Source organism: Rhodococcus wratislaviensis, from assembly GCF_900455735.1.
In the GTDB taxonomy this organism is placed as follows: domain Bacteria; phylum Actinomycetota; class Actinomycetes; order Mycobacteriales; family Mycobacteriaceae; genus Rhodococcus_F; species Rhodococcus_F wratislaviensis.
Genome location: NZ_UAUI01000001.1, coordinates 572,637 through 803,322, shown reverse-complemented (window position 1 = coordinate 803,322; position 230,686 = coordinate 572,637). Strand labels below are relative to the sequence as shown.

Genomic DNA, 230,686 nt, shown 5'->3' with positions numbered 1-230,686 from the left:
CGATCGATGGGGTCTTGATCGACTGATGCGCCCCACCCTCCGCGGCCAGGGTCACCCCGGACGGGGTGCCGACCAGGATGGACTGCCCGCCGGCATAGATCCCGTACGACCACGGTTCGAGGGCGCGTTCGACGAACGGGTCGTACATCACCCCGATCGGGAACAGCGGCTGACCCCAGCGACTCCAGGTGGCACCGAGCTCCCCCATCAGTCCGACGAGGTTGGTTTCGGCGATGCCGAGTTCCATGTGTTGCCCGGTGGGCTTTTCCCGCCAGTGCATGATGGTTTCGGCGTCGTCGTCGAACCAGTTGCGGCGCTCGTTCGGTGACCACACCCCGACCTTGTTGAGCCACCCGGCCAGGTTGGTGGTCGAGGAGACGTCGGGGCTGATGGTGACCACCCGTTTGGCGGCCTCGGGTGCCTGCCGGGACAGGTCCAGCAACGCGCGACCCAGTGCCGCCTGGGTGGTGGACGTCCCGGACGGGGTGCGTCCGATGTCGGTGGGGACGGCGGGCGGGGTGGTCAGCTCGATGGGTTCACGCTGCAACCAATGGGCGGAGGCGGCGCAGACACGGCCGGCGGTGCTGTCCGGGTCGAACCGGGCCCATGGGTTGTTCGGGTTCATCCCCAGCTCGGCGGCGAGTTGTTCGTACTGCTCCACCGTGAGCAGCGACGAGTGGTTCTGCGGATGCCCCTGAGTGGGCAGGCCGCGGCCCTTGATGGTGTAGGCGATGATCACCGTGGGGCGGGTGTCGTCGATCTGCCCGTAGGCCGCGCGCAGGGCGTCGAGGTCGTGCCCACCGAGGTTGCGGATCGCGGCCAGGAGGGTGGCGTCGTCCAGGTCGGCGATCAACGATGCGATCGCGCTCGAGTCGGGGCCGTCGCCGGGCAGCCGGTCGCGCAGCTGCTCGGCGGTACAGCGCAGCAGCCGCTGGTATTCGGGGTTGGGCATGTCCAGGATCCGGGTGCGCAGCGCCGGCCCGCCGGGGCGGGTGAACAGCGACTCGAGCAGGGTCCCGAATTTGACGGTCAGCACCTGCCAGCCGGCGGCGGAGAACATGGATTCGAGGCGGCCGGCGGCGATGTTGGGGACCACCCGGTCCAGGGACTGCCGGTTCAGGTCGACGATCCACACGATCTCGCCGAGTTCGGCGACGGAGTGATCGAGGATCGCCTCCCACACGGCGCCCTCGTCCAGTTCGGCGTCGCCGACGAGGGAGTACTGCCGACCGGTGCCGGCGCCGCCGATGTGGGTGTCGACGAAGCGGCGGGCGATGGCACCCCAGATCGGGGCGGTCGCACCGATGCCCACCGACCCGGTCGAGTAGTCCACCGGGTCCGGGTCCTTGATCCGGGACGGGTACGACTGCAGCCCACCGAATTCGCGCAGCGTGGTCAGGTATTTTTCGTCCAGCTCGCCGAGCAGGTAGTTGATGCCGTGCAGCACCGGGGAGGCGTGCGGCTTGACCGACACCCGGTCACCCGGGCGCAAGGTGGCAGCGTTCGGGCTGCCGGTACGACATGAGTTCTGTATGCAGAACGTGGAATAGTTGATCATCCGCTTACGCTTTCGGCAAGACCGGCCGCGGATTTTCAGCATTCTGCGCAGCATCATCGAGTTCACATCAGTGGGAGGTTGGCAATATGCCCACCCGGAGCACCATCGATTCCATCGACGCCAGCATCCTCGAGGCATTGAACGCGGACCCGCGAGCCACCGTGATCGCGCTGGCCGACAAGACCAAGCTGTCCCGTAACACGGTGCAGGCCAGGCTCGCCAGGCTTGAGAATCAGGGCGTCCTTCGCCCATTCGAACGCCGTATCGACCCGGCTGCGCTCGGTTACCCGCTGACCGCGTTCATCCTCACTGCGGTCACGCAGCGCAAGTTGACGCCCATCGCCGCCGCGCTCGACGGCATCGCAGAGGTGGTGGAAGTGCACGGACTAAGCGGCGTCACAGACCTTCTCGTCCACGTCGTCGCCCGCGACGCCGACGACCTGTACCGGATCGCTGGCCGCATCCTCGACATCGACGGCGTCGAGAAGACCACCACAGCCCTCGTCATGCGCCAGCTCCTCGACTACCGTCTGACTCCACGACGGCCTCGATGGCGGCGGCGAAGAGATCCGCTGTCCGCAGCCCCGGTCGGCAGATCTCGATCTCGCGCTCCTCACCGCGCCAGATCGCGTTGTACCGGTCGCTCTGCAACGCGGTGGGCTCGCCGATCACGGCGGTCCGGCCGATATCGGACCGGTAGCCCTCGTAATCGCAGCTGACGTCGAACCGCAGCAGGTCGCCCTCGCGGATAACGGTATTCGTGGGGAACTCGTCGGCCAGCGCCGAACGCTCGCCCGTGGTGAGGGTGATCGAGCGCGGCATCGCCCCACCGGCGGCCATCGTCCGACCGACGATGGCGGACAATTCGGTTTCGGTCACGCCCGGTGCGGCCGCGGCGATGGCCGCGGTGATCCCGTCTTCGGCCAATCCGGCCGCATGCCGCAATCGATCGATCTCGCCGGGCAATTTGATGCTGCGCACACCCTGCAGCCACCCGCTCGCGTTGGCGAACGTGGCGCCGGGCAATGTGCTCACCAGTGCGTTACGCACCTCATCGGCACAATCGTCCTCGTCGACGCCGACCACGGACAGGGGCACGGACTGGAGCAGGCGGGCGGCGTACTCGACGCCGGCGCCGAGCGAGGCCTGCTGCGGTGCACACTGCAGTGCGGGATGGTGTTCGGTGACGGAGTCGAAGTAGAACGCGCCGTAAGGGATGTATCGATCAGGGGCGAGGCCGCCCGCCACAGCCGGGGCTGCTTCGGCGGTACCGCCGACCAGCAGCACCACGGCCGGGGTGACGATCGCGGCCATCCGCTGGCTGCGGCGGTTCGCCCCGGGCGCGCTCCGGTAGCCGGTCGCGTACTGGATGTTCTCGAAGCCGCAGCACACGATCGCGTCGTAGCTCGATTCCGCGAGCTTGTCCCGCAGACGGTCCAGCCGTGCCTCGGTGATATCGCCAATTGCCGGTAACGTCAGCGTCATGTGATTACTTCTTCACTATTGGGTGAGCGTTTTGGTTAGGTGAGTCTTTTGGGTGAGTGGTCGAATCGGCCGAAGACTGCTGCGCATAGGGGCGGACGGCGGCGACGCAGGCGAGGCTGATCGCGATTGCGATCAGTCCGTACACGGTGATAGCCCACGAGGAACCAGTGAATTCGAGCAGCGTCACGGCCACGAAGGGTGCGATGCCGCCGCCCACGATGCCGGCGAGCTGGAAACTGAATGACATGCCGCTGAAGCGCATCTCCGGCGGGAACAGTGTGGACATGAATCCCGCGTAGGGTGCCCAAAATGCCTTAGCCGCAATACCGCTGGTGAAGACAGCGGCAGCGATAGCAAGCACTGGTTGCCCCGCATTGAGTAGTGGGAAGTAGGCGGCCACGCCGACACCGAGAGCCAGAAGCCCGCAGATCGCCAACTTGCGCAGGCCGATCCGATCGGCGACCACACCCATCAGTGGTGTGACGATCACCCCGACTCCCGCTGCAGCCATCGTCGCGATGAGCACCACCGAGCCATCCATCAAGTTTTCGTGCGTGACGTAGGTGATGGCGAAGACGGTCACGATGTAGAACGCGACATCGTTGCCGAGACGGCAGCCCATCGAGAGCACGAAGTTGCGCGGCTGTTCCCGCAACAACGTCACCAACGGCCGCTTCAGCGGCTCGCTGACCGTGGCCATGCGCTCTTCGAACTCGGGCGTTTCGGTGACCCTCAACCGCAGCCACATCCCGACGGCGACGATGACAAGCCCAAGCAGGAACGGCACACGCCACCCCCACGCCAGGAAGGCCTCATCACTCGTAGTGGCCTTGACGATCGCGAAGGCGCCGTTGGCGAGCAACAGTCCGAGTGGATCACCGACCTGGGGGATGCTGCCGAACAAACCTTTACGCCGGCTCCCCGACGTCTGCTCCACAGCCAGCAGCACCGACCCACTCCACTCGCCGCCCAAGGAGAGGCCCTGCACGATTCGACACACCACCAGCAGCGCCGGCGCCCACAGGCCAACCTGGTCGTAGGTGGGAAGCAGCCCGATACCGCCAGTGGCGACACCCATCGCAAACAAGGTGATGAGAAGGACTCTGCGACGACCGATGCGGTCACCGAAATGACCGGCGATCACCGCACCGATCGGCCGGGCGACGAAACCTACCGCAAAGGTCGCAAATGCGCTGAGCAACCCCGCGGTCGGTGAACTGTGGGGGAAGAACACTTTGGGGAACACCAACGCGGCTGCCAGCCCGAAAATGATGTAGTCGTAGAACTCCAGCGTGCTGCCGAACAGGCTCGCTTGCAGCGCGCGTCGGAGCCTGGGGTCCGAATTTTTGGGCATGGGGAGTCTCTATCTTCATCGGCACCGTTGTGAGGGATGTCATAAGTATGGTGACGGTCAAAAATTCACACAAGGTATCGTTTTTGAGCGAAACCATTCGCTTTTACTGACTTGTTGGAGGGCTCATGCTCGACGTCCGCCGCCTACGCCTGCTCTATGAACTCGACAGGCACGGCACCATCGCTTCCGTCGCGCAGGCCCTACATTTCGCACCCTCGGGGGTCTCTCAGCAGCTCAGCCAGCTCGAGACCGAGGCCGGTGTTCGGCTCCTCGAACGAGTGGGGCGCAACGTGCGGCTGACCGCACAAGCGAAGGTGCTCGTCGAACACGCGAAGAAAGTCTTCGCGCAACTCGAGCAGGCCGAGTCCGACCTCGCCGCCGCAGCACACCAACCAGTCGGCACCATCCGCGTCGGGGCGTTCCAGACCGTCGCGGAGTCGATCGTGCCCGGCGCCCTGGTCGCGCTACACCAGCACGAGCGACTCCGAGTCGAGGTCGTCGAGGCCAAACCCAGCACCGCACTGCCCGCTCTGCTCGCCCGGGACCTCGACCTGCTGATCACCGAACAATTCCCCGGCCACCCCTTCCCCGTGCCAGCCGAGATCATCCGCCTCCCCGTGGCCGATGACCCGCTCTATCTCGCCCGTCCCAACCACCCCGCCTCGTGGGACCTAGCCGACGCACGCCACGACGCCTGGGTGATGGAACCCGAAGGCAGCGTCGGTCGCCGATGGGCCATCGCACGGTGCCGTGACGCCGGTTTCGAACCCGACATCCAGTTCGAAGCCGCCAACCTGTCGATCCACGTTCAGCTGGTACACGCGGGCCATGCCAGCGCATTTCTACCCGGCCTACTCTGGCGCACTCACCCACGCCCACCAGGACTCCATCGACTTCCCGGGGAAAAGCGCTCCATCTCCATAGCCCTGCGCGCCGGCAGCGAGACGCACCCCTCGATCACGGCCGTGTGCGGAGCAATCCAGAGCGCCGCCGCTGCCATTCCCACCAACGTGTGACGGACGACTCGAGCACAGCACCAGGCAGAGGAGGGCGGCAGACCGTCGTCTCAGGCAAGTGGTGCCCAACGGCGTGGTCGAAACACGCAAATGGATCCTCATGATCCACCGCACGGCCGCACTCGCTCCCCGAGCCGGTCCACTCTCGTCTCGCGACGACGGGGATCGATCGCAATCGGGACGGCGGCCAGGAGGAGACGCGAATTCAACCGTTGCGCACCAGTAGGCGCACGCGCCTGGCGGCCTCATCGAGGCCGGTGCGGCAGTGAGTGGCCGCACAGATCTTCTACCACTGCTCACTGGACTCGGCTCAGGCTGCTCTTTCGCTGACCTATCGCGCTGACCGGGTTCGACTCCTCACGGCCACGACGTCGGCAGAGGTGGGCGGCCGGTTAACAGCACGTCGCGCACCGGACTCGACCAATCACCCAACATCGCACGCAGTCGTGTGGCACCGTGTTCGCCCATTGACGAACCCACGAGTGATCGGAACTTCTCATCGATCTCAGTCTCGCCCATTGCTGGGCCAACTTCACCTACAGGACAGCGGATTTCGCGACCGTCCGCAGCGGAACGAATAAGGAAGCCCATCTCTCCGGCTCTCAACTCCTGTACATCCTCGGCGGCGACGACGGTGACATGGACCATCGCCATGGCTTGCTCGAGTTCGTCCGTTATCGAGACCTCGATCAGATCGCGCGCCGCGATCGCGCCGCGCGCTAGATACATCGCCACCGCGAGTTGCAGACTGAGGTGACGCTCGAGTTCGCTGTCCGGCGAGGGATGATTCACATTACGTGCAACCTCGCGCGGAAGCTCGAACGCGATGCGGCGAAGCGGCGCGTGGTCGAGTCGCTGCCAACCCTCGACGAAACCATGTAACGGGCCGAGGGCGTTACCGCAGCAGCTGTGTGGCTTGTAGTAGATCTGAGAGGGCCGGTGTTCGGCGTATGCGGGTAGGCGCAAATCCGACGCCGATACTCCTCCGAGAACGCGCAGAAAGCCCAACTGACCATCGAACGCCTCGAGGCCACCGGCGAGGCCTGCCCCGGCCAGCACGGCTGCCTCGTAGCCGACGCGCGCGGCATTCGCAGGGATGATCAAGCACGAGGCACTGCCGTCCACTGCGAATTGGCGCACCCCTGCTGCCTGCGCAACCGCAAAGTCCAGAGCATGCGCAGTGGCGGCCTCGTCCAGCCGGAGCAGTCGCGCCGCTGCAGCCGCGGCAGTGAGTGCACCAATGGTGCCGGTGGTACAGAAGCCTTGCTGATAGTGACCGGGATTGACCCGGCGCCCGAGGGACATTCCCAGGATCAGCGCGGTCGCGACTGCATCGGTCAGCTCGCCCACGGTGGCGTTGCTCCGCCATCCGGCGGACAGTCCCGCCGCGATGGTGGGTGCGCCGAGGTGGCCCCAGGTCTCCCAGTCGCCGTCGTCGAGTTCAAACGCGTGGGCTTGCAGGGCGTGCACATATGCGGCGGATGCAGGGTGCAGCCTCGTCGTCGAGTGGCCGAGCGCCGGAACTTCACCGGAGATGCCGCAGATATCGGTGACGACGCGCGCAGCAGGGTGGTCCGAGCCCGAGATCGAGCAGCCGACAAAGTCCACCAGCGACAGGTGCGCGCTGGCGAAGGTATCGGCGGCTTCGAGCCGGGGTGCGGCTTCACAGAGCCATGTGACGACGTCGGAAGTGGTGGTGGGCATCGAACTCTCCGCATCTTCGAGGGTCGATTGGCGGCCGGCGACGCGGTTCTCGTCAACGACCCCTACAGCGGCGCTCAACACACTCCCGATATCCTGCTGTTCAGTCCGGTCGTGGTCGACGACGACGTCGTCGGATACGTGGGCTCGGTGGCGCACCACATCGATGTCGGCGGACGCGTCGCCGGTAGCGTGGCCGGAGATAACCGGAACATTTTCCAGGAGGGCCTGCGTATCCCCCCGATCATCGCGTATCGGAATGGAGTAATCGACGAAACGTTCGCCAGCATCCTCGCAGCGAACGTGCGCCTGCCGGAAGTCACCTTCGGTGACCTGCAGGCCCAGTTGTCGGCGAATATGCTCGGCGTGTCCCGAGTTCACGGAATCGCACAAGAACACGGCACCCGGAATGTGTTGACCGCCATGGATCGGTCGATCGAGGCCACGGAAACGGAATTCCGGAAGAGGATGGCTGATCTGCCCGACGCATGTGGCACCGGCGAGGACTTCGTCGAAGACGACGGCCTCGGCAACGGTCCCCTCACCGTCAAGGTCTCAGTCGAGATCACTGGCGATGGGCTGGTCGTGGACTTCACCGGCAGCTCTCCCCAAACCGACGGCCCGATCAACTCAGTCCTCAGCGCAACCACCGCATCCGTGTTGTACGTCATCCGATCGGTGTTCGGACCGGACCTCCCGGCCAACGACGGACTGAACAGTGCGGTGCGAATCGTCGCGCCGTCCGGAACCATCGTCAATCCGACCTCGCCGACCGCGTGCGGCGGCCGAATGCAGACGTGCTACCGCGTTGTCGATGCCCTACTACGAGCATGTGCTACCTTCACACCCGACCGCTACACGGCCGGCAGCTGCGGAAACATGACGATGAGCCTGCAGTTCGATCGCCGCGCCGGTCACGCCCCCATCTTCTTCGAGGTCATGCCCGGCGCCCTGGGCGCGCGACCCGAGGACGACGGAATCGATGGCACCGACGTGCACATCTCCAACTGCATGAATGCCCCGATCGAAGCGCTCGAGGCCGAGTTCCCGATCGAATTCACCTGCTTCGAGTTCAGACCCGACTCCTGCGGCGCCGGTCGATTCCAAGGCGGTCTGGGTCTACGGCGCGGCTTCCGGCTCCGCGAACTCGGAGGAGAGCTGATGATCCGCGGCGACCAGGTGACCTCCGGACCCAGCGGAGTAGACGATGGCGCCGACGGCCAACCCTGCCGGTTCGTACTCAACCCCGGAACCGAACACGAACGAGTCCTCCCGTCGAAAACCCTCGTCTCACTCGAGGCAGGCGACGAATTCCTACGCGAGACAGCCGGCGGCGGGGGCATCGGAAACGGCTGCGACCGAGACCCAGCCCTTGTCACGAGGGATCTCGATGACGAACGAATCAGCAAGAAATACATCCACACTCACTATCCCCAGCTGACCTAGGCCAAACCGACGCACTCGCTGGTGCGGTAGGCGCTCGTGTGATCCAGGCACCGACCGCACGGCTTTCGCACAGTCGCGGGCCCCAGCAACTAGACACCACACGAATAGCAGGTGTACCCGCAGCAACTGAACTGGGTGCCCGTCAGCGGCGTCGTTCAAGGAGGTGGGCGGCTTTAGTCCTTCCCGTCAACGCCTCACTGGCCCCAAAGCCAGCCCAGTTCGCAACTCCCCAACCCCAGCCTGTCTCCTCTAGGAGAGCCCACATGGACATCGTCGACCCCCCGAGCAGCTCCCCGACCACGCATTCTGTATCTCCGTCCGCCCGGCTCGAGCGCCTACCCAGAATCACCCGCTCTCACCGAGTATGGATAGCACTTCTCAGCTTTATCTACGCATGCGACTGGGCCGACATATTCAGCCTGTCCTACGCGATGCCCGCTATGCGTGAAACGTGGCAGCTGTCGACCACACAAATTGGCGCCGTGACCTCATGCACCTTCGCGGGAATGGCGATCGGCGCTGTACTCGGCGGCAGACTGTCCGACAAATTCGGTCGCCGGCCCACCCTGATTGCGGGGACGGTGGTCTTCTCGGTCGCCTCCATCCTGTCCGCACTATCACCCAACTACGAGGTGTTCGCCGTCCTTCGCACCCTGACGGGCGCAGGCCTGCAAGCCGTTGTCGGTGTCGTCCTCGTCTACGTCACCGAAACGTTTCCCCGCGTGTCCCGCGGCCGGTACATCTCCCTCGTCATCGGCCTGGGCTCCCTCGGCATGCCCCCCATGGCACTCGCCGCCCGCATCATCGTCCCCGCCGGACCAGAGACCTGGCGTTGGGTGTTCGTGCTCGGTGGCATCGGACTCCTCGCAGTGGTCTTTGTCCCGAAACTGCTGCCGGAATCCGTGCGCTGGGACGAAACCAACGGCAAGACCGCCCGCGCCGCCCAACTCGTGACAACGCTCGAACAGCAGGTGATAGCACGTACCGGTTCCCCGCTGCCGGCACCCGCTCCTGCCGCTCCCACCACACCGCAACCGATGAGCAACTTGTTCACCGCCCGATACCGGCGCCGTACGGTGGTGCTCTGCGTCGCGATGACCTTCTTCCTCCTGGGCTACTACGGTTTCAACAACTGGGTACCAACCTTGCTGGTCGATCGCGGGTTGTCCATTTCCGCTGCGCTGACCGTGACCACCGTCCTGTCCGCATCGCCACTGGCAGCAACGCTTCTCGCGTTGCCGATCACCGATCGATGGGAGCGGAAGCGGACCTGCATGGTCCTGTGCATGCTCGCCGCAGCAGCAGTGACTGCCTTCGCCTACACCCACAACTACGCAGCCCTGGTTGTTTCGGGCTTCTTGACCCAACTGTTCTTCGTGACGACCTTCCAGGTGCTGTACGCCTACCTGCCCGAGAACTTCCCGACTGCCCTGCGCGGATCCGGGGCGGGCCTCGCCAACGGCGTCGGCCGTGCCGCGGGCATCGCCAGTGGCTTCATCACGGCGGCAGTCGTCACCGTGCTGGGCTTCGCCGGCGCTTTCGGAGTAGCTGCCTTGTTCTCCACACTTGCCGGGCTGATCATCGGCGCCTTCGGAGCGAACACACGCAACCGCAACCTCGACGATATCGACGGGCACCAACAATCAGGTGTCGCAAATAGCTCTGCTGCAAGCGAACCACGAACGCTTGAACGCGCCGCGGCACCAGCGACGCCACAACATCACAGCGACGCACTCGATGCCAGGCGGGGACGGGCGAGAGATCTCGGCGGACCCCAGCGGGGCACGGACTGAACGACTCCGTCGGTCGCGCTCCGCACAGATCGGAAGGGGTGAATCTCGAAAAGCGGCCGGATCGAATACGGGACTCTCGGGAGTGAAACCTTCCGGTCTGTTACGGCGCGGACAGAGCCCGACCACGGCCCGCAGGCCCGACCATAGCAAGGCAGAGGCGCAGTCGGTGGGCAGGCCCTGGCGAAATCCGGGGCAGGCCCGCCCTCCGCGAAACCGGTCAGGCCGCCCGCGGCGGTGGTCGCGACAACTGGTGGCAGCGATATCCTGGACGCATCATCGATAGGGGAGTACAGATCAATTTGCACTGGTCGTGCCGTCGGGACCAGCGCACGACAACTACGAGCCGGCGGAGTGAGTAGACCGTTCCGATGGGTGCAGGTGATCCGCTCGACACACAGCGGTCTCCGGTGTGCCCGGCTGCCGAGCTGATGGGAGTCGGCTTCGATAACGCTGAGGAAATCGGCCGAGGCGGATTCGGTGTCGTCTACCGCTGCACCCAGAGCGAATTGGATCGCACAGTCGCCGTGAAGGTTCTGACTGTCGAACTCGACGAGGAGAGCCGGACGCGATTCTTTCGCGAACAGCGGGCGATGGGGCGGCTGACCGGGCATCCGAACATCGTCCACATTCTGCAGGTCGGCGCCACCGACAGCGGGCTTCCGTTCATCGTGATGCCCTACCATTCGCAGGGTTCGCTCGATGTGCGGATCCGCGAGCAAGGTGCGTTGCCATTAAGCGAAGCGTTGCGGCTCGGGGTGAAGATGGCGGGCGCGATCGAGACCGCGCATCGACGCGGCATCCTCCACCGTGACGTCAAGCCCGCGAACATTCTGATCACCGACTACGGCGAGCCTCAACTGGCCGATTTCGGCATTGCGCACGTCGCCGGTGGCTTCGAGACCGCCACCGGTGCTATCACCGGGTCGCCGGCGTATACCGCGCCGGAGGTGCTCGCGGGGAAACCGCCGAGCCCGGCCTCCGACGTCTATTCGCTCGGCGCCACCTTGTTCAGTGCTCTCACCGGTCACGCTGCGTTCGAACGCCGTAGCGGTGAGCAGGTCGTCGCCCAATTTCTGCGGATCACCACCCAACCGGTTCCCGAACTGACCGAGCACGGGATCCCTGATGACGTGTCCGCGGTGATTTCCCGCGCAATGTCCCGCACCCCCGATCAACGTCCGGCGACCGCGTCCAACTTCGGTGAGCAACTGCAACAACTTCAAAGGGACCACGACATCCTGGTCGACGAGATGGCGTTACACGCCACACCCGAGACGCAGGGCGGCCGAGGAGGGGCGCCAGTCGGTGGTGGACGTCGTGCATCCGGCGCCTCACCGACGGGGAATCTTCCACTGGAGTTGACCAGTTTCGTCGGCCGCCGGCATGAGCTCACCGAGGCGAGGAATCTGCTGGCGCAGTCCCGACTGGTGACCTTGACCGGAATCGGAGGTGTCGGCAAGACGCGCCTGGCGTTACGGGCCGCCGCGAGCGTAGGGCGCAAGTATCCCGACGGGGTGTGGCTGGTGGAGCTGGGGGACCTGCGCGACGAGTCGTTGCTGGTGGACGCGGTGGCCGGGACCCTGAGGATTCAGCACCACTCGGCACGGCCGTTGCGTGAGGTTTTGCTGGAGTACATCGGGAACCGCGAGCTCTTGCTCGTCCTCGACAACTGTGAGCACATCGTGGGCGCAGCCGCGGAGCTGGTCGAGACCTTGTTGCAGACCTGTCCGGGGTTGCGGGTGCTCGCCACCAGCCGCGAGCCCCTGGTCATCGGCGGAGAGGCGGTGTTGCGGGTGCCGCCTTTGGCTTTGCCGGATCCCGAGCGTCCACCCTCGCTTCGGGGATTGCCCGCATACGATGCAGTGACGCTTTTCACCGAACGGGCCGCCGTCGCCGTTCCCGGGTTCGCGCTCACCGAAAACAACGCGCGTGCAGTGACAGGAATCTGTCACCGGCTCGACGGTCTGCCCTTGCCGATCGAGTTGGCTGCGGCTCGGCTGCGGGCGATGTCGACCGAGCAGATCCTGCAGCGACTGACTGACCGCTACACCCTGCTCACCCATGGCCGTAGAGGCGCGCCGACACGGCAACAGACCCTGCGCTGGTGTATCGACTGGAGCTACGAGTTGTGCACCGCCCACGACCAAATGGTGTGGGGACGCCTGTCGGTGTTCGCCAGTAGCTTCGAGCTGGAGGCTGCCGAGCAGGTGTGCGGGACGGACCTGACATCGGAAGAGATCCTGGACGCAGTGACCTCGTTGGTGGACAAGTCGATCCTGATCCGAGAGGAATACGAGTCGGGTGTGCGGTTCCGCTTGCTCGAAACCCTGCGCGACTACGGGAACTCGAAACTCGAGCAGACCGACGAGAAGACGGCCCTACGCCGACTGCACCGGGACTGGTACGAGGCCTTAGCGCTCGAGGCGGAGGCGGAGTGGATCAGCTCACACCAGCTCGAGTGGATCGCCCGCCTTAAGCGCGAACTACCGAACATCCGCACGGCGCTCGAGTTCTGCGTCGACGACGAGGACCCCGACGCCGGTCTGAGCACCGCCGTCGCACTCCGACCGTTCTGGACCTCCCAAGGCCTCTACGACGAAGGTCGACGCTGGTTCCGCCGCCTACTCGCCGGCTACCGCGGTCCGCCGACACCTGCACAAATCAAAGCGCTCTACAGCGCCAGCGTGATGGCGAGCATGCAGGGCGACCTGCATGCCGGGGCTGCACTCGTCGAGGAGATACACACGCTCACCGCGGACACCAGCGACCCCATGATGCTCGCGGTTGTGTCCTACGCCGACGGCATGCTCGCCCTCTACAGCGGGCAACCTGAGGATGCGTATCCCCACCTCGAAACCGCCCTCGCGCAAGTCCGCGAACACAACGAACGTACGCCCGAAACCAGTATCCCCTACCCGTTAGGTTTGGCCTACGCATTGGCAGGCTTGACAGACAAAGCTGTCGAATGCCTCGAGCGCGCGCTGGAGACCACAGAAGCGAGCGGCGAGAAGATGTACCGGTCGTATTCTCTGTGGGCCCTGGGAATTGCTGTTTGGCGGCAGGGTGACACCGAACGAGCAGTACGGCACTTCGACGAGGCGCTGAAGTTGGCCCGGACCGTGCACAGCCCTCGCCTAGCCACGACATGCCTGGAGGCGCTGGCCTGGATCGCAGGCGAACAGCGCGACGCTCATCGAAGCGCAGTACTGCTGGGAGCCGCGGAAGAGCTGGCGCGATCGATAGGAAGCCCGGCGATCGTGCATCCGAACTTGCTGCGATACCAAGATGATTGCGTCAATTGGACGCGCCAGAGGCTCGGGAACGATACCTTCACCGAGGCTTATCGCAAGGGCGAGCACCTCAGCTTCGACCAGGCAATCGCCTACGCGCTTCACGAAAAAACCTCAGGCAGCGCTAGCCGTGCCGTCGAAACATCGACGCCATTGACCAAGCGGGAAGAACAGGTCGCCGATCTCGTCGCCGAAGGCCTGACGAATCAGTCAATCGCTGCTCGGCTGGTCATCTCACCGCGAACCGCACAAGGCCATGTCGAGCACATCCTGGCCAAACTGGGATTCACCTCGCGAGCTCAGGTCGCTGCCTGGGTCATCGAACGGCGTCACGATTATTAGTGCATCTGCAGGATCGGGAAACTTGTTCAGGGACAAGCCGGTTGATGTTTCGGCAAGCGCGACAGGCAGTATTGGAGAAGCGCCGGTGGACCCACGTGTGGGCGACCGGCGCTTCGCTGCTGGGCGTCGTCAAGGATCGAACTACATCGAGGTGGGGAGTACGACGAAGAGCCAGGCGAGGATCGGCGCGACGAGGACGATGTATCCGGTGTACTTGAAGAGGGCGCGTTGGAACTTGTCCCGGTCGGGCACTTGGGCGTTGGCCAGGACCATGACACCGTTGCTCGACAGGGGGCTGACGTCGACGATGACGGCGGAGAACGATACGGCGGCGACGAATCCGATGAGGCCAACTTCTCCCATCATCAGCAGCGGTGCGGCGAGGGGTAGGACGATGCCGAGGGTGCCGATGGAGGAGCCGACTGCGGAGACGGCGGCGACGGCGTAGCAGAGAATCAGGGCGGTCAGCAGTGGGGATCCGAGGGAGGCGGCGGCGTCGCCGAGGAATTCGAGGGTGCCGTTCGCTTTGAGCACGCTCATGTAGGTCAGCATTCCGCAGACGAGCAGGACGGCGGACCAGGTGACGTTGTTGACGGCGGGCTTGTGCTTGTGGGGGGCGAGCACGAGGAGGATGGCCGCGATGACCATCGAACACACGCCGACGTCGATCTGGAACACGGCCGATCCGATGAGCAGGGCGACCATGCCGAGTAGTGTCAGAACACGGAGAGGGGTGAATCCGGTGGATTCGACTTCCTCGAGCCGATCAGGTGTCGGTTGCGGTGCTCCGGTGGTTACCACCATCGGACCGGCGCCGGGCCGGGCGGAGGTGGCGTGCTGGCCGGCGTTCGCGCCGTCTACGGCCTGGGCGCGACCCTGTTCAGTGCGTTGACCGGGCATGCCGCGTTCGAGCGCCGCAGCGGTGAGCAGGTGGTCGCCCAATTCCTGCGGATCACCACGCAGGAGGTGCCCGACCTGCGCGAGCACGGGATCCCCGACGACGTGGCCGACACAATCGCCCGGGCGATGTCCCGTGAGCCCGATCAGCGACCGGCCACCGCCGCCGACTTCGGGGAACAGCTGCGAACCCTGCAACGCGGTCACGGCTTCTAGGTAGACGAAATGGCCCTCCGCTTTGAACCCGGCACAGAGGTCAGTGGCCGAGCACTAGGGCATGTCTCCCAATAACTTGAGCCACTCGACGATGCCGGCGAGCAGGAATCCGGCGCGGTAGGTGAGGGCGAGTTTGTCGTAGCGAGTGGCCACCGCACGCCACTGTTTCGCCTTGTTGAAGGCCCGTTCGACCACGTTGCGCCCCTTGTAGACATCCCAGGGGCGCAAGTCGTCAAGCAGCTTGGGTGGTGCGGCGGTGGTCCCAGGCGATGTGTTCGTCGTAGTGGGTGCGGTGGCGGAGGCAGCCGTGGAGGACGCCGACGAGGCGATTGCCCAGGGCGCGGAGAGCTTGATGGTGCAGGTCGCCGGCGTCGCGTCGCTGGTCGTAGAACTCGCGGGCGCCGGGGCTGGACGAGAGTGCGCAGAATACCCATTGGTCGATGGCATCGTAGAGACGCCGGTTGCGGACGTGGCGGGCGAGCACCGCGCGTTTCTTGCCGGACGCGACAGTTAGCGGGGAGGTGCCGGCGTAGTTTCTGCGAGACTTGGTATCGGTGTAACGGTCGGGGTCGTCCCCGAACTCACCGAGCACCCGGGCGCCGAGTATGACACCAAGTCCTGGCAGGGAGCGGTAGATGTCGGCGTCCGGGTGTGCTTCAAAATGTATTGCCAGGTCGGCCTCGAGTTCGGTGATCTGCCGGTTCAACTCGGCGATGAGGCCGACGGCGGCGCGGGTGGTGGCGGCGAACGCGGCGACGACCGGCGCCGGTGCGGTGAGGTGCTCGACCCGCAGACCGGCCTGGATTTCGCGGGCCCGGGTGTCGATATTGCGTTGCCGACCAGCCTTTTTGAGGGCGGATCGGATCGCCGGCAGGGTCAGGTGCGCGGCCTCGGCGGGAGTCGAGGCCCGCCCGAGCACGGCGAGCGCGTCGCGGTCGTGCAGGTCGTCGAACACCTCCAACGCGGCCGGGTAGTACTCGCGCAACGCCGACCGCAGCGCATTGGTCTGCCGGGTGCGAGCCCAGATCAGATTCTGGTGTCCGCGGGCGAGGACCTTGATCGCCTCCACGTCCGCGCTATCTCCGGCGATCGGGCGATGATTGTGCCGGTCGGTGCGCACCAGGTCCGCGAGCAGCTTGGCGTCACCGGCGTCGGACTTCGCGCCCGAGACGTGGTGACGGTCGCGGTAGCGCGCGACCGCGAGCGGGTTGACCGCGTACACCTGATAGCCGGCGGTGGTCAGCGCCTGCACCCACAGGCCGCGGTCGGTTTCGATGCCGACCACGACCTGACCTGGTTCTTCGGCGTGCTCGGCTACCAGTTCATGGAGCTGCCGGATGCCGGCCAGCCCTTCCGGCAGCCGCCGAGATGCCAACCTCCGCCCGGCCTCGTCCATCAGATACACATCGTGATGCTGTTCGGCCCAATCGTCGCCGACGAAGATCATCGATCACCGCCCCTTCCTTCGGTTCTCGCTCAATCAATTTCGAGCCCAAGGACACCCGGCGGCTACCTAATGGACCAGTGCTCGAGGTTGGCACGACATCCCATCAGCGCTACAGGCGACCTCACCGACCGGCCGGGGCACGCTCTACAATCAGGAATCTGAATCGACCCTCTCTCCAGGCTCTCGCAGTGCTCACCGGCCGGCGGCTCGGTGATCAGCTTCCCCCTCGTGATCCGTTTCCTGTCGAAGGCTCGCTGATCGACTCCCATTAGGACTCCGGGTCGAAGTTCGGTGGCCGCCCGCCCGCGCGGCCCTTGTTCACCCGGTTCGCTGCCTGATCGGTCTTCTCGGGGATCACCGCCTTGATGCCTCTGCTTCGCAGCAGTTCCCGGTTTGCCCGTGATGAGTACGCCTTGTCGGCCCGGACCTCGTCGGGGCGCGTGCGGTGCGCTCCGCCCGCGAGCCGCGGCACGCAGATGCCCTCCAGCACGTGGGCGAACATCGGACTGTCACCGGCTTGGCCGCGGCCGACCAGCACCGACAGTGGGCGCCCGTGACCGTCGCACGCCAGGTGCGCCTTGCTGGTCAACCCGCCCCTCGACCGGCCGATGCCGTGATCGGCAGGCTCGTCACGCAGGTTCGTGTAATTCGGTAGATCCCCCTGTGTGGCGGGCGGCGTTCGCACCGTGCTGATGGACACGGACCACTGTGGAATCGACCGATACCGCCCAGTCCAGGTTCCCGCCGGCGTCGGCCATCGCGACCAGAGCCGTCAGCACCCGATCCCAGGTTCCGTCTCCGGCGTATCGGCGATGTCGCTTCCACACCGTCTTCCACGGCCCGAAATGCGACGGGAGATCTCGCCAGGGCAACCCGGTCCGCAGTCGATACAGCATCCCCTCGACCACCACACGATTGTTCCGGAACTTCCGCCCCCGGAGCCCATCGGAACTGGGCAACAGCAGCGCGAGCAACTCCCACTGCTTGTCCGTCAACACCTCAAACCGATCAACAACGTCTGCCACACCGAAGAGTCTGCAGCACAACACCACAAATCATTGGGAGACACACCCTAGTACTGGGGCGGCACTGTCGTTGCAGTACTGACGGGGCTGCGCCCAAGCACGACAGGGCATGTCGTGGTCGGCGCTGGCTTTGGCGCAAGCTCATGCAGGGACTCGCGGTCAGAGTGGCCGACCGCAACCGCTCGCACTACGCCGATGAATGTTGACCATAACGCGGGTCGGGTGCGCTGTTCTTTGCGCTGGGGAGCGAGCGCGTTCGACGCTACGCCCGACGCCTACCTGAGAACGACGAACTTGACTTCAGATACCAGCTCCGTCGGTCCACGGCTTGTAGCGGCGGAGATGGGCGGGCATCTGGGCTTCGAAAAGCACCAGGTGGTCGGCTGGAGCGGAGCCAATCTCAGATTAAAGGGTCTATAGGACTAGTGTTTAGGGCAATAGTCTCGTACTGTGACCCTCATGACAGATATCTTGAATCGTCGGATGCTACTGACTTCTCGCCCGACCTGGACTGTGACCACAGATGACTTCACGCTCGATAATGGGCCGGTTCCGTCGCCTGGGCCTGGCGAGGTGGTTGTTCGAGTGGTCTGGCTTGCGTTTGATCCGGCTATGCGGGGCTGGATGAATGATGGGCCGTCGTACGCCCCTCCCGTTTCTTTGGGTGACGTGATGAGGGGTCACGGTGTTGGGGAGGTAGTCGAGAGCGCCTCGCCCGATTTGCCAGTAGGAACAATGGTTCACGGGAGTTTTGGTTGGCAGGAGTACGTTCTTGCCCGTGCTGAGGTTCATTCGGTCGGGTCTCTCGAACACATACATGGTGCGGATTCTGACCTTCCTGCGGCCAGGGCGATTCCGGAAGGAGTTGCTCCGACCGCCGTGACCGGTGTACTCGGCACTACCGGTCTGACTGCATACTTCGGGATGCTCGAATTGGGCCGTCCCAAGCCGGGGGACATTGTGGTGGTGAGCGGGGCAGCGGGAGCGACGGGGTCTGTTGCGGGGCAACTCGCGAAAATCGCGGGTGCAACCGTAATCGGAATTACAGGCGGTCCAGACAAAGCGCAATGGCTCACGGACGTCGCCAAGTTCGATGCCACCATCGATTATAAGAGCGAGGATGTCGAGCAGCGGATCGCCACTCTTGCTCCGCGCGGGGTAGACGTCTTCTATGACAACGTCGCCGGACCGATCCTCGAGGCGGGGATCGCGAATATCGCTCAGCGTGGGAGGGTTGTTCTGTGCGGAGGAATCTCGAGTGGATACTCGAACGAAGCAACCCGGTACGGACCGAAGAACCTATCCACGATCACGGTTCGTAGCGCGAGTATGCACGGATTCATCGTCACCGACTTCTCCGACCGATTCAGCGAAGCCACCGAACGACTCTCCACCTGGATTCGCAATGGCGAAATTACTTGGCTGGACGACATTCAGCACGGAACGATCGAGAACGCGGTGGACGCTCTCAACCGACTCTTTGATGGGAAGAACTTCGGAAAGCAATTGCTGGAGGTCGCAGCTCCCTCGGCCCCGGGGTCTCCCAATTCGACGGCGGCCAATGGCGAGGCCGCACAGGTGGAGCGCAGCCATGTCGGTCGCTGACCCGGTGGCAGTCACCGACGACTTCCAAAAAAAGAACTCATTATTACCGCGACATATCTAGGAGCCACTCATGTCCATTCAGATCGAGGACCCCGCTGTGGGCATCGTGAATTCCACAAGGAACAACTCCACAGGGCGTCCGGTGGGGGTGTGGTCTCTATCCGAGCTGGCCGCTGCGGTCGATTCAGGAACCATCACAAAAGTCTTTCTGGCCACGGCAGACAACGCCGGGCGGCCCCTGGGCGAGTATGTGCCGGCGCGACGATTTCTCAGGCACGTGGACGATCCCGCGGCGTTCAGAATCCCTCTGATGATCTGGCAGCTCGATATCGAGCAGAACACCGACCCGAACCTCGAGGCGGTCGGGGGACTCAGCAACGGGGCTCCGGACTGCCTTCTGATACCTGACTTGAGCACCCTGCGAGTCCTGCCGTGGCTCCCGGACACCGCATTTGTCATCTGCGATCCCATCCTCGCCGACGGTTCGACGCTGGAGATCGCACCGCGCCAGATCCTGAAACGCCAGATTGCGCGACTCGCTGCCAGAGGTGCGACTGTGCAGGTGGCCTCGGAGTTGGAATTCTTTCTGTTTGAAGAAGGCTACGAGGACAGCTGGGAAGCAAATTATCAGCGGCTCACACCTGCGTCGCGGTACCAGGCTGCCTATGACCCTATCGCGTCGATAAGCGTCGAGCCCTTCATCGACGCCGTCGTCGAGCAGATGGGGAAAGCCGGAATCGAGATCGAAGGTGTGTCGAGTGAGTACGGCTTGGGGCAGCAAGAGATCAATCTCACTCACACCGACGCCTTGGAGATGGCCGACCGGCACTTCATCTACAAGTTTGGGGTAAAGGCGATCGCTGCACGCCTCGGTCGGGCCGCCACGTTTATGGCTAAGTGGGATGCTGCAAGTGTTGGTAGTTCATGTCATATCCATACCAGCCTGTGGTCGCTCGACGGGAATACACCGCTGGGTGACCAACCAATCTTCGACAGTTTCCTGGCAGGTCTTGTAGGTGAGTCCCGCAGAATGTGTCTGCTGTATGCACCCAATATCAATTCCTACCGGCGCTTTCAGCCGCATTCTTTCGCGCCGACGACAGTGGCGTGCGGCGACGACAACCGGACCATGTCATTTCGCACAGTCGGCGACGGGCCTCAGCGCAGAGTAGAGAACCGCATCCCCGGCGCTGACGTGAATCCGTACATCGCGATTGCAGGGGCGATAGCCGCGGGTGTACACGGGATCGAGCGAGACTTGCCGATGCCAGACCTCGTGGACGGTGACGGTTACACGCGAGACGATCTGCCCCAGCTACCTACCTCCATCGACGAGGCGATCGCTCTGTTCGCGTCCAGTGACGCAGCCAAGGAAGGCCTCGGCCCCGAGGTGTATTCACACCTGCTCACTGTCGGACGCGGAGAACAACGTGCGTTCCTCACGCAGGCGGTCACGGATTGGGAGCGGCGACGCTACTTCGAAAGGACGTGAGATCGGTGTCGGGTGTGTGCGATGTCCGCTGATCTCATGGGATGTTGCGGTCGAAGGCATCGTGTTCGCTGCGCTTCCAGGATCGGTCAAGTGCTGGGTGCGTGACGAGGTAGCGCTGAGGCTGCGGTGAGCGCCGCGGCCTCAGGGCTGCGCAGCGTGTCCGTCCAATCCGGGGGAGGCGTGTCCCATTTGTGGGTTGACTTTGTCGAGAAGTGTCGTGTCCGGATTGAAGAACCTAAGGTGAATATGAAGATGATCGCTGAGGACGCCGCACGGGTCCTCATTCTGTCGCAGGTGGCGGCCTTCGGGTGGCCACGTGACTAGGGTGCAGCCACCGGCGCAGGTGGTGGCGTTCGAGCCGTCACTGGGGCGAGATGCCCGGATCGGATCGTGGGAAGATTTGGCGAAGGGGACATTTCGCGTATCCGTCGAGAAGCTCGAGGCCAGAGAATTCGAGTCTGCGGCGACACTCGTCGAGATCTCGGTGCTCGAGGCCGAAGAGTTGCGCGACGTCTACGAGCGTTGGCCGACAACGGTCGTCGAGTGGATCAAGTCGCGTGGGGTCCTATCTCGTGATGTCGACCGGGAGCTCGAACGCCTCACAGGACTCATCGGCGAGACCGCGATGGACGGTATCGCGGCGGAGTGGCCTCAGTTTTTTCGCGCAGTCGACTGTGCGGCTGAATTGTGTCGAAGTAGGGACTCCGGGGCCGTCAACGCCATCGAAACCGCGCGAGTGATCTGGCTCGGGATCCACGACCGCGCCGTGGATCGCCTCTCCGGGCTCATCGACATCGCCGTGAGGATGGTCGGCGAGTCTTCGCTCGGCGATCTGTGGAACTTCCTGATGGACGAGTGGTATCCCGTCCACGCCCGCTATTCGCTGTCGCACCAAGCATGGTCCGAGTCAGCTCACCAGCTCATGATCGCCATCGTGGATGGCTTCCACGCCCATCTGGCAGGTGCCTCCCGGCAGGGTGACATCGAGCTGATCGAGGAGGAAGACCGAATCGGATTCCGTTTCGCGCCTTGTGGTTCCGGAGGTCGATCTGTCGATCGGTCCATCACCGACGGAAGCCCGCTGGCTGGACCACCCTACGATTTTGCCGTAACGACCGAACCGCACGATTGGGCGTGGAACACGCGTGGGATCTGTTCGTACTGCGTCCATTGTTGTCTGCTCAATGAGCTCATCCCGATTGACAGACTCGGATATCCGACGCGGGTGATCGATCCGCCTACCTGGCCGAACGATGGGAGCAGCGTGAACGCTTGCACCTGGTGGGTCTATAAGCACCCCTCTCTCGTTCCCGACAGTGTCTACCTGCGGGTGGGGCGCTCTCCCGTGGTTCGTCCTGATCCAGAATAAAACTGAATGGTCGGACCGGTGAGGGAATTCAGACTTACTCGACGTGAGCCCGTCTTGCCGGGGCGCCGGCGGCGGGGTACGTAGCGAGGCCGGAAGGAACAGAGGTGACCAACCGGAGGCCTGTCGGCCACGGTCGACGACGTCGAACCGGCGCAATCCCGAAGTGAGCATGCGAGGTAACCTGCGCGAGCACTCCTTGTGCGTGCCTTCGTACCAGCAAGTCGAGCAATCCACTCGACGTGACGCGGCCGCTCGTCAACGAGTGGGATGACTTCGTCGCCATGCGATAGCCGGTGGAAACGGCCGTGCGGGTCGTATATGGGTCATAGTTCCCAGTGAGTTCCACGTGCCGGGCATGCGCACGGCTGTGGATCGCACTGCGGTCGCGACACTGTTTCTCTCAACCGGAGCCGCGAGGACGCACGGGCGGTCGCGCCGCATAGTCGGTACGGACTGACCGGTCGGTTGCTACGTCGTCGATGAGCACAGTCCGATGAGTCGTCGGAGGCTCTGGCGGGAGACTATCCTGTAGGGGAGCGTGTCGAGGTGGTGCAGGCCTATGGCGGACGAACCGTGGGTTACGCAGCGCGAGCCGGACATCGCGGTGGATTTGGCCGCCGCCGGCTTCGACGAGGCCGACGAAATTGGACGCGGGGGGTTCGGGGTCGTCTACCGCTGCCTCCAGGAAGAGTTGGACCGCACGGTCGCCGTCAAGGTCCTCACCTCGGACGTCGATCCCGAGAACCTCGCCCGCTTCGTGCGCGAGCAGCGTGCGATGGGCCGGATGTCAGGACACCCGAACATCGTCGACCTCTACCAGGTTGGAGTCACTCGTAGGGGGCATCCCTTCCTGGTGATGCCGTACCACGCGCACGGATCGCTGGATGCGCAGATCCGCAGGACGGGACCGATCGGGTGGGCGCCGGTGTTGCGGCTCGGCATCAAGATCGCCGGGGCTCTCGAGACCGCCCACCGGGGCGGCACCCTGCACCGTGACGTCAAGCCAGCGAATATCCTGCTCACCGACTACGACGAGCCGCAACTCACCGACTTCGGGATCGCGCGGATCGCGGGCGGTTTCGAGACCGCAGCGGGATCGATCACGGGCTCGCCCGCATTCACAGCGCCCGAAGTGCTCGAGGGGCGGCCATCGACCGTCGCCTCAGACGTGTACGGCCTCGCGGCGACGTTGTTTTGTGCATTGACCGGCCACGCCGCCTTCGAGCGCCGCAGCGGTGAGCGGCTGGTTGCGCAGTTCCTACGAATCTCGAACCAACCGGTCCCGGACCTGCGCGGTGGGGGCATACCTGACGAAGTCTGCGAGGTCATTGAACACGCAATGTCGCGTACCGTCCAGGAGCGTCCCTCTACGGCTTCCGAATTCGGCAACGCTCTCCAATCGGTCGAGCAGCGCCATGCCTTATCCGTCGAGGCGATGCCCATACCGCCAGATCGGGCCATCGCGAGACACTACCAATCCGCAGCTGGGAACTCGAGCGCGGCTAGCGCCAGGATCGAGGTCGCCGGGAGGCGGCCCATGCCGCGATCCCGTGACGCAATGTCCCCTTTGCGAACTCCGCCAACACCTATCACCAAATTCCACCCGCCCACGACCACCCGCAAGCTGATCCGCAGGCACCGCCTACTCGACGCGCTGCGAGCGGGGCAAGAGAGCCGGTTGACGCTCGTCCACGCACCCGCGGGGTTCGGGAAGAGCAGTCTGGTCGCGCAGTGGCGCGATGAACTGGTCGGCGACGGGATCGCTGTCGCCTGGCTGGCTGTTGACCGGGACGACGACTACGTCGCGTGGTTCCTGTCGCACCTCGTCGAGGCGATCGAGCAAGTGCGCACCGAGATCGCCACCGATCTGCGGCAGTCCCTGGAAGAGCACGGCGATGTGGTCGAACGGTTCGTCCTCACCTCGCTGATCAACCGGATCCACGACAGCGGTGCCCCTCTCGTAATCGTGATCGACGACTGGCATCGCGTGACGGCACGCAAGACGATCGCGGCCCTGGAGTTCCTCCTCGACAACGGCAGCCATCATCTGCGGATCGTTGTGGTGAGCCGCAGCAGATCGGGCCTCCCGATCAGCCGGATGCAGGTCCGCGACGAACTCCACGAGATTACCTCGGAATCGCTGAGTTTCGACCTCGCCGAATCGACGAGATTCTTCGCCGACCGTGTTCGCGTACCGTTGACGGACTCGGAGGTTGAAGAACTGCGGGCGTCGACGGACGGGTGGATCGCCGCCCTGCAACTGGCGTCGCTGTCACTGCGGGAATCGGGAAGTCCCGAGGTCCTGCTCCGGGACTTCCGGGCCGGAACCGGCACTCTTGGTGAGTACCTCGCGGAGAACGTGCTTGACGCTCTCGAGCCGGAGATGCTCGACTTCGTGCTCGTCACTGCCGTCCCCGCCCGGGTGTGCGGTGAACTGGCGTCCGCGCTCGCCGGCGTTCCCGACGGGCAGGCGCGACTCGAGCAAGTCACCGCCCGCGACCTCTTCCTCGGCCGGGCACGCGACGACCGGCGGTGGTACCGCTACCACCACCTCTTCGCGCAGATCCTGCGACGCCGGCTCGAGCGGGACTACCCGGGCAGGACCGTCGAGCTGCACCGCAAGGCTTTCGCCTGGTTCCGTGAACAGCACCTGCTGGGCGAAGCCCTCGACCACATCCTCGCCGCAGGTGACCCGGGTGTGGCCGTCGGCATGCTTGAGCACGATATCCTCTACCTGCTCGACCGGTCGCAGATGTCGACCATCTTGGGCTTGATCGGGAAGCTGCCTGCTGACCTGGTGGCTGCGAGTCCGCGTCTGCAGCTCACTATCGGGTGGGCGAACGCCGAACTACAGCGCATTGCCGTCGCCGTCGAGGCGCGTCAGCGTGCGCAGGACCTACTCGGGCTGCTCGACCTACCCGCCAACCAGGCTCACCAATTGCGGGTGGAGGCCGATGTTTTGCAGGCGGATATCGACGTAACCGCGGACCGGGTGACCGGGGTGAAGGACCTCGTGGCCGAATGTTTGACGCACGCGGCCGATCATTCTCCGTTCGTCGTGTCGATGGCCGCTCTCTTTGATGCGTTCGTCGACTGTTACGAATTCCGGTTCGGCGATGCGTGTCGCAGGCAGAGCTGGGCGGCGCCGTTCCACAGCCGGACTACCGGAACCTATTCGGTGGCTATTGGTTATTGTGTTGCGGGGATGGCGAAGGCTGAGCAGCTGGACATCACCGGGGCCACCGAGATGTACCGCAGTGCGTTTCGACTTGTGCGTGATGCTGGTAATACGCAGTCACAGCATGGGCGGCTCGCCCGTGTGCTTCTCGCTGAGATGCTGTATGAGCAGAACCAGGTCAGCGCCGCAGAGGAACTGCTGAACGAGACGTTCGACGCAGCCGCAATGGGCGGCCCGACGGACTTCATGATTCGGTACTACTGTCTGCGCGCGCGGATCATGTGCGTCCGAGGCGATGACACTGGGGCAACGCATCAGTTGGACGAAGGTGCCCGGACTGCCGACGCGTTCTCGCTCCCACGGCTGAAAGCGTCTCTTGACAATGAGCGGGTCCGCCTCGGCCTACCGCCGCGTCCCGGATTCACCGCGGTCCAGCGCGATACCCGTGCAAAGGCATCCGACGGAGTAGAGCAGATCATCGCACAACTCGAGGACGAGACAGCCGTCTTCATCCTGCTGCGCGGGGATGCCGATCAGATCCGGGCCGCTTGCGAATGGGCCGGCGAATGGGTGCGGAGACTCGAAGGAGCCGGGCGTGAGCTCGCGTCACTCCACGCCGCCCGAATGTTGGTGGCGTGTCAATGGGCTGCGGGTTGCCGCGAGGACGCCGAAACGACGCTCATCCCGGTCGTGGCCAACTGTGCACGGCACGGATTGATCAGATTCCTCCTCGACGGCGGACCACACGTCGTCGCCGCGCTCACAAACCTGCACAAGCACCTGAGCTCACAAGAACCGGATGCGGAACAGAGTTCGCTCCGCTCGTTCGTCGAGGTTGTCTCTACAGCGGCCCGGATGCGCTCGCAGGTGAGTGAGGGGTGACCCGCTCCATACTCTGAGGAGACGCACAGCGGCAAACAATTCGTGTTCAACCGTGCTCATGCCCTAGCGGGTTCGGTAAGGCACAGGCCTTACTCCTGGTATGTCCCCGGGAGGTGAGTCCACGTCTTGGAGTCCCTGTTTCCCGACCTGGGATTGGAAGAGCATACGGACTCGTGCTGGACGGTAGAGGGCCTCGACAGAAGAGATTGTGCGCTAGCTGTTCCGCCGAGGCGGACTCGCTGCAGCAGGCATCTCCAAGCCCCCGAGTGCTGAACGCGCCCCGCGAGCTGACCCTGCACCCGGGCGAACTCCTTTTGGTCGCGCCATATTTCAACCCGGCGAGGCCGATAGGCGGCGTGGACAGCGTTTTCGGAGGTGCCCCGAAAATTATGGACTAGACACTTGACCATTTAGTCGGCGACGGCAAAACTGAGGGCTGCAATCCGCTTCCATTGTCCAGAGTTACAGACGTCGGGGGCGGAACCTACGGGCCACGTGGCGCTACTGAGATCACGGCGAATTGGCATCCGGCAGGCGAGCATCCAGCGAAGAGCTGACAATGGTTCTCGAAAAAGATGAAGGGATCAAGCGATGTCAGAAGAAGCGTCCAGTCGTGTTCTAGCCGAGATCGACAACGCACGCAGCGAGATCGTTAAGGCAGTGCGCGGACTGATCGAGGTACCCAGCGTCAACCCGAACTATCCCGGAATTCGCGAGCAGGACTACTTGGGGCATGAGTCTGAAGCGAACCTTCTTCTGAGGGACCAGTTTGGGCACCTCTTCGACAAGGCGGAGATGCTCGGGAGCAGGAAGAAGCGCGAGAACTTCGCAGGCGTGGTGTCGGGTTCAGGGGGTGGTCGTTCGCTGCTTCTGAACGGCCACGTGGATGTCGTACCGGCCGGCGGCCGCGACCTGTGGGAACACGATCCGTTTTCCGCAACCGAGAGCGACGGACGCATCTATGGGCGAGGAGCGAGCGATATGAAGGGCGGTGTCATCGCGTCGTTCTACGCAGTCGAAGCGCTCCAGCGTGCAGGCGTTCGATTGGCCGGCGATTTGGTGGTACACGCCGTCGCAGGTGAAGAACTCGGGGAACACGAGGTGGGCACAGGATGCTTGATCGGAGCCGGGTACACCGCCGACGCGGCGATTGTTGTCGAGCCATCGGCCAACTTCGACGGGCCTCTGGCGATCAATCCTGCCGCCGCAGGTCTCCTGTGGGGTCGAGTCCGGGTCGAGGGTCTCGCCGGCCATCCAGGGCTCCGACGTGAACTTATCAGGGCAGGTGGAGCCGGTGTTCGTGCAGGAGTGAATGCAATCGACAAGGGCTATATCGTCTTGCAAGCGCTCTACCGAATTGAAGAACAGTGGGGACTCAGCAAGCAGCAGTCCCTCTTCAAGCCAGGACAGTTCGTTGTCATGCCGGGCACCATCCATGGCCGCGGCAAGGACATCGACATCCCCTTCGTCTTCGCCGAGTACTGCGAGATCGATTTCCTGGTCTGGTATCCACCCAAGGAGGAAGCGGGTGCCGTCCGCGATGAGATCGAAAGGTACATCGCGCGTGCGACTTCAATCGACCCGTGGCTCGCCGACAACCCACCTGTCGTCACGTGGCATGTCGACTTCCCGGGATACCAAACTGCGGCTGATCACGACATTGTCCGTGCGCTGGAGGGTGCTAATAATGTACAACCGGTCATCCGGCGATCCTGGAGGCGTTTGCGGCCGCTTGCGATGCCACATGGATCTCGCAAGTCGACATTCCTGTCGTCAACTACGGACCCGGCCATCTTGCGGATGCGCACAAGGTGAACGAGTCGTGCTCAATCGACGAAATACTCGCTGCGACACGCAGCCTAGCGTTGACAGCGATGAACTGGTGTGGCATTGCTGAGTGAGGCGATTCACCCAAATGGACGAAGCCCCTGACTATTACCTAAGCCTCCATAATCACTTCAGGTGGCAGCAGGGCCGTTCGACGACGTTGCAGCCGTCGTCAGTCGGGTCGAACGTAGGCGGACGGCTGCTGAACCCAGTCGGCGTCGATTGCCAGCTTCATCGTCCGGTTCGGCGTCTCCGCCCACATCCTGCCCGCGGCGCCGAAGCAAGGCGCGGTGGGCGGGAGCGGAGTGCGCCGTGTCGCACCGACTCGACGTGGGGACACTCGCACCTCGTATCCGCAGGTGTGCGTACGCCACTACGGATACGCTGGTGAATCACCCGACTCTGCAGCGCAGATCACGTCATGCGGCGGCGACGAGGCGGCGGGTGGGGGCGAGCTCGCGGCGGCGGTCGCGGCGGAACGTGAGAACAGTCGTGCACCACGCCCCAGGGGCTTCGACCTTCGCCTGAGTGCGTTGCGTCCCCATATCGGGATAGGAAACCCGGATGTGGTCGTCATAACAGCGTACATCCACTGCGTTTATATGCCTGAATCACCATGGTGGTCTCTAGCGCCGTTGCGTGGGCTACCCATCGCTCGGTTGTAACGTGGTTATACAGCCGCTTCGGCGTGAAGGCCTAACATCGCACGCAATCTGATCACTCCCTCGGCGAGCAACGCATGGACGCGGCGGGCTGTGGCCTCCGAGATTCCGGCGCTACGTGCGAGCGAAGTCGTGCTGGCCCGTCCATTGAAGTTGAGTTCGCGGATAATCGTTTTGTCAACGGAATCGCGCGGCTATTTGGTGCGCTCGACATCAAAGGCCTGGGGTGCCGGAGGCACTCCGAGCTCGGATCGCTCGGTCGCAGTGAGCACACCGCCGTCCGACTGGCCGACAGTGCGAAAGCTGCGGAGAATAGGGCCGGTCCAGCAGCGGACCACCCCCGTGGTCGCGTGTAGATCGTCCATCACCAAACGGGCCTAGCTGATGGCGGGGCACCATGAATTCGGCGACACAATCCGCGGTACCGGTGAGGGGGTTGACAGAGATGCAATCGCTGCGGTGGGCAAGTGCGCTGGCGGCTACGCGCACGGCTCCTGGTGTGCACTGAAGTCGCACGATCGCGGTGCCGCTGGTGATCTCGATCGCGGTGACGGCAACACGCCCTGACTCGCGCAATGCCATACCGCGCTGAGTGACGTTGCGCTCGGGTTCTCCCAATGCCTGCGCGATGCGGCTCCACGACGCATGGCCATCTACTTGCAACGCGGCTGTAATACTCGGTCGAGAGAGATTGTGCGCTCGGGCGTGAACGCGAGGCTTCTTCGTGGGTCGGAGGGATGGCGTCGGTTTCCGCGGCAGGCACGTGCTGTACGACTGCCACGTCATCTCGTGCTGTTCACGCGAGCAGCAACTACTTCCTTGCTCCTACGCGTCGCCGATCGGACTGTGAACGGTAGAACTCCGTCCCTCGGAAATCCGCTGACGCAATCTTTTCGCGGGAAAGACTTGAAGGGCGCGCCGTTCTGCCGGCTGAAGACTATCGCGAGCATGTACACCGGCGAGGTGGTGATATATACGACCGTAGGATTCGAAAGGGCAGATATCGAACTCGAGGAAAATCTCTTCATCCGCGCCGCCGAAGTGGATCCAGGTCCTAGTATGGTCGATCATTGCCTTGTCGCGTGCGCCCATCGACAGTTTCATTTCGGGTTTCAAGTACCTGAGTCGTCAATAGTTGGAAGCGGTCCACGGGCCCCGTGTCCGCGGACCGTTCACCAATCTTGCGACCTTCCCAAGGTCACATTTACTAACCCAGCAGCGGGGGACAAGGGCTCCGCTGGTGCTCCGACTTAGCTCACCTTGACTACCAGACGGCGGAGGAGTTTGGTGGCCAGAACGTAGGACGACGCGCTGAATGGCCACTGGGAAATGATTTTTCCAGTTCCACCTCGGAAGTAGCTGGTGGTCTTCGCCCATACCGTCCGCGAGAGACGGGACTGTAGCCAATCGTTGTAGATCAGGAAGGCGGATCGGCGGACTTCCACCTTGGTGGCGCCCTTCTTCGCGGCACGAGAAATGCTGCCTGCAGCGAAGTTCGCCTGCGCCTCATAGAAGGTGACTAGTGGAATGGCGTTTGTGTTCGGGCCGAACATGATGAAGAAGTTCGGGAAGCCCGGAACCATCATTCCCAGGAAGGCGTCCGGCTCGCGGTTCCAGGACTCATGCAGATCGACGCCACCTTCGCCGCGGACCTTGTAGGTGCCGAGGTAGTTCGCCGCATCGAATCCGGTGGCCAGCACGATCATGTCGAGTTGGTGCTCGTCACCGTTCTCATCGATCGCCCCTGATCGCGAGAGTCCTTTGACGGCGTGCGGAACGAGAGTGACTTTCGGGCTCTTCAGGGACGAGTAGTAGGTGTCGCTCGTGACTGTTCTGCGTCCCTCAAAGGCGAATTTGGGGGTCGCGAGCTCGATAAGGTCCGGCCGGTCAGCGAGTTCTCGGTGCAGAAACTCGATCGACGCGCGGCGCCGATTGCGGTTGGAGCGGCCGTCCTCTCGTGCGTGGCCAGTGAAGTGCTGACGCATGTCGTAGTCGGCATAGAGCTTCAGTCGGCGCCAGAAGTAGACGGGCGCGAAGCGGTTGAGTTTACGTTCGAGGCTGGTGAAATCATGCGCGTTCTTGGGAAGGAGCCAGTTCGGTTCGATCTGGAAGACCTTGACCTCCGATCCGACCTTTTCGGCCTCGGCAATGACCTGGACCGCTGATGAACCCGTGCCCAGAACACCGATCGATTTGTCGGTCATGTCCAGCCCGTCGACCCACTCCGACGTGTGGCAAATGGGCCCCTCGAAGTCGTGCTCATCCCGCACGAAGGGTGGAACCAGCGGCGTGTTCAGGAAGCCGACGGCGCTGATCACCGAGGTGAAGCGACCATGATCTTTCCCGCTCGAAGTCGCAACAACGTAATCACGACGCTCGTCGGACCAGGTCACCTCGTTCACGGCCTCGTTGAACCGCATGTGGGGGTACAACCCCCACTTGCCTGCGACATGCTCGAGGTAGCCGAGAAGTTCGCTCCAACCTGCATGCGTCCGAGTCCAGTCGTAGCGTTCATAGGAGAACGAATAGATGTGTGACTCGAGGTCCACCTCCGCACCGGGGTACCTGTTGTGCCGCCATGTCCCGCCGAGTCCATCTGCACGCTCGAAGATTACGAAATCTTCGATCCCTTTTTTCTTCAGTGCGATCGCCGCAGCGATGCCGCTGAACCCCGTGCCGATGATCGCAACGCGCGGTGAGATCTTTCGGGTCCTGATCGGGCTCACTGTCTGCTCCTGTCTTGAGGTCTGGACATGACGCCCAAGTCCTTCACTTAAACGTCTATTGGTTCAGTATTTAGGACTTTAATTGCAAAGTCAATGCCGCACAATGCTGTGAGCAGTTGGCCCGCTGTGGACACCAGACAGCGCCCACCCGGTCGGTCCGCAAGCCGAGCAGGAGGGCGCTGTCTCCGGGACTCCACTACTTCAGTTGAGAACTCCACCCGCCGTCGACGACGAGATCGAATGCCGTAATGAACGACGCGTCATCTGACAGGAGAAACGAGATCGCTCCGGCGATGTCCTCCGGCCGACCGAGTCGGCCCAGCGGCGTCCTGTTTTCCATGTCAATGCGTCGTTCGGGAGATCGTTCGTAAAGGAATTCGATCATCGGTGTGAGGATGGCGCCCGGGCAGACCGTGTTGCAACGAATGCCCTCTTGCGCCAGTTTCAGGGCCATGGCATGACTGAGTGACACGACCGCCGCCTTGCTGACCTGATAAGCGTCCAGAGGTGAATCCATTCCACGGATGCCGGCAACGCTGGCGACGTTGACGATGCTTCGGCCTTGACCACGCCTAAGGTGGGGCAGCGCCGCGGCCGTCAATCTCCGAAGACCATGCAGGTTTACTCCCAGCGTGACATCCCACGTCGACTCGTCTACGTCGAACGTTGATCCGTCGCGATCTAATAGCGCAACTCCTGCCGCGCTGACCAGGTAGTCCAATCCAGCATCCCCGCAGGAGGCGAACAACTCCTCGAATTCGGTAGCCTGCAACAGGTCGAACCGGATGAATTCCACGCTGTCGGGTAGCGAGTCCACCCGCTCCTTGACGTCGGTGGCAATGACCCGATGGCCCTCTTCGGACAATCGCTGTGCCGCTGCGAGGCCGATCCCGCCGCCGGCGCCCGTTACCAATGCTGTTTTCACTGGACAACTCGCGAGGTCAGGGCGCTGGACAGACGCGCGCCGGCAAACTCCATCGCAGCAGATGCGGCTGGGAGCAGTTCGTCAAGACCAAAGAAGCCATGGATCATGCTGGGGCTCTCGTGCACCGCCACCTTCACGCCCTTCGCGCGCAGCGCTTCGGCATACAGTCGTCCCTGAGGTGCGATCGGATCGCACCCGGCAAGGATGATGGTGGTGTCCGGCAGACCCGTGTGATCGGCGTCGAGGATCGAGACTCGCGGATCAGTGGCGTGGCCGGGACTGGGCAGATAGTTGTCCTGATGCCACTGTACTTCGTCCCGGTAGATCATCACTCCCTCGTACTGGGCGTCGAACCCCACATAGATGTCGCAGGTCGTCACCGGGTAGACCAAGAGTTGATGCTCAAGTCGTGGACCGCTCTCTCGCGCGTGTAGTGCGAGAGCCCCGGCGAGATTGCCACCGGCACTGTCGCCCGCAACGGCGACGTGGTCCCGATCGATCGGAAGACCGGAAGCGGGCCCCGTTGCCCACTCGAGGGCATCAATTGCATCATTCACGGCGGTCGGGAACAGGAAGTCCGGTCCGCGACGGTAGTCGACGGACAGAACTGCACTCCTGGAGGCGTTGGCCAGCATCCGTGTCGCAACGTCATGGGAGTCGATGCTTCCCAAAAGCCAGCCACCGCCGTGGAAGTAGACGGTCAGCGGAAGTGCAGTTTCCTCGACTGGAAGGTAGAGCCGCCCACGAATTGCATCGCCGTCCCGTGTGGGTATGCGCACTTCGATGGTCCGGAAGACCTCCGGCTTCGCCAGCGCACCGAAGGTGTCTTCGAAATTCTGCCGTGCGGTCGCGATCGGTAGCAGATGCGCGTTGGGCCGACCTGATGCCCGAGAGTCATCGATCAGCTTCTGAGCAATCGGATCTATTTGCATTGGTGTCCTTTCGGATCGGTTCTCGTCAGACCCGCTCGTAGTAGCGCCGCAACTCCCAATCGGTGACTGTCTGGGAGTCGAAGGCGACCAGCTCGGCCTGAGCAAATGCCAGCAGATGCTCGAATACGTCGTCGCCGAACGCCGACCGCGCAACTTTGCTGTGTGCAAAGGCGTCGATGGCCTGGTGAAGTGAGGTGGGTACCAGTTCGATGTCATCGACGTCCCATGCGTTGCCGGATAGGATCGTCGGCATGGGAAGGTTACGTTCGATACCGTCGAGACCGGCGGCTATTGTTGCTGCGTACGCGTAGTACGGATTCACGTCGGCGCCCGGCACGCGGTTTTCGACTCGGTACGACGGACCGTTTCCGACCAGGCGGAATGCGCACGAGCGATTGTCCTCGCCGAGGGAGATCGCCGATCCAGCGAACTGACCGGGCTGAAACCTCTTGTACGAGTTCACGGTAGGCGCGAACAGCAGGCTCAAGCTTGCCGCGTTCTCGAGTTGGCCGGCGACAAAGGACCCAAAACGCTGAGACATACCGCCGTCGGGGGCGTCCGACCAGCACAAGGACTGCCCCGATTCGACCGACCACATGCTCACATGCAGGTGGCATGACGAGCCCACGTCGTCGATCTTCGGCTTCGCCATGAACGTCACGGTCAGGTCGCAGTTGTGAGCGAGTTGCTTGATTCCGTACTTGAAGAGCACGTGCCGGTCGGCCATCTCGAGCGCGTCGCAATAGTCGAGGGTGACCTCCTGCTGCCCGTGGCCCCACTCCGGCTTCGAGGACTCCACCGAGATACCGAACTTCGGCATCTCGTTCCGAATCTGTCGAATGAACCAGTCGTCGCGGCTTGCTTGGACCATCTGATAGTCGGCGCGGTATTCAGACAGCATCTTGAGGTCGCGATACCCTGCATCCCAAGCCTTGTCAGAAGTCAGCGCGGCGATGTAAAACTCGAGTTCAGACGCAAATTTGAACGCCAGACCCATATCCGCAGCACGCTGGAGCTGACGCTTCAGGATCGCACGCGGCGATACCGGAATGTCCTTCTCGGATCCCGACTCGTACGCATCGCCGATTACGAGTACGACATTGGGCTCCCACGGCACCCGGCGCATCGTCGAAAGGTCCGGCATAATGCGGATATCTGCCCAGCCGTTCTCGGCGTTGGCGATGGGAAGGTCAACCGGGTTCATCTCCACATCGGTGGCAAAGAGATACCCGCTGGCATGGAATCCGTCGCCTTCGAGACACAGCGAATTGAATCCCGACACCGTCAGGCGCTTCCCGACCAAACGTCCGTATGAGTCCGGAGTCGCACAGACTACGGTGTCGATTTCCCCACTGGTGGCCAGGCGATGAAACTCGTCGAGGTCAAGTGCCCGGAACGATGCTGTCGTCATTGAAACTCCAAATGTCGAAGACGGTTGCGGTCTGGCGCTCTGCGCACCCGACGGGCGCAACCGTGAGGTAGTTGAGGGGGGTCATGTGACTTCGAACCCGCCATCGACACGAAGATCCGCCCCGGTGATATACGAGGCTTGGTCACTGAGCAGGAAAGTGACGGCGTCCGCAATGTCGCCCGCGGATGCGAATCGACCCAACGGGACACGCGCCTTCAGCTGCGGGGATAGGTGTGTTGTGTCACCGTGCACCGCTGCCATAGGAGTGGCCACGAATCCCGGAGACACGCTGTTGACGCGCACACCGGTGCTTGCGAGTGCCCGCGCGGCCGTTCGTGTGAGCATCGCCAATCCGGCTTTCGACGCCGCATACTGCGGGTTGGGGTCCGGATCCGTGAGGGCGATCACCCGAGCCGCCTCCAGTGAGGTCACGTTGACGACTGCCGCGTGCGTGGCGTCCCTCAGGAAACGACCCGAGGTGTTGACGACGTTGTATGCACCGATGAGATTGACCTCGAGGCAGCGGAGCCAGGACTGGTGGGATACGTCCGCGAAGCCGGTGTGCTCGATGATCCCGGCGCAGTTGACGACATAGCTGAGGCCCGCTGGACCAATCTCTTCTGCAAGGACGGTGCTCAATGCCTCGGTGTCGGTGACATCGACGGCGCGGCGTACCTGCAATGCTTGATCCACCCCGTCGAAAGGGGCGGGTTCGCGGAGGTCGAGGCACAGGGTCTTGACGCCTGCGTTCAGGAGCGCGCTCGCCGTGGCCTCGCCGATTCCGGAAGCTGCGCCGGTCACCAGTGCCGCGCCTCCCGCGTAGGTCAGTGAGCGACTCCGCGGCTGCTTGTGCTCTGCGATGGTCATACTCGGCCGTACCTCCTTTCGTGCTCCTCCAGGGCTTGGGCGAAGCAAACGCGAGGAGCACGAATAACCCCGGCGCCGATTTGTCCACCGTCGCGGCCGGCGAGACCTACATCCATCACCGGAAGAATCGAGGTCTGCAGGACCTTCCGTATATCGACTCCCGTCGGCGTTCCTTGGAAGCCGAACAGCGGGATCCGATAGGCGTGGTTCTCACCGTGTGTAATCGCGTACATCTCGCGGTTACGCTCAATCATCACCTCCGGGGAACCTCCCTGGTAGTCCTGCAGCGAGAGTGCACAGGCTTGTGCGAATCCGCCCAGTCCGACCGTCTCGGTGATAGGGCTTTCGCCGCCCATCCAGGTGATCTCGTCTTCGGTGTGGCCGGCGAACAGCTTGCCCTCGTGGATCGGCGGTGGTCCTTCGAACCAGATGTTGCCGAGGCCGGCGAGTTTGATCGCGAAGCCCCGACAGCTGAAGGCCATGGCCGAGACGAGTGTGGATCCGGGAACGACCATTGCGTCCGCGGACGCCTTCGCCGCGGCCATCGACAGCCGTAGGAAAAAGTAGTCGTTCTCGGCGAGGTGGAGCATGGTCTCGTGGACCCCGGGCACGGAGTCCGCGATCATGTCGAGCACTGACGGCAGGATTTCGCGGTTGAACAGGATCGATGCGGCCGCGTTGCGGCTGTGCACCTCGTCGCCCATCCGCAGCGCGCGTGCGATGAGCGGCTTGAGCGCGATACCGCCGCGGCGGCGGATCGCCTCACCGACGACGGGAGCGAGGACGGTGTTGACGTGCTCGAGCCGTTCATGGACGCCCTCGTCGTAGCAGCCGTAGTTCAGGCGCCGTGGCTCCTTGCCCTCGTAGAAATTGCAGAACCCGACGTTGCCGTGGGTGCGGTTCTCGACGACGAACACCGGCATCGACGCGGTGTAGATCCCGGCGAGCGAGCCCACGGCAGAGTAGTCGTGGCACACCCCGATCTCGATGCTGCCGTCGGCGAACTTCGCGATCGCCTCGTCGCGGTCGGCGGCCAGCCCTTCGAACAGGGCCCCGCCGATCAGCGCTTCACGCTGGCCGCCGCTGTAGGCCTCCCACGGCATCGGTGCACCCGAGGTAAGTACCAGGTTGTCCTTGTAACCCGGAAGTACCTCCCGCGCCGGCCGGACGTCAACGACCCACGGGTCGGCGTCGTTGAGGCGGCGGAATGCCTCGTTATTGGCGGCCTCGACCGACCCACCCCAGATCTCGGCGGGGGCGGTCGCGAGATCGTTTACGGTCACCACGCGGTGACACCACCGTCGACGAGCAGGGTCTGGGCGGTGATGAAGGAGGCGCGTGGGGACAGGAAGAACTCCACCGCCTCGGCGACTTCCTCGGGTTCACCGATCCGCTTGAGCATCGCGTAGCTCGCGCTGACCTCCTCGCCGCCGGAGACCCGCGCCATCGACGGGCTCATCGGAGCGCGGATGACCCCGGGGGCGACGTTGTTGACCCGGATCCCGCGCGGAGCCAGCTCCTCCGCCAAGTAGCGGGTGTAGGCGGCGATGCCCGCCTTGGTGGCACCGTAGACCGACGCACCGCGGAACCTGCCGAAGTGCCCGGTGAGGCTTCCGACGTTGACGATCGCCGAGCCCTCGGTCAGCAGCGGGGCCGTGACGTCGACGACCCGCGCCATGCCCGCGATGTTCACCTGGAACATCAACTCCAACTTGGACTCGTCGAGCTCGCCGAGGAACGAGTCGCGCAGAATGCCGGCGCAGTTGACCACACCGGCCAGCGTCTCGCCTTCCGGGACCACGGAGCCGACAGCGCTCTCCACGCTTTCGCGGCTGGTGACGTCCATCGCGACGGCGATGGTGCCCTGCAGTTCGTCCTGATTCGGGTCGAACGCGTCGATCGCCTGTTTCACATCCGCTGCGATCGGGGTGTAGTTGCTCAACAGCAGTCGGCGGCAGATTGCCTGACCGATCACCCCTGCGCCGCCCGTGACGATTACCTTGTTGCCCATTTCAGGTTCCTTTCACACCAGTGATCGTGATCACCACGACAGGCCCAGTCTGATCATTAAAGGGCTATAGGTCAAGTGTTTAGGTCTTTAGTGCGATAGGTGTGGATGCCGAGGCGAGTGGACTTGGTCTAAAGGACTAGACAAATGACACGGTGGTGAGGCATGCGCTACATTGAGCGCACGGGGAAGGAGTCGTGAATGACGACAGCAGAACGGGCGGCACTGAGTCCGATCCGGCAGATCGCTGCGCACGAACTCGTCGTGGACCAGATGCGGCGATCGCTCGAACTCGGTCAGTTCCGCCCTGGCGACCGACTGCCTACCGAACGAGAACTCTCGGAGATGCTTGACGTCTCCCGGACAGTTGTACGTGCCGCTGTGGCAGTTCTCGAGCGTGAGGGCAGGATCGCCGTTAGGCGGGGGCGTGGCGGCGGATTCACTGTGGTGGCACCCAAGTACGACGCGGGCGAAGCGCGCCGGCTGATGAGGGAGAACCGAACCGCGGTTCGAGACGCGTTCGACTACCGAATCGTTGTCGAGACCGGAGCAACGCGTCTGGCGGCGACGCGCCGTCGCGCCGCGGACCTCGTGAACCTCCGAAAGCTGCTCACCAGCATGGATGAGACCTTGAGGGCGGCGATGGAGGAACAGTCCATTCACCTCGTCACTGAGTTCCAGACCCTCGACTCAGCGTTCCACCTTGGCATCGCGCAAGCTTGCCGCAACGACTACCTACTTGACGCTGTGGCTGACGCCCGACGCAAGATGTGGCTCCCGGTTGGCGCGATCTTCGGCAGGCTCGAGCCGAACGCGAATGACTTCCACGAGGCCATCGTCGACGCGATCGAGAAGAAGGATCCCGACTTGGCCGCCGACACGATGGAAGAGCACATCAAGGGAACGCGCGAAACCCTCGAGTCCTGGCTCCGTCGTTGACTGTTCAGTCAGATCAGCCAGGCAGCACGGAATGCGTCTGGCCGCTGTCGAAGCTCACGGTCCGGTCACGATGGAGTCGCCCTGGCCAATCTCTGCTGAGGAACTGCCTTCGCGATAGAGCTCTTCGGGTCCTCCGGTCCGGATAGATCCAGGCAACACCGCGTTGACGGTAATCTTTCGATCGGTCAACTCCGGGGCTGCGGAACGGGCGAGACCAAGCTGCACTGTCTTCCTGGGCCAGTGGTGGCCTAAGCCCAGGGAAGTCTGTCGTGGGCCCTGTGGCCGAGTAGGTCACGATGACCGCCCACGGCCCGAGCGCGCGGGCGCGATAATGCATCCTTAAACGCTGGATTGATCTGTGACGTTGATGGCGAAGTTCTCGAGTTGGTCGGCTGTGAGTTCCTCGGGTGCGTGAATGGGCATATTCCTGTATTCGCCCGCAGGGCACCCGAGGACCGCCCAGTTCCCCTTCTACCACCCGCGCCATGAGCGGACATGAGTTCGGATCTGCGACGTTCTAGTGATGGCGACTAGGTGGTAACTCTTTCCGCTCCACCTGGCGCGCGATTCTGGCGTGTCGACTCGGTTCGGTCGACGACAGCTGTGGTCAGGGTGGGCGAAGATTTCGGCAATGCTAGGCCAATGCCTTGGCTGCCACCGGTGACGAGGACACTGAGTCGCTCGATGTTTCCGTCACGAGGAGTGATGTCGATTTGAACTGCATGAGTGGGCCGCGCAGGCGTCCCCACTCATGCAGTTTGGGCGTGGTGATGGATCGGGGATGGTTAGGCGGCGTCGACTGCGGGATCAGGAGCGCGTTCGGCGCCGGCGGCGTTCGTGCTCTCGTCGAACACCGTGCTGCCGATCCGCGCAAAGAGTTCTGGCTTGAACGAGCGCAGGTAGAGGGCGGCCGCTAGGGAGCCGAACAGCAAGATCGCGAGGATCCACGGAATCGACTTGTAGAAAACCGAATCGGACGCTGAACCGGCTGCGGTCTTCATATTCGACGCCATCAGATAGATCACGAACACCATCCCCAGGCCGCCGACAATCGGGCTGATCAAAGTCCGCCACACGTTCGCGGTTTCCGGGTGCTGCTTCTGAACGTGAAAATACGTGATAACGGAGATCGAGCACATCACCTGGACGATGAGCAGGCACAGGGTCGCCAGAATTGCGACAAGAACGAACAGAATTCCGTAGGGGTCGGACTTGGTCAGCGCGCAGAGAAACAGAACGAGTGCCGCGAATATGCTTTGGGTCAGCGAGGCGATCCACGGCGAGCCATGTCGAGGGTGCACTTCACCGAGTCGCCGCCACAAAAGCTCGTCGCGCCCGAACGCGAAGAGGTAACGGGCGGCCGAGTTGTGGACGGCCAATGCGCAAGCGAACGCGCCACCCAAGACGAGCCATTCGAATACCAGCACGCCCCACGAGCCAACAAAGGTACGCGTGGGGGCGTACAGCAACTCGAAGGGATTAGGGCCCGCGGCGAGCTCGACAGCCTTGTTTCCGCCGTTTGCACTCACGATCGCCCAGGAGATGAAGGTGTAGAAGATGCCAATGCCGATGACCGCGATCAGAGTCGCCCGAGGCACGATCTTCTTGGGATCCGTAGACTCTTCGCCGTAGATGGCGGTCGATTCGAATCCGACCCACGACCAGAACGCCATGAGCAACCCCAACCCAACTGCGCCTCCGGCGATCCCGTTCGTGCTCAACGCAGAAACGGGATTCAGCGAGCCCCAAAGAATACCGTCCGGTCCGCCGCCATTGAGGAGAGCTCGCACTGCTGTAAGGGTGAGCATGGCAATCTCGCAAATGAGTGCAAGACCCAGAACCTTCGCCGCGACAGAGATGTCCTTGTGCGACAGGATTGCGATCAGCACTACTGCGACGAACGCATAGACCTCCCAAGGCAGCTCGACCCCGAACTGCGAGCCAAACGCCTGACGAGCGAATGTCGAGAAGAGGCCGATAATTCCGGCTTCCATCGTCATGTACGTGAACATCGACAGGACGCCCGCCGGTAGACCCGCGATCTTGGACCAGCCGCGCGAGACGAACGTATAGAAGGCGCCGGCGGCGGTGATATGACGGGCAAGCGCGATGAATCCGACGCTGAAGATCGTCAACACCACGGTGGCGATGATGAACCCCGCCGGAGCGCCGACCCCGTTACCGAAGCCCACCGCGACCGGCAGATTCGCGGTCATCGCTGCGATGGGCGCCGAGAACGCGACCACCATGAAGACCACACCGACCAGTCCGATTGCGCCCTTCTTCAGATGGGCAGGGCTGTTGTCGTGCCGTGTGGGGGATGTCTCCCGCGGAGACGGTGAGTTGATGCTCATGCGGGCCTACCTTTCACTTTTGGATGCCGCGAGAGCGTAAGTCGGTTTAAGGACTAAAGACAAGACCAGTAGACCACAAATTTGTGTTGTGCGACACATCGGGCTCTCGGTCGCGCTCGCGCGGATCGCGGCCTGAGTCGACTCGGCGGAACGTCGCCGAAATAAGGTCTATTGACTAGTCCTAATAAGCGTAATAACCTTCTATTGTCGAGCTTTGGGCCAACGACTGCAGCTAACGTCTCTCGGACATGCGGGCAGTGGTGGCAGTGATGGCGGCACGAAGGCGTGCCGCCCCGGCTCGCACCATTCCCCGTCGAATCTGAGGTGCGTCATTCCCACACATATCGCGCGTCTCGAGACGCGCACAGCGCAACTTCAGCGGTATCTTGATGCCGCTGCCGATTGCGGTCGTGCCGCCTCCGAAACAGGTCGAGTGTCGAGTCGGATCCCCGCTCTTAGCGCAGTTTCTCCCGAGAAATTTGGCATGGCCGTTGCCACGATCGATGGGGACCTCCTCACGACCGGGGACAGCGCCGACCCGTTCTCCATCCAGAGCGTGGCGAAACTATTCGCCCTGTGTGCCCTACTTCAGCGCAACCCGTCGGCGTGGGAGCATGTGGGATGGGGACCGACGGATTCGGGATACAGCTCGGTGGCCGAACTCGAGCGCAGCCAGGGCCGTCCCCGCAACCCATTCGTCAACCCGGGCGCGCTTGTCGTCACAGATCGCTTGATGGAACTCACCGGAGACGCAGTCATGGCGACGATCGAACTCCTAGGGGCCTGTGGTGGCGCAACAATCGTCTCTGATCCCCACGTGGCACTCTCCGAGACCATCGCCGATCACCGAAACGCGGCCATTGCCCACGTCCTGGCAGAGCACGGCAAACTAGTCAATGGCATCGACGAAGTTCTTGCCCAGTACTTCGCACAATGCGCCATTGCGGCGACTGCAGAGGCGGTCGCGACGTCAGCCCTGTTCCTTGCCGATCGGTCCGCGCATGCGCGCGTCCTTGACGACGCCTCCATCCGCAGGGTCAACGCGGTTCTGCTGATGTCAGGCATGTACGGAGCGGCTGGTGACATCGCCTACCGTATCGGTCTCCCCGCCAAGAGCGGTATCGGCGGAGGTGTGGTCGCCATCATGCCGGGGATCGGGGCGGTGTGCGTGTGGAGCCCTCCACTTGATGCCGACGGGAACTCTGCTGGAGGCGTCGCTGCTCTCGAGGAGTTTGCTCGCCTCGCCGGGTGGTCCGTGTTTTGACGCCACCAGCATCTGCCAACCCGGCAACAGTCGCGACCAAGCTAAAAAAGGGGAAACGATGAACGACGAAAGACCGGTTATCGCGGTAACTCTCGACTTCTCTATCCTTCCAGGGTTCGTTCATTGGAAGGATATGTTCCGCGGTCTCGTTGCCGCCGATGCAGTACCACTGGCAATAGACTGCGGCCGGCCACGCACCGACCTCGAGCATCTTCTCTCGACCGTCGACGGGCTTCTCATCAGTGGTGGTTCTGACGTTGACCCAGCACTCTATGGCGGCGACACGAACGATCCGCTCGTCACAAGGATCAACCGTGACCTCGACGAGAATGAACTCACCGCCCTGCGGATTGCGCGGACACGTGGAATCCCTGTGTTAGCGATCTGCCGCGGAGCGCAGCTGACCAATGTGGCCTTGGGGGGAACACTGTACGCGGACCTCGCCAGGGACCGGCAAGGGGAAACTAGACATTCGCGCAGTGAAAAGGCACTGGCGCGTGCCCTCCACCTCGTCACTATCGAAGCCGGGACCCTCCTAGCGAAATGGATGGGCGTCGACGGTACGGTCGCTGTCAACAGTCAGCACCACCAGGGAATTCGCGTCCTCGCCTCTTCCGCGAGGGCGGCGGCGTATACCGACGACGGCCTGACCGAGGCATTCGAGATCGACGATGAAGACATCGTCGCCGTGCAGTGGCATCCGGAGGTTCTCTGGCGTACCGAAGCGCATGCGATGCAACTCCTCCGCGGCTTTGCAAACCGCTGCGCGCAATCGGCCCTCGGTGTGTGACGTCGTTTGTGCCAGCCACACGGCTATCCGCCACCCGTCCGCTGTCCCGTCACAACCAACCAAGGAGAACTACGCAGATGTCCGGACTTGACACTCCGCTGACCCCACTTCGTTTTCTCGGCCGTGCTGCCGAGGTACACCCGGACAAGACCGCAGTAATCGACGGTCAACGCCGATACACCTACGCTGGGCTATCCGACATCGTCACCCAACTCGCGCATGCGCTCCGTGGATCCGGAGTCCAGCCCGGGGATCGTGTTGCGTACCTCGCCTCGAACTCCGCAGAGTTGCTGGTTGCGCACTACGCAGTACCGCTGGCAGGCGCAGTCCTCGTCGCCATCAACACCCGCTTATCCTGCGACGAAGTGCAGTACATCTGCGATCACTCCGCGGCTGTGATGCTCGTCGGCGATGCCGGCCTCCTTCGCGAGCTCAAGAACGCCAAACTCGAATCTGTACGGGAAGTGGTCGAGACCCCGAGCGTCGACGGCGACTACGTCAACCTGCCAGGCACTATTCGCTACGAAGAGCTCCTCTGCCGTGGCAGTGATACTCCCATCCGTTGGGAGATTGACGACGAGACCCGAACGATCGCTATCAATTACACCTCCGGCACAACAGGCAGACCCAAGGGCGTGATGTACACACACCGAGGTGCCTACCTAAGCTCACTCAGCCAACAGCACCACCAGAACTTCGACGTCTACACCCGCTACCTATGGACGCTGCCGATGTTCCACTGCAACGGCTGGTGCAACCCCTGGGCAGTTACCGCGGCCTCCGGCACTCACGTGTGCCTCCGCGCAGTTCGTGGTGACGCCATGTGGGCCCTGATCGACGCCGAGCAGATCGACCATATGAGCGGTGCACCTACCGTGCTGACCATGCTCGCGTCCGCACCGGAGGCCCACCTCCTTGAACGTCCCTTCACGATCGCCACAGCAGGCGCTCCGCCGAGTCCAACGACGATCAACAAGATTCGAGCACTGGGGGCAACTCTCCTTCATGTCTATGGGCTGACCGAAACCTATGGCCCGTATGCGGTATGCGAGCCGAAACCCGAATGGCACGACCTCGATGGAGACGAACTGTCGCGCAGACTGGCACGGCAGGGCGTCGGCATGCTCACCGCCGACCACACGCGGGTCGTGCGTACTGCCCCCGACGCACAAGGTCAGCTCGTCGACGTGGTCGCCGACGGCGCCGAAATGGGTGAGATTGTCATGCGCGGAAATCTCGTCATGAAGGGCTACTACCGCGACGACTCGGGTACGACCGACGCGTTCGCAGGAGGGTGGTTCCACTCAGGCGACCTCGGCGTCATGCACCCCGATGGATACATCCAGCTCCTCGACCGCGCCAAGGATGTCGTGATCTCAGGCGGGGAGAACATCTCGACAATCGAGGTGGAGCAAGCCCTGATGAGCCACCCCGCCGTTGCTGATGTCGCAGTTGTGGGTGTACCGGACGAGAAGTGGGGCGAACGGCCGAAAGCCTTCGTCGTTCTCGCCTCAGGTGTGCTCGTCAACGAGGAAGAGCTCGTGAACCACGTGAAGGGCCGCATAGCCTCCTATAAGGCACCGCGTGCGATCGAGTTCATCATCGAGCTACCCAAGACATCGACCGGCAAGACACGAAAGAACGAGCTACGCGATGCGGAGTGGGGCCGCGCAGGAATCAGGATTCAAGGGTAGCGAGAAACCTCCGGGCGATAAGTCAACAAGGGGAGTGACTAAGAGCGTGTCTCATGTGGATGAAGTGACTTGTGGTGCAATATTTGACGCGCGGTAGATGAGTTGTCTCTGCGGTTTGTGCCGGATGCGTTGTGGGAGAGCGCCGAACCGTTGATTCCGCGCTTCGCCGCCCGCAGGGAGGTGCGAGCGCGCCGGTCGACGATCATGCGATCTTTACCGCGATCGTGTTCGTGCTGACAAGTGGGTGCGCGTGGCGGCACCTTCCGCCCTCGTTCGGTGTGACCGTCCCTACCGCGCACCGCCGGTTCACCGCATGGGCGGCGGCCGGGGTGTTCGACAGACTGCGGCTCGGGCGCCGGGGAACTCGACTGGTCGGCAGCGATCCTGGACGCGGCAAGCGTCCGGGCAAAAAAGGGGCTCGCTGACCGGACCCAGCCCAGTCGATCGAGGCAAGAAGGGATCGAAGATCCATATCCTATCCGATTCGAACGGAATCCCGCTGGTCGTCGACGTTTCCGGACCGAATACCCACCACAGCACCCTGCTGCAAGCGATGGTCAGCGCAATTCCTCCGGTGAGGTCCAGGCGTGGTCCGCGCCGTCGTAAACCCGGAAAACTCCGAGCCGACAAGGGCTACGACTACGACGTCCACAGTTGGTGGCTGCGCGCACAGGGCATCGTCCCGCGCATCGCGCATCGCGCATCGCGCGACGCGCGACGCGGGATCGACGGGAACGATCGGCTCGGCCGATACAGGTGGAAGATCGAACGCACCATCGCCTGGCTCACTGGTTACCGACGCCTAACCATCCGCTACGAACGCCAGAACACTTCGCCGGATTCCCCCACCTCGACGCCGCACTCACCTGCTTCAAGTAACTCCCCACATGAGACAAGCTCCTAATCGGGGATTGCTGGTCTCGAGGCGTCCAACTTGTGCTGGCAGAGTGCGATGATGCGTTGCCGGTCCGATGGGTCCAAGCGTGGGCACGGGGGTGTGAGAAGGAGTGTGAGGAGTCTGCGGTAGTAAACCGTTGGCTGCAGTCCGAACTCCGGCAAGATGTACTCGTCGAAGTCGGGGAGGGTGTAGTCGTTTACTGCAACTATTGGGGCCCACCGTAGGGCGAATTCAACGAGTCGGTGATCGTCTCGGGTGCCGTGTCCGGGCACAGAGCCTGGGATGTGTGCTGGCCCGTTCACTGCAGGTCCGAGGGGTCGAATCCGGTTTCCAGCCGCTGCCGGACGGTGGCGAGGTAGCGGGCGGCGTCGGCGCCGTCGACGATGCGGTGGTCGTAGGACAGTGACAGGTACGCCATCGACTTCACGTCGATCTGGAGTGCGCCGCCGTCGCCATGGGTGGGGACGAGGCGTTCGACGACGGTTCCGATGCCGAGGATGGCGGATTGGGGTTGGTTGATGATTGGGGTGTCGAAGAGTGCCCCGCGGCTGCCGGTGTTGGTGATGGTGAACGTGCCACCGGAGAGGTCGTCGGGGCGGATCGTTGCGGTTCGCACACTGTCTGCGACGCCCGTGATCGCGTGGGCGAGGTCGGAGATCCGCATCCGGTCGGCGTGGCGGATGACGGGCACCATGAGGCCTTTGTCGCTGTCGACGGCCATCCCGAGGTGCACTGCCCCGTGGTAGGTCACCTCGGTGCAGTCGGTGTCGAGCGAGGCGTTGATGACCGGATGGTGTGAGAGCGCTTCGGTGGCGGCGGCGACGAAGAACGGCAGGAACGACAGCTTCACCCCGGTCCGGCGGTGGAAGTCTTCCTTCTCCCGGTTGCGCAGCCGGGCGATCTCGGTGACGTCGACCTCGATGACGGTGGTCAATTGCGCTGATGTCTGCAGGGATTCGACCATCCGCTGGGCGATGGTTCGCCGAATCCGGGGCAGCTTTTCCACCCGGTCGCCCGCGGATGGCAGAGCAGCAGCCTCCGGGGTGGTCGGGTTCGATACGGGTGCACGTGCCGGAGCAGGAGTGGCGGCTGTCGGTGCAGGCGTGGGAGTTGCCTGGGCAAGGGGTGGCGGTGTGTCCTGGGTTTCACTGCCTTGTGCGGTGAGGACGGCGAGTGCCGCGCCGACCTCGACGACAGCGTCTTCCGTGGCGATGATCTCGAGGAGGATGCCTGAAGCGGGGGAGGGGATCTCGGTGTCGACTTTGTCGCTGGCCACCTCGAGCAATGGTTCATCCTGCTCGATGTGGTCGCCGGGGGTCTTGAGCCAGCGGGTGATCGTGGCTTCGGTGACGTTCTCACCGAGCGACGGCAGCACCACTGTGGTGCCTGTCTGTGTCGTGGTCATTCTGGGTCTTCCTGGGTTAGTCGACGAGGTCGAGCGCGGCCCGCACGATGCTGTCGGTGTCGATGCCGTGGTAGCGGTACACCTCGTCGAGGGAGCCGACCTGCCCGAATTTGCTGACCCCGAGGCAGGTGCTGCGCACCTGGTTGATGCCGGCGAGGAACGCCAGCGTGTGCGGGTGGCCGTCGAGGACGGTCACGATCGGGGTGGCGCGGTCGGCGGGAAAGAGCTGATCGAGGATCCAGCTGTCGCCGGACCCGTGGCCTCGGCGCGCCTGGATCGCTTCGAACAGCAGACCGGGGCTGGTGACGCAGACGACGTCGGCGGGGATGCCTTGTTCGGCGAGACGGTCGGCCGCGGCGAGGGCTTCGGTCATCATCGCGCCCATGGCGACGATGGTGACCTGCGCGTCGTCCCGGCGCACCAGCGGATACCCGCCGGCCACCACCTGACGTCGGCGGCGTTCGCGGGCCGCCGGGTCGGTGGGCACCGCGGCCAGGGTCTGGTCGACGGGGCGGGTGGACAGCCGCAGGTAGGCGGAGGTGCCGTCCGGGCGGCCGAGCCGGCCGATGCTGGCCAGTAGTGTCCACTCGGTGTCGATCGCGAAGGCGGGTTCGTAGCTGATGCAGCCGGGCTGCTCGAGCCCGATCGAGGGGGTCTTGATCGACTGGTGCGCACCGCCTTCGGCGGCGAGGGTGACACCGGAGGGGGTGCCGACCAGGATCGACTGGCCGCCCGCGTAGATACCGTAGGACCAGGGTTCGAGGGCCCGTTCGACGAACGGGTCGTACATCACCCCGATCGGGAACAGCGGCTGTCCCCACCGGCTCCAGGTGGCGCCGAGCTCACCCATCAGTCCGACCAGGTTGGTTTCGGCGATGCCCAGTTCCATGTGCTGCCCGGTAGGCCGCTCATTCCAGTGCATGATGGTCTCGCGGTCGTCGTCGAACCAGTTGCGGCGCTCGGCCGCCGACCACACCCCGACCTTGTTGACCCACCCCGCCAGGTTGGTCGTTGAGCTGACGTCCGGGCTGACGGTGACCACCCGCTTCGCGGCCTCGGGGGCCTCGCGGGTCAGGTCCAGCAGCACCCGCCCGAGGGCGGCCTGGGTGGTCGCGGTGCCCTTGGGGGTGCGGCCGATGTCGGTGGGGATCGCCGGTGTCGGCGGAGCGGGAACCGGGTCGCGGCGCAGTCGGGCCGCGGTGGTCTCACACAGCTGGCCGGCCGCGGAGTCGGCATCGAACCGGCCCCACTGGGACGCCGGGTCCATGCCCAGATCGGCGGCGAGTGAGGCGTATTCGTCCACCGACAGCCGAGGAGTGGTTCTGCGGGTGTCCCTGGGTGGGCAGCCCGTAGCCCTTGATGGTGTAGGCGATGATCACCGTGGGCCGGGTGTCGTCGATCTGACGGTACGCGGCGGTCAGGGCGGACAGGTCGTGGCCGCCGAGGTTGCGGATCGCGGCGGTCAGGGTGTCGTCGTCGAGGCCGGCGATCATGGCCGTGATTTCCGCGCTGCCGGGGCCGTTCCCGGGAAGGCGGGTGCGGACCTCGTCGGCGCTGCAGCGCAGCAGCCGCTGGTACTCCGGGTTGGGCATGTCCAGGATGCGGGTGCGCAGGGCCTGCCCGCCGGGCCGGGTGAACAACTCTTCGAGCAGTTTGCCGAACTTGACGGTGATCACCTGCCACCCGGCGGCGTCGAACATCTTCTCCAACCGGTTCGCGGCAATGTTCGGAATCACCCGGTCCAGGGACTGCCGGTTCAAATCGACGATCCACACGACCTCGCCGAGGTCGGCGATGCCCGGGTCGAGGATGGCCTCCCACACCGCGCCCTCGTCGAGTTCGGCGTCGCCGACCAGCGAGTACTGGCGGCCGGTGCCGACTCCGCCGGTGGTGGTTTCGACGTAGCGGCGGGCCATGGCGCCCCAGATCGGGGCGGTGGCGCCGATGCCGACGGATCCGGTGGAGTAGTCGACGGTGTCGGGGTCCTTGGAGCGGCTGGGGTAGGACTGTAGCCCCCCGAACTCGCGCAGGGTGGTCAGGTACTTCTCATCGAGTTCACCGAGCAGGTAGTTGATGCCGTGCAGCACGGGGGAGGCGTGCGGTTTGACCGAGACCCGGTCACCGGGCTGGAGCTGTTCGAACCACAGCGAGGTCATGATCGAGACCATCGATGCACAGGACGCCTGATGCCCGCCGACCTTCAGGCCCGTGGGGTTCGGCCTGATCCGGTTGGCGTGATGGATCATCGAGGTGGACAGCCACAACACTCGCTGCTGGATCGTTTCGAGTGTTTCCAGATCCACCGAATGTCCGGCTTCTGCGACGGGGGTCGCGGTTCCGGGGCTGGCGGGCAGGGTGTTGGGCATCGGATTCTCTTTCCTCACATGTGCGGATCGCTGCGGACGAGCGCAACTACAAGAACGGCTCCGACGGGGTAGCCGGGGAGCAATCCGCTCGACCGGTAACAGGGTGGGTGCGGTCGGATGCGGTATCGGAATGCGGCGGTGCCCGGATCTGGTCTGACCGCCGCCCACCTGTTATAACAGTGGATCAGGATTTTGCCGCCTGCGCAATAGTCGGTGTTGAGATTGAGCAGAATGCACGCCGACAGGGCACTCGAGGGAAGGTGGGATTGGCACAATGCCAAGCACGCACAGAGCGGATCAGATCGACGCCCGGCTACTGCTCGCGCTCGCCGAGTCGCCGCGGGCCACGACCATTGCCCTGGCAGACCGGATAGGACTCTCGCGCAACACCGTTCAGGCCCGGATGGGCAAGCTCGACGACTCGCACGCGCTGCGCTCCTTCGAGCGCCGCATCGACCCGGCGATCCTCGGTTATCCGCTGCAGGCATACATCTTGACCAACGTCACCCAGCGCAAGCTGGCCAGTGTCGGGGCCGCTCTCGACGGCATTCCCGAGGTGCTCGAGGTCCTCGGCCTCAGCGGTGTCGCGGATCTGCTCATCCACGTCGCCGTCCGGGACGCCGACGACCTGTATCGAGTGGCCGGGGACATCCTCGGGATCAAGGGGATCAAACGCACCACCACCGCGCTGGTCATGCGGGAGATGGTGGACTACCGGATCACCCCGCTGGTCGAAAAGCTCACCGACTGACACCGGTCGATCCGCGCCCAGACCTGCATCGACCCGGTGTTATAACATGCCTTGCACGTGGTGACAGCGATGACAACGAGACGGAGATGGTCGTGACAACGAGCACGAGAAACCCGCAACCGCTGGTGCGGGCCCTGACTCCGACCTCCGTTCCCGAACAGGTCGCCAAGGAAATCCGGCGCTCGATCCTCTCCGGCGAACTCCGTCCGGGCCAAACCTTCTCGCTGCGGGAGATCTCCGGCCAGCTCGGGGTGAGCTTCATCCCGGTCCGGGAAGCACTCAAAGAGCTCGAAGCGCAGGGTCTGGTGGTGACCCGCCCCGGGAAAAGCGCTATGGTCGCCCCGCTTTCGCACGAGGACCTGCACGGAATCTATCGGCTACGCCGCCAACTCGAACCGGAAATCGCCGGCCGCGCCTGCAAACTGCTCGACGACGCGGACCTGCGTCGCCTCGAGAACTACGTGGCCATGTTCGGCGACGAGAGCCTCGACCTCGACGACATTTACCAGGCGCACCACGCCTTCCACTACGAACTGCTCCGGCCCGCCGTCACCGCCTGGGACCTGCGCGTGCTCGACGGCCTGTGGCACGCCGCCGAACGGTATATCCGCCTGGCGTTCTCGGGTCGCGAGGCCGAACCGGACGAACACGAGCGGCGGGGACACGTGCATGCGGACATCCTCACCGTCGTGCGCACCCGCAATATGAGGAAGGTCGCCGCGGCGACCCGGCAGCACCTCGACGACAACGAACAGATCGCGCTTCGGGCGCTCGACCCGATCGCGCCCTGAACACCGCCGCCTCGGCGCATGTTCACGTCGGCTCTGCGGCCGCCGAGGCACCGGCCCCGGCGGCCTGCCCTCAGGTGAGCGTGGAGGTGCCGGCGCGGTGGTCTTGGAACCGCTGCGCATAGTCGATGTACCAGTCGAGGGCGGCGGTGTCGGCGACGGTGGCGCGGTTGATCGCGGTCTCCGCAGACACTCCCTGGATCAGCTTCTTGACGGGAATCTCGAGCCGCTTACCGGTGCGGGTGATGGGAATAGCCGGGACGTCGATGATCTCGTCCGGCACGTGCCGGGGAGAGGCCTCTCGGCGGATGGTGCTGCGAATCTTCTCCACCAGGGCGTCGTCGAGGTCGTATCCGGCGCGCAGGACCACGAACAGCGGCATGTGATAGCCCCCGTTGGGCAGTTCGGCGCCGATCACCAGCGCCTCGGCGATCTCCGGCAGCGCTTCGACGGCCTGATAGATATCCGCCGATCCCATCCGGACCCCGCCGCGGTTGATCGTCGAATCCGACCGCCCGTGGACCACGCAGCCGCCGTCGGCTTCCATGGTGATCCAGTCTCCGTGCCGCCACACCCCGGGGTAGACCTCGAAATAGGCGTCCCGGTATCGGTTTCCGTCCGGGTCGTTCCAGAAGTAGATCGGCATCGACGGCATCGGTGCGGTGATCACCATTTCCCCCACCTCACCGATCACGGACCGGCCGTTCTCGTCCCACGCCTGCACGTCGACGCCCAGGTAGGGGCCCTGAAGTTCGCCGGTGCGGACCGGGCTCAGCGGGTTGGCTCCGATGAATCCGGTGGCGACGTCGGTGCCGCCACTGTCCGAGCCCAAATGAACATCCGGGCTGACCGTGTCGTAGATCCACCGCCAGGTGCTGTCCGGCAGCGGCGAACCGGTCGACATGATCGACCGCAACCCCGACAGATCGAAATCGGTGCCGGGCTGGGTGCCGGCCTTCTCGCACAGCGTCAGATAGGCGGCACCGGTGCCGAACCGGGTGGCCCCGTACCGGGCGCAGATCTCGAATTGGTGGTCGGGCCGCCCGAAAGTGGGGCTGCCGTCGTAGGTGATCACGGTGACACCGGGGGCCATGCAGTTGACGAGCATGTTCCACACCACCCAGGCGGTGCTGGCGGCGATGAACACCCGATCGGTGGGGCCGAGGTCGTAGTGCAGGGCGTTGGCCTTGAGGGCTTCGAGCAGGATTCCGCCGTGTGAGTGCACGATCCCCTTGGGAAGGCCGGTGGTGCCGGAACTGTAGAGAATCCACAGCGGATGATCGAACGGCACCCGCTCGTACTCGGGTGCGGCGTCCCCGACGACGAGCTCGGCGTAGTGAGCGATGCTCGGCCGATTCGTCCCGGTGACGGGCAGGCCGAGGTTGTCGACCATGATGGCGTGCCGCACCGTCGGCAGCTGGTCCAGCAGGGCGGCGAAGACGTCTCGGCGGTCGATGCGTTTACCGTTGAACTGGTAGCCGTCCACCCCGATCAGCACGGTCGGCTCGATCTGCGCGAACCGGTCGACCATGCCTTTGACACCGAAATCTGGTGCGCAACAAGACCACACCGCACCGACGCTGGCGGCGGCCAGCACCGCGACGACGGTGGGCGCGATGTTCGGCAGCATCGCCGCGATCCGGTCTCCGGGCCGCACGCCGATGTTCCGGAAGTGGGCGGCGAGGTTGGCGACCTGCGCAACCAGCTCGGCCCGCGAGAGTTCCCCGGTGGTGCCGGTTTCGTCGACCGAAATGATCGCGGGCCCGGCCTGATCCGTGTGGCGGAGCAGGTTTTCGGCCCAATTCAGCCGGGTGCCGGGGAACCATCGTGCGCCGGGCATCTGGGGGTCGGCGAGCACCGTGTGCGGTGGCGCCGAGGCGATGACGTCGAAGTACTCCCAGATCGAGAGCCAGAACCTCTCGAGGTCGCCGATCGACCAGCACCACAGAGAGTCGAAGTCGGTGGTGGAGACGTTCTTCTCGGTCGCGAGCCAGCGTTGGTACCGGCTCATGTTCGAGGCGAAGACCCGCTCGGGTGGTGGGGTCCACAACACTTCACGTCCTGGCGCGGTCATTGTTGGTGCGTCCTTTCCGGCTCCCCCCCCGCCACGGGCAGAGGTGGTGTCGTGGTCTGCCCGTGGCGGGAGGGTTTCGTGCGGTGGTGTCAGCGGGAGAGCACGGTGCCGAGGGCCCGGGTGAGCTCGTCTGCGGGGTCGGCGGCGGCGCCGGCGGCGCGCCAGGCGACGTGGTTGTCCGGGCGGACCAGGATCGCCCCGGTGTCGTCGATCTGGCGGAGTTCACTCCAGCGGCCGGTGGGGTCGGTGTAGTCGGTGCCGGCGCCGATCTGGGCGACCTTGATCTGAATACCGAACTTGTCGTTGGCCAGCAGGGCGGCGTCGGACCAGGCGGCTCCGTCTGCTGCGGTGATGAGCACGAAGTGCGCGTTGTTGCCGGTGAGGTCGTGGGTGGAGATCTGCCGGCCGTCGTGCTCGAGCCAGGCGTGGGGCAGGCGGTGCCCGGGGCGCGTGGTGGGGTGGTAGTTGTGCCCCATCGGGTCGCGCGGCGGTGCCTCGGTGCCGTCCGGGACGAGGGCCCCGTCGCGGTAGGCGAAGCCGATTTCGAGGTCGTGGGCCTGGAATTCGGTGCGCTGGGTACTGATCACCTCGGCGGCGCGGGCGCGGCGGGTTTCGCCCATCGGGGTGTCGGAGAAGTAGTCCCGGAACACCTGGACCTGGGCTTCGAGGGGCTGGCCGGGGATCAGGCCGAGGCCGGCGTCGACGACCATGTGGTTGAGGAAGGTGAACATGGCCCAGTCGACGTTGCGCATGCCGACGAGGCGGCGTTCGGGCTCGTAGGTGTCGAGCAGGGCGGGGGCGGCGTCACCCTTGATCACCGCGGCCAGCTTCCAGGCCAGGTTGTGGGCGTCCTGGATGGCGGTGTTCAGGCCCAGACCGGTGGTGGGCGGGTGTCGGTGGGCTGCGTCGCCGGCGAGGAAGATCCGGCCGACCTGGTACTTGTCGGCGAGCACCCCTTCGAGGATCCAGTGGCTGACCTTGTGGATCTTCAATTCGAGGTCGGGGAGTTTGAGCAGCTCGCGCAGCCGCGGAACGATGGCTTCTTCGTCGAACCGGGCCGGGTCGTCGGGGCGGAAGGTGAAGTGCAGGACGAATTCTTCCGAGTGCTTGCCCCACGTGGGGCCCATGGCGGCCATGGCGCCGCTGTTCCAGGATCCGGCGCCCTCGGGGTTGAGCAGCCAGGTGATCAGGACGTCGTCCTCCCACCACTGCGACAGGTCGGCGGTGAAGTGGGTGCTGACCATGTCGAGGATCCCGGTGGGGCCCTCCATTTTCACACCGAGTTCGGGTCCGACGGTCTTGCCGCCGTCGGCGGCGACCATGTACCGGGCGTGGACGGTGTAGGTCTCCTGGGTGTCGCGGTTCAGGACGACGGCGTGGATTCCGTTCTCGTCCTGCTCGAACGAGACGAGTTCGCGGCCGAAGTGGATCGAGTCCGGTGCCCGCTTCTCGGCGTGCTCACGCAGGAGGGGCTCGAGCCGGATCTGCGGGTAGTTAGTGGACGGGCACGGGCTGTCGACCGCGTATGCGCTTTCGAGGCGTCCACCGCCGAACGATTCGAGGGTGTACAGGGTGCGCCCGTCCAGTTCGCCGTCGCCGCCGAGGGAGGTGACCCACCGGGTCTTGCCCATGTTCTTCGGCGGGGTGCCCACCGCGTAGATCGAGTCCGCGACCCCGACCTGGCGCAGCACCTCCATGGTGCGCTGGTTGAGGTAGTGGGCCTTGGGCAGGTGGGAGGTGCTGGTGTGCCGCTCGATGAGGTGGTGGTCGATGCCGTGCTCGGACAGCAGGATCGAGGTGGTCAATCCACACCCGCCTCCGCCGACGATGAGGACGGGAACGGTGATCTCAGACATGGCTGGTGCTCCTGGAAACAGTGGTGAGTGGGTGTGGGCGGTTGGTGGCGGCGAAACGGTGCCGCATCTCGCCGATGGTGTCGGCGCGGCTGACGAGTTCGTCGTCGATACCGATGAGCCGTTTCGGATCGCGGGTGAAGCCGATACCCGACGGGGTGCCGGTAAAAATGAGGTCGCCGGGGCGCAGCGGCACGATCGACGACAGATAGGACACGAGGACCGGGATCGGGAAAATCAGGTGCCGGGTGCGCGAGTTCTGCATCACCTCGCCCGACAGGACCGTGCTGACCTCGATGTCGTCCGGGTTCTCGAATTCATCCGGGGTAACCAGCACCGGCCCGATCGGGGCGAAACCGGCGAACGACTTGCCGAGCGCGAACTGCTGCGGTGGGGGACCGGACAACTGAAGCTCCCGCTCGGACAAATCCTGACCGAGGGTCAGCCCGGCCACATACTCCCAGCCCTCGGAAACGGGAACGTGTCGGGCTTCCTTACCGATGACCGCCACGAGTTCGACCTCGAAATCCACCGACCCGCCGGGGTGTTCGATGGTGGCGTAGGGCCCGGTGATCGAGGCCGGGAACTTGGTGAACACGAACGGCGCGTCGGGCAGGGTCAGCCCGGATTCCTCGACGTGGTCGGCATAGTTCACGCCGACGGCGAAGATCTGACCCGGCCGGGGAACCGGGGCGCCCAGCTCCGACTCCACCACCGGTGCCCCGTCGGTGAAGTCCACCGTGGCCGCCCATGAGGTGAACTCGTCCCACCGGTCGAAAATCTGCTGGGGTTCGGCGGAAAAGCGGCCCCCGCTGGCTGTCTCGACGTCGACGGCGACGCCGTCCGCCACTACCTGGAGCCGACCGGCTTGGTTTGCCACACGCATGAGATGTCCTTCGGAGAGAGGAAGTGCTGATCTGTCGGGCCGAGCGTGAGCTCGGGTGCGGTCAGCTGGTCAACGCTGCCATCGGGTCGGGCAGGTCCGGGCTCGTCTGCAGGGCCCAGGAGTGGGTGGTGATCTCCGAAACCGGGATGCCCTGGACCAGTGCTTGCCGCATCAGTTCCGGGACGAACGACACCCCGACCGGGTTGTTGGCGTACTCCGGGCCGTTCATGTAAGCCGTCGCCTCGTCCGGGGTGGTGAAGTTGTCGATCTGCAGCTCGACGAAGTTGCCGTCCGGATCCTGGTAGTACAGCGACGTCGTCACCCCGTGCTGGATCGGCACCTTCGGCTCAATCCCCTTCTCCTTGAGCGAGTCGTACCGATCGAGCAGATCGTCGAGGGTGTCGAAGGTGTAGGCGGTGTGGTGCATGCCCGCCGCACCCGGATTGCGCGGTTCGAGCTGCACCGGGGCACCGAGCAGCGCGACCCGGTGGTGTTCCTCGTCGAAGGTGATGAAGCACAATCCGTGCCCTTCGTAGACCACGTGCGCATCCAGCACGGTGCAATACCAATCGCGCATCTCCTCGAACCGGCTCGTCTGCAGCACGACGTGCGCGAACTTAGGGGTGGCGGTCATCGTTGACTCCTTCGATACCGATCACGGTCGGGTGACCGGGAGGGATGTGTGAGACCCGGGTTCGAAATGTCGTTCCACAGCTAGGGTGGATTCCTACCCGGAGCTATATTTGATAACAGCTCGCGTTGCCGCGAGCACCCTGCAGAGACCATTGCTGTGGTCCCCGTCACGTTGTTGTCTCCCCATTTCACGAGATTCCATCGCGGATGGCTAGTGGCTGGGGAACAGGAACTTCGAGGGAAATTGGTTTACAGCCCAATTTGGGTGATGTGTGGGCTGTAGCGTTGACGTGGTCGGAAAGGATGTCGGGTGCCGCACTGGACTGGTGAACTATCGGGAGCGCGGGCCCGGCAACCGGAGCTCGAGTGGCTCAGCCCGGACGCCGAACGCGTTCGCGCCGCCCTCGGCGACGGCGCGGTGACCTGGGCGGTTGAAGTGGGCCAAGACATTGCCGCCACGATCTCGCGGAAAGTTCCCGCAGTGGACGACGGAGCGCCACCCCTGGACGCGATTCGGCGAGCAACCACGGCGACCGTGTTCCGGGCACTGACGCTGGTCGCGGGTATCGGCGAATCGGAATCTACTCTGGCCAGTGCCGAGGTGGAGGACATCGCCCGCGATTTCGCCCGCCGAGGCATGGAGCTCGACGATCTGCTCCGGACCATCCGCGTCGGGTACGCCGTGCTGGCGGCCGCACTTCTCGACGCGGCGACCCGGCTGCTGCCGCCGAGTGAGAGCAGCGGCGAGCTGCGCCGCATCTCCGTGCTGCTTTTCGAGGTGCTCGACGACTTCACCGGGGTGGCCGCCGCGGCCTTCCTCGAGGAGCAGAGCGCATGGGCGGCGGGGGTCTCGGCGGCCCGGCTCGACCTCGTCACCAAGATCATCGCCGCGGACCCCATCGAACCCGCCCACGCCGAACAGGTCCTCGGCTATCCCCTCGGCGGCCATCACGTCGCCCTCATCGCCTGGAGCGGCCCGCACTCGAACCACGACCTCCGGACCGTCGTCGACCCGGTGCTGCGGCATTGGGGAACACCGACAGCATCACTGGTGATCCCCGTCGGTCTCCAGGCGATCTGGGCGTGGGGGGCGATCACCCCGGACCCGACCCGCGCCCTGACCTCCTCCCTACCCGACTTCGTTGACACCTTCGTCGTCGCCGGCCAACTCGGCTCCGGGATGAAAGGATTCCGCAGAAGCCACCTCGAAGCGCGGGCCGTCGAGCGGCTGGTTCGCCTGCGGGTAGGTCATCCACCCACCACCACCGGTCACGAGCACATCGGCCTGGAAGTGCTCCTGCTCGCCGACCCGGAAGCCGCAGTGCAGTTCGCCTCCCGTCTGCTCGGCCCGCTCGCCGGCGACGACCCCCGGATGGCCGACCTGCGGTCGACCCTGAGCCTCTATCTCGACATGGACCACAGCCTGTCCAAAGTCGCGTCGGCAGAGCACATCTCCAAGAACACGGTGACCTATCGAGTGCAGAAGGCCTTGAGCCTGTGTACGCCTTCGGATGGGTCGACTACGGACCTGCGTGCCGCGCTCCGCATTTATGAGTGGCTTAAAGACGCCCCCATCGCTCAGTGGTAGCGACCGTAGGCCGATAGCCCGAATCCCCGGCTGGTCCAGAAACCAAAGTTGGCGACAACGCTGGGCTCTGCAGTAGTGCGAACTGGGTCACTGATGCGGTCTACTTGTGGTGTAGGACACACCAGCTCCTGGTGATCGAGAGGCCGACAGGCCGAACACGAACTCCGTCCAGCCGCGGGGAATCGCGGTGAGAACCGCAGTCGACAGAAGGAAGTCTTTCGATGCACACCCCCTCGAGTCCTGTCCAGGAAACGTTCAAGGACGTGATGGCACACGTGGCCACTCCTGTCGCCGTCGTGACCTCCATGGACGGCGGCCTGCCCTTCGGCACCACGGTCAGCGCCTTCACCTCTTTGTCGATGACACCACCGATGGTCCTGGTCTCCCTGGACCGCGGATCGGAGACGCTCGAACTGATAACGGCATCGAAGAAGTTCGGGTTGAACGTGTTGGGTAGCGACCAGCAAGGCACCGCGCTGAAGTTCGCGAAGAAGGGCGGAATAGGCAAGTTCCATGGCGTGCGGTGGGACGTCGACCACGAACTTCCCCGAATCGCCGGCGCCGCCGGCTGGATCGCCTGTCACGTCGAGCAGTTTGTCGAGGGCGGCGACCATGTGGTCGTGCTCGGCAACGTCGTTGCGGCAGAGAACAATTACAGCGAGCCGCTCACCTATCACCGCCGCGTATTCGGCACGCACTCGGCGCTCGAACCCGCATAGCACTGCCAGGCCTCGATTACGCCGCGGCTAGAGCAACTCGACAGCAGCACCGAATTATTCTGCAAAGGAAGGCACGCCATGACGACCTTGTTAGCGCCCCGCGCCTCGCACCATCGGTCATGGTCGACACTCGCAGCCGGTAGTGGCACACTCGCCGACGGCGAGCTGATCATCCTGAGCCATCACCGCCGCGTGGTGCTCGTGGGGTGCGCCGGCGCCGTGACCACCGAGCAGATGGCCTTCCTGATCCGCCACACCACCGGATTTGTGCAGGTGGCACTGCATGAACGTGTCTGTGACCGTCTCGTCCTGCCGGAAGCGACCCCCAGGGTTCGGGCCATCTCCACACTCGGCCACGGCCAATGTGTCACCGTCGACGCCGCTGCCGGTATTACCACCGGAATCTCCGGCGCTGACCGGGCGCGCACGGCCCGCATCCTTGCCGACCCGGCCACGGAGCCAGACGATCTCACCCGGCCCGGGCACCTGGTCCCGGTGCGCGTGACACCCACGGAGTTCCGGATCCGCGCGACCACCGCGTCCCTTGCCCTCACACTCACCGACACGGCTGAACCCCCGTACTCGGGCGCGGTGTTCGCCGACCTCGACGGCATCGCCGACCCGACCAGCGTCGGCGATCGACACGACGCCGAAATCCTCGCCGGCCGGTACGGACTGACACTCGTCGCCGGCCCGAACCTGAAGGGCAACGTTCGCTGATACCCCCCGCGGTGCCGCACGCGACACGCACACCCGAACCAACCAGAATCCGCACACCCCAGGCGCGGTTTCCGCACGCCCGGAGCTGGGCCGATCTACACCCCCACAGCCACGAACAGTTACTTTCACACACCGGAGGAAACAATGGACATCACCCGCACCGAACTCATGGACCGGGTGCACGCCCTGGTACCGGCCTTCGCCGAACGCGCCCAGAAGACCGAGGAGAACCGTGCTCCCCTCGACGAGACGATCACCGACCTCATCGACTCGGGAATCCTGGCCACGCTGACCCCGAAGGAGTACGGCGGACTCGAACTCGGACTCGACGTCGCCGCCGAGATCGTCCGCACCATCAGCGCCGCCTGCCCGTCGACCGGCTGGGTCACCTCCTTCTACATCGGAGCGGCCTGGCGGGTGAACATATTCACCGAACAGGCGCAACGAGAAGTGTTCGCCGACAAGCCCTACACCCTCACCGCTGGTACCGCGGCCCCGCTCGGTCAGGTGCAGAAGGTCGACGGCGGCTACCGCATCACCGGGCAGACGGCCTGGAACTCCGGTTCGGTGCACGCGGAATGGTTCACCTTCGCCGGTGTCGTGTTCGAGGAGGGCAGCGCCCCCACCCCGTTGTGGTTCCTGGTGCCTCGTGAGGACGTCAAGATCCTCGACACCTGGTACATCGCCGGCATGTCCGGGACCGGCAGCAACGACATCAGCGTCGACGACGTCTTTGTCCCGGACTACCGCACCGGGCCGTTCGCCCTCGCCCTCGCCGGTACCGCTCCCGGGCAGCTGATCCATCCCAACCCCATGTACCACCTGCCGTTCCTGCCGTTCGCGATGGCCGAGGTCACCCCGGTCGTCGTCGGTGCCCTGCGCGGTGCGGCGGACGCGTTCGTCCAGCGCACCCGGGACCGGCAGGGAACCATCAGCCAGGAGAAGGCCTCCGGCAAGCAGGCCGCCCAGATGCGGCTCGGCCGGGCGCTCGCCGCGGCGGACGCCGCCGAAACACTCCTCGACGCCTTCTTCGAACGCCTCACCGCCCAGCGACCCGAGCAGTCCGACCCCCGCGATCGTGCCGAAATGAAGCTGAAGGCAGCATATCTGGCGGACCTGGCCCGCAACGCCCTCAACGACATGGTGCGCGGAATTGGCGGCGACGGGTATCGGAGCTCGGCACCGATCCAGCGGTTCTTCCGTGACCTGTCCGTGCTGTCGGTGCACGCCTTCCTCGACATCGACACGGCCTCGGAAACCATCGGCCGGTTCACCCTCGACCTTCCGGTATCCGATCCGCTCCTCTGACCGGCTGCGGCTACGTCCTCACCTCCCGAGCCTCGGCCGCGGATCGCCCGCGGCCGAGGCTCGGACGGCAACCGAGTAACCGCGCAGGTACCCAGGTCCCGTTCCCGCGGCACCACCGTCGGAACTCGGGACCCTATGGCCACAAATGATGCGACCACCGAGCAGTCCGTAGCGGCACGTCGGTGAATCGACATCGTCAGCTCAGGATCAGGAGAGAAGCATTGGTGAGCAGTAACGCGACGATCGAATGCCTCGACGACGCAGCCAGAGCCCTGCTGTTCGGCGGCGCACGAACGGTCAACAACTTCGCCCCGACCCCGGTCAACGATGACGAACTCGCCCAGATCTGGGAAATGACCCGCTGGGCGCCCACGGCAGCGAACTCCCAGCCGATGCGCGCGCAATTCGTGCGCACCGACGACGCCCGCCGCCGACTGCTCGCACACCTCGACGAGGGTAACCGTGAGAAGACGGCGTCAGCGCCCGTCACCGCAATTGTTGCGGTCGACAGCGAATTTCACGAGCACCTTCCCCGCCTGCTGCCCATCCGGCCACAGCTCCGTGATGTCTTCGCGGACAACGACGCGCTGCGCGAGCGCACCGGCAACTTCAACGGTGCCCTGCAGGCGGGGTACTTCATCCTCGCCATCCGTGCCGCCGGCCTGGCGGCCGGGCCGATGGCAGGCTTCGACCCGGCAGGAATAGACGCGGAATTCTTGTCCGGAACCTCCTGGAGGTCCATCCTGGTCGTCAACATCGGACATCCCGGCGAGAACCCGTTTTTCGAGCGTCTCCCCAGACTCGACCCCTCAGAGACCGTGCGCTGGGCCTGAGGGCTGTAGACCGCTCTCCGATCGTTCCCATATCGAGTCCAGATCGATCCCCACAGTGCGGGGGCATCCCGTCACATCACCAGAGAAAGAGAGTTCGCGATGACCGCAGTCACGACCGAGGTCGAGACCACCCGTAAACTTCTCGAAGCCGCCGACACCGACATCGCCGCGTTCTTCGACTACTTCTCCGACGACTGCGTCTTCCGGATGGGCAACAACGCCCCCGTCATCGGAAAGAGCGCCATCCAAACCTGGGTAGCGCAGTACCTGAACTCGGTGGTGTCGATGCGCCACGAGATCATCGAAGAATGGTCAGAGGGAAACGTCACCGCGCTCCGGGTCGAGGTCACCTACACCTTGCAGAACGGTGAATCCTTCACCCTTCCCGCCGTCACGCGCACCCGCGTCGAGCACAACAAGGTGACCGAGTATCTGATCTTCATGGACCCCAGCCCCGTTGCCTGGGGCACCTCGCGATAGCAGCGCCCAAGTCGGACCGCGGGCCCAATGGGTGAACACGACAAGCTCTGACTTGTTGAATCACCTGTGGATGCGATTGGGATCTGCAGTCTCGTAGCGTCCAGGGTGTCGATCGGCGCAGGCACTATGCCACCATTTTTGAGGTTGGCTCACTAATAGCGCGCCATGCCGGTCGACACCCGCCCTGCGGTGTGGCTCGACAGAGGCGTGAACGAGATCTTCAAGTCAGGATGCTCACCGCAGGCACGTTCGACTTCGCCTACAGAAGGAGTACTGCCAGGTGGTCATCATCGGAATCGACCCGCACAAGTCGTCATTCACCGCAGTTGCCGTCAACCGCAGCGGCGCCACCGTTGGGTCCCGTCGGTTCGTGGTCAATGCAGGCACCGCCACTGCGTTGGTGAAATGGTGCCGCCGGGACTTGGCCAAGGACGTGCTTGCCGACCTCCGGCGCATCGATTCGAGCATCAAAGCCAACGAAGCTCAGATGCGCGATGCAGTCGCCGCCACGACGACGACTCTGCAGAAAGTTCACGGAATCAACACCGTCAGTGCCGCCAAACTCCTCGGCCACATCCGGGACATCACCCGATTCCCCTCTGCCGACCCCTTCGCCGGCTACACCGGCACCGCTCTTCTCGCCGCGTCGAGCGGCGAGAACACACGCCACCGGCTCAACACCGGTGGCAATCGTCAACTCAATTCAGTGCTGCACACCATCGCCGTCTGCCGAGCCCGCGACCCGGGGCCCGGCCGCGTCTATTACCAGCGCAAACTCGACGAGGGCAAGACACGAGCCGAAGCCCGGCGAGCACTCAAACGCCGCCTTGCGAACGTCCTCTATCGCCGGATGCGCAGGGACCAACAACACGCACCACCTACGGCTGCTTGACACGCGGAGGCGCTATTGGGTGAACACCCCGAGGAGGGGTGTTCACCTATGGCGAGCAATGGTGCGGGCCTTGGTAGCTCCCAAACTGACGCGGGTAATCACGCGTAAAGGGGCCTCCAATCACACCTGATTCCGCCCTGCTGCGGGTACGGTCGCGCACTCCAGGCGAACGGATGGTTGCTTCGGATCGTTCTGGTGGGCGCAGTGCCGGCGGGCGAGTGGAGTGAGCGCCTGACCATCAGTGTCGCCACTGGCGGACCTGCAGACCTCCGCTGGCGAGGAGTCCGTAGGTCGCTGCCGGTCTGTGGAGTGACTGCTGTAAATGAACGTCAGGGACAGATGGACCGGGTGGCTTCGATGAGCCGCTGTTCGGTCGATCCGTAAGAACAGGACCGGCGGCGGATCCGCGAAGACAGCCAGGTCGACCGAGACCCATCGATTCATGCCGTAGCGAGTGAGGAAGAAATCAGCACTAAAGGTAAGTTCGATGTACCATTAATGGTAAACAACCTGCGGTTAGGAGATGGAATGCGGATTCTCGTAGCGGGCGGTACCGGCAAGGTCGGCGCGGCCGTCGTGGAAGCGCTGAGGGGCAGGCACGAGGTGCTGGTGGCCTCTCGTACGAGTGAGTATCGGGTGGATGTCGGTGACGGATCATCGATTGATCGCCTGTACGGACAGGTTGGCACCGTCAATGCGGTGGTCAGTGTGTTGGGATCGACGCCGTTTCCGCAGTTCGCAGACCTGACGACAGACCACTTCCGGGCCGGTATCGCGAACAAGTTGCTCGGGCAGGTCGACCTGGTGCTGCGCGGTCTCCCGTTCGTCGCCGACGGCGGATCGTTCACGCTGGTATCGGGCATTCTCGCCCGCGAGCCCATCCGTTCCGGCGCCGTGGCATCGACCGTGAACGGAGGGCTCGAGTCCTTTGTGCGGGCAGCAGCGACGGAACTGCCGCGGGGCATCCGCATCAACGCGGTCAGCCCTACGGTGGTCACTGAGGCCCTCGACGTGTACGGCGAGTTCTTTCCCGGATTCGCGCCGGTGCCGGCTGCCGAGGTTGCCCGGGCGTTCGTGAAGTCGGTGGAAGGTGTTCATACGGGGCGCATCTATGAACTCGACTGAGTTGCGGGCTCGGCGTACTTCTTGGTATCACCGGATGTCGGACGGTTCGCGTGTGGGTGCGGTCCACGGCGGGGCGGGATGGGCGGTTCGAACTGGTGGGCAATCGGTCCACGGGCACCTGCCGGTCCCGGTGTCGGGCGCTTCAGATCGGGACAACGCCGAGTGGCAGCAGTTCTCGGCGTGCCGGGGTTCGAATACCGAGTTGTTCTTCCCGCAAGACGGTGAAGCGCAACATGTTCGGGTGAGTCGTGAACGGTCCGCGAAGGAACTGTGTGACGTCTGCCCGGTGGCGCGTCAATGCGCGGACTATGCGTTGGGGACCAAGGAGCGGCACGGTATCTGGGGTGGTATGACCGCTCAGGAACGGCGAAACCGTGAGCGCCGCGCGCGTTTCGCGGTGGCGCGGAATTCTCGGTCGGTATCGCTCTGATCAGCCCGGCCGGGGCGTTGTTGTATCTCGAGCATCGGTATCGAGGAGGATGTATGCCGGAACGCCCTGAGGCTGCTCTCCTGCCGGTGGCCACGACCACACCTCGCGGCGGTGTGATCGCGCAGATCAAACCCACCATTGTGCGCGGTTCGCTGCAGCCTGGGGAGAGGCTCACCGAGGCACGGCCCTCCTTCGAATTGAACTTGAGTCGTCCGATGTCCGGGAGGCGCTGAGTCAGCTGGCCCAGGAAGGCCTGCTCGTCCAGGAGCCCTATCGGGGGTTACGGGTGGCCTCGCTCGACATGCGGCACTGCTCGATATCGCGGAAACGCGGATGGCGCTCGATATGCAGGCGGCGTTGGAGAACTACCTGTTGATGCGACTGTGGCCGGTGACGGAAGCGCATATCACCATTGCGCTGCTGCACGATCAGTACACGCGCGCCGAACCCGCACGCGCGCACGCGGGCACGCCGCCTTGATCGAGGCTTTCGAGACCCGTGACCTGGAGCAGATTCGCGCTGCGTTCACGGTGCACACGATCGGCATGCGCGAGAGTGGGTCGCTCTGATGGCCGTGCGCCGTGCCGGCACCTGAACTCCCGACTGCCTGGACCTCGTGTCGGGCCCGTCCTCTCAAACCCGAAAGACATAGCCGATGCCGCGGACGGTGTGGATCATTCGTCCGGCTCCCGTCGCCTCGAGCTTGCCGCGCAGCGAGCTGATGCACACGTTCAGCACGTTCGACCGTGCCGCCATCGACACCGGCAGTGCCCAGACCGTGCGGAGGAGATCTTCGCGGCGAACGACGCATCCGACATTCTTGGCAAGGACGACCAGGACGCTGAACTCCTGCCTGCTCACGTCGACCCATCGGCCGTTGGCGTGCACCGTTCTCCCGGTAATGCTGATGGTCAACTCAGGGAAGACGAGGTCATCGATCGGTGCCCAGCGCACCCGACGGAGGACAGCGCGGAACCGCGCTGCGAGTTCAGGAACGGTGCAGGGCATCACCACGTGGTCGTCAGCGCCGGCATCGAGGATGGCGATGCGGTCGGCGCTGGACGCAGTACTGCTGATGACACAAATTCCGGCACCGACTCCGTCGAGTCGCTGCCGTTGAACCGTGGACACGATCTCGACCCCCTCGCGTTGAAAATAGGCGATCAAATCGGGGCTCAGTGCGTCGAGCCTGCCCGGCGTCAGGTCGCGGAGGTCGGTGCAGGACACTCGAAGACCGTGGGCGCCGAGCTTGCTCAGCAGGTTCGGTGACCCGAGGCCCACCAGCAGTACCGAGGGTTGTGTGCGCTCATCTGTCTCGAGGCAAGTCACGGATCCGATCCTCTTCGGGAAGCATCAACGGAGACGACATCTGCATCGGCATGCTGCAACACATCTCGCGAAGAAAATCTTGGCACAGCACGGCCCAGGAGGGCGGGAAGGGTTCGTGTGCGGTCACATTCATCTGAGAACTCCGGATGCTCGGGGGCGCCGGTGGCGCCCTGCGGGGGCGTCTCCGCCCGTCGGAGACGCTTCCCGGTTCTGTCGTGACCCCGATTACATCTCATGCTTGCCGTTTTTGGCAAGTTGCATTTACCATTTATGGGTCACTTGCTCTCCAGGAGGTATCCATGTCAGAAGATCTCAAGGGCGTCTACTCCGCGGTCGCCACTCCGTTCACCCAGGATCAGCAGCTCGACGAGGCCGGTCTGCGCCGGTTGGTCGACCGCACCATCGAATCCGGGATTCACGGGCTCGTTCCGCTGGGCTCGACGGGTGAGTTCTTCGCCCTGAGCCGCGGCGAACGCGAATGCGCCCTGGAAGTGGTGCTCGAGCAGTCCGCAGGACGGGTGCCGGTGGTGCCGCACACCGGTGCAACCAGCACCGCCGAGGCGATCGCGCTGTCCCGGCACGCGGAGAAAGCGGGTGCGACCGCACTGATGCTGGTGGCGCCGTACTACGAGCCGTTCAGCATCGAAGAGGTCAAGAGCTACTACAAGGACGTCGCCGCGTCGGTGTCGATCCCCGTGATGGCCTACAACCTGCCGGCCGCGACCGGAGTGAACCTGACCCCGCAGATCCTCGGTGAACTGATCGACGAGGTTCCCAACGTCAAGTACGTCAAGGACACCAGCGGTGACTTCACCGCCGCGGCGCAGCTCATCCACGAGTTCGGGGACAGGGTGTCGGTGTTCGTGGGCTGGGACACCCTCTTCTACGCCGCCCTGCTCGAGGGCGCCGCCGGTTCGGTCATCGGTGCGGCGAACGTGGTGCCGCGTCAGCTGATCGATGTATACGACGCCATCGCAGCCAGCGACCTGGAGCTGGCCCGCAAGCTGTGGGCCAAGCTGTTCCCGGTGATGAGCACCCTCGTCAGCGGTGGATACACCGCGGCCGTCAAAGCCGGGATGGAACTGGTCGGTCATCCCGCCGGGCCGCAGCGGGCGCCCGGTGCCGCCCTGACCGGTCCTCGCCTCCGCGAACTCGAAAAGGCCCTTGCGGCAATGTAAACAGGGACATTCACGCCCCCGCCGATATCGATGATCGCCGGCTCCGACACGGGGCCGGCGATCATCGATATCGGCGCCCCTTTTCGACTCGGGAATCCGAATCGGCCCTATCGGGACCGGCAGATGAAGGGCGTGTTCTGGGCCGCGCCTGGATCTCGCTGTCGGCGAGCTGGTCTTGCACTTGTCATGCCGTTTGGAACCGAGTGCGTTTCTCGATCATCGGGTGCTGGGCGGGGCCGTCGATGGCGAGGTGCGTCCAACCACGATCGCCTCGGGACCGGTCATGCACCATGCGCGTCGGGGCGAATCCGCGTCGTGGAGGCTCGACGTGCAGGCCTCGCGATGCGGCTTCCCCAGGGTGCATCAGATGCAGCGCTGGTCTGTTCTCGCGCGGTCACCAGGTCGGTCCGCTCCGATGCACGACGAACGGCGGGGGACGAAGTCGTGACTTCGTCCCCCGCCGTGCGGATTTAGGCCTAGTGGCCGTCGCTGTCGGGTCTCATGCGCGACCGGCGCGGAGCCGTTCGGCGACCTCGATGGCGTCACCTTCGGGTGCGGTGGAGTCGGCGCCCGGCTTCGCGATCACCAGGTAGAGGAACCCGGCGACGGTGATGATGGAGAACCCGATCAGCGCGATCCAGCGGTCGACGAACGGAAGGCTCTCGTCGCCGCTGGGGCGGGCCAGGATGATCATGGCGATGATGCCGTAGACCAGGGCGGCGATGTTGACGGCGACGCCCAGTTTGCCCAGGGTCCACGGTCCGCCCGGCTTCCAGCCCTTGAACCGCATCCGCAGCGCGGCCAGGACCACCATCTGGAAGGCAAAGTAGGCGGCGATGACCTGGAACGCGGCGATCCGGAACAGGGAGTCGGGGAAGAAGTAGACGAAGACCGTGAGCAGCACCGGCGCGACGTTGATACCCAGCAGTGCGTTGACCGGGATGTGGCTCGAGGAGGTGCGGGCGAAGAAGTGGCTGCCGGGGAACATGTCGTCGCGGGCGAAGGAGTACACCAGCCGGCTGACGGCCGTCTGCTGGCCCATGACACCGGCCAGGAAGGAGGTCAGTGCGATGACGAGGAACGCCTTGGAACCGACCGTGCCGAGGCTGCGCTGCAGGATCGTCGGGATGGGGTTGGCGTCCTCCCCGGCCACGACGGCGGCCAGATCCGGGCAGGCGAGGACGAATCCGGAGAAGGCGAGCAGGGCGGCACCGCCGCCGACGAGGACCGTCAACGCCATCGCCCGAGGAATGGCGCGGGCCGGATTGGGGGTCTCCTCGGCGACCTCGCCGCAGGCCTCGAAGCCGTAGAACATGTACAGGCCCACCAGCGATGCTCCGACGAAGGCGTAGATGTAACTCTGCCCGCCGCCGGCACCCATGGTGTCGAAGAAGACCGTGAAGGGCTGCTTGCGCTGGAAGATCAGCAGGTACAGGCCGATCGCGACGACGCCGATGAGTTCTGCGGTCAGGCCGACGACAGAGATCCGGGCGAGGGTCTTGGTGCCGGTGAGGTTGAACAGCAGGCAGACGGTCAGCACCGACAGTGTGATGACGAGTTTCTGCAGCCCGGTGGCCGAGACCGACGGCTCGTCGGCGGTGCCGAACAGCAGACTTGCGATGAAGTCCGAGCTGAACATGGCAGTGGTGGTGATGCCGATGGTGATGGCACAGATGTAGACCCACGACATCAGCCAGGCGTACTGGCCGTTCCAGAGCCGGCGCGCCCATTGATACAGGCCGCCCGCGAGCGGGAACTGGGAGACGATCTCACCGAAGACCAGGGCGACCAGCAGCTGGCCGAAGCCGACGATGAAGATCCAGAAGACCGCCGGCGGTCCGGCAGTGGAGATTCCCAGCGCGAAGATCGAGACCACGCCGACCATCGGGGACAGGTAGATGAAGCCGAGGGCGAAGTTCGCCCACAGGTTCATCTTGCGCTCGAATTTCGGTTCGTAACCGAGGGCGCGGAGATGCTCGTCATCTCCATGGGGGGCGACTTCGCGGCTGTTACCCGTATCGCGCGTCTCTAGCATGTTTCCTCCGGGGATGGGGACTGACCGAGTGAATCGAAGATCGACGCAGTGTGCGGATCGACTTCAACTCGACCTCTCAGTGATGCATGTCACTGTGCCATTAAGGTTAATTCACCTGGCCATTTTTGGCAATGCCATCGGGTAAATGTTGCGTGGCAGTACTGGGACTGCGATAGCACGAGACTGCACGCCCCCGAAATATGGGGGCGTGCAGTCTCGTTCGGCCTTCCGTGCGTGGTTGTCAGAGCGCAGTGAGCCAGGTGTCGCCCAGGGTGTATCCGTTCGGGAAGGGATCGCTGGGGTCGAGCCCGAGCTGAGTGGTTCCGGTGATCCAGGCCCGTCCGGCGACGCTGGGGATGACCGCGTCGTACCCGCCGATGGTGGTCACGGACTCCACGCGGGAGTCGAATTTGGTGCCGATCAGTGATTCGTGGACGAATCGTTCGCCGACGGCGAGTTCGCCGCGGGCGTGTAGGACCGCCACCCGTGCCGAGGTGCCGGTTCCGCAGGGGGACCGGTCGATCCGGCCGGGGGAGACGACCACGGCGTTCTTCGACGTCAGATACTCGCCGTTCTCGTCGGTCTGCCGGGACAGCGGCCCGGTGAAGACCGTCTGGGTGATGCCGGGGATCTCCGGGTTCTCGGGGTGCTTGACCTCGTATTGTGCGGCGCCGGCCTGCTTGATGCGCTGGCCGAGTTCGCAGAGGGCGCGGGCCTCGGAGGACACGAGGTCGAAACCGGCTTCGGCGGCGTCGACGACGACGTAGGTCATTCCGCCGTAGGCGATGTCGACGGTGAGCGTGCCCAGATCCGGGACCTTCAGCGGCACCTGGGTGTGGTAGACGAAGGCCGGCTGGTTGGTGAGGCGAACGTTTTCGACCTTGCCGTCCTTGCATTCGCACTGCACCTTGATCAGGCCGGCCGGGGACTCGAGGACCACTTCGGTGACCGGCTCGGTCATCGGCAGCATCCCGGTCTCGAGCAGCACGGTGGCGACGCACATGGTGTTCGATCCCGACATCGCCGGGTACTCCGTCGACTCGAGGATGACGTAACCCAGCGGGGCGTCGGGGTGGTTGGACGGCAGAATGATGTTGGCGTTCTGCACCGCGGCACCGCGCGGCTCGAACAGGATCAGCTGACGGATCTGATCGAGGTTCTCCTCGAGGTAGACGCGCTTGTCGAACATCGTCTGGCCGGGAACGTCGCCGATGCCCCCGACGATGACGTTGCCGACCTCGCCTTCCGCGTGGCAGTTGACCACATTGAGTACGCGGCTGAATCGCATTGTTCGCTCTCTTCTTTCGGCGCTACCGACGCGCGCTGAGGTTGTCTTTCGGGGGCACCCGCTGCCCGGGCGGATTTAGCGGTCACCGAAAATCGTTCGGTGCCAGTCCTTGTGGGCGACGCCGGTGATGTCCGACATCGCATGCTTGATGTTGGTGTATTCGTCGAGCGAGTAGGTCGACATGTCCTTGCCGTAGCCGGACTGCTTGTATCCGCCGTGGGGCATCTCGCTGATGATCGGGATGTGGTCGTTGACCCACACGCACCCGGCGGCGATGTCGCGGGTGGCGCGCTGCGCCCGGTACAGGTCCCGGGTCCACGCCGAGGCCGCGAGACCGAACGGGGTGTCGTTGGCCAGCGCGATGCCCTCGTCGTCGTGGTCGAAGGGGAGCACGACCAGGACGGGCCCGAAGATCTCCTGTTGCACGATCTCGCTGTCCTGTCCGGCGCCGACGACCAGGGTGGGCTCGTAGTAGAAGCCGTCGGCGAGGTCGCCGCCCGGGATGGTCCCGCCCCGCACGATCGTGGCCCCGCCGGCGCGGGCGCGATCGACGAATCCGGCGACGTGTTCCTGCTGACGGCGCGAGACCAGCGGCCCCTGATCGGTGGACGGGTCGGTGGTGGGGCCGAGCCGGACGGTGTCCATCACCGCGGCGACACCGTCGACGAACCGGTCGAACAGTGGGCGCTGCACGTATGCGCGGGTCGCGGCGGTGCAGTCCTGGCCGGTGTTGATCAGCGACGCGGCGACCGCGCCCTGAATGGCGGCGTCGAGGTCGGCGTCGTCGAAGACGACGAATGGGGCCTTGCCGCCCAGTTCCAGGTGCAGCCTCTTGCCGGCCGCGGCGGCGGCGATGCGGTGTCCGACCGGGGTGGAACCGGTGAACGAGACCATGCTGACACCCGGGTGGGTCACCAGTGCGTTGCCCGCGGTGGTGCCCTTTCCGGTGATCACGTTGATCACCCCGTCCGGGATCCCGGCGCGGGTGGCGGCCTCGGCGAACAGCAACGAGGTCAGCGGGGTGATCTCGGCGGGTTTGAGCACGATGGTGTTACCGGCGGCGACCGCGGGCAGGATCTTCCATGCGGCCATCTGCAGCGGGTAGTTCCACGGCGCGATCGATCCGACGACACCGATCGGTTCGCGGCGGATGCTCGAGGTGTGATCGCCCGAGTACTCGCCCGAGGCCTTGCCTTCGAGGTTGCGCGCGGCGCCGGCGAAGAAGGCGACGTTGTCGATGCTGCCCGGCACATCGAACTCGGTGGTCAGCTTGATCGGCTTACCGGCCTGCGCCGATTCCACGGTCGCGAGTTGATCGGCGATCGTCTCCAGTTCCCCGGCCCACCGGGTCATCACCTCGCAGCGGTGGGCAGGGGTGGCGCCGGCCCATTCCGGTAGGGCGCCGGTGGCCGCGGTGACGGCGTCGTCGACGTCCTCTGTCGACGCCAGGGGGCCGGTGACGACGACCTGACCGGTCGACGGGTCGAGCACGTCGAACGTGTCGGCGGATTTGCCGTCACGGTAACGGCCACCGATGTACTGCGCGGGGCGGTCCCAAATGTGTTGCGCCACAGTGATTCCTTCGGTCAGGGGAGGGATGGTGGGGTCAGGGTCGCGGCGGCCGGTTAGCGGTTGTCCACCATGACGTGCTTGAGGCGGGTGTATTCGAGCAGTCCGGCCTCGGCGTTCTCGGTGCCGATCCCGGACGCCCCGAATCCGCTGACGGGCAGGTCCGCGGCGAACACCAGGTGGTTGTTGACCCACACGGTGCCGAAGTTCAACGCGTTCTGGACGCGGGTGGCGGTACCGACGTTGCTGGTGAACACCGACGACGCCAGCCCGTACCGGGTGCCGTTGGCCAGCGCGATCGCCTGCTCTTCGGTCTCGAAGGTCTGCACGGTGAACACCGGCCCGAAGATCTCCTCCTGCACGAGTTCTTCGTCGTCGGCGACTCCGACGACGATCGTCGGCGGGAAGAAGAACCCGTCGCCTTCACAGCTCTCGCCGCCGGACACCACCTGGGCGCCGGTGCTGCGGCCGTTGATCTTGGCGAGCACCCGGTCACGCTGCAGGGCCGAGTTCATCGGACCCACTGTGGTGGTGGGGTCGAGGACGTCACCGAGCTTCTCCCGGCTGCACCGCTTCTTCAGGCCGTCGACGACCGCGTCCAGCAGGGGCGCGTGCACGATGACCCGGCTTGCGGACATGCACTCCTGGCCGGTGTTGTACAGCCCGCCGGTCGCGATCGCATCGAGTGCGGATTCGAGGTCGGCGTCGCCGAACACGATGACCGGGGAGTTGCCGCCGAGCTCCATGATGGCCTTCTTGACGCCGTCGGCGGCCGCGATACCGACCTTGCGTCCGGTGTCGATGGATCCGGTGAAGGAGACCACGTCGACCTTCGGGTGCCGGGCCAGTGCGTCACCGGCGACGGCGCCGGTGCCGAAAACCACGTTGAACACCCCGTCCGGGAGCACCCGGGCGACGATCTCGGCGAGCCACGCGGTCGAGTACGGAGTGGTCTCGGCGGGCTTGAGGACGTAGGTGTTGCCGGTGGCCAGCGCGGGGAACACCTTCGCGACCGCCTGCAGTAGCGGGTAGTTCCACGGGGTGATGCCTGCGGCGACGCCGATCGGTTCGCGGCGCATGATCGAGGAGACGCCCTCGAGGTAGTCGCCGCTGGAGGGGGCCGGCAGGGTGCGGGCGGCGCCGGCGAAGAACCGCATCGCGTCGATCACCCCGGGCAGTTCCTCGTCCCGGACCGCGGTGATCGGCTTGCCCGCATCGACGGCCTCGATGATCGAGATCTCCTCGAGAAGTTCCTCGGTCAGGGTGGCGATGTCGAGCAGGAATTTCGAGCGGGTGGCGGGGGTGAGGGCCGCCCATCCGGGCTGCGCGGCGCGGGCGGCGGCGACCGCTGCGTCGACGTCGGCAGCGGAGGAGGCCGGGACCGTTCCGATCTCGCGGCCGGTGGACGGGTCGAGCACCGTGATGGTCTCCGGCGAGTTCGACGGGGTCCAGCGGCCGTTGATGAAGTTGCCGGTCACTCGTCCCGCGAGCTTGTGGAGAACCGAACGCTGGTCGGAGCCGATCGTGGAGAGGGTCATGGGTGGAGTCCTTTGCTGTGAGGCAGGTGTGATGGGTGGCGGGGGGCTATCGAGGTGTCGGCCGGTAGGAGCCGGGATAGTTCATCGCTGCCTCGAAGATCTCGTCGGAGAGTTCCTCGGCGGCTTCTTCGAGTCGGGGCGGGTTGCGATGCTGACCGGGGTAACCGATCAGGCCACGCACCTCGGGGGCCAGGTAGTAGGCGCCACTGACCGCGGTGGCCACCACGTCGAACCGAGCCCGGTCGCTCTCGTGCAGGTCGACGACTGCCGGTTCGAGATCGGAGGCCGTCGCCAGCAGTGCCAGCTCCGCCTGCAGCGCACCGACCAGGTCCGCGCGTGCCGTGAGAGCTCGCTCGAGCCAGATGCACTCGGGGTCGGCGTCGCGGAGGCTGGGCCGGGTCGTCGTGGCGGGTATGAGGACGTCGGCGACGCGCCAGAGCGTTTGCCGTTCCTGCTCGCTCAGGTGGGTCATTCGGAAATCTCCTGCCAGCGTGCGTTGTTCGTCAGGTGTTCGGCGGCGCGCAGCGCCAGTGCCGTAATGGTCGCGGTCGGGTTGACCGCACCCGAGGTGGGCATCACGCTGCCGTCGACGATCGCCAGGTTCGGCACGTCGTGCGCGATGTTCCACTCGTTGACCACCGACGTGGCGGGGTCGGTGCCCATCGTGGCGGTGCCCAGCAGGTGTCCGGGCTGCTCCGGCCACAGGTCGGTCGCCACCGTGCGCACCGCTCCGGCGGCCTCGTGTGCCTCGACGGCGCGTTCGAGGTTGAACTGCAAGAGCCTCTTCGTGTTGTCCGACAACCGGTACCGGATCCGCGGAGCGGGGATTCCGTTCGAATCGGTGAGCGTCGGGTCGAGATCGACGTGGTTGGTCTCCTCCGGCATGTCCTGCGAGTTGATGCCCCACTGCAGGCCGCGGCCCAATGTTTCGTCCATACGGTCGTGCACGGCAGGCCCCCACTTCTCGGCGAACGGACGTCGATCGTGCAGCGACAGCGCGCGCAGCGGTCCACCGATGGGCATCACCTGCCACTTCGCGCCGCCGACGAAGCCGCGGGAAGGGTCGGTCTCGTAGAACTCGAGGGAGTGAATGGCCTGCCCGGCCGGCCCCAGCCAGCTGTCGAGCGGCTCGTCGTAGATGCCGGTGACCTCGGCGTTCGGGTGCAGCATCAGCCGCTTGCCGACCAGACCGGACGAGTTCGCCAGCCCGTTCGGGGCGCCTCCGTGCGCGGAGAGCAGCAGCAGGCGTGGGGTGCCGATGCCATTTGCGGCGACGACGACCAGGCGGGCCTTCTGCCGGTATTCGCGTCCGGCGGCGTCGACGTAGACGGCGCCGTCCGCGCGGCCCTTGGCGTCGACGGTGATCGTGCTGACCCGGGCGCCGGTGATCAGCCGGGCGCCGTGCCGGATGGCGGTCGGCCAGTGGGTGAGGTCGAAGGATGACTTCGCCCCTTCCGGACAACCGGTCTCGCAGGTGCCCCACCGGGCGCAGCGCGCGAACTCACCATGCTTTTGTGACGCAATGGCATTCGGGGACGGCCACCAGTGCCACCCCAGCTTGTTCATTCCGCGGGCCGCGATCCGCCCGATCCGGCCGATCGGGTGCGGGGGCAGCGGCGGCACCATGCCGTCGGGGTACATCGGGTCGCCTTCGAGCCCGGCGAGGCCGACGGCGGCGTCCATCCGGTCGTAGTACGGGGCGAGGTCCTCGTACGTTATCGGCCAGTCGTCGGCGACACCATTGAGGGTCCTGACGCGAAAGTCCGAGGGCAGCAGGCGCATCCAGTGCGCGCTGTAGATCAGCGTGCTGCCCCCGACGCCCGCGAACATCACCGGGGAGACGTCAGACTCGGACACGTTCGTCGGATAGTCGGTTGCGGTGCCGCGCACGTTGGGCTCGGGATACCACTGCTTCTGCGCCAGCAACTCCCATTCCGGCTTGACGGCAGGAAACTCGCCGCTGTTGACCCAGCGTCCCTGCTCCAGGCAGACCACCGAAAACCCGTGCCGGGCCATGTGCTCGGCCACGACACCACCGGACGGGCCGGCGCCGATGATCAGGACATCCGCCCGATCCGAAGGTGTAGGTGCCCCATCGCCGATTGTCATCGGGATATCTCCTCCCGGCCTCAACGGCCTCGGGTTGTACCGGAGCGAGACGGCAACCGCAGGTCGCGCATTCACTCGTCTGTTCACTCACGCGGCGCCGAGACGCCGATCACACCCAAGAGGATAATTAACTTGGCCATTTTTGGCAAGGTCAATACAACTGAGGCGGATGATCGTCAGATCATCCGCCTCAGGGGGAAGGGAAGGGCGCGGGTCAGGGGACTCCCGCAGTGAGGAAGGCCGGCAGTTGCCGATGCGGGGTGCGCTGGAGAACGTCCGCGACGATGCTCTCGAAGTGGCCGAGATGCCGGTACATCTCCTGCTCGATCTCGACAGGGTCGCCCCGCTTGAGGGCCGCCAGAGTGGCTTCGTGCAACTCCACCCCGCATTCGTAGTCTTCCGGGGTGCGCAGCATCATGTCGTGGACGGGCGCGAGCTCCTTTTCCAGCCCCTTCATCATCGCCTCGAGCGACGGGTTGCCCGCGGCGCGCCAGATGGTCCGATGGAACAGCAGCTCGGCCTGAGCGGCCCGGCTGAGGTGGTCCTTGTGGGCGCGCAGCAGATCGATCGAATGCTGCATCAGCTGGTAGTGCTCGTCCGTGGCACGCACGGCGGCCAGCTGCGCCACGCGCGGCTCGAGGGTCTTGCGCGCCTCCAGAATGCGGAAGATCTCGTCCGCCTGGAGCGGGTCGGCCTCCGGCAAATTCTCGAGGCCCTCGGGAATCCAGATCGAGATCACCTCGGGATTGCCGTGCCGACCCGGGCGGCTCCGGAGGATGCCCGCCTCGACGAGCTTGGAGATCGCGCTACTGACCGTCGGACGCGAGACGTCCATCTGTGCGGCGAGCGCCCGCTCCCCGGGCAGGACATCGCCTTCGCGCAGCTCACCAGACTTGATGCGGTCGATAATCTGATGCATGACGTCGCCGCCCGCGCTACGGCTCCGTACCGGCCTGAAGTCCCTCACGATTGCCTCCTTGTACGTTGCCGTCCGCTGTACGTTGCCGTCCGCGTCTCCATTGTAATGTAAGATATCTGCCAAATATGGCCAGTCGTTATGTCCGCTGGAGATGCAGAGTTGTTTTTCGCGGGCTCGGCTCTACCTGTCCAGGGTGCACTTCCCCCCAGTGCGGTCGCACCTGCCGGCGGCTCAGTTCGCGGTCGAGAGCGCGCAGGAAGTGGTGACAGTCCGTGCCGCCCTCGCCGGAGACCGATCTCGACACGGTGTCACAGTCGTACTGCGCCGGTGAGACGCGGAATCGGCCTTCTGTCAGCGCACCTGTGCTGGTGGGATCGCCTTGTCGGAGTTTGCTCGTCGCCGGCGTCAGAGGATTGACACCCGCGAGCGCCGCGACCGTGCTCGTGTTGACAGGGAGGGCGGCCGAGGAACGTCGTCGGCTCCTCAGCGAGAAGCGCGTGGCGGTGTCTTCGTGTGTCTGCCGCGACGTCAGTTCGTGTACAGCGCCGCGCCGAGTCCGCCGTCGACCACGATGGCTGCGCCGTTGACGAACGACGCGTCGTCCGACACGAGGAACCGCACCACATTGGCGACTTCCGCGGGTTCGGCGATGCGCTCCATCGGATACGCAGAGGAAATTTCGTGCCGTGCCAGCTCCGGGTCGGCGTGGGCAGCGAAGTACTGCTGAACCATCGGGGTGTTCATGTCGCCGGGAAGTACCGCGTTGGCGCGGATCCCGGCGCGCGCCAACTGGCGCGTCACGGCGATGCTGCGAGTGAGTCCGAGGACCGCGTGTTTACTGGCGGTGTACGCGGTCAGCATGGGGTCGGCCCTTACCGACAGTACGGAGGCGATGTTGACGATGCTTCCTCCGCGGCCGTGTCGCAGCATCGCTGCTGCGGCGTATTTGCACACCCAGAAGGGGCCGCGCACGTTCGTCACATCGATGATGTCCCAGTCCTCGTTGGTGGTCTCCAGAAAGCTCCGTTCGATCTGACGCCCAGCGTTGTTGACCACGAAGTCGAGCGTTCCGAAGCTGGTCTCGACCTGCGTGAGGGCGTCGACCACGCTCGGTTCGTCGGTGACATCGGCCTGTACGGCAATGACGGTCCCCTGCAGGTCGTGGGCCATCTGTGCGGTTTCCTGCAATTTGTCGGCGTTGCGGCTCAGGGCGACGACATTGGCGCCGTGGGCGGCCAGCGCCAGGACCGTAGCCCGGCCGAGACCACCGGAGGCGCCGGTGACGAGTCCGGATTTAGCTGTGCAAGAGAGCATGTGTTTCCTCGAGGTATGGGATCGCGATCGGAAGAACCGTTGCGGGATAACCGATCCGGAGCGTCGCGACCGGGCATTCGTCGGTTACACGAATGTCTCGGTCAAGGATTCGCCGACCGGGCGGGAAGATGGTTCGATTGCCGAAAACCTACCCTGGTAGGTGACCCGAGGCCCTGGTTTGCGCAGCCTACTTATCTCCCGCTTATCTTCCGTTTGGAGAAGTGCTCACACTCGTTCCTGCGAAGAGCTGAGCAGGAAGGGGGTGGTGAGGTTGAGGTCGAGCACCGCCGACCAGTCCGAGGGCGTTGTTTCGATCGCGGGGCCGCGGCGGATGATGCCCGCATTGTTGACCAGGATCGTCGGATGCGGGAACTCGGCTTTGGCCCAGGAGATCAGCTCGGCCGCGGTGTCGGGTGTCAGGTTGCTGAGGTCGGCGGTGCGGGTGGCGCAGTGAACCCCTCGGGCGAGCACCTCCTTGGCGACGTGGTCGAGTTCGCCGATATCGACGGCGAGGATGTCGGCTCCCGCCTCGGCGAGTGCGATGGCCAGTGCGTGGCCGAGGCCCCGGGAGGCACCGGTGACGAGGGCGGCGTTGCCGTCCAGCCGGAACAGGTCCATAACCGTGGTGTGGACGTAGGTGGAGGGAGGGAAGGAAGGAAGGTTATCTGGGGGGGTGTTCACCTATGGCGAGCGGTGATGCGCACCTTGGCAGCTCCACGAACTGACCTGCCGGTAATCACGCGTAAGAGGGGCCTCTAATCGCACCTGATTCCGCCCCGAGCATCTCGATGGAGCCCCGCTCCACCAAGAACTGGAACGCTTCGGTCCGTGTCACCGCGCGCGTGATGAGCGGGTGGACACGGCGCTGTCGTCTACGTTCGGCGTAGTGGGCGACGCCGGTCCAGTCGATGAACACGCAGGGCTCATCACCGAGAAACCAGCCGTCGTGTCCGGGCGGGCAGATCATGAGATCACCGGGGCCGAGCGCAGACCGGGTTCGACCCATTATTCAAGAAGACCCAGTGTTGCGAAATAGGACACGAGCCACCTCATCCGTACTTCTAACCTTCTCAGGTGCGCACTCCATGTGCATATTCGGAGCCGTTTCATGTCCCATCCCCCCACTTGAGGAGTAACCATGGCCTTGTTCGCTGTGATCTGGTCGTACACCACCGATGCCTCGGTCAAAGAAGCTGCGCATGCCGAACACCTGACTTTCGTCAAGGATGCCGCTGCCCGAGGCATGCTGCAGGAGGCCGGCGCCTGGGCCGACGGCGCCGGAGCCCTACTGGTATTCCAAGCGGTCAGCGAAGACGCCTTGCGTTCCCTGCTTGCGGAGGATCCTTACGTCAAGCAGGGCGTCGTCGTAGAGCAGCGCATTTACCAATGGAATCCAGTCATAGGCCCTCTCGTCGGCATCTAAAGACAATGCGGCACGCTCAGTCCCTGGTGGCTCGTTGTCGAAGTATCTTTACGGTTTGCCTTCGGTAAGTACTTGGTCGGTGGTGTTGGTCCAGACGAACGGCGCACAGCGGGTGTTACATCCGTTGACAAAGGTGCGGATCTTGGTGGTCAGCTCGTTCACGGAGCTGAAGGTCCGCGGTGGATGGCCTGCTGTTCGAATAGTCTGAACCACACCTCCGCAAGGTTTATCCATGATGCGAGGTGGGCGTGGAATACATGAATACGAGGATTTTCGTCAGCCACTCCCGGACTTCGGCCTGGTGGCGTCGTTGGCCTTCACCGGATACAGCTGCCGCTCCGAGTAGGCGCGGGCGAGGTGTTTGAGGAATAGAAGGAACTCCTGAAGGCGATGTCGCGGTTTGCGCTGCCCGAGCGAGCCGATCCGCATCGACAGCATCGGTGCGGTCCGGCCCATGGCCCGAATCCGCTACTTCTTCGTCCACGCACAGCACGAGGGTGTTGTCTGTGGATTCGAGTACAGGCCGACGGTGTCGATCACCTTGGCGACCAAATCCGGATCCGTAAGAACTTGAACAGTGAGTTCAAGCCACGGCAGTGAAGTTCCCTCTTTCCTACGAACGGTGTTTCACTGCCGCAGCCTTGTTCGCCGCTCGCCTGTGCGGCGCGAAAGATGGCACTCTACTTACGCTCTCGACTTGTGCTGTAGTTCCAGCCACAGTCACAGCTGCCAACCCGGTAGCCTTCTCGCTCGACAAATGACGTCGGGACCGGGGCGACGGTCATGCCTGCTTACGAAGGCCGGGTTTCGAAGTCTTTGCGCACAAAACAGATTGGACGCGGCTGTTCCAAGAGTATGTTGCGCAGGTCGTGAGTGGAGCGCGGGTGTGCCGGCGAAATCGCTCGTCTACGCCGTGGAGCCCGATTCGACCAATCCTCGGAATCAATGTGGAACTCAGCGAGTGCTCAGTTCATTTGTATTGTTGGACAAAGCTATTCGGTGCCGGTCAAAGCCGTCGACTCCAGGATCGGGCGGCGAAATCGATCATCTATGCTGCCCACCTCCTCGATCCCGCCAGGTTTCGTCGCGGATCCACCCTGCTCGGCAAAATGCTTATATACGTAAATTAATCTCCTATTGTGTTTCCGGGGTTTGGATGTCATGCTTGCCCTGCAAGGTGTTCCAGGTCACTTGGGATAGTCATTGCTGAATCGGTTTGTAAGGTGGCCGGGGCGCTGGACGGTCCACTGGCTATCGTCCTCACACGATTCGACGCCTCCTTACGCCGCCGTAGATTCGCGAACGGGAGCGGATGTCGACAAGGTCGAGTCGCTGGGCGGACCACGCCAGTCCGGGTGCCGGCTAAAAGAGCCAGGCAGCAGCGTGTTGTGATGCCTGTGAGTCTTCAAAGAGTGCTGAGTGCAAGTCTTTTGGGGACAAGTGAGTGATTGTCCCAGTTACTTTGACTACCGTCGCTCTACTGCACTGAGCACGGAAAGTCCGACATCGACCCGCCCGCGGTGAAAGTGCGGACTACAGAACAGTCGAGAAGATTCTCGTACTGGCACGCCTGCCGCGTTGCGTGGACGGGTGATCAGGCAATTCAAGTCCGCGCCGGGTGGTGAACTTCCAACCATTTCTGCGCCTACACAGATCGGGGAAACAAGATGTCCATGAGCTTGGACCACCCAGCACTGTCGTCGTCGATCGCTGACGGGAGAACGTTGTATATCGCAGGTCGATGGAGCACCGCCACCGACACTTTCGAGCGTGTAGATCCCTCCGATCTCCGCCGTGTGACGGGAATCTACGCTTCGGCGACTCCCGGCGATGTCGAGGCTGGGTATGCGGCCGCCGCCGGTGCTCAACCAGAGTGGTCCGAGACGACAGCAATTCAGCGGTCGGACTTTCTTCGTTCTGCCGCTGATCTCTTGGAAAGCCGCGTTCACGACGCTGCCCTGACAATCACCGCAGACATGGGGAAGGCGATCCGCGACGCACGCGCCGAGGTCCTGCGAAGTGTCGCCATTCTCCGCTACTACGCCGGTGAGATCCTACAGCCTAGTGGAGAGACGTACCCCAGTGCTGATCCACACACGATGCTGATGACGGTAGAGGAGCCGCTCGGCGTCGTCTGTGCAATCACACCGTGGAACTTTCCCTTCGCGCTTCCGGCATGGAAGATCGCGGCGGCAATAGGTTTCGGGAACGCAGTTGTGTGGAAGCCTGCAGAACCGGCCTGCGGATCCGCAGTGTTTCTGACGCGGATCCTCGCAGAAGCCGGGTTGCCCGCGGGGGTCCTCAATCTGGTGACGGGCAGCGGTAGAAAGCTTTCGGCGGCACTCACCGGGAACGCGCGACTCGCAGCCTTGACATTCACCGGTTCGGGTGCCGTCGGGTCGCGACTACGTCAGGCCGTCGCCGATCGCAACGTCAAGGTCCAGCTCGAGCTGGGTGGCAAGAACCCGTCCATTGTTCTCGCCGACGCCGATGTCGAGGATGCAGCGCTACAGATCGTGAAGAGCGCGATGCTCCACACGGGACAACGCTGCACAGCGACGAGCCGGGTCTACGTGGACCGCGCCGTCGCTCCCAGACTACGAGAACTGCTGGTGAAGCACGCTGACGCGCTCGTAGTCGGTGATCCGTACGACGAAGCCACCGACATCGGGCCCCTTGCCTCGGTGGAGCAACGTGACACGGTGGCCGGATACCTGCGACTCGCCCACGACGAGAACGCCGAGTTCCTTACGGGAAGGGAGTTCGACTCCGACACTTGTTATATCGCACCAACAGTCCTGGCCGGGGTGTCGGAGGCAAGCAGGCTCGTCAGGGAGGAGGTCTTCGGGCCAGTCGTGACCGTGCAGGAGGTCGATGGATTCGACGGTGCGCTGAAGGCCGCGAACGACACGGACTACGGCCTGTCCTCTGGAGTGTTCACTAGAGACATCGCGACGGCGATGACCTTCATCCGGCGCACACAATCGGGGTTGGTGCATGTCAATCGCGAGACGAGCAGTGTCGAGCCGCATGTGCCGTTCGGTGGCCTCAAAGGCTCGAGCAGCATGAGCAGAGAACAGGGCAAGGCCGCACGTACTTTCTTCACAACCACCAAGACTGCGTATGTCCGCTGGACCTAGAAGCTGGACCGGACGAGCTTCCCCGCATTCAGCTCTTCACTTTCTGCGACACAGAGCGCAATCGCCAAACCCCCAAGTAGCCCTTGGCATCAAGAGGAGACCAACATGAGCACTGCCGCACCGGCCGTGACCGAAGTACTCGACGTTCTCGTTGTAGGAGCCGGATTCGCCGGGCTGTACCAGCTCGAAAATCTGCGGAGTCGAGGCTATTCGGTGAAAGTAGTCGAGGCGGGTGAGGGTCTGGGCGGAATCTGGCACTGGAACCGCTACCCGGGTGCCCGAGTGGACAGCGAAGGTCCCATCTACCAGTTCACGCGCCCCGACCTATGGGATGAATTCGCGTTCTCCGAGCTCTATCCCGGAGGTGACGAACTGCGCCGCTACTTCAAGTACGTCGACGCGAAGCTCGATCTGAGCAAGGACATCTACTACAACACCCGGGTCATTTCCGCCGAGTTCGACGATACGGCGAACACCTGGACCGTGACCGCGGAGAACGGAAGCACTTTCGTCTGCAAGTACTTCGTTCTGTGCACCGGATTCGCGGCAAAGCCGATCTTCCCGAAGCTCCCGGGAATGGACAGCTTCGCAGGGATCAACCACCACACCGGTCTGTGGCCCGAAGGCGGAATCGAATTCGCGGGAAAGCGAATCGCCATCATCGGTACCGGCGCAAGCGGTGTGCAGGTCGCTCAGGAGGCGTCGAAGAAGGCCGCACAGCTGACCATCTTCCAGCGCACCCCCGTTCAGGCGCTCCCGATGCGACAGCGCCAGCTCACCGACGAGGACAACGCGAAGATCAAGTTCGATCTGGCGGACAGATTCAGTCGTCGTTCGGCGTCATTCTCCGGCTTCGACTTCGACTTCATACCCAAGTCAGCCCTCGAGGTGAGCGAGGAGGAGCGAATCACCACTTATGAGCGACTGTGGGAGTGCGGTTTCGAGTTCTGGCTCGGAACGTACCAAGACGTCTTCGTCGACGATGACGCAAACGACACGGCCTACGAGTTCTGGCGTGACCGGACGCGTGCCCGGATCAACGACCCGGTCATTGCCGAGAAGCTGGCGCCGATGAAGAAGGCGTACCCCTTCGGCGTGAAGCGTCCCTCGCTGGAGCAGACGTACTACGACATCTTCAACCAGGACAACGTGCGCCTCGTCGATCTGCACGAGGACCCGATCGAGACGATCACGCCCACCGGGCTGAAGACCACATCGGAAGAGCACGAGTTCGACATCATCGTCTATGCAACGGGCTTCGACGCCGTCACCGGTGGCCTGACCGCCATCGACATTCGCGGCACCGACGGTACATTGCTCCGGGACAAGTGGTCGAATGGTGTGCGGGCAAACCTCGGAGTCGCAACGGCAGGATTTCCCAACCTGCTTTTCCTCTACGGACCACTGAGCCCGTCGGGCTTCTGCAACGGGCCCAGCTGCGCCGAGATCCAAGGTGACCTCGTCGTCAACACCATCGACTACATGCGGGACAACGGATTGAACCGCATCGAGTCCGAGGCGGACGCGGATGCTGCCTGGTCCGATCACGTCGCCGAGCTGACGGCCGAGGCGCTCTATGACAAAGCCGACTCCTGGTACATGGGTGCCAACGTCCCGGGTAAGCCGCGGCAGTTGCTGAACTACCCCGGTGGTCTTCCCCTCTACCTGGCCAAGTGGGACGAGACCGTATGTGCGGGATACAAGGGCTTCACGCTTTCCTGAGCAGTCAATTTGCCTCCCTCGTGTAGTGATGAAAGTGAGCAACACATGTCCGTGAGCAAAGAATCCCTGTTCCTCAACGACCTGTACGCTTCGTGGCTTACCCGGTCCGAAGGAATGGACCTCGCCAGTCAGCGAGATATGTTCGAAGAGTGGCATCTTCCGACCATCGAACCCATCGACGTCACCTATGAGGAAGTGACAGCCAATGGTGTGCCGGCAACGTGGGCCAAGCCTTTGGGGGCCGCCGGGGACCGCGTGATTGTCTTCACCCACGGTGGTGGGTTCGTGACAGGTTCACGGTTCTCACACCGCAAGCTCGCAGCACACCTCGCTAAACTGGCGGGTGTTCACGCCCTGATCGTGGACTATCGGCTCGCGCCGGAGCATAAGCACCCGGCCCAACTCGAAGACTGTATGGCCGTCCACAAGTGGCTTCGCACGCAAGGTTACAAGGCGGAGTACACGGCGACTGTCGGCGACTCGGCGGGTGCCAATCTCGCGATCTCGACAGCGTTCGAACTCGCGAGCTTGGAACTGCCCACCCCTGCTGCCGTCGTCACGCTTTCGCCTTGGCTCGATATGGAGATCAAGGGGTTGACGGTCGAATCGAACGACGCGGTCGACGTACTGGCCAAGAGGGCGGTTCTGGAAATGATGCGGGAGATGTTCCTCTCCGAACCCGCAGATGCAACGGACCCGCGCGCGAACCCCCTCCTCAACGACTACACCGGCTTCCCTCCGGTGTACGTATCGGTCGGAGGCTTCGAGACGCTGCTGGACGACTCACGTCGGTTGGCCGAATTGATCGAGAAGGTGAGCGGCGAGGTTGTGCTCGACGTGGTCGATGAGCAACAGCATGTATTTCACTTCAACGCGGGACGGGCACCCGAGGCGGATCAAGCGGTGAGCCGGATTGCCCAGTGGCTGCGACCCAAGTTGGGCCTCGCCTGAAGTCTGCCCGCGCCGCGTGCGTATGAACGCGAAGGCTCTCGGCAGCAAGAGATGAACGTGCTCGTCGGCGGCGGCGGTCTGTCTGGCTCGCCGCCGACGAGTTCGTTCGCGTGCCGGTCGGGCACCAGTCGAACGATCGATCCGCAGTGAAAGATAGGGGAGATACACCCATGGATAGTCCAGTCCTCGTCCAACGCGACGGGTTCATCGAGACATGGACGATTAATCGACCCGCGCAGAGCAATCCTATTTCCGGGATGGAGGTAGTCGACGCATTGGTCGCCTGCGTCGAGGCCGTCAACGCCGACTACGGTGTGCGAGCTGTCATCGTCACCGGTGCCGGATCGACGTTTTCCGCCGGCGGAAACGTCAAGGACATGGCGAATCGTCGCGGATTGTTCGGGGGGAAGCCTCACGAACAACGGGATGGCTACAGAGCTGGGATACAACGGATTCCGCGGATCATGTACAACTGCGACGTGCCGCTCATCGCAGCAGTGAACGGCCCTGCAATCGGTGCCGGATGCGACCTCGCCCTCATGTGCGACCTCCGCATTGCCAGCGGAAAGGCATTCTTTGCAGAGAGCTTCGTCAAGCTCGGAATCATCCCGGGTGACGGTGGCGCGTGGCTGCTGCCCAAGGCCGTCGGGATGGCGCGGGCGGCAGAGATGATCTTGACGGGTGACCGTGTCGACGCGATCAAGGCACTCGAGTGGGGATTGGTCTCCAGTGTCGTTGCGCCGGAGAAGTTGCTCGACGAAGCTCGCGCGCTCGCCGGCCGGGTGGCCGCCAATCCGCCACACTCGGTACGGATGGCCAAGAGGCTCCTCCGCGAGGGACAGCACCAAAGCCTCGACAGTCTCCTCGAATTATCCGCTGCCATGCAGGCGCTGGTTCAGCAGACGACCGATCACACGGAGGCAGTCAATGCCTTCATGGAGAAGAGAACTGCCGCCTTCACCGGCGAGTGACGTGCCCGAGAAACCGAAGAACTCCGTGGATGCGAATTGGATGCTTCCACGGAGTTCTTCTTTCAGGTCTGCTCGCGAAACTGGTGCCCCTTCTGGTGGCGCCTGGGCACTTCAGCGGGTGATGAGGCCCCAGATATTCTCGCAACCTGCTTTGAGAGCGGCGGTAGTCAAAGTGTCGTCCCAGTAGTGGACGGATCCGAATTCTGAGCGCCACGCCAGGGCGGGATTGGTGAATTCGTGCAGCCTGTGCTCGCGGGTGGTGCCGATCGCACCGTGCACCTGGTGGGCGTTACGGACGACGACCGATGCCGCGTGTCCAGCACATGACCGGGCGACGGCAATGAGGAGTTCGAGGTTCTCATTCGACCACTGCGTGCGGACCGCTTCCGTCAGTGCTGCTTCGGTCGCTGTTCGGGCGAGGGAAGCTTCTGCTGCCATGTCAGCCACCAGGTTCTGAACGGCTTGAAATCTGGCCAGTGGGCGTCCGAATTGCACTCGCTCGGTGGTGTGGGCGACGGAGAGATCGAGGATGCGGTCGAGGGCGGCACACACCTGCAGCGCTCGGATGAGGGCGCCCCGCAGAAAGAGTTGTCGGATCGCCGAGTCCGACACTGGGGTGCCCGACAATGCGATCGTGTCGGCGGAAACGATGTCGCGGGGTTCGTCGGCGAGGTTGGACCCGGAGGTGATGTCGAAAAGTGTTGTCTCGAGGTCGGCGACGACGTACGTGTCGTTCTTCCGCCAGACCGTGACGATCTTGTCTGCCTGGGATGCCCACGGCACGCCGCGGGCGACGCCTTTCTCGTCTAGTACGCATGCGGTGAGGCGCGCTTTATCCATCGGTAGGCCGGCTTCTTCGAGGAGCCAACCGGCGAGCAGGTCGTGTTCGGCGAGAGGAATCCGGACCCCGTGTGATGCCGCGGCGCGGAAGAGTTCCGCGGCCTCGTACCAGCCTGCGCCGCTGCCGCCGGTCTCTTCGCGGCCGGTCAGCCGGACAAGACCCAGTTCGTCGAGTTGTGCCCACAGAGAGGGATCGCACGTGGCGATACCGTCCTCCGGCCCGTTCCGTTCCCGGTGATCGGAAAAGACCGCGGACATCATGTCGATGAGGTCCGCGTCGACCGTGGTTGGTGCGTGCATCAGCGCATCCCCAATCCCCGCGCGATCACGCCGCGCAGAACTTCGTTGGTGCCGCCACGGAGAGTAAATCCCGGGCGTTGGACGATGGCGTCCTCGAGCAATGAGGTGTACCGAGGAGGCGAAGATTCATCGGTGAGGAGGTCGGCGAAGTCGGCGATGTCGCCTTCGGTGGACGTCCCGAGGACCTTGACCACGGCTGCGGCGGTGTCGGCGGGTTCGTGGCGCTCGAGTGCGCCCGCCACTGCGGTCGACATCTGGTGCAGACCGGCGATCCGTGCGAGATACCGGCCCAGATTCGAATGCCGCGGTAAGGTTCCCTGCTTCATCTGTTCGGCGGTCTTCGCGAGTAGGACGAACGTCGACAGGAATCGCTCCGGGCCGCTGCGTTCGAAGCTGAGTTCCGAGGTGACCTGCTGCCACCCGTTGTCGATGGTGCCGAAGACCATCTCGTCCTCGACGAGGACCTCGTCGAGGAGGACCTCGTTGAAGTGGTGCTGCCTGTTCATCGACATGATCGGCCGGATGTCGACTCCGGGGGCGTGCAGATCGACGATGAACTGGCTGAGGCCATCGTGTCGATGTGCGGGATCGAGTTGGGCGGTGCGGGCAAGGCAGATGAACGCGTCAGCGCGATGAGCACCGGAGGTCCAGACCTTGGCTCCGGTGATAGACCACCCTCCGTCAACCCGGGTGGCCTTTGTGCGCACACTGGCCAAGTCGGACCCGGAATCCGGTTCGCTCATACCGATACCGAAGTAGCATTCTCCGCGCGTGATCGCCGGCAAGAACTTGTGCTTCTGGACCTCGGTGCCGTACTTCAGCAGCGACGGGACGATCTGCCGGTCGGCGATCCAGTGGGCGGCGACGGGGGCGCCGGCGGCGAGCAACTCTTCGGTGACGACGAACCGTTCGAGGTGGCGGCGACCGTGGCCGCCGTACTCGGCCGGCACGGTCATGCCGAGCCATCCGCGGGCGGCTAATGCACGTGTGAAGTCTTCGTCCCAGCCAGTCAACCAGGAGTCGACCTGTCGGCGGATCTTGCCTTCACTGAGCTGCTCGGCAAGAAACCCACGGACTTCGGTCCGTAAGTCGTCCATGGCGTGTGGATCACTGGAGACCGGGGGCACCAGTCTGAGCTTGGTCATGATGTTTCTTCCGTTCAGGAGGAGGTGGCCTGAGGCGACGTCGCCGTGACGACGGATGCATCGGCCAGCGCATGGACGCGGTCGGCGGAGTAACCGAGATCTTCGAGGATCGTGAAGGTGTCCTCACCGAGCAGGGGAGCGTGTCGGCTGAACGAAATCGGTGTGCGCGACATCGCGAACGGAGTGCGGGTGGCGTAATACTCGCCTTCGGTGGGATGTTCACGCTTGGTGATCAATCCCTGGTCCAGGACGTAGGCGTTCTCGTGTGCGTGGGCGAGATCGAGTAGGTCGGACGCGGGAATTCCCTGTGTCTGACACAAGTCCAACCATTCCCGCGTGGTCCGGCTCGGGACGGCCTCACGGATCGCCGAGAGAAGTTCGCCCATGTGGGTGTGGCGGTCGTTCACCGAGGCGTAGCGGGGGTTGTTCACCAGATCGGCGCGGCCGGCGATGATGAAGAAGTCGTTCCAGTTCTTCGCCGAGTACGGCATGATGCAGATCCAGCCGTCGGCCGTCTGGTGCGGGACTCGTTCCGGTGTCAGCACGCGCGCCCATCCGAAGTTCTCTTCCACGGGGACGAAGGTGTGGCCACCGAAGTGCTCGACGAGATTGAAGCCGATCATCGCGTCGACCATCGGCACGTCGACCTCCTGGCCGAGGCCGGTGCGCTTCTTCTCCATCGCGGCGGCGAGGACGGCGATGACGATGTAGAGCCCGACGACCTTGTCGGCGATGACGTATGGGGCATAACGAGGTTCTCCGTCGATGAGTTCCGCTAGTTTCGCGGCGCCGGACGCGGCCTGCACGATGTCGTCGTAGGCGGGGTAGTCCCGGAAGGCGGTCTCGGAGCCGTACGCCTGTGCGGTGCAGAGGATCAGTCCCGGATTGTTCTCCGAGAGTCGCTCGTAGGTGATGCCCAACTTCTGCCGGGAGCGCGGCCGTAGATTCGTCACCAACACATCCGCGTTGCGCACCAGATCGTCGAGGATCTCGCGGCCCTCCACGGAGGCGAGGTCGATCGCGATGCTGCGCTTGTTGCGCTGAAGGTTGAGTGTCAGAGCGCTCATACCTTCATGGCGGCGGGCACCTATATCTCGGCTCATGTCACCGTCGAGGCTCTCGACCTTGATGACGTCTGCGCCCATGTCGGCGAGGGTTGCGGTGGCGAAGGGGCCCATGATCACGGTCGTCAGATCGATGACGCGCAGACCATGAAGAGCGCCGGGTGTGAGTTCCACTGAAACCTCTTTCGCTGCGTCAGAAAGCACTTCAAGGACTATGTCAGCCTGAGCAGTTTTCCGCAATAAGGGAGCGAATTACAGATATAAGTAAGATAGAGTGGTGGTGACCGCTCGGATGGAGCAGTGCCTGTAGGGAGAATGTGCCGTGATGCAATCAGATGACACCCTCAATGTTCGAGGCCGCAGTCGCCATCGAACCGTGGACCGCATTGCTGCGATACTCGAGCTCGTAGCCCGATCCCGCACCGGACTCACCTTGAGTGGGATGGCCAAAGAGCTCGACGCGCCGATTAGTTCGACGCAAGGTCTCGTCAACGGCCTCGTTGCGACGGGTTATCTCGAGGAGCACGAGCGACGGTACTCGCTCGGCAGTGCCCCGTATCTACTCAACCGCCTCGCCGGACGGCAGCCAGTCTCGACGGTCACGCACGCCGACCTCGAAGACGTCCACGCGAGTTCCGGCTTGACGACCGTGCTGTCGATCGCCGTCGGTCCGAACATCTTCTACGTCGACTACTGCTCTTCCGACCCAAAGTTCGCGTACCTCGCCGAGAATTACGTGAGGCGATCGCTCATCCGTACCTCCGGCGGCTGGATACTGCTTGCCGGGATGGAGAAGCGGGACCTCTGGGCGTACATCCAAACTCTGCCCGACGAGGATCGCGACACTGTCGAGCGGTTCTTCGCTGCCCTACCGGAGATCGAACAGACCGGAATCTGCGCCTCCCCCAACGAGTCGACCGACGGCGACGGTGTCTCGGTCGCGGTTCGTGAGAACGGCAAGACCGTCGCCGCCGTCGGAGTCATCGCACCACACACCGTGATCACGAAGGAGCGCGACAGGCTGGTCGCCCTCTTGGAGCAAGGTGCCCGGAGTTGGTCCGATCGCAGCGTACGACCGTAATGCAGCCGACCCGGGACACCGTGGTCAGCCGGCGAACTGCTTGCCGAGGAATTCGACGACGGCACCGTGCAGTTCAGCGCTGCGCGGAATGGCGCCGGTCATCCAGTACACGGCATGGACAAGGCCTTCATACAGTTCGACCTGCACGGGGACGCCCTGGTCGGCCATCCTCCGGCCGTAGTCCACGCCCTCGTCCCGAGTGACCTCGTATTCGTTGAGCAACAGCAGGGTGGAGGGAAGCCCCGCCAGATCCGCGGCCTTGGCCGGGGAGGCGTAGGGATTCTCGGCGTCTTCCGGGGTGGCCAGGTACTGCTCCCAGAACCAGTCGATGGCTGCCGTGGTGACCAAGTACCCCTCGGCGTTCTCCTCGCGCGACGGGAATCGTGCCGTGCCGTCGATCACCGGATAGATCAATACCTGAGCGCGCAGTACCGGGGCGCCGGTGTCGCGTGCCCGGAGGGCTGTGACCGCGGCCAGATTGCCTCCGGCGCTGTCACCCATCACGGCTACGCGCGTGCCGTCGCCACCGAAGTCGGCTGCGTGCTCGACCACCCAGTTCAGTGCCGCGAACGCATCTTCGGGTGCGGCAGGAAACTTGTGCTCGGGAGCCAGCCGGTAACTCAGTGCAGCCACGATGACTTTCGCATCGGCGGCGAGCGCGCGACATGGCTGCTCGGTGACGTCGAGGCTGCCGGCGACCCAGCCACCGCCGTGGATGTACACCACGATCGGCAGAGGTGTTTCGGACTCCGGGATGTAGAGACGCACTGCCTGGTCGCCACCGGGGCCGGGGTAGACCGTGTCGACGACACGAGCGACGACCGCGTTCGGTGCCTGGAGGTCGCTGAAGGACTCGACGACCCCACGGACTTCAGCAATGCTCATCTGCTCGAACGACTTCAGTCCCTGCTCGTTCAAAGTGTCTATCAAATTCTTGACCGCAGGATCGAGTGCCATGGTGTTCTCCTTCATGTCATGAGCAAGTCTGTTCAGCCGACAGGTGGAGCCACCCTATGGGTGCGTTCGGCGCGGGGAGTGTCCGAAAATCACACACGCATCCGCGCCCCCGGCGTCACGGGCGTGTGTTTCACAATCGGACACGCCGACGCCCTGCGGTTCTAGTTTGATTCGGAGTGATCAACAGACGGCTGGAATTTCAGCGTCGCCGACAGAGAGGAACGGCAGTGAACGCGATTGCAGCGATCGAAGGAAGCGGTGACCATCGGATCCTGGTGTTGCACGGCTGGGCGCTGGACAGCAGCGTATGGCTCACCGCCCGCGCCCGGACGGATCAGTCCCGCTTCACCTACGCGTACCTCGACTTTCCGGGATACGGGGTCAACCGTCCCGAAGCACCGGCCGACGGAATCGACGGGATGGCCGCGGTCGCCCTCGACGCCGCCGATCAGCTCGGATGGTCGACCTTTTCCGTTCTCGGACATTCGATGGGGGGCACCACAGCGCTTCGGGTGGCGACCCTCGCACCTGAACGCGTGACCTCGGTCGTCGCACTGACGCCCGTCTCCCCGGCAGGTACCCGTCTCGACGAAGCGGCCTACGGTTCCTTTGCCGGGGCCTGGGCAGACCCGGGTGCAGCCATCCGTGGCGCACTGGCACCATACATCGACGAGACAGATCTGAAGAACCTCGTCGACCGCAACCGCTCGACGATGGACCAGGCAACCTGGGAGTCCTACCTGAAGAACTGGACCAGTCCCGACTTCCTCGATCGGATTGGCACCTACGAAGGGCCTGCCACCCTGATCGTGGGTGAGAGCGACCCGTTCGTCACCGCCGAATATCTCGGGGACACGTTGGCGGCCTTGAAGAACGGGTACCTGAAGACCGTCAAGGGCAAAGCCGGGCACTACCCCATGGTGGAGAACGCTCCGGAGACGGTGGCATTGGCGGAGCAATCTCTGTACTGATCTGACCGGGACGCAATCCGGGTTCCGAGCATGCCACGTTCGAATTACGAATCCAGGGAGGATTCTCACCATGTTGAATCACGTTGTGACGTTCAAATGGAAGCAGGACATCAGTGATGAGCACATTCAGTCCTTCCACGAAGCTCTGAGCGCAGTCTCGGAGAATGTTCCGGAGGTCGTGGAATACCGTTACGGAAGGGATCTTGCCCTCAAGCCCGGCAGCGGCGACTACGCAATCTCCGCGACCTTCGAAGACGTCCCCGACTTTCGCACATACCTGGCACATCCCGATCATGTGCGCCTCGTCCAGGAATTCATTTCGGTGATGGCCGAATCGTATTCGTCTGTTCAGATCGAATTCGCCTCGCGATAGACGCGACGGGACCGTCGTTCGTCGAACGACGGTCCGGTCGACAGTGTCGCTCGTTTCCGAAAGTTGTGATCCAGTGGTGTATGTCGAACATACCGGGCAGGCCCCGTCACGTGGTGCCCTGAGTCGTCCCGTCTCGGTGCGTGACGACGCGGCTGCGTGGGTGGAGGCGTGGCCGGATGCCCGAATACTTCGCGTGAACGGTCGCGGTCAAGTCCGGCTTGTCGACAGACAACTGATGCTGGAACCGGCCGCCGATCTCTACTCCGAGCCTCCCGCGCGCGCCGTGTTGCTCGGCGTCTGTGGCACGGTCCACGAGTGGGCGGTGCGGGACGAGTTCCTCGCTGACGATTTTTCTGCGGGAACCGAGGTCGAGGTCGGTGACCTGCGCTCACACGGAGCACTCCTCGATGCTGCTGACGCCGACCGGTATGTCACAGCGTTGGCATTGCTGACGTGGCAGGGCGACGCCCATTTCTGCGCGCGGGATGGGGCGCCGTCAACGATCACCTCGGGTGGGTGGATGCGCGTGTGCACGGCGTGCGGCCGGGAGGAATATCCGCGTACCGATCCGGCGATCATTTGTCTGGTGCACGACGGGGAAGACCGAGTACTGCTGGCGCGGCAGGCGAACTGGCCGGCACGGAACTTCTCGACGCTGGCGGGCTTCGTCGAGGCGGGTGAGTCCCTGGAAAGCTGTGTGGCACGGGAAGTTGCGGAGGAGGTCGGTCTCGTCGTCTCCGATGTGGTCTACGTCGGAAGTCAGCCCTGGCCCTTCCCACGCTCCCTCATGCTCGGATTCCATGCCACGGCCGACCCTCGAGACGAGCTCGTCTTCATGGATGGCGAGATCGGCGAGGCTCTCTGGTGCACCCGCGCGGAGGTGCGGGAGGCTCTCGCTGCCGGGGATTGGACGAGCTCGGCGGATGCGCGCGTGTTGTTGCCCGGCGCAGTCTCGATTGCGAGGCGCATGCTCGAGGCCTGGGCACGAGCCGGTGATTGACGCTCTGTCTCGATCGGCACGGTCCCGTCATCGCCTGGCACTACTGCGGAAGGAACCGGCTTCCGTCGATTCCCAGGGCGCGCATTTTGCGGTAGAGGGTGGAGCGAGCTACCCCCAGGCGTTGCGCAGCCAGTAGTTTGTTGCCGTCGGTCTCGACGAGTGCCCTGAGCAACGCGTCACGCTCCGCCAATTCGAGTGACGTCGAGGCATTTCGGCGGCGTAGATCACCGTCGCGGTATCCGTCGGGCAGATGCTGCACTCCGATGTCGGAGCCCATCGACCGCAGGAGCGATGACGCCAGAACCGATTCGAGCTCTCTGACGTTTCCCGGCCAGTCCCGCGCGACCAGCAGTTGCAATGCAGTGGGTTGCAGTCGCAGGCCGTTGCGGTCCGGGGAGTGTTTACGTAGTAAGGCGACACTGATGTCGGCGATGTCTTCGGACCGAAGTCGCAGTGGATCGATCTCTATGCGGCGCATGAAGTGATCGCACAGTCGTCCGGCGGGGCCTTGACGGACCCCTTCGCCGGCGGTGGCAATGATGTGAGCGCGATTGTCGACGGCCTCGCTGAGGATCGCGCAGACGTTGGAGACCAGTTGTTCCGGCAGGAGATCGAGATGCCGGATGATGAGGGCTCCGTCGACCTTGTTCCAATTGACCAGTCCGGCAATCCACGCGTCGGGGTCGACGGAGGCGGTACCAGCGTCGAACACGGTGAAATGACCGTCGGCATCCTGCATCCGGTGGAGGGCGCTCGCGGCGAAGAACTTGCCGGCGCCGGGTTCTCCGGTGACGAGCACAGGTGCGTCGATCGCGGCGAGTCGCTCGAGTTCGGTTTGCAGTCGTTTCGTCGACAAACTGCGGCCGGGAATCTTGACAGTCTCCGTGCGTCTTTCGACGGGGGAGGCCGACGCCAATTGACGGGCGGACGACTTCTTCGTATCGCGGGGATGCGGCCGCATCTCGATGACGATGCCTGCCGGCGTTCGGGCGTCTCCGACTCTACGTGCAGTTGCGGAAACCGTGACGTTGTCGGCGAGCCTGACTTCCCCGATGAACTCGTCTCGGCCGGCCAGCATTCGGCATGCCCAATCCCACAGGAGCGCCTGGTCGGACGTGTCGATGATCTGTGCGGCCATCGGAGTGGTCATGATGACATCTTGATTCAAGGACACCACTGCAGAGGAGCCGCGTCGAGAGGCCTGCAGGAAGGCCTGGAGAAGCAGTTGCTCGCGATCGGAGGACTCGGCGTAGAGGCGTGACTGAATTTCGCGAACGGCTGATTGCGCCAGGGCGCCCATCAGCGCGTTGGAGTCCGACAGGTTGGAGGTGATGTCGAGTATCCCCTCCACGGTGCGGGTGATCGGATGGACGATAGGAACACCGACGCACGCCAGGCTCTGCAGCGCCTCACGGAAGTGCTCACCACCGCTGACTTGGAACGGTCGTCGCTCCTCCAACGCGGTGCCGATCCCGTTGGTGCCGGTGTCCTCCTCGGCATAGCGGAAACCGGGTGCCACGTAGGCGCGGTCCAAACGCGCTCGCAACCCTGCGTCACCCGCCCTGCGGTCGACGATCTGAGCGGCGGAATCGGCCAGCAGGATGGTTGCGGGGGCGTCCTGCAGGTGTAGGACGAGGTTGTCGATCACGGGATCGGCGGCTCTCCTCAACCGGCTGTCACGATCGACGTCCGGCGTGTAGGGAAGGTCGCCATCGCCGGACGAGACGCCGATAACTTCACACCGCCGCCATGACGCCTCGATCTCGGGTCGGAGGGTGCTCAACTCCTGGCTCTCTCGTGATGGCGCTGATGTCCAGAATCGTTCACGTTCGTTCAATGGCTCGCGGCCCGCCTTGTCGATACTCATAGCCACCTTACATCACTGGTCAGGGGGTTTTCCGAGCTGACCCTCCTTGCAATGTAACCTGGCTCACATCTGTGGGTGTGTCCCGTTTTGCTACAGTCCGCTCGTTGTATCGGACCTGGTGGGGATGACTGCAACGTTGTGGTCGCTACCATCGGAGACTGTGCTCGCCTGGTCTGTCGATGTGGGCTGACCTGTGTTTTCCCGATGCTGTCGTCTGATGTCGGCTTTGTCGATCTTGCCCATTGCAGTCTTGGGGATCTCATCGACTCTCACGAAACGATCGGGCAGCCAGAACCGGGGGAGTGTTGTCGCCAGGAACGTCCGGAGCTCCTCGTCGGTCACGTCGGCGTCCAGCCGGAGCCACGCGAGGGGGCGTTCCTGCCATGTGTCGTCCGGTATGGCGATGACGGCGGCTTCCGAGACAGCAGGATGAAGCATGAGCGCATTCTCGAGGTCTACCGAGGAGATCCACTCCCCACCGCTCTTGACGAGGTCCTTTTCGCGGTCCTTGATCTGCAGGCCGGCATCTGGGTGAACGGTCGCCACATCGCCGGTGCGCAGCCAGCCGTCTCGAAAGCTGTCCGGCGTTCGTGGATCGTCCAGGTATTCCCGGGCGACCCACGGCGAACGTACTTCCAGTTCGCCGACGGTCTGACCATCCCAGTGTTGCGGTGAGCCGGATTCGTCCACGACGCGGAGCTCGAACAACGGCAGTGGCCTGCCCTGCATCGAGCCGCCGGGGGAGAAGGTGCCCATCGGAGATGTCTCGGTCATTCCCCATCCATTTACGACGCGGGCGCCTTGCTCAGCCCACCACCGCGCCAGAGCGACCGGCGGCACCTGCCCTCCGAGCCACATCGTCTTCAGCTCCGAGAGATCGTAGCCACAGTTTCGGCGAAGGTGCTCGTCGCGCATGAGGGCGGCGACCGTTGGCGAGCCGACGAAGGTGTCGGGCCGTTCGCCGTGGATCAAGTCCAGGAACCGCTCGGGTGTGGGGTGCGGTCCGGGAAGCACCAGGCGTGCGCCCTGGAGCGCCGCCGCGTAGGGGACACCCCAGCCGTTGACGTGCGACATTTGGGTGGCGAGCAGGTAGGCCCGCTCCGCGTCGATCTCGACTCCGCCCTTGGTGCTGATCGCCATGGCGTGGAGCACGATGCTCCGGTGGCTGTAGACCACGCCCTTGGGCGACCCGGTCGTGCCCGAGGTGAAGCAGATCGACGCCGCAGTGTTTTCGTCGATCTCCTGGAAGGACCCGTGGGTGGATGCGCGTGAAACGAACTGGTCATAGGGAATGACCTGGTCGAAGTCATCGATCGCACCGGGGTCGCCCACAACGATGAGGTGGCGAACCGTGGGAATCCGGCCACGCATCGCCTCTACCGACGGGAGGAGATCCTCGTCGACGATCAGAACCTCATCTGAAACATGGTTGATCGTATAGGCCATGTGTTCGACTGGCATGCGGTGATTTACCGTGTGCAGGACGGCCCCGAGCGCTGGAACCGCGAAGTATGCCGCCAGGTGCTGACGGGTATTCCACGCCATGGTTGCGACTCGGGACCCGCGTTTCACGCCGATCGATGCGAGCGCACCGGCCAGATCCCTCACGTCGGAGACCAGGTCCCGGTACGTGAAACTGCGAACCCCGTCCGAAGTCCAGGCCGTGTTGATCCGAGCGCCATTCACGTTCTCGGCGCGCCACAGCAGCCTCGCCACCGACAATTGACTACTCATCATGAGCCCATCCACCGGTCCTACCGCCTTTCATCAGATTGCTCCAAGTCGGGTCCTCGATGGATGCCAACTCTGCGACCACGTAATAGGCCGATCCTGTACCTCCCGTCGGGCACAAGGTGTCCTATAACGAGTCATCGCTCGCCCCAACGTGGTGTTGCATTTTCGGACATTCGCTTGATCACTCAGCCGACAACAGTGGTAGAAACGCGGGTTTGAAATGCCGAGCCCGAAACGACTCCGAATCTAAAGGGGCACAACCATGACCGAATACACGCTGCGAACCATTGTCGACGGTTACTCGTACCTCGAGGGCCCCCGCTGGCATGACGGACGTCTATGGTTTGCGGACTTCTACACCCACACCGTGAATGCCGTGAACGCCGACGGCAGCATCGAACTTGTCGCGACGGTCCCGCACCAACCCTCTGGGCTCGGCTGGCTACCGGACGGGCGGCTGCTGATCGTGTCGATGAAGGACCGCAAGGTGCTGCGTCAAGAGTCGGACGGCACACTCGTCGAGCATGCCGACATCCGCGACCTATGCGGTGGCCACGCCAACGACATGGTCGTGGACGCCCAGGGAAGGGCCTACGTGGGCAACTTCGGATTCGACCTCATGGGTGGGGCGCCACACGAGCACACCACTGTCGTCCTCGTCGACACCGACGGAAGCGCCTCCATCGTCGCCGACGGACTGTCATTCCCCAACGGCATGGTCATCACTCCCGATGGTTCAACCCTGCTGGTCAACGAATTGTTCGGCAATCGGATCTCGGCATTCGACATCCACCCGGACGGCACGCTCGGCGAGCGAATCGAATGGGTCGGCTACGGAGACCTCGGTGCCGAGCCCGACGTCGGCACACGACTCGAGGCCGCCACGATCGTGCCCGACGGTCTGACCCTCGACGCCGAAGGCGCCGTGTGGATTGCCGATGCCGCGAACAACCGAGCGGTGCGGATAGTCAAGGGCGGCGAAATCCTCGACGAGGTCAGCACCGCACCCGACGGGGTGTTCGCCGTTGCGCTCGGCGGCGACGACGGACGCACCCTGTTCTTGTGCGTCGCACCGAATTTCGACGAGACCGAACGCACCGCAACCCGTCTGGGGCGCATGCTCGCCACCGAAGTGGACGTACCACACGCCGGCCGCCCCTGACCCTCCGGATCCCGCTGTGGAACCCTCTCCCGCAGCGGGTCCGGCGTTGATCTCACATTTCAACTGACCAAGGAGCCCCGGGGTGTTCACTACCTCCTTCACACGGATCTTCGACGTGGAGCATCCCGTCGTCTGTGGCGGCATGACTGCGGTCGGCACTGCCGACCTCATCGCCGCCGTCGCAAACGCGGGTGCTCTCGGATTCCTCTCCGCTCTCTCCCAGCCGACACCCGAAGCCTTGGCCGAGGAGATCGCAAGGTGTCGGTCCATGACCGACCGACCCTTCGGTGTCAACCTGACGATCCTGCCAACCCTCAAACCTGTTCCCTACGAGGACTACCGCGCTGCCATCATCGACTCCGGCGTGGGCGTCGTCGAAACGGCAGGTAGCAACCCCGCTCCCCATCTGCACGCCTTCGCCGCCGCCGGCATCAAGGTAATCCACAAGGCCGTCTCCGTGCGCCACGCGCTGAAGGCGGAGAAGCTTGGAGTCGACGCGGTCAGCGTCGACGGGTTCGAATGTGCCGGCCATCCCGGAAACGACGACGTTCCCGGTCTCGTCCTGATCCCTGCCGCCACGCGCAAACTGTCGATCCCCGTCATCGCCAGCGGCGGATTCGCCGATGGTGCCGGCCTGGCGGCGGCTCTGGCATTGGGGGCCAGCGCTATCAACATGGGAACCAGATTCGTCGCAAGCACAGAGGCGACGGTCCACGAGAACGTCAAACGCCAGATCACCGTCAACGACGAACGATCCACGCAACTGGTGTTTCGAGAGTTCAACAACACCGCCCGCGTCGCCCGCAACTCCATCTCGGAGAGAATTTCCGAGATCTCCGCGCTTCCGAACGCAACATTCGACGACGTCGCCGATCTGGCCTCCGGGGTGCGCGGTCGCCAGAAGGTTCTGGCCGGCGGTGACGTGGATGCCGGCTTGTGGTGGGCCGGGCAATCACAGGGACTGATCGACGAGATCCTCACCTGCGAGGAGATCGTGACCGGCACGGTCAACCAAGCCCATGATCTGATCGTGAACAGACTTCCCCAACTTGCGGGTGCCGTCCGATGATCCGCACCGTGGATGTCGAGTACGAGACGATCGCCCTCGAGCTGCGCGACGGCGTGCTCATCGTGACGCTGAATCGACCGGAGTTGCTCAACGCCTTCACCATCACCATGGCTGATGAGCTCGAGCACCTCTTCGGGGCCGTCAATGACGACGACGACGTCAACGCCGTGGTAGTGACCGGCTCGGGCCGTGCGTTTTGTGCCGGTATGGATCTCACGACCGACGGCAACGTGTTCGGCCTCGACGAGACATTGGAGCCGACCCTCCACGATATGGGTGACTTGCAGGACCCGGTCATTGTCCGCGGCGTCCGCGACACCGGCGGTCGGGTCACACTTGCGGTGTTCGACTGCCTCAAACCCGTGATCGCCGCCGTAAACGGCCCCGCCGTGGGCATCGGAGCCACCCTGACCTTGTCCATGGACGCCCGACTCGCCTCCACAGCAGCACGATTCGGGTTTGTCTTCGGCCGCCTCGGGATCACACCCGAAGCAGCCTCGACCTGGTTCCTGACGAGGATCGTCGGACTCGATACCGCACTCGACCTCGTGTACTCCGCTGACATCCTCGACGCGGCCGACGCGGCCGAGATCGGCCTGGTTCGCTCGGTCCACTCGCCGGACGACCTTCTCGATGCCGCGCTTGCACTGGCACATCGCTTCACTCGCGATCGGTCGCGTGTCGCGACCGCCCTGACCCGGCAGATGATGTACCGCAACGCGCTTCTCGATCACCCCGCCGAGGCACACCGCATCGATTCACTCGCCATGTTCTACACCAGTATCGGAGATGGAAAAGAAGGTGTCCAAGCATTCCGAGAGAAGAGGAAGCCCCAGTTCAACGGACGCGTATCCACCGACCTTCCTGACTTCTACACCGACTGGATAGAGCGGTAGCGCCGCTGAGACATAGGCTGTGATGCCGCTCGCGGAATACGGGAGCACCTTTCATCGTCACTGCTACCGGCCAACGAAATCCGAGCAGTGTCGACGAGCCCACTAGTGGCCGATCAGCTGTGATCGGGGCAGTGCCACAGCGCCGCTGGCCTCGCGAACCCGGCGCTTCTCTCTTACGGTCGAGGCTGGTTCGGGGGCGCCCGCCGAGGAGATCATCGCCACCCCGTCGCGACCGGCCAACTGAACGACGGCCGCGCAGGTGGAAGAGAAGTGCACCGTCACCGCCTTCTTTGTGCGATGCGACGCACCTCTCAGTTCTGGGGTGGGGGACCTCAGCCACGAGCTGTTCGAACAGAGGAATTTCGCGATGACCGGGCCATGAGACCGCTGGCCAGGCCCTCCCCGTGTTGTGGGTCCCAGATCTTTGGTGACGCGAGCATCACGCCAAGCGCGGGTCAACCGGTACTCGTTCATATAGCCCTGCCGAATTGGACTTGGACGCAGTGGGCGATCACGTCGTCACCATTGGCATTGGCAGCGTCAATCGGCGTCAACTCAGCGCCCACGTGGGCAATCGCGTACTGATCGATGAATGCTCGGGCGACTTCGATCCGAGTAACGAGATCGGCGCGGGGCAACCCACTGTGCTGAAACTGACCGATCGACTGCCAAAATCTCTGCGGTTCTTGCAGTACTCAACGATTTCGTCGAGGATTTGCGCTGCGTGGGCGAGGTCGCTGAGCCTTTCATATCGGCTTCGATTGCGAACAGTGTGATGCCGGGGGACTTCTTTTGTGGGCGGTGCGTGCGGCAACTACCACCAGGTCGGCGGAGTAGCCGTTGGTGATGAATGCCTTGGCTCCGTGAAGGATCCATCCTTCCCGTCCTTGGCCGCGGTCGTCTTCAACGAAGCCTGATGATCCACCCGAGTCTCGGTCATGCCGGTCGCAGCGAACATCTCGCCACTGCATAACCTCGGGAGCCAGCGCTGTTTCTGCTCCTCACTGGTGAGGTGGACAAGGTACGGTGCCACGAGGTCGGCGTGGATGCCGGCACAGGAGCTGAGTTCCATTCTCTACGTGCAGAGTTGGGCAGGAGTGTGGGGATTCGCTACAGGCACTGTTCCGGTCGAAGACCGGTTGCTGTAGTCGCAGGGTGGATGCCCTCTGATGAATTGGCCGTTCGCCACGCGAGGCGTGCGTGCACGTGTGCCCGGTGCGTTCCGCGTGTCCGGTGGATCGATATCGGACAGTCCCGGGTTCTCGAACGGCCCTAGCGTATGTGATGTCGGTCATACGAACGGGCCGGTCTGGCACACATCGATCTGCTCCTCGGCGCGGGTCCCAGGCATTTCACTCAAGGAGGCAGCATGGCCACGATATCGATCGATCCGAGGGAGCTCGACGAGACGAACGGCGTCTTGGACGTTCTCGTCGTCGGAGGCGGCTTCGCGGGTCTGTATCAACTCGATCAACTTCGTTCACGCGGATTTTCGGTGAAGGTCGTCGAAGCCGGTGACTCGCTTGGGGGCATCTGGTACTGGAATTGCTACCCGGGTGCTCGAACCGACAGCACTGGGCAGATCTATCAGTACTCACGCGAGGACCTGTGGAAGGACTGGAGTTACGATGAGCTCTACCCGTCGTGGTCCGGTGTGCGCGATTATTTCGCCTACGTCGACGGCAAGCTCGATCTGTCTCGAGACATCATCTTCAGTACCCGGGTGACGTCTGCGGACTTCGACGGCGAGCGGAACCAATGGACAGTGCGCACCGATACCGGCCGGACGCTTCGTGCCAGGTCTGTGGTGATCTGCACTGGATTCGGCGCCAAGCCGTACATTCCCAACATCAAAGGGCTCAACAGCTTCGCCGGTGAATCTCACCACACCGCTCTGTGGCCCCAAGAAGGTCTGGACATGGCCGGCAAACGCGTGGGGATCATCGGCACCGGGTCGAGCGGCGTTCAGGTCACCCAAGAGGCCGCCGCAGATGCCGAACAGATCACCATCTTCCAGCGGACGCCCAACCTTGCGCTGCCGATGCGGCAGCAACAGTTGACAGGCCAGCTCAAGGAGAAGCTGAAGGAGCACCTTCCCGAGCGATTTGCCCAGCGCCGGAGGTCGTTTGCCGGATTCGATATGGACTTCATCCAGAAGAGCGTGTTCGAAGTCTCGGACGAAGAGCGAGCTGACACCTACGAACAGATGTGGGCTACCGGCGGTTTCGAGCTATGGCTCGCCAACTATCAAGATATTTTGCTCGATGAACACGCGAACCGCACCATGTACGATTTCTGGCGCAACAAGGTCCATCAGCGCGTCACCGACCCGGTCAAGGCCGAGAAGCTTGCCCCGAAGGATCCGCCCCATCCGTTCGGGACGAAGCGACCCTCGCTGGAGCAGAACTTCTATGATGTGGTGAACCAGGAGAACGTCGACATCGTCGACGTCAACGAGGATCCGATCGAGCGGATCTCCCCGACGGGGGTCCAGACCAGGTCCGGTCTACGCGAGTTCGACATCCTGGTGTTCGCGACAGGTTTCGACGCGAACCGCGGTGGCATCACGTCGATCGATATCCGAGGAACCAATGATCAACTCCTGAGCCACAAGTGGTCCGAGCGGCTCGATACCTTCATGGGACTCGCCACTGCAGGATTCCCCAACCTGATGTTCGTGTACGGCCCGCAGAGCCCTGCCGGATTCTGCAACGGGCCCACTTGTGCGGAGGTGCAAGGAGAGATCGTTGTCGATTTCCTGACCCACGTTCGCGACGGCGGATACCAGCGGTTCGAGACCAGCGAGGACGCAGAGCAATCATGGACGGCGCACGTGGAGGAAGTCTTCCACATGTCGCTCTTTCCGCGGGCCAAGTCTTGGTATCACGGGGCAAACATTCCCGGTAAGCCGAGCCAGATGCTCAACTACTCTGGCGGCCTTCCTTCCTACTTCGACCACTGGGAGGAAAACGTCGCGGCCGGGTACAAGGCATTCACACTGTCCTGATCACGCGCGCGAACGGCGGACAGGTCGACCAACAGCGGATCTCGCGGAAATCGTCAGGCGCAGGGTCCGGCGGCCCTCACATCTTGCCAATGAGTTCCGATGATGGCGGTCGTCGCGCTATCCGACCTGTTCGTCCTCGACGCGCGCGAGCCGCCGGCCTGACGACCGTCCGGCGGCCGCTCGTCGACAATGCCCCCAAAGCGGTGCAACTGCTGCTAGAGCTTGTGTATGCCGAGCTCGAGCGCCGCGTTTTGTCGGCGGAGAACCAGGCGCCGACCGGGGATGCGATGAAGGCGTCCAAGCGCGGCCGCCTCGGGTTGCGACTGTCGCAAAGCAGGGACAGACAGCGCCGGCGGCCACAGCTGCCCGGTCGTCCATGGAAATCTCAACCGTACGATCACACGATGTGGTGGGCGACAACCGGTAGTACGTGACTCCGGACGAATGCCTCGCGTCCCGGCAACCCTCTGGTTTGCCGGGACGTAGGGTCCCGGGGTCAGAGCAGTAGGTGGAAGATGTCGAAGGCGACGTTCCATTCGGCGGTGCCGGGGTTCTTGCGGTCCGGCTCGACCGTGACGAAGGTATGCGCCAGCGCCACGCTCAAGCCTCCGGCGATCAGCGGCAGTCGCTGCTCGGTCTCCTCGGAGAGAGCCACGTCCAAGGGCGGCCGGGCCGTCAGTTGATCGAGCAGAGGCTGTAGTTCGATCTCCTCGTCCAGTTTTTCGAACCGGTGGATGCTCTCCTGCAGCCCCTTGGTGATCGGCAGGTCCCACGGTTCGATCACGTCACGCAGGTTTGCCTTTGCCGAGGCTTTGCCGATGAGGATCAAATCGTAGATCTTGTCGTCGATGAAATCCGTATAGCGCTTGAGGTCGTTCCGGTCGACCTGTAGTCCAGCCGCTGCCCGGAAGAACCGCTGGAATTTCACGGTGCCCATCACTGGCATGTCGTCAGCTCCTTTCGAAGTATTCATGGATTTGGCGTACCGCCATCGCTCCTTCACCGACTGCGGATGCGACTCGTTTCACCGAGCCGCGGCGGACGTCGCCCGCCGCGAACAGGCCGGGCCGGCTGGTTTCGAGCGTCCTGGACAGCCCGGCGCTGATCGGCCGGTTGCCGTCTCCTCGGGCGTGGACCGCGTCCATGCCCGTGAGGACGAAGCCGTGGTCGTCGAGTGCGATCGCGTCGGCCAGCCACCCGGTGTGCGGCGTCGCCCCGATGAAGACGAACAGGGCATGTACCCGGATCGTGTCCTGGTCGCCCGTGCGATTGTCCTCGACCACGATTTCGTCGAGGTATTTCTCGCCGTGCACCGCACGAATCTCGGTGTTCCGGTGCACGGTGACGCGCGGGTGGTGCTCGATCTGGTCGACCAGGTATCGGGACATGCTCTTTCCGAGGTCGTCGCCGCGGATGAGCAGGTGAACATGGGATACATGGTCGGCGAGGAAGACGGTGGCCTGGCCGGCGGAGTTTCCGCCGCCGACGATAGCCACCGGGTCGGTGCCGCACATCCGCGCTTCCTGATGGGTCGCGGCGTAGTACACGCTCGTCCCCTCCAGTGCCTCGATCCCTGGAACGGCCAACTTGCGATATCGTGCCCCGGTGGCGAGCACGACGGCCCGGCCGCGAACCGCGCCGCCGTCCGCCAGCCTGAGCACATGGTTCCCGGCCTCGGATCCCAAACCGGTCACCTCCGCCGACACCAGGATGCGGGCGCCGAACTTCCCGGCCTGGATTACGGCCCTCTCGGCCAATTCGGAGCCGGAGACCCCTGCTGGGAAGCCCAGATAGTTCTCGATCCGGGAGGAGGTACTGGCTTGGCCGCCGGCGGCGATCGACTCCAGTGTCACCGTGTTCAAACCGTCCGAGGCGCCGTACACGGACGCGGCCAGACCGGCCGGTCCGGCGCCCACGACGACGAGGTTGCACACGTCCTGGGCTGCGTCCGGGACCGAGTCCGGGACCGGAAGCCCGACGATGCGTGCGAGTTCCGCATTCGTCGGATTGCGCAGCACCTTCTCGCCGTGCCAGATCACGACGGGAGTGTCCTCGGGGGCGACGTCCAGGCTGCGCAGCAGCTGCTCCGCCCGTTTGTCCCGCTCCAGATCGATCCACCTGTGGGGCAATCGGTTTCGGATGGCGAACTCGCGAAGCCGCAACGTGTCTGGGGAATAGCAGGAGCCGATGATCCGGAACCCCGAGCCGAGCCCGATCAGCAGGTGCCGGCGCACCAGGTAGGCGCGCAGGATCAGATCGCTGAGCACGGGATCGTGGGCCACCAGCTCGCGCACCCGCTCGGCCGGGACGACGAGGACCTCGCCGTCCTCGATCGCTTCGGCGGTGAAGAACGCCACCTGGCCTTCCAGCAGTCCGAGCTCGCCCAGGAAGCGGCCTGGACCGTGCACGCGCAGTATCCGGCGTTCGCCGTCCCCGTCGCCCTCGTCGAGGACCGCGACCTTGCCGGAAAGGATGACGAAGAAGTCGTTGCTGGGCGCGCCCTCTCGGATCAGCACCTCACCGGCGCGAACCGATCGACGCGTGCCACCGGTCTCGAGGCTCGCGACCTGGTCGTCCGTCAGCCGCGGGAATGCTCCGACCGCATCCGGAGTCTCGTCGTCGACCGGCGGACTGTCGCCGACGGGTGCGGCCTCCTCAGACGAAGTTCTGGTCGACATAACACCACCGCCAATCTTCACCTGGCTCCATCGACTGGACGATCGGATGGCCGATGGCGTGAGCGTGCGCGCTCGCGTGCTTGCCCGGCGAAGAGTCGCAGCAACCGACGTGTCCGCACGTCAGGCACAGCCTCAGATGCACCCACGGGGTGCCGAGGCGAAGACATTCCTCGCAACCCTGCGGGGTCCGGGGCACCACGGCCCGGATCGCGGTCACGTGTGGGTCGGCATGGACATAAGTCATGACTTCGCCTCCTTGCCTGCATTTTCCGAGAGCGCCTGATCGAGCCACGTGCGCAGCTGGGGTACCGGAGCTGCGCCCGCCTGACGAGCGAGGACTTCACCCCGGTCCATCACCAGCAGAGTCGGCACGGCGCGGACGGTGAACCGTTCGGCCGTCTGGGGCGCAGCATCCACGTCGACCTTGACCAGCTTGATCTGACCTGCGCGTTCTCTGGCGAGCTGCTCGAGCGCCGGGCTCACCATGCGGCACGGGCCGCACCACGTCGCCCAGAGATCGACGAGCACAGGCACCGAGGACTTCTCGGCGACCTCCGCGAAGTCGCCGTCCCCTGCCGAGGCGATCCAGGGCAGCGGCTCGTGGCAGTTCCCGCAGCGGGGTCTTCCGTCCCCGGACGCCGGCACCTTGTTGACCTTGCCGCAGTGCGGGCACTTCACCTTCTCGGATTCCATGACGACACCTCTTCTCAGGCCGCCGCGACGGCGGGTTCCGCATACGCGACGGCGAGCTCGCCGCCGTCCACCGTGACACGGATGGTGCCACCCGGTTCGATTTCGCCCCGCAACAGCGCACGACCGATCTTGGTCTCGACCTCGTGGGCGATGTACCGTCGCAGCGGCCGCGCACCGTAGACCGGGTCGAAACCGTGTTCGGCGATGAGCCGGCGTGCTTCCGGCGTGATATCCAGGTGTATCTGGCGCTCCGACAACCTGTTCCGAAGTTCGGTGAGCTGCAGCTCGACGATGTGCTCGATCTGGGGCAGCGTGAGCGGGGTGAACAACACGATGTCGTCGACCCGGTTGAGGAACTCGGGACGGAAGTGCCCGCGCAGTTCCGCCAGCACCCGCTCCCGGGCGTCCGGCTTGATCTCGCCGTCGGCTGTGACTCCCTCGAGGAGATGCTGGGATCCGATGTTGGAGGTCATGATGATCACCGTGTTCCGGAAATCGACTTGCCTGCCTTGAGAATCGGTGATCCGGCCGTCATCGAGCACCTGCAGCAGGGTATTGAAGACGTCGGCGTGGGCCTTCTCGATCTCGTCGAAGAGCACCACGGAGTACGGCTTGCGGCGCACCGCCTCGGTGAGCTGGCCACCCTCGTCGTACCCGACGTACCCGGGGGGCGCACCGATGAGCCTGCTCACCGTGTGCCGCTCCTGGTACTCGCTCATGTCCAGGCGCACCATGTTGTCTTCGCTGTCGAAGAGGGCACTGGCCAGCGTCTTTGCGAGCTCGGTCTTTCCCACGCCCGTCGGGCCCAGGAAGATGAACGAACCGATCGGCCGGCGCGGATCACGGATACCGGACCTCGCCCGGATCACCGCGTCTGCGACCAGTTGCACCGCCTCGTCCTGACCGACGACCCTCTCGTGCAGAATCTCGTCGAGCTTCAACAGCTTCTCCCGCTCACCTTCCTGCAGCCGGGCGACCGGGATACCCGTCCATGCGGCCACGATCTCTGCGATCTCGTCTTCGGTGACCACTTCACGCAGCAACGGATTCCGGCCCTGCCTGGTAGCCAGTTGCGCCTCCGCCGCCTCGAGCCTGCGTTCCAGCGCGGTGATCTCGCCGTATCGCAACTCGGCGGCCCGATTGAGGTCGTAGTTGCGCTCCGCCTCCTCGGCCTCGTGGCGCAATCGTTCCAGCTCTCCCCGCAGCTCCTGCACCCGCCGGATCGCCTGCCGCTCCGCCTCCCACTGAGCGTGCCGGGCGTCGGCCTCGGCCCGTAGATCGGCCAGCTCCTTACGTAGCTCTTCGAGGCGCGCCTTGCTGGCCGCGTCCGTTTCCTTGGACAGCGCGGCCTCTTCGATCTCCAGCCGGGTCACCTTCCGGGTGAGCTCGTCGAGTTCGGCGGGCATCGAATCGATTTCGGTGCGTAGCCGGGCGCACGCCTCGTCCACCAGATCGATCGCCTTGTCCGGAAGGAATCGGTCGGTGATGTACCGGTGCGAGAGGGTCACGGCGGCCACCAGTGCGCCGTCCTGAATCTTCACGCCGTGAAACACCTCGAGGCGTTCTCGAAGTCCGCGCAGAATCGAGATCGCATCCTCGGCGCTGGGCTCGTCGACGAGAACGGTCTGGAAGCGTCGCTCCAGTGCTGCATCGGATTCGATGTGCTTGCGATACTCGTCGAGAGTGGTGGCACCGATCATGTGCAGTTCGCCGCGGGCGAGCATCGGCTTGAGCATGTTGCCGGCGTCGAGAGACCCTTCGCCGCCGACTGATCCCGCACCGACAACTGTATGTAGCTCGTCGACGAACAACAGGATGCGCCCCTCGGCCGCCTTCACCTCGGACAGCACCGCCTGCAGTCGCTCCTCGAACTCGCCGCGGTATTTCGCACCGGCCACCAGGGAACCCATGTCGAGCGAAAAGATCGTCTTGTCGCGCAGGCCCTCGGGCACGTCGCCGCGGACGATCCGCTGGGCGAGGCCCTCGACGATCGCGGTTTTACCGACGCCGGGGTCGCCGATCAGCACCGGATTGTTCTTCGTCTTCCGGCTCAGGATCTGCGTTACCCTGCGGATCTCGGCATCTCGGCCGATAACCGGATCGAGTTTGCCTGCCCGCCCCTCGGAGACGAGGTCGCGCCCGTACTTCTCCAGCGCCTCGTACGCCCCTTCCGGGGTGGCCGAGGTGACGCGCTGATTGCCGCGCACTTTCGTCAGCGCCGTGAGGAAGGCGTCTCGTGTGACCCCATGACTGGCGAGGACCCGCCCGGCCGCACTGGCCGATCCCTCCTCGGAGAGGGCCATCACGAGATGCTCCACCGACACGTAGGAATCCTTGAGTCGCTTCGCCTCCCGTTCCGCGGCGTCGAGCAGCTTGGCCAGGCGCTGGGTGATCGTCACCTGACCGGGTGTCGCGCCGGGGCCGCTGACCTTCGGCCTACGCGACAGTTCACGTTCCAGATCGGATCGCAGGGCATCGACGTTCGCGCCGGCCTGCTCGAGCAGTCGGGGTACCAACCCTTCCTGCTGATCGACCAACGCGAGCAGCAGGTGCTCTCCGTCGACCTCGGTGTGACCCATTCTGGTCGCGACGTTCTGGGCTTCCTGCAGGGCTTCTCGTGACTTTTCAGTCAGGCTGCCGGTGTCCATGGGGGTGTCCTCCTTCTGCGGGAAGCTGCTTCGAGTTTCTCGATTCGATCCAGCAGATCGAGCACGAGCCCGATTGCCGAGTAGTTCAGGCCCAGACCGGTCCGCAGCCGTTGGATGCGGGCGGCGTGGGCCACTTCGGATGGTTCGAACGACATCTCTCCGCCGGTGTCGCGGTGGGCGTCGAGCAGGCCGAGAGCCACAAGCTTTCGTGCCAGGTCCGGGTGCAGCCCGGTACGTTGGGCGAAGGCATCTGGCGACAATCCGGTGCGGCGAACCAATACGTACTGGGTGACCGGGGTCGGGGTGCTCATGTCTCTTTCCTCGGATCGAAGTTCGATTCGGCGGCCAACTGCTCGAACAGCTCGCGTTCGCGTGCGGTCGGTTTCGACGGCACCATCACCTTGATTTCGGCGTAGAGGTTGCCGTTGGCGCCCCGCGGATTGGGCATTCCTTCTCCGCGCAGGCGCAGCTTCCTTCCCGTCGACGAGCCCGGCACCACTTTGACTTTCGCCTCGCCACCCGGGGTGGGGACGACGACGGTCGACCCGAGGACCGCCTCCCATGGCGATACGGGCAGGTCGACGTAGATGTCCCGGCCCTGCACGCGGAACCGGGGATGCGGCTTGATCCGCACCACGAGGTACAGATCCCCGGGCAGCGCGTCACCGTTGCCCCGGCCGCCTTGCCCGGCCAGCCGGATTCGCTGGCCGTCCAGGACACCGGCCGGAATGTCGACGTCGTACTGCCGTCCGTCCAGTCTGAGAGTGCGTTTGCCGCCCCGATACGCCTCTTCCAGGGGCAGTTCCAGTTCCGCTTCCTGATCGGCGCCGGGAATCGGCCCGTACCCGCCCCCGCCGCCGAACATCTGCCCGAAAAGGTCCTCGAAGTCGACGCCGCCCTCGCCACCGACACCGTGACCGAAGTGCACCCTTCTGCCCCCGCCCCCACCGCCGTACCCGCCGCCGCCGAACCCGCCGCCGTACCCACCGGCGCTTGCCCGGACCCGTTCGTCGTAGTCCTCGGGCACACGCCGGAAGTCGTCACCGAATCGGTCGTAGCGTTTCCGGGTGTCCGGGTCGGACAACACCTGGTAGGCCTCGTTGGCCTCCTTGAACTTGTCCTCCGCAGTGGGGTCCTTGTTCACGTCGGGGTGGTACTTGCGGGCCAGCTTGCGGTAGGCCTGCTGGATTTCGTCGGTGCCGGCGCCCCGCGGGACCCCGAGCACTTCGTAGTAGTCGCGCGCCATCGGTGCTCACCCCTCGGGGCGGCTGACGACCACCGCGGCGGGACGCAGCTGCCGCCCGTCCTCTCCGTAGCCCGGGCGCAAGACCTCGACAACGGTCCCGGAGGGAAGGTCGGGTTGGGCCACCACACTGACCACTTCGTGGAGCTCCGGGGAGAACGGCACACCGACCTCGTCGTGGCGCTCGAAGCCGAACCGTGACAGCACCTGCACCGCCTGATCCCGGATCGCCTTCACACCCTCGACGACGGTCTGAGGATCGCTGCCCGCATGCGCCAGCGCAAGCTCCAAATTGTCCAGTACCGGCAACCACGCCGCGGAAACCTTCGCCACCTCCGCGGCGCGTTCACGGTCCAGATCCTTGGCATACCGTTTGCGCAGGTTGTCCAGATCTGCGAGGGCCCTGCGCCAGCGGTCCTCGAGTTGAGCCAACTCGGCCCCCGTGTCGGTGCGATCGGGCGCCGTCTCGGTCTGATCCGTGCCGGTACCGTCGGTAGCCGGCTCGGTCGTCGAATGATCTGCAGACCTTTCCATCGTGTGCCTCAGCTTCGATCGAATTCGGCGTCGATCACGTCGTCGTCATCCGACGACGCAGCCTCTGCGCCGCCAGCCTGGTGTCCGTCGCCGCCGTCCTGGACCGGCGCGAGCCCGTAGAGCAGCTGCTGGAGCTCTGAGGTCAGTGGCTCTACCTCCGCGGGTGAAGCACCGTCTTTGACGGCTTTCCTGGCGTCGGCGATCAGCATCTCGGCCCGCGCCTTGTCGTGCGGTGGCGCACTGTCACCGAGTTCGGCGAGTCGCCGTTCCACTTGATAGGCAACCGAATCGAGCGCGTTGCGTGCGTCGACCGCCTTGCGCAGGGCCTCGTCCTCACCCCGGTTCCGTTCGGCCTCTGCCAGCATGCGCTCGACCTCACCCTGGTCCAGGTTGCCCTGCTCACTGATCGTGATGCTCTGCTCCTTGCCGGTGTCCTTGTCGCGGGCGGTGACGTTGAGGATGCCGTTGGCGTCGATATCGAAAGTGACTTCGACTTGGGCCTCGCCACGTGGTGCGGGGCGGATGTCTTCCAGCCGGAACCGGCCGAGCACCCGGTTGTCGGCGGCCCGTTCGCGTTCGCCCTGCAGCACCACGACGTCCACGGCGGACTGATTGTCTTCCGCGGTGGAGAACACTTCGCTGCGCCGGGCCGGGATCGTGGTGTTGCGCTCGATGATCTTGGTCATCACCCCGCCCTGCGTCTCGACGCCGAGGGATAGCGGGGTGACATCGAGCAACAGCACATCGGAGACCTCGCCCTTGAGCACGCCCGCCTGGACTGCGGCACCGAGCGCCACGACCTCGTCCGGGTTGACGCCCATGTGGGGGTCCTTACCGCCCGTGAGCCGGCGAACCAGCGCCTGCACCGCCGGAATACGTGTCGAACCACCGACCAGGATCACCTCGTCGATGTCGTTGGCGGTGACCTTGGCGTCACTCATCGCCTGCTTCACCGGGTCGAGGCAGCGTTCTACCAGATCCGCCGTCAGATCCTCGAACTTCGATCGCATGATCGTGGTGGTGAGGTGCTTGGGACCGTTCGCGTCAGCGGTGACGAAGGGCAAGTTGACCTGGGCCTGCGTCACCGAGGACAACTCGACCTTGGCTTTCTCCGCGGCCTCGAAGAGGCGCTGCAACGCCTGCGCATCCTTGCGCAGATCGATGTTCTCCGCACTCTGGAATTCGTCGGCGAGGTAGTCCACCAGGCGTCGGTCGAAGTCGTCGCCGCCGAGGTGGGAGTCGCCGGCCGTGGAACGAACCTCGACCACTCCCTCGCCGACGTCGAGCAGGCTCACATCGAAGGTGCCGCCACCGAGGTCGAAGACCAGTACGGTTTCGTGGGTCTGCTTGTCCATGCCGTACGCCAGCGCCGCAGCGGTCGGCTCGTTGATGATCCGCAAAACCTCGAGGCCGGCGATCCGGCCGGCGTCCTTGGTGGCGTTGCGCTGCGCGTCGTTGAAGTAGGCCGGAACGGTGATGACCGCTTCCTTGACCTTCTCACCGAGGAACTTGCTCGCGTCGTCGACGAGCTTGCGCAGCACGAGGGCACTGATCTCCTCCGGCGCGTACTTCTTTCCCCGCACGTCGAATCGGGCCTCACCGCTGTCACCTGGTACGACGTCGAAGCTGACCGCTTTGGCCTCCTCGGAGATCTCGTCGTAATGACGTCCGATGAAGCGTTTCGCCGAGTAGATCGTGCCCTTCGGATTCAAGATCGCCTGCCGTCGGGCAAGCTGGCCGACCAGGCGCTCGCCGCTCTCGGTGAACGCCACCACCGACGGCGTCGTCCGCGCTCCCTCGACATTGGAGATCACCACCGGCTCGCCGCCTTGCCAGCTTGCGATGACCGAGTTGGTGGTGCCCAGGTCTATACCCACAGCAGTCGCCATGACTCATTCCTTTCGATCGGTCCGGCCGGTGAGCAGGCGGACGGCTTCGTCCGCAACCTCGACATCGGCGAGGACTTCGTAGTGACGTGGTTGTAATGACTGGATCGAGGTGAAGTCGCGCCGGCCGCCCTGCAGCGCATACATGAGCAGGCCGAGCAGGGCACCGACAACGGCACCGAACACCAACCCGTAGAAGGCGAGCGCGAGGCCCGTGAGCAGCGGCTGGACCCAATCGAGTAACCCGAAGATCCAGCCGAACAGCGCACCCGTCAGCGCGCCCGCGGCGGCGCCGCGCAGAGCGGCCCAGCCGTAGTTCAAGCGGCCGACGATCTGCTCGACCAGCTCGATATCGCGACCGACGATGGCCAGTTTGTCTACCGTGAAATGCTGGTCGGAGAGATAGTCGACGGCGCTTTCAGCGTCGGCGTAGTTGTCGAACGTTGCTACCACCTGGCGGGCAGGTCGGCTCGGACGTACCGCGGAGGTCCCGCCACTGGACTCTGACATCACGCCCCCTAGGCGTCAATAACTTGGGATCCGCCGAGCCCGCGCGTACCAGTTCGGCGTTCGGTCGGTCAGTCAACCGTTTGAGCTCACGGAGGCTCAACCGCCTGAGAGTTCCTCATCTGCCTCTGGGCGTCATCAAGATTCGCCTAAGGGGCGTCCACACCACGGGGGACAGTGGCGTCCACACCCCACCCAGGGCATAGATGTCCGCCGGAACCCGCTCGAGGCGGCCGCTACGCGCACTCCGGGCATCAGCCACTACTCCGGGAATCCCATGAGTAGATCTCCCGATAGCAAATTTTCGCAGCCGAAGGAGGTGGATGACTAGGGCCCAGCAAGTCGAAAGCAGGAAGCCGATTCCACCCCGACAGTACAGTCGCGGGAGCACTCGAAATAACAGCTTCTTCATCCTCACGTAGAGGATCAGGCTCTCGGCGGTGGGCCCTAATTCTCTGGCGCAGAATCGAACCAGTGACGGAATCCACTTTTCAGGTGTTGGATTAGCCCATCGGGTGGAGTCGGCGAGACTCTAATTTCGTTGTACCGCAACCGAATCGGGTGCAAACCGGGGATCTGGTCTGAAAGTGAAAGTAGTGCAACGGTATACGACTCGAAGCTGTAGCAGTGAGACACTCGCACCGTAATCGTCGATGCAGATTTTCCATCGGTATGTGACGCGGGTCGGGAGTCGCCGACCACGGGAGCAGCAGGGGTATGTTGATCGGGTGGGCCCGCTCGCGGCAGGTGCATGTAGGAGACCGATTCCTCACGGAGGCGGTCGCTGATGCGCGTGCCGTCGACCGTACGTTCCTCGATCTGGGCTCCGCTGGTCGCGATCGTGGTCCTCCTCCTCGCGGGATGCGGCGCCTCGGCTCCCACCACCTCGACGCCCTCAGCGGGGCCTGCCGTAGACCTGCCGGCACTGGTCCGGCAGGTGGAGGCCTCGGTCGTCACCGTGCTCACCGGGTCCGGCGTGGGCAGCGGCATCGTCTACAAGACTGACGGCACCATCGTCACCAACGCCCACGTGGTCGAAGGTGCCCGGCAGGTGAGTGTGGCGTTCGCGGACGGGCAACAGGTGTCCGCGAACGTGCGGGCCGTCGATCGCGTGACCGACGTCGCGGTCCTTCAAGCGGACCGCACGGATCTGACTGCGGCGACGTTCGAGACAGCGCTGCCAGAGGTCGGCGCGCTCGCCGTAGTCGTGGGCAGTCCGCTGGGGTTCGAGGCCACGGTCACCTCGGGCATCATCTCAGGATTGCACCGTCAGATCCCCGGGTCGGCCTCCACCGGGGCGCCGCTGGTCGACCTGATTCAGACCGACGCCGCGATCTCGCCGGGTAACTCCGGGGGTGCGCTGATCGACGGACAAGGGCGGGTCGTGGGGATGAGCCAGGCCTACATTCCCCCGTCGGCGGGTGCGGTGGCTCTGGGCTTCGCCATCCCCGCGGCGAATGTCGTCGATGTCGCGGACCAGCTGCTGGCCTCGGGAACCGCCCAGCATGCGTACGTCGGCATTCAGCCCGGCACGCTGACCCCGCAGATCGCCGAACAACTGGCAATAGACCGCACCAGCGGTGTCGTCGTCCTCGAGGTCGTCCCGCTCGGTCCGGCTGCGACCGCGGGTATCCGGCCGGGCGATGTCATCACCGCGGTCAACGGTCACGACACCGAGTCGGCGGAGGACTTCATCGCGGCGATCCGTGCCGTCGACCCCGGCGATCGAGTCGAACTGACCGTGCTCCGCGGCGGCGAGACCCAGCAGATTTCGGTTACCGTGACAGACCGCCCCGCCAGCTGAACGACGATTCCAAGAACGACCAATACGGGCGTGGACGGGATTTGTGTCGCGGCCCGGCACGTTGCGTTGGCTAGCCGATCGTAGTCGTGTCGACGGTGCACCCTCGGACGCTCGTGGTGTCTACCGGACAGAGGCAGCGGCGATCCGCGGCGGCGCTGTGATGCACGCGCACCCACTGCCTGGAGTTTGGGGGCAGGCCCGGCGGGTACGCGGAGGCGGTGGATGCGAATGAGCACCCGGGGGGAGGGCAATCCGGTGCGGAGGGCGAGCAGGTCTCGGTGCTGTTGATCGCGGATCCGGGCACGCCTGCGGCTCTCGCGGAACGCATCGCGGAGTACCTGCCGCAACGCCTGCGAAGCCGTGATCGCCTCGAGCGTCGGTGGACGACGTGCGTACGCGGCAAGCCGTACCTCTCAGACGAGCAAGCGGATTTCGCAGATGTGATCCACGCGGTTGATCCGTCCTCCGAAGGGGAGGACATCGTCGTGTACCTCACCGATCTACCGCGTCGCGAGGACACCCTGCCAGTGGTGGCCGACGTCAGCGCCGACCACCTCTTCGCGCTCATCTCCGTCGCCGGGGTGGGCGGCGTCCACATCGGGCACCGCGTCCGCACTGTCACCGAACTCGCGATCGCCCGCGTCCTCGGGGAACCGGAACTCATGCCCCCCGGCGCGGCGCGACGGTTCCCGTGTGTGCAGATTGAGGACGGTATCCGGTACTTCGCGCCCTCGGGGCTGCGGCGGCTGCGACTGCTGTCGGGGATGGTGCGGGCCAACCGGCCGTGGAGACTGGTCACCGGATTGTCGAAGGTACTCGTCGGCGCCTTCGCCACGGGTGCGATCGCGCTGGCCACCGACACGATCTGGTTGTTCGCCGACACGATGGGTCCATGGCGTATGGGTGCGGCGACGGTCCTGTCGATCGTGGCGATGATTCTCTGGCTGATCCTCGATCACGAACTCTGGGAGCGGCCGAAGTCGCCGGAGGAGCGCGATCGATCGGTGCTGTACAACACCGCGACCGTGGCCACCCTGGTCATCGGCGTCGCCATCCTCCACGTGGCCCTGTTCTGCCTGCTCCTGTTCACCACGTGCCTCGCTCTTCCCCCGGAACTGCTGTCCCCCATTCTCGGGCACGGGGTGAACTTCTCCGACTACCTCACGCTCACCTGGCTGCTGGCGTCCATCGCCACCATAGGTGGGGCGCTCGGGTCGGGTCTCGAGGACGACGCCGCCGTCAAGGAGGCGGCGTACGGGGTCCGGCAGCGGCAGCGCATCGAGGAGACGCGGAGGCGGTCGAACGAGGCGGGATGATCGCGGCCCGCGAAGCGTGCGACCCAACTCGGGGGCCCTGACGAGGTGTGCAATGTCGGTCGGCCGAGCGTCCATCGAGATACGAGCGACCGGGCGCGCTCACCCTGCTTTCGCGCGACGGTCGAAGGCTCCTTTTCGGTGGCGATGTGTGTGACCATTGGGAACCATGAGTACTCGTGGCGTGGTCCGAGAATGGCATGGCCACGACCTCCTCGGCGAGGATTGACTCGCCGGAGACCCCGGGCGGTTGCTGGGTGACTGGTCCACGGTTGCCGGTTGTGTGCCGATGGGGACGCTGTGACGGCGCCCGGGTGGCGTTCGAACGGACGGGCAGCGGTAACAGCACAGCCGGTGATCGCGAAGTTGGTCTTGTTTAGACTCGGGTCTGGTGGAGTCGGTCGACGACGAGGCAGATCATCGCCGCGTCGGTATCGGCCGGGCGGGTCCGTCGGGCCTGGTTGGGGATCGCAGGCATGCAGGTTCCGCTCCCTCCGAAGCTGCAGGGGCGGATCAGGTCCAAGACGGGGTTACAGGTGGCCGGTGTCTCCCCGCGCAGCCCGGCCGCCGAGGCGGGGCTGCGCGGGGAGACATCATGGTCGAACTCGACGGCAAGCCGATCGTGACGACGACTGCCGTTCAGCGGTTGATGGTCGAGGATGCGATCGACCGGCAGATCGAGATCACGGTGTGGCGCAACGGTGCGCTGGTGGATGTCTTCGCTCGTCCCCGTGAGCTCGCCGCCTGACGACCGCTGTCCGGACCCACGCCAGGAAGGTGCGCTCGTTGGAGAGGGGGAATCCCGGATCCGGGTCCGCGCCCACCTGCGCCGCCACCGCACGTCCGGATCAGATATCGGAACCGAGCCGATCGAGCACGTGCACCGCTTCGGTGATCAGGCCGTCGAGAATGCTCGCCACGTCCGTGCGCTCGCGAAAGTAGCCGACCGACTGTCCCGCTTCCGATTTCATCAACGGCTCGATGCGGTGCCGGGACACCGCGCCCAGCAGGTCACCGACGAGGATGTCCTGCAGCGGCATCGCCAAAGGTTCGGGTGCGCCCGGCTCGGACCATTCGTCGGTCCACGCCGTTGTGATCTGACGCAGGGTCTTGCCGCTGTCGGCCCGGGACCGGATCGTGTCGCCGGAGTCCGCCGCGGCCAGCTTCGCGAGCACGAGGGGATCGAGGTCGTGCTCCTTCGCGAACAGCCAGGCGGTTCCCATCCACACCCCACATGCACCCATCGCGAGTGCCGCGGCGAGATGTCGGCCGGTGGCGACTCCGCCGGCCGCTACCACGGGGATGTCACCGGCGAGGTCCACGATCTGCGGGACCAGTGAGAAGGTCCCGATGTCCCCGGTGTGCGCGCCGGCGTCGTAGCCCTGAGCGACCAGCATGTCGGTGCCGGCGTCGAGCGCGCGGCGGGCGTGCTCGGTGGTGCCGACGAGGGAGATCACCGACTTGCCTGCGTCATGCAGTGACGAGACGGCCTCGGGTGGGCTGCCGACGCCCATCGCGGTGATCGGCGCTTCCGATGCGAGCACGACGCCCAGTTGTGCGTGCGCCATTTCCTGTGAGCGCACGAACCGGGATCGGGTACCGGGTAGCCCGTCGTCCGGCACCGCGTACTTGGTGCGAAGGGCCGCAACGAAATCCCGATGACGTTGCGGTAAACGAGTTTCCAGCAATTCCCGATTGTCGCGTTCGGGCATGTTCGCCGGCAGTACGAGGTCGACGCCGTACGGGCGTTCGCCGCAGCGTGCGGCGAGCCAGGCGAGTCCTTCGTGGATCTCCTCGGGTGTGTTCCGGGTGGCGCCCCAGATCCCGATGGCCCCGCAGTTGGTCGCGGCCGCGGTTACCGGAAGAGAGTGACTGAACGCGAGAATTGGTAGCTGCGAGCCGAATTGGTGACAGACCGCTGTGTCGAGCCGGCGGTTCATCGGCGTGTGACCGCGGGGATGACGTAGCGGTTCGTGAGCATTTCCTCGCGCGGCTCGTAGAAGCGCATGGTGAGCTGAAAGTTGCCCTCCGGTGCGGGCAGCCAGTTCGCCCGCTCCGTCGCATCCGTTGGTTGGCGGTGCTGGATGATGATCTCGAGCGAACCGTCCGGGCCGTAGGTCAGACCCGTCGTCCGATCTCCGATCGCATAGCGATCTGCGGGGTTGTGTACGAGGAAGGACTCGTCGTCGTACATCGTCAGTGACCAGAATGCGTCGACCGGGGGAAGGTGTGCGCTGTCGAAGTGCAGTCGGTAGTCGTGCGCGCCGGTCAGCTGTCGTCCGGTCGCGTCGATCTCCGTGGTGGCGTAGATCGCTTCGGATGCGGTGAGGGCTCCGAGTCCGTGTCGGGCGACGGCGGCGCGCAGCAGATGGTTTGTCCCGTACGTACCGAGCTCGAGGTTGTAGTCCCACGCGCGCTCGCTCTTCGTGCGCCGCGCCGCGAGGAGTCGATCCCCGATGGTGACGGCGTGCTCGAGGGCGGTTCGGGCGACGGGGTCGGTGATGTCGGTCGACGGGCGTCGTCCGGGTGCGATGCCGAGGGTCGCGAACCGCGCGAGGGTGTCTTCCTCACCGGTCGGAGCCGGATCGGTTTCCATGGCGGCACAGAGTTCGTCGAAGAATTCGATGCCTGCCTCGCCGATCGTATGTGGCGATTCGATGGGTCCGGTGGTCCAGCGCGGTTCCCTGTCCCCGTCGACGGCGGGGGAGAGCCGGTACCCCTCGACGAGCTGGGCGACCTCGGCGAGATCTTCCGGGCTGTCGACGATCGTTCGGCCGATCAACCAGACCGTGTTCGTCGGCGATGTCAGGACCTTGCCGTCGGGGAGGTCGCCGCGCCAGGTCGGTCCCACGAGGACGAATCGTCCAGGATGTGTTCCGGTCGTGCGTCGTCCGACGTATTCCCACGTGTTCGTGTAGGCGTCGAGGAATTGGAAGCTGTAGTAACGCCCGTGCACCTCGGGGACGTCGAGGACGAGTGGTCCGGCTGCGAGGTCGAGCCAGCCGATCGAGTAGATCGTGTCGTTGTTGGGTTTGACGATTTCTCGATCACGGGCGGTGGCGAGCGCGGTGCGGTGGCGAAGTGTGTTGATCGGTGCGGCACCGCGATGATCGCGGCAGGTGAGCAGTCGTTTCGTGCGGTTCATCAGGACCAGTGGGTAACCCCACAGGTAGGCCTCGACGGCCACGGAGGCCGCGGTACCCACCTTCTGTCCGATGCGCTCGATGCTGCCGGGAGAGGAGGGCCGGGTGAGGGATGTCGTCATTGTTGCTCCGTTCCGGTGGTGTGGTGTGTTCACGGTGTGTCGGTGAGGGTGATCAGGGCGTCGACCGCGACGAGTCCGCCGTCGACGACACACAGTGGGTTGATGTCGATCTCCTGGTATTCGGGGTGTTCGTGCAGTACTGCGATCAGGGACCGGATGGCGGCGGCGATACTCGCTGCGTCGCAGTCGAACTCCGCGCTTGCCCAGGTGGCGAGTCCGTCGATGTCCTCGGCCGTTGCCGGTAGCAGGACGGTGTGTCGCGGCGCCGAGTGATCCTCGGCCCGGGCGCCCCCTGCGCCCAGGACGACGGCGGTGCCGTAGATCGGGTCCCGCACTGCGCCGAGTGCGATCTCGGCACGATGCTCGACGAGTGGTTGGACGACGAGGCGCGCCTCGTCGTCGCAGGATCTGTTCAGGCGGGCGTGTATCTCGGCCGCCGCCGACAGCAGATCCGCTCGTGCGATGTCGATGCGCAGCAACCCCAGGTGGGCACGGTGAGGTGCCTGGCTCGAGTCGCCCTTGACCACCATGCGTGTGCCCGCCCAGTCGGCGGCCTCGACAGCGGCGACGACGCCTTCCGGGGTGGTCGCCGCAACCATCGGAACATGGCGGATCCCGGCCTCGCTCAACACCGGAGCCGCATGCAGTTCGGTGAGCACCCTCCGAAGTGCGGGGGAGCGCCGGTCGCCCCGGTCTTGCTCGACGGGTTTCGTCGACGCGGGACGAACTGCCATCGAGGTGCGGCGCACGAACGCACCGATGCTCGGAATCACGGTCTCCGGGCGTCGAGAACGCGTGATCTCTCCTTCCGGGGCTCCGGCCCAGATGAACCATGTCGGGGTCGCCGTGGCGGCGCACGTCTCCGCGATGTCCCGGAAGTTGTCGACGAAGTAGTCACCGAAAGTCAGATAGACGACGACCGCGTCGATTTCGTCGGCCTCGTCGAGCACCCCGATGAGGGCATGGAAGCTGGCGAGGGAGCGGAAGAAATTGCCACCCATATCGATCGGATTGAGATCGCCCGCCTCGACTGTCCCGATTTCTGCGATTCGCCGCCGCGTCGGCTCTGACAGGGGTGGGATGCGGGCGCCCATCGTGGTGAGTGAATCGGCGAGGACGCCGCCGGCACCGCCGGACATGGTGAGCACCGCGAAGGCGGGCGATTCCGGAAGTCGGCAGACCTTCCGGCCGCACAGCACGGCGTCGACGAGTTCGTCGTCGGTCCGGACCAGCAGAATCCCTGCCTGCGTGCAGAGCGCGGACAGGAGTGTGTAGTCGCCGGCGACCGCCGCGGTGTGTGACAGTGCGGACCGCCGACCGCCCTCGCTGCTACCCACGGCCAACGCCACCACGGTCTTGCCCAGCGTGCGGGCACGCTCACCGAGTTCGCGGAGTCCGGCTGCGTCGCGCACACCCTCGAGGTAGAGCACGATCGTCTCGACCTCGGGTCGTTCTACGAGATACTGTCCGAGGTCGGCTGTGGTCAAACACATTTCGTTTCCGACGCTCGCGTAGTAGGTGTAGCCGATCTCCGCCTTCTCGAGTAGGTCGGCGAGGACGAAGCCGAGAGCCCCGCTCTGCGTGATGATGGCCACCGGTCCCTCGGTGCGCCGGGATCGGCCGAGGAATCCGCTGGTGGACAGCTGGATGTCCGCCGCATGGTTGACGAGGCCCAGACAGTTCGGCCCGAGAACGGCCATGTCACCCGCCGCCTCGCGTAAACGCTGCTCGCGCAATGTGTCGCCCGCCTCGGAGAATCCTGCGGAAAACACCACAGCCGCGACGACGCCGATCGCACTGGCCTCGGCGAGCACGCCCGGCGCCGCGTCGGCGGGGGTCGCGACCACCACGAGATCCGGTGGCGCATTCAGTTCGGAAAGGGATCTGACCGACACCACGCTCGGCGACTCGACCGGCTGCGGTCCGACCGCGACGAGTTCACCGCTGAATCCGCACGCGAGGAGTCGGTCGAGTGTCAGTCTGCCCCAGGAAAGCGGCTGCGTCGCAGAGACGCCGACCACGGCGATGGACTTGGGTTCGAACAGCGTATGGAGACGGTGCGAAGGAAAGGAAGGGGGCACAGCAGTGGCCCTTTCGAATGGTGGGGACGGTGGATGCAGTGCGCAAGAATGGGCTTTACGAGGAGGAGGTCGTCCGCAGGCGCGCCGCGTCGCGTCCGGGGCGGATGAGAGTCGCGCCGACCAGTGCGGCGGCGACGCAGACCATGGCCACCACCGCGAACCCGTTGTTGTAGCCGGCCGAGGTGTCGGAGGCGGACTCGAGCAGGTTACCCATCACGGTGGGTGCGATGACTCCCGCGAGCGTCGAAATTCCGACGCCGACACCGAGCACCGCGCCGCGCTGACGAACCGGTGCGATCTCGCCGGCGAGGGTCTGCGTGATCGCGAATACCGACGTCGGCGCTCCGAGCCCGATCATGAGCAGGATCAGGCTGCCGATCGGTGAGTGCACCATCACGCCGGCAAGAGTGCACACGCCGCCGCCGAATACCATTGCTGCACTGAGCATTCCCCGTGACCATGTCGTCGTGATTCCGGCCACGGTGAGGCGCTGCGAGAGTATCCCGGTCCCGAGGATGAACAGTCCTGCGACGGCCCAGAACACGGCCGTGGCGTTTCCGGCCCCGGTCATCGAGAATCCGCGGGATTCCTGGAGGAAGCGCGGCAGCCAGGCCACCGAGATGGCCAACCCGAAATAGGCCGCGAAGCCGAGCGCGAGGCTGCCGATGCTGGTGCCGGAGAGGAAGATCCGCCAGTAGCTGGTGTGATACTCGATTGCGGCGTCTGGCTCGGGCTCGGCCGGTGCGGGTGCCGCTTCGGCTCCGTAGGGTCCCTCGCTCCGCACGAGGAGGGCCCACGCGGCGCACCACACCAGTCCCAGGATCGCGACGGCGGCGAAGGCTTCCCTCCAGCCGAGGTGGACTATCACCCACGTCAGCGCCGGGGCTGCCAGCAAGGTGCCTACGCTGCTTCCCAGCGCGAGGACGCTGCTCGGCAACTGTCGCCGGCTGTCGACGAACCACTTGTGTAGCGAGTGGTTGGCGAGGCCGAATGCCGGGCCCTCCGCCGCGCCGAGCACGATTCGCGACGCGAACAACACCCCGATCGACGTCGTCCAGATCATCGGCGCCTGCGAGAGCGACCACACCACCGCGAGACCCACCAGCAACCATCGAGTGGGCACGCGGTTCGCGAGGACGCCGATCACCACGGCGGAGATGCTGAAGAGCAGAAAGAAGCTGCTCGCGACGTGCCCGTATTCGGCAGAATCGAGTCCAAACGTCTCACTCATCGGCTTCGCTGCGAGCCCCATGACCGCCTTGTCCGCGAAATTGATCAACATGAAGACGAACAGCAGACCTGTCACCAGCCACGCCCGTCGCGTCGACGGCGCGGTGGGCGCTGCCTTCGCCTGACGCCGGGACTCGATTTCACCAATCGACACGTTCAGCCTCCCTTGTGATCCAGCTCTCATCGAACTGGGGAATGTATCCAGTCTCCGACCGGCCGATCCCCGGAACAATCACCGCTTTCCACACCGACGCGACTATGGTGGTGTGACATGTCACAACCACTCCCGCCGCAGCTGCTCGCAGCGCTCGGGCGAGCGGAACGCCGTCTCCCCGAAATCTCGGCGCAAGCGGTGGAGCGGTACGCGCAGAGCTCGCCGCACTACGGCGAAGGATTCACCACCGAACACGTCTATCCGGTGATGGCGCGTAACTGCCGGATCTTCGGCCAGTTCCTCCTGCGCGGAGCCGCGGGCGCTAACGAGGACGCACAAACACAGCTCGATACCCTTGCGGCAGCCGCACAGGATCGTGCCGAGGACGGACTACCCGTAACGGATCTCGTCGACTCCTATCTGATGATCGTCGACATGATCTGCCAAGCCGTCCTCAGTGAAGTGTCGGCAGCTGACTCCGCCGGAGTGGGCGCCCTCCTGGAGGGCATGTTCGCGCAGGCACGCCGGGCCGTCTACACGGTGTCCGATGCGCACCAACAGGAGTTCGAGGCGGTAGGAACCGAGACCCGCGAAGCCGCCCGCGACCTCGTCCGGGAATTGATCTCCGGGGGGCCGGGCGCCGAATTGGCGCAACGACTCGGCACCCGGGTCGCTCCGGCCTACGTCGTCCTCGCGCTCCACCTGGGTGAGCACCCCGCCGAGCCGGCAGCAGACGAAGTCGGGCGGCGTATCGCCGGTCGACGCAAGGCGCGACGAGTCCAGCAGGAGATCCGGCGCTTCCTCGGCGGTGACGTCCTTGCCGCGCTCGAACGCGACGAGGGCATGGTCCTCATACCGGCCGACCCCGGCCCGAGCACCGCCTGGCTCACCACGATCCAGGCGATGATGCCCAGGCTCGAGGCCGTCGCCGGCGCGACTGTACGAGGCGGGGTATCCGCGGCCGCAGCGACCGCCGATCTTCCGCGCGCGGCCGCGCTGGCGCGGAACTTGCTCAACCTGGTCCGCGCACGCAATGATCCCGGTGCGCTCGGCGTGCTGGACAACCTCCTGGTCGAATACCAACTGGCACAGCCCACCGATGCGCGAACCTCGCTACTTCGGGTCATCGAGCCACTGACACCGTTCCCCGAACTCGTCGAGACACTGCAGCTGTACTTCGACAACGACTTCAATCGCAGGCGCACCGCGCGGGTGCTGCAGGTCCATCCCAACACCATCGACAACCGGCTCGCCAAGATAGCCGATCTCACCGGCACCGACCCGCGATCCTCGCGGGCCCTGATGCTGCTCGGATCGGCACTCACCCTGGCGAACCTGAACCTACCCGGGGCGTAGCGGCAGGTGGATCGCTCTCGAAGAGCTCTACTCTCGCACTCCGAACTGGACGCCCTCTCGATGCGCAGCGGAATGGATTCGAGCGGGGCGGCGATGTGACCGACGTCTGCCGCGACGGGATGCGATCGAGCACCGTCACCGGTTCATCTCGTGGCGGATCGCGTCCTGGACTCTCCCGTGAGCCACCGCGATACCGCCGGCGATATCGGTCAGTGTTCTCCGATGCTGCAGGCGCAACGGGTCGTTCAGTGCGCCATCGTGCAGGTGTTGCCGATGGGGAAAGACCGGGCGTTGCTCGGCCGTCACGAGGTGCCGGTTGAACGTTTCCGTGAGCTGCGACAGTTCGTTGAGTCGTCGGTAGACGTCATCGCTGGCCACGACCTGCGCCTGGCCGAGCAGGGAATCGAAACCGTCGCCGCCGATCTGCCCCGCATCATTCGGGTGCGATGCAGCCGATGTCGTTGCGGTGGCCGCGAGGCGAGCTGTCATTCTCAGCAGGTCGGCGTAGATCGCGAGCCGCAGCTTCACGAGTTGGTCTCGGCGCGCATTCCTGCTGCGCAGGCGTTCGGTGATCCACGGTGAGACCGCAGTGCCGACTATTCCGGCCACGCCCATCCACATGACCGCATTCACGATCGGTCTCCCGTCTCTTCTTGATTTCGTGCCGACGGCCCGCCTTCACGGACGAATCTAGTTGTACGACAACCGACCAGCCCGACACCGCCGCGTCCATACGCAACGCCGGCGGGCGTCGGGCAGGACCGGCGACGCCGAGCATCAACCTTTCGCCGCGAGAACCCCGCCGGGGCAATCATTCTTCGGTGTCGCCGAAGATCGCCTTGGCCTCGAGGTACTCCATCAGGCCGAACTTGCCGAACTCTCGGCCGTTGCCGGACTGCTTGTACCCGCCGAACGGCGCATCGAACACCAGCGGGGCACCATTGAGATGAACCGTTCCCGTCCGCAGCTTCCTGGCGACCTTCCGCGCGCGCTCCGGATCACTCGACGAGACCATCCCGGACAGCCCATAGGCGGTGTCGTTCGCGATGCGGATTGCGTCGGCCTCGTCCTCGTAGCCGATCAACATCATGACCGGGCCGAAGATCTCCTCTCGCGCGATGGTCATATCGTTCGTCACGTCCGCAAAGACGGTAGGCCGGACGAAGTAGCCGGTGGACAGTCCCGCTGGGCGACCGACCCCACCAGCGACGAGCGTGCCGCCCTCATCGATGCCGGTCTGGATCAGGCGCTGCACCTTGTCGAACTGTGCCTGTGACACCAGCGGACCCACGGTCGTCCCCTCGGACTCGGGTTGTCCGACCACGATCGACGCGGTAGCGGCTTTCGCGATCGCGATCGCTTCGTCCATGCGGTCCGACGGAACCAGAATGCGCGAACCTGCGTTACAGGACTGGCCCGAATTGACCACCACACCCAGCACGTCTCGGGTGATGACTTCGTCGAAGTCCGCGTCGTCCAGCACAATGTTCGCCGACTTGCCGCCGAGCTCCTGGGCGACGCGTTTGACCGTTGTCGCAGCGTTGCGAGCGACCTCGATGCCGGCACGGGTAGATCCGGTGAACGACACCATGTCGATGTCGGGGTGCATCGACAGTGCGGCTCCGACGGTAGGTCCGTCACCCTGGACGAGGTTGAATACACCGGCAGGGACACCTGCCTCATGAAGTATCTCCGCGAAGATGATCGCATTGAGTGGCGCGATCTCGGACGGCTTCAACACCATCGTGCAGCCCGCGGCCAGCGCCGGCGCAACCTTCGCGGCGATCTGATTGACAGGCCAGTTCCAGGGTGTGATGAACGCACAGACACCGATCGGCTCGTGCACGACCGTTGTCGTGCCGACCTTCTCCTCGAATTCGAACTCACGGAGCGCATCGACGGCCGCGGTGAGGTGCACCAAGCCGGACGGTGCCTGAGCGGTCGTGGCCAGTGAAGTCGGTGCGCCCATTTCCTGGGTGATCGTCGACGCAAGGTCGCCCATTCGCCGCCCATAGACCTCGATTACCCGATCCAGTAACGCAATCCGATCGGTACGTGTCGTCGAGCCATAACTGTCGAAGGCTCTGCGGGCGGCCGTGACGGCGCGGTCGACGTCCTTCTCGTCGCCCAGTGCGATAGTGGCGACGGTGTGCTCCGTCGCAGGGTTGACGACGTCGAGCGTGTCCGTGCCGATCGGGTCGACCCACTCGCCGTCGATGTACAACTTCCGGGTGTTCTCCATGGTGCTCCTTTGGTCGGCTGTAGAAGGTGAGAAAGGTTGGGTACCGCATGTGGCGTGTGGCCTTCGGGTGAGTGTGACGGTGTCCCGTGTTTGCACCGCTCTCGCGTCCCGGAGCCCTGGTTGGTTTGCGTCGGAATGTTTCCGGCGCCTGATAACGATGACTCACCGCAGCTCGGACGTCTGTCCGCCAGCCGGGCACACCGAGGGATGAATGCGTTGTCCCCCATCCGGGGGACAACGCAACCTCGGGTCGAGCGATGACGGAGAATTGTGCGGTCTATCCAGCCCCGGGCGCGGGGTTACCTCGATGCGCTGACCGACGACGACAGCGCGGGACGACGAAGTGCAGCCGCCGCCATCGTGAGCGCCACAGCATCCTCCGCGAGCGCGGCCTGCCAGTCCGGCATCCGCCTACCGGCCCACTGCCGCCACCACGCGCCGCCGAACGAGCCCGCGAGGGCACCGACAGTCCCGATGATCAGGGCCGACGCCGTGTCGACCCGGTCGCGGCGGGAAAGCGCCGCGGCGCCCCCGCCGCCTGCGATGAGTCGTCCGGTGAGCGCAGGCGGCGAGAGACGTGACGGTACGTTCGGGTTCTTGTCGGCGACCAGCTCGCCGCCGACGAGCGCAGTCGCGCCAACGAGGCGGACCCGGTGCACTGAGCCCGGGGCACCCGACAGCAGCGCCGCCGCGATGCCGGTGGAACTGCGGAGACCGCTCGCCACGCCGATCACGGCCGACCGGACGGTGCTCGACCGTTCCGCCGCCGGGTCGGTCCGGTGCCCCGTGGTCTCTTCCCGCTGTCGCAGCACGGTGGTGACGGTGGCGCCGTAGACGAGATGCGGCACGATGTCGCTGAGCCAGTCCTGGGCGGTCCACTGCCGCGGGTCGCTGATGCCGCGCAGGGCGATCGGGATGTCGGTGGCTGCCATCGCGGCGAGACCGATCCCGATCGTTCCGGCAGTCGGGGTCAGGTGGGCGCCGGCCCGGCCGGTAAGGGCCGCGGCGACGCCGAGTCCCGTTCCGACGGCGATCCCACCGAGCGCCCCGAACGCCGACCGCCGCGCCGCGAGCGCGTCACCGCGTCCCGGTATCGCGACGCCCAGAGCGGATGCAACGGACTCGACCGTCTTCTCCGGGACGGTGCTTGCGGGGCGGCCCCGGATCGCCATGTCCAGGTAGGTGACGGCGTCGAGCATCGTGGTGCCCGCGGCACCGGCGACGATGCCGGTCGTGACAGCGTTCATCGACATGCCTCTCTCGCGTGATCCGACGACGGGGTCGCCCTTCCCCGCAGCATCCCCCGGCGGCGTACCGGGCAAACGTGGGCTGGGGATCGGAGGGGGTCAGCCACCCGGCCACACCCGACGAGTCAGCGGCGGCCTCGCGGACCGGAACGGTGGCGTCGGCGACGAGGTCGGTGCCATCGCGAACGCGGGCGACCGTTTCTTGCCGCGACAGAGGAGTTCGTCGTGATCGTGCGTATCGGTCTGCTGACCCGAGCGGCGAAGGGTCCGTGTCGACGCCGGAAATAGTGTGGCGCAGCCAAGCGCAGCCCCCGCCAACGATCGGCATCAGCTGGCAGGGGCGCTACACGGACAAACCGCACGTAGTGACGAGCGGCGCATTAGTGATCTTCGTGAGCCGGAGCATGGAAGTCCAGAGAGTGTGATCCATGCCATTGCACCAATTCCTGCACCTCTTCATTACCGACCGGTAAGTGCAATTTCGGAGCTGTTTACGGTGCATGTGAATCAGGTGGCACTGGCGAGTTTGCGATCGGCGGGAGTCGGCGGCGAGTTGCTCGCAGCCATGCTTGGGATCGAAAGAACAGGCGTCATGCTGTGACGTAGAACACAACAATTTCTGCGAAGAATCGTGGACCTCGGGAATGAGTTGTGGTCCGAACGGCTGGATGCGTTGCGTGCCAAAGTCTTTGGCACCGTTGAGCGCGCCGGACTGGGCATCGGCGTAATCGTCCCGGACATAGGGAAGTTCCCCGTACCGGGCATGTAGGCGCGCTCGGCTTGTGGTCCTTCGCCGGTTCCGGTAGTCGGAGTGCAACGCCAGGCAGTAGTTCCGCGATAAAGCTGACGGGGGTTGTGCCCGTGGGTCCGGGTGATCGATGAACGGCGCCTGTGACGGGCGTCGTGTGGTGTGGAAGGAACGGAAATGCTCGGGACGGGTATGGGTGCGATGGTTGGCCTACTGGTGGTTACGCTGTTGGTGGTCCCCGTCTCGTTCGGTGTGGCGGCACGGGCGGATGCGAAGGCCCGCCGCCTCTCGGAGTGGCGGGACTCCGATGCGGACCTGGGGCGGTCGGTCGCGGTCGCGGAGGTGGCTGGTCGGTGTGATCAGTGGCGGCGGCTCGCAACGCGGGCGTGGCTGATCTGCGGTGGTGCCTCGCTGGTCGCAGTAGTGGTCGTGGGTGTACTGATCTGTGTCGGGTGAGGACGGCGTGGACCGGGACCGCGCGATTCCTGGTTCGCAGCTGTTGGCCGAGCTGACGACGTCGAGCCCGGGCCTCCGCGTGTCGCCGGAATCTGAAACCTCTCGGCTGCAGTGACGTCCGCGTCCTGAGATCGTTTGGGAGTGCGGTGAAGCCCCCGGTGAGCCGAAGCGGCCCGGTCGGAGTGTTCTCCGCTCCGGCCGGGCCTCGCCGGGACGTGCAACAGGACACCGCCGCGCGATCCCTGATCGCGCTCGTTACGCGATGCGATATCCGGGAAACGGCGCTCTCGAGTGGGCGGTCCGGGTCCGCGCTGGTGTACCTAGGTGGTGTGCCTGGGCAGTCTCCTCGGGCGTTGACAGTATTCTGAAATTTCTCCACCGAATCGGCGGATCGCGGTGTAGCGACGTGTGCCAATCCTCGCTAGCCAGTGAGGATTCGGCAGGCGGAGACTGCATCGGCGACCTGTACTTGGTGTGTACTGGCGCGAGGAAATGGTAGATCCGCCAGCGGGTCGTATCGCGGTGATGTGATCCACGCCACATATGTTTTTCAGTGTTGGCTCGGGACAGCACCCGGAATTCGGCCTCCGGGTTGGCAAGGTCGTTTCGGTCGCGCCCTGACCCGAAGACTTCTCCGGTTCACACTGTCTGCCATGTGAAGCCGTCGGGGTCGGTGAAGGGTCCGGCGTCGCTGCTGATGGCGATCCGGTGGGCGCCCGTGCCGTCGGGGGAGACGCCGGCGTCCTTCGCGAGGGCGCGGCGACCGTACAGCGCGAGCTTGACGTTCGGGCCGGTGGCGAACTCGACGTATTTGCGTCCGAAGCTTCTTGTCACTTCCAGCCCGTGGTCGAGGTAGAACTGCTTGCTGATTTTGACGTCTTCGACGCCGAGCAGCAGGACGAGGTCCTCGATGTGCCGGGTGGCCGGCCCGGTGTTCTTCTTCGACGATGTCGCGACTTTCCAGAGTGCTCCGTCGGGGCCCTGCACGACGCCGCCGTACCCCCACAAGCTCTTCTTGGCTGGTTTTATTGTGGTGCCGCCATTGTCGAGGGCAGCCCCGACGTAGGCGTCGACGATGTTCGGCTGGGATACGACGAGGGAGAGGGTGTAACCGCGGAAGCCGGTGGTCGGTGCGTCCGTGTCGCGGGCGCTGATGTGTTCATCTACGCCGAGGGCGGCGTGGAATGCTTTCAGGGTGGTGGGGTCGGGGGTTTCGAGGGTGAGGGATTCGATGTTCATGCGAGTGACGTTAGTGCCGCCCGGGGGTAGGTGCTTCTCGATTCCTGATCAATGAATCTCTTGGCGCAAACCCGGTCCTCGAGGTCCGGGATAGCCGATCTGGTTTGTCGGACTGTGTGGGGGTCATGGCGGGGACGTGGTGAAGCGACGTTCGAGTTCCGTTTCTGTCCGACCGGTGTTCAGTGAGCCAGGTCTTGTTCCGTGCCTGTGCGGTGAACCGGCGGTCGACGAGTCTTGTCAGCTGTTCGTCATCCCGATCTCGTGCGACGCCGACTCCAAGGTGGTCACGAAAGTACGCGACGAGGACATCATCACCGCGCCACTCGCCGCGGAACTACTTGCCCCGCTCATCGAGAAGTACGGCGTGCCGGAATGATCGCTGAGCTTGTCCGATGGAGGCGCCGGAGCACACGGCAGGACCGTCACGAGAGCAGTGCGCTCTCGTGACGGTTGTGGGGGTTCCGGGCTACGGCGTGCACCGTGTTGTGACGAGTCGCGACACATCCGTGGCCCTCGGATGTGTCGCTGTTCTCAGGCGCAGTCTCGGCAGATCAGCTGCTGAGCGTCGGCGAGGCGGCTACGGTGATGGACCAGGAAGCAACTGGTGCAGGTGAATTCGTCCGCCTGCTTGGGGATGACGCGGACGGTGAATTCTTCGCCGGACAAGTCGGCGCCGGGTAGCTCGAAGGACTCTGCGGTGTCGATGTCTTCGACGTCCACGGCGGGTGACTGGGATTCTTTCCTGCCGGCCGTCAGCTGTTCGAGGGACGTGTCCGTCGACTCGTCGGATTCGGTGACTCTCGGTGCGTCGTAGTCGGTGGCCATGGCTGTTCTTTCCTCATGCTCTGCGTGTTCGGATCCGCCAGGGTAGAGGGTCCGGCGCAGTGACCTACGCCGGGGGGTCATGGGGTGCTGTGGCCGCACGACGACACCGGTGTCACTCACCCGCCACAAATGCGGTCGCCCCGTCCGGTGCCTGGGCGCCCATCTGCTGAAGTGACCTACCGACTACTGGTAAGCGATGGCGGCCTCGGTGGCGATTCGTTCCAGGCGCGGAGGAGGTCGTTGCACAGGGTTGTCTTGAGGGTCCGTAGACGCTCGAGGTCTGATGGCCTCGGAGCCATCGCGGCTTGGAGTAGGACTAGGAACCTGCTCCGTTGCACGCCGAATTTAACGAACAGTTCCTCGGAGTCGGCGCCGCCGTAGGGAGCCCACTCGATTCCGAAGGCGACGAGCGCCCGATCCGAGGGGCTGATGGATTGCACGCTGGCGAGTAGATCACAGGCTCGCAGGGACTGCCGTAACCAGTCGAGCTCGGGCGAGCCTGCGGGAACGCCAGTCGCGGCCCGCCGCCTGTGGGCTGCACGGATGGTGATTCGCTTGGGATGAGCTCGACAGGGGATGGTGGTTTTCGCAGTGGGTGGGGTGGGTGTTGCCGGAGACGTCTTCGGCGGTGGAGCGGGGTTTTCGAGCATGGAGGCCTCTAGCGTGGGAAGAACTGATCGGGTGTTTCCATAGTCGTGGTCTCGGGCATATCCGGAACCGGCCATCCGGCGGGGTGGGGTACCTGTTTTGTTACGGGCCGGATGCCCGCTCCGGCTCGGCAGGAGATTCTCGGGCCGGCGTCGACCCCGCCACCACGCTCGCGTGCGCGGACCTCGTCCGAAAGGACGCTCCGGACACCGCCACACGAAATACGTTGGACAAGAGACTATTTCGGTGACAGCGGGATCGCGCGGGCGCCGGCGTCGTCCGGTGGAACGGCTTGCCGCGAGTCGTGAAGACCTCCAGCGGCAGGAGGTGCTCGCCGCCTCCTCGCCAACGTATACCAAAACCACGACGGTGGATTGGGTGTGGGTGTGGGTGCTGTCGTCCTGTGATCGTGCCCGTATCGGGATGCCGGTATCGGGTGCACCAAGGGTCCCCCGAGCAGCGACGGCATGCCGGTCATGCACAGGAATCGGCGGGACACGATCGGGCGACGGTGACTTTCGTCGTGGCTGGCAACAGTGGCCAGGAGCCGCGGCGCCGAAGGAGTGTCCGGGAGCAATGGCGGTGCGGATCGTGTCGGGGGAGAACCAGGCGCAGCCCCCGCCAACGATGGGTATCAGCTGGCAGGGGCGCTACAGGGTCAACCTGCGCGTAGTGACGCGCGGCGCATCTATGATGTTCGTGAGCTGGAGCGTGGAAGTCCAGGGAGTGTGATCCATGCCATTGCACAATTTCCGACAACCCCGAATTACCGACCAGTAAGTGCGATTTCGCAGTGCCGCAATGTGGTCCGGAATGGGTTCGGAGCTGCTCGCCCATCATTGTTGCTCGTGGCCACCTGCCAGTCGGGCCCCGCAATAGCTGTGCCCGACAACCTCCCCGATCTGGACGGGGCAGCGAAATGCCGGGGGAGGCTCAAATCGGACACCGGCCGTGTGATGTAGAACACAGCGAATTCTGCGGGAGAAACCTGGCGCTTGGGGATGGTTGGTTGCAACCCTGAGTCGAGACCAAACCTCCCGACTCAAATAAGGGTATGGGTGTCGGTATTTCGGCCGATGTGCAGGTGCCGAAATCGGTCGAGTGTATGCGGTGCAACGTCATCGACGTGGCAATCCGGAACTCCTGCACCTGAAAGAAGAGTTGTGATGGCACGGATCACCGATAGCCTGGGCGCCAATCTGCTGAATGCGTTGCGCGTCAGTGTGGTTGGAACTGTTCTCTACGCCGGGTTGGTCATGGGCGTGGTTGTGGTGGCCGTGTGGAAGTTCCCGATGCCCGGCCTGTAGACGCAGTGACGTGTGGTCCTTCGCCGGTGCCGGTGGTTGATCGCGCGCGTCGTAGATTGTGCATCACTAATTCGGCTCTGGAGCGGACGGGGGATCGGCTGCGCCCGTGGGTCCGGGTGGCCGTGATCGACGCGCGGCACCTGCGCCGGGCGTCGTGTGGCGTGGAAGGAAAGCGAATGCTCGAGACGGGTATGGGCGCGTTGGTTGGCCTACTGGTGATTGTGCTGCTGGTGGTCCCCGTCTCGTTCGGTGTGGCGGCACGGGCGGATGCGAAGGCCCGCCGCCTCTCGGAGTGGCGGGACTCCGATGCGGACCTGGGGCGGTCGGTCGCGGTCGCGGAGGTGGCTGGTCGGTGTGATCAGTGGCGGCGGCTCGCAACGCGGGCGTGGCTGATCTGCGGTGGTGCCTCGCTGGTCGCAGTAGCGGTCGTGGGTGTACTGATCTGTGTCGGGTGAGGACGGCGTGAACGGGACCGCGTGATCGCTGCTCTTCGTAGTTGAGCGTGCGTGAGCCGGCTCCTGGGACTCGGCACTGTCCCAGCTAGGTCACTCCGGTTCGGTCAAAGGTCACCGTGGCCTGGCGCTGGTTCATCGAATTCTGGACTGTGCGCCGCGTACTTGTCGACTTCACCGAGGCGCAATTCTGTGCGAACGAATGGGCCTAGCCTGGGTGTAATCATCGGCGTATGCATGGCTTTCATTCTTTCCCTCTCTGTGGTGAGCCCCCGATTTCCGAGGATTTCTCAGTCCCGACTAAAAGTGTGAGTATCCATGAACTCTCGCGAGTATCGCCGGTGGCGTCAGAGACGTCGCGCCGCTTGGATCCAAGCGAACCGCACCCGCAACCATCCCGACCCCGAAGCGGAGCACCTGATCGAATTCGCCATGATGTGGGCACCATTCGGTGGTGCTACCGAGGAGGAAATCCTTGTGCGCTTCGGAATGACCGCGCGCCGTTTCATCGAGCGGTTGTGGCAGGTCATTCCCGAATCGGACTGTGCCCAAGACGATATTTGTATTTTAGCGACTGTGTACCCCCACCACCGCCGCACGGGCGGGCCAAGCAGCTAACGGTCCGACCGGTCCCACGCTTGCGATGTGATCCTTCCGGTTTGGCCTGAGGACGCCCGTAGAGGGACCGGTGGACGATCCGTGGCGCCGAGACCGAGACCGAGACCGAGTTCGCGGGAAGTTTGACGTGCACTGCGTCGCAATCCGGCGGCGGTGCGGGTAGGGATCATTCATCCGACGGTTGTACCCGGCGCTGTGCAGGGGGACTTGGACGTCTCCTGCCCAGTGGGATCCTGCGGAAGTGCCTCGACCGGTTCAACCGTTCATGTGCGGTACGGCGTGTGTCGTCTGTGGCTACGGGTATGGCGCCCGCGCGGCGAGTCCCTGTGCGGCTGCCGCGGCACGCACGGCGTCGATCACCAGTTGCAGTGGCGGTCGGTGCGCTGCTGTCCCGCGATGGGCGATGGAGATCGTCCGCATGAGCGGTTCGGTGAGCGCGACGACGTCCATCCCCGGCGGGCGCAGAGTCAGTCCGAGATCGGAGACAAGGGTGACGCCCAGGCCCGCGGAAACCATCGCGAGTGCCGTTGCCTGCTCGCCGACCTCATGATTGATCCTGGGTTCGAATCCGCAACGCTGACAGGCCAAGCGCACCGCGCGGCCGAAATGCGAATTGGGTCCCGCAAGGATCCAGGGATGCTCAGCGAGGTCCGCCAGCGCCATGGTTCTCGCGGATACCGTGCCCGGAGGCAGCGCTGCGTGCAGCCGCTCCACCGCGATCACCACTCTGGTCAGCTCCGGGTCCCATTGCATCGGGTAGTCGGAATAGTTGATCACGAACGAGAAGTCCAGTGAGCCGTCCCGTACCGCGACTGCGGTGTCCTCCGGCGCGAGTTCCTTCGTTCGCACCTCGATGCCGGGATGCTCGGCGGCCAGCAACGTCAGCGCACTCGGCAGCAGGCTCGACGCGACGGACGCCCACACACCACCGGTCAATCGGGCGGTGACCCCGTCCTGCGTTTGTTCCAGGGCAGTCGTCGCCCGGTCCACCGATCGCATGATCTCCTCCGCGTGCTCGGCGAGGAGCAGGCCGATCTCGGTGAGCTGTACCCGCCGACCGCGCCGCTCGAATAGTTTTGCGCCGACGTCGCGTTCGAGCTGGGTGAGCTGTTGGGATACCGCGGATGTGGTGTAGTGCAAGGCCTGCGCAGCGGCTGTCACGGTGCCACGGCGGTGCAACTCCCGAAGCATCCGCAACCGGCGCAAAGACAGCTCCATGCCTCCAGCCTATGCATCCATTCCGAACCGTCCAACCTGCCACGCGTTGCCCTGTGTAGAAAGCGTGAACGCAATCATTCACGATCCTTAACTGGACGCCTGGTCACCAGCGCGCGCACTCTGGCGTCATCGGCTGAGTGGTCGTGGAAGATGCTTTTTGACGACGATTGGGGTAACTCGAGGTGACCACGACGACGGAATGCGGGTTCGGGCGCAACCCCGAGCACCGAGCGTATGACTACCGCGAGAACACTGCGACGCAGCGTCGGGTCGATGTGGCGACCGTGCGCAGCGGTGAGCCCCTGTTACGTGTGACGTGGTCTGATCCGGTCACGGGAGCTCGTGGTTACCTCGTCGTGCACACATTGGTGTCCGACCTGGCAACCGGGGGCACTCGAATGCGGGCAGGCTGCACGATGTCGGAAGTGGAGGATCTGGCCAGAGGCATGGCGGCCAAGACCGCGGTTTTCGACCTGCCTGTCGGCGGCGCGAAGGGGGGCATCGACTTCGACCGGAAGGACCCCCGTGCCGTCGGTGTTCTGGAGCGGTTCTGTCAGGCGATGCGCCCCTGGCTGGCCGCGCACTGGGTGACCGCGGAGGATCTGGGAGTGCCGCAGCATCTGCTCGACGACGTCTTCGCGCGGCTCGGCCTTCAGCAGTCGTACCATGCGGCGATCAGCCGTGCGGAAGATCCGCAGAGGACTCTGCGCCGGGTACGGGCGGCGTTGAACGCCCCGGTGCCCAGCGGGTTTCTGCTGGGCGATGTGATCGGCGGTTACGGAGTCGCGCAGGCCTGCATCGGTACGGTGAAAGCATGTGGCTGGGTTCCGGCCGACACGACGGTGGCGATCCAGGGCATCGGCACCATGGGGGGCGGCGCCGCCTGGTATCTGTACGAGGCCGGTATGCGCGTGATTGCTGTCGCCGACGCCCTGGGCACGCTGTACTGTCCCGACGGCCTGGACGTTCCCACGCTGCTCGACCTGCGGGACGGCTTCGGCGAGATCGACCGTTCTCGCGTCCCCTCGCATGTTCAGCGGTTACCGAGCGCGGCTGTGATCGCCACTGCGGCAGACATCCTCGTCCCGGCCGCGATCTCATACGCGATCACGACGGATAACGTCGACCACGTCGCCGCGAAAGTCGTGATCGAGGCAGCGAATGCCGCGACAACCCCGCGGGCCGAGGCGGTGCTCACCGGGCGGGGCATTCCGGTGGTCCCAGACTTCGTTGCCAATGCCGGAGCAGTCGCCTGGGCCTGGTGGGTACTACTCGGTCAGGTCGGCACCGACCCCGAGGACTCGTTCCGGCGGTTGCGTACTGAGATGCTGGCCAAGGTGGCGTTGCTGCTCGGGCGATGGAATTTGGACGGCGTGGCGCCACGGCAGACCGCGTGGGACCTCGTCGCGGCCAACCGCAGCGCGCCGGCCCCGGCCGATCCTCTGGCAGTGCCGCTCATGATCCAGTGAACGGCGGGCGATCAGCGACAGAACACCGGGCCGCCGGGTAGGGGACTGTCACTTTCGATCGGCAGATCGCCAAGACACGACAGCGAGGCTCGGCCGGCGTTGTCGACAGAACTCGCCTCCCACTTCGACGACGTTGTCCCCCGCATGCGGGAGGCACCCCAGGCACAACGGTCTCGAAAGAGACGCTCAGAAAAATTGCCGACAAGGTACGACGCCGAGATCAGACTTGTCGTCTGTTCGGCGAAACGCGGCCGAGAATCTCAATGCTCGCTACCGTCGGGCGGTGCGGGCGCCTGGGCACCGCCCGAACGAACAAGCTGCACTCGAGCGCCTGTGTCCGGCCACAGGCCCGGGGCTCGGTGGAAAGGAGCGTTGCACGCTTTCGCGACCGCATTCCAGGGACGCATCACCGCGGATGGAAGTTAAACCCATGCGCCAGAACCAGATCCGCCGAAGCGCGGATTGTCCTGTACGAGGCGGCGTGAACCAGGTTTCCGGCGACAATTGCGTGGACGATTGGCTTTGTTGTGTGGACGATTGGTCCCGTATTGGGTAGCGCATTCTCGGAACAATCAACGGATGACAACAAACACCGCGCCGAGAATCCTCCCCTCACGCCGCTCTGAGCGCGCTGGGTGGGCGGGGGTGCTCATCCTCATGGCCACCAGCTTTACGCTGGTGCTCGCTGAATTTCTTCCGCCCAGCCTGCTGACGCAGATGGCAGCCTCACTCGACATCACTGAGGGTCAGGCGGGGCAGACGGTCACCGCGACCGCGTTCATGGGGTTCTTGGTGGCCCCCGTCGTTGGCATGATGTTTCCCCGGCTGGACCGGCGAACGCTTCTGACTGGGGTTGCTCTGACCGCTGCGGTTTCCAACATTCTGGTCGCCGTCGCACCCAATCTCGTGCTGTTGCTCGTCGCCCGGTTGATCCTTGGGGCCGCAATTAGCGGATTCTGGGCAATGTCGCTGGCGATCGTCTCCCAGCTGGTGGCACCGGAACGCCTAGGGCGTGGCCTTATGCTCGTGAACGGTGGCACCACCGTCGCCACAGTGGGCGGCGTGCCCTTGGGTGTCTACCTTGGCTCTGTGTTTGATTGGCGCGTGGTGTTTGTCGGTGTGGCCGTCGTGTCGGTGCTGGTCGCTATCTCGTTGCGCGCCGTGTTGCCGGCAATTGCCCCTGCCACCACCTCGGGGTTTCGCGAATTGGCAGACACCCTCAAAGTGCCCGGCCTGTCGTTGGGTCTGGTGGGGCACGTACTCACCGTCCTTGGCCACTTTGCCGCGTTCACCTATATTCGGTTGGCATTCGAGCAAGTTCCCGGCATCGGCGCGGGCGGAATCGCGGGATTGTTGGCCGCGTTTGGTATCGGAGGCCTTGCCGGAAACGTCGTCGTCGGGCTGCTCGTGGATAAGAACCTGAACCTGATGCGTTTGGTTGTGCCCGCACTCATCGGCTTTGGCATCGCTACGGTTGCGCTCTTCCCTGGACATTTCTGGGCAGTGGGGGTGGGTGCGACAGCATGGGGTATTGGATTTGGGGCTTGGTTGCTGGTGGTCAGTACGTGGATCGGGCGGCTCGCTCAGGATCGGATGGAATCCGTGGGCGGGCTAATCGTGACCGGATTTCAGATTGCGATCACTCTTGGAGCTGGACTCGGTGGCGTGGTTGCAGATAACGCTGGAGTCCAGGCGACGTTGATTGCCGCCGCACTTGCTTCTCTCGTGGGTGGAACCTTGTTCCGAATGGCCAGGACGACGGCAGCAGCAAGCGCGGAGGCATAATCGGCCTATAGGGCAGGAAGTAAGAGGGACCGTTGTTGTCCGCGCCAGACAGCTGGCGCGGACCCGGTGTGCCGTCGAAAGGCGCGCCTGAAACCGGCCTCAGATTCGTACCCGAGGCGGTGGGCGGTTTCTATGATGCTCAGCCCGTCACGGATCAGAAGCGTTTTACCGGTCTCCATTCGAACTTCGGTCAGATATGACGCCGGGGTTTGACCTACCAGAGTGGTGAAGCGCTCCGCGAAGGCGGATCGAGACATGGTTGCCACCCGAGCCAGGGTCTGCAGGGTCCAGGCATCCCCGGGACTCTCATGGATCGCATCGAGTGCGCGTGCGATGAACGGGTCCGACACCTGATGCAGCCACCGCTCGGGAGCGCAGCCAAGCTCCGCCCAAAGCCGGATTGCGGCCGAGACGATGGTGGTGGAAATGAGGCTGCACACCACTGCATCTCCTGCCCGACTGAAATCGGAAGCGTTAGCTTGTCCGCTGAGCATGCCCTCGATGAGCATCGCCATATTCGGTTCACGTACAGAGAACTCCCTCACCACCAGAGTGTTGGGGAAAGTGCCGAGAGTCTGAGCTGAGCCGCCGGACGGCAGAAACCATGCGTTGATAACGTTGGATTCGCGCCTGGCGCGGATCTCAGCTCGGTGTGCCCGGGGGTAGATGAGCAGGTCACCGGCGGAAAGCTCAGTTCGTTCTTTGCCAACATGGAGAGCTGCAGTTCCCGCAGAAATGTAGGAGAACCCGGCGGAGTCATGCACCCGCGCGACTCGTTCACCCGGCGCCAGCAACTCACGCTGTGCGGCCTGAACGGGCCAGTCCAGCGAGGCCAACGCACGATCCAAGGCCCCCATCTGCCGAGGCTCGTTATCTAATGCTTTGAACACCGTAGTGCAAACTCCGTAACCGTCTGAGAATATTCCTCGACCGCCCCCAGAGCGGCCGTGTCGGCCCTCCGTTGGAGTAGGCACGTCTACCCGGCGGCCGAAAGAAGTGAATTGATTATCGAATCTGCCTCGCGCCCACAGTATGTGCTCAACTCGGAACGATGTTCGGCGTCGAGGACTGTCGAGGACATCGAGGCAATCGCCTTCGTCATGGGGGTGTCCAGAGCTCAGGAAACAGGTACGCCCAGGCGGTTCGTGCGACTCCTCATCAAGGCGTGTCGAATGTGCTTGCGCCCCGTATCTCGTAGAAGGTGCTGTCGGACTGTCTCATTGGCCTTGTCCTCGCGTGTGGTAGGGGTCTTGTCCGGGTCTGTGCACGTTTGACCTGTTTCGATGGCCGGCCGTGCGGCTGGCGCTTTAGGTGCGCGCATATTAATAGTGCACTAATAGATAGGGTACACTACATGTTGAGCTGGGCCTGATCGAACGAGGTATCGCTGCGAGTAGTGCGATGGTGAGAGTGCTGCACGCAGACACGAAACTGCCGCCGGTATGGATGTCATCACGGCGGCGCCGTCGGTGAGTTCGGCAAGTCCGAGTGCGGAGTGGCCGCGGCCTGGGGGCGGGTTGCCGGGTCATTTCTCACGTCGGGCGCGTCCGAGATCGACGCGCAGGCGGAGGCTGCACCATCCCCGACAACGTTTTCGAGTAGTCGACTGCTCGCACGCGCGACGTTAGCCTTGACGGAAGAAGTCCCGTGCAGTGCCCGTCCATGTGCCGCGCTTCAACGTGCAGGGAGTAGAGATGCCTGATCGCAGCCCTACCTCGACCCCTATCGCTCCACCGAACGACGTCTCCAACGCACAACTCGTCGAGTGGGCTTTCGACCGGATCAATGCCCAGGACGTCGACAGCCTGCGCAATTTCTGGACCACCGATACCACCGTGAACTTCCCGACCGGGACCTGTCGCGGGGCCGCCGAGATCGCCGCCTACTTCGACCAGGTCTTCGCCGCTGTCACCGACTTCGCCTTCGAGCTCGTCTCGATTGCCGAGTCCGGCAAAGACGTCTTGGTTCACTGGCACCTGACCGGACGGCACGTCGGCACCTTCGTCGGCATCGCGGCGACCGGGCGGCGAATCGACTTCGAGGGATTCGATCATTTCGTCATCGAGGACGGGAAGGTCGTCACCAACACGGTGCGCTACGACCAAATGGAGTTCGCCCGTCAGATCAAGCTGCTACCGCCTGACGGATCTGTTGCGGATCGTGCGATGAAGGCCGTCTTCAACGCCGGAACGCGTGTTGTCGGCATGGTTAGACGCCACTAGCCCCACGATCACATCCGATGCTTTTACGTTGCAGCAAAACCGCTTTCAGCGAGCCGGCGAGCTCCGGCAGGATCTCGGAGGCCTTGCTGCCGGGCACCGTCTGCGTCCAGCGCGGCTTGCGTCTCCCGGCCTGGTGCTTTCCGGCGGGTCCGTCACATCTGGAGAGGATCTCGAGAACGGCGGATGGGTGACGCGGGGTTCGAGGACCCGTTCGAGGGGCAGGGTGGATGGAGGTCAGGAGTCCGCGGATGCGATTGCTGACGCGGTGGCCTCACCGGCGCGGCCGTCATCGACGCCGACGATGACCTCCAGTTCCGTCAGCGCCTCGTCCCCAGTGTCGACCCGGCGCAGGGTGTGGCGGCCAGGTGCGGGCGTGTCGGTGATGCGGCGCACCGACACGCCGGGCAGGTAGCGACGCCATGTCCGCAGGAGCGGGCGATGGTGACGGGCAGGGCGCCCGATGGTGTTGGGTGGTCGAATAGCCAGGACCGTGCGGTCACGAACCCCCAATCGCGCGCCGCGGCGGCGGTACCGTGGTCGCAGGTACGGGAGAAGGTGGCGGATTCATGCCTCTCGGTGGCAGGGCGAGCGCGGGAAACCTTCCCTATGAGTTGACGAGTTTCGTCGGTCGTCGCCGGGAGATCGCCGAGGTGCGTCGACTGCTCTCTGTATCGCGGCTGGTGACGTTGACCGGAGTCGGGGGTGTGGGTAAGACGAGGCTCGCACTCCGGGTGGCCGCCGATTCTTCTCGCGTGTTCGACGACGGTGTGTGGTTGGTCGGGTTGGGCGAACTGCCCGACCCGCACGCGGTCGTCGACGCGGTGCTCTCGGCCTTGAACGTGCGCGAGGGTCGGGGCGGCCCGCCCCAGGCACTGCTCGTCGAGTACCTGACGGCACGGAAGGTGCTGTTGGTCCTCGACAACTGCGAGCACCTCGTCGACCAGGTCGCCAACCTCGCCATCGCCCTTCTCCGTGCCTGCCCGGAACTTCGGATTCTCGCGACCAGCCGGGAACCTCTCGGCATCGGGGGAGAAGCCGTCCTCCGGGTGCCGCCGTTGACGATGCCGGAACCGGACCAGCGGTCGACGGCCGGTGGGGGGCTCGGGCACTACGAGGCGGTGAACCTGTTCGCCGAACGTGCGGCGTCGTTGGTCCCGGGCTTCGCTGTCACCGAGGACAATCAGGATGTGGTCGCGGCGATCTGCCGTCGCCTGGACGGTCTGCCGCTGGCGATCGAACTGGCGGCGGTGCGGCTGCGGGCGATGTCCGTGGAGCAGCTCCTGCAGCGGCTTACGAACCGATTCGGGCTGCTGACTTCGGGCAGTCGAGGGGCGCCGGCACGGCAACAGACTCTGCAGTGGTGCATCGACTGGAGCCACGAGTTGTGCACTCCGGCCGAGCGGGAGTTGTGGGGACGGCTGGCGGTATTTTCGGGCAGCTTCGAACTCGACGCCGTCGAGGGCATCTGCACCGACCCCGTGGCGGCAGAACAGGTTGTGGATCTGGTGGGCTCGCTGATCGACAAGTCGATCCTGATTCGTGACGTGGATGCCACGGGGGCGGTGCGGTACCGGATGCTCGAGACGCTGCGCGACTACGGTACGGAACGGCTGCAGGAGACCGGTGAGTTCGGTTCGCTGTTACGGCGGCACCGGGACTGGTACGAACAGGTGGTGCTGCGGGCGGAGTCCGATTGGGTCAGTTCACGGCAGGTGGCCTGGATCGTGCGCCTGGACGCGGAGCAACCCAACATCCTTGCAGCACTGCAGTTCTGTCTCATCGGGCCGAGCGAGGCGGATGCGGGAGTTCGGATGGCAGCGGCGTTGTACCCGTACTGGCGGGTGCGGGGCCGGCTGCGTGAGGGGATGCGATGGCTTGCGCAACTTCTCGCGGTCCAGGACGGCACACCCAGTGTGGAGCGGATCAGGGCGTTGTACGTGCTCAGTGTGCTGTCCGGACTGCATGGCGACCCGGAGGCTTCGGCGCTCTATGCCGAACGCGGAGGCGCCGTGGCGGAGCGGCTCGGTGATCGCACCGCCGCGGCGCTGATGGACGATGCCGCCGGTCATCACGCCCTGATCACCGGGGACTACGCAACGGCGTGCGAGTGCTTCGAGTCCTCGATCGCGGTCTTCCGTCAGGACGGGAATCTGCTGTATCTGATCTGGTCGCTGCTCGGGCTCGCGACGGCCAGTGACGCGGCCGGAAACCGGACGCGCAGCGAGGAGTGCCGGCGGGAGGTTGTTGCGCTCACGGAGTCGCGAGGGGAGTCAGTCTATCGGGGATGGGCGTTGTGGGGTCTAGGGGTGGCGTCCTGGGAGCGCGGTGAGCACTCCCAGGCGAAAAAGTTGATTGCGCAGGTGCTGCAGCTCGCTCGGTCTGGGGACGACCGCATCAGCTTCGGCGGGTGCCTCGAGGTCCTCTCGTGGATCGCTGTGGAAGAGGAAGCGCCCAGGCGTGCCGCCACGTTGATGGGTGCCGCCGAGGCCCTCGCCGAGACAGTAGGGGTTCCGAGCACCATGTACCCGAATCTCACCGCCGTCCATGAACGGGTCGAGCAAACGGCTCGCCGGGCGATCGGTGACCGCGCGTTCGAGGTGGAGTTCCGTCGCGGGGTTGGCATGCGGTTCGAAGACGCGGCAGCATACGCACTCGATGAGAACGACAGGGTAGGCGTCTCCGCAGGATCGGACCCTTCGAGTCTGACGCGGCGGGAGTTGCAGGTCGCCGAACTTGTCGCCGAGGGCTTGACCAACAAGGCGATCGCCGACAGGCTCGTCATTTCGCAACGCACCGCGCAGGGGCATGTGGAGCACATCCTCGCCAAACTGGGATTCACCTCCCGTACGCAGATCGCGGCCTGGATCATCGAGCAGAGACAGGGCCGGCAGTCCTGATCGCACACCGCCACGCATCACAAAAAGGATTCCGTCCAGGCTGATCGGTCCGCCCGCGTCGCCGAACTTCGACGCCGCACGCCCTGCATTCCGTGCAGGGCCTGGCTTACGGAGTCGAAGACGCCGACGAGGGCGGAAATCCAGCTCGTTGGACCGAATGAGGTTGGCCGCCAACGCCCGCGACGATCAGCTGCGTCGTACCGCTTACCCCGATCGTGGACGGGTTTGGCGAGCGTCGGATGCTGTCAGTGTGTGGCCGCCACGACCACATCGATGAGTGCTTCGACCGCACGAGCGCAGTCGTTGCGGGCGTAACCCAGACGGAGCACCTGCTCCGGGTCCGGTTCGTATGCCAGGGTGTTGCCGCGGCCTTGGACGATGGCGGGGTCCGGTAGCAGGGGGTGTTCCTCGTCGCGTTCTGCGATGACACGCTTGCCGCCCGCGGCGTCGACGACCATCTGGAAGAACTGCCGGAAGGTAAGGTTCTGGTCTCCGACGAGATACGCCGTGCCGGGTGCCGCGTTCTGCAGAGCGCCCCAGATCGCCTGCGCCAGCGAAGCGGCGGACATGTAGTTGGTGCCGCCGGGTGGGGCGAAGTCGGGGATGGCCGGCTCGTGTCCGGCCGCCCACGAGATCATCCGCCGATAGCGGCGGGCCGATGCGCCCGGCACGGCACCGATGATCGACGGCGGATTGAGTGTGCATACGGTGAACGACTCGTCCGCGAGCGCACGGGCGCCTTCGTCGGCCGCCTTCCGGGCCGAGACATAGGGGTTGACGGACGCGAGGGCTGGCCGCAGCTGGTGGTAATAGCTCCCTACCTGCACGAAGTGGCCCACACCGGCCTGCTTGGCGCGCTTGGCCAGGCGCGGTACCCCGACGCTCTGGGTGTTCTCCCAGAAAGGCTGTTCGGCGTCCCCGGGCGACTTGTGCCGCACGTCCTGCCCGGCGGCGAAGACGATGCCGTCGAACCGCGATAATTGCTCACGGGTGAAGGAGGGGATGGTGTAGTCACCCGCCAGTCGTGGAAAGTCGGCGACCGGCGAATCGTCTGGTACCGGGCCTCGTGCCGCTACGGTGACGTCATTGCCGTGGTCACGCAGGTGGAGGGCGGCGTGGGCGCCGATCATGCCGGTGCCGCCGATGATCAGAATCTTCATACTGAGGTGCCTTTCGGTGTTTCGCTGCTCAGGGGTTGCGGGGACGATTGGTCCAGCCACCGGAGCGGCGGGGAACCCAGCCACCGGCAGCGTGGGTGCCGCCGTCGACGTGAATGGTGCCGCCGGTGACGAAGCGGGACAGGTCGGAGGCAAGAAAGAGTGCGGCGCCGGCGACGTCTTCTGGCTGCCCGGGGCCGCCGAGCGGCGACCAGGTCGGCCACAGCTCCCGGTCTTCCTCGGGAACGAGCGTCGCGTAGGGCACCTGGACGGACTCGATGAGGTCCGGAGCGATCGCGTTGACCCGGATGCCGGATGGGCCGACCTCCATGGCCAGCGACCGGGTGAACTGCGTCAGGGCGGCCTTGTACCCGGAGTACACGGCGTGGCCGGGAATCGCTCGGTGGGCCTCGACGGTGGTGAGGTTGATGATCGAGCCGTCACGCCGCTCGGTCATGCCCGGCAGCAACGCCTGCGCCAGACGCAGGACGTGAGCGAAGTTGATCTCGTGCAGCTCGTCCCACAGCGACGGCGTGTTGGTGGCGAACGTGTGCGGCGGCTGCAGATAGTGGCCGACATTGTTGACCAGCACATCCGGTCGGTGCCCGACGAGTGCGGAGGGGCACGACGTCGCGCGCACATCCCATTCGACCGAGGTGATCGAGCCGCCTGCGGCGATGTCGAACTCGAGCGAACCGATCGGTTCGATGTCTGCGACAAGGACGTCGGCGCCGTGCGCGGCGAAGGCCCGCGCAACCGCCGCTCCGATGCCTGCGGCACCGCCGGTGACCACGGCACGTCGGCCGGCCAGCATCGCACCGGGAGTGAAGGAGATGAGATTGGGCATTGACGGATTACAGAGCATTCCATGCACCGGCCGATAGCCGATTTCCCGGTGGATGGAAGAATCTCCGTCTCCGCGAGCGCTGGTGTCAACCATTTGCACGAGGTGGTCTCGCGTGAAACTCTCGTGAGGAGAAGCAATTACGTCAGGGTGCGGAGAGTGAGGAAGGAGACCGGATGCGAGCGCACAGTTCCGGTTCCGGCGATGGCCCGACCGGAGTTCTGCAGCGGGCGGCACTGATCCTCGACGCCTTCGAGGGCGTCGAACGCCTGAACTTGTCGCAGATCGTCGCCGCCACGGGACTGCCGCTATCCTCTGTTCATCGCGCGTTGGAGCAGATGGTTGCCCTCCGCTGGGTGCACCGTCACCGCATGGACTACCAACTGGGTATGCGCATGATCGAACTAGGGTCGATGGCGGCGCAACAGAATTCGCTTCGCCGGGCCGCGCTTCCCAGTCTGCACTGGCTGCACCGCGCAACCGGATGCATCGTGCACCTGGGCGTCCTCGAAGGGACGGACGTGATCTACCTCGAGAAGATCGGCGGGGATCTCGCCCCAGGTGTCCGGTCGCGTGTCGGTAGCCGTCTTCGCGCGGACTCTTCAACGATCGGCAAGGCATTGCTCGCTGGTGCGGGGTGCTCACAAATCAGCTCGCCGGAGATCGGCCGGGTGCGTGAATTGCGTGTCGCATGTGAGCACGAGAAGTGTATGAAGGGATTCAGTTGCGTGGCCGTGCCGATCGGGCCGATGGGCCGAGGGGAGGCCGCCGCCGTCTCGGTTTTCGGTTCGGTGGCCAAGATCGGCGTGGACCAGCGGATACGGCTGTCGGTGCAGACCGCGGCGGCTGAGATATGGCGCCGGATGCAGGTCCCCTCGTCGGATGTCTCGGGGCGCCGTTCTGCTCGGTAGTGGCGCAATCGGCTGGGTGAGTCGGCAGTTCTGTACCGGATACGCGGTCGCCCACCTGACGTGACCTCAGGGTGTACCGTCCCCGAGGCGATTCATCCGATCCGGGGGAGGGGTGCCACAATCAGAGTCGGTCGCGGCCGGTCGAGGGACGGCGAGCACTCTCGGGGAGGGGCTGGGGCACGACCCGCTCCCTGGATAGGTGACATCGTGGAGATTGTGGGTCCCCTGCGGAATTTCCTCGGCCCTAGAATTGGGCGATGGACAGGACTGACCGCGCCAGCCGGGTGATCGCGGCACCACCGGAGACTGTGTACGGCGCCCTCCTCGACCGGGACTCCCTCGAGGCCTGGTTACCACCGGACGGCATGCGCGGGCGGGTCGAGCGGTGGGATCCCCGCCCTGGTGGCGGGTTCCGGATGGTCCTGACCTACCTGAACCCCGTCGACAGCCCCGGAAAGACATCGGATGCGACGGATGTCGTCGATGTGGGATTCGCCGACCTGGTGCCATCGGAGCGGGTGGTGCAGCGGGCGGTGTTCGACGCTGACGACCCGTCGTACGCGGGCACCATGACGATGACCTGGCACCTCGTTGCCGCCGGTGACGGGACCGAGGTGACCGTCACCGCCACCGACGTGCCACCCGGCATCGACCAAGACGTACACGAGGCCGGGATCGCCTCCTCGCTGGCGAACCTGGCGTCGTACGTCGAAGGGACCGACTGACCCCACACTTGTCACCGCGAGCACCGCGGCGCTCGTCTCGACACCACCCGGTTAGCACAACTGATCACCACCGCACGAGGCAGGATGAGGCCGGGAGTGACCGAACCGCAGCCGACTGGGCGAGCGCCTCTGCGTCTGAGTGGCCGAGCGCGCTCACGCCACTAGACGATCGCTTCAGCGGCCGCGGCCGCGTCGACCGCCGGGTAGATGGGGTACTCCACGCCCGAGAGGTACTGGACGGTGCGAACCACCTGGCAGGAGTAGCCGAACTCGTTGTCGTACCAGACGAACAGGATGGCGGTGTCGCCGTCGACGATCGCGGCGTTCGCGTCGACGATGCACGCCGCACGCGAGCCGATGAAGTCGCTCGACACGGCGTCGGTTGCCGCGGTGTAGTCGAGGTTCCGGCTCAACGCTCCGGTGAGTGATTCCTGGCGAAGGTGCTCCAACACTTCATCTTTGGTGGACTCGCGCCTGAGCTGAAGGTTGAGGATCGCGACGGACACGTCCGGCGTTGGCACGCGGATCGAATTGCCGGTGATCTTGGCCTTCAGGTCGGGAAGAGCCTTCGCAATCGCGGAGGCCGCACCCGTCTCGGTGAGGACGAGGTTGAACGGCGCCGATCGGCCACGCCGGTCGGCCTTGTGGTAGTTGTCCAGCAGGTTCTGGTCGTTGGTGAACGAGTGCACAGTCTCGACGTGGCCCCGCACGACGCCGAACTCGTCGTCCATGGTCTTCAGCGGCGGGACGATGGCGTTCGTGGTGCAGGACGCGCACGAGACGATGCGTTCGTTCGGATCGACGTCGCGGTGATTGACACCGTGCACGATGTTGGGGACGTCACCCTTGCCGGGCGCGGTCAACACCACCTTCGCCACACCAGGGCGGAGGTGCTGCGACAGCCCGTGGCGGTCACGCCAGATGCCGGTGTTGTCGATCAGGATCGCATTGTCGATGCCGTACTCGGTGTAATCGATACTCGTCGGATCGTTGCTGTGAATGAACTTGATGACGTTGCCGTTGGCGATGAGCGCGTTGTTCTCGTCGTCGACCTTGATCGTGCCGTTGAACTGACCGTGGACGGAGTCGCGGCGCAGCAGTGACGCACGCTTGACCAGGTCGTCCTTGCCGCCCTTCCGGACGACCACGGCACGCAGGTTCAGGCCGTTACCCGAACCGGCCTTCTCGATGAGCAGCCGCGCGACGAGTCGACCGATACGCCCGAATCCGTAGAGGACGACATCCTGGGGCTGCGCGGGGCTCGTCTGGGCACCACCGACCAGGTCGGCGAGGCTCTCCGCGACGAACTCGGGGATCGGCGCTCCGCCACCGTGGGCATGGTAGGCGGTCACCAACAGGCCGAGGTCGATCTTCGACGGTCGCAGATCGAGGCCGGTCAGTGCCTCGAGAAAGGGGAACGTCTCCTCGACGGAGAGCTCGTCGCCACGGATCTGTCGGGCGAAGCGATGGGTCCGCAGGATCTTGATGACCGATTTGTTCACCAGCGAGCGACTGTGCAGCAGAATCGTCACCGAATGCCTGCGGTGCAGACCGCCGATAATCGGGATCATCGCTTCCGCGAGAGCTTCCTCGGAGTTCCACTGCGTCAGTTCCGCTGTGCTCACTGCGTTCCTCTGGCTTTCTGGCTCATTGGCGTGCTCGTGGGTCGGACGCCGGTCGGGATGAGACGCACGTCATACACCCATGTTGCGGAGAACGGCGTGCGCACCACCAAGCATATGGAAGCGCCTCCTCGCGGCGACAGGCACCCGGCACCAGGCACGCAACGGTTGCTTCGGCTACGGGTATTCCGGTTCGAGGGGGACGGTGACCGGGGGCTCGGCCGGCTCGAGGACGTGGACCGGCGGGACCGCAATCGCACCATCTTGTACCGCACTGCCACGCGGACCGGACACATCGATCTGATCTTCGATCGCAGATACCGCGCCCTGATCGCTGAGTACGCACCCGATGGCCGGACGCGGCAAGGAACAGTGCGCGGCGAATCCCGATCAGGACTGTGGGACGCCGCTTGCGGCGCACCCACTCGGTGACGGCGGGACCGCGCCGCTCAGCTCCGCGATCGTTCCGCCCCACGCGGGCGAGCAGATCGTCTCGATGGCGTCGATATCGGCATGCGTCGAGACGTCGGGGGTGAGAGTTGTCTCGACGGTTCCGATGTTGAGCCGTTGCCGCCACCTGGCCTCGTCGAATGGCGATGGGCGCGTGGCGGTCAGGAATTTCTCGACGGTGTGGAGGAAGCGCATGGGGTCGTCCCGGAAGGGGAAGTGACCGGCGCCTGGGAAGATCTCCAGGCGTGAGCCCGGCATTGCCGCGTGCGCGGTGTGGGCGTGGCTGACGGGGATGACCGTATCCCGATCTCCCCAGATGAGTTGAACGGGGAGACTTGCCGTCAGATAGCAGCGGTCGAGCATGGTCACCGTCTGTCCGCGCCAGTCGACCACCGCACGCAGGGTGCGTAGGTAGGCCTCGTACGCGGCGGGGTCGGGAAGTTCGGTCAAGATACGCACCAGATCCGGTGTGTCGTGCAGCGCCGCACCGGGGCGCAGGGGAGTGCCGTGCAGTCGAGTCAACAGGGTTCCCACCCAGCGCACCGCGGGCACCGCTCCCGGCAGGCGCAGCAATTTCAGTGCCTCATTGACGATCGGCGTCGCGGCGAGCCGCAGGAGCGGATGAACGTCGGTGGTGATACCGCCGGCGGAAACCAGGATGAGCCGATCCACCATCTGGGGGAACTGGTAGGCGAACTGCATCGCGATGCCGCCGCCGAGCGAATGTCCGATCACGGTGGCCTGGTCGATTCCCAGGGTCGAGAGTAGATCGCGCATGCCGTTGGCGTAGGCGGCGACGGAATAGTCGGCACGGGGTTTGTCGGAGCGTCCGTGGCCGAGTAGATCGGGTGCGATCACGGTGTAATTCTCGGCGAGGTGCGGGATGATCTCGGTCCATGTCGACGAGTTGTCGCCGATGCCGTGCAACAGCAGGAGTGCGGGGCCGTCCCCGGCCAGGCGGAAGGCGCGTCGGTACCCGTGGATGGTGCGGAACATCATCTGCGGCTCGGCGTCGGGCACCGGCCTGAGCCTGCGCATGCGACTGGGGTTCATCGCACCCTCCTCGACTGTCGCGTTCTACGTCGATTCTTCGCTTCGCACCGTCGAAACACGTGACGACACGCCCCACCCGAGGGTGTCGACATCAGGAGGTCGTTGCCTCCTCCCGGGCCCGAAATAGGTGCGAGAAACGTTCGCTGGTTATTCGCGGTGGAGGCCGCGGCGTTACACGCAGGCGATCACCGGTCATCGAGCACCGGGCCCTGGGCCGTGTCGATCGACAGCGCTTCCGCTGTGCAGCAACGGGACTGGGGTGGATCGTCGGCGGATCACCGCGGTGATGTCACAGGTGTATCGGCGCGATTCGGGTCGGGCGTCGTTGCTGCCGGACGGGGACCTGATCAGTCCTTGTCTGTTATGTGGGTGGGCTACCGTGGGGGTTGTGGCAGCAGGTATTCCGGGTCCGTCGCACAAGATGACGCCCAGCCCCGAGGTTGCGCTCGACTTCGCTCGGGAATGGGTGGAGTTCCTCGATCCCGACGACTCCGAGCATCTCATCGCCGCGGACATGACGTGGCTTCTCTCGCACTGGACCTGCGTGTTCGGCACCCCGGCCTGCCAGGGCATCATCGCGGGCCGACCCGACGACGGCTGCTGCTCGCACGGCGCCTTCTTCACCGACGAGGAGGACGTCGCGAAGTTGCACAAGTCCGTGAAGCTGCTCAGACCCGAGGACTGGCAGTTCATGAAGCAGGGTCTCGGGAAGAGGGGGTACATCGAGGAGGACGAGCTCGACGACGAGCCGGCGCTGCGAACCCGCCGCTTCAAGGGCGCGTGCATCTTCCTCAACCGTCCCGGATTCGAGGGTGGCATCGGGTGCGCGCTGCACTCCATGGCGCTCAAACGCGGCATCGAGCCGCTCGAGGTGAAGCCCGATGTGTGCTGGCAGCTGCCTATCCGGCGCACCCAGGAATGGGTGGAGCGACCCGACGGCGAGCAGATCCTGAAGACGACGATCACCGAGTACGACCGCCGCGGCTGGGGTGAGGGCGGATCAGACCTGAACTGGTACTGCTCCGGCTCGCCGGACGCGCACGTCGGCGCCGAGGCGGTGTGGCAGTCGTATGCGCCGGAGCTCACCGAGTTGCTCGGTGAGGCCGTGTATCGCGAGCTGGCGCGGCTGTGCAAGCGACGCCAGGGCCTCGGCCTGATCGCGGTGCACCCAGCGACCGCGGTCGCCGAGAAGAATTCCCGGTAACGAGCGGCTGCCCCTGAAGACGTCGACCCCGGTCGCATCGTTGTGGGCGTTTACGGCAGGGTCGATGTACCGACGGAACCTCTCGGCGTCGCGTCACCGGGTTGCTCCGGCGCGGGACTCGGCGCCGGAGCACCCCGGGTGATCACATCCAGGGCATGTCAGGGTCGAGGGGGTGGGAGATCACGCCGTCGTCGGGTTCGAGGGGGTAGTTCGCGGCGTGGTACGGAGCGCTGGAGGAGCCGAAGAGCTCGACGCCGCCCGGCTCGGTGAGTGTGGTGCCCGGCTCGTAGAGTTCGACCTGCTCGGGTACGTCCTCGTCGGGGGCATCGCAGGCGACCATGGGCCACGCGTTGGCGCATCCGATGCGGTCGCGAACCTGGACGGTGTATGGGGCCTGCGGTGCGGCACCATCGGTGGGTGCTGCTGCGGCGGTGGCACTCTGGGCCAGCACGGCTCCGAATCCGAGGGCGACGCCGACGGCTGCTGCGGCTGCGGTGCGTGTGGTGATCGAGGACATTCTGTGGGCTCCTGAAGTTCGGGGGTTTGGTGTTCTCGGACGACCACTAGTTTTCGCCGGAAGCCGGCGTTCGATAACACCCCGAAGGGGGTGATCCGCGACCCGCAAGGGGGCGGAAAATCACCCCTGGGTGGCGGCTCCGCGGAGGGCGGTGGTCGCTCTCGCGGATACCGCCCACCTGGACGATGGACTGCAGGATCCGCATCGTAAGACCATCCGAACTGATCTTTGCGACACGTCGCGGATGGTTCGCTGTCGGCGCTTGAACCTGCTATTCGGGTTGTTTGAGGGCGTCGGTGATGCGTTCGTGGACCGGAGGTTTCGAGGTTCTGGCCGGCGGTGCGGGCGGCAGCGTGGGCGCGGGTGTATGCGTCGTCGCTGAGGCGGATGGGGATGCGGTGGGCGGGGCCTGGGGTGGGCTGCTGGTGTGCCGAAGTCGGCGACCAAGGGGTTCACCGCGGTGTGGGACAACAAGGCGGCCACGACGTTCAAGTCCGGTTGGCGGCGCTCACGAATTGGCGCGGCTGGTCCTGGAACGGTGGTAGTCGGCGGTGCTGCCGTGGCGTGTGAGGTGTGGGGTGTGGACCTTCACGCGGTGTAACAGTGGTCGGGCCTGATCGGAGGATGACGTCGGTGCAGGTTCGCCTACCGTGGGGCGGGCGATCATGGGCACTTGCCCATCACTGTCTCCCCGGTGTCGCCGAGCGCTGTCGAGGTTATGGCACCGCCGCCCGATTTCGGCCAGTATCACCGGCGCGCCCCCTGCTTAGCTGATCTTGCGTCGGTAGATGGCCGTCGAGGCGGCGTAGGCGACGATGAGGATGCCGACGCACCAGGCGAGGGCGATCCAGATGTCGTTGCCCACGGGCTGCTGTGCGAACAGGGCGCGGATCGTGTCGACGATGGAGGTCACCGGCTGGTTTTCAGCGAACCACTCCACCGGGCCGGGCATGGTGTCGGTGGGCACGAACGCGGAGCTGATGAACGGTAGGAAGATGAGTGGGTAGGCGAACGCGCCGGCACCGTCGACGGTTTTCGCGGAGAGACCGGCGATCACAGCGACCCACGTCAACGCCAGGGTGAACAGGATCAGGATGCCTGCGACCGCGAGCCACGCCAGCACACTCGCACCCGTGCGGAAGCCCATGAGGAGGGCGATGCCGATGACGATCGCGAGGGAGATCAGGTTGGCGACCAGCGAGGTCAGCACGTGTGCCCACAGCGCGCTGGACCGGGCGATCGGCATGGACTGGAATCGCTCGAAGATCCCGCCCTGCATGTCCATGAAGAGTCGGTAGGAGGTGTAGGCGATGCCCGACGCGATCGTGATGAGCAGGATGCCGGGCAGCATGAAGTTCAGATAAGACTCCGACCCGGTGTCGATCGCGCCGCCGAACACGTAGACGAACAGCAGCATGAGTGCGACCGGGGTGACCGCTGTCGTGATGATGGTGTCGGGGCTGCGCAGGATGTGGCGCAGCGAACGCCCCGTCAGGACTGTGGTGTCGCCGTAGAAGTTCGTGGTGGTCATCATCGCTCCTCGCTGTTCGTAGGGGTGTCGCGGACCGTGTGTGCACCGACGCTGTCGCTGTCGTCGCCGATGATCGCGAGGAAGACCTCCTCGAGGGTGGGCTGCTTCTCGACGTACTCCACTGTCGCGGGCGGCAGCAGGGCCTTGAGCTCGGCGAGGGTGCCGTTCACGATGATCCGGCCCTGGTGGAGGATCGCGATCCGGTCGGCGAGCTGCTCGGCCTCGTCCAGGTGCTGTGTGGTCAGCAGCACCGTCGTGCCGTTGTCGGCGAGTTCCTTCACCGTCTGCCACACCTCGATGCGCGCCTGGGGGTCGAGTCCGGTGGTCGGTTCGTCGAGGAAGATGACCGGCGGGTTCCCGATGAGGCTCATCGCGATGTCGAGACGGCGGCGCATGCCCCCCGAATAGGTCGACGCCTTCCGGCCGCCGGCCTCGGTCAGTGAGAAGCGAGCGAGCAGGTCGTCGGCGATCTTGCCGGGGTTCTTCAGGTGCCGCAGCTGGGCGACCAGCACGAGATTCTCCCGCCCGCTGAGGATCTCGTCGACGGCTGCGAACTGTCCGGTGAGGCTGATCGATTCCCGCACGTTCTGCGGCTGCGTGGCGACGTCGAAGCCGTTGATCGTGGCTGTGCCGGCGTCCTGCCCGAGCAGGGTCGCGAGGATCTTCACGACCGTGGTCTTGCCCGCTCCGTTCGAGCCGAGCAGGGCGAAGATGCTGCCCGGCGCCACGTCGAAGTCGACGCCGCGCAGCACCCGCAGATCGTTGTACGACTTTTCCAGGCCGTGGACCCGGATCGTTGCATCCGTGGTCATTGCTGTCCTCGTTCCGCGTCTTCGATGGCTTTGGTCAGGCGGGCGCGTTCCTTGTCGATCCACTGCGTGCCGCTGTAGGCCTGGGCGAACGTCTCGGCGAACTCGACCGGGTTCTCGCCGACGATCTCGCGTACCGGCGTGCCGTCTACGGCGGCCCGCTCCCAGAGTTCGACGAGGTCGCCCATCATCGTGACGAGGGTCGCGCCGTCCGTGTGGCCGCCGTAGTACATGAAGTACCGCTGCAGCGCTTTCGCGGTGGTGCCGTACGGCTCGGGAAGGGCATCGATGCGGGCTTTGTGCTGTTTGTACTGTTTCTTCTGCTCGAACGATCCGGTGATGGTCTCGATCCAGTTGGCCATGATCACTTCTCTCCTTCGTGGAGCTGTTCGATACGTTCTGCGAGGAAGCTCCATGTCCTCCAGAACTCGTCGAGCTGTTCGCGCCCTTGCCCGTTGATCGAAAACACCTTCCGTGGCGGCCCCTTCTCCGAGGGCACCTTCTCCACATCCACGAAGCCCCTCTGCTCGACGCGGACGAGTAGGGCGTAGACGGTGCCTTCGACGAGATCCGAGAAGCCCCGCTCCCGCAGCAGTGCTGTGATCTCGTAGCCGTATGCCGGCTGCTTGGCAAGAATCGCGAGGACGATGCCCTCGAGCGTGCCCTTGAGCATCTCCGTCATCTGATTGCCCATCACTCACCTTCGATCTAGTCTGTGTTGCTGACTACCGGTAGAAAGTATCACTGAGTACCGGTAGTTAGCAACACCGAATAGCGATCGGGGTCGCAGAACGAGGGAGGACTTCGGGACTGCTGATCCCGTTGATCGGCTCGGCGCCAGTACGCGCGAAGTGTGAGAGAGGGGTCGAGGTAGTACTCGCCCGAATCGGGCGGGTAATGGGGGCGGCCGGAACACGGCAGAAGCGGGCCGTCATCGGGTTCGTTGCTCTCACGCAGCTTTTGAGAACTGCCGCACGTAGCTGCTCAGAACTCACGAATTCTGCGAGTAATGCGCGAAATCCAGACGTTGCTGTCGGATTCCGATACTCGTATGTCGCGGTTGAGGCGGCGCCCCGCTGATCCTCCTCAAACATCGTCGTCGGCGTCGCCGTACGTGGGTTCCGGCTGAGCCTGCTCGGAGTCGATGTTGAAGGAGGAGGGCTGATCTTCAGCTTCCTGACCTGCCTACTCTGGGCGGTGATCTACTTCGTGGTCAAGGCGGTCGCCGGTCATCGCGCAGACCACTGAGGGTCGGCGTCACGCGCTCGATACCCCGCCTGGCCCGGGGCGGGTGCTGTGTGCGCGGGGATGGTGGCCACCTCCGCGCAGGGGCTTCCGATGGAGTGTGCGATTGGGGACCCGGCACACGGGGTAGTCGCGGTATACGCCTCGCGCGCACCGACGCGCCATAGTTCTACATACTCCCGACGCCCGACGCAGTGCGTGGCGACGACACACAGCAAGTGGGTTTGATCATGAAAATAATGAAAGCCAAAACCAAAGTTGAGGTTGCCTCAGCGGTCGGCGCCGGGTACCTACTGGGGCGCACACACCAGTTGAGGATGGCCGTGAAGATCGCTGGTGCGGGCGGGCGGTCCCCCAAGGGGCCTGAGGATCTGCTCGCACAGGGATCCGAGTTCCTTGCCTCGTCTCCGGAGATCGCGGATCTCGGCGATTCGGTTCGGGACGAGCTACTCGACACGGCGGCCGCGACGGCTGAGGCCAGCGGCGAGCACGTCGATTCGTTCCGCGACCGCCTCCGGTCGGGCGGCGCGCACGTCGTGGCCGGCGGCGGGCATTTGGTCGCCGGGGTGAAGAGGATTGGCCGTCGCGGGCACACCCACCCGCGGGACCCCGAGGATTCCACCGTCGACGAGGCACCGGACCAAGGAAAAGACGAGGACGGACGTTCGTCTCAGGCGGTCCAAGAAGAACGACAGCCGAAGCCGCGCAGACGGCGCAAACCACGGATCACGACGCCCAGCGACTCGGCGGCGGAGTCCCGGGACGAATCCGCACCGGAAGCACGAGCGGACACAGCCGCACGCAGGAAGGGAACGGCTAAGGCGCACTAGTCTCCTCACCCGCCGGCTGCCCCGGTGCGCATCGATCAGCGCCGGGTTGTAAGAGCCCGCAATGCCGTGCGACGGTGCAGCCGCTTTCGAGCACCATGTCGTCGAAGATGACACCGTAGTCGGGTTCGGTGATGCCTGTGCCGTCCTGCATCGCCTTGGAGGTCAGCCCGAGCTTGTGGTGGGCCGGCCCGACGAGTTCCGCCAAAATGTCTGCCTCAACGCAGTGATGCGCCAGACGCGGCCGAAGTTGTCGCGCTGGCACTTTGCTGCCGCCGACCAGGGCGGGTAAAACCTCTCGCCGGCGACGGTGCCTGCTCCCGCGCGGACCCGGAACGGCCCACGACTCGGTTACCGTTGAGGGTGTTGCCGCGCCCACACCGCGCGGTGGCCTGGTACCCCGCCGGATCGAACCCCCCGGCGGGGTCACGGTACCGCCGGAACCGCTGCCGAGGGTCGGAGGGCCATGCCACCGAAGTTGGGTGCTGTGTCGTCACCGCGGTGTTGAGCTACAACGCCGCTGGGCCACTGATGACCGCCACAGGCGCCGGCCGTGCCCGCACCGGTGCCACCGAGTCACCGGGTCACTGGGTCACCGGGGGATTCTGAGTCGGTCCGAGGAAGTGGTCGAGCGCGCGGGAGATGAGTTCGGGTTCGTCGAGTTGAGGGAAGTGGCCTGTGCGGGGCCAAGTCTCGACGCGACTGTGGGGTATGGACAGCAGTGGGACCAGCGGTCCGGGATGTTCAGGCGTTGTCGCCTCGGCGCCTGCCTTCCACCTGGATCGGCGTACCCGACTCCGCCCCGAGGCGCATCGACCGGTCGGACTCGAGTGCGGCGATCGTCTCCTCGAGTTTCGGTTGTCGAGTTCGAGTACCCGTTCGAGGATTTCCCCGAGGTTGGTCGACTGATGTCCGCCCCCATTCCCCCCAGAGGGGCTCTGCGGGAGGCGTCCGGAGGTGCCGCCGGCCAGGGTCATGACCCACCGGCGCCACGGCTGTAGCGGCGGGTTCTGCGGTAGGACAACAACTCTCCGTCCAGATCCAGCACCACCTCGTACAGGGCGAGCATGTCCGTCGAAGACGGGATACGCCGATCCTCGACAACTTCCACTTCCACGGTCCACCCGTCGTCGGTCGGCATCACCGATGTCGCACCGAGCGGTTTCTTGCCCGTCAGCTGCGTGATGTCCCGCACCGCGAGCTCGGCGATGTCCTGCGCCGGCAGGGGCGGTGGCAGCTGATGCGCCATGACCTCTTCACTCCTTCTCCGGAGTGGCGGGCTGTGCCGTTCCGGTCATCCGGTCGAGGATTGCCTGCTGCGCCTGCTCTTCCTCCTCGGCGGAGATCTCACCCCGCTCGCGGGCGTCGTCCAGCTCCTCGAGCGCGCGGCGGGCACTGGCGGGATCGTGCAGTTCCTCCTCGACCTGACGCTGAATCAACTCGGCCAGCGAGATCACCCCACGCACCGGCGCGAGCGGCAGCGTGACGATGAACGACAACGGTCCCATCGCCTCAGCCCTCCGGCGTCTGGGCCATCACGAAGTGGTAGGCGGCGAGCGGTCCGAGCAGCCGCATCTCCACCCGGCCCTCCCACCGCTCCGCCAACGCGCCCACCGCCTGCTCGAGCTCGTCTCCGCGGGCGACCTCGACAAGGACCGCCACTTGCGCGGCATCCTCCTCATGGGTGGGTTCGCGGACGTTGACCAGGTCGGCCAGCGAGTCGAGTGCCTCGACCACCGTGGCCGTATCTTCCTCTCGCTTCGCGACGATGGCGTTGGCCACGATCTCGCCGAGGGCCATCCGGGCGTCGCGGGTGGCGGCCTCCGGCTGGTCGCGGATCGTGTCGCGCAGTGCGCTGGCCTGCTCGTTCTCGCCGATCACGTCCCACAGGACGGCGTGTTCGACGTAGCGGGCCTTCACCACGTATTGGGCCTTGCCCTCGAGTTGCTCCATGGCGGCGGCGAACTCGTCGGCGTGCGCGGTGAGCAATTCGTCCTTCAGCGCATCGGTGTCGGTGAGGACGGCCCCGAAGCGCAGGGGGAGTACCGGTGCCACTCGCGCGGCACCGTCCAGCAGGTGTGCGTGGGCCTGAAGGTCCGCGGGTTTTCCGAGGGGTCGGTCCACCGATATTTCGCTGACCAGTGCCGCGATGTCACCGTGTCTGATGGTGCTCACCTGGGAGTCGTCGACGCCGACGGCGTCGTCTTCGGTCCGCACGTCCGCGGGCACGATGCCGTAGACGTAGATGCCGGTGGTGCGCGGCTGCTCGGGGGCATCGGTGGCCTGGTTCGTGGTGGACATCATCTGTCCCCTCTGCTGGATTTACGCGGCACCCGCTCGGGCTCCTCTTGTCCGCCGCCGAGGAGGTCACCGAGTTTGTCGCCGGCAGCCTCGAGCGCGCCCTTGGTCTTCGACTTGGCACCACCTTCGGTCACGGACCCCACCAGATCGGTCAGGCCCTTGGGTTCGCTGCCGATCTCGAGCCGGTTCACCGCCTCCGCGAACCGCAGATACGTGTCGACACTGGCGACGACGATGCGGGCGTCGATGGTCAGCAGTTCGATCCCGACCAGCGAGACCCGCACGTACGCGTCGATGACCAGGCCCTTGTCGAGGATGGTGTCGATGACGTCGGCGAGGCTGCTCGAGCTGGGCCCGCCGGTGGTCATCGGCGGGCTCCTCGCTTCGCGCCGACGGACTTGGTGGCCGCGGTCTTGCGGGGGCGGCCACGGCGTGCCGGTGCCGTGTCCTCACTCGCGGCCGCGGTCTTGCGCGGTCGGCCACGGCGTTTCGGCGGTGCCGGCGGTTCACTCGCGGCCGCGGTCTTGCGTGGGCGACCACGGCGTTTCGGCGGCGGCGCCTCGTCCTCCTCGGCCTCCTCGTCGACCGCTTCCTCACCTTCGCCCTCGTCCTCTTCAGCCTCGTCTTCCTCTGTCTCGGGTTCCTCGTCCTCGGCCTCGTCTGTTTCCTCCGGCTCCTCGTACTCGTCCTCGTCTGTTTCGGCGGGTTCCTCGTCCTCGGCCTCGTCCTCGGCTTCCTCAGGCTCCTCGGCCTCGTCCTCTTCACCCTCGCCCAGCTGCGTTTCGTCCTGCTCGTCTTCCTGTTCCGCTTCGTCCTGCTCGGGCTCGACTACCTGACCGTCCCGGATTTCTCCGCGCCAGCCCTCCAATTCATCAGGATGGAGGATGGTCTGCGTCATGACGTGGCGTGCAAAGTGTTTCAATTCCAGCCGTGCTCGTCGTCCCTGTGCGCGCCACAGGTTTCCCGTCTTCTCGAACAATCCCTTCGGGTGATACTCGAGGATCAGAACGATGCGGGTGAGATCCGGGGTCACCTCGTGGAACGTCACCGCACCGTCGATGAAACCTTTGGCGCCCTTCGAGCGCCACACGATCCGCTCGTCGGGAACCTGCTCGAGGATCGACGCTTCCCAGGTTCGGTGCGACAGGAAGATCTGCGCCTTCCACTCGAGCTTTTCGTCCGATTCCTGCTCGACCCGTTCGACCTTCTTCATGAACGACGGAAAGTCGGCGAATTGGGTCCATTGGTTATAGGCCAGCTGAACCGGGACCCCGACATCGATCGTTTCGACGATGTTGGTCAATTTCAGCTTCTTGCCTTTTCCGCTACCGCCACCGCCACCGCCGGTGACCGCGTCCTTGAGGTCGGACGCCTTGTCCTTGACCGTCTGCTTGGCGCCCTCCCACCAGCCGCCACCGGTGTCGGACTTGTCCGGTGACTCATCGTCATCCGATTTCTCGGAACCGGTGAGGGCGGCAAGCAGCCCTCCTTCGCCGCCGTTCTCGGCGTAGTCGGTGAGCCGCCCGGAGGTGTTCGCCACCTTGTCCGAGACCGAGGACAGTGCCTTCTCGGCGACCGTGCCAACAAGTCTCTGCATTGCCTCCTGCAGCACGCTGGACGATCCGTTGCCGTCACCCGGTACGGCCTCTTGTAGTTTCTTTGCGGCGCTCGTCATCGCCATCACCTTCTTGCCCGTCGGACGGGCGCAGAGTCCGTCGTGGCCTTGGCCCGTGTCCTGCGTTTGCGGGCAGGAGACTCTTCGTTATCGTCGTCTTCGTCTGACTTCGCGGTCCGCGACCTGCTCGCGGGCCGGGTGCTCCCGGTCGCTCCGGCCCGGCGGCGCGGCGTGGGCCGCTTACGTGGGGCCGGTTCCTCGTCGGCCTCGTCTTCGTCCTGCTCCTCGTAGTCGTCGGTCGCGTCTTCCTCTCCGGCGGAGTTGTCCTCCGGCGGTTCGTCGGTACTGGGCTGCTCGTCGTCGTCCCGCGAACGAGTGTGCTTCTTGCGGCCGAATTTGCTCACCTTGGTGACATCAGTGACGTTGTCCGCGGCATCGCTGACGGTGCCCGTGATCTCCTGGCCGCCCGATTGGAGCCGGTTGCTCAGCGAGTCGATGCGCTGGCTGGCAGCGGTGACCGCTGCGGCCTTCGCTGCCCCGAGCAGCTCACCCCGGACCGTGTCGCCGAGTTTGGCGACCTCCGGGGAATTCGCGAGCATCTTGGTGCCGAGTGTGAGCAGCTCCCGCGGCCCGCCGCGAAAGCGCCCGGTCGTACCGGCCCCGGCGAGCATCAGTGCCAGCTTCATCCGGCGGGTGCGGCCTAGCAAATAGCCCGCACCGATCGCGGCCGCCATCTGAGTCTTGTTGTTCATCATTGAACCCCTTTTGCCGAGTAGTCACCACGCACCTCTCGCCAACCTCGGAGATGTGTCGCAGGACCGATTTCGGAGATGTGTCGCAAGACCGTGTGCATGGTAGGGGTGCGCATTGTCGACTACCCCAACCCGGCAACGCTCAATCACCAGCACACCACGATTCCGGCCGACTTCACGGGAACCCATTTTCCGTTGTGCAGAAATTCGGTGATTCCGGCCTCTCCGGAGCAGCCGGGATGAACCAAGCCGACTCGTGCGGAAGGATTCCTTCGGAGATGTTGCTGTGCAAGGGAAATCCCTTGCACGGCGGATACACGAGGGTTCGTTGAGCGACGGAGGATCGCTGGTGTTCATTGGTTGGGCAGTGCCACGATGAATTCTTTTCTTGTTGTGTCGTGCGCCGCCTGCTCACGAATCGGCCCTGCCCGCCCGTCGATCAGGTCAGCGTGCAGCGGCCCGCACCGCCGCGACGATCGCCATGACAAGCAGGGCCAGCAATAGGACTACGAGCAGTACCGGCCCGAGGAGCAGTCCGAGGACCAGTAGGAGAATCAGGGCGACCTTGGCCTTGGTGCTCAATCCGGAGACCAGCCCTTTGATCGCGGCCCACACAGGATTCTTACCTGTCAGGGCGGCCCGAACACCCTCGAGTCCGGCTTGCATGCCCACCCCGCCGTGCGCGACCTCGTCGACGAGGGGGTTCATCCACTCCTGGATCTTCTGCTTGATCTTTTCCGTCAGCATGGCGCCGCGGTCTCGCACCGTCTCCTGAAGCCGGCGAATGTGGGCTTTGAGCCATTCGATGGCGGCCTCGACCGACCGCAACACCCGGCTCCAGGTCGTGTCGGCGGGCCCGCCGCGTTCGGTGTCCTTCGCTGACGACTCCGGTCGGCGTGTGCGGTTCGGTGCGGTGGACCGCGGGTGCGCGGATGTGCGGGACCCCTCACCTCGGGGATGTGTGCGAGCCGTCGGCTTCGCGGTGGTGGCCCGTGCCGGCGCACGCCCGGAGGGTGCCTCGCTGTCGGCGCGCCGCCGACGGGGTGTGCCCGAGGCTGCTTCGCTGGTGGCGCCTGTTCGCGTTCGTCGCGGTTTCGGTTCAGACGCCCGCGAGCCGCTGTGCCGCGAGGTGCCCCCAGTCGATGTCGCGGGCGCCGGCCGCCTGCGCGGCAGCCGCCCCGCTTCGGTGGTGGCGGTCGCCGCGAACCTGTTCGCCGCGGTCGATGCCCGGGCCTTCGGCTTGGTTGTGGCGGTCGTGGCCAGGCCTCCGGCGTCAGTGGTCCTGCCGTTGCCGACTGCGCCGCCACTGTGCGATGTGACCGGTGTCCGGCCGTCCGTTCTCGCTCGTGCACCCATAGTTCGCAAGTACCCCCGGGTCGACCTCGGAAACCGGATTCAACGCCGGAATTGCGCAGCGGCCTCGCCGCCTCTATTCGACCACCTGGCTGCCAGCGGTGCCCGGTACGACGGGCTCTCGCAGCGGTGTGCCTCCCTCACTGACACACTGTTCGGCTTCTGCAGCTCACTGGAGGGTTCCCGAACCCGACAGGTGCGTCCCCGCGCGGAAGTCCTACGGAACAGGACGTCGAGACGCGTCAACCGAAATCCGTTGTGGGAGGACCATCCCACGGCAGTTCGGTGACGTCGTGGAGCAGACGAGCGTGACCGGGTCGTCGTGGCACTCGAGGACAGACTGTTGACGAATGCGCGAACGGTGGGAACCTTTCGGTGCGCCAACGCGTCGAGGTTTCCGGCGCTCTCACGTACCTCGGCCACGCCCACCGGGCCCGTGGACGCCGTTCTCCACCAGATCACCGCTCGGGTGGCTACCGGCCTCGTTCGATGGACAGTCGAGCATCCGCGCACATAACGGAACCCGACGCGGACTTCCCAGAATTCACAATCTCATAGTTAATGTCCGACGTGATGTTCAGGTTCGGAGCGAACTCGCGCCCCTGGACGTCCATGAGGCCGAGGGCGCGACTGGCGGTGGTCTTAGCTCGCGGACGACTTGGCGATGACCATGTCGGTCAGGGCGGGGACTACCCAGATCAGATCCCACACCGCTGTAGAGGGGGCCCGGAGAAGGGTCCATGTCCGGTGGTTGCATCAGCAGACACAGATCCATCGACAACGCGTCGACGTCGTGGTCGGTGACCAGGGCCAGCAGATGCCCGGCCAGGCGAGCCTCCGGAACCGCGCGGCCGCCGATGCCGGAATCCATACCCGCATGGGTACCGGCTCGACCGTAGGGCCGATGGGATGGCGGGCGCCGATGAAGCAAGGAACGACGTAATGTAACGCTTCCGCCTGTGAATCAGATCACATATGTGCGTGATGACAAGACTGACGCGGCCGCGGCCGCCCCACACCCACATGAAGGCAGAATTCCCATGGCGACACCCTCGATCCCGACGACTTTCGTGTCCACTCCCAGCACCCGGAGGCGGCGCGATGTGATGAGCACCGCCGAGATCAAGGCGAGAATCGAAGCCATGTACGCCGACGACCGTCGACCCGACAGACGGTCTGCTCGCTGACCTGCCGCCGGTGACGCCAGGAGACGAGCGTCGGGGTGCCGCCCGCCGAGGTGGTTGGTCGTCGGTCCCGGGTGTGCCCGCAGGTGTGCGATGCACCGGGATGGTTGGCGGTCTGACGAGAATCATCGCCCGTCTGATGGGACTCGTCGCTGAGGCTCAGCTGGCTTCCACAGAATCTGAAAATGCGCTGCGCCAATGGGTTACGTGCCGTTGTGTGAGTTGTGAGGTGTGTAACGATGCGGGCGTAGTTGGGCAGGCGAAGTCCAACGGCGAGAGATGCCATGATCTTGGGCGTTGACTGCGGCTCCTGATGGCGGTGTCGGTTACGACGTGCCGGTATGAGCCTGCAGGCGTTGAATGGCGTTGCGCGGGCACGTCACTCCACAGATGACCCTCCGCAACGCCACCCTCGCATCGCCGACGTTGCGCGAAGCCTACGACCAGGCGATGGACAAGGTGCGCCGCCGGTTCACCCTCACCCCGGTCGGCTAGCCGGTCGTTCCGGACACCGTCAGCTGGCTCGGCAGCGAGATGCTCACAACGCGCGTCGCCCATGGCTACTGCTCCCGACACGTAGCGGCAGGAGCCTGCCGCTACGCCAACATCTGCGAGACCTGCGACAAACTTCGTCACCGAACCCGACTTCCGTGACGCGCTCGAGGCGCAACGCTCCGATATCCAGGCACTCGAAGCCGAAGCCGAAGCCGAAGCCGAAGCCGAAGCCGAAGCCGAAGCCTGCGACCGCGGCTGGTCCGACGAAGCTGCTCGCCACCACCGCGTGGCAGACGCCCTGACCGACCACCTCCACCGACTCAACCGCTGACTCCAGATCACCAATCTGCGATTGACCCCCACGCGAAGGCCGGTTAAGGAAGAGACTCACCAACGAAATCCGGCGGTGGACCGATGTCGTCGGGATCTTCCCGCGCACCGCCCTCATTAGGCTCGTCGGACCGTCCTCGCCGACCAACACGACGAATGGATCGACGCTCGCCGCTGCCTCGACGTACTGGCCCGCTCCCGCGGAGCTCACCGCGACGACATCGATACCGAACCTACTTCAGGCGGTGACACAGGCGGCTCTGACCGCATAACCATCAGGCGAGGAATCGCACGACGACGTACACCACCTCGCGGGACTTGACCGACTCGCTCGGGACCAGCTGGTTGCCCGTTCTGATCTTGCCGGCGGGGTGGGGGCCTAGGGTGGACTCGGTTGTGGAGTTTATGTGTCGGCGCATACCGGTGCCGTTCGGCTGGTTCTGCGAGTCCGAGAGGTTTGCGATGACGGATTCGAGCGCGAATACCGCGCGGGTCTCGTTGCGGACGCTGCTGTGGCTGGCTATCGGCATTCTGGTGACGCTGTTCGCGGTGTCCACAGCCTTTTCGGTGTACGGGAGATTGGCGGTACGAGCATCTGTCGACGACCTGTCCGAGCAGCTGCGGCCCGCGCAGCGGGCGGTGGCCGAGCTGACCACGTCGTATGTGAACCAGGAAACGGGACAACGCGGGTACACCCTTACCGGCGATCCGCAATTCCTCGAACCCTATGACGCGGGCCGGCGTGACGCGGCCGCACTGCACACTCGCCTGGACACGCTGCTCGCCGAGGATGCGGCCGCGCAGGCAGCGCTGCAGAGGACCGCCGAGGCGGCCGAGATGTGGCGGACGCGGGCAGCGGAGCCGCAGATCTCTGCGCGCCGCGACAACGCGAGCGAACCGGATCGGATCCAGTCGACGACCGCGACGGGTAAGGAGTTGTTCGACGACCTGCGCACACGGCTCGCGGAATTGAGTGCCCGTACCGACGTCCTGGTCACCGAGCAGGTCGAGCGAGTCCACTCGGCGCAGGCGCTGGCGAACATCGCGACCGTCGTCGCCTTCGTTCTCGCCGTGGTCACGGCCGTGACCGCGGTGTATCTGACGCGGCGGCTGCTGACACGGCCGATCGATCGTCTTCTCGCCGACATCGGCGCGGTGGCCGGCGGCGACTACGGGCGGGAGATCGACACCGACGGGCCCCGGGAGGTGGCGATCATCGCCGGGGCGGTCGACACGATGCGGACCAGCCTGCTGGCGAAGAACGAACAACTCATGGCGGCGGAGCGGGCCCGCGCACGTGATGACGAACAGGGCCGGATGGCGGCGGATCTCCACGATATGACCCTTCAGCGTGTGTTCGGTCTGGGTCTGACGCTGACCTCGCTGGGCGTCCGGCATCCACGCTTGTCGGCGGATCTGGACCCGCTGATCGACGAGACCGACAGCATCGTGCGTGGATTGCGGGCCGTCATATTCGATCTCACCGGGTCCACCGGGGCCGCGCGGTCCGGGGAGGCGGGCAGCCTGAGTGCCGCGGTGAGCGAGATCGTCGACAACAGTGCCGCCGCGCTCGGTTTCACTCCGGATGTCTGTGTGGAGGGGCCGGTCGACCGGTATTCGGGCAGCGAGGCCGGGCCGGAACTGCAGGCTGCCCTGCGCGAGGCCCTGAGCAACGTCGCCCGCCACGCACAGGCGAGCGTGTGCAGTGTCCGGGTCACCGCCGCCGCCGACGGCCTCGTGTTGACCGTGAGCGACAACGGCACCGGAATCGCGGCGGGAGCCGCGCATGGAGACGGACTGACGAACATTCGGCGCCGCGCCGAGCGGCTCGGCGGTCACGCGGTCTTTCGCGACCTGGGGCCGGGGACAGCGGTCGAGTGGGCGATACCCGCACCGGAGGCGTCTCCACAAGTGACTGATCGGCCGCCGCCCGGTGATGTGTGACTTAGCCACCGCGAGCCGAACGGCCGGTTCACTGGCCAGTTGAGGGCACATTTTCCGGCGGTGCGGCGGTGATCTTCGCCGACCCGGGCGGTCAAGCCGTCATCCCGACCGGTGACAATCGGTGCTTCCGTCGCTTCGACGGGACCGTCCTCGCTTTCGAGGCCGTAAGCATCGCGTCGTTGACGCGTTCGGGCGTCTCGATCGGCGATGCTCCACCGGACGTGGGTTGTCCAAAACTGTTGATCTGGTACGCATTCGGGTGCCGATCCGGGGTTCTCCGTCGGGTGGTGGGGTCGTCGGGATGCCGCGCTGGACGCGGTGGTTACCGGGCGCAGCTCAGGTGAAGGGCGTCGGCGGTGGCCGGTGTCGCGTGCCGGGGCGCGAGGGGTCGTTGCTCGCCGCGGCGAGCTCGGTTGGTGTGTCGTCTGCGGTCGTCCTCGGTCATGCCGCCCCAGATTCCGTACGGTTCGCCCGTCGTCAGGGCGTGCTCGCGGCACTGGGTGAGTACGGGGCAGTGCTGGCAGATCGGCCGGGCTCGTGATTCGCGGTGACTTCGGGCGGTACCGCGTTCCTTGTCGGGGGAGACGAACATCGACGGTTCGATACCGCGGCACGCGGTGCTGCCCCGCCATCCTTCGGGTCCGCTCGTGACCTGGTGGGTCGAGTGTCAAATGCTCGGCGGTAACGGTGTTGGGGTGATGCCCGTGTCATGGCTCCGGGGCCGCCGGCGTCGAGGATCCCGACGAGCAGGTGTTCGGTGCCGACGGAGTTCTGGTGGTGGGTGCGGGCGGCGCCGGCGGCGAGGACGACCACCTGGCGGGCTTGATCGGAGTATCTCTCGAACGGGCCGCAGGGCGGTGGGCGGTAGGCGGAGTTGATCGCCTGCACCGACCGCGCCTTCACCGCAGTTCCGCCAGCCTCGCGCTCGCCACATCCGTATCTGGGTGGTGCGCGCGCCGGGCGACCGTGACGAGCTCGGACGCCTGAATCAACTCGTCCTCGCGAATACGGCACGGGATCAATCTTCTGGCTGACCATCCGAAACGTGATAGTGACAGATCAGCCATGCCCCGCGGTCCGCGCAGAGAAGCATCGACAGGTTGACCGGCCTTTGGCGTCCGTCGGGCTCGGTGAAGACGATTTCGGCGATTCCGCCGATGAAGTCCTCACCGATTCGATACACCGAGATGGGCTGGGCGAGAACTGTTGTGCTGGCTGGGACGTTCTCGTAGTACGTCAGGATCTCGCCCTTGCCGAACTTCGGCTCGGGGCATAGCCCCTGAAAGATCGCGTTGGCGGTGAACATGTCGGAGACCCCGCGGGCGTCGCCCGCATTGAAACGTCGCCCCCAGGCGGCCAGCACCTCAGCGAAGATTGTGTCGGCGTCGCTCACCGCTTGCCGCCGTCGACATCGAGCGTGATGCCGGTGGTGAAAGTGTTCTCCATTAGGAACAGTGCGGCACCCGCAAGCTCCTCTACCTCACCAGGACGGCCGATCGGAAGTGATGCCGCGACCTGCTCGCGATAGGACCTGTGCTCGGCATCGCTCATTCGGCGCTTGTGGGTGTCAACGGGCCCCGGTGCAAGGGCGTTGACACGTAGCGGCGCAAGCTCGATCGCTAGAGACTTGACCGTGGCCTCGACCGCACCATTGACGGCTGCGAACGCGGAATAGCCTGGGTCGACCTTGCGGTAGAGGTATCCGGAAACCAGCGTGATCGAACCGGTCTCCTTTGGGATGTGTGGCAGCGCGGCTTTGACGCTCCGGTACTGCCCCCACCACTTGACCTCGAAGAAGTCCCGCATCTGTTCCTCGGTGATTTCGGTAAACGGGGCGACTGTGATCCCTGACGCGCAGGTGAAGAGGTGGTCGATGGTGCCCACCGATGCCATGACGTCCTCGACTGCGGTGGTATCGGTGACATCGAGGACCCGATAGTCCGCGTTGGGGCCGATCTTCTCCACTGCTGCCTCGAGGGTGGCCTCGGAACGGTCGGTCAGCACGACCGTGGCGCCGCGTTGCGCTGCGAGCTCAGCAGTGGCCAGGCCGATTCCTGCGGCCCCCCCTGTGATGACAACGGTGCTGCCGGACAGGTTTGTGTTCAACATCGATTTCAACCGATCTCTGTGTGTAGTGATGGATTGCTTCTTCGCATTTGGGCTCAGACCGGAACCGGGTCCCGCGATTGCGTGCGTGGCATCACCGATTGTTTCTGGGTTGTGACGCCACGTCTTGTTCCCAGACGAACAAAAGTTGGGCCGGGGCGAAGCGGGGCGCGCGTGGGGCGGCCTACGCGCAGAAGGTTGGCGCGTCGCGCTCTACTCGCAGGTATCCCGCGTCAAGAAATTCGTGAGATATGTTTCGCGAGGGGATCGAGTGCCTCCTCGGCGGTCTTGGGCCAGACGAATGGCTTCGGGTCGTTCCAGGTCTTGCCCCAGTCGCGTAGTGGTCGGCTTACTGGGACGCGGCGTTCGACTCGGCCGGTCCATCTCTCAACGGACGATAACCAAAGTCCTCTTGCTGTTCGGCTGCCATGGTTAGCCATCTCGTAGTGGCTCGCGTGACAGCGATATGTGTAAGCATGCGTTGGACTGTCTCTATGACCCCGCGGGGTGTCAGCAGTCTGGCGATTGCGATCGCAGCATGAAAGATGAGTGCGGGCATTTATCGAACCTTCCAGGTTTTCGGCGAGGTCCCGAGTGGAGGTATCGGCTACGTCGCGAAACGCGTCATCTGCTGGGGGGAGATGGATCCGGCGTCATTATGGGATTGCCCGGACGTGGTCGTGACCACCTTGGAGGAGCGCTAGGAGGAGTCGCGAGGCTCAGTTGAGCTCGCGACGGCCTCGATAGATACCGATCCCAAGGGTCATGGCCGCTCCGAAGGACGGCCGAGGGCGGCGGCCATCTCACGCAGACCGTTTCGCTCCGCCAGCGACAGGCGGGGCGGGTGATCCGAGGCCAGGACCTCCTGGAGCCGCCGAGCGAAGGTCAGCGTGCTGATGCCGAAGGTCACAAGAATGTCATCGGCCCGCGGGCCGCCGAACGGGAGCCAGCGCAGCGCGAATTCAACCAATGCTGAAGACTCGGTATCGATCTGCCCTGAGTCGGCGCCACCGAGACGTAGTCTGTCGCGCCTGCCGCGCCGCGTCCTACCAGGAGATCCTCGTTCCACCCTGTTCATCCTCCTGCCGCGCACCTGTGTGGTCCCGGTTCGATGGTCGAATCATTCTCTGCTGCAGTTTGTTTGCTCGTAGCTGACTGCCAGGAAGGTGCTGGACGATTGTGGGCATCGCACACGTCGGTGACAAAGTCGCCTCAGCGCAAATCGTGGCCGCAGCCCGCCGGCACAGCGAAGTTGGTGCAACACCATATCGGGCAGGCCCGCGGCCGACGTCATGCAGCCGTCAAGGGCCACCACCGCCCATCCTGCTGCCGTCACAGGATGGCCGACACCCGGGCGACCACTGTGGGCGGCTACGTCCGCGGCGGTGGTCGCCCGGGCTCACGTTGTGGATGGGCCGGACACGCGTCGGTCCCATCTTCGCGATCGCTACAACACGATCGTGACGGCCTTTTCTTCCGTGTTGGCGAGGATGCCGCTCCAGCCCAGCTCGCGTCCGACGCCGCTGGTTTTCATGCCGCCCCAAGGGAGGGCGGGATCCAATGCTGCCCACCCGTTCACCCACACCGCCCCGGCGCGGACCCGGCGGGCGAGGATATGGGCGCGGGAGACGTCTCGGGTCCAGATGCTCGCGGCGAGCCCGTACTGGGTCTGGTTCGCCAGGCGGATCGCTTCGGCCGGATCGTCGAAGGGGATCACGGTGCCGACGGGGCCGAAGATTTCCTCGCGGGCGATGGTCATGTCGTTGGTCGCGTCGGCGAAGATCGTGGGCCGCACGAAGTAACCCGGGCCCTGATGGCGGGCGCCGCCGGCGGCCAGCCGGGCACCCTCGTCAGTACCGATGGTGACGTAGCGCAGGACGGTGTCCCGCTGCTTGGCGTCCACCAGGGCCCCCATCGTCGTGGCCGGGTCGAACGGGTCGCCGAGCACCTGCGCGTCGGCCGCCGCCGCAAGACCGTCGACGACCGCACCGTACAGCGATCGGTGCACCAGGACGCGGGTGCCGGCAGCGCACGTCTCGCCCTGGTTGAAGAACAAGCCCATTGCAGTGCCATTGATCGCCGCTTCGAGATCGGCGTCGTCAAGGATGATCTGCGGGGACTTGCCGCCCAGCTCCAGCGTGACGCGCTTGACGGTCTTCGCCGCGCGCTCCTGGATGAGGCGACCGACGGCGGGGCTGCCGGTGAAGCTGATCTTGTCGACGTCGGGGTGTTCGACGAGCGCGTTCCCGGCCACCGCCCCGTCCCCGGGCACAATGTTCACCGTTCCAGGCGGGAGGCCGGCCTCCGCGAGCAGCCGACCGAGGTGCAGGATCGACAGCGGCGCCGCCTCGGGCGGCTTGATCACCACGGTGTTCCCCGCGGCCAGGGCGGGGGCGAGCTTCCAGCCGGTGATCATCAGCGGGGTGTTCCAGGGGATGATCGCCCCGATGACGCCGACCGGCTCGCGGACGGTGTACGAGTGGGTGGGTTTGCCGAAGTAACCGGCGGTGGGAATTGCCTGACCGTGATCTTGTCGGCCCAGCCGGCAAAGTGACGAAAGGTGTTGGCCGCGTTCGGGATATCGAGAATTGTCGGCTGTCCGACCGGCTTGCCGATGTCGAGTGCCTCGAGCCGGGCGAGGAGATCGCCGTCACGCTCGATCAGGTCGGCGATCCGGTTCAGGACCTTGCCGCGGTCGATCCCACTCCACGAACCCCATTCACCGTCGAGTTGGCCGCGGGCAGCACGCACCGCGTCGTCCACGTCCGCGGCGGTGCCGTCGGCGATATCCGCCAGGGGTTCCTCGGTGGCCGGATTGAGGTTGACGAGGGTGCCGGCGCTGCTCGGACGCCACCGGCCTCCGATGAAAAGCTCGGTGGCGAACTGAGTATCGACCGAATGGTCGGCTGACATGATCACGCTGGGTCTCCTTGCGGCGGGGTGTTTTTGCGGTCTTGTAGGCCGACTGGCGAACCGCGCCTGGCCGCCCTCAAGGCCTCCAACCCCATCGTGCGCCGGGGCGAACGCAGTGTCTTGTAACGCAGCGCAGAGCCTGTGTGACGTGGACGCACTCGGTATCCCGCATGCCAGGGTATGGTCGGACGGCCTAGCGCACCGAACGATCATTCGGTATTATGCGTTGTCTAGTGCTCCGGTTCGGCCCGTCGGGGCATTTCGTCCCGAAGGTCGCCGGGTGAGGCGAAGTGGGTGGTACGACCATGACAGAGATCGTGCACACAGACGTGTTGTCGCCTGCCGATCGTTTCGACGCCTGGTGTGACGCGGTGGCGAGCACCTTCGTTCCCCTCGAGGCGCGGGTGCGCCGGGACGGCGGGTTCCGCGGAGGCCTCCGGGGGCAGTCGGTAGGAACCGTGCAGGTGAGTGATGTCAGCGGCGGCCCGGTCGAGGTCGAGCGGACTGCGGCGACGATTCGTCGTTCAGATCCGGGCTACTTGAATCTGGGCATGCAGCTGCGGGGGTACTGCCTGGTCACGCAGGATGGCCGGGAAGCGGCGCTGACTCCCGGCGACTTCGCCGTTTACGACACCCGCCGACCATACGGCCTGGCGTTCGAGGACGATTTTCGACAGCTCGTGCTGATGTTCCCGCGTGAGCTGTTGCGGCTGCGGTCCGGCGATTCCGAGGTGGTAACGGCCCGCCGTATCTCCGGGCGCCGGGGCATCGGCGCTCTGGTGTCGCCGTTCTTGATGACGGTCGCTGAGCAGATGGAGACCGGGCAGCTCGCCTCCAGTTTTGATCTCGGCGACGCCGTGCTGAACCTGCTCGCCGCGGCATTCGCCGAACAACTGGGCTCGGAATCGAACGTGCCGCCGGAGACCCACCAACACGCACTGCTGCTGAAGATCAAGGCATTCATCGATGCACGACTCGATGACCCCGAACTGAGCAGCCCGACCATCGCCGGCGCCCATAACATTTCGATTCGCTACCTGCAGATGCTGTTCGAGGGGGAGGGGATCACGGTCACGTCCTGCATTCGACGGCGACGCCTCGAACGGGTGAGCCGGGACCTCCGGGACCCGAGAATGAGCTCGGTCCCGATCGGGACGCTCGCCGGCCGCTGGGGCCTGATCGATTCCTCGTATTTCTCGAAGCTGTTCCGGTCGACGTTCGGGCAGTCGCCCCGCGAGTACCGGGCAACGATGACCGCAGGCGAGTCGGCCCACCCGCTCCGGTAACGCAGTCGGCAGTTCGCCCCCGTCCCAGTTTCTCTGCGCCAGGCACCAAGACAGTGCCCGACGGAGAGCGCAGGATGGTGACGTCGTTCACATTCCGGTGTCCCGTGCGGCCAGCACCTCCCGGTCCCGGGGGACACCGACGGTGCGGCTCGATGCCGGCACCCACCACCAGCAGGAGACGATCAGCATGGCCATCGATTTCACCTTGACCGCCGAGCAGCGCGAACTGCAGTTGTCCGCCCGGGCATTCGCGGAGAACACGTTCGGCGACATCGCCGAGAAGATCCGACACCTGCCCACGGCTCGGGAACGGTTCGCCGCGACGCGGCCTGCATATGAGGAGGTCGTCACCCAGGGCTGGCTCCGCAAGATCATCCCGGCACCCGCCGGCGGTGAAGGCAACGGCCTGGTCGACATGGCGTTGATCGCCGAAGAGTTCTACGCGGTCGACGCGAACGTTTCACTCACCACGTTCGCCTCCCTGCTCGGACTACTGCCCGTGCTCAACGGCGGCAGCCCGGAACAGATCCAGCGGACCCTCGCCCCCTTCCTCTCCGGAACCGGTGCCCCATTGGCGGCGTTCTGCCACAGCGAACCCGGCGGGATCGCCAACTTCGCCGATCCCGCCCCCGCCGAAGGGACCCGCACCACCGCGGTGCTCGACGGTGACGAATGGGTGATCAACGGCTCCAAGCAGTGGATCAGCAACGCCACCGGATGGGACGGTGGCGGGGTGGACTTCCTCACCGTCGTCTGCCGGACCGACGTCGACGGGAACGGGCCGACCGGGCGGGCCACCTCGGTACTGCTGGTTCCGAAACCCGGGCACGGTCTTGTCACCGACGAGGATTTCGACACCCTCGGGCACCGCGGCCACCTCACCCCTCGCTTCCACTTCGACAACGTCCGAGTCCCGCGCGAGAACATCCTCGGCGAGGTCGGGTCGGGCAACGAACTAGTGGAGGCCAGCTTCGCCGGAACAGCCGCCCTGGTCGGGGTTTTCGGGGTCGGGCTGATGCGCGCAGCCTTCGACTTCACGTTGCACTTCGCCAAGACGGAGCGCCGCGCCGGATTGGTCCCGATCATCGAGCACCAGGCGGTCGGCTACGCCCTCGCCGACGCCAAGATCGCCATCGAAGCGGCCCGCTACCTGAGCTGGAAGGCCTGCCAGGCCCTCGACCTCCAGTTGCCCAGCGCCCTCGAGCTGGCCGTGCAGGCGAAGATCTACGGCTCCGAAACCGCGGTGAAGGTCATCACCGACCTGATGCGGATCGTCGGCATCGACAGCTACAACCACGATCTACCGCTCGCACGCCTGCTGCAGGATGCGGTGGTGCTGCCCATCTTCGACGGCGGGAACATGGGTGTGCGCCGGCGTCAGCTCCACACCCTGCTCAGCGCGCCCGACTACGACCCTCTCGCCGCCTCGGCCGCCGAGTAGCAAGCCATCTCCCACTCATCCCACGCGTCGGGACCGCCCCAACTCCAGATCACCGTTGTGCTCGGCTATCAGGTTGGTTGCGGCCGGCTGATCGGTGCGAGGCCTCCGAGTGTGCGCGCACATCCGGCTGCCGACCACCCTTGTGACGGACTCGGATGTTGCGGCGATCGAGGCGTTGAATTTCCTGGCCGCAGCCGGCCTTCCCGAGGACGTCGTGTCGCGGGCACTTACACGGTGTTGACTCCGATGCGTCCGCCGTCGACGTCGAGGATTGTGCCGTGTACGAAGCGGGCGTCGTCGGAGGCGAGGTAGAGCACTGCGCCGGCGATGTCTTCGGCGGTGCCTGGTCGGCCGGCGGGTGTGGAGTGCATCAAGGTGTCGGCGGGGGAGTCGGTGTCGGGTCCGGTGGGGCGGATGACGCCGGGGGAGACGGCGTTGACGCGCAGTCCCCGTGGCCCGAATTCGGCGGCCCAGGATCGGGTCAGGCTTTCCATCGCGGCCTTGGACGAGGCGTAGACGGGGCCGTGTGGGATGCCGAGGCGGGCCACCCATGAGCCGAGGTTGATGACGACGCCGCCACCGTTGTCGGTCATGTGTGGGGCCAGGGCCTGCACCAGGAAGAGGGGTGCCTTGACGTTGACGGCGTAGATGCGGTCCACGATGTCGTCGTCGACGGTCATCGTGCCGGAGGCCGGGAAGATGCCGGCGTTGTTGACCAGGATGTCGAGGTGTCCGCCGGTCAGGCGCAGTGCATGCTCGGCGAGGGCGTGGCTGGTGGCGGAGGTGCCGTCGAGGTCGGCGGCGAGGAAGTCCGCGCGGCCTCCTTTCGCGTGGATCGCGGCGATGGTCTCGTTCCCGCGTGTCGTGTCGCGGCCAGAGACGATGACGTGGGCGCCTTCGGCGGCGAAGGCGGCGGCGATTGCGCGCCCGATGTGGGAGGTCGATCCGGTGACGAGGGCGGTGCGGCCCTGCAGTCGGTTGCTGAGGTGATTGGTCATGTCCCGACCGTAGAAAGTATTTTTTGGACCAGCAAGTCCAGAAAGTTGGGTGTGTTCGCTGGTAGTGGAGTCATGGAGGGTTGGCCGGTCCAGAATTGCGTTACCCTCGGGACATGCCGATCACTGCGAAGGGGCTCGCTACCAGAGCGCGCATCGTCGAGGGTGCCGCGACTCATCTTCGGGGTGGTGAGCCCGGTCAGGTCACGCTCGACGACATCCGTGCGATCACCGGAACCAGCAAGGGGCAGCTGTTCCACTACTTTCCGGGCGGCAAGGACGAGTTGCTGCTTGCCGTCGCCGTCTACGAGGCGGGCCGGGTCCTCGACGATCAGCAACCGCACCTCGGCGCGCTGACCTCGTGGGCGGCGTGGCTGAGGTGGCGGGATGCGTTGGTCACCCGCTACCGCGCTCAGGGGGCGCATTGTCCGCTCGGGTCGCTGCTGGCCCAGGCGGGCGGAACGCCGGGGGCATATGAGGTGGTCCGAACACTGCTGGCGCAGTGGCGGACCCACGTGGCGGCAGGGATCGAGGCGATGCAGGCGGCAGGCGAGATCCGGGCCGGCGTGGATGCGCCGCGCACCGCGTCCGCGTTCATCGCGGGAATTCAGGGTGGGGTGCAGGTCCTGCGGTCGACGGGCAGTGTCGAGGATCTCGAAGCCGTCCTCGACACGCTGATCGACTATCTTCGGGGCCCGGGATCGACCGGCGCTGCCTGCTGATCGGCAGAGCCGGCTCCGGGAGCCGGCTTGCTCGATATCTGGGCAGCATTCCCCGCGACCGAACGGACGTGTGTGGGAGCGTGATCTCGCGCGGCATCGTTTGTGCCGATGAGCCGGATGTCTGCTTCGTTCCCGGGTAGACGGTGAATCGGGCGCCGGCATCCTCCACCACCGAGCGGTGGGTCGCGGCGCGTCATCAGAGGTGGTGGGCTGGAGGCCGTGACCTCTCACCGTCTACGCCGCTGACATCGCAACCCCCCCATCGCAGTGACGCAATCACGCCCGAAGTCCGCGTCGCCGAGCCTGATTCATCAACGGCAAGCGGGACAGCGCAGTACAACTCGGATGTGCTTGGTGTCGGTGGGGAGGCGACCACGGCCCGTGATCGTCCGGAGGTACTGTTCTGCGACTCCAGACGGGTGGAAACTGCTTCCTCGGATGACCCATCGTTCGGACGCAATCCCGGCAGGCGGATGAGTGGGCGCCGACCCCGGCGGGTACCCCCTAGATGGTGATTGGCATGACCTCCCACGACGCGATCCGACGTTGGATCGCTGAACAGATGTGCTCCACCTCGAGACCGCCGATACCGTCCCAGGTTGGTTGACCTCCGCACGGGTTCCCGCCGGGTTACGTGTCGACAAAATCGCTCCGACCCGGCGGCGGATGATCGTGATCTTCAGTGCGAGTGGTGCGGGGTGCCATCCGCCCCTCTCGGCGCTATTGGTGAATACCGCGAGCGCGGTGCACCGGTTCCGCGAGTTACCGTAGGTAAGTTGTGGTTGCGGGGTCGCGGCGGGCTTTTTGTGGGCGCTGCTGCGGTCTCCGCGAGTGGTGGACGGCGACGAAATGTGTCTCATACGCCCGCCGGCTTCGAGTGGGTGGCTCCTTCGTGGTGCCGGGCGCCGGGGGCGGCGCTCACAGCTCGACGCGTAAACCGCCACCTCGGCCGTTCGACGAGCACAGACGATGGAGGATCGATGCCGACCAGTAGGAACAACGCGGACAAGAACGCTGGCTCCGAACCGAAGCTGCTCTCCGGTGGAAACCCGCAGATCCCGAAGGGTGAGGGTGACGGACCGGTGCAGGCCTATATCGCCGCGATGCCCGAGTGGAAGCGCTCGCTGGGCGAGCGGCTCGATCGCCTGATCGTGCGGACCGTCCCCGATGTGCACAAGGCCGTGAAGTGGAACCAGCCGTTTTACGGGCACGACGGCGAGGGCTGGTTCCTCAGCTTCCGCTGCTACACGAAGTACGTCCAGCTTCAGTTCTTCCGAGGGACCTCGCTGGACCCTGTTCCGCCCAAGGCGTCCAAGCACGACGAGGTGCGCTACGTCGACATCCGCGAAGACGACGATCTCGACGAGGGCCAGCTCCGTTCCTGGATCGAGCAGGCAAGCAACCTGCCCGGCGAGAAGATGTAGAGCACCCGTCGGAGAGCATCCCGGATCGTCGCCGGTCGTGGTGCGCACCATGGCCTCCACCTGCCGCCCCCGCATGGAGGCAAGCATCTGCCAGCTGCCACCGGAGAGTCGTCGGAGCTCGGGGCACTACCCGGTGATGACGACTGCATGTCCACGCTCAGATCGAGGTGTGTTTGGACGTATCTGCTGGTTTCTGCGACGGTCAGACGTCGTCCGCGGCGTCCCGCCCATTGCGCTACTGCTGTGTCCACCCCTTTGAACCGTTTCCTCCCCGTACGTGCCGTAATTGCCGGCCCCGACGCTGTGTTGTCGGGGCAGGGCACGACGCCTGGCACATGGGCCCGGCACCGCGCGGGATCGTCTACCGCGGCCGGTTCGCCGGCAGTGTCTGCATCGCGATCACCGAACGCGCCACCGACGCGTTCCCTGCGCTGCCGGCGTTGTCGCTGTTTATCAGCTCGGCTACACCATCACCTGACTCTGCGACCGGGTGGGCGAACCGGTTAGTCCGGCGGCGTCCGGCACCGGGTCGGCCGTCTGAGCCGAACTGTCAAGTATTTGAATCAGGTCGAGCTGAATGTGCCCATGCGGAACTATCCGCCGGTGTCCGTTGTTGACGCATGCAGCGGTCGCGAAGTGTCGCGGCACTCGACGAAGGGGAACATGAACATGCGCATCGGAATCATCGGAGCTGGTCAGATCGGTGGCACGCTGACACGCAGGCTGACTGCGCTCGGTCACGATGTGCGCGTGTCGAACTCTCGGACACCCGACACCCTCGCAGACCTCGAGGCAGAGACCGGTGCAAAGGCGGTACTGAACACCGAAGCCGCCGAGGGTGCAGACCTGGTGATCGTGAGCATCCCGCAGAAGAACGTCGTGGACCTTCCTACCGGCATGCTCGCAGGCGCTGCCGATGGTGCTCCGGTGATCGAGACCAACAACTACTACCCGCAGCAGCGAGACGGATTGATCGCCGCCATCGAAGACGGTCAGGTAGAAAGTGAATGGGTGCAAGAACACCTCGGCGTACCGGTGTTCAAGGCATTCAACGGAATCTGGTGGAAGCACCTTCTCGAGAAGGGCCTACCGGAGGGGTCGAGCGGCCGGATCGCGCTCCCCGTCGCCGGCGACGACGCACTGAAGAAGCAGGTGGTATTCGACCTGATCAATCAGCTCGGCTTTGACCCTGTCGACGCCGGCACCGTCGAAGATTCCTGGCGTCAGCAGCCGGGAACCCCGGTTTACGGCAAAAATTTTGATCGGGAAGCTACGTTGAAGGCACTGGCGCAGGCAACGCCGGAGCGCACAGACGAGTGGCGTGCTGTGGCGGAGTAGCGCTCGGTGTCGAGCGGCGGTTCCCGAATAGGAAGACGGCGCTCGGGGCACTGTCAACTTGTCTGGAAGGTGCGTCAGCGTAGTTGTTTTGGGCATGAATTGGGTGATTTTTCATGCCGCTGTTCGCGATTCAGGCGGCAGCGGCGGTCCCCTTCGCGTCCTGCCAGGACGCGAAGCGATCCAAAACGCACTCATCCGCCTACGCCCGGGCCGCGGTCTACAAACCAGGCGGCGACCTGCGCGCGGGAGGTGAAACCGAGCTTGGCCAGCACATACTCGACGTGTCCCTGCGCTGTGCGTGGCGAGATCACCAGGCGGGTGGCGATTGCTTTGTTGGTCAAGCCCTCGGCGACCAGCTCGGCGACCTGTAGCTCGCGTTTGGTCAGTGGCGGCGGCGAAACGGAAGAGGGCACCACTGCATTCGCCGCGTGAGGTTCGTTGAGGGCGTAGGCGACAGCAGTGTTAAAGTTCAAGGCCTGCCATGACCGACGAAGCGGAATCCGACACCGGCTTCCACCGAGTCCAGGACCACGGTGTCACCGCGTTCGATCACCCGGTCACCGGCCTCGTGGTGCGGATTGGCGCCGTTGGGTCCGGATCCGACGACGGTGAAATCAAGCTGCTCGTGCCCGAATCGGCGCAGCAACCCCGCCAGCTCGGCTGCGACCTCGCGTTCACGCCTACCGGCGAAAGACGCCTGCACGATGTGCTCATGTCGGAGATGCCGTATCTGCCTGCAGGGTCCAGTAGTGCACCGGCCACCGGATACGGATCGGTGCCATCGGCCCATTCGACGAGCGACACCGCAGCCGTACCCTCCGCGGATTCGGCATCAGGCCGCTCGAGCGCGGGAACCACCATGGTCGGTATACGATCCGGGCACAACACCAAAATCGTGAGGCGTTCGGTGATCGCGGTCGGCGATACCCCGCCAACCAGACCAGGTCAGGTCCGGGCGTGACGAGAATACCGTCCAGGCCGACGGCGACGGCATCGTGAACAACCCGCGTCATACGGGCGGCGTAGTCGTCGGCGGTGAACGGTGCCGGCATCGGATGCGCGATCGATGTCATCAGGCCCTCCGGTGACCTCGGGATGGTCGACTGCCCTCCGAATATCTCCGCAACGAAACCGAAGTCGTTCCGGCGAACCAGCCACGTCGCACGTCCTGCGAGGACGGCTGCTCAGGGCCCTCCGCTCGATCGGCACCGCGCCGACACGGTTCACCTCCCACGCGTTGCGCAATCGCACGCTCTATCGAATTGTGCTCCCGCCCAGCCCAACAAATACGTTTTTCGATTCGGAAACGAGGGCACGACAGCGCAGTTCAATTCTTTATCTCGGTTCAATATCGGACTGATCGGACAGGTCTCGGCCCCTCGTAGACGGTGGCGGTAACGCCATGAAGGGCATTGCCGCCATTGGCCCGTGAACCGCTCGATGGACGTGACGCAGGCGAGGCCGCCCCCGCAGGCGCCCGGGCCATGACTGTGCGCGGCGCCGCGTTTCTCGGCGTCGGTTCGATGGTCGGAGCCGGCATCTTCGCTCTCCTCGGAGAGGCCGGGGCCGTGGCCGGTTCCGCGGTGTGGCTGTCGTTCCTGCTGGCCGGGGTGGTGGCCACCTTGCAGGGCTATGCCGTCGCGAAGTTGGGAGCGCGGTACCCCTCCTACCCCGGAGGCGATGTGAATCCAGCCCCAGGCGATGAGGTCGAACCGGTAGGGGTACTCCACACCCACCGAGATCCATCGCGCGGCTGAGGGTGCGGGGATCACCTTCGAGGATCTGGGGCAGGTCGGTTCTCCGGGCGGGGGTGGGCCCGGGCCCAGGCGGCGTAGCGGGCGGCGAGGGGAGCGGCGGTGAGTCCGTGCGCCAGGACGGAGAGAGCGATCGTGATCACCGCGGTGGTCAGGAGCAGTTGTTCGTGGGGTAGTTCGCCCGGTTCTTCGATGATGAGGATGGCGAAGACGATGGTGGCGAGTCCTCGGGGCCCGAACCAGCCGAGGAAGGCCACGGTCGGGGCGCGTGGATGGGTGCCGACAAGGGACAGTGCGACGGGAATCATCCGGACGACGGTCAGGCTCACGACGGCGTATCCGAGCACGGCCCAGGAGAGACGACCGAGTGCGGGACCGAGCAGCACGGCGCCGAAGACGATGAAGGTCACGGCGCTGAACAGGTCACCGGTCTCGTCGATCATGTGCCCGGCGTCGTCGTCGACGTCGGCGCGGCGCCGGAGTGCGCCGAAGGTCAGTCCGCCGACGAACGCGGCGATGAATCCGGAACCGCCCAGCGGCACGGCGGCGGTGTAGGCGAGCAGTGCTGCGGTCACCGGCACGGTGTGCGCCCACAGTGGATCGAGGGCGTGGCGCCGACTGGCCGTCACCAGGACGGCGGCGGCGAGTACGCCTGCCCCGACCCCGGCGACGACCCCGTAACCAATTTGCTCGGTGACCAGACGGGCGGCCGCACCGTCGCCGATCGCACCCGCTTCGGCTTGCGCGATCGCGAGCACGATCAGGAACAACGGCACACAGATACCGTCATTGAGGCCGCTTTCGACGTTCAAGCCCTGGCGTATCCGCATCGGCAGCACGGGGAGGGTGACCACGGCCTGACCGAGCGCGGCGTCGGTGGGGGCGAGGATCACTGCGAGCAGCAACGCCTCGGGCCAGGCGAGATCGCCGAGCGCGATCGCGGCGGCACCGAATCCGGCCGCGATGGTCAGTGGCAGGCCGATACCGAGAAGTCGCGCAGGTAAGGAAATCTCGGTGCGGAGTTCGGTCAGGTCGACGTGTGCAGCGTCGGAGAACAGCACCAACGCCAGGGTCACCTCGGCGAGCAGTTTGACGATCTCGGCGGTGGCGTGCACGTCGACCACTCCGGCCGCCTCCACGCCGAGCAGCAGCCCGGTGACGGTGAAGACGATCGGGGCGGTGATCGGCGTGCCCGCCACGCGCCGGGAGATCGCCGCGAAGCCGAGCAGGATCACGGCGATCGCGGGCAGCGCCCACGTCATGGCGGCCACGCGTCATTCTCGGTCGATGTCGGCGTGGCGCGAGGTCGTGTCGTGAGACCGCAACCCTCGATCCGCATGATGAATCTCCTGTCCCATCGTCGTCCTCATAGGTTGCGGAAATGCCTGCCGCACTGTTCGTTGTCGCTAGCCGTTTATCTCGCCGGTCGATATGGCCGTGCGGCTCCGTCTCTGTCGGGGTGCCAGGTCGAGACGGCCCAAATCACCACGGCGTTGAGGGCGATGATCGTGATCGCCCACATGGGGTAGTAGGGCAACCAGAGGAAGTTGACGAGGATCGAGATTGCGCAGATCACCATGGCGCCCCCTCTCGCCCAGGCGGCACCGGTGAACAGGGCGATTCCGGCGGCGGTAACGATCGCGCCGAGAACCAGGTGGGTCCACCCCCATGCGGTGAGGTCGAATTGGTAGGTGTAGTCGACTCCGGTGACTATTACCTCATCCTTGGAGATCGCGGACAGGCCCTGGAGTAGCTCGAGGACACCGACGGTAACCAGCAGAACCGCGCCACCCATCGCGGACCCTTGCGCCACACCGCGTTTGACCACAGATTCCTCGGACATGACCGTTTCCCTTCCCGGGCAACGCGTGAAGTTTCCGGCGAACTCCATTGTCCTCCGGTCGGGCCGGTGATGGCGGCAATTCGCGGCAGAAGTGGGCCCGCCGAGTTGTCACCAGGGCCAGGAGCGCGGGGGATGACGCCCACGCGTGATGGATTCCGACCCAGGAGCGTCGCCGCCGGATCTCGAACATGCCCGCGGTCATCGCCTCCGACCCATTGCCCTGGCAGGTTGTCGCGGGATGCGCCAACCGACGCACTTCATTTCCGCTGCCCAGGCGCCGTCCGTTGCCTCCGGTGGTTCACCCGGGGGCGGGTCAACATCGGCGCGATCAGCCGCATGGGCCGATTGTGCGCCCATGTGACTTCACGCCCGCCGAACGTTGGGAGGACCCGCGCCGCCATGCCCACTTGGACCCGCCCCCTCTGGCTTGGTGCCTTGCTGGTCGTTGGTGGCTCGGTCGTCCAGATCAGACATGCGGTAGTGGTGGCCCGCGCACTGTGGGTGCTCGCCGCGCTCACCTTCGTGGGGACGGTCGTCGGGGCGGTGACCGCTGCGGAAAGCTCGCTGCCTGTTGCTGGCCCTCGTGGTTCCGATCCCATTCGCGGGACTGATATACGGAACCAACTGGGTTCACCAACCCGCCGTCCAGTACGTTCACCACTGCCCGGACGGACCCTGACGAGCCTGGAATCACACGATTCTCCTTTGGCGCATCGTCCTACTGGCAGCGCAAAGCCGAGGGTCGTTGGTCCCCGGTTCCGGGGACCAACGACATGGATTCCGGTGCCCCGTTCTACAACAGCTACCGAAGCAGCGACGGCCACTACATGGCCGTGGGCAGCGTCGAGCCGAGGTTCTACACGAACCTCCTGCGGGTGCTCGGGCTCCAACACGACCTGCACGACCTGCAAAATGACCGGGCCCGATGGCCGGAGGCCAAACGCCGCATCGCAGACGTCTTTGCCACCAAACTCGCGCTGAATGGACAACACTCTTCGCCGGCGCCGAAGCTTGTGTGACACCCGTCAACGCTGTCGAAGAAGTTACATCCGATCCGCACGTGCGTGCACGCGAAATAATGCTGGACCAGAACGGAATCAAGTTTCCCGCGGCTGCGCCGCGACTGAGTCGCACGGAGCTGAAACTCAGCGACTCATCCATCCGGCCCCTCGCTCTAAACGATGTCGTCGAGCAATGGCGCAGCGCTGATGCCGGACTTGTTCACCACGGAGCCATTCACATTGGTCGGCACACAATGTGAGTCCGGGCATTCCTCCTTCCCGACCAGAGATTTCTGCCCGGTCTGCTATTCCACCGACGTCCAACCGATCGAACTGCCCCCTTCCGGGACTGTGGAGACGTTCACTACGGTTCACCAAGCACGAAGCCGGGATTTGGCCACCTCCGGGAGGTCCGGACGTAATTCGGGACGCTGATTCCACTATGGTCTGGCCGCTGCCGTCATCACCTTTGCAGTGAAGGTACCGGCATCACCGCGGACAGATTACGGTGAGCCGTCACGCTCGGGTGCGCGTTAGTCAGGCGACCAACAAGCCCGACGGCACCAACCCGACAACATGGACATCTATGGCAAGGAACCTCGAAGCGACCTCGAGACCGGGGTTACGAAACGGAACAGGAAGGGTTATGCATTCGCTCAATCGAGCTGCTGCTGTTGTTGGGGTCGGCGCAACGACATTCGGAAGACTGTCAGGAAGATCGGCTGAACAGCTCGGAGCCTGGGCACTGGACAACGCGTTAGCAGAGGCTGGCCTCCCGGCCTCCGACGTCGACGGTCTCATGGCAACAACGGTGCCACCGCCAACTCCACCTACGGTGGCTTCGTTGGCAAAGCGATGGTTGACATCGCGATGATCGCGACCATGATCAGGCGGCGCGCCCGAACCTGACGGTTTCAAATGCTCGCTGAGATCTACGCAGTCGCTCTTGTACGAGATAGTGGTGGATTTCCTGATCCTGGCGCCCGATCACCTCCCGCTCCTGATGGGCGTGCTAACCAACCCGGCAGAGCGGCGCTCACCGATGTCGAACCGCAACTAACCGGCAGCGTCGACGAGGTAGGTGTTGAGAACTCGTGCAATGTCCGCCAAAGCTCGTGGCGTGGTCATACGAATATGGGTGGCATCGATGGGATAGTAGTCGATTGAACCAGTTATGTATGGTTGCCAGCAACTTTCGGCAACCTCCCGAGTCATATCGTCAGCTGCGGCGGCGAAGAAAACCATGTCTCCGTCGAACACGGCGGGGTGGTAGTCGGCGACCAACCGGGGCGCGTCATTGAAGGATTCGACGATCCGCTTCACGTGTGATGGCTGGAGAAACTCGAATGACCCGGTTCGCAAATGAATCAATTCGGTCGCTTGTTCAGCCGACATGGTTTCCCCCGCGGCATCGAAGTCTTCGGCACCGAATCCAAACAGATCGGCTAGCTCGACCAGGATGTCTTCAACAGTGAATTCCTGGTTTGCAGTCGAATCCGCTTCGCGGAAAAAGCTGTCCAGCATCGCCAGCATCGAGACCTCCTTCCCGAGAAGGCGAAATCGTGTGGCTACGGCGTGGGCAATAACTCCGCCCAAGGACCAGCCGAGCAGGTGATATGGCCCATCTGGTTGCACGGCCTGGATCTCCCGGACGTAGTGCTCCGCCAACTGTTCGATCGAACGGGGATGCGGGTCGTCTTCGACGAGTTCGGGGGATTGCAGCCCGTAGATTCGCCGTCTCGGTTCGGTGTATCGACCCAAACCTGCGTAGCACCAGGCCAATCCGCTAGCCGGGTGTATGCAAAAGATCGGGTCGGAATCCCCAACTGATGCGATCGGGAACAGGACGTCGAATGCCGAAGGTCCGGTCGGCACAATAAGTGTAGACCCGTCGGAGACCGCCTCGACTCTACTGGCGATCGCTTCCACCGTGGCTCCAGTGAAGAGCCATGTCACTTGCATCTCGACGTCGAGAGCCTCGCGCAGCCGCGCACTGACCTGGATGGCGAGCAGCGAGTTGCCGCCGAGGGTGAAGAAGTCGTCGTCGAGTCCGACTCGGTCGATGCTGAGGACGTCGGCGAAGACGTCGGCGATGGTCTGTTCGGTGGGGGTGGCCGGCGGCCGGAACTGTCGCTTCAACGGCGCTGGTGCGGGTAGTGCGCGGCGGTCGATCTTGCCGTTGGTGGTCAGGGGTAGTGCGTCGAGGATGGTGATGGGGGTGGGCACCATGTAGTCGGGGAGGTGGTCGGCGGCGAAGGTGTGGATTGTGGTGGGGTCGAGGGGGGTGTGGTCGCGGGGGACGACGTAGCCGACGAGTCGGTCGCCGGTGTGGTGGTCGTGGTGGACTGTCACTGCGGCGTGGGTGATGTCGGGGTGGGTGGTGAGGGTGGCTTCGATTTCGCCGAGTTCGATGCGGTGGCCGCGGATTTTGACTTGGAGGTCGCGGCGGCCGAGGTATTCGAGGGTGCCGTCGGGGTGCCAGCGGACGAGGTCGCCGGTGCGGTACATGCGTTCGCCGGGTGGGCCGTAGGGGTTGGCGATAAACCGTTCGGCGGTCAGTGCGGGCCGGCTGTGGTATCCGCGGGCCAGCTGTACCCCGGACACATACAACTCGCCCACCACTGCCACCGGTACTGGATGCAAGCGGTGGTCCAGCACGTAGGCGTGGCAGTTGATCTGGGGTGTGCCGATGGGCACCACCGACTCTTCGTGCTGGGTGCAGCGGTGGCAGATGACGCTGACGGTGGTTTCGGTGGGCCCGTACTGGTTCCATACCGTTGCCGGACCGAACTCCGCCAACCGTGCGACCGTCTGCCCGGACAGCGTTTCACCGCCGAGGTAGACCACCCGCACGCCGCGGAGGACGTCGGGTGATCGGCTGGCCATCAGGGCGGTCAGTACCGTCGGCACCGACGCCACGTGAGTGACCTTCTGTGCCCGGATGAGTTCGGCGAGGTAGTCGGGGTCGCGTTGGCCGTCGGGCCCTGCCAAGACCACGCAGCCCCCGACCTGCAGCGGTGCGAAGAGATCGGGGGTCGACGCGTCGAAGGTCACCGCGTTGCTCTGCAGAAGACGATCACCGGCACGGTGATCGAACGCCTCGACCACCCACTGAGCCTCGTTGACGATCGCGCTGTGCGCCACGGTCACCCCCTTCGGCCGGCCGGTCGATCCCGAGGTGAACATCACGTACGCCGTGTTCTGCGGGCGTAGTGGTGCGAGGCGGTCCGCGTCGGTCACCGGCGCCGCGGACATCGGTGACAGATCGATGGTGTCGATGTGGAGGACCGGTACCGGGTCGGGCAGGTCGTCTTGGTCGTCGTGGGTGGTGGTCAGAATGCAGGTTGGTTGTGCCACTGCGAGAATGAAGTGTGTGCGCTCGGCTGGGTGGTCGGGGTCGATGGGCAGATACGCTGCACCGGCGGTGAGGGTCGCGTAGACGCCGACGATGAAGTCGAGGGAGCGGCGCATCCGTAGTGCCACGATGGTTTCCGGGCCCACACTCTGGGTGATCAGGTGTCGGGCGAGACGGTTGACGCGGGCATCGAACTCGGCGTAGGACAGTGTTCGGTTTCCGTCCACCACCGCGGGCGCGTCGGGTGTGCGCGCCACCTGCGCTACGAACATCGACACCAGTGTGTCGGTGGTTGTCGCATGATCGGTGTGGTTCCAGTCCTCGAGGATCAGCTGTTTTTCGGTGGGGTCGAGGAGGTCGATGTCGCCGACCGGGCGATCGGGATCGGCCACCGCTGCCTCGAGGAGTCGGGTGAACCGGTCTGCGAATCCGTGGACGGTGTCCTCGTCGAACAGGTCCTGTGCGTAAGTGAGCGCGGCGGTCAATCCTCGAGCGGCACCATCGCGATCGACGCGTTCACTCACCACCAGCGTGAGGTCGAACTGGGTGGCGGTGTGGTCGATGTCCTCGATGTGGGCGGTCAGTCCCGCCAGTTCGAGCTTCGGGGGTTCTTGGTTCTGGAAGACGAGCATCACCTGGAACAGTGGGTGTCGGGTGGTCGATCGTGCCGGGTTGAGGGCCTGGACCACCCGTTCGAACGGCACGTCGGCGTGCTCGAATGCGGCCAGGTCGGTTTCTCGCACCGTCGTGAGCAGTTGGGTGAAGCTGCTGGCGCCGTCGACCGGGGTTCGCAGTGCGAGGGTGTTGACGAACATGCCGACCAGATCGTCGAGTGCCGGGTCGCCGCGGCCGGCGACGGGGGTGCCGATGATGATGTCAGTGGTGCCCGACATCCGGGCCAGGAATATCGCGAACGCGGTGTGCACCACCATGAACACGGTCGCGGTGTGTTGTCGTGCGAGTTCGGCTGCCGCGCGGTGGGTGCGTGCGTCGATGGTGAACGTGTGTGTTCGTCCACGGTGGGTGACGGCGGGCGGCGTTCGGTTCCCGGGCAGTTCGAGCTGTTCGGGTAGACCGTCGAGTGTGGAACGCCAGTAGGTCAGCTGTTGCGCGAGCACCGAGTTGGGGTCGTCGTCGGAGCCGAGTAGTTCGCGTTGCCATAGGGTGTAGTCGGCGTACTGCACCGCCAGTGGTGGCCACGATGGCGTGTGTCCGCCGGTTCGGGCCGTGTAGGCGGCCATGAGGTCCCGGGCCAGCGGGGCGATCGAGGAGCCGTCGGCGCAGATGTGGTGCAGCACCACGGCGAGCACGTGTTCGTTGTCGGCTGTCTCGAACAGGGCGGCCCGTACCGGCACCGATGTGGTGACGTCGAACTCGGTGGAGGCCATCGACAGCAGTCGTGCGGCGAGCTCGTTCTCGGTCACCGCGGCGGTGGCGAATCCGCCACTGACCTCGGCTGGTGGGACGATCACTTGGTGCGGGCCGGCCTCGGATTCGGGGTAGATCGTCCGGAGGGTCTCGTGCCGGTTGACGAGGTCGGCGATCGCTGCCAGCAGTGCGGCGGTGTCGATTGTTCCCGAGAGGCGCACGGCGAATGGGATGGTGTAGACCGGTGAGTGTGGGTCGAACCGGTTGAGGAACCAGATGCGTTGCTGTGCATACGATAGCGGGATGTGTTCGGGTCGGGGCCGGGGCAGCAGCGGTGTGTGTGCGTCCGCAGCGGCCCGGGAGGCGAGCCACGTCGACAGTGCCTGCACCGACGACGCCTCGAACAGCACCCGCATCGGTACCCGCGCATCCATCGCCACACCCAGCCGCGACACCACCTGCGTCGCAAGCAGCGAGTTGCCGCCCAGGGTGAAGAAGTCGTCGTCGAGTCCGACCCGCTCGCGGCCGAGGACGTCGGCGAACACCCCGGCAACGACCCCCTCCTCCGCCGTCATCGGCGCCCGGTACTGTGGCACCGGCAATACCGGTGCCGGCAACGCCCGCCGATCCACCTTCCCACTGGCCGTCAACGGCAACCGATCCAGCACGGTTATCGGCGAGGGCACCATGTAGTCGGGGAGGCGGTCCGCGACCATCGCGCGGACACGATCCGGGTCGAGGTGGGCGCCGTCACGTGAGACGACGTAGCCGACGAGCCGGTCCCCGGTGTGGGGATCGTGGTGCACCGCGGCGACAGCCTGGGTTACGTCGGGATCCGCCGTCAGGGTGGCTTCGATTTCGCCGAGTTCGATGCGGTGGCCGCGGATTTTGACTTGGAGGTCGCGGCGGCCGAGGTATTCGAGGGTGCCGTCGGGGTGCCAGCGGACGAGGTCGCCGGTGCGGTACATGCGTTGGCCGGGTGGGCCGTAGGGGTTGGCGACGAACCGTTCGGCGGTCAGTGCGGGCCGGCTGTGGTATCCGCGGGCCAGCTGGACCCCGGACACATACAACTCGCCCACCACCGCCACCGGTACCGGATGCAAGCGATGATCCAGCACGTAGGCGTGGCAGTTGATCTGGGGTGTGCCGATGGGTACCACTCTCTGTTCGTGCTGGGTGCAGCGGTGGCAGATGACGCTGACGGTGGTTTCGGTGGGCCCGTACTGGTTCCACACCGTTGCCGGACCGAACTCCGCCAACCGCGCGACCGTGTGCCCGGACAGTGTTTCACCGCCGAGGTAGATCACCCGCACGCCGCGGAGGACGTCGGGTGATCGGCTGGCCATCAGGGCGGTCAGTACCGTCGGCACCGAGGACATGTGGGTAATCGCTTGGGTGCGGATGAGTTCGGCGAGGTAGTCGGGGTCGCGTTGGCCGTCGGGCCCTGCCAAGACCACGCAGCCCCCGACCTGCAGCGGTGCGAAGAGATCGGGGGTCGACGCGTCGAAGGTCACCGCGTTGCTCTGCAGGAGACGGTCACCGAAGCCGTAATCTAACGCAACCCACTGCACCTCGTTGACGATTGCGCTGTGCGCCACGGTCACCCCCTTCGGCCGGCCGGTCGATCCCGAGGTGAACATCACGTACGCCATGTTCTGCGGGCGAAGTGGTGCGAGGCGGTCCGCGTCGGTCACCGGCGCCGCGGACATCGGTGACAGATCCATGGTGTCGATGTGGAGGACCGGTACCGGGTCGGGCAGGTCGTCTTGGTCGTCGTGGGTGGTGGTCAGAATGCAGGTTGGTTGTGCCACTGCGAGAATGAAGTGTGTGCGCTCGGCTGGGTGGTCGGGGTCGATGGGCAGATACGCTGCACCGGCGGTGAGGGTCGCGTAGACGCCGACGATGAAGTCGAGGGAGCGGCGCATCCGTAGTGCCACGATGGTTTCCGGGCCCACACTCTGGGTGATCAGGTGTCGGGCGAGACGGTTGACGCGTACATCGAACTCGGCGTAGGACAGTGTTCGGTTTCCGTCCACCACCGCGGGCGCGTCGGGTGTGCGCGCCACCTGCGCACCGAACATCGACACCAGTGTGTCGGTGGTTGTCGCATGATCGGTGTGGTTCCAGTCCTCGAGGATCAGCTGTTTTTCGGTGGGGTCGAGGAGGTCGATGTCGCCGACTGGGCTGTCGGGATCGGCGATGATGGCTTCGAGGGCGCGTAGGTATCGGTTGAGCAGGGATTGGACGTATGGTTCGTCGAACAGGTCGTGGAGGTAGGTCAGGGTTAGTCGGATTTGGGTGTCGGCGGTGATTTTCAGGGCGAGGGGGTAGTGGGTGTTGTCGTTGGCGGTGATACCGGTGAGGGTGATGCCGTCGAGTGCGGCGGCTTGTTCGGTGAGTGCGGCGTGTTCGACGGGATACGATTCGAACACCGTCAGGGTGTCGAAGAGGGCGTCGGTTGTGCCGGCGGATTGCTGGATGTCGGTGAGCCCGAGGTAGTGGTGGTCGAGCAGGTCGGTTTGTTCACGGTGCATCCGCGTCAGCAGTTGGGTGATCGACTCGTCGGGGTCCGCCCGCACCCTGACCGGCACCGTGTTGATGAATAGTCCGATCATCGATTCCACGCCTGCGAGCTGGGGTGGCCGTCCTGACACGGTGCTGCCGAAGACGGTGTCGTCGCGGCCGGTCATCCGCATCAGCAGAATTCCCCAGGCCGCCTGCATCACCGTGTTGACGGTGACATCGAGTCGGGCGGCCAACTCGGACAGGGCACGTGTTTTGTGCTCGCCGAGATCGGCGGTTACGTCACCGGCCCGGGAGGAGATCTCTCGGCCCGGGTCGGCGGGGGCGAGCAGGGTCGGGCCCTCGACACCCTCGAGCGCCGCCGCCCAGGCCTGCCGCGACGCTGCCTCGTCTTGTTCGGTGCGCCATTCGAGATAATTGCGATACGGGCGGGCGGGAGGCAACGCCGACGGCTCGTCGCCGGCGGCATAGAGTGCGAGCATGTCCGTCATCAGTAGTGGCATGGACCAGCCGTCGAGCAGGATGTGGTGGTTGGCGACGACCAGCTCGTATCGGTCCTCGGCGACCGTGACCAGTGTGAATCGGATCAACGGCGGTGCGGTCAGGTCGAAGTGGGTGGCTTGATCGTCGGCCAGCAGTCGCGTCAACGTGTCCGGGCGAGTGGTGTCGTCGACTTGGCGTAGATCGACCTCGGACCATGGCACCGGCACCTTGTCGAGTACCAGCTGGACGGGTATGCCGTCGGCTGCCTCGACGAACGCCACCCGCAGGTTCGGGTGCCGATCCAGTACCGCCTGTGCTGCCGCATGCAGCCGGGTGGTGTCCACCCGGCCGGTGAGGGTGAATACGACCTGCATCGAGTACACGTCGACCGATGAGGCGGCCAACAGCGCGTGGAACAGCAGACCCGACTGCAGCGGCGTCAGGGGCCACACGTCCGTGACGGCCGGATACGCCGCTTCCCAGCGGTCGATGTCCGATTGACGTGCGGTGATCAACGGTAGATCCGACGGTGTCAGCCCGCCGGCGTCGGGGGTCTGCGCATGGGTGGCGAGCGCGGCGAGCGCCGCACACCATTGTTCCGTCAAGTCCTGCACATCGGTCCGCGCGATTGCACCCGTCGGGAATGTGAACGTGGCGCCCAGTACCGGACCCTCGCCGTCGTCGGTGACGATCGCATTGATGTCGACGACGCCGTTCGCCGGCAGGTCGGCATCTCCCGGAGCGGCGATGTCGCCGAGACGGCGACACGGTGACCACTGCGCCCCCGGCATCTCGTTCGGCACACCACCGCCGGGCACCCGGCCGAGGTAGTTGAAGCTGATCTGGCCGACCGGCAGCGACCGTAACTGCTCGGCTGTGTCCCGATTCAGGTGGCGCAGCAGCCCGAAGCCGATACCCCTGTCCGGTAAAGATCTGAGCTGCTCCTTGATCGACTTGACCGCCAGGCCGGCCGCGGCGCCCCCGGCGAAGGCCTCGTCGAGGTCAGCGGCCCCGATATCCAGACGCACCGGAAACACGGTGGTGAACCATCCCACCGTCCGAGACAGATCCGCTCCCGCGGCAATCTGCTCCTGGCGGCCGTGTCCCTCGAGTTGGATCAGTGTCGAGGATTCGAAGACCTGCCGCGCGCGCCGCCACCGGCAGACGGCCAACGCCAATGCCGCCAGCAGTCCGTCCTCGACGCCGCCGTGGAACAGTGTCGGCACGGTCGTCAGCAGTGACGCCGTCACCGGCGCCGGTATGCGCACCTCGACCCGGTCGAGGGTGGATCCCACATCGATTGCCGCGTTGAACGGGCGGAGGCCCAATACCGGGTCGGGCGCCTGCAACAGCGTCTGCCACATCGGCAACTCCGCCAGCCGCGCCGGGGTCGACGCCTCCTCGACCAACGCGTGCGCCCACCGGCGCATCGACGTTCCGACGGGATCCAACACCGGGGTGTGCCCAGCGGTCACCTGCGCCCATGCGGAGGCCAGGTCCGGCAGGATGATCCGCCACGACACCCCGTCGATCACCAGGTGGTGCGCGGCGATCAGCAACCAGCCCGGCCGTTGGGCGGTGCTGCATCCCGACCGGAAATCGAGCCACACGAACTGCACCATCACGCCCGTCGTCGGCGCCAACCGCCCCAACGCCGCATCCAGTTGCGCCGACGCCAACGCCGCCGCGGCTTCCTCGTCGAGATCGGCGGTGACCTCCACCCGACGAACAAGGCCGTCCACATCGACGGCATCCGACCCACCGACTTCCAGACCCCAGCCGCGCTCGTCGCCGACCAGTCGCGAGCGGAACATGTCGTGGTGCGCGAGCACGGCCGCGGCCGTCGCCACCAACCCACCGCGGTCAATTCCGGGCGGCAACTCCACCACCATGTGTTGCGAGAATCGACCGAAGCCGCCACCGCGCTCGATCAGCGCCCGCGCGACCGGGGTCAGCGGCATCCACCCGATACCGCCGCCCGGCAACTCCTCGAGCACCACCGGCGGGCCGGAGTCCTCGGGACGCTGCGCGACTTCAGCCAAGCCGCCAACAGTCCTGCGCTCGAATACATCGCGTGAGGAGAACACCACGCCCCGGGCTTTCGCGCGTGAGACCAACTGAATCGCGACGATGCTGTCGCCACCGAGAGCGAAGAACGACTCGTCGACCCCGACGCGATCGACGCCGAGGACGTCGGCGAACACCCCGGCAACGACCCCCTCTGCCGCCGTCATCGGCGCCCGGTACTGTGGCACCGGCAATACCGGTGCCGGCAACGCCCGCCGATCCACCTTCCCACTGGCCGTCAACGGCAACCGATCCAGCACGGTTATCGGCGAGGGCACCATGTAGTCGGGGAGGCGGTCCGCGACCATCGCGCGGACACGATCCGGGTCGAGGTGGGCGCCGTCACGTGAGACGACGTAGCCGACGAGCCGGTCCCCGGTGCGGGGATCGTGGTGCACCGCGGCGACAGCCTGGGTTACGTCGGGATCCGCCGTCAGGGTGGCTTCGATTTCGCCGAGTTCGATGCGGTGGCCGCGGATTTTGACTTGGAGGTCGCGGCGGCCGAGGTATTCGAGGGTGCCGTCGGGGTGCCAGCGGACGAGGTCGCCGGTGCGGTACATGCGTTGGCCGGGTGGGCCGTAGGGGTTGGCGATAAAGCGTTCGGCGGTCAGTGCGGGTCGGCTGTGGTATCCGCGGGCGAGTTGGATTCCGGCCAGGTGCAGTTCTGCGGTGACGCCGATGGGGACGGGGCGGAGTCGGTCGTCGAGGACGTAGGCGTGGGTGCCGCGGATCGGGCCGCCGATGGTGATCGGGCCGCCGGGTGGCAGTGCTCCGCTGCAGTTGCTCATCACGGTGGTTTCGGTGGGGCCGTAGCCGTTGAAGAAGCGGCGGGGGGTGTGGGAGGTGTCGGTGGGTGTGGCCCAGCGGGTGAGCAGGTCGGGGGTGCAGGCCTCGCCGGCGGAGAGGACGGTGTGCAGGGTGTGGAGGTGGGTGGGGTCCATCGTGGCGAGTGCGGCCGGTGTGATCACGGCGTGGGTGACGTGGGTGGTGTGGAGGAGGTGGGTGAGTTCGTCGCCGCCGAAGACGGTGGGTGGGGCGATGACCATGGTGGCGCCGGATCCGGCGGCGAGGAGCAGTTCGAAGACCGAGGCGTCGAAGCTCGGTGAGGCCACGGCCAGGGTGCGGGAGTCGGGGGTGATGGTGAATCGTTCGCGTTGTTCGGCGGCGAGGTTGGCGAGCCCTTGGTGGGTGACGGCGACGCCTTTGGGGGTGCCGGTGGAGCCGGAGGTGTAGAGCAGGTAGGCGGTGTTGGTGGTGTGCAGGGGTCGGAGTCGGTCGGTGTCGGTGATCGGTCCTGAATCCATGGTGTTGCAGCGGGTTTCGAAGTCGGGGGTGTCGATGAGGAGCCACGGCAGTGGTCCGGGCAGGGTGGTGGTGTGTTGGGTGGTGGTCAATCCGAGTGCGGCTCGGGAGTCCGAGAGCATGTGGGTGATGCGGTCTTTCGGGTAGTTCGGGTCGATGGGGAGGAACGCGGCACCGGTTTTGGTGGTTGCCCAGACTGCGAGGATCGCGTCGGGGGAGCGGGGGAGTGCGATGGCGACGGTGTCTTCGGTGCCGATGCCTTCGGCGATCAGGATTCGTGCCAGCTGGGAGGAGGCGGTGTCGAGTTGTTCGTAGGACAGGTGGTGGTCTCCGTATGTCACCGCTGGTGCGGTGCGGTCGTGTGCTGCGGCGGTGGCGAGCAGTTGTGGCAGTGTCGTTGCCGGGTGTTCAGGGCCGCCGGTGCGGTCGAGCAGGTTCCGTCGTTCGTCGGCGTCGAGGAGGTCGAGGTCGCCGACCGGGCTGTCCGGATCGGCGACCACTGCCTCGAGGAGTCGGGTGAACTGTTCTGCGAATCCGCGGACGGTGTCCTCGTCGAACAGGTCCTGTGCGTAAGTGAGCGCGGCGGTCAGACCACGAGCGGCACCATCGCGATCGACGCGTTCACTCACCGTCAGCGTGAGGTCGAACTGGGTGGCGGTGTGGTCGATGTCCTCGATGTGGGCGGTCAGTCCCGCCAGTTCGAGCTTCGGGGGTTCTTGGTTCTGGAAGACGAGCATCACCTGGAACAGTGGGTGTCGGGTGGTCGATCGTGCCGGGTTGAGGGCCTGTACCACCCGTTCGAACGGCACGTCGGCGTGCTCGAATGCGGCCAGGTCGGTTTCTCGCACCGTCGTGAGCAGTTGGGTGAAGCTGCTGGCGCCGTCGACCGGGGTTCGCAGTGCGAGGGTGTTGACGAACATGCCGACCAGATCGTCGAGGGCCGGGTCGCCGCGGCCGGCGACCGGGGTGCCGATGATGATGTCCGTGGTGCCCGACATCCGGGCCAGGAATAACGCGAACGCGGTGTGCACCACCATGAACACGGTCGCGGTGTGTTGTCGTGCGAGTTCGGCTGCCGCGCGGTGGGTGCGTGCGTCGATGGTGAACGTGTGTGTTCGTCCACGGTGGGTGACGGCGGGCGGCGTTCGGTTCCCGGGCAGTTCGAGCTGTTCGGGTAGACCGTCGAGTGTGGAACGCCAGTAGGTCAGCTGTTGCGCGAGCACCGAGTTGGGGTCGTCGTCGGAGCCGAGTAGTTCGCGTTGCCATAGGGTGTAGTCGGCGTACTGCACCGCCAGTGGTGGCCACGATGGCGTGTGTCCGCCGGTTCGGGCCGTGTAGGCGGCCATGAGGTCCCGGGCCAGCGGGGCGATCGAGGAGCCGTCGGCGCAGATGTGGTGCAGCACCACGGCGAGCACGTGTTCGTTGTCGGCTGTCTCGAACAGGGCGGCCCGTACCGGCACCGATGTGGTGACGTCGAACTCGGTGGAGGCCATCGACAGCAGTCGTGCGGCGAGCTCGTTCTCGGTCACCGCGGCGGTGGCGAATCCGCCACTGACCTCGGCTGGTGGGACGATCACTTGGTGCGGGCCGGCCTCGGATTCGGGGTAGATCGTCCGGAGGGTCTCGTGCCGGTCCACGAGGTCGGCGATCGCTGCCAGCAGTGCGGCGGTGTCCATTGTTCCCGACAGGCGCACGGCGAATGGGATGGTGTAGACCGGTGAGTGTGGGTCGAACCGGTTGAGGAACCAGATGCGTTGCTGCGCATACGATAGTGGGATGTGTTCGGGTCGGGGCCGCGGCAGCAGCGGTGTGCGTGCATCCGCAGTCGCCCGGGAGGCGAGCCACGTCGACAGTGCCTGCACCGACGACGCCTCGAACAGCACCCGCATCGGTACCCGCGCATCCATCGCCACACCCAGCCGCGACACCACCTGCGTCGCAAGCAGCGAGTTGCCGCCGAGGGTGAAGAAGTCGTCGTCGAGTCCGACCCGCTCGCGGCCGAGGACGTCGGCGAACACCCCGGCAACGACCCCCTCCACGGCGGTGGCCGGTGGCCGGAACCGGGGTGTCGGTAGTACGGGTGCGGGGAGTGCGCGGCGGTCGATCTTGCCGTTGGTGGTCAGGGGTAGTGCGTCGAGGATGGTGATGTGGGTGGGCACCATGTAGTCGGGGAGGTGGTCGGCGGCGAAGGTGTGAATCGTGGTGGGGTCGACGTGGGCACCTGGGGTCGGCACCACATAGGCGACCAATTGCTCGGTGACGGGGCCCTTGTGCACCGTCACCGCGGCGTGGGTGATGTCGGGGTGGGTGGTGAGGGTGGCTTCGATTTCGCCGAGTTCGATGCGGTGGCCGCGGATTTTGACTTGGAGGTCGCGGCGGCCGAGGTATTCGAGGGTGCCGTCGGGGTGCCAGCGGACGAGGTCGCCGGTGCGGTACATGCGTTGGCCGGGTGGGCCGTAGGGGTTGGCGATAAAGCGTTCGGCGGTCAGTGCGGGTCGGCTGTGGTATCCGCGGGCGAGTTGGATTCCGGCCAGGTGCAGTTCTGCGGTGACGCCGGTGGGGACGGGGCGGAGTCGGTCGTCGAGGACGTAGGCGTGGGTGCCGCGGATCGGGCCGCCGATGGTGATCGGGCCGCCGGGTGGCAGTGCTCCGCTGCAGTTGCTCATCACGGTGGTTTCGGTGGGGCCGTAGCCGTTGAAGAAGCGGCGGGGGGTGTGGGAGGTGTCGGTGGGTGTGGCCCAGCGGGTGAGCAGGTCGGGGGTGCAGGCCTCGCCGGCGGAGAGGACGGTGTGCAGGGTGTGGAGGTGGGTGGGGTCCATCGTGGCGAGTGCGGCCGGTGTGATCACGGCGTGGGTGACGTGGGTGGTGTGGAGGAGGTGGGTGAGTTCGTCGCCGCCGAAGACGGTGGGTGGGGCGATGACCATGGTGGCGCCGGATCCGGCGGCGAGGAGCAGTTCGAAGACCGAGGCGTCGAAGCTCGGTGAGGCCACGGCCAGGGTGCGGGAGTCGGGGGTGATGGTGAATCGTTCGCGTTGTTCGGCGGCGAGGTTGGCGAGCCCTTGGTGGGTGACGGCGACGCCTTTGGGGGTGCCGGTGGAGCCGGAGGTGTAGAGCAGGTAGGCGGTGTTGGTGGTGTGCAGGGGTCGGAGTCGGTCGGTGTCGGTGATCGGTCCTGAATCCATGGTGTTGCAGCGGGTTTCGAAGTCGGGGGTGTCGATGAGGAGCCACGGCAGTGGTCCGGGCAGGGTGGTGGTGTGTTGGGTGGTGGTCAATCCGAGTGCGGCTCGGGAGTCCGAGAGCATGTGGGTGATGCGGTTTTTCGGGTAGTTCGGGTCGATGGGGAGGAACGCGGCACCGGTTTTGGTGGTTGCCCAGACTGCGAGGATCGCGTCGGGGGAGCGGGGGAGTGCGATGGCGACGGTGTCTTCGGTGCCGATGCCTTCGGCGATCAGGATTCGTGCCAGCTGGGAGGAGGCGGTGTCGAGTTGTTCGTAGGACAGGTGGTGGTCTCCGTATGTCACCGCTGGTGCGGTGCGGTCGTGTGCTGCGGCGGTGGCGAGCAGTTGTGGCAGTGTCGTTGCCGGGTGTTCGGGGCCGCCGGTGCGGTCGAGCAGGTGCCGTTTTTCGTCGGGGTCGAGGAGGTCGAGGTCGCCGACTGGGCTGTCGGGATCGGCGATGATGGCTTCGAGGGCGCGTAGGTATCGGTTGAGCAGGGCTTGGACGTATGGTTCGTCGAACAGGTCGTGGAGGTAGGTCAGGGTTAGTCGGATTTGGGTGTCGGCGGTGATTTTCAGGGCGAGGGGGTAGTGGGTGTTGTCGTTGGCGCTGATACCGGTGAGGGTGATGCCGTCGAGTGCGGCGGCCTGTTCGGTGAGTGCGGCGTGTTCGACGGGATACGATTCGAACACCGTCAGGGTGTCGAACAGGGCGTCGGTTGTGCCGGCGGATTGCTGGATGTCGGTGAGCCCGAGGTAGTGGTGGTCGAGCAGGTCGGTTTGTTCACGGTGCATCCGCGTCAGCAGTTGGGTGATCGACTCGTCGGGGTCCGCCCGCACCCTGACCGGCACCGTGTTGATGAATAGTCCGATCATCGATTCCACGCCTGCGAGCTGGGGTGGCCGTCCTGACACGGTGCTGCCGAAGACGGTGTCGTCGCGGCCGGTCATCCGCATCAGCAGAATTCCCCAGGCCGCCTGCATCACCGTGTTGACGGTGACATCGAGTCGGGCGGCCAACTCGGACAGGGCACGTGTTTTGTGCTCGCCGAGATCGGCGGTTACGTCACCGGCCCGGGAGGAGATCTCTCGGCCCGGGTCGGCGGGGGCGAGCAGGGTCGGGCCCTCGACACCCTCGAGCGCCGCCGCCCAGGCCTGCCGCGACGCTGCCTCGTCTTGTTCGGTGCGCCATTCGAGATAATTGCGATACGGGCGGGCGGGAGGCAACGCCGACGGTTCGTCGCCGGCGGCATAGAGTGCGAGCATGTCCGTCATCAGTAGTGGCATGGACCAGCCGTCGAGCAGGATGTGGTGGTTGGCGACGACCAGCTCGTATCGGTCCTCGGCGACCGTGACCAGTGTGAATCGGATCAGCGGCGGTGCGGTCAGGTCGAAGTGGGTGGCTTGATCGTCGGCCAGCAGTCGCGTCAACGTGTCCGGGCGAGTGGTGTCGTCGATTTGGCGTAGATCGACCTCGGACCATGGCACCGGCAGCTTGTCGAGTACCAGCTGGACGGGTATGCCGTCGGCTGCCTCGACGAACGCCACCCGCAGGTTCGGGTGCCGATTCAGTACCGCCTGTGCTGCCGCATGCAGCCGGGTGGTGTCCACCCGGCCGGTGAGGGTGAATACGACCTGCATCGAGTACACGTCGACCGATGAGGCGGCCAACAGCGCGTGGAACAGCAGACCCGACTGCAGCGGCGTCAGGGGCCACACGTCCGTGACGGCCGGATACGCCGCTTCCCAGCGGTCGATGTCCGATTGACGTGCGGTGATCAACGGTAGATCCGACGGTGTCAGCCCGCCGGCGTCGGGGGTCTGCGCATGGGTGGCGAGCGCGGCGAGCGCCGCACACCATTGTTCCGTCAAGTCCTGCACATCGGTCCGCGCGATTGCACCCGTCGGGAATGTGAACGTGGCGCCCAGTACCGGACCCTCGCCGTCGTCGGTGACGATCGCATTGATGTCGACGACGCCGTTCGCCGGCAGGTCGGCATCTCCCGGCGCGGCGATGTCGCCGAGACGGCGACACGGTGACCACTGCGCCCCCGGCATCTCGTTCGGCACACCACCGCCGGGCACCCGGCCGAGGTAGTTGAAGCTGATCTGGCCGACCGGCAGCGACCGTAACTGCTCGGCTGTGTCCCGATTCAGGTGGCGCAGCAGCCCGAAGCCGATACCCCTGTCCGGTAAAGATCTGAGCTGCTCCTTGATCGACTTGACCGCCAGGCCGGCCGCGGCGCCCCCGGCGAAGGCCTCGTCGAGGTCAGCGGCCCCGATATCCAGACGCACCGGAAACACGGTGGTGAACCATCCCACCGTCCGAGACAGATCCGCTCCCGCGGCAATCTGCTCCTGGCGGCCGTGTCCCTCGAGTTGGATCAGTGTCGAGGATTCGAAGACCTGCCGCGCGCGCCGCCACCGGCAGACGGCCAACGCCAATGCCGCCAGCAGTCCGTCCTCGACGCCGCCGTGGAACAGTGTCGGCACGGTCGTCAGCAGTGACGCCGTCACCGGCGCCGGTATGCGCACCTCGACCCGGTCGAGGGTGGATCCCACATCGATTGCCGCGTTGAACGGGCGGAGGCCCAATACCGGGTCGGGCGCCTGCAACAGCGTCTGCCACATCGGCAACTCCGCCAGCCGCGCCGGGGTCGACGCCTCCTCGACCAACGCGTGCGCCCACCGGCGCATCGACGTTCCGACGGGATCCAACACCGGGGTGTGCCCAGCGGTCACCTGCGCCCATGCGGAGGCCAGGTCCGGCAGGATGATCCGCCACGACACCCCGTCGATCACCAGGTGGTGCGCGGCGATCAGCAACCAGCCCGGCCGTTGGGCGGTGCTGCATCCCGACCGGAAATCGAGCCACACGAACTGCACCATCACGCCCGTCGTCGGCGCCAACCGCCCCAACGCCGCATCCAGTTGCGCCGACGCCAACGCCGCCGCGGCTTCCTCGTCGAGATCGGCGGTGACCTCCACCCGACGAACAAGGCCGTCCACATCGACGGCATCCGACCCACCGACTTCCAGACCCCAGCCGCGCTCGTCGCCGACCAGTCGCGAGCGGAACATGTCGTGGTGCGCGAGCACGGCCGCGGCCGTCGCCACCAACCCACCGCGGTCAATTCCGGGCGGCAACTCCACCACCATGTGTTGCGAGAATCGACCGAAGCCGCCACCGCGCTCGATCAGCGCCCGCGCGACCGGGGTCAGCGGCATCCACCCGATACCGCCGCCCGGCAACTCCTCGAGCACCACCGGCGGGCCGGAGTCCTCGGGACGCTGCGCGACTTCAGCCAAGCCGCCAACAGTCCTGCGCTCGAATACATCGCGTGAGGAGAACACCACGCCCCGGGCTTTCGCGCGTGAGACCAACTGAATCGCGACGATGCTGTCGCCACCGAGAGCGAAGAACGACTCGTCGACCCCGACGCGATCGACGCCGAGGACGTCGGCGAACACCCCGGCAACGACCCCCTCTGCCGCCGTCATCGGCGCCCGGTACTGTGGCACCGGCAATACCGGTGCCGGCAACGCCCGCCGATCCACCTTCCCACTGGCCGTCAACGGCAACCGATCCAGCACGGTTATCGGCGAGGGCACCATGTAGTCGGGGAGGCGGTCCGCGACCATCGCGCGGACACGATCCGGGTCGAGGTGGGCGCCGTCACGTGAGACGACGTAGCCGACGAGCCGGTCCCCGGTGCGGGGATCGTGGTGCACCGCGGCGACAGCCTGGGTTACGTCGGGATCCGCCGTCAGGGTGGCTTCGATTTCGCCGAGTTCGATGCGGTGGCCGCGGATTTTGACTTGGAGGTCGCGGCGGCCGAGGTATTCGAGGGTGCCGTCGGGGTGCCAGCGGACGAGGTCGCCGGTGCGGTACATGCGTTGGCCGGGTGGGCCGTAGGGGTTGGCGATAAAGCGTTCGGCGGTCAGTGCGGGTCGGCTGTGGTATCCGCGGGCGAGTTGGATTCCGGCCAGGTGCAGTTCTGCGGTGACGCCGATGGGGACGGGGCGGAGTCGGTCGTCGAGGACGTAGGCGTGGGTGCCGCGGATCGGGCCGCCGATGGTGATCGGGCCGCCGGGTGGCAGTGCTCCGCTGCAGTTGCTCATCACGGTGGTTTCGGTGGGGCCGTAGCCGTTGAAGAAGCGGCGGGGGGTGTGGGAGGTGTCGGTGGGTGTGGCCCAGCGGGTGAGCAGGTCGGGGGTGCAGGCCTCGCCGGCGGAGAGGACGGTGTGCAGGGTGTGGAGGTGGGTGGGGTCCATCGTGGCGAGTGCGGCCGGTGTGATCACGGCGTGGGTGACGTGGGTGGTGTGGAGGAGGTGGGTGAGTTCGTCGCCGCCGAAGACGGTGGGTGGGGCGATGACCATGGTGGCGCCGGATCCGGCGGCGAGGAGCAGTTCGAAGACCGAGGCGTCGAAGCTCGGTGAGGCCACGGCCAGGGTGCGGGAGTCGGGGGTGATGGTGAATCGTTCGCGTTGTTCGGCGGCGAGGTTGGCGAGCCCTTGGTGGGTGACGGCGACGCCTTTGGGGGTGCCGGTGGAGCCGGAGGTGTAGAGCAGGTAGGCGGTGTTGGTGGTGTGCAGGGGTCGGAGTCGGTCGGTGTCGGTGATCGGTCCTGAATCCATGGTGTTGCAGCGGGTTTCGAAGTCGGGGGTGTCGATGAGGAGCCACGGCAGTGGTCCGGGCAGGGTGGTGGTGTGTTGGGTGGTGGTCAATCCGAGTGCGGCTCGGGAGTCCGAGAGCATGTGGGTGATGCGGTCTTTCGGGTAGTTCGGGTCGATGGGGAGGAACGCGGCACCGGTTTTGGTGGTTGCCCAGACTGCGAGGATCGCGTCGGGGGAGCGGGGGAGTGCGATGGCGACGGTGTCTTCGGTGCCGATGCCTTCGGCGATCAGGATTCGTGCCAGCTGGGAGGAGGCGGTGTCGAGTTGTTCGTAGGACAGGTGGTGGTCTCCGTATGTCACCGCTGGTGCGGTGCGGTCGTGTGCTGCGGCGGTGGCGAGCAGTTGTGGCAGTGTCGTTGCCGGGTGTTCAGGGCCGCCGGTGCGGTCGAGCAGGTTCCGTCGTTCGTCGGCGTCGAGGAGGTCGATGTCACCGACCCGACTCCCCGCATCGGCAGAAAGGAATCGTTCGAGAAAGGACAACAAGCGGTGGTGATGACGTTTGAGAACGTCGTCGTCATACAGGCTCGGGTTGGCCTGGAAGTCGATGTGTGTCGTAGTGCCGCCCACGCTCGGGTAGATGTTGACGAAGAGATCGTCGACGAGCCCGGAGGTCAATACGTGCAGTCGGCCGAGGTGGGGGCCCAGCCGGATCTCTCGGTCGACCGGCATGATGTTGAGAGTCGGTCCAAACGAGCGATTGCGGCTGATGTCCCTGCCGAGATCGCGGCAGATGTCCTCACGCCGGTACCGCTGCCGCCGCAGCGCCCCGGTCAACTCGAGCTGGGCGGACTTGATCAGTGTCCCGATCGTCACGTCCGCGCCCACCTCGAGTTGGAGCGGTACGACATTGGCCACCATCCCACCTGAGCGTCGCAGCGGTGCGGTCGTTCGGGCCGAAACCGGCAGACTGAGTACGATGTCCGATCTCCCTGTCATCCCGCACAGGAAGCCAGCAAGAGCAGCGACCAAGACTGGCGCCGCACTCGAGTTGTGCTTCGCGACAACCGAGTCGAGCATTGTGGCTACGTCGTGTGACAAGGCCGCGCTGGTCACTCGTGGATGCGCCTCGACGGGCGCCGACCGCCCGGCCAGGCTGGCAGGCTCCGGCAGTCCCTTGGTCCGTTCCACCCAGTACCGCCGATCCGCATCGAAGCGATCCGAGTTCCGGTAGGCAGCATCGATTTCAACGATCTGCGCGAGGTCCAGCACGCGGAGCGGCGGGGCTTCGACACCGGCTACTGCGGCCGTATACAACTCGGCAATACGCTGCACCAGATTCATGGCGCCGTAGCCATCGAGCGCGATGTGGTGAATGCGTGAGTACCAGTGGTAGTGCCGGTCGCCGACTCGGAGTATTGCCGAGACGGCGAGCGCACCGTGGAGGAGGTCTATCGGGGTGCTGAATTCGCGGCGCATCCACCGCTGCGCGGCGAGGTTCGGGTCGTCCTCCGCGCGAAGGTCGACTCGCCGGATCCCGCTGTCGGAAGTATCGTCGATAAGTTGATACAGCTCACCGTCGTGATCGACCAGGCGTAGGAACCCCGAACCGAACTCCCTGGCGGCCACGCGGCTGGTCGTCTCGAGCAAATCGATATCCAACTCGCCGAAGACCTCGACGGACTGCGCGATCGTGATCGGGAGCTCGCCGGCCAGTTGCTGGGCGAACCAGATTCCCTTCTGCGCGGCAGATAACCGGCATGCCTCCGACGGAAGGCAGGTCCCCGAGCGCTTTTCAACTCCTGGAACCAGTGGCGGGACGGCGTCCACGACTCTTCTCCGATCTGCTCTTTGCGCCAGGAGGCGTCCAAGGGTTGGGCTCGGGCCCGACCTCGGTGTGCTGGGGCTGCATGGAGGTCCGCGCGCATGTGGTGTAGATCGCTTCTCCCGCTTGGTCGAAATGTGTTGCCACGTTAGAGAAGAACTTGTTCTCGTCGAGTAGTGCGAGCACTGTCGTGTAGTGGTCGGGTCGGTGCTCGACGACGAGGTTGCCGCCCGCGTGCAGGAGCCGTGCCGCCGCAACAATGGTTTGCCGGGCGAGCCTCAGCCCATCTGTACCACCGACTGAGGCCTGCCGGTGGTACTCGCCGCGTGGTGAGGGAAGGTCTTCGTCCCCGGGAATGCACGGTGGACGAGCGAGGACCAGATCGGCCGTTCCGTCGAGGTCGGACAGTAGATTGTGCGCGGTGACGGCGGTTTCGTGAAGCACGATCGGGCGCTCGCCGAGGCGGATCTGACGTTCGATGTTGCGTCGCGCCACGTTCAGGGCTGTCGGATCCACATCCACGGCGTGTACACCGGCATCGGCTCGGGCATGCGCGATCGCCAAGGCGATTGCTCCCGAACCGGTGCACAGGTCCACGACCACCGGAGTGGTGACATGTGAAATATCGGCGAGGGCCTCGGCAAGTACAAGTTCGGCATTGGCCCTGGGCGCCGGGACACCAGGGCAGACCCACACCCCTACACCGCCCACTTCGGCCCGCGAGAGTCGTCGCCCGGCTCGATCGATGGTGTCACTCGAGGTCCGCGGACCAACGTGGTGGGCGAGGGCGTGCGATCTGCCGGCGCTGATCGTGAGGGCCCTGCGCATGGCGGCCGCCTTGACCAGGGTCTCGATAAACTCTTCGTCGGGGTCGGACAATGCGACGATGGCGCCCCCGATCCCGAAGCTCACTGTCCCGTTCCGGGACACCATTGTTCGGATGACGATGCTGAGGTCGGCGGTGCCGTTGATCGACAGCCAGCCGAGGGCGCCCGAGTACACACCTCGCGGCCCCTCCTCCAGCCGATCGATGATTTCCATGGTGCGGATCTTCGGTGCTCCGGTCATCGAGCCACCCGGGAAGCAGGCACGCACACACCCGACCGCAGTCGCGTCACCGCGCAGCGTCCCCCGAACCGTCGACACGAGCTGATGGACCGGTGCGTAGGTTTCGACGTCGAACAATCGCGGTACGTGCACCGAACCGGGAGTGCAGACCCGTGAGAGATCGTTGCGCACGAGGTCGACGATCATGAGGTTCTCGGCCCGGTCCTTCTCGCTCGTCAGAAGGTCCCGGCGGAGCGCGTCGTCCGTCGCAGCGGTTGCACCCCGCGGCCGGGTGCCCTTGATCGGTTTGGATTCCACGACCCGATCGGCGCCCACGCGCAGAAACCTCTCGGGAGAGGCGCTGAGTATGTCCGCTGCCTCGAACCTCAGGAGTGCTGCGTAGGGCACTGGAGTAATGGATCGGAGGTAGGCGAACGTTTCGACGGGGTCAATCTCGACATCGATCTGGGCGTGGTTCGTCAAGCACACTTCGTACGTCTCGCCGACCCGAATGTTTTCCAAACAGGTACGGATCTTGTCGAGGTAGGTTTCACGGTTGTGGCGCAGCGTCATGCGCGGGTCTGCTGCCGACCTGATGAGTGGCTCCGCGGGACGCGCATGGTCGGTTGTGACGGGCATCCGGTTGATTACCCGCGCCGTACGGCGCATCCAGTCGCGGGTTCCGGGTTCGTGTGCGTGCTCGCTGAGCGCCAGTAGGTAGCAGGTGCCGTCGACGTGGTCGATCACGACTGCGCGGTCGGCGAATACCAGGGCCGCGTCCGGTGTGTCCGCGGAGTGTTGCGCACTGCCGTCGGCTTCGGCCTTCAACTCGTAACCCAGGTAGCCCACGTAGCCCAGATTGAACGAGAACGGCAGGTCAGGCGATGGCGGGACCGCGCGGATCCGCAACTGTTCGTCGAGATAGTCGAAGAATCGCACGCGTCGTTTGTCGGCCGGAACGCCGGAACGGTGCACCAGGACGGTGCCGTCCGCAACGTCGTACGTGACGTACTCGGCGCGTGGGCCAGATGCGTCGCCCATGATGGTGAAGCGGGCGTCCGGTTCCATTGTGGCGCTGCCATCGAGCCAAAAACTGTTGGGGCCGTCTGCGAACAGGTGCTCATACACCGTCTTTGGGTCGACTCGACGATCTATCCGTCGTGTTTCGACCACGTATGGCGACAAGGTCCGCGGCCGACCTCGTCGTGGCTTCGGGACGGATCCCTTCCGGCGGGTCGGGGTGAGGTCACGGAAGTTGGCGAGGAGTTCATGCCCATGATCGGTGCAGACCGACTCCGGATGAAATTGCAACCCCCACAGCGGGCGCAGACGGTGCCTTACCCCCATAAGGACCCCGTCGGATGTCCATGCAGTCGCCTCCAGCTCATCGGGGAGATCTTCGACGGCGAGAGAGTGGTACCGAACGACTGACAGAGGCGAGGGGAGACCCGCGAACAATTCCCTTCGGTCGTGAAATATCTTTGAGTTTCGACCGTGCCTCGGCTCTGGAGCCAGGACGACACGCGCACCGAACAGTTGGCATAAACCCTGATGGCCGAGGCACACTCCTAGTGTGGGAAGCCCACCCTGCAGAATGGCCAGCGAGCTGATGCCGAAGTCGCGTTCGACTGCTGGACGACCGGGCCCCGGAGAGATCACGATGTTGTCGAACTCAACCAGATCGATCGCACGCCAGTCGACGTCGTTGCGCACCACCGTCGGCGGGCACCCGTTGACGTCGCTGAGAAAGCTGTAGAGGTTGTATGTGAAGGAATCGTAATTGTCGATCAACAACGTCTTGGTAAACATCGTTTGCCCGGCTCTCGGCGCGTGAGGGATGCGACACTGCGTTGTCTCTCGGCGGTGCAACGACTTGATGAGGTCCCTCGAACTTATTGCAGGAGCTTTCGTCTGAGCGTGTACCCCGGTGGCGCCCTCCTCCATCACGGGGAGCTCGCGTGATACACCGACTGGAGGCGAATCGGCCGACTTCTTGAGATGAGGCGCCATACCGTGAAGTCCGCCCGTGCCCGCGATGGTGCGGGATGATTGCCACCAAGACCTCTCGATGCTTCGGCCCCGCCGCGAGGCTCCGCCGACCTGAGGAAAACTAGCTGCTGAGTGCCGGCGATGCCCGCTCGTGCATTCTTGGTGACGAGCCGGCCAGGGGACAGCTGGGTCCTTGTATCGTCGAGACAGTGGGCCTGGTGGACATGATCAATCCTTAGGAGGGCTATTTAGCCTGTCTATCAACGCAACCAGCCCAGACCCCGACACGCCGCGCGATTGCGCGCACTCCACCTTAAGTCACTAAAGTCCGTGGAAACAAGGTCGCCCAGTCGGCAGTGGTCCACAGAGCAATTGGTCGGTTTTGTACACCGGTACATCACATCCCGGAATCCCCACAATTCGCGGAACAGCCGTCGACTGCAGCTGCTTCTGTGCCTCCCGCACAGATCTTCCGGGCTGTGTGCGGAGTGGTGTCCAGCCGACGAAGCGGATCCGGGACCGGATCGTGCTCGGCGTGCTTCAACCCGGGGAGAAGCTGTCCGTCTACTCCCTCGCGGACGAATTGGGGGTCAGCAGGGTGCCCCTCCGGGAGGCGGTTCGCCAACTCGAAGCAGAGTCGCACGTCGACAACGTGCGGCGACGAGGTCCCCACTCTGGGGCGATCCGAGGTCTCGCACGACCGCGTATGTGGAACGCCGACGAGCCGAAGGCCTGTCCAGGAAGGACGTCCTCGGTTGCCTGAAACGGTTCATCCCCGCGAGGTATACCACGACCTCAGGCGCGACTTGACTGCCGCGACTCCAGACCGGACGTCGATGCCCATGGCAGGCTGAGAGCAGACGTGACTCCGTTGGAACGCCCCGCCGCGAAAGGCCCTTATGACCGTTCTCACCGTCAGCACCGGTGCAGGGAAAATCTCGGGTGCCCGCACCGACGGGGACGCCCGCTTCCTCGGGGTCCCGTACGCCGCGGCGCCTCAGGGCGACCGCCGCTTTGCACCCCCGCACCCCACAGAGCGATGGGACGGCACCCGGGACGCCACCGAGTACGGTGCCACCGCACCGCAACCGGGATTACACCCCGCACACACGCATCTGGCGCCACTGACCGGGCCCGGATGGGTCATCGGCGACGGCCACTACCTCAACCTCAACGTCTGGACACCCGACCCGGGCACCAGTGGGCTGCCGGTGATGGTCTACATCCACGGCGGTGGGTTCATGATCGGTTCGGGCAGTGCCCCTGCCTTCGATGGGGCCGCGTTCGCGCGCGACGGCGTCGTCCTGGTCACCATCAACTACCGACTCGGCACGGAGGGCTTCCTGGCCCTGTCCGGTGGATGCACGAACATCGGGCTCCGCGACCAGATCGCAGCACTTCACTGGGTCCGCGACAACATCGCGGGATTCGGCGGGAACCCCGACAACGTCACCGTCTTCGGAGAATCGGCCGGTGGCACCTCGGTCGCATTCCTGCTGCACTCCCCGAAAGCCTCCGGCCTGTTCCGACGAGCGATCGTCCAGAGTGGACACGACGAGATGGCCCGCCCCCTCGCACTCACCGAGAAGCTGACGCATGCCCTCGCCCGGCGGCTCGCGATTCCCCCCACGGCAGACGCGTTCCGAGCGATGCCGGAATCCGAGGTGTTCCGTGCCCAGGCAGCTCTGCTCAGAAACGAGCCCCGCCCAGACCTGCGCGACGCCAACGGTGTCGACCCTGGGCACCGCCGCGCGCTGTTCCTCCCCACCACCGGCGACGACGTCCTGCCCGACCCGATCGGAGTCCCGAGCGCGCACTCCCACGACGTCGCTCTGCTCATCGGCACCACACGCGAGGAAGCCAACCTCGGTCTCGGTGCCGACGAGTTCGCGGGCTTCGACGCCCACCGTGCCATCACCGAGCTCGCCGCCACCTATCCCGACGCCGAGGCGCTCCTCGACCGTCACGGCCTCCACGACCCGGCGGTCACCGCCGCACACGCCCTCACCTCCGCCTACACGGACCTGCTGTTCCGATCCCCGAGCCGGCGCACCGCGCTGCGCCACCCTGGCCGCAGCTACGTCTATGAATTCGCGTGGCGAGCACCCCACCACGGCGCCGCGCACGGCCTCGACGTCCCCTTCGTCTTCGACACCGCCGACGCCTGCCGCGGCCTCATCGGCGACGCGGCGCCAGGCACCCTCACCTACGCGATGCACAGAACCTGGATCGACTTCGCAACCCACGGCACTCCGGGCTGGCCCAGCTACGGTGACACCAGAAAAGCCATGGTGTTCGATGGCGATCCGCACCTCTGTGAGGACACCGCCCCCATCGACATCGGCGCCGAGAACCTCCCGCGCACCACCCCGACAACCGGACGTTCCACGGACGCCGAGCACAGGAACCCGTCGCCCAAATTTGGCGCTCGACGAATGTAGGACCGTCGAACGATGGCGGGGACGGATCGTCCGAACGTCGAGCGTCCGGCTGTCCCGCTGGGCGATCCATGTAGGCGACGAGCGCCGACTACTGTCGGCATTTGCTGGGCGCACTCGTCGCGGTGAAGGTTCGTCTCATGGAGCTCCTGCAGTGTCGGCGACCGCCCCGAACAACTGCGGGGGAGCGGTGTGCAGGTGCATTATCTTCGGTGCGGGCGAATGCCTACTGCCCTCAATGGTCCGCGAGTTCGATGACGAGTGGAATGCCGGTGTCGAACCAATAGCGATGCAGATCCTTGATCTTGGCCCGGGAGGGTCGCCCGCGTAGATGAAGCCGGCACTCGCCGAAGTCCACGAGGTGAACCGTCTCGCAGATCGCGTCTCTTGCCTGCTGCAGCTCGGTCGGGTCGCTGATTTCTCGCGCGACGCCAACGAATGTTCGGCGTCGCAGTCGCAGGCGAACGTTCGGGTTGCCGCGGATGTTCCACACCCAGGATGAAACGGTCAGAGGTCGCTCGATAGCCAGGTCGGGTGGGCGGAGCATCACCACGTACACCTTGTCTTGGCGCCGGATCGCGCGAACGTAGTTGCGGCGCTGCTTGCCGCTCTTGCGTCCAGTGGTAGTGAGTACTCCGTGCCCGGGGGGTGTCGAGACAGCGAAGACCCGGAGCATCATCGTGCTGAGGATGCGTCCACCCTTGGCCGATTGCAGCAGTTGCCTGTGCTTCGGCGCTTGGGTGGTGGCCGCCGCTCGGATGGCGGCGGCACGGACGGACACCGCTTTGTCACCTGATGTGGAGCCGTTGCTCGGGGCTTCTGTCATCTTGAGCCTTCTCGTGTCCCGCGCGGTCACTTCTGACCAGCATCGCAGATCGTCCGCGCCGCTCGCAGCTAATGCTCTTACGAGGTGGACCGACGCACGGGCTGGTGACAGGCTCAGGAAACCTAGAATGTCGATGTGGTGGACCCGATGCACTTCGAGGCTTTAGCTGACATCTACAGTGAGGCGCGGCCGCCATATCCGCCCGCCCTGTGGAACGCCCTTGGCGGTCTCGGGGTTCTGCAACCTGGCCGCCGCGCCCTGGACCTCGGAGCGGGAACCGGGCAAGCGACCGGACCGCTGCTCGCCGCGGGCCTGACCGTCACCGCAGTGGAGCCTGGATGTCAGCTCGCCGCACGCCTTCGGAGCGCGAACCCGGAGGCGGCGGTCATTGTCGAGCGGGCCGAAGACGTCGAGCTCCCTGAGAACGGCTTCGATGTCGCAGTCGCGGCCACGTCGATTCACTGGATGGATCTGGATGTGGTTCTTCCGAAGGTTCACCGTGCGTTAACCCGTCGAGGGATATTCCTGGTGTGGCGGAATGTCTTCGGCGTCCCCGATGTCAGGACGCCGTTCAGGGAGCGTGTTGCGCGGATTGTGCAGGATCGCGGTGCACCTCCGCGCCCCGGAATCGATGCGGAGGATGTTGCAGAACTGTCCGCTGAGTTGACTCGGGCGGCCTTGTTCTCCGTTGATGTTGTCCGCACCTTTCGGTGGAGTATCGAGCTGAACGACCGGCAAGTGTTCCAGCTGTTCTCGACGTTCAGCGACTGGAGCGTCGAGGAGGCCGAACGTGCGGCTGCCGCTGTTCGTGAACTCGGAGGCAGCGTGGTCGAGCATTACATGACGTGGCTTATCGCCCTGACCGCCACGTGAGCCACCGATCGTTCTCCGAACGCCCATCGGGAGAACCGGAAGACCACTCGACAGCTCGGTGTCCGGCGCAAGTCACCATCCGACACGCTCGGTGCATGTGAAGATGCGTTCGTGCGTACCGAGGATCACGACGAGCCCGCAGGTGACAGTCGACCGACGGCTGACGATGGGCCGTTCACCGTGACGGTCGATGGCGAGGTTTTCCGCGTGAGGCTACGTCCAGAGGAACCAGGCGCCTGCGACTATGACTGGGAGTCCGGCCCGAACGCGGGGTACGGATTTTCCAGCTTTCAACACATTGCCTATTCCAGCATTCAAGACCGAGCGAATGCCCCATCCGCCGCGCACCAGCCGAACACGGTTGACGAGCATCGCGAGTCGATCCGCGACTTCCTCCGTCAGATCAACCCCGAGACCGGCTACATCGGCGACTGAGACTCCGCGCACCGAAGCATCGGCTAGTGCCCGTCAGATCGTTCGAGGACGGGCACACCTGGGTGTAGTCGTGTTCGTGGCGTCCCCAGGCTGCCGACGGGAAGACTGGTGTCGTGCACGGAAACTGCCCAGTCGACGTCCGTGGGCGACCATCGATGAACCGGTCCACTGCAGGGAACCATGATGTTCGGTATGGATGCTGCTGCCGGCGACACGCAGCCGGGTAGGACCGCCATAGGTGCGCATTCTCGTATGAGGCAACGAAGAGGACTGCACGCGCATCTCGCGCGAGGCTTGACACGGCGTCACTGCCGACGTTTGACTGTAATTCAAGCTCGTGTTCGATCGCCCGACGGTGTTCTGGGAGGTTGACGTATGCGCGGCACAGGGTTAGCGGGTCCGGGGCATCGACGCGGAGCAACCCCCCACCGCAGGACCATCTCGATACTGACGCTGGTTGGAGTGTGCCTTCTCGCCCTGTCGGCCACCCAGACAGCCAGCGGCGAACCGGCCGCAGACACCGTCGACACCGGGTTCGCGATCCCCTTCGCCGGGGCACCCGGCTACGAGCGCCTGGCACCGACCCAGGTGACCGGCCCGGATCAGCTCAACCAGCCCCTCGGTCAGCAAGCGGCGGACGAGATTGCCGGCCAGGTGGGGCTCAACAGGGCAGACGCGTTATCCGAGGAGCAGTATCGCGACCTCGTCGCCGGCGGCGGGGTCGGCGGCAGCCGAGAAGCTGCCGAGGTGATCGATGCATGCGCCCGTATCCTCACCAATACGAACGGCCGTCCCCTCTATTCCCACGTCGACGGCCACCCCACACCGTCGGTTCTGGCCAGCTACGGGCTCTACGTGAACACCAGCGGACTCCTGGAGAGTCCGGCCAACGCGGATGCGCCGACGAGGCAGGTGAACTCCTTGATCGCTCCCGGCGGTTTTGTCGGCACATGGTTGAGGAACAACGGTGCGACACACACCCTGATAGCGCTCTACCGGTCGGCGTACACGGTGCAAGCGGTGTATGGCTTCGCAGCGCAACAGATTTCGGGCGCAGCACAACTGGTGACCAACACCAGGGAGGGGGTCAGTTCGGAGGTCGGCATGTCGATGGCGCCGCCGCTCTGGATTGTGAACTTCGCCCTGCTCTACATTTTGAACCCCTCGCTGGCGGCCGCGATGCCTGCCCACTGGGCCCCCATTCCGTCGGCGGTCGCCGACGCAATACGGTCGAGCGCCACCGGCCAGGTTCCATTCAGCGACTATGCGCCCTACTTTCAGTGATTGGATGCCGGGGCCCGGCGAGGTCTCGTCCGATGGAATGAGCGGCGGCGAGGTGCGGGAGCCCCAGTCGGCACGCAGCGAGAAACATCGACCCATCTGGGCGAACGACTGCCCGTCCCTGGGAACCGGCTTGGAGGCAGGTAGCGCGTCCGGCGGAGGAAGGGTGCTTGCAGCGATGCTTCACCCAGTGACTGGTGGACCCTGGTGGCGCATCCCTGTGGTTCCAGAACTGACGGGCGGTACTGCGCGATGCGCATGTGCGAGCGCGGCTTGTCGCTGTTCGGGGGTTGCTTGCGTAGTCCGTCTGTGATGTCCGGGTGCTCCCGGGTCCGGTGTGTCGTATGTGGATGCAAGGATGGGCGGTATGAGTTCGTTCGGAAGGCGACGCCCGCTTCGGCGGGCGAGGGACGCGGTGCAGCAACCACCGCCCCGGTCCGTCCTCATTCGGGGGTAGCGGGCCGGGGCGCATGAGCGCTGAAAGGCACCGCCTTGTCCCGTACCGATGCGCATTCACCTGTTTGGGTTCGTCTTCGCCGTGGCGAACTCTCCGTTGAACCGCGGCACGCCGACAGCCACGAGGTCTGCGACCTCCCTGACCGGTTTCAGGGTGATCGGGCCTGGTTGCCCGCGACGAACTGCTTCTGGACGTTCGCGTACACGGGCACGGGGATCTGCTCGTGCTCGCTCTGCTACGACGGCGAGGGGCGTTCTCGTGACCTCCGTCGTGAGCGTCGCCGTACCGCTCGTCGCCTCGAGGAGGGGCGTCGCCGGTGGGATGCCCACGACACTACGGCTTTCGATGACATTGTTGTCCCGCATCGCAGGCGGGATTGGTGGAAGTGATCACCAGGCGCAGCCCGGGCGAGTGTTGGTCGATGACGCGCAGCGATTTCGAGTTCGTGATCGACGCGAGCTCGGCCGGTGCGGGCACGAGTGGCCACCGGCTCATCCATGATCGGCAGCGCAGCGGCGGACTCGCCCCGGGTGGCGTTGCTGCGCAATCCGATGTCGATGATTTCGCCGGGGCGCTGGCGTCGTCTGGATCGAAGTCAACCGCAGGCGCAAACATGCGGACATCGAGGCGGAGGCCATGAAATCGCCTGCAGGTGGACGCCATTCGGGGGTGCTGCAGAGGAGGAGATCCTTGTGAACTTCCGAATGACGAAGACCCGGTTCCGGTACCGACTGGGTGCGGCGACGCTGCTGCGCGAGCGAATGATGAGCTGTCGCGCGGCACGCAGGACCCCGTGGCCGCGATCTGATTCGCGGGCCGGCCACTGGATAGGAGATCCAGATCGCCGACATCCGCGCAACTCGCTGCGCGAGTGCAAAATTGACCACGTCGGACACCTCGAACCGTCCGCAGGCATAGCTTCGTAACCCCACTCGGACTCGACACCGAGATCGTCTACCAGGCTGTCGGGCGGCCAAGGTGGTACTGACGATCCCTGGGTAGTTGTCGGCGACACGCATAACGTGGTGCTATGGAACTTGGACTGCACATCGCCGACTTCACCTTTCCGGACGGCCCGTCGACCCTCGCGCACGACTTGTCTCGCATTGCCGTCACCGCCGAGGACGTGGGTTTCCGCAAGATCAGCGTCATGGATCATCTCTGGCAGATCGAACCGGTGGGACCGATCGACACCGAGATGCTCGAGGCCTACACCACTCTCGGTTACCTCGCTGCCGTCACGAAGAAGGTGGACTTGCTGGCCTGGGTCACCGCCGCTGTCTACCGCGAGCCAGGCCTTCTCGCCAAGGCGGTGACCACGCTCGACGTCCTGTCCAAGGGACGTGCGTACCTGGGAATCGGCGCAGCCTGGAACGAGGATGAAAGTGTGGGACTCGGGCTCCACTTTCCGCCCACGGCCGAACGCTTCGAACGACTGGAGGAAACACTGCAGATCTGCCTCCAGATGTGGAGCGACAACGACGGACCGTTCGAGGGAACGCACTACCAACTCGGCCGCACGTTGAACGTGCCGCAGCCGCTGCGGCGCCCACACCCGCCTATCCTGATCGGCGGTGGGGGTGAGAAGAAGACGCTTCGGCTGGTCGCGCAGTACGCGCAGGCCTGCAACCTGTTCGGTGGACCCGAGGTCGCGCACAAGCTGGAGGTGTTGAAGAGCCACTGCGACGCTCTCGGAACCGACTACGACGCCATCGAAAAGACCGTGATGTTCCCACTCGACCCGGGTGCGGACGGACAGAACGTGGACCACCTTCTGGGGCAGCTCGAGGACTTGGCGAAGCTGGAGATCACCCACGTTCACGGATGGGTACCGCAAGTCGCGTCGATCACGCCCCTCGAGGTCTTGGGCGAGCGCGTCGTTCCGGTGATCGCGGATTGGTGATCCCTCCGACGTCCGGATCGCCGGATCCGGTCGTCCGCGGTAGCCCGCCAGGCCTCGGTGGAGTGAATGGTGGCGACGCTTCGGCGAGGCCGGTGGTGGACGGACTCTGGACGTTGAGGCGCGCAGCCTGGTCCCGGTGAACGCGACCGATGCGCACTTGACCGCGGAGTGTTCGCATGGTGAACCGAATGGTCGAAGTGAATCAAAATCGGGCGCTTGAATATGCTCTGATGATGTCGCACCTAACCTGGATTCGACGCGAGACCGATAGCCTCACGAGGAGCCTATCGACCTCGGAACGAACTGACGCGGGAGAACAACCATGAGCGCCGATAAGCATCCAACCATCATCTACACGCTGACCGACGAGGCGCCGTTACTCGCGACCTACGCCTTCCTGCCGATCGTCCGCACCTTCGCCGGTGCCGCGGGCATCGAGGTCGAGTCCAGCGACATCTCGGTACCGGCGCGGATCCTGGCCGAGTTCCCCGACCGCCTCACCGAAGAGCAGCGCGTCGCGGACAACTTGGCCGAGCTGGGTCGGTTGACGCAACTGCCCGAGACCAACATCATCAAGCTGCCGAACATCAGCGCGTCTGTGCCGCAGCTCCTGGCCGCCATCAAGGAACTGCAGGGCAAGGGCTACCAGATTCCGGACTTTCCGGAATCACCCAAGACCGACGAGGAACGCGATATCCGGCAGCGCTACGGCAGGATCCTCGGCAGTGCTGTCAACCCGGTCCTGCGTGAGGGCAACTCCGACCGCCGCGCACCCCGGGCGGTTAAGGAGTACGTTCGCAAGCACCCGCACAGCATGGGTGAGTGGTCGATGGCCTCGCGCAGCCACGTCGCGCACATGCGGCACGGCGACTTCTACCACGGCGAGAAGTCGATGACACTGGACCGGCAGCGCACGGTCCGGATGGAGTTGGTGACCGACGGCGGCGAGACGATCGTCCTCAAGGAGGGGCTGACCCTCGGCGAGGGCGACATCATGGACAGCATGTTCATGAGCAAGAAGGCCTTGCTCGACTTCTACGAGGAGCAGATGGAGGATGCGCGCAAGACGGGCGTGATGTTCTCCCTCCACGTCAAGGCGACGATGATGAAGGTGTCGCACCCCATCGTCTTCGGCCACGCGGTCAAGACCTTCTACAAGGACGCCTTCGCCAAGCACCAGAAGCTGTTCGACGAACTCGGCGTCAACGTCAACAACGGCCTCGTCGACCTCTACGACAAGATCGAGACACTGCCGAGCACGCAGCGCGAGGAGATTATTCAGGACCTGCACGACTGCCATGAGCACCGTCCCGAGTTGGCCATGGTCGACTCCGCCCGCGGCATCTCGAACTTCCATTCGCCCAGCGACGTCATAGTGGACGCCTCGATGCCCGCGATGATCCGCTCGGGCGGCATGATGTACGGCGCCGACGGGCGACTCAAGGACGCCAAGGCGGTGATGCCGGAATCCACCTTCGCGCGCATCTACCAGGAGATCATCAACTTCTGTAAAACCAACGGCGCGTTCGACCCGACGACCATGGGCACTGTCCCCAACGTCGGGCTCATGGCGCAGAAGGCTGAGGAGTACGGCTCGCACGACAAGACCTTCGAGATTCCGGAGGACGGCGACGCCAACTTCGTGGATGTCGAGACCGGTGAGGTGCTGCTCACCCAGCACGTCGAGGCTGGTGACATCTGGCGTATGTGCACCGTCAAGGACGCGCCGATCCGCGACTGGGTCAAGCTCGCGGTCACCCGGGCACGCAACTCCGGCATGCCGGTGCTGTTCTGGCTCGACCCGTACCGCCCGCACGAGAACGAGCTGATCAAGAAGGTCGAGCTGTACCTGCAGGATCATGACACCGAGGGCCTCGACATCCAGATCATGTCGCAGGTGCGCTCGATGCGCTACACGCTGGAGCGGCTGATCCGCGGCATGGACACCATCGCCGCGACCGGCAACATCCTGCGCGACTACCTCACCGACCTGTTCCCGATCCTGGAACTCGGCACCAGCGCCAAGATGCTGTCGATCGTGCCGCTGATGGCCGGCGGTGGCATGTACGAGACGGGCGCCGGTGGGTCGGCGCCCAAGCACGTCAAGCAGCTGGTGGAGGAGAATCACCTGCGATGGGATTCGCTTGGTGAGTTCCTGGCATTGGCCGTCAGCCTGGAAGATCTCGGCATCAAGACCGGCAACGAGCACGCCAAGATCCTGGCCAAGACGCTCGACGCGGCGACCGGCAAGCTGCTCGACGAGAACAAGAACCCGTCGCGCAAGACCGGCGAGCTCGACAACCGGGGCAGCCAGTTCTACCTCGCGTTGTACTGGGCACAGGAACTCGCCGCGCAGACCGAGGACAAGGAACTTGCGGAACGTTTCGCCACGCTTGCCGAGGCGTTGACCCAGAACGAGGAGACCATCGTGCGGGAGCTCATCGAGGTGCAGGGCTCGCCGGTTGACATCGGCGGCTACTACCAGCCGGACAGCGAGAAGGCCGACGCCGTGATGAGGCCGAGCAAGACTTTGAACACCACGCTGGCGGCCGCGCAACAGTGAGCCCGAACCACTGAACCTCCGGTTCGTGAACTGTGCCCGGGTCGAACACTGGTGCGGGGGAGGGACCTGGCCCTTGTTGGTCAGGTCCGCCCCTCCAGCGACCCTGTGACCGCCAGGTCGTCGAGCAGCCCCAAAAAGGCCCGGGCACAGGGGAGGTCGGCAGTGGCCCTCGCCACGGTGGGCCAGTCGACCTGCCCGCACAATGCGCGGGCGACCGGCAGCATCGGCACGAAATCACACCGATGAGAACCGAGATGACGGAGTTTGTCGATCATCAGATCGGTTCCACAGAGGACCGGTGCCCAGAGCTGCCCGATCCGCATCGTCTCGGCCCGCTCGAGGAGTCCCTCCCCGGGGCCGGTGGTACAGGCCGGATACAGCAGTGCGACCCGGAGATCACCGCCGACGAGCTCCCGTGACCCGAGCCGGGAGGGAATGATGGACCGGATCCCACCCGCAGCCAACGCGGCCCTTGCGCCGGTCAGGTGTTGGCCCGAGGCGATGATGGTCACCTGGTGCTCGGGTGGCGGGCCGCCGCGGGCGTACACGGCGCAGTCCCCGCCGACCGCGAACGGCACGTCGCCGGCCGAGAGGATGTTCACCGCCCGCCCCAGCGTCCGCATCACCTGGGCTTCGCGGTCCGCGACTATCCGGACGGTGGGGTAATCCTCCGCCCGCGGGGAACGATGGCGCAGCACGTGTTCGGTGGTCATGACCGGTGGGTACCCGGCATTGCGGACCTCAACCGTCCGATGGGTGATCTGGTTCCGCGGGGTGCGGCCACGGGCGGTTGATCGGGGTGCTCGGGTGTGTTGTGGTGGTCGGGGTCCGTTGCCGCGACGAACGGTCCAGCTGCGTCAATATCTCATTGGCTCTGCGCAATTCGGAGACGTCCTCGCGGCTCTGAAATCGGAACGGGTCGCGGAGGCACGAATGGGCCACTCGGTGCGGGTTTTCCTGGAGACTGATCAGTGATGACTGATCAGCTGCATGCCGACCTCGTAGAACGACTGGGCCGGGCTGTCGCCCGTGCCGCCATGGATGGTGACGAGTGAAACATCAGTCCCGTCAGGGTTGTCGCCGGTTCGTCGCGCATACACTGGGGCGATGACCGTTTCGTCAGCGCCGGTGGCTCCGTTCGGGCGCGTTCTTACCGCGATGGCTACGGCGTTCACCGTGGATGGCGAGATCGATGAGGAGGCGACTGCCCGGATCGCCATACATCTAGTCGATCATGGACACGACGGACTTGTCGTCTCGGGAACGACCGGTGAGGCGGCGACGACCACCACCTCCGAGGATGGTCGGATTCTGCGAGTGGTCAAGGATGCGGTGGGCGACCGCGCGAAGATCGTTGCCGGGGTGGGAACGAACGACACACGGCACACGCTGGAATTGGCGAGGCAGGCTGTCACGCACGGTGCCGACGGGCTGCTGCTGGTGACGCCGTACTACAACAAGCCGAGCCAGGGCGGTGTACTGCAGCACTTCCGGTACGTAGTGGATGCAGTCGATGCTCCTGTCATGGTCTACGACATTCCCGGCCGGGCCGGTACCAAGCTGGCACCGTCGACATTCGAGGCGATGGCGGATTGGCCGTCCGTGGTCGCAGTGAAGGATGCCGCTGGAGACCCCACTCAGGCGATCATGCTGCGCGAATTGGGCTTTGCGGTCTACTCGGGAGACGACAGCCTCACTCTGGGTTTCTTGGCGTATGGGGCGTGCGGAGTTGTCTCTGTTCTCGGTCACGTGGCAGGTGACGAGATCCGCACGATGATTGACGCATTCTTCGCGGGAGACGTCCACACCGCACGGGAAATCAATGCCCGTCTTCAGCCGGCCTTGCGTGCGGTCATGGGTGTCCCCAATTACGGCGCGACGACCGTAAAGGGGGCGCTGCAACTGCTCGGTGTGCTGCAGAACAGAACCGTGAGGTCCCCACTGCTTGCCCTCGACGACGGCGAGTACGAGGCACTACGGACGGGGCTGTTCGCTTCGGGGTTGCTGCACTGACAGGACTGAGCATCCCTCAGAGCCGCGACACCGACGTTTCCACCACCGACCTGGTCGACGGGTGCCGAACGAGTGCGCGACTACGCGAAGGCGCCGCCGTCCTTGGCGACGGACCCGCGGAGTGCATCACGTCTCGGTGTCGATCGTTAGCTGGTCGGAGCCGCGATTGGTGGTGATCGGCTGTCTGAGGAGTGTGCGTTGCTTCTCGGGCGCGATCTTGCGGAAGTCGTTGAGGTAGATCTCGTGATGCTTGCCGGACAACCGCAGTCCGTTGCTGGGGATGAACTCGTCATGCATTTGTGCAAGCACGACTGCTTCGCCGTCGAAGGAACCGGTGTGCAGTGTCTGCACACACCGCCCTTCGCTCAGCGCCTCGAGTCGGACGTCGTCGAGACGTGCCGGGCGGGTCTTGGCACCGGCCTTTTCGACAGCGGTGGTGAACATGGCCTCGTCGACCCAGTTCGGGGTCATGATCATCATTGTCCAGTCCCATCGCGACTTGTCCCGCACCGCGGTGAAGGAGTCCATGTCCTCGGCCCACCACAAGCCCTCCAGCGGAGGGACGACGTAGTCGCGGCCGAGGTCACGCTTGCTTGCGAACTTCAGCTTGTACGCGAGGGGGTAGAGCGCTTCGACGGCGTCGCTGAACGCCGGTGAGGTGTTGGGGTCGCCGTGACCGTCGATCATCAGGTATTGCATGTCGGGCACGTCGACGATCCGGAACTCGCCTCGGGGAGCATGGTAGGCATCGAGGGTTTTCTTGAAGTCGGGCTTGTCCGTCATAGGGCACCTGGACTCGCGTAGCGAGCCGCCACCTTTCTGCCTCCGAGAGGCCCGATAGATATGAGAACACCTCACGCGCCGGTTCCGGCGTCTTTGGTCTGGGTACCTCGCCGTCGTAGCGGACGAACAGCGGCATCGTCGGCAGATGTGGCGTTGTCTCGGGTGGCGTCTCAGCCACGGGTCAGGTCCTGCAAGCCCACCACGCGTAGCAGTTCGAGCCGCTCGTGGGATTCGCTGCCCGGGCGTGCGGTGTAGACGACCAGGCGCTGATCGTGCTCGGGGCTGAGGAGTACCTCGCAGTCCAGCTCCAGTGGGCCGACGGCTGGATGCAAGAAGCGCTTGGTGTCGGCGCGGCGTACGGCGACGTGGTGGGTGTCCCACAGGGCGGAGAATTCTTCACTCCTGGCGCGGAGTTCGCTGACGAGTTTCGCCAGCCGTGCGTCGTCCGGGCGCCGGGCGAGCGTGGCGCGCAAGTCCGCTACTGCCGTCCGGGCGGCGTTGTCGTGTTCTTCGACGGGGAAGAGCTCGCGCGCGGACGGGTCCGTGAAAAAGCGCCACACGACGTTGCGCTCCGCTGGGGGGCGGGCCGATGCGTCACCGGTGAGCGCTTTGGCCATGGCGTTCTGCGCAAGGATGTCGCCGCGATCGCTGACCACCTGAGCAGGGATGTCGACCAGACGGTCGAGGACGAGGAGGAGGCCGGGGCGAACGTGTTCGGTGGCAGGCCGGTCTCGCGAGGGCTCTTCACCGGCCAGATGGAAGAGGTGGTCGCGTTCATCGCTGGTCAGCCTCAGCGCACGGGCGACGGCAGCGAGCATCTGGCGAGACGGGTGTGAGCCCCTGGCCTGCTCCAGCCGCGTGTAGTGGTCGGCGGACATCCCTGCAAGCTGCGCCACCTCTTCGCGGCGCAAACCCGGGGTGCGGCGCCGAGTGCCCTGAGGCAGTCCCACGACGGCGGGCGTGAGTCGGGTCCGGCAGTGGCGAAGGAAATCGGCCAGCTCGGTTCTGTCCACGCCACCATCATGGCCCCGGGCAGCGGACGCAGCCAGGGACGGCGGGTCCCCGGATAGAGACGTCCTTCCGCCGTCATCCACATAGCCGCACTCTGGAAGCCAGAACCTCGAACCCGGCGAGTGCTGGCGCAGACCCGCCAGGGTGATCACCCAGAGCGCCGCCCAGGAACCGAATCACCCCACCAGGAAGGTGTGGACACATGCAGTACCGCACGCTCGGCCGAACAGGGATCAAGGTCAGCCCCTACGCGCTCGGCACCTTGATGTTCGCCACGTCCATCGGCAACCCCGACCCCGACGACTCGGCCCGCATCATCCATAAGGCCCTGGACGCGGGGATCAATTTCATCGATACCGCCGATGCGTACGGAGACTCGGAAGAGATCGTGGGCCGGGCACTCGAGGGGCGTCGTGACAACGTCGTCCTCACGACCAAGGTGAGCCGCCCCATGGGGGACGACCCCAACCAGCAGGGCGCCTCGCGGCGCTGGATCGTGACCGCGGTCGAGAACTCGCTGCGCCGCCTGCAGACCGACCGCATCGACCTGTACCAGATCCAGCGACCGGACCCGACCACTGACATCGAGGAAACCCTGTCGGCGCTCACCGACCTGATCCGCAGCGGCAAGGTCCGTGCGATCGGAACGTCCACGATGCCCGCGTCCGACATCGTCGAGGCGCAGTGGGTCGCTGAGCGGCGTGGCCTGGAACGGTTCCGCACCGAGCAACCGCCCTACTCGCTGCTCAACCGGGCAATCGAACGCGAGGTGCTACCTGTCACACAGCGCTACGGAATGGGCACGCTGGTCTGGGGGCCCTTCGCGCAGGGGCTGCTCACCGGCCGCGTCCGCAAGGGGCAGCACAACGACCTGCGCCGTGCGAAAATCTTCACACACCTCGGCGACGCCCATCGCCTCGACGTCGTCGAGCAGCTCATCCCGCTCGCACAAGACGCGGGAATGCCGATGACACACCTCGCGATGGCGTTCACGATCGCTCACCCGGGGGTCACCAGCGCGATCATCGGGCCGCGCACGATGAGTCACCTCGACGACCTTCTCGCCGGCATCGATGTCGCGCTCACCGATGACATCCTCGACCGGATCGACGAGATCGTCCCGCCCGGCACAGACGTCGGCACGCTCGACCAGGCGTACGTGCCCCCCGCCATCCAGACCCCGAGTCTGCGTCGTCGACCCGTCGCTGAACGGAGCGCCGCCTGACCGCGTCGACCTCCACCCTCCGCAACGGCGCCGACGGAATCCCGGCTACGTCGGCTCCGCCGGTGTCGCGCGACCTCACATTGTTGGCCGGTCCAGCGGCCGTGGCAACGGCTCGAGTGCCCCGGTGTCCCGTAGCCGGCCGTATACGTGAACCACCGTGTCGATGTCGCCCGGCGCTGCGATGTGCAGCAGCACGCCGCTGCCCGGCATATCCTGGCGAACCGCCTCCAGGCCGTCGGGTACCAGGACTGCGCGGGCCGCGCACAGAAAGCCGAACCGGCCGACGACCGGATCGCCGACGGTGAATCCGGCGTCGTCTTCGAGGGCATCGAGAATGGCGTCGTCGCTGACGTCGCCGAAGTCCGGTTCCCACACCGACGCAAGCATCGCGAGCAGTCCAGATTCGGGTACGACCGCACCCTCGGGTGCGTCGACCGCCAAAACCAGTGACTGCAGCAGAAACTGCGGGGCGCCACCGGCCACGCCGGAGAGTTCGACCGCCCATCCGACCTCCCCGGAACATACCAACCGCAACCCGGTCCCCGTCAGGTCCGACCACGCTTCCGCCCCCTGAGTGACCAGAAGAATCGCCGTCAGCTCGTCCGGCGTACAGGCGGTGTCCGGTCCCGACGCGTGAACCTGCCGCCACTCGCCTCGCACCGGCGACACAGCCCTCGGCAGCAGCTCCGTGACTTGCTCCAACGTCTGCCGCCACCGTCCCGCCAGCGTGTCGACCGGCTCCGGCCTCGGCCCCCAGAAGGCCCGTACGACGCGTCGCATTCGAATACGTCCTCCCTCGCGATCCCCCGTGGTCATCCGCGCGTCCTGTGATCACGGACTGCCGAGTTGACGAGCTTACCTTCGAGCACCGTCCGTTCGCGCTCGTTGCCACCTCGGTGACAGTCCGCCGCGAGGTGCGTTCGTTGGAGCGCCGCACGATGAGTTTCTCGGACGCGGGAATTCTCAACCTTTGCATCTGTCGTCAAGAGTGCGGGAGAACGAGTGAAACAGCTACTGAGAGTCCAGAACTTCAACGTCTCGAGTGACGGTATCGGTGCCGGTGACCAACAGAGCCTCGAGAGTCCGTTCGGCCTCGACACTCCGGTGTTCGTCATGACCCACCACAAGCGTCCCTCCTTCACCCTCTCCGACACCACGTTCCACTTCGTCGGCGGTGACCCGGGTGCCGTCCTCGAGCAGGCGCGTGAGGCCGCTCAGGGCAAGGACGTCCGACTCGACGCCGACCTCGTCGACACCATGCACGTGGCGGTCTCACCGGTGAAACTCGGATCCGGACTGCAACTTTGGCAGTCGCCCGACGAGCTACTCGACCGATTCCACCTCGACGTCGTACCCAGTCCGAGCGGCGCAAACCATCACCTGTTCTGGCGAAAGTGACCCGCGGGAGTCAGAGGATGCGCCGGCTCGTCCACGACGAACAACCCTTGGCCGACCTCGACCCCTTAGGGTTCGTCGACTGGTGCCTGCCCGGCCTGGTTCGCGTTTTGCCTCGACGACGATCAGTGGGAGCTGCGTCTGATCGTCGTGGACTGCCTGCAGTTGGTGAGGCTGACAGCGGGGGCCGCGGCGCGATCACCCGAGGCCTCGAGTTGCCGGCCAGGGGGCTCGAACTCGTGTCGTCAGGGTTCGCAGTTCAACCGATCCGCGGCCGACCCGAACATGATCGCCGCGACTTCTCCTCACTACCCCGAATTCACCACAGCGCGATGGTCAGCCGGACCCCGGTCGCGCGCTCAGTCGATGATGTCGACGACGCCCGTTGGCTCGCCCAGCGCCTCTACCGTTCGTTCGGCAGCTCGGTCGATGTGAACCCGCGGCGCCTCAGGTTGTTTCTGCTCGTTGTAGGTGCCGGGCCCGTAGAACTGTCCATAGCGCAATACAACGCCACCCTCGGCGAGAACGGAACGCTCCAATTCTGCGACCGCCTGAGCGTCGGGCCCATCAGGCAATTGCCAGGCGACGCTTTGGGCCAGGATCTTCGGCGACCCGCTCCGCCGCGCGGCCTCGATCAGATTCTGGGTTCCCTCGGTTCGGATGCGAGCGTTCAGATCTGCGTGTTCACTGATCTGGGCCGCATCATCCGGCAGATCGGTCAGCTCGTTCAGCATGACGTCCGGCCTGAAGTCACGAACCGCCTGGATGACAGCCTCCCGGTCGAAGACATCACAAAGAACCGGTTCGGCACCGAGGTGGCTCAATAGCTCCGTTTTGCTGGGCGAGCGCGTCATGCCGCCGACTACGTGCCCCGCCAGAATCAACCGGGGAATCAGCCGTTGCCCAATCACGCCGGATGCGCCGGCAAGAAATATCTTCATGATTACTCCTGACTATACGAAACTGTAGTTAGAACTGAACCGCCGCCGCCAACCGCGGCACGATGTCATACGGGTACCTGCCCTTTCGGAAGCGCGGGCCTCTGTGCAGGCCGGAACACGATAGACAGCCGACCACAGCGGCCTTTAAGGGACGCAATGGCTCTGAGGAGAAATGCCGGGACAGATACTCCACTGGAACGGGTTGAACCTGGGACGTTCTGTTGGACCTCCCCGCTCGTGACCGAATGGGTTGGGGCCGACGCGGGGAGGGCCGATGGGGTTGTGAGGATGGTGAGGGAACGAGTTGTCGATCGACGACTGGTGGACCAATGCCAGATTGTCCAGAGCGTCTGCCGGATGTGCCGACGCGGCGCCGGCGCCGAACCCTCCGATGACAGTGACGGCCGCAACCGCGATCAGTGCACCACGAGCAAGATTCTTCATGTCAAACCCTTTTCTGAGTTGTTCCCGGCATCTGATGCCGAGAATGGAACGGGGCGAACGCGGATCGGTACGTCCCAGCTTGTGAGGTCAGTGGATGCGATGGATGAAGGACGTCCCGCACGAGGTCGGCGATCGCTTGACGATGCGTCTCCAACGCGAAATGGCTTGTGGCGAGCAGACGGATCTCCGCACCGGGAAGGGTCCCTGAACAGCTGCAGCTGAAGCACTCGGCGATTGCGGCAGGTCGGGGACGAAAGCAGTGGGGATCGTCACGAGCGCACGGCGTGTGCGGAACCGCCGGTTGAGTGCGTGGTCGACCGACGCCCCGAGAACCGCTCCCAGGACCGGTGCGACCAGATAAATCCATAGATCGGTCGTGCGCCCAGAGAGTGCAGCAGGACCGAACTGGCGGGCGGGGTTGATCGATCCCCCGCTGCGGGGACCGAGGAATGCGATGACCAGCCCGACTGACAGTCCGATGACGTACGGCAGCAGGCGTGCACAACCGGGACGGGTCAGGAAGAACCCGACGACAACGATCAGGACCATCATCGAGCCCATCTCGGCGAGAAAGACGGACGCGGGCTGCCAGGTGGACGCGGCCCTGATTGCGGCGTAGTCGACAGGAGGGAACGAGACCGCACGCCCCCACACCAGGCGCGCGAGCCCCGTCCCCACCGCTGAACCCGCAAGTTGGGCGAGTATGTAGGGCGGAACACTTTGACCAGGGAAGGCGTTCATGAGCCACAAGGCAATGGTCACGGCGGGATTCATGTGCCCGCCAGCGCGTTTGCCGGGTGGGCTGAACATCAGACTGGTGAGGATGATCCCGCTGACAACCCCGATGATGGCAAGTGCGACGTCCAGGTCGGCGATGTAGAGGGCGGAGCCCGGATCACGCAACCACCGGACGACAGTCACTGCGAGGAACAGCAGGACTACGGTGAGCGCGAACTCGTCGGCGGCACGCGCCAGTGGCTGCCGGCGTGGAAGAGCCGAAGCGGTACTCACCATGTTCTCCTAGTGTCGGTGTGCCGAAAGGGGATTCCGGACGTATCCGGGCAGCAGGTCCTGGTTGTTTTCGGACACTGTCCCGCCCGGATACCGGGATTCGGACGCGAGGCCCCTCCGCGAGTTCGCCGGTAGCCCTGTCGCGTTCGCTCGCTCGGTGAATCAGGAGTCCGGCGTGTAGTGACCGGGGACCAATCGGGTGGATACGCCGAAACGGTTCCACGTGTTGATCGTCGCGATCGCAACGATGAGTCGGGCCAGTTCGGTCTCGTCGAACTCGCTCGCGGCCTTCGCGTACACCTCGTCCGGGACGAATCCGTCCGTGAGTACGGTGATCGCCTCGGTCAGTTCGATCGCCGCGATCTCCTTCGCCGTGTAGAAGTGCCGCGACTCCGTCCATGCGTTGAGCTGGATGATGCGCTCCGCCGATTCGCCGGCGGCCAGCGCGTCCTTGCTGTGCATGTCCAGGCAGAAGGCGCAGTGGTTGATCTGGGACGCGCGGATCTTGACCAGGTTGAGCAACGTCGGTTCGACGCCCTGCCTCGCGGCCGTGTCGAGACGGATCATCGCTTTGTATGCCTCGGGTGCGAGCTTTGCCCAGTCCAGGCGGGGTGCGTGCTCGGGGAGAAATTCCGTGCTTTCGTGTACTTCGTTCATCGTCATGCCAGCAACGCTACGTCCCGAGTGGCACTGGAGTAGGGTCCATTTCTATGCCAGATCTTCATACCAATTCTGCGGGTTCGTCACCTTCCGGGGGCGGTGCCGACCTGCATGTGGAACTGAACGGACCCAAGCTGCGCGCCGGCCTCACGGACGCGCTGCGAGAGGCCGTGCGCACGGGGCGTCTGGCGCCTGGCACCCGGCTGCCGGCGTCCCGCTCGCTCGCCGCCGATCTTGGTATCTCACGCAATACCGTGACCGAGTCCTACGCGGAACTGGTCGCCGAGGGCTGGCTCAGTGCGCAGCAGGGTTCCGGGACATGGGTGGCCAGGCGGGCCGAGCCGCGCGCGGCCGCGCCCGCAGCTGCCCGTGTGAGGCCGACTCGGCGCCGTCCCATGTATGGACTTCTGCCGGGTTCGCCGGACCTCACGGACTTTCCGCGCATGCAGTGGCTCTCCGCGGCCCGCCGCGCTCTGACCGCGGCGCCGCACGAAGCGTTCGGCTATGGCGATGCCCTCGGCCGGATCGAGCTGCGCACCGCCCTGGCGGACTATCTGGCGCGGGCCCGTGGGGTGTACGCCGAGCCGGAGCGGGTCGTCATCTGTTCCGGTTTCCACCATGGTCTGACGCTGATGGCGCAGGCACTCAGGGCGCGGCGGGTGCAGGCGGTGGCCGTCGAGTCGTACGGCCTCGACCTCTATCGAGACCTGCTGACCGGTGCAGGACTGCGTACCCCGCCCCTCTATGTCGACGAACATGGTGTGCGCACCGACGATTTGGTGCGATTGCGAGGGGTCGGCGCGGTTTTGATGACTCCGGCGCATCAGTATCCGACGGGGGTCGCGCTGAGCCCGGACCGGCGCACGGCGGCCATCGACTGGGCGCGTACCACCGGCGGGCTGATCTTGGAGGACGACTACGACGGGGAGTTCCGATACGACCGTCAGCCGGTGGGTGCTCTGCAGGGCCTCGACCGCGAGCGGGTGGTGTATTTCGGTTCTGTGAGCAAGTCGCTGGCGCCGGGGCTGCGGCTCGGCTGGATGGTGCTACCAGAGGAACTCATCCCGGAGATCGTGACGGCCAAGGCAAACGGTGACTATATGTCGAGTGCGCTCGAGCAGCTGACGCTTGCGGAGTTCATCGCATCGGGCGCGTATGACCGTCATGTGCGCTCGATGCGGCTACGTTACCGGCGCCGCCGTGACCAACTGGTCGCGGCCCTGGCACAGAGGGCCCCCGGCATCCGCGTGACGGGCATGGCCGCGGGGCTGCAAGCGGTCCTCGAACTCCCTCGCGGGACCGAGCGCACCGTCGTGGAGGCGGCGGCCCGGCAAGGCCTGGCGGTCAGCGGGATCGCGCAGTTCCGCTACGAAATGGCGGACACCGAGTGGCAGTTACCCGAGCGCGACGGGTTGGTGGTCAACTACGCGGCACCCTCGGACAGTGCGTGGGGAGGCGCGCTGGACGCACTGTGCAGAGTGATGCCCTAGGCCAGGGCTGCCGTAGCCTTGATGCGGCTCGCGCAGTCTGTTCGCGCCCCAGGCACCAATGTTCCGATCCACGCCGAGTAGGGGCCGGCGCAGTTCGATCGAAGTCTTCGTTGTTCGGTGACGGCCTCGACATGTTGGTCGAAGCGTCGTGCGATCGTGTTCGGTTCGGAATGGTCACCTCACCGCATCCCGACGGACGCCTCCAGGTGCGCGAGTGCGCCGGCGCCCTCGCTTGCGAGGAAGACCAGCTCCGCTAGGGGTACCGGCAAGAAACCTTCCTCCTCCATCCGCCGGAGCTGGAGTATCAACCCGTCGTAGAAGCCCACCGTGTTCAGCAGCGTCACCGGCTTGTCGAGCAGTCCGTGTTTCCGCAACTCCAGGATTTCTGTCGCCTCGTCCAGCGTGCCCAGGCCGCCGGCCATCACCACCACCGCATCCGATCGGGCGAGCAGCAGCGCCTTGCGTTCGGCGAGATCGTTGGCGATCACCATTTCGTCGGCGTCCTTCCTGGCAAAGTCCCGGAGAAAGTCGACCGAGACCCCGACGAGCCGGCCTCCTGACTCGCGTACTCCGTCGGCGACCACCTTCATCAGCCCGGTGTCGGATCCGCCCCATACCAGGGTATGGCCGCCCTTTCCGATGAGTTCTGCGAACTCGCGGGCCGGCCGGGTATAGCGCTCGTCGAGGTCGGCGGAGGAGAGGAAGACGCAAATGTTCATGGTTGAACTATAAGACTCTGATAGAAGTGCGGCGATGCTCGATGCTGAAGCGTAAGGGGGACAACTGCGAACGGACCCTCACCGTGGCGACTGGGCGCCATCACGGTCGAGCATGTGCGTGTGGCCCGCCAGTGTTCATTCCGATCAGGCTTGTGCAAGCAGGTCGCCGCAGCCCCTTTCTGATGTCGGTGCGGTTGAATAGTGTTGCGCAGCAGTCGGGGTCGGTACGTACGCGTTTGGTGCCGGGTTGCGCCATGTGACGACGAAAAGCGAATCATGCTGTGGAGGAGAGGATCTGCTCGAATGCGCGCTGGAGGCGAACATTGACGAGCGTCGGGGCTAGGAAACACGAGATAGCGGACCGTAACAGTGGGCTTCCCGTAACGCCTGCCGAACGGAAACGGTACTCACGGAGATCGGCCCGGTCGAGATCCAGGTCCCGCTTGACACTGATACTTTATCCGATTCGTAGATCGTCAAGAAACGGCAGCGGGGGTTGACGGCGTCGACGAAGTCATCCTGTCACTCTCGGAAATAAATCCTGACCACAGGGCTTGGGGAAGGTTCATCGACGCCGTCTTCCCCGTAAGCGGGGGACCCCATTAAGATCCGATACGGACAGGTGCCAACCGACCCGACTACGTCGCCACCGGCGTGAACACCTCAGGCGACCCCGTAGTCGCCGTCGATGGCCTGGAAGTTCTGAATGTCGATCGCACCAAGCGCCGCCTCGCTCATTGGGACGAGACGTCGCGGGACCTGCTGCCGCCGACTCCC

171 protein-coding genes and 17 pseudogenes (1 of these 188 running past the window's edge) are annotated in these 230,686 nt (G+C 64.9%); 83 read left to right on the top strand and 105 right to left on the bottom strand.

The annotated features are described in order from the left end of the window. Positions 1-1,558 carry the 5' portion of a transketolase-like TK C-terminal-containing protein gene (locus tag DTA22_RS03640; protein WP_255309398.1) on the bottom strand. Its footprint begins 626 nt before the window's first position, so only the first 1,558 of its 2,184 coding nucleotides appear in the window; it begins with the start codon at positions 1,556-1,558; its stop codon lies off the left edge, out of view. Between the two features lie 86 nt (positions 1,559-1,644). Between DTA22_RS03640 and DTA22_RS03635 the strand changes: the two are divergent. Beyond that, a pseudogene (locus DTA22_RS03635) lies at positions 1,645-2,097 on the top strand (Lrp/AsnC family transcriptional regulator); the annotation flags it as partial. On the opposite strand, the gene DTA22_RS36630 reads toward DTA22_RS03635, so the two are convergent. Then, positions 2,063-3,043 carry a M24 family metallopeptidase gene (locus tag DTA22_RS36630; protein WP_112298514.1) on the bottom strand — a complete coding sequence of 327 codons (981 nt, stop codon included), beginning with the start codon at positions 3,041-3,043 and terminating at the stop codon, positions 2,063-2,065. The pseudogene DTA22_RS03635 and the gene DTA22_RS36630 overlap by 35 nt on opposite strands. 4 nt (positions 3,044-3,047) lie before the next feature. After that, the gene (locus tag DTA22_RS03625) at positions 3,048-4,397 is read right to left on the bottom strand and encodes an MFS transporter (RefSeq protein WP_112298513.1); all 1,350 of its coding nucleotides are present in this window, start codon (positions 4,395-4,397) and stop codon (positions 3,048-3,050) included. 125 nt (positions 4,398-4,522) lie between these two features. On the opposite strand from DTA22_RS03625, the gene DTA22_RS03620 reads away from it, so the two are divergent. After that, positions 4,523-5,413 (top strand): LysR family transcriptional regulator, encoded by an 891-nt coding sequence (locus DTA22_RS03620; RefSeq protein WP_037240299.1) that lies wholly within the window; start codon positions 4,523-4,525, stop codon positions 5,411-5,413. A 357-nt stretch (positions 5,414-5,770) separates the two neighbouring features. Here the strand turns inward: DTA22_RS03620 and DTA22_RS03615 are convergent, their stop codons facing one another. Continuing rightward, positions 5,771-7,117, bottom strand: coding sequence for an MmgE/PrpD family protein (locus DTA22_RS03615; protein WP_112298870.1), 1,347 nt, complete (start codon positions 7,115-7,117; stop codon positions 5,771-5,773). Here DTA22_RS03615 and DTA22_RS03610 point away from each other — a divergent pair. The 3 genes from DTA22_RS03610 (at position 7,031) to DTA22_RS03600 (ending at position 13,985) form a co-directional block, all read left to right on the top strand. Next, positions 7,031-8,560: a hydantoinase B/oxoprolinase family protein gene (locus DTA22_RS03610; RefSeq protein WP_112298512.1), complete on the top strand. Its 1,530-nt coding sequence runs from the start codon at positions 7,031-7,033 to the stop codon at positions 8,558-8,560. The two genes, DTA22_RS03615 and DTA22_RS03610, sit on opposite strands and share 87 nt — an antisense overlap. A gap of 263 nt (positions 8,561-8,823) precedes the next feature. Next, the gene (locus DTA22_RS03605; protein WP_112298511.1) at positions 8,824-10,353 is read left to right on the top strand and encodes an MFS transporter; all 1,530 of its coding nucleotides are present in this window, start codon (positions 8,824-8,826) and stop codon (positions 10,351-10,353) included. A gap of 368 nt (positions 10,354-10,721) precedes the next feature. Next, complete coding sequence (locus DTA22_RS03600) at positions 10,722-13,985, top strand: protein kinase domain-containing protein (RefSeq protein WP_112298510.1); 3,264 nt, start codon at positions 10,722-10,724, stop codon at positions 13,983-13,985. A 141-nt stretch (positions 13,986-14,126) separates the two neighbouring features. Here DTA22_RS03600 and DTA22_RS03595 read toward each other — a convergent pair whose 3' ends face one another. Then, complete coding sequence (locus DTA22_RS03595) at positions 14,127-14,690, bottom strand: Na+/H+ antiporter NhaC family protein (protein WP_235214274.1); 564 nt, start codon at positions 14,688-14,690, stop codon at positions 14,127-14,129. 81 nt (positions 14,691-14,771) lie between these two features. Here DTA22_RS03595 and DTA22_RS03590 point away from each other — a divergent pair. After that, positions 14,772-15,095: pseudogene (locus DTA22_RS03590) on the top strand (protein kinase domain-containing protein); the annotation flags it as partial. A 57-nt stretch (positions 15,096-15,152) separates the two neighbouring features. Here DTA22_RS03590 and DTA22_RS36010 read toward each other — a convergent pair. The 4 genes from DTA22_RS36010 to DTA22_RS36190 all read right to left on the bottom strand — a co-directional run bounded on the left by DTA22_RS36010 (position 15,153) and on the right by DTA22_RS36190 (position 17,540). Beyond that, positions 15,153-15,293, bottom strand: a complete 141-nt coding sequence (locus tag DTA22_RS36010; RefSeq protein ID WP_073370717.1) for an IS5/IS1182 family transposase — start codon at positions 15,291-15,293, stop codon at positions 15,153-15,155. Positions 15,294-15,330: 37 nt separating this feature from the next. Further along, positions 15,331-16,545, bottom strand: coding sequence for an IS110 family RNA-guided transposase (locus tag DTA22_RS03580; RefSeq protein WP_112298508.1), 1,215 nt, complete (start codon positions 16,543-16,545; stop codon positions 15,331-15,333). A gap of 268 nt (positions 16,546-16,813) precedes the next feature. Further along, positions 16,814-17,134, bottom strand: coding sequence for a transposase (locus DTA22_RS36195; protein ID WP_342769987.1), 321 nt, complete (start codon positions 17,132-17,134; stop codon positions 16,814-16,816). Positions 17,135-17,174: 40 nt separating this feature from the next. Next, the gene (locus DTA22_RS36190; RefSeq protein ID WP_162181273.1) at positions 17,175-17,540 is read right to left on the bottom strand and encodes an IS5 family transposase; all 366 of its coding nucleotides are present in this window, start codon (positions 17,538-17,540) and stop codon (positions 17,175-17,177) included. A gap of 489 nt (positions 17,541-18,029) precedes the next feature. On the opposite strand from DTA22_RS36190, the pseudogene DTA22_RS37100 reads away from it, so the two are divergent. The 6 genes and pseudogenes from DTA22_RS37100 to DTA22_RS03545 form a co-directional block, all read left to right on the top strand. Continuing rightward, positions 18,030-18,344: pseudogene (locus DTA22_RS37100) on the top strand (NADP-dependent oxidoreductase); the annotation flags it as partial. Between the two features lie 105 nt (positions 18,345-18,449). Then, entirely contained in the window at positions 18,450-19,175 is a 726-nt protein-coding gene (locus tag DTA22_RS36625) for an MDR family NADP-dependent oxidoreductase (RefSeq protein ID WP_245973489.1), read from the top strand. Between the two features lie 70 nt (positions 19,176-19,245). Beyond that, positions 19,246-20,667, top strand: a complete 1,422-nt coding sequence (locus DTA22_RS03565) for a glutamine synthetase family protein (protein WP_112298507.1) — start codon at positions 19,246-19,248, stop codon at positions 20,665-20,667. Between the two features lie 316 nt (positions 20,668-20,983). Continuing rightward, on the top strand, positions 20,984-22,036 hold the full coding sequence (locus DTA22_RS03555; RefSeq protein ID WP_112298505.1) for a hypothetical protein: 1,053 nt from the start codon (positions 20,984-20,986) through the stop codon (positions 22,034-22,036). A gap of 559 nt (positions 22,037-22,595) precedes the next feature. Beyond that, positions 22,596-26,096, top strand: a complete 3,501-nt coding sequence (locus tag DTA22_RS03550) for a serine/threonine-protein kinase (protein ID WP_112298504.1) — start codon at positions 22,596-22,598, stop codon at positions 26,094-26,096. 591 nt (positions 26,097-26,687) lie between these two features. Continuing rightward, positions 26,688-27,911: a M20/M25/M40 family metallo-hydrolase gene (locus DTA22_RS03545; RefSeq protein ID WP_245973490.1), complete on the top strand. Its 1,224-nt coding sequence runs from the start codon at positions 26,688-26,690 to the stop codon at positions 27,909-27,911. Between the two features lie 682 nt (positions 27,912-28,593). On the opposite strand, the gene DTA22_RS36620 is transcribed toward DTA22_RS03545, so the two are convergent. From DTA22_RS36620 to DTA22_RS03500, 8 genes are all read right to left on the bottom strand, one after another. Beyond that, positions 28,594-28,752: a hypothetical protein gene (locus DTA22_RS36620; RefSeq protein WP_255309423.1), complete on the bottom strand. Its 159-nt coding sequence runs from the start codon at positions 28,750-28,752 to the stop codon at positions 28,594-28,596. 1,083 nt (positions 28,753-29,835) lie between these two features. Then, positions 29,836-31,311 (bottom strand): flavin-containing monooxygenase, encoded by a 1,476-nt coding sequence (locus DTA22_RS03530; RefSeq protein ID WP_235214283.1) that lies wholly within the window; start codon positions 31,309-31,311, stop codon positions 29,836-29,838. Between the two features lie 196 nt (positions 31,312-31,507). After that, complete coding sequence (locus DTA22_RS03525; protein ID WP_112298502.1) at positions 31,508-32,236, bottom strand: SDR family NAD(P)-dependent oxidoreductase; 729 nt, start codon at positions 32,234-32,236, stop codon at positions 31,508-31,510. Then, positions 32,233-33,168, bottom strand: coding sequence for an alpha/beta hydrolase (locus DTA22_RS03520; protein WP_112298501.1), 936 nt, complete (start codon positions 33,166-33,168; stop codon positions 32,233-32,235). Before DTA22_RS03520 ends, DTA22_RS03525 begins: the two co-directional genes overlap by 4 nt. Positions 33,169-33,193: 25 nt before the next feature. Beyond that, entirely contained in the window at positions 33,194-34,579 is a 1,386-nt protein-coding gene (locus tag DTA22_RS03515) for a glutamine synthetase family protein (protein WP_112298500.1), read from the bottom strand. Positions 34,580-34,660: 81 nt separating this feature from the next. Next, a complete protein-coding gene (locus tag DTA22_RS03510) occupies positions 34,661-35,446 on the bottom strand; it encodes an SDR family NAD(P)-dependent oxidoreductase (protein ID WP_112298499.1) in 786 nt (261 codons plus the stop codon). Continuing rightward, entirely contained in the window at positions 35,443-36,732 is a 1,290-nt protein-coding gene (locus DTA22_RS03505; protein ID WP_174233735.1) for a YlbE family protein, read from the bottom strand. The genes DTA22_RS03510 and DTA22_RS03505 overlap by 4 nt, the downstream gene beginning before the upstream one ends. Next, positions 36,726-37,457: an SDR family NAD(P)-dependent oxidoreductase gene (locus DTA22_RS03500; RefSeq protein WP_112298498.1), complete on the bottom strand. Its 732-nt coding sequence runs from the start codon at positions 37,455-37,457 to the stop codon at positions 36,726-36,728. Before DTA22_RS03500 ends, DTA22_RS03505 begins: the two co-directional genes overlap by 7 nt. Positions 37,458-37,655: 198 nt before the next feature. Between DTA22_RS03500 and DTA22_RS03495 the strand changes: the two genes are divergently transcribed. Then, entirely contained in the window at positions 37,656-38,393 is a 738-nt protein-coding gene (locus DTA22_RS03495; protein ID WP_112298497.1) for a FadR/GntR family transcriptional regulator, read from the top strand. Positions 38,394-39,178: 785 nt separating this feature from the next. Here the strand turns inward: DTA22_RS03495 and DTA22_RS03485 are convergent. Further along, the gene (locus DTA22_RS03485; RefSeq protein WP_112298496.1) at positions 39,179-40,747 is read right to left on the bottom strand and encodes an APC family permease; all 1,569 of its coding nucleotides are present in this window, start codon (positions 40,745-40,747) and stop codon (positions 39,179-39,181) included. Between the two features lie 319 nt (positions 40,748-41,066). Between DTA22_RS03485 and glsA the strand changes: the two genes are divergently transcribed. From glsA to DTA22_RS03465, 4 genes and pseudogenes are all read left to right on the top strand, one after another. Beyond that, complete coding sequence (glsA, locus tag DTA22_RS03480) at positions 41,067-42,011, top strand: glutaminase A (protein WP_322789941.1); 945 nt, start codon at positions 41,067-41,069, stop codon at positions 42,009-42,011. Between the two features lie 58 nt (positions 42,012-42,069). Then, a complete protein-coding gene (locus tag DTA22_RS03475; RefSeq protein WP_160118485.1) occupies positions 42,070-42,801 on the top strand; it encodes a gamma-glutamyl-gamma-aminobutyrate hydrolase family protein in 732 nt (243 codons plus the stop codon). A 77-nt stretch (positions 42,802-42,878) separates the two neighbouring features. Further along, positions 42,879-44,495 (top strand): AMP-binding protein, encoded by a 1,617-nt coding sequence (locus DTA22_RS03470; RefSeq protein WP_112298494.1) that lies wholly within the window; start codon positions 42,879-42,881, stop codon positions 44,493-44,495. 117 nt (positions 44,496-44,612) lie between these two features. Then, positions 44,613-45,399, top strand: a pseudogene (locus tag DTA22_RS03465) (IS5 family transposase). 292 nt (positions 45,400-45,691) lie between these two features. Here DTA22_RS03465 and DTA22_RS03460 read toward each other — a convergent pair. Then, positions 45,692-46,798, bottom strand: a complete 1,107-nt coding sequence (locus DTA22_RS03460; protein ID WP_112298493.1) for a 2-oxo acid dehydrogenase subunit E2 — start codon at positions 46,796-46,798, stop codon at positions 45,692-45,694. Positions 46,799-46,814: 16 nt separating this feature from the next. Then, positions 46,815-49,164, bottom strand: a pseudogene (locus tag DTA22_RS03455) (transketolase-like TK C-terminal-containing protein). Positions 49,165-49,438: 274 nt separating this feature from the next. Between DTA22_RS03455 and DTA22_RS03450 the strand changes: the two are divergent. Next, a complete protein-coding gene (locus DTA22_RS03450) occupies positions 49,439-49,915 on the top strand; it encodes an Lrp/AsnC family transcriptional regulator (RefSeq protein ID WP_112298492.1) in 477 nt (158 codons plus the stop codon). 86 nt (positions 49,916-50,001) lie between these two features. Continuing rightward, the gene (locus DTA22_RS03445) at positions 50,002-50,706 is read left to right on the top strand and encodes a GntR family transcriptional regulator (RefSeq protein WP_112298491.1); all 705 of its coding nucleotides are present in this window, start codon (positions 50,002-50,004) and stop codon (positions 50,704-50,706) included. Positions 50,707-50,776: 70 nt separating this feature from the next. On the opposite strand, the gene DTA22_RS03440 is transcribed toward DTA22_RS03445, so the two are convergent. The 4 genes from DTA22_RS03440 to DTA22_RS03425 all read right to left on the bottom strand — a co-directional run bounded on the left by DTA22_RS03440 (position 50,777) and on the right by DTA22_RS03425 (position 56,150). Next, complete coding sequence (locus tag DTA22_RS03440) at positions 50,777-52,777, bottom strand: acetoacetate--CoA ligase (RefSeq protein ID WP_112298490.1); 2,001 nt, start codon at positions 52,775-52,777, stop codon at positions 50,777-50,779. Positions 52,778-52,866: 89 nt separating this feature from the next. Then, positions 52,867-54,633, bottom strand: a complete 1,767-nt coding sequence (locus DTA22_RS03435) for an FAD-dependent oxidoreductase (RefSeq protein WP_112298489.1) — start codon at positions 54,631-54,633, stop codon at positions 52,867-52,869. Further along, a complete protein-coding gene (locus DTA22_RS03430) occupies positions 54,626-55,516 on the bottom strand; it encodes a fumarylacetoacetate hydrolase family protein (protein ID WP_037227241.1) in 891 nt (296 codons plus the stop codon). The genes DTA22_RS03435 and DTA22_RS03430 overlap by 8 nt, the downstream gene beginning before the upstream one ends. A 61-nt stretch (positions 55,517-55,577) precedes the next feature. Further along, positions 55,578-56,150: a VOC family protein gene (locus DTA22_RS03425; RefSeq protein WP_037227239.1), complete on the bottom strand. Its 573-nt coding sequence runs from the start codon at positions 56,148-56,150 to the stop codon at positions 55,578-55,580. Between the two features lie 309 nt (positions 56,151-56,459). On the opposite strand from DTA22_RS03425, the gene DTA22_RS03420 reads away from it, so the two are divergent. From DTA22_RS03420 to DTA22_RS36460, 10 genes are all read left to right on the top strand, one after another. Further along, on the top strand, positions 56,460-57,737 hold the full coding sequence (locus tag DTA22_RS03420) for a PucR family transcriptional regulator (RefSeq protein ID WP_112298488.1): 1,278 nt from the start codon (positions 56,460-56,462) through the stop codon (positions 57,735-57,737). Positions 57,738-57,958: 221 nt separating this feature from the next. After that, positions 57,959-58,456 (top strand): flavin reductase family protein, encoded by a 498-nt coding sequence (locus DTA22_RS03415; protein ID WP_112298487.1) that lies wholly within the window; start codon positions 57,959-57,961, stop codon positions 58,454-58,456. A gap of 78 nt (positions 58,457-58,534) precedes the next feature. Further along, positions 58,535-59,176 (top strand): 3,4-dihydroxy-2-butanone-4-phosphate synthase, encoded by a 642-nt coding sequence (locus DTA22_RS03410; protein WP_112298486.1) that lies wholly within the window; start codon positions 58,535-58,537, stop codon positions 59,174-59,176. Positions 59,177-59,320: 144 nt separating this feature from the next. Further along, the gene (locus DTA22_RS03405; protein ID WP_112298485.1) at positions 59,321-60,484 is read left to right on the top strand and encodes an acyl-CoA dehydrogenase family protein; all 1,164 of its coding nucleotides are present in this window, start codon (positions 59,321-59,323) and stop codon (positions 60,482-60,484) included. A gap of 221 nt (positions 60,485-60,705) precedes the next feature. Continuing rightward, positions 60,706-61,317, top strand: coding sequence for a malonic semialdehyde reductase (locus DTA22_RS03400; protein ID WP_112298484.1), 612 nt, complete (start codon positions 60,706-60,708; stop codon positions 61,315-61,317). A gap of 99 nt (positions 61,318-61,416) precedes the next feature. Beyond that, positions 61,417-61,797 (top strand): nuclear transport factor 2 family protein, encoded by a 381-nt coding sequence (locus tag DTA22_RS03395; protein WP_112298483.1) that lies wholly within the window; start codon positions 61,417-61,419, stop codon positions 61,795-61,797. A gap of 280 nt (positions 61,798-62,077) precedes the next feature. Beyond that, positions 62,078-62,689, top strand: coding sequence for a transposase (locus DTA22_RS03390; RefSeq protein ID WP_112298482.1), 612 nt, complete (start codon positions 62,078-62,080; stop codon positions 62,687-62,689). A 528-nt stretch (positions 62,690-63,217) separates the two neighbouring features. Beyond that, on the top strand, positions 63,218-63,814 hold the full coding sequence (locus DTA22_RS03385; protein WP_112298481.1) for a short chain dehydrogenase: 597 nt from the start codon (positions 63,218-63,220) through the stop codon (positions 63,812-63,814). Beyond that, positions 63,801-64,244 carry a WhiB family transcriptional regulator gene (locus DTA22_RS03380; RefSeq protein ID WP_322789930.1) on the top strand — a complete coding sequence of 148 codons (444 nt, stop codon included), beginning with the start codon at positions 63,801-63,803 and terminating at the stop codon, positions 64,242-64,244. Before DTA22_RS03385 ends, DTA22_RS03380 begins: the two co-directional genes overlap by 14 nt. A gap of 333 nt (positions 64,245-64,577) precedes the next feature. Next, entirely contained in the window at positions 64,578-64,724 is a 147-nt protein-coding gene (locus DTA22_RS36460; protein ID WP_218027701.1) for a hypothetical protein, read from the top strand. Positions 64,725-64,877: 153 nt separating this feature from the next. Here DTA22_RS36460 and DTA22_RS03370 read toward each other — a convergent pair whose 3' ends face one another. Then, positions 64,878-65,573, bottom strand: a complete 696-nt coding sequence (locus DTA22_RS03370; RefSeq protein WP_245973492.1) for a response regulator transcription factor — start codon at positions 65,571-65,573, stop codon at positions 64,878-64,880. Positions 65,574-65,872: 299 nt separating this feature from the next. On the opposite strand from DTA22_RS03370, the gene DTA22_RS03365 reads away from it, so the two are divergent. Then, positions 65,873-66,751 (top strand): dihydrodipicolinate synthase family protein, encoded by an 879-nt coding sequence (locus DTA22_RS03365; protein WP_112298478.1) that lies wholly within the window; start codon positions 65,873-65,875, stop codon positions 66,749-66,751. A gap of 499 nt (positions 66,752-67,250) precedes the next feature. On the opposite strand, the gene DTA22_RS03360 is transcribed toward DTA22_RS03365, so the two are convergent. From DTA22_RS03360 to DTA22_RS03320, 9 genes are all read right to left on the bottom strand, one after another. Further along, positions 67,251-68,786, bottom strand: coding sequence for an APC family permease (locus DTA22_RS03360; protein ID WP_112298477.1), 1,536 nt, complete (start codon positions 68,784-68,786; stop codon positions 67,251-67,253). Between the two features lie 241 nt (positions 68,787-69,027). Then, complete coding sequence (locus DTA22_RS03355; protein ID WP_112298476.1) at positions 69,028-70,074, bottom strand: proline racemase family protein; 1,047 nt, start codon at positions 70,072-70,074, stop codon at positions 69,028-69,030. A 75-nt stretch (positions 70,075-70,149) separates the two neighbouring features. Further along, positions 70,150-71,646 (bottom strand): gamma-aminobutyraldehyde dehydrogenase, encoded by a 1,497-nt coding sequence (locus DTA22_RS03350; RefSeq protein ID WP_112298475.1) that lies wholly within the window; start codon positions 71,644-71,646, stop codon positions 70,150-70,152. 53 nt (positions 71,647-71,699) lie between these two features. Beyond that, entirely contained in the window at positions 71,700-73,181 is a 1,482-nt protein-coding gene (locus tag DTA22_RS03345; RefSeq protein ID WP_112298474.1) for an aldehyde dehydrogenase family protein, read from the bottom strand. Positions 73,182-73,227: 46 nt separating this feature from the next. Then, positions 73,228-73,653: a hypothetical protein gene (locus DTA22_RS03340; RefSeq protein ID WP_112298473.1), complete on the bottom strand. Its 426-nt coding sequence runs from the start codon at positions 73,651-73,653 to the stop codon at positions 73,228-73,230. Further along, the gene (locus DTA22_RS03335; protein ID WP_112298472.1) at positions 73,650-75,290 is read right to left on the bottom strand and encodes a GMC family oxidoreductase; all 1,641 of its coding nucleotides are present in this window, start codon (positions 75,288-75,290) and stop codon (positions 73,650-73,652) included. Before DTA22_RS03335 ends, DTA22_RS03340 begins: the two co-directional genes overlap by 4 nt. A 214-nt stretch (positions 75,291-75,504) precedes the next feature. Continuing rightward, on the bottom strand, positions 75,505-76,257 hold the full coding sequence (locus tag DTA22_RS03330) for a FadR/GntR family transcriptional regulator (protein ID WP_005243551.1): 753 nt from the start codon (positions 76,255-76,257) through the stop codon (positions 75,505-75,507). A 480-nt stretch (positions 76,258-76,737) separates the two neighbouring features. After that, positions 76,738-77,523: an SDR family NAD(P)-dependent oxidoreductase gene (locus DTA22_RS03325; protein ID WP_112298471.1), complete on the bottom strand. Its 786-nt coding sequence runs from the start codon at positions 77,521-77,523 to the stop codon at positions 76,738-76,740. 225 nt (positions 77,524-77,748) lie between these two features. Further along, positions 77,749-78,141: an SDR family NAD(P)-dependent oxidoreductase gene (locus tag DTA22_RS03320; RefSeq protein ID WP_245973493.1), complete on the bottom strand. Its 393-nt coding sequence runs from the start codon at positions 78,139-78,141 to the stop codon at positions 77,749-77,751. 520 nt (positions 78,142-78,661) lie between these two features. Here DTA22_RS03320 and DTA22_RS03310 point away from each other — a divergent pair. Further along, positions 78,662-78,946: a YciI family protein gene (locus DTA22_RS03310; RefSeq protein ID WP_112298470.1), complete on the top strand. Its 285-nt coding sequence runs from the start codon at positions 78,662-78,664 to the stop codon at positions 78,944-78,946. Between the two features lie 276 nt (positions 78,947-79,222). Here DTA22_RS03310 and DTA22_RS03305 read toward each other — a convergent pair whose 3' ends face one another. After that, positions 79,223-79,402, bottom strand: a complete 180-nt coding sequence (locus DTA22_RS03305; RefSeq protein WP_112298469.1) for a hypothetical protein — start codon at positions 79,400-79,402, stop codon at positions 79,223-79,225. 1,211 nt (positions 79,403-80,613) lie between these two features. Between DTA22_RS03305 and DTA22_RS03300 the strand changes: the two genes are divergently transcribed. The 4 genes from DTA22_RS03300 to DTA22_RS03285 all read left to right on the top strand — a co-directional run bounded on the left by DTA22_RS03300 (position 80,614) and on the right by DTA22_RS03285 (position 85,730). Continuing rightward, complete coding sequence (locus tag DTA22_RS03300; RefSeq protein WP_112298468.1) at positions 80,614-82,086, top strand: aldehyde dehydrogenase family protein; 1,473 nt, start codon at positions 80,614-80,616, stop codon at positions 82,084-82,086. Positions 82,087-82,191: 105 nt separating this feature from the next. After that, positions 82,192-83,808 (top strand): flavin-containing monooxygenase, encoded by a 1,617-nt coding sequence (locus tag DTA22_RS03295; protein ID WP_112298467.1) that lies wholly within the window; start codon positions 82,192-82,194, stop codon positions 83,806-83,808. A gap of 45 nt (positions 83,809-83,853) precedes the next feature. Next, positions 83,854-84,759 (top strand): alpha/beta hydrolase, encoded by a 906-nt coding sequence (locus DTA22_RS03290; protein WP_112298466.1) that lies wholly within the window; start codon positions 83,854-83,856, stop codon positions 84,757-84,759. Positions 84,760-84,929: 170 nt separating this feature from the next. Beyond that, positions 84,930-85,730: a crotonase/enoyl-CoA hydratase family protein gene (locus DTA22_RS03285; protein WP_112298465.1), complete on the top strand. Its 801-nt coding sequence runs from the start codon at positions 84,930-84,932 to the stop codon at positions 85,728-85,730. 111 nt (positions 85,731-85,841) lie between these two features. Here the strand turns inward: DTA22_RS03285 and DTA22_RS03280 are convergent, their stop codons facing one another. The 3 genes from DTA22_RS03280 to DTA22_RS03270 are packed head-to-tail and all read right to left on the bottom strand — an operon-like array spanning position 85,842 to position 89,253. Beyond that, positions 85,842-86,870, bottom strand: a complete 1,029-nt coding sequence (locus tag DTA22_RS03280) for an acyl-CoA dehydrogenase family protein (protein ID WP_112298464.1) — start codon at positions 86,868-86,870, stop codon at positions 85,842-85,844. Beyond that, a complete protein-coding gene (locus DTA22_RS03275; protein WP_112298463.1) occupies positions 86,870-88,015 on the bottom strand; it encodes an acyl-CoA dehydrogenase family protein in 1,146 nt (381 codons plus the stop codon). The genes DTA22_RS03280 and DTA22_RS03275 overlap by 1 nt, the downstream gene beginning before the upstream one ends. Before the next feature lie 14 nt (positions 88,016-88,029). Further along, positions 88,030-89,253 (bottom strand): CaiB/BaiF CoA transferase family protein, encoded by a 1,224-nt coding sequence (locus DTA22_RS03270; protein ID WP_112298462.1) that lies wholly within the window; start codon positions 89,251-89,253, stop codon positions 88,030-88,032. Between the two features lie 151 nt (positions 89,254-89,404). On the opposite strand from DTA22_RS03270, the gene DTA22_RS03265 reads away from it, so the two are divergent. Then, on the top strand, positions 89,405-90,160 hold the full coding sequence (locus DTA22_RS03265) for an IclR family transcriptional regulator (RefSeq protein WP_112298461.1): 756 nt from the start codon (positions 89,405-89,407) through the stop codon (positions 90,158-90,160). A gap of 24 nt (positions 90,161-90,184) precedes the next feature. Here DTA22_RS03265 and DTA22_RS03260 read toward each other — a convergent pair whose 3' ends face one another. Further along, a complete protein-coding gene (locus DTA22_RS03260) occupies positions 90,185-91,117 on the bottom strand; it encodes an alpha/beta hydrolase (protein WP_112298865.1) in 933 nt (310 codons plus the stop codon). Between the two features lie 227 nt (positions 91,118-91,344). On the opposite strand from DTA22_RS03260, the gene DTA22_RS03255 reads away from it, so the two are divergent. The 3 genes from DTA22_RS03255 (at position 91,345) to nudC (ending at position 93,461) form a co-directional block, all read left to right on the top strand. Then, entirely contained in the window at positions 91,345-92,088 is a 744-nt protein-coding gene (locus DTA22_RS03255) for an alpha/beta fold hydrolase (RefSeq protein ID WP_112298460.1), read from the top strand. An 85-nt stretch (positions 92,089-92,173) separates the two neighbouring features. Further along, on the top strand, positions 92,174-92,461 hold the full coding sequence (locus tag DTA22_RS03250; protein WP_245973494.1) for a Dabb family protein: 288 nt from the start codon (positions 92,174-92,176) through the stop codon (positions 92,459-92,461). Between the two features lie 73 nt (positions 92,462-92,534). Continuing rightward, positions 92,535-93,461: an NAD(+) diphosphatase gene (nudC, locus tag DTA22_RS03245; RefSeq protein WP_112298458.1), complete on the top strand. Its 927-nt coding sequence runs from the start codon at positions 92,535-92,537 to the stop codon at positions 93,459-93,461. 40 nt (positions 93,462-93,501) lie between these two features. Here nudC and DTA22_RS03240 read toward each other — a convergent pair whose 3' ends face one another. Beyond that, on the bottom strand, positions 93,502-95,328 hold the full coding sequence (locus tag DTA22_RS03240; protein WP_342770015.1) for a sigma-54-dependent Fis family transcriptional regulator: 1,827 nt from the start codon (positions 95,326-95,328) through the stop codon (positions 93,502-93,504). Between the two features lie 90 nt (positions 95,329-95,418). After that, positions 95,419-97,065, bottom strand: a complete 1,647-nt coding sequence (locus DTA22_RS03235; RefSeq protein ID WP_112298456.1) for a long-chain fatty acid--CoA ligase — start codon at positions 97,063-97,065, stop codon at positions 95,419-95,421. A 259-nt stretch (positions 97,066-97,324) separates the two neighbouring features. On the opposite strand from DTA22_RS03235, the gene DTA22_RS03230 reads away from it, so the two are divergent. The 3 genes from DTA22_RS03230 to DTA22_RS03220 all read left to right on the top strand — a co-directional run bounded on the left by DTA22_RS03230 (position 97,325) and on the right by DTA22_RS03220 (position 100,189). Next, positions 97,325-98,224 (top strand): SMP-30/gluconolactonase/LRE family protein, encoded by a 900-nt coding sequence (locus tag DTA22_RS03230; protein WP_037227188.1) that lies wholly within the window; start codon positions 97,325-97,327, stop codon positions 98,222-98,224. 82 nt (positions 98,225-98,306) lie between these two features. Continuing rightward, complete coding sequence (locus DTA22_RS03225) at positions 98,307-99,293, top strand: NAD(P)H-dependent flavin oxidoreductase (protein ID WP_037227186.1); 987 nt, start codon at positions 98,307-98,309, stop codon at positions 99,291-99,293. After that, the gene (locus DTA22_RS03220; protein ID WP_112298455.1) at positions 99,290-100,189 is read left to right on the top strand and encodes a crotonase/enoyl-CoA hydratase family protein; all 900 of its coding nucleotides are present in this window, start codon (positions 99,290-99,292) and stop codon (positions 100,187-100,189) included. The genes DTA22_RS03225 and DTA22_RS03220 overlap by 4 nt, the downstream gene beginning before the upstream one ends. 814 nt (positions 100,190-101,003) lie before the next feature. Here DTA22_RS03220 and DTA22_RS36185 read toward each other — a convergent pair. Next, a complete protein-coding gene (locus tag DTA22_RS36185) occupies positions 101,004-101,261 on the bottom strand; it encodes an acyl-CoA dehydrogenase family protein (protein WP_052032854.1) in 258 nt (85 codons plus the stop codon). A gap of 297 nt (positions 101,262-101,558) precedes the next feature. On the opposite strand from DTA22_RS36185, the gene DTA22_RS03210 reads away from it, so the two are divergent. Beyond that, positions 101,559-103,196 carry a flavin-containing monooxygenase gene (locus DTA22_RS03210; protein WP_037227184.1) on the top strand — a complete coding sequence of 546 codons (1,638 nt, stop codon included), beginning with the start codon at positions 101,559-101,561 and terminating at the stop codon, positions 103,194-103,196. A 496-nt stretch (positions 103,197-103,692) separates the two neighbouring features. Here the strand turns inward: DTA22_RS03210 and DTA22_RS03200 are convergent, their stop codons facing one another. From DTA22_RS03200 to DTA22_RS03155, 10 genes are read right to left on the bottom strand one after another with little or no spacing between them, the layout of a single operon-like run. Beyond that, positions 103,693-104,133 (bottom strand): DUF1931 family protein, encoded by a 441-nt coding sequence (locus DTA22_RS03200; protein ID WP_174233749.1) that lies wholly within the window; start codon positions 104,131-104,133, stop codon positions 103,693-103,695. A gap of 13 nt (positions 104,134-104,146) precedes the next feature. Continuing rightward, a complete protein-coding gene (locus DTA22_RS03195; RefSeq protein WP_037227182.1) occupies positions 104,147-105,874 on the bottom strand; it encodes an FAD-dependent oxidoreductase in 1,728 nt (575 codons plus the stop codon). Then, positions 105,852-106,118: a UBP-type zinc finger domain-containing protein gene (locus tag DTA22_RS03190; RefSeq protein WP_005259203.1), complete on the bottom strand. Its 267-nt coding sequence runs from the start codon at positions 106,116-106,118 to the stop codon at positions 105,852-105,854. Before DTA22_RS03190 ends, DTA22_RS03195 begins: the two co-directional genes overlap by 23 nt. Next, complete coding sequence (gene trxA, locus DTA22_RS03185) at positions 106,115-106,567, bottom strand: thioredoxin (RefSeq protein ID WP_037227180.1); 453 nt, start codon at positions 106,565-106,567, stop codon at positions 106,115-106,117. Before trxA ends, DTA22_RS03190 begins: the two co-directional genes overlap by 4 nt. Positions 106,568-106,581: 14 nt before the next feature. Beyond that, a complete protein-coding gene (gene clpB, locus DTA22_RS03180) occupies positions 106,582-109,215 on the bottom strand; it encodes an ATP-dependent chaperone ClpB (RefSeq protein ID WP_037227178.1) in 2,634 nt (877 codons plus the stop codon). Next, the gene (locus DTA22_RS03175; protein ID WP_112298454.1) at positions 109,197-109,526 is read right to left on the bottom strand and encodes a chaperone modulator CbpM; all 330 of its coding nucleotides are present in this window, start codon (positions 109,524-109,526) and stop codon (positions 109,197-109,199) included. The genes clpB and DTA22_RS03175 overlap by 19 nt, the downstream gene beginning before the upstream one ends. Further along, entirely contained in the window at positions 109,523-110,461 is a 939-nt protein-coding gene (locus DTA22_RS03170; RefSeq protein WP_112298453.1) for a DnaJ C-terminal domain-containing protein, read from the bottom strand. Before DTA22_RS03170 ends, DTA22_RS03175 begins: the two co-directional genes overlap by 4 nt. Positions 110,462-110,467: 6 nt before the next feature. After that, entirely contained in the window at positions 110,468-110,992 is a 525-nt protein-coding gene (locus tag DTA22_RS03165; RefSeq protein ID WP_037227173.1) for a nucleotide exchange factor GrpE, read from the bottom strand. 8 nt (positions 110,993-111,000) lie between these two features. Next, positions 111,001-112,881: a molecular chaperone DnaK gene (dnaK, locus tag DTA22_RS03160; protein WP_112298452.1), complete on the bottom strand. Its 1,881-nt coding sequence runs from the start codon at positions 112,879-112,881 to the stop codon at positions 111,001-111,003. Between the two features lie 3 nt (positions 112,882-112,884). Continuing rightward, the gene (locus tag DTA22_RS03155; RefSeq protein WP_037227167.1) at positions 112,885-113,388 is read right to left on the bottom strand and encodes a general stress protein; all 504 of its coding nucleotides are present in this window, start codon (positions 113,386-113,388) and stop codon (positions 112,885-112,887) included. 784 nt (positions 113,389-114,172) lie between these two features. On the opposite strand from DTA22_RS03155, the gene DTA22_RS03150 reads away from it, so the two are divergent. The 3 genes from DTA22_RS03150 (at position 114,173) to DTA22_RS36615 (ending at position 117,250) form a co-directional block, all read left to right on the top strand. Next, a complete protein-coding gene (locus tag DTA22_RS03150) occupies positions 114,173-115,189 on the top strand; it encodes a S1C family serine protease (RefSeq protein WP_112298451.1) in 1,017 nt (338 codons plus the stop codon). 218 nt (positions 115,190-115,407) lie between these two features. Beyond that, positions 115,408-116,505 carry a hypothetical protein gene (locus tag DTA22_RS03145; RefSeq protein WP_112298450.1) on the top strand — a complete coding sequence of 366 codons (1,098 nt, stop codon included), beginning with the start codon at positions 115,408-115,410 and terminating at the stop codon, positions 116,503-116,505. A 592-nt stretch (positions 116,506-117,097) separates the two neighbouring features. Continuing rightward, on the top strand, positions 117,098-117,250 hold the full coding sequence (locus tag DTA22_RS36615; protein ID WP_235214294.1) for a hypothetical protein: 153 nt from the start codon (positions 117,098-117,100) through the stop codon (positions 117,248-117,250). Here the strand turns inward: DTA22_RS36615 and DTA22_RS03135 are convergent. From DTA22_RS03135 to DTA22_RS03115, 5 genes are all read right to left on the bottom strand, one after another. Further along, complete coding sequence (locus tag DTA22_RS03135) at positions 117,186-117,326, bottom strand: DUF202 domain-containing protein (RefSeq protein WP_255309421.1); 141 nt, start codon at positions 117,324-117,326, stop codon at positions 117,186-117,188. The genes DTA22_RS36615 and DTA22_RS03135 overlap by 65 nt on opposite strands. A 24-nt stretch (positions 117,327-117,350) precedes the next feature. Next, positions 117,351-118,442 (bottom strand): NAD(P)H-dependent flavin oxidoreductase, encoded by a 1,092-nt coding sequence (locus DTA22_RS03130; protein WP_112298448.1) that lies wholly within the window; start codon positions 118,440-118,442, stop codon positions 117,351-117,353. Further along, on the bottom strand, positions 118,439-119,767 hold the full coding sequence (locus tag DTA22_RS03125) for a DUF1254 domain-containing protein (protein ID WP_112298447.1): 1,329 nt from the start codon (positions 119,765-119,767) through the stop codon (positions 118,439-118,441). Before DTA22_RS03125 ends, DTA22_RS03130 begins: the two co-directional genes overlap by 4 nt. A gap of 29 nt (positions 119,768-119,796) precedes the next feature. Beyond that, entirely contained in the window at positions 119,797-121,788 is a 1,992-nt protein-coding gene (locus tag DTA22_RS03120) for an acetate--CoA ligase family protein (protein ID WP_235214296.1), read from the bottom strand. Between the two features lie 115 nt (positions 121,789-121,903). Further along, positions 121,904-123,232, bottom strand: coding sequence for an MFS transporter (locus tag DTA22_RS03115; protein ID WP_245973496.1), 1,329 nt, complete (start codon positions 123,230-123,232; stop codon positions 121,904-121,906). Positions 123,233-123,349: 117 nt separating this feature from the next. Between DTA22_RS03115 and DTA22_RS03110 the strand changes: the two genes are divergently transcribed. After that, entirely contained in the window at positions 123,350-124,588 is a 1,239-nt protein-coding gene (locus DTA22_RS03110) for a PucR family transcriptional regulator (RefSeq protein ID WP_112298445.1), read from the top strand. A 135-nt stretch (positions 124,589-124,723) separates the two neighbouring features. Here the strand turns inward: DTA22_RS03110 and DTA22_RS03105 are convergent, their stop codons facing one another. The 3 genes from DTA22_RS03105 to DTA22_RS03095 all read right to left on the bottom strand — a co-directional run bounded on the left by DTA22_RS03105 (position 124,724) and on the right by DTA22_RS03095 (position 128,077). Further along, the gene (locus DTA22_RS03105; RefSeq protein WP_037227153.1) at positions 124,724-125,221 is read right to left on the bottom strand and encodes a hypothetical protein; all 498 of its coding nucleotides are present in this window, start codon (positions 125,219-125,221) and stop codon (positions 124,724-124,726) included. A 178-nt stretch (positions 125,222-125,399) separates the two neighbouring features. Next, positions 125,400-126,830 carry an aldehyde dehydrogenase family protein gene (locus tag DTA22_RS03100; protein ID WP_037227151.1) on the bottom strand — a complete coding sequence of 477 codons (1,431 nt, stop codon included), beginning with the start codon at positions 126,828-126,830 and terminating at the stop codon, positions 125,400-125,402. A 299-nt stretch (positions 126,831-127,129) separates the two neighbouring features. Beyond that, on the bottom strand, positions 127,130-128,077 hold the full coding sequence (locus DTA22_RS03095; RefSeq protein WP_037227467.1) for a hypothetical protein: 948 nt from the start codon (positions 128,075-128,077) through the stop codon (positions 127,130-127,132). A gap of 925 nt (positions 128,078-129,002) precedes the next feature. Here DTA22_RS03095 and DTA22_RS03090 point away from each other — a divergent pair. Next, positions 129,003-129,281 (top strand): hypothetical protein, encoded by a 279-nt coding sequence (locus tag DTA22_RS03090; RefSeq protein WP_037227149.1) that lies wholly within the window; start codon positions 129,003-129,005, stop codon positions 129,279-129,281. 639 nt (positions 129,282-129,920) lie between these two features. Here the strand turns inward: DTA22_RS03090 and DTA22_RS03085 are convergent. Further along, entirely contained in the window at positions 129,921-130,520 is a 600-nt protein-coding gene (locus tag DTA22_RS03085; RefSeq protein WP_037227148.1) for a VOC family protein, read from the bottom strand. A 175-nt stretch (positions 130,521-130,695) separates the two neighbouring features. Between DTA22_RS03085 and DTA22_RS03080 the strand changes: the two genes are divergently transcribed. Then, positions 130,696-130,896, top strand: a complete 201-nt coding sequence (locus DTA22_RS03080) for a hypothetical protein (protein ID WP_037227146.1) — start codon at positions 130,696-130,698, stop codon at positions 130,894-130,896. Between the two features lie 155 nt (positions 130,897-131,051). Here DTA22_RS03080 and DTA22_RS03075 read toward each other — a convergent pair whose 3' ends face one another. Then, complete coding sequence (locus DTA22_RS03075; protein ID WP_037227144.1) at positions 131,052-131,345, bottom strand: DUF4193 domain-containing protein; 294 nt, start codon at positions 131,343-131,345, stop codon at positions 131,052-131,054. A gap of 1,814 nt (positions 131,346-133,159) precedes the next feature. Between DTA22_RS03075 and DTA22_RS36180 the strand changes: the two genes are divergently transcribed. The 3 genes from DTA22_RS36180 to DTA22_RS03065 all read left to right on the top strand — a co-directional run bounded on the left by DTA22_RS36180 (position 133,160) and on the right by DTA22_RS03065 (position 134,370). After that, positions 133,160-133,300, top strand: a complete 141-nt coding sequence (locus DTA22_RS36180; protein WP_037227142.1) for a hypothetical protein — start codon at positions 133,160-133,162, stop codon at positions 133,298-133,300. 176 nt (positions 133,301-133,476) lie between these two features. Beyond that, positions 133,477-133,755 carry a hypothetical protein gene (locus DTA22_RS03070; protein WP_112298864.1) on the top strand — a complete coding sequence of 93 codons (279 nt, stop codon included), beginning with the start codon at positions 133,477-133,479 and terminating at the stop codon, positions 133,753-133,755. Between the two features lie 315 nt (positions 133,756-134,070). Beyond that, positions 134,071-134,370, top strand: coding sequence for a hypothetical protein (locus tag DTA22_RS03065; RefSeq protein ID WP_037227138.1), 300 nt, complete (start codon positions 134,071-134,073; stop codon positions 134,368-134,370). Positions 134,371-134,664: 294 nt separating this feature from the next. On the opposite strand, the gene DTA22_RS03060 is transcribed toward DTA22_RS03065, so the two are convergent. After that, the gene (locus tag DTA22_RS03060; protein WP_037227136.1) at positions 134,665-135,588 is read right to left on the bottom strand and encodes a LysR family transcriptional regulator; all 924 of its coding nucleotides are present in this window, start codon (positions 135,586-135,588) and stop codon (positions 134,665-134,667) included. A 182-nt stretch (positions 135,589-135,770) separates the two neighbouring features. On the opposite strand from DTA22_RS03060, the gene DTA22_RS03055 reads away from it, so the two are divergent. The 3 genes and pseudogenes from DTA22_RS03055 to DTA22_RS03045 all read left to right on the top strand — a co-directional run bounded on the left by DTA22_RS03055 (position 135,771) and on the right by DTA22_RS03045 (position 138,842). Beyond that, positions 135,771-137,057, top strand: a complete 1,287-nt coding sequence (locus DTA22_RS03055; RefSeq protein WP_112298444.1) for a glutamate dehydrogenase — start codon at positions 135,771-135,773, stop codon at positions 137,055-137,057. Between the two features lie 207 nt (positions 137,058-137,264). Further along, positions 137,265-137,483, top strand: a pseudogene (locus tag DTA22_RS37095) (transposase); the annotation flags it as partial. 153 nt (positions 137,484-137,636) lie between these two features. Next, positions 137,637-138,842, top strand: coding sequence for an MFS transporter (locus DTA22_RS03045; RefSeq protein WP_112298442.1), 1,206 nt, complete (start codon positions 137,637-137,639; stop codon positions 138,840-138,842). Between the two features lie 5 nt (positions 138,843-138,847). On the opposite strand, the gene DTA22_RS03040 is transcribed toward DTA22_RS03045, so the two are convergent. After that, positions 138,848-139,732, bottom strand: a complete 885-nt coding sequence (locus DTA22_RS03040) for an AraC family transcriptional regulator (RefSeq protein ID WP_112298441.1) — start codon at positions 139,730-139,732, stop codon at positions 138,848-138,850. Positions 139,733-140,536: 804 nt separating this feature from the next. Here DTA22_RS03040 and DTA22_RS03035 point away from each other — a divergent pair. Next, positions 140,537-141,064, top strand: coding sequence for an ester cyclase (locus DTA22_RS03035; protein WP_112298863.1), 528 nt, complete (start codon positions 140,537-140,539; stop codon positions 141,062-141,064). Between the two features lie 7 nt (positions 141,065-141,071). Here the strand turns inward: DTA22_RS03035 and DTA22_RS36610 are convergent. Next, a pseudogene (locus tag DTA22_RS36610) lies at positions 141,072-141,672 on the bottom strand (IS110 family transposase); the annotation flags it as partial. On the opposite strand from DTA22_RS36610, the gene DTA22_RS03030 reads away from it, so the two are divergent. Beyond that, on the top strand, positions 141,631-143,961 hold the full coding sequence (locus DTA22_RS03030) for an ATP-binding protein (RefSeq protein ID WP_112298862.1): 2,331 nt from the start codon (positions 141,631-141,633) through the stop codon (positions 143,959-143,961). The pseudogene DTA22_RS36610 and the gene DTA22_RS03030 sit on opposite strands and share 42 nt — an antisense overlap. Before the next feature lie 245 nt (positions 143,962-144,206). On the opposite strand, the gene DTA22_RS03025 is transcribed toward DTA22_RS03030, so the two are convergent. Together DTA22_RS03025 and DTA22_RS03020 are read right to left on the bottom strand one after the other, a co-directional pair. Next, positions 144,207-145,121 carry an NAD-dependent epimerase/dehydratase family protein gene (locus DTA22_RS03025; RefSeq protein ID WP_037227128.1) on the bottom strand — a complete coding sequence of 305 codons (915 nt, stop codon included), beginning with the start codon at positions 145,119-145,121 and terminating at the stop codon, positions 144,207-144,209. 28 nt (positions 145,122-145,149) lie between these two features. Beyond that, positions 145,150-145,965, bottom strand: a complete 816-nt coding sequence (locus tag DTA22_RS03020) for an SDR family NAD(P)-dependent oxidoreductase (RefSeq protein ID WP_037227125.1) — start codon at positions 145,963-145,965, stop codon at positions 145,150-145,152. 173 nt (positions 145,966-146,138) lie between these two features. Between DTA22_RS03020 and DTA22_RS03015 the strand changes: the two genes are divergently transcribed. Both DTA22_RS03015 and DTA22_RS03010 read left to right on the top strand, forming a co-directional pair. Beyond that, entirely contained in the window at positions 146,139-146,873 is a 735-nt protein-coding gene (locus tag DTA22_RS03015) for an IclR family transcriptional regulator (RefSeq protein ID WP_112298440.1), read from the top strand. A 257-nt stretch (positions 146,874-147,130) separates the two neighbouring features. Beyond that, positions 147,131-147,598: an SRPBCC family protein gene (locus DTA22_RS03010; protein ID WP_112298439.1), complete on the top strand. Its 468-nt coding sequence runs from the start codon at positions 147,131-147,133 to the stop codon at positions 147,596-147,598. 161 nt (positions 147,599-147,759) lie between these two features. On the opposite strand, the gene DTA22_RS03005 is transcribed toward DTA22_RS03010, so the two are convergent. Further along, on the bottom strand, positions 147,760-149,223 hold the full coding sequence (locus DTA22_RS03005; protein ID WP_112298438.1) for a glyceraldehyde-3-phosphate dehydrogenase: 1,464 nt from the start codon (positions 149,221-149,223) through the stop codon (positions 147,760-147,762). A gap of 492 nt (positions 149,224-149,715) precedes the next feature. After that, positions 149,716-150,723, bottom strand: a pseudogene (locus tag DTA22_RS03000) (alpha/beta fold hydrolase); the annotation flags it as partial. Positions 150,724-151,144: 421 nt separating this feature from the next. On the opposite strand from DTA22_RS03000, the gene DTA22_RS02995 reads away from it, so the two are divergent. Next, positions 151,145-151,927, top strand: coding sequence for a hypothetical protein (locus DTA22_RS02995; RefSeq protein ID WP_112298437.1), 783 nt, complete (start codon positions 151,145-151,147; stop codon positions 151,925-151,927). 142 nt (positions 151,928-152,069) lie between these two features. On the opposite strand, the gene DTA22_RS02990 is transcribed toward DTA22_RS02995, so the two are convergent. The 5 genes from DTA22_RS02990 to DTA22_RS02965 form a co-directional block, all read right to left on the bottom strand. Next, positions 152,070-152,444 (bottom strand): hypothetical protein, encoded by a 375-nt coding sequence (locus DTA22_RS02990; RefSeq protein WP_112298436.1) that lies wholly within the window; start codon positions 152,442-152,444, stop codon positions 152,070-152,072. A 766-nt stretch (positions 152,445-153,210) separates the two neighbouring features. Beyond that, positions 153,211-153,975 (bottom strand): ABC transporter permease, encoded by a 765-nt coding sequence (locus DTA22_RS02980; RefSeq protein ID WP_112298861.1) that lies wholly within the window; start codon positions 153,973-153,975, stop codon positions 153,211-153,213. Next, positions 153,975-154,787 carry an ABC transporter ATP-binding protein gene (locus tag DTA22_RS02975; RefSeq protein ID WP_112298435.1) on the bottom strand — a complete coding sequence of 271 codons (813 nt, stop codon included), beginning with the start codon at positions 154,785-154,787 and terminating at the stop codon, positions 153,975-153,977. The genes DTA22_RS02980 and DTA22_RS02975 overlap by 1 nt, the downstream gene beginning before the upstream one ends. Continuing rightward, complete coding sequence (locus DTA22_RS02970; protein ID WP_200887677.1) at positions 154,784-155,146, bottom strand: DUF1048 domain-containing protein; 363 nt, start codon at positions 155,144-155,146, stop codon at positions 154,784-154,786. The genes DTA22_RS02975 and DTA22_RS02970 overlap by 4 nt, the downstream gene beginning before the upstream one ends. A gap of 2 nt (positions 155,147-155,148) precedes the next feature. Then, the gene (locus tag DTA22_RS02965) at positions 155,149-155,478 is read right to left on the bottom strand and encodes a PadR family transcriptional regulator (protein ID WP_037240175.1); all 330 of its coding nucleotides are present in this window, start codon (positions 155,476-155,478) and stop codon (positions 155,149-155,151) included. Between the two features lie 395 nt (positions 155,479-155,873). Between DTA22_RS02965 and DTA22_RS36605 the strand changes: the two are divergent. Together DTA22_RS36605 and DTA22_RS02955 are read left to right on the top strand one after the other, a co-directional pair. Further along, positions 155,874-156,032: pseudogene (locus tag DTA22_RS36605) on the top strand (GlsB/YeaQ/YmgE family stress response membrane protein); the annotation flags it as partial. A 191-nt stretch (positions 156,033-156,223) separates the two neighbouring features. After that, complete coding sequence (locus tag DTA22_RS02955; protein WP_245973498.1) at positions 156,224-156,859, top strand: hypothetical protein; 636 nt, start codon at positions 156,224-156,226, stop codon at positions 156,857-156,859. A 70-nt stretch (positions 156,860-156,929) separates the two neighbouring features. Here the strand turns inward: DTA22_RS02955 and DTA22_RS36600 are convergent. The 9 genes and pseudogenes from DTA22_RS36600 to DTA22_RS02905 all read right to left on the bottom strand — a co-directional run. Continuing rightward, positions 156,930-157,046 (bottom strand): annotated as a pseudogene (locus tag DTA22_RS36600) (2-oxo-hepta-3-ene-1,7-dioate hydratase); the annotation flags it as partial. Positions 157,047-157,600: 554 nt separating this feature from the next. Continuing rightward, positions 157,601-157,833, bottom strand: a pseudogene (locus tag DTA22_RS36595) (hypothetical protein). Continuing rightward, positions 157,830-158,105, bottom strand: coding sequence for a gas vesicle protein GvpO (gvpO, locus tag DTA22_RS02935; protein WP_037240169.1), 276 nt, complete (start codon positions 158,103-158,105; stop codon positions 157,830-157,832). Before gvpO ends, DTA22_RS36595 begins: the two are co-directional and overlap by 4 nt. A gap of 7 nt (positions 158,106-158,112) precedes the next feature. Further along, positions 158,113-158,364, bottom strand: coding sequence for a gas vesicle protein GvpG (locus DTA22_RS02930; protein ID WP_037240167.1), 252 nt, complete (start codon positions 158,362-158,364; stop codon positions 158,113-158,115). A 4-nt stretch (positions 158,365-158,368) separates the two neighbouring features. Then, positions 158,369-159,157 carry a GvpL/GvpF family gas vesicle protein gene (locus DTA22_RS02925; protein WP_037240215.1) on the bottom strand — a complete coding sequence of 263 codons (789 nt, stop codon included), beginning with the start codon at positions 159,155-159,157 and terminating at the stop codon, positions 158,369-158,371. Then, positions 159,157-159,525 carry a gas vesicle protein GvpJ gene (gvpJ, locus tag DTA22_RS02920; RefSeq protein WP_037240165.1) on the bottom strand — a complete coding sequence of 123 codons (369 nt, stop codon included), beginning with the start codon at positions 159,523-159,525 and terminating at the stop codon, positions 159,157-159,159. The genes DTA22_RS02925 and gvpJ overlap by 1 nt, the downstream gene beginning before the upstream one ends. Then, a complete protein-coding gene (locus DTA22_RS02915; RefSeq protein ID WP_112298860.1) occupies positions 159,522-160,832 on the bottom strand; it encodes an SRPBCC family protein in 1,311 nt (436 codons plus the stop codon). The genes gvpJ and DTA22_RS02915 overlap by 4 nt, the downstream gene beginning before the upstream one ends. A 5-nt stretch (positions 160,833-160,837) precedes the next feature. Continuing rightward, on the bottom strand, positions 160,838-161,524 hold the full coding sequence (locus DTA22_RS02910) for a hypothetical protein (RefSeq protein ID WP_037240210.1): 687 nt from the start codon (positions 161,522-161,524) through the stop codon (positions 160,838-160,840). A gap of 444 nt (positions 161,525-161,968) precedes the next feature. Further along, on the bottom strand, positions 161,969-162,355 hold the full coding sequence (locus DTA22_RS02905) for a hypothetical protein (RefSeq protein WP_037240207.1): 387 nt from the start codon (positions 162,353-162,355) through the stop codon (positions 161,969-161,971). A gap of 2,578 nt (positions 162,356-164,933) precedes the next feature. On the opposite strand from DTA22_RS02905, the pseudogene DTA22_RS37090 reads away from it, so the two are divergent. Together DTA22_RS37090 and DTA22_RS02880 are read left to right on the top strand one after the other, a co-directional pair. Continuing rightward, positions 164,934-165,208, top strand: a pseudogene (locus DTA22_RS37090) (transposase); the annotation flags it as partial. A gap of 140 nt (positions 165,209-165,348) precedes the next feature. Then, on the top strand, positions 165,349-166,830 hold the full coding sequence (locus DTA22_RS02880) for a sensor histidine kinase (RefSeq protein ID WP_112298859.1): 1,482 nt from the start codon (positions 165,349-165,351) through the stop codon (positions 166,828-166,830). A gap of 322 nt (positions 166,831-167,152) precedes the next feature. Here the strand turns inward: DTA22_RS02880 and DTA22_RS02875 are convergent. The 6 genes and pseudogenes from DTA22_RS02875 to styD all read right to left on the bottom strand — a co-directional run. After that, a pseudogene (locus DTA22_RS02875) lies at positions 167,153-167,482 on the bottom strand (WhiB family transcriptional regulator); the annotation flags it as partial. Between the two features lie 44 nt (positions 167,483-167,526). Then, positions 167,527-167,709, bottom strand: a pseudogene (locus DTA22_RS37010) (Clp protease N-terminal domain-containing protein); the annotation flags it as partial. A gap of 139 nt (positions 167,710-167,848) precedes the next feature. Next, entirely contained in the window at positions 167,849-168,223 is a 375-nt protein-coding gene (locus DTA22_RS02870; protein ID WP_052033592.1) for a nuclear transport factor 2 family protein, read from the bottom strand. Further along, positions 168,220-168,939, bottom strand: a complete 720-nt coding sequence (locus tag DTA22_RS02865; protein WP_037240156.1) for an SDR family NAD(P)-dependent oxidoreductase — start codon at positions 168,937-168,939, stop codon at positions 168,220-168,222. The genes DTA22_RS02870 and DTA22_RS02865 overlap by 4 nt, the downstream gene beginning before the upstream one ends. 760 nt (positions 168,940-169,699) lie before the next feature. Continuing rightward, the gene (locus DTA22_RS02850; protein ID WP_052033591.1) at positions 169,700-169,906 is read right to left on the bottom strand and encodes a hypothetical protein; all 207 of its coding nucleotides are present in this window, start codon (positions 169,904-169,906) and stop codon (positions 169,700-169,702) included. Between the two features lie 477 nt (positions 169,907-170,383). Continuing rightward, a pseudogene (gene styD, locus DTA22_RS02845) lies at positions 170,384-171,849 on the bottom strand (phenylacetaldehyde dehydrogenase StyD). Between the two features lie 305 nt (positions 171,850-172,154). Here styD and DTA22_RS02840 point away from each other — a divergent pair. Both DTA22_RS02840 and DTA22_RS02835 read left to right on the top strand, forming a co-directional pair. Further along, entirely contained in the window at positions 172,155-173,135 is a 981-nt protein-coding gene (locus DTA22_RS02840) for an AraC-like ligand-binding domain-containing protein (RefSeq protein WP_174233733.1), read from the top strand. Positions 173,136-173,322: 187 nt separating this feature from the next. Next, positions 173,323-174,576, top strand: coding sequence for an acyl-CoA dehydrogenase family protein (locus DTA22_RS02835; RefSeq protein WP_037240151.1), 1,254 nt, complete (start codon positions 173,323-173,325; stop codon positions 174,574-174,576). A gap of 227 nt (positions 174,577-174,803) precedes the next feature. Here DTA22_RS02835 and DTA22_RS02830 read toward each other — a convergent pair whose 3' ends face one another. After that, positions 174,804-175,574 (bottom strand): SDR family NAD(P)-dependent oxidoreductase, encoded by a 771-nt coding sequence (locus DTA22_RS02830; protein ID WP_112298433.1) that lies wholly within the window; start codon positions 175,572-175,574, stop codon positions 174,804-174,806. 113 nt (positions 175,575-175,687) lie between these two features. On the opposite strand from DTA22_RS02830, the gene DTA22_RS02825 reads away from it, so the two are divergent. The 3 genes from DTA22_RS02825 (at position 175,688) to DTA22_RS02810 (ending at position 179,055) form a co-directional block, all read left to right on the top strand. Next, positions 175,688-176,293, top strand: coding sequence for a TetR/AcrR family transcriptional regulator (locus DTA22_RS02825; RefSeq protein WP_037240144.1), 606 nt, complete (start codon positions 175,688-175,690; stop codon positions 176,291-176,293). Positions 176,294-177,273: 980 nt separating this feature from the next. Further along, positions 177,274-177,717, top strand: coding sequence for a DUF1801 domain-containing protein (locus tag DTA22_RS02820; protein WP_112298432.1), 444 nt, complete (start codon positions 177,274-177,276; stop codon positions 177,715-177,717). A 585-nt stretch (positions 177,718-178,302) separates the two neighbouring features. Then, a complete protein-coding gene (locus tag DTA22_RS02810) occupies positions 178,303-179,055 on the top strand; it encodes an NADPH-dependent F420 reductase (RefSeq protein WP_255309420.1) in 753 nt (250 codons plus the stop codon). Positions 179,056-179,246: 191 nt separating this feature from the next. On the opposite strand, the pseudogene DTA22_RS02805 reads toward DTA22_RS02810, so the two are convergent. Continuing rightward, positions 179,247-179,546, bottom strand: a pseudogene (locus tag DTA22_RS02805) (response regulator transcription factor); the annotation flags it as partial. Further along, positions 179,525-179,845, bottom strand: coding sequence for a M24 family metallopeptidase (locus tag DTA22_RS36450; protein WP_218027699.1), 321 nt, complete (start codon positions 179,843-179,845; stop codon positions 179,525-179,527). The pseudogene DTA22_RS02805 and the gene DTA22_RS36450, both read right to left, overlap by 22 nt. A gap of 694 nt (positions 179,846-180,539) precedes the next feature. Here DTA22_RS36450 and DTA22_RS02795 point away from each other — a divergent pair. Beyond that, entirely contained in the window at positions 180,540-180,812 is a 273-nt protein-coding gene (locus DTA22_RS02795; protein WP_218027698.1) for a hypothetical protein, read from the top strand. Between the two features lie 11 nt (positions 180,813-180,823). Here DTA22_RS02795 and DTA22_RS02790 read toward each other — a convergent pair whose 3' ends face one another. Next, complete coding sequence (locus DTA22_RS02790) at positions 180,824-182,071, bottom strand: cation:proton antiporter domain-containing protein (protein ID WP_112298857.1); 1,248 nt, start codon at positions 182,069-182,071, stop codon at positions 180,824-180,826. A 152-nt stretch (positions 182,072-182,223) separates the two neighbouring features. After that, entirely contained in the window at positions 182,224-182,652 is a 429-nt protein-coding gene (locus DTA22_RS02785; RefSeq protein WP_112298429.1) for a DUF7144 family membrane protein, read from the bottom strand. Positions 182,653-183,425: 773 nt separating this feature from the next. On the opposite strand from DTA22_RS02785, the pseudogene DTA22_RS02780 reads away from it, so the two are divergent. Then, positions 183,426-183,913, top strand: a pseudogene (locus DTA22_RS02780) (CoA transferase). Further along, a complete protein-coding gene (locus DTA22_RS02775; protein WP_112298856.1) occupies positions 183,834-184,088 on the top strand; it encodes a Zn-ribbon domain-containing OB-fold protein in 255 nt (84 codons plus the stop codon). The pseudogene DTA22_RS02780 and the gene DTA22_RS02775 overlap by 80 nt, the downstream one beginning before the upstream one ends. Before the next feature lie 621 nt (positions 184,089-184,709). Here the strand turns inward: DTA22_RS02775 and DTA22_RS02765 are convergent. After that, complete coding sequence (locus DTA22_RS02765) at positions 184,710-204,410, bottom strand: non-ribosomal peptide synthase/polyketide synthase (protein ID WP_115948511.1); 19,701 nt, start codon at positions 204,408-204,410, stop codon at positions 184,710-184,712. Then, complete coding sequence (gene pabB, locus DTA22_RS02760; RefSeq protein ID WP_112298855.1) at positions 204,376-207,261, bottom strand: aminodeoxychorismate synthase component I; 2,886 nt, start codon at positions 207,259-207,261, stop codon at positions 204,376-204,378. The genes DTA22_RS02765 and pabB overlap by 35 nt, the downstream gene beginning before the upstream one ends. 661 nt (positions 207,262-207,922) lie before the next feature. Between pabB and DTA22_RS36005 the strand changes: the two genes are divergently transcribed. Both DTA22_RS36005 and DTA22_RS02750 read left to right on the top strand, forming a co-directional pair. Then, positions 207,923-208,204: a GntR family transcriptional regulator gene (locus tag DTA22_RS36005; protein WP_218027697.1), complete on the top strand. Its 282-nt coding sequence runs from the start codon at positions 207,923-207,925 to the stop codon at positions 208,202-208,204. A gap of 136 nt (positions 208,205-208,340) precedes the next feature. After that, a complete protein-coding gene (locus DTA22_RS02750) occupies positions 208,341-209,882 on the top strand; it encodes a carboxylesterase/lipase family protein (RefSeq protein ID WP_112298426.1) in 1,542 nt (513 codons plus the stop codon). A 232-nt stretch (positions 209,883-210,114) separates the two neighbouring features. Here DTA22_RS02750 and DTA22_RS02745 read toward each other — a convergent pair whose 3' ends face one another. Further along, complete coding sequence (locus DTA22_RS02745) at positions 210,115-210,705, bottom strand: nitroreductase family deazaflavin-dependent oxidoreductase (protein ID WP_174233732.1); 591 nt, start codon at positions 210,703-210,705, stop codon at positions 210,115-210,117. 135 nt (positions 210,706-210,840) lie between these two features. Between DTA22_RS02745 and DTA22_RS02740 the strand changes: the two genes are divergently transcribed. From DTA22_RS02740 to DTA22_RS02715, 5 genes are all read left to right on the top strand, one after another. Next, positions 210,841-211,578: a class I SAM-dependent methyltransferase gene (locus DTA22_RS02740; protein ID WP_112298425.1), complete on the top strand. Its 738-nt coding sequence runs from the start codon at positions 210,841-210,843 to the stop codon at positions 211,576-211,578. Positions 211,579-211,689: 111 nt separating this feature from the next. Next, positions 211,690-212,013, top strand: a complete 324-nt coding sequence (locus tag DTA22_RS02735; RefSeq protein WP_037231712.1) for a hypothetical protein — start codon at positions 211,690-211,692, stop codon at positions 212,011-212,013. Positions 212,014-212,388: 375 nt separating this feature from the next. Beyond that, the gene (locus DTA22_RS02730) at positions 212,389-213,297 is read left to right on the top strand and encodes a hypothetical protein (protein WP_037231713.1); all 909 of its coding nucleotides are present in this window, start codon (positions 212,389-212,391) and stop codon (positions 213,295-213,297) included. Positions 213,298-214,781: 1,484 nt separating this feature from the next. Next, a complete protein-coding gene (locus tag DTA22_RS02720; protein WP_112298424.1) occupies positions 214,782-215,654 on the top strand; it encodes an LLM class F420-dependent oxidoreductase in 873 nt (290 codons plus the stop codon). A gap of 322 nt (positions 215,655-215,976) precedes the next feature. Then, on the top strand, positions 215,977-218,217 hold the full coding sequence (locus DTA22_RS02715) for an NADP-dependent isocitrate dehydrogenase (RefSeq protein WP_037231715.1): 2,241 nt from the start codon (positions 215,977-215,979) through the stop codon (positions 218,215-218,217). Positions 218,218-218,297: 80 nt separating this feature from the next. Here DTA22_RS02715 and DTA22_RS02710 read toward each other — a convergent pair whose 3' ends face one another. Next, positions 218,298-218,930, bottom strand: coding sequence for a hypothetical protein (locus DTA22_RS02710; RefSeq protein ID WP_112298423.1), 633 nt, complete (start codon positions 218,928-218,930; stop codon positions 218,298-218,300). Between the two features lie 394 nt (positions 218,931-219,324). Here DTA22_RS02710 and dapA point away from each other — a divergent pair, with 394 nt between their 5' ends. After that, positions 219,325-220,230 (top strand): 4-hydroxy-tetrahydrodipicolinate synthase, encoded by a 906-nt coding sequence (dapA, locus tag DTA22_RS02705; protein WP_112298422.1) that lies wholly within the window; start codon positions 219,325-219,327, stop codon positions 220,228-220,230. A gap of 126 nt (positions 220,231-220,356) precedes the next feature. On the opposite strand, the gene DTA22_RS02700 is transcribed toward dapA, so the two are convergent. Together DTA22_RS02700 and DTA22_RS02690 are read right to left on the bottom strand one after the other, a co-directional pair. Continuing rightward, the gene (locus DTA22_RS02700; RefSeq protein WP_112298421.1) at positions 220,357-221,013 is read right to left on the bottom strand and encodes a GyrI-like domain-containing protein; all 657 of its coding nucleotides are present in this window, start codon (positions 221,011-221,013) and stop codon (positions 220,357-220,359) included. Positions 221,014-221,183: 170 nt separating this feature from the next. Beyond that, entirely contained in the window at positions 221,184-222,026 is an 843-nt protein-coding gene (locus DTA22_RS02690; protein WP_112298420.1) for a helix-turn-helix transcriptional regulator, read from the bottom strand. 200 nt (positions 222,027-222,226) lie between these two features. Here DTA22_RS02690 and DTA22_RS02685 point away from each other — a divergent pair, with 200 nt between their 5' ends. Further along, positions 222,227-223,249 (top strand): aldo/keto reductase, encoded by a 1,023-nt coding sequence (locus tag DTA22_RS02685; RefSeq protein ID WP_112298419.1) that lies wholly within the window; start codon positions 222,227-222,229, stop codon positions 223,247-223,249. Positions 223,250-223,324: 75 nt separating this feature from the next. Here DTA22_RS02685 and DTA22_RS02680 read toward each other — a convergent pair whose 3' ends face one another. Then, entirely contained in the window at positions 223,325-224,029 is a 705-nt protein-coding gene (locus DTA22_RS02680) for a hypothetical protein (protein WP_112298418.1), read from the bottom strand. A gap of 222 nt (positions 224,030-224,251) precedes the next feature. Between DTA22_RS02680 and DTA22_RS02675 the strand changes: the two genes are divergently transcribed. Next, positions 224,252-224,647, top strand: a complete 396-nt coding sequence (locus DTA22_RS02675) for a hypothetical protein (RefSeq protein WP_112298417.1) — start codon at positions 224,252-224,254, stop codon at positions 224,645-224,647. Between the two features lie 356 nt (positions 224,648-225,003). Here the strand turns inward: DTA22_RS02675 and DTA22_RS02670 are convergent, their stop codons facing one another. The 3 genes from DTA22_RS02670 to DTA22_RS02660 form a co-directional block, all read right to left on the bottom strand. Beyond that, complete coding sequence (locus DTA22_RS02670; RefSeq protein ID WP_112298416.1) at positions 225,004-225,585, bottom strand: NAD-dependent epimerase/dehydratase family protein; 582 nt, start codon at positions 225,583-225,585, stop codon at positions 225,004-225,006. A gap of 531 nt (positions 225,586-226,116) precedes the next feature. Next, positions 226,117-227,040, bottom strand: coding sequence for an MIP/aquaporin family protein (locus DTA22_RS02665; RefSeq protein ID WP_218027696.1), 924 nt, complete (start codon positions 227,038-227,040; stop codon positions 226,117-226,119). 162 nt (positions 227,041-227,202) lie between these two features. Then, positions 227,203-227,703, bottom strand: a complete 501-nt coding sequence (locus DTA22_RS02660) for a carboxymuconolactone decarboxylase family protein (protein ID WP_112298415.1) — start codon at positions 227,701-227,703, stop codon at positions 227,203-227,205. A gap of 47 nt (positions 227,704-227,750) precedes the next feature. Between DTA22_RS02660 and pdxR the strand changes: the two genes are divergently transcribed. Beyond that, complete coding sequence (pdxR, locus tag DTA22_RS02655) at positions 227,751-229,190, top strand: MocR-like pyridoxine biosynthesis transcription factor PdxR (protein ID WP_112298414.1); 1,440 nt, start codon at positions 227,751-227,753, stop codon at positions 229,188-229,190. 179 nt (positions 229,191-229,369) lie between these two features. On the opposite strand, the gene DTA22_RS02650 is transcribed toward pdxR, so the two are convergent. Beyond that, positions 229,370-229,909 (bottom strand): LOG family protein, encoded by a 540-nt coding sequence (locus DTA22_RS02650; protein WP_037231725.1) that lies wholly within the window; start codon positions 229,907-229,909, stop codon positions 229,370-229,372. Between the last annotated feature and the right edge of the window lie 777 nt (positions 229,910-230,686).

Excerpts from the sequence above, each read along its gene's own strand:
- DTA22_RS36630 (WP_112298514.1), bottom strand. The coding sequence starts at position 3,043 with ATGACGCTGACGTTACCGGCAATTGGCGATATCACCGAGGCACGGCTG.
- DTA22_RS03625 (WP_112298513.1), bottom strand. The coding sequence starts at position 4,397 with ATGCCCAAAAATTCGGACCCCAGGCTCCGACGCGCGCTGCAAGCGAGC.
- DTA22_RS03620 (WP_037240299.1), top strand. The coding sequence starts at position 4,523 with ATGCTCGACGTCCGCCGCCTACGCCTGCTCTATGAACTCGACAGGCAC.
- DTA22_RS03615 (WP_112298870.1), bottom strand. The coding sequence starts at position 7,117 with ATGCCCACCACCACTTCCGACGTCGTCACATGGCTCTGTGAAGCCGCA.
- DTA22_RS03605 (WP_112298511.1), top strand. The coding sequence starts at position 8,824 with ATGGACATCGTCGACCCCCCGAGCAGCTCCCCGACCACGCATTCTGTA.
- DTA22_RS03600 (WP_112298510.1), top strand. The coding sequence starts at position 10,722 with ATGGGTGCAGGTGATCCGCTCGACACACAGCGGTCTCCGGTGTGCCCG.
- DTA22_RS03595 (WP_235214274.1), bottom strand. The coding sequence starts at position 14,690 with ATGGTCGCCCTGCTCATCGGATCGGCCGTGTTCCAGATCGACGTCGGC.
- DTA22_RS03580 (WP_112298508.1), bottom strand. The coding sequence starts at position 16,545 with ATGATCTTCGTCGGCGACGATTGGGCCGAACAGCATCACGATGTGTAT.
- DTA22_RS03565 (WP_112298507.1), top strand. The coding sequence starts at position 19,246 with ATGTCCATTCAGATCGAGGACCCCGCTGTGGGCATCGTGAATTCCACA.
- DTA22_RS03550 (WP_112298504.1), top strand. The coding sequence starts at position 22,596 with ATGGCGGACGAACCGTGGGTTACGCAGCGCGAGCCGGACATCGCGGTG.
- DTA22_RS03545 (WP_245973490.1), top strand. The coding sequence starts at position 26,688 with ATGTCAGAAGAAGCGTCCAGTCGTGTTCTAGCCGAGATCGACAACGCA.
- DTA22_RS03520 (WP_112298501.1), bottom strand. The coding sequence starts at position 33,168 with ATGCAAATAGATCCGATTGCTCAGAAGCTGATCGATGACTCTCGGGCA.
- DTA22_RS03515 (WP_112298500.1), bottom strand. The coding sequence starts at position 34,579 with ATGACGACAGCATCGTTCCGGGCACTTGACCTCGACGAGTTTCATCGC.
- DTA22_RS03510 (WP_112298499.1), bottom strand. The coding sequence starts at position 35,446 with ATGACCATCGCAGAGCACAAGCAGCCGCGGAGTCGCTCACTGACCTAC.
- DTA22_RS03500 (WP_112298498.1), bottom strand. The coding sequence starts at position 37,457 with ATGGGCAACAAGGTAATCGTCACGGGCGGCGCAGGGGTGATCGGTCAG.
- DTA22_RS03495 (WP_112298497.1), top strand. The coding sequence starts at position 37,656 with ATGACGACAGCAGAACGGGCGGCACTGAGTCCGATCCGGCAGATCGCT.
- DTA22_RS03485 (WP_112298496.1), bottom strand. The coding sequence starts at position 40,747 with ATGAGCATCAACTCACCGTCTCCGCGGGAGACATCCCCCACACGGCAC.
- DTA22_RS03475 (WP_160118485.1), top strand. The coding sequence starts at position 42,070 with ATGAACGACGAAAGACCGGTTATCGCGGTAACTCTCGACTTCTCTATC.
- DTA22_RS03470 (WP_112298494.1), top strand. The coding sequence starts at position 42,879 with ATGTCCGGACTTGACACTCCGCTGACCCCACTTCGTTTTCTCGGCCGT.
- DTA22_RS03460 (WP_112298493.1), bottom strand. The coding sequence starts at position 46,798 with ATGACCACGACACAGACAGGCACCACAGTGGTGCTGCCGTCGCTCGGT.
- DTA22_RS03450 (WP_112298492.1), top strand. The coding sequence starts at position 49,439 with ATGCCAAGCACGCACAGAGCGGATCAGATCGACGCCCGGCTACTGCTC.
- DTA22_RS03445 (WP_112298491.1), top strand. The coding sequence starts at position 50,002 with ATGGTCGTGACAACGAGCACGAGAAACCCGCAACCGCTGGTGCGGGCC.
- DTA22_RS03440 (WP_112298490.1), bottom strand. The coding sequence starts at position 52,777 with ATGACCGCGCCAGGACGTGAAGTGTTGTGGACCCCACCACCCGAGCGG.
- DTA22_RS03435 (WP_112298489.1), bottom strand. The coding sequence starts at position 54,633 with ATGTCTGAGATCACCGTTCCCGTCCTCATCGTCGGCGGAGGCGGGTGT.
- DTA22_RS03430 (WP_037227241.1), bottom strand. The coding sequence starts at position 55,516 with ATGCGTGTGGCAAACCAAGCCGGTCGGCTCCAGGTAGTGGCGGACGGC.
- DTA22_RS03425 (WP_037227239.1), bottom strand. The coding sequence starts at position 56,150 with ATGACCGCCACCCCTAAGTTCGCGCACGTCGTGCTGCAGACGAGCCGG.
- DTA22_RS03415 (WP_112298487.1), top strand. The coding sequence starts at position 57,959 with ATGCACACCCCCTCGAGTCCTGTCCAGGAAACGTTCAAGGACGTGATG.
- DTA22_RS03410 (WP_112298486.1), top strand. The coding sequence starts at position 58,535 with ATGACGACCTTGTTAGCGCCCCGCGCCTCGCACCATCGGTCATGGTCG.
- DTA22_RS03405 (WP_112298485.1), top strand. The coding sequence starts at position 59,321 with ATGGACATCACCCGCACCGAACTCATGGACCGGGTGCACGCCCTGGTA.
- DTA22_RS03395 (WP_112298483.1), top strand. The coding sequence starts at position 61,417 with ATGACCGCAGTCACGACCGAGGTCGAGACCACCCGTAAACTTCTCGAA.
- DTA22_RS03385 (WP_112298481.1), top strand. The coding sequence starts at position 63,218 with ATGCGGATTCTCGTAGCGGGCGGTACCGGCAAGGTCGGCGCGGCCGTC.
- DTA22_RS03380 (WP_322789930.1), top strand. The coding sequence starts at position 63,801 with ATGAACTCGACTGAGTTGCGGGCTCGGCGTACTTCTTGGTATCACCGG.
- DTA22_RS36460 (WP_218027701.1), top strand. The coding sequence starts at position 64,578 with ATGGCGCTCGATATGCAGGCGGCGTTGGAGAACTACCTGTTGATGCGA.
- DTA22_RS03365 (WP_112298478.1), top strand. The coding sequence starts at position 65,873 with ATGTCAGAAGATCTCAAGGGCGTCTACTCCGCGGTCGCCACTCCGTTC.
- DTA22_RS03360 (WP_112298477.1), bottom strand. The coding sequence starts at position 68,786 with ATGCTAGAGACGCGCGATACGGGTAACAGCCGCGAAGTCGCCCCCCAT.
- DTA22_RS03355 (WP_112298476.1), bottom strand. The coding sequence starts at position 70,074 with ATGCGATTCAGCCGCGTACTCAATGTGGTCAACTGCCACGCGGAAGGC.
- DTA22_RS03345 (WP_112298474.1), bottom strand. The coding sequence starts at position 73,181 with ATGACCCTCTCCACGATCGGCTCCGACCAGCGTTCGGTTCTCCACAAG.
- DTA22_RS03340 (WP_112298473.1), bottom strand. The coding sequence starts at position 73,653 with ATGACCCACCTGAGCGAGCAGGAACGGCAAACGCTCTGGCGCGTCGCC.
- DTA22_RS03335 (WP_112298472.1), bottom strand. The coding sequence starts at position 75,290 with ATGACAATCGGCGATGGGGCACCTACACCTTCGGATCGGGCGGATGTC.
- DTA22_RS03325 (WP_112298471.1), bottom strand. The coding sequence starts at position 77,523 with ATGCTCTCTTGCACAGCTAAATCCGGACTCGTCACCGGCGCCTCCGGT.
- DTA22_RS03320 (WP_245973493.1), bottom strand. The coding sequence starts at position 78,141 with ATGGACCTGTTCCGGCTGGACGGCAACGCCGCCCTCGTCACCGGTGCC.
- DTA22_RS03310 (WP_112298470.1), top strand. The coding sequence starts at position 78,662 with ATGGCCTTGTTCGCTGTGATCTGGTCGTACACCACCGATGCCTCGGTC.
- DTA22_RS03305 (WP_112298469.1), bottom strand. The coding sequence starts at position 79,402 with ATGGGCCGGACCGCACCGATGCTGTCGATGCGGATCGGCTCGCTCGGG.
- DTA22_RS03300 (WP_112298468.1), top strand. The coding sequence starts at position 80,614 with ATGTCCATGAGCTTGGACCACCCAGCACTGTCGTCGTCGATCGCTGAC.
- DTA22_RS03295 (WP_112298467.1), top strand. The coding sequence starts at position 82,192 with ATGAGCACTGCCGCACCGGCCGTGACCGAAGTACTCGACGTTCTCGTT.
- DTA22_RS03290 (WP_112298466.1), top strand. The coding sequence starts at position 83,854 with ATGTCCGTGAGCAAAGAATCCCTGTTCCTCAACGACCTGTACGCTTCG.
- DTA22_RS03285 (WP_112298465.1), top strand. The coding sequence starts at position 84,930 with ATGGATAGTCCAGTCCTCGTCCAACGCGACGGGTTCATCGAGACATGG.
- DTA22_RS03280 (WP_112298464.1), bottom strand. The coding sequence starts at position 86,870 with ATGCACGCACCAACCACGGTCGACGCGGACCTCATCGACATGATGTCC.
- DTA22_RS03275 (WP_112298463.1), bottom strand. The coding sequence starts at position 88,015 with ATGACCAAGCTCAGACTGGTGCCCCCGGTCTCCAGTGATCCACACGCC.
- DTA22_RS03265 (WP_112298461.1), top strand. The coding sequence starts at position 89,405 with ATGCAATCAGATGACACCCTCAATGTTCGAGGCCGCAGTCGCCATCGA.
- DTA22_RS03260 (WP_112298865.1), bottom strand. The coding sequence starts at position 91,117 with ATGGCACTCGATCCTGCGGTCAAGAATTTGATAGACACTTTGAACGAG.
- DTA22_RS03240 (WP_342770015.1), bottom strand. The coding sequence starts at position 95,328 with ATGAGTATCGACAAGGCGGGCCGCGAGCCATTGAACGAACGTGAACGA.
- DTA22_RS03235 (WP_112298456.1), bottom strand. The coding sequence starts at position 97,065 with ATGATGAGTAGTCAATTGTCGGTGGCGAGGCTGCTGTGGCGCGCCGAG.
- DTA22_RS03230 (WP_037227188.1), top strand. The coding sequence starts at position 97,325 with ATGACCGAATACACGCTGCGAACCATTGTCGACGGTTACTCGTACCTC.
- DTA22_RS03220 (WP_112298455.1), top strand. The coding sequence starts at position 99,290 with ATGATCCGCACCGTGGATGTCGAGTACGAGACGATCGCCCTCGAGCTG.
- DTA22_RS36185 (WP_052032854.1), bottom strand. The coding sequence starts at position 101,261 with ATGGAACTCAGCTCCTGTGCCGGCATCCACGCCGACCTCGTGGCACCG.
- DTA22_RS03210 (WP_037227184.1), top strand. The coding sequence starts at position 101,559 with ATGGCCACGATATCGATCGATCCGAGGGAGCTCGACGAGACGAACGGC.
- DTA22_RS03200 (WP_174233749.1), bottom strand. The coding sequence starts at position 104,133 with ATGGGCACCGTGAAATTCCAGCGGTTCTTCCGGGCAGCGGCTGGACTA.
- DTA22_RS03195 (WP_037227182.1), bottom strand. The coding sequence starts at position 105,874 with ATGTCGACCAGAACTTCGTCTGAGGAGGCCGCACCCGTCGGCGACAGT.
- DTA22_RS03190 (WP_005259203.1), bottom strand. The coding sequence starts at position 106,118 with ATGACTTATGTCCATGCCGACCCACACGTGACCGCGATCCGGGCCGTG.
- trxA (WP_037227180.1), bottom strand. The coding sequence starts at position 106,567 with ATGGAATCCGAGAAGGTGAAGTGCCCGCACTGCGGCAAGGTCAACAAG.
- clpB (WP_037227178.1), bottom strand. The coding sequence starts at position 109,215 with ATGGACACCGGCAGCCTGACTGAAAAGTCACGAGAAGCCCTGCAGGAA.
- DTA22_RS03175 (WP_112298454.1), bottom strand. The coding sequence starts at position 109,526 with ATGAGCACCCCGACCCCGGTCACCCAGTACGTATTGGTTCGCCGCACC.
- DTA22_RS03170 (WP_112298453.1), bottom strand. The coding sequence starts at position 110,461 with ATGGCGCGCGACTACTACGAAGTGCTCGGGGTCCCGCGGGGCGCCGGC.
- DTA22_RS03165 (WP_037227173.1), bottom strand. The coding sequence starts at position 110,992 with ATGGAAAGGTCTGCAGATCATTCGACGACCGAGCCGGCTACCGACGGT.
- dnaK (WP_112298452.1), bottom strand. The coding sequence starts at position 112,881 with ATGGCGACTGCTGTGGGTATAGACCTGGGCACCACCAACTCGGTCATC.
- DTA22_RS03155 (WP_037227167.1), bottom strand. The coding sequence starts at position 113,388 with ATGTCAGAGTCCAGTGGCGGGACCTCCGCGGTACGTCCGAGCCGACCT.
- DTA22_RS03150 (WP_112298451.1), top strand. The coding sequence starts at position 114,173 with ATGCGCGTGCCGTCGACCGTACGTTCCTCGATCTGGGCTCCGCTGGTC.
- DTA22_RS36615 (WP_235214294.1), top strand. The coding sequence starts at position 117,098 with ATGGTCGAACTCGACGGCAAGCCGATCGTGACGACGACTGCCGTTCAG.
- DTA22_RS03130 (WP_112298448.1), bottom strand. The coding sequence starts at position 118,442 with ATGAACCGCCGGCTCGACACAGCGGTCTGTCACCAATTCGGCTCGCAG.
- DTA22_RS03125 (WP_112298447.1), bottom strand. The coding sequence starts at position 119,767 with ATGACGACATCCCTCACCCGGCCCTCCTCTCCCGGCAGCATCGAGCGC.
- DTA22_RS03110 (WP_112298445.1), top strand. The coding sequence starts at position 123,350 with ATGTCACAACCACTCCCGCCGCAGCTGCTCGCAGCGCTCGGGCGAGCG.
- DTA22_RS03100 (WP_037227151.1), bottom strand. The coding sequence starts at position 126,830 with ATGGAGAACACCCGGAAGTTGTACATCGACGGCGAGTGGGTCGACCCG.
- DTA22_RS03095 (WP_037227467.1), bottom strand. The coding sequence starts at position 128,077 with ATGAACGCTGTCACGACCGGCATCGTCGCCGGTGCCGCGGGCACCACG.
- DTA22_RS03090 (WP_037227149.1), top strand. The coding sequence starts at position 129,003 with ATGCTCGGGACGGGTATGGGTGCGATGGTTGGCCTACTGGTGGTTACG.
- DTA22_RS03085 (WP_037227148.1), bottom strand. The coding sequence starts at position 130,520 with ATGAACATCGAATCCCTCACCCTCGAAACCCCCGACCCCACCACCCTG.
- DTA22_RS03075 (WP_037227144.1), bottom strand. The coding sequence starts at position 131,345 with ATGGCCACCGACTACGACGCACCGAGAGTCACCGAATCCGACGAGTCG.
- DTA22_RS36180 (WP_037227142.1), top strand. The coding sequence starts at position 133,160 with ATGGCACGGATCACCGATAGCCTGGGCGCCAATCTGCTGAATGCGTTG.
- DTA22_RS03070 (WP_112298864.1), top strand. The coding sequence starts at position 133,477 with ATGCTCGAGACGGGTATGGGCGCGTTGGTTGGCCTACTGGTGATTGTG.
- DTA22_RS03065 (WP_037227138.1), top strand. The coding sequence starts at position 134,071 with ATGAACTCTCGCGAGTATCGCCGGTGGCGTCAGAGACGTCGCGCCGCT.
- DTA22_RS03060 (WP_037227136.1), bottom strand. The coding sequence starts at position 135,588 with ATGGAGCTGTCTTTGCGCCGGTTGCGGATGCTTCGGGAGTTGCACCGC.
- DTA22_RS03045 (WP_112298442.1), top strand. The coding sequence starts at position 137,637 with ATGACAACAAACACCGCGCCGAGAATCCTCCCCTCACGCCGCTCTGAG.
- DTA22_RS03035 (WP_112298863.1), top strand. The coding sequence starts at position 140,537 with ATGCCTGATCGCAGCCCTACCTCGACCCCTATCGCTCCACCGAACGAC.
- DTA22_RS03030 (WP_112298862.1), top strand. The coding sequence starts at position 141,631 with ATGCCTCTCGGTGGCAGGGCGAGCGCGGGAAACCTTCCCTATGAGTTG.
- DTA22_RS03025 (WP_037227128.1), bottom strand. The coding sequence starts at position 145,121 with ATGAAGATTCTGATCATCGGCGGCACCGGCATGATCGGCGCCCACGCC.
- DTA22_RS03020 (WP_037227125.1), bottom strand. The coding sequence starts at position 145,965 with ATGCCCAATCTCATCTCCTTCACTCCCGGTGCGATGCTGGCCGGCCGA.
- DTA22_RS03015 (WP_112298440.1), top strand. The coding sequence starts at position 146,139 with ATGCGAGCGCACAGTTCCGGTTCCGGCGATGGCCCGACCGGAGTTCTG.
- DTA22_RS03010 (WP_112298439.1), top strand. The coding sequence starts at position 147,131 with ATGGACAGGACTGACCGCGCCAGCCGGGTGATCGCGGCACCACCGGAG.
- DTA22_RS02995 (WP_112298437.1), top strand. The coding sequence starts at position 151,145 with ATGACGCCCAGCCCCGAGGTTGCGCTCGACTTCGCTCGGGAATGGGTG.
- DTA22_RS02990 (WP_112298436.1), bottom strand. The coding sequence starts at position 152,444 with ATGTCCTCGATCACCACACGCACCGCAGCCGCAGCAGCCGTCGGCGTC.
- DTA22_RS02980 (WP_112298861.1), bottom strand. The coding sequence starts at position 153,975 with ATGACCACCACGAACTTCTACGGCGACACCACAGTCCTGACGGGGCGT.
- DTA22_RS02975 (WP_112298435.1), bottom strand. The coding sequence starts at position 154,787 with ATGACCACGGATGCAACGATCCGGGTCCACGGCCTGGAAAAGTCGTAC.
- DTA22_RS02970 (WP_200887677.1), bottom strand. The coding sequence starts at position 155,146 with ATGGCCAACTGGATCGAGACCATCACCGGATCGTTCGAGCAGAAGAAA.
- DTA22_RS02965 (WP_037240175.1), bottom strand. The coding sequence starts at position 155,478 with ATGGGCAATCAGATGACGGAGATGCTCAAGGGCACGCTCGAGGGCATC.
- gvpO (WP_037240169.1), bottom strand. The coding sequence starts at position 158,105 with ATGGCGCATCAGCTGCCACCGCCCCTGCCGGCGCAGGACATCGCCGAG.
- DTA22_RS02930 (WP_037240167.1), bottom strand. The coding sequence starts at position 158,364 with ATGGGACCGTTGTCGTTCATCGTCACGCTGCCGCTCGCGCCGGTGCGT.
- DTA22_RS02925 (WP_037240215.1), bottom strand. The coding sequence starts at position 159,157 with ATGTCCACCACGAACCAGGCCACCGATGCCCCCGAGCAGCCGCGCACC.
- gvpJ (WP_037240165.1), bottom strand. The coding sequence starts at position 159,525 with ATGACCACCGGCGGGCCCAGCTCGAGCAGCCTCGCCGACGTCATCGAC.
- DTA22_RS02915 (WP_112298860.1), bottom strand. The coding sequence starts at position 160,832 with ATGACGAGCGCCGCAAAGAAACTACAAGAGGCCGTACCGGGTGACGGC.
- DTA22_RS02910 (WP_037240210.1), bottom strand. The coding sequence starts at position 161,524 with ATGAACAACAAGACTCAGATGGCGGCCGCGATCGGTGCGGGCTATTTG.
- DTA22_RS02880 (WP_112298859.1), top strand. The coding sequence starts at position 165,349 with ATGACGGATTCGAGCGCGAATACCGCGCGGGTCTCGTTGCGGACGCTG.
- DTA22_RS02865 (WP_037240156.1), bottom strand. The coding sequence starts at position 168,939 with ATGTTGAACACAAACCTGTCCGGCAGCACCGTTGTCATCACAGGGGGG.
- DTA22_RS02840 (WP_174233733.1), top strand. The coding sequence starts at position 172,155 with ATGACAGAGATCGTGCACACAGACGTGTTGTCGCCTGCCGATCGTTTC.
- DTA22_RS02835 (WP_037240151.1), top strand. The coding sequence starts at position 173,323 with ATGGCCATCGATTTCACCTTGACCGCCGAGCAGCGCGAACTGCAGTTG.
- DTA22_RS02830 (WP_112298433.1), bottom strand. The coding sequence starts at position 175,574 with ATGACCAATCACCTCAGCAACCGACTGCAGGGCCGCACCGCCCTCGTC.
- DTA22_RS02825 (WP_037240144.1), top strand. The coding sequence starts at position 175,688 with ATGCCGATCACTGCGAAGGGGCTCGCTACCAGAGCGCGCATCGTCGAG.
- DTA22_RS02820 (WP_112298432.1), top strand. The coding sequence starts at position 177,274 with ATGCCGACCAGTAGGAACAACGCGGACAAGAACGCTGGCTCCGAACCG.
- DTA22_RS02810 (WP_255309420.1), top strand. The coding sequence starts at position 178,303 with ATGCGGAACTATCCGCCGGTGTCCGTTGTTGACGCATGCAGCGGTCGC.
- DTA22_RS36450 (WP_218027699.1), bottom strand. The coding sequence starts at position 179,845 with ATGGGCCGATGGCACCGATCCGTATCCGGTGGCCGGTGCACTACTGGA.
- DTA22_RS02795 (WP_218027698.1), top strand. The coding sequence starts at position 180,540 with ATGACTGTGCGCGGCGCCGCGTTTCTCGGCGTCGGTTCGATGGTCGGA.
- DTA22_RS02790 (WP_112298857.1), bottom strand. The coding sequence starts at position 182,071 with ATGACGTGGGCGCTGCCCGCGATCGCCGTGATCCTGCTCGGCTTCGCG.
- DTA22_RS02785 (WP_112298429.1), bottom strand. The coding sequence starts at position 182,652 with ATGTCCGAGGAATCTGTGGTCAAACGCGGTGTGGCGCAAGGGTCCGCG.
- DTA22_RS02775 (WP_112298856.1), top strand. The coding sequence starts at position 183,834 with ATGTCGTCGAGCAATGGCGCAGCGCTGATGCCGGACTTGTTCACCACG.
- pabB (WP_112298855.1), bottom strand. The coding sequence starts at position 207,261 with ATGTTTACCAAGACGTTGTTGATCGACAATTACGATTCCTTCACATAC.
- DTA22_RS02750 (WP_112298426.1), top strand. The coding sequence starts at position 208,341 with ATGACCGTTCTCACCGTCAGCACCGGTGCAGGGAAAATCTCGGGTGCC.
- DTA22_RS02745 (WP_174233732.1), bottom strand. The coding sequence starts at position 210,705 with ATGACAGAAGCCCCGAGCAACGGCTCCACATCAGGTGACAAAGCGGTG.
- DTA22_RS02730 (WP_037231713.1), top strand. The coding sequence starts at position 212,389 with ATGCGCGGCACAGGGTTAGCGGGTCCGGGGCATCGACGCGGAGCAACC.
- DTA22_RS02720 (WP_112298424.1), top strand. The coding sequence starts at position 214,782 with ATGGAACTTGGACTGCACATCGCCGACTTCACCTTTCCGGACGGCCCG.
- DTA22_RS02715 (WP_037231715.1), top strand. The coding sequence starts at position 215,977 with ATGAGCGCCGATAAGCATCCAACCATCATCTACACGCTGACCGACGAG.
- DTA22_RS02710 (WP_112298423.1), bottom strand. The coding sequence starts at position 218,930 with ATGACCACCGAACACGTGCTGCGCCATCGTTCCCCGCGGGCGGAGGAT.
- dapA (WP_112298422.1), top strand. The coding sequence starts at position 219,325 with ATGACCGTTTCGTCAGCGCCGGTGGCTCCGTTCGGGCGCGTTCTTACC.
- DTA22_RS02700 (WP_112298421.1), bottom strand. The coding sequence starts at position 221,013 with ATGACGGACAAGCCCGACTTCAAGAAAACCCTCGATGCCTACCATGCT.
- DTA22_RS02685 (WP_112298419.1), top strand. The coding sequence starts at position 222,227 with ATGCAGTACCGCACGCTCGGCCGAACAGGGATCAAGGTCAGCCCCTAC.
- DTA22_RS02680 (WP_112298418.1), bottom strand. The coding sequence starts at position 224,029 with ATGCGACGCGTCGTACGGGCCTTCTGGGGGCCGAGGCCGGAGCCGGTC.
- DTA22_RS02670 (WP_112298416.1), bottom strand. The coding sequence starts at position 225,585 with ATGAAGATATTTCTTGCCGGCGCATCCGGCGTGATTGGGCAACGGCTG.
- DTA22_RS02660 (WP_112298415.1), bottom strand. The coding sequence starts at position 227,703 with ATGACGATGAACGAAGTACACGAAAGCACGGAATTTCTCCCCGAGCAC.
- pdxR (WP_112298414.1), top strand. The coding sequence starts at position 227,751 with ATGCCAGATCTTCATACCAATTCTGCGGGTTCGTCACCTTCCGGGGGC.
- DTA22_RS02650 (WP_037231725.1), bottom strand. The coding sequence starts at position 229,909 with ATGAACATTTGCGTCTTCCTCTCCTCCGCCGACCTCGACGAGCGCTAT.